This is a genomic window from Nocardia sp. CWNU-33, from assembly GCF_046764895.1.
In the GTDB taxonomy this organism is placed as follows: domain Bacteria; phylum Actinomycetota; class Actinomycetes; order Mycobacteriales; family Mycobacteriaceae; genus Nocardia.
In genome coordinates, this window is the sequence record NZ_JBKOQN010000001.1 from 173,015 (window position 1) to 403,700 (window position 230,686).

At 66.3% G+C, this 230,686-nt stretch carries 131 protein-coding genes, 1 tRNA gene and 3 pseudogenes (2 of these 135 cut by a window edge); 51 read left to right on the forward strand and 84 right to left on the reverse strand.

Annotation, left to right across the window (positions count from 1 at the left end; all coding sequences use genetic code 11):
• The 4 genes in view from ACLMAL_RS00570 to ACLMAL_RS00585 are tightly spaced (at most 41 nt apart) and all read right to left on the reverse strand, a layout consistent with a single transcriptional unit that may run on beyond the window.
• Window positions 1-52,438, reverse strand: partial view of a sigma-70 family RNA polymerase sigma factor gene (locus ACLMAL_RS00570; RefSeq protein WP_411997295.1) — the beginning only. 52,469 nt of this gene lie to the left of the window's left edge; only the first 52,438 of its 104,907 coding nucleotides appear in the window; its start codon is at window positions 52,436-52,438; its stop codon lies beyond the left edge, outside the window.
• Window positions 52,439-52,447: 9 nt separating this feature from the next.
• A complete protein-coding gene (locus ACLMAL_RS00575; protein ID WP_411997296.1) occupies window positions 52,448-52,924 on the reverse strand; it encodes a YbaB/EbfC family nucleoid-associated protein in 477 nt (158 codons plus the stop codon).
• Complete coding sequence (locus tag ACLMAL_RS00580; RefSeq protein WP_411997297.1) at window positions 52,921-53,262, reverse strand: hypothetical protein; 342 nt, start codon at window positions 53,260-53,262, stop codon at window positions 52,921-52,923. The genes ACLMAL_RS00575 and ACLMAL_RS00580 overlap by 4 nt, the downstream gene beginning before the upstream one ends.
• A gap of 41 nt (window positions 53,263-53,303) precedes the next feature.
• The gene (locus tag ACLMAL_RS00585) at window positions 53,304-54,830 is read right to left on the reverse strand and encodes a hypothetical protein (protein ID WP_411997298.1); all 1,527 of its coding nucleotides are present in this window, start codon (window positions 54,828-54,830) and stop codon (window positions 53,304-53,306) included.
• Between the two features lie 530 nt (window positions 54,831-55,360).
• Here ACLMAL_RS00585 and ACLMAL_RS00590 point away from each other — a divergent pair.
• Together ACLMAL_RS00590 and dtd are read left to right on the forward strand one after the other, a co-directional pair.
• Complete coding sequence (locus ACLMAL_RS00590; RefSeq protein WP_411997299.1) at window positions 55,361-56,833, forward strand: hypothetical protein; 1,473 nt, start codon at window positions 55,361-55,363, stop codon at window positions 56,831-56,833.
• A gap of 51 nt (window positions 56,834-56,884) precedes the next feature.
• Window positions 56,885-57,328, forward strand: a complete 444-nt coding sequence (dtd, locus tag ACLMAL_RS00595; protein WP_411997520.1) for a D-aminoacyl-tRNA deacylase — start codon at window positions 56,885-56,887, stop codon at window positions 57,326-57,328.
• A 7-nt stretch (window positions 57,329-57,335) separates the two neighbouring features.
• Here dtd and ACLMAL_RS00600 read toward each other — a convergent pair whose 3' ends face one another.
• The gene (locus ACLMAL_RS00600) at window positions 57,336-58,313 is read right to left on the reverse strand and encodes an alpha/beta hydrolase family protein (RefSeq protein WP_411997300.1); all 978 of its coding nucleotides are present in this window, start codon (window positions 58,311-58,313) and stop codon (window positions 57,336-57,338) included.
• A 67-nt stretch (window positions 58,314-58,380) separates the two neighbouring features.
• Between ACLMAL_RS00600 and ACLMAL_RS00605 the strand changes: the two genes are divergently transcribed.
• The gene (locus ACLMAL_RS00605) at window positions 58,381-58,959 is read left to right on the forward strand and encodes a helix-turn-helix domain-containing protein (protein ID WP_411997301.1); all 579 of its coding nucleotides are present in this window, start codon (window positions 58,381-58,383) and stop codon (window positions 58,957-58,959) included.
• 196 nt (window positions 58,960-59,155) lie between these two features.
• Window positions 59,156-59,938 carry a class I SAM-dependent methyltransferase gene (locus ACLMAL_RS00610; protein WP_411997302.1) on the forward strand — a complete coding sequence of 261 codons (783 nt, stop codon included), beginning with the start codon at window positions 59,156-59,158 and terminating at the stop codon, window positions 59,936-59,938.
• A gap of 730 nt (window positions 59,939-60,668) precedes the next feature.
• Here ACLMAL_RS00610 and map read toward each other — a convergent pair.
• From map to rplN, 13 genes are all read right to left on the reverse strand, one after another.
• The gene (map, locus tag ACLMAL_RS00615) at window positions 60,669-61,469 is read right to left on the reverse strand and encodes a type I methionyl aminopeptidase (protein ID WP_411997303.1); all 801 of its coding nucleotides are present in this window, start codon (window positions 61,467-61,469) and stop codon (window positions 60,669-60,671) included.
• Window positions 61,470-61,507: 38 nt separating this feature from the next.
• Entirely contained in the window at window positions 61,508-62,053 is a 546-nt protein-coding gene (locus tag ACLMAL_RS00620; protein WP_328409234.1) for an adenylate kinase, read from the reverse strand.
• Complete coding sequence (secY, locus tag ACLMAL_RS00625; RefSeq protein ID WP_411997304.1) at window positions 62,050-63,372, reverse strand: preprotein translocase subunit SecY; 1,323 nt, start codon at window positions 63,370-63,372, stop codon at window positions 62,050-62,052. The genes ACLMAL_RS00620 and secY overlap by 4 nt, the downstream gene beginning before the upstream one ends.
• A 164-nt stretch (window positions 63,373-63,536) precedes the next feature.
• Complete coding sequence (gene rplO, locus ACLMAL_RS00630) at window positions 63,537-63,980, reverse strand: 50S ribosomal protein L15 (RefSeq protein ID WP_364903760.1); 444 nt, start codon at window positions 63,978-63,980, stop codon at window positions 63,537-63,539.
• 1 nt (window position 63,981) lies between these two features.
• On the reverse strand, window positions 63,982-64,161 hold the full coding sequence (gene rpmD, locus ACLMAL_RS00635) for a 50S ribosomal protein L30 (protein ID WP_062983142.1): 180 nt from the start codon (window positions 64,159-64,161) through the stop codon (window positions 63,982-63,984).
• Window positions 64,162-64,821, reverse strand: coding sequence for a 30S ribosomal protein S5 (gene rpsE, locus ACLMAL_RS00640; protein ID WP_328409228.1), 660 nt, complete (start codon window positions 64,819-64,821; stop codon window positions 64,162-64,164).
• 31 nt (window positions 64,822-64,852) lie between these two features.
• Entirely contained in the window at window positions 64,853-65,260 is a 408-nt protein-coding gene (rplR, locus tag ACLMAL_RS00645) for a 50S ribosomal protein L18 (RefSeq protein WP_328409226.1), read from the reverse strand.
• A gap of 2 nt (window positions 65,261-65,262) precedes the next feature.
• Window positions 65,263-65,802 carry a 50S ribosomal protein L6 gene (gene rplF / locus ACLMAL_RS00650; protein WP_411997305.1) on the reverse strand — a complete coding sequence of 180 codons (540 nt, stop codon included), beginning with the start codon at window positions 65,800-65,802 and terminating at the stop codon, window positions 65,263-65,265.
• A 14-nt stretch (window positions 65,803-65,816) separates the two neighbouring features.
• A complete protein-coding gene (gene rpsH, locus ACLMAL_RS00655; protein WP_014981717.1) occupies window positions 65,817-66,215 on the reverse strand; it encodes a 30S ribosomal protein S8 in 399 nt (132 codons plus the stop codon).
• A gap of 132 nt (window positions 66,216-66,347) precedes the next feature.
• Window positions 66,348-66,533: a type Z 30S ribosomal protein S14 gene (locus tag ACLMAL_RS00660; protein WP_188829844.1), complete on the reverse strand. Its 186-nt coding sequence runs from the start codon at window positions 66,531-66,533 to the stop codon at window positions 66,348-66,350.
• 2 nt (window positions 66,534-66,535) lie between these two features.
• Window positions 66,536-67,099 carry a 50S ribosomal protein L5 gene (rplE, locus tag ACLMAL_RS00665; RefSeq protein WP_328409221.1) on the reverse strand — a complete coding sequence of 188 codons (564 nt, stop codon included), beginning with the start codon at window positions 67,097-67,099 and terminating at the stop codon, window positions 66,536-66,538.
• Between the two features lies 1 nt (window position 67,100).
• Entirely contained in the window at window positions 67,101-67,418 is a 318-nt protein-coding gene (rplX, locus tag ACLMAL_RS00670) for a 50S ribosomal protein L24 (RefSeq protein ID WP_328409219.1), read from the reverse strand.
• A gap of 1 nt (window position 67,419) precedes the next feature.
• Window positions 67,420-67,788, reverse strand: a complete 369-nt coding sequence (rplN, locus tag ACLMAL_RS00675) for a 50S ribosomal protein L14 (RefSeq protein WP_040686591.1) — start codon at window positions 67,786-67,788, stop codon at window positions 67,420-67,422.
• A 346-nt stretch (window positions 67,789-68,134) separates the two neighbouring features.
• Between rplN and ACLMAL_RS00680 the strand changes: the two genes are divergently transcribed.
• Window positions 68,135-70,180, forward strand: a complete 2,046-nt coding sequence (locus ACLMAL_RS00680) for a M13 family metallopeptidase (protein WP_411997306.1) — start codon at window positions 68,135-68,137, stop codon at window positions 70,178-70,180.
• 95 nt (window positions 70,181-70,275) lie between these two features.
• A complete protein-coding gene (locus tag ACLMAL_RS00685) occupies window positions 70,276-72,309 on the forward strand; it encodes a M13 family metallopeptidase (RefSeq protein ID WP_411997307.1) in 2,034 nt (677 codons plus the stop codon).
• Window positions 72,310-72,573: 264 nt separating this feature from the next.
• On the opposite strand, the gene ACLMAL_RS00690 is transcribed toward ACLMAL_RS00685, so the two are convergent.
• Window positions 72,574-73,242, reverse strand: a complete 669-nt coding sequence (locus tag ACLMAL_RS00690) for a TetR/AcrR family transcriptional regulator (RefSeq protein WP_411997308.1) — start codon at window positions 73,240-73,242, stop codon at window positions 72,574-72,576.
• 69 nt (window positions 73,243-73,311) lie between these two features.
• Between ACLMAL_RS00690 and ACLMAL_RS00695 the strand changes: the two genes are divergently transcribed.
• Window positions 73,312-74,757, forward strand: a complete 1,446-nt coding sequence (locus tag ACLMAL_RS00695; RefSeq protein ID WP_411997309.1) for an MFS transporter — start codon at window positions 73,312-73,314, stop codon at window positions 74,755-74,757.
• A gap of 22 nt (window positions 74,758-74,779) precedes the next feature.
• Window positions 74,780-75,178, forward strand: coding sequence for a cupin (locus ACLMAL_RS00700; RefSeq protein ID WP_411997310.1), 399 nt, complete (start codon window positions 74,780-74,782; stop codon window positions 75,176-75,178).
• A 32-nt stretch (window positions 75,179-75,210) separates the two neighbouring features.
• On the opposite strand, the gene ACLMAL_RS00705 is transcribed toward ACLMAL_RS00700, so the two are convergent.
• Complete coding sequence (locus ACLMAL_RS00705; protein WP_411997311.1) at window positions 75,211-75,429, reverse strand: hypothetical protein; 219 nt, start codon at window positions 75,427-75,429, stop codon at window positions 75,211-75,213.
• Entirely contained in the window at window positions 75,426-76,655 is a 1,230-nt protein-coding gene (locus ACLMAL_RS00710; RefSeq protein ID WP_411997521.1) for an NAD(P)/FAD-dependent oxidoreductase, read from the reverse strand. The genes ACLMAL_RS00705 and ACLMAL_RS00710 overlap by 4 nt, the downstream gene beginning before the upstream one ends.
• A gap of 342 nt (window positions 76,656-76,997) precedes the next feature.
• Between ACLMAL_RS00710 and ACLMAL_RS00715 the strand changes: the two genes are divergently transcribed.
• Window positions 76,998-77,981: an ABC transporter substrate-binding protein gene (locus tag ACLMAL_RS00715; RefSeq protein WP_411997312.1), complete on the forward strand. Its 984-nt coding sequence runs from the start codon at window positions 76,998-77,000 to the stop codon at window positions 77,979-77,981.
• Window positions 77,982-78,007: 26 nt separating this feature from the next.
• On the opposite strand, the gene ACLMAL_RS00720 is transcribed toward ACLMAL_RS00715, so the two are convergent.
• The gene (locus ACLMAL_RS00720) at window positions 78,008-79,795 is read right to left on the reverse strand and encodes an MFS transporter (protein WP_411997313.1); all 1,788 of its coding nucleotides are present in this window, start codon (window positions 79,793-79,795) and stop codon (window positions 78,008-78,010) included.
• Between the two features lie 193 nt (window positions 79,796-79,988).
• Here ACLMAL_RS00720 and ACLMAL_RS00725 point away from each other — a divergent pair, with 193 nt between their 5' ends.
• Both ACLMAL_RS00725 and ACLMAL_RS00730 read left to right on the forward strand, forming a co-directional pair.
• Complete coding sequence (locus tag ACLMAL_RS00725) at window positions 79,989-80,969, forward strand: ABC transporter substrate-binding protein (RefSeq protein ID WP_411997314.1); 981 nt, start codon at window positions 79,989-79,991, stop codon at window positions 80,967-80,969.
• A gap of 45 nt (window positions 80,970-81,014) precedes the next feature.
• On the forward strand, window positions 81,015-82,394 hold the full coding sequence (locus ACLMAL_RS00730; RefSeq protein WP_411997315.1) for a SagB family peptide dehydrogenase: 1,380 nt from the start codon (window positions 81,015-81,017) through the stop codon (window positions 82,392-82,394).
• An 84-nt stretch (window positions 82,395-82,478) separates the two neighbouring features.
• Here ACLMAL_RS00730 and ACLMAL_RS00735 read toward each other — a convergent pair whose 3' ends face one another.
• The 10 genes from ACLMAL_RS00735 to ACLMAL_RS00780 form a co-directional block, all read right to left on the reverse strand.
• A complete protein-coding gene (locus tag ACLMAL_RS00735; protein ID WP_411997522.1) occupies window positions 82,479-85,946 on the reverse strand; it encodes an amino acid adenylation domain-containing protein in 3,468 nt (1,155 codons plus the stop codon).
• A gap of 408 nt (window positions 85,947-86,354) precedes the next feature.
• On the reverse strand, window positions 86,355-86,582 hold the full coding sequence (locus ACLMAL_RS00740; protein ID WP_411997316.1) for a hypothetical protein: 228 nt from the start codon (window positions 86,580-86,582) through the stop codon (window positions 86,355-86,357).
• Window positions 86,579-87,676, reverse strand: coding sequence for an MAB_1171c family putative transporter (locus ACLMAL_RS00745; protein WP_411997317.1), 1,098 nt, complete (start codon window positions 87,674-87,676; stop codon window positions 86,579-86,581). The genes ACLMAL_RS00740 and ACLMAL_RS00745 overlap by 4 nt, the downstream gene beginning before the upstream one ends.
• Window positions 87,677-87,799: 123 nt before the next feature.
• Complete coding sequence (locus ACLMAL_RS00750) at window positions 87,800-92,332, reverse strand: amino acid adenylation domain-containing protein (protein ID WP_411997318.1); 4,533 nt, start codon at window positions 92,330-92,332, stop codon at window positions 87,800-87,802.
• Window positions 92,329-97,413: an amino acid adenylation domain-containing protein gene (locus ACLMAL_RS00755; protein ID WP_411997319.1), complete on the reverse strand. Its 5,085-nt coding sequence runs from the start codon at window positions 97,411-97,413 to the stop codon at window positions 92,329-92,331. The genes ACLMAL_RS00750 and ACLMAL_RS00755 overlap by 4 nt, the downstream gene beginning before the upstream one ends.
• A 16-nt stretch (window positions 97,414-97,429) precedes the next feature.
• Complete coding sequence (gene nbtC, locus ACLMAL_RS00760; protein WP_411997320.1) at window positions 97,430-100,543, reverse strand: nocobactin polyketide synthase NbtC; 3,114 nt, start codon at window positions 100,541-100,543, stop codon at window positions 97,430-97,432.
• Window positions 100,536-101,846 (reverse strand): polyketide synthase, encoded by a 1,311-nt coding sequence (locus ACLMAL_RS00765; RefSeq protein WP_411997321.1) that lies wholly within the window; start codon window positions 101,844-101,846, stop codon window positions 100,536-100,538. The genes nbtC and ACLMAL_RS00765 overlap by 8 nt, the downstream gene beginning before the upstream one ends.
• 19 nt (window positions 101,847-101,865) lie before the next feature.
• A complete protein-coding gene (locus ACLMAL_RS00770) occupies window positions 101,866-102,621 on the reverse strand; it encodes a thioesterase II family protein (RefSeq protein ID WP_411997322.1) in 756 nt (251 codons plus the stop codon).
• 188 nt (window positions 102,622-102,809) lie between these two features.
• Window positions 102,810-103,745, reverse strand: coding sequence for a methionyl-tRNA formyltransferase (locus tag ACLMAL_RS00775; RefSeq protein ID WP_411997323.1), 936 nt, complete (start codon window positions 103,743-103,745; stop codon window positions 102,810-102,812).
• A 60-nt stretch (window positions 103,746-103,805) separates the two neighbouring features.
• Window positions 103,806-105,104: a SidA/IucD/PvdA family monooxygenase gene (locus ACLMAL_RS00780; RefSeq protein ID WP_411997324.1), complete on the reverse strand. Its 1,299-nt coding sequence runs from the start codon at window positions 105,102-105,104 to the stop codon at window positions 103,806-103,808.
• Between the two features lie 162 nt (window positions 105,105-105,266).
• Here ACLMAL_RS00780 and ACLMAL_RS00785 point away from each other — a divergent pair, with 162 nt between their 5' ends.
• From ACLMAL_RS00785 to ACLMAL_RS00820, 8 genes are all read left to right on the forward strand, one after another.
• On the forward strand, window positions 105,267-105,737 hold the full coding sequence (locus ACLMAL_RS00785; RefSeq protein WP_411997325.1) for a hypothetical protein: 471 nt from the start codon (window positions 105,267-105,269) through the stop codon (window positions 105,735-105,737).
• A gap of 131 nt (window positions 105,738-105,868) precedes the next feature.
• Window positions 105,869-106,576 carry a siderophore-interacting protein gene (locus ACLMAL_RS00790; protein ID WP_411997326.1) on the forward strand — a complete coding sequence of 236 codons (708 nt, stop codon included), beginning with the start codon at window positions 105,869-105,871 and terminating at the stop codon, window positions 106,574-106,576.
• A 154-nt stretch (window positions 106,577-106,730) separates the two neighbouring features.
• Complete coding sequence (locus ACLMAL_RS00795; RefSeq protein ID WP_411997327.1) at window positions 106,731-106,925, forward strand: hypothetical protein; 195 nt, start codon at window positions 106,731-106,733, stop codon at window positions 106,923-106,925.
• Between the two features lie 49 nt (window positions 106,926-106,974).
• Window positions 106,975-107,424, forward strand: a complete 450-nt coding sequence (locus tag ACLMAL_RS00800) for a TIGR03667 family PPOX class F420-dependent oxidoreductase (RefSeq protein ID WP_411997328.1) — start codon at window positions 106,975-106,977, stop codon at window positions 107,422-107,424.
• Between the two features lie 57 nt (window positions 107,425-107,481).
• On the forward strand, window positions 107,482-108,411 hold the full coding sequence (locus ACLMAL_RS00805; RefSeq protein ID WP_411997329.1) for an RluA family pseudouridine synthase: 930 nt from the start codon (window positions 107,482-107,484) through the stop codon (window positions 108,409-108,411).
• 65 nt (window positions 108,412-108,476) lie between these two features.
• Window positions 108,477-109,220, forward strand: coding sequence for a CPBP family intramembrane glutamic endopeptidase (locus tag ACLMAL_RS00810; RefSeq protein ID WP_411997330.1), 744 nt, complete (start codon window positions 108,477-108,479; stop codon window positions 109,218-109,220).
• An 18-nt stretch (window positions 109,221-109,238) separates the two neighbouring features.
• A complete protein-coding gene (locus tag ACLMAL_RS00815; protein WP_411997331.1) occupies window positions 109,239-109,634 on the forward strand; it encodes a VOC family protein in 396 nt (131 codons plus the stop codon).
• 172 nt (window positions 109,635-109,806) lie between these two features.
• Complete coding sequence (locus ACLMAL_RS00820) at window positions 109,807-111,522, forward strand: hypothetical protein (protein WP_411997332.1); 1,716 nt, start codon at window positions 109,807-109,809, stop codon at window positions 111,520-111,522.
• A 303-nt stretch (window positions 111,523-111,825) separates the two neighbouring features.
• On the opposite strand, the gene ACLMAL_RS00825 is transcribed toward ACLMAL_RS00820, so the two are convergent.
• From ACLMAL_RS00825 to rpsJ, 14 genes are all read right to left on the reverse strand, one after another.
• Complete coding sequence (locus ACLMAL_RS00825) at window positions 111,826-114,048, reverse strand: MMPL family transporter (RefSeq protein ID WP_411997333.1); 2,223 nt, start codon at window positions 114,046-114,048, stop codon at window positions 111,826-111,828.
• A gap of 45 nt (window positions 114,049-114,093) precedes the next feature.
• Complete coding sequence (locus tag ACLMAL_RS00830; RefSeq protein WP_411997334.1) at window positions 114,094-114,567, reverse strand: EXLDI protein; 474 nt, start codon at window positions 114,565-114,567, stop codon at window positions 114,094-114,096.
• 309 nt (window positions 114,568-114,876) lie between these two features.
• Window positions 114,877-116,088: an MFS transporter gene (locus tag ACLMAL_RS00835; RefSeq protein WP_411997335.1), complete on the reverse strand. Its 1,212-nt coding sequence runs from the start codon at window positions 116,086-116,088 to the stop codon at window positions 114,877-114,879.
• A gap of 178 nt (window positions 116,089-116,266) precedes the next feature.
• Window positions 116,267-116,536, reverse strand: coding sequence for a 30S ribosomal protein S17 (gene rpsQ, locus ACLMAL_RS00840; RefSeq protein ID WP_328409158.1), 270 nt, complete (start codon window positions 116,534-116,536; stop codon window positions 116,267-116,269).
• A complete protein-coding gene (gene rpmC, locus ACLMAL_RS00845; protein WP_328409156.1) occupies window positions 116,533-116,772 on the reverse strand; it encodes a 50S ribosomal protein L29 in 240 nt (79 codons plus the stop codon). Before rpmC ends, rpsQ begins: the two co-directional genes overlap by 4 nt.
• Window positions 116,772-117,188, reverse strand: a complete 417-nt coding sequence (rplP, locus tag ACLMAL_RS00850) for a 50S ribosomal protein L16 (protein ID WP_067519522.1) — start codon at window positions 117,186-117,188, stop codon at window positions 116,772-116,774. Before rplP ends, rpmC begins: the two co-directional genes overlap by 1 nt.
• A gap of 3 nt (window positions 117,189-117,191) precedes the next feature.
• Entirely contained in the window at window positions 117,192-118,001 is an 810-nt protein-coding gene (gene rpsC, locus ACLMAL_RS00855; protein WP_411997336.1) for a 30S ribosomal protein S3, read from the reverse strand.
• Window positions 118,002-118,403 carry a 50S ribosomal protein L22 gene (rplV, locus tag ACLMAL_RS00860; protein ID WP_328409152.1) on the reverse strand — a complete coding sequence of 134 codons (402 nt, stop codon included), beginning with the start codon at window positions 118,401-118,403 and terminating at the stop codon, window positions 118,002-118,004.
• On the reverse strand, window positions 118,400-118,681 hold the full coding sequence (gene rpsS / locus ACLMAL_RS00865; protein WP_019045020.1) for a 30S ribosomal protein S19: 282 nt from the start codon (window positions 118,679-118,681) through the stop codon (window positions 118,400-118,402). The genes rplV and rpsS overlap by 4 nt, the downstream gene beginning before the upstream one ends.
• Window positions 118,682-118,699: 18 nt before the next feature.
• Complete coding sequence (gene rplB, locus ACLMAL_RS00870; protein WP_328409150.1) at window positions 118,700-119,539, reverse strand: 50S ribosomal protein L2; 840 nt, start codon at window positions 119,537-119,539, stop codon at window positions 118,700-118,702.
• Between the two features lie 33 nt (window positions 119,540-119,572).
• A complete protein-coding gene (rplW, locus tag ACLMAL_RS00875; protein WP_040686547.1) occupies window positions 119,573-119,878 on the reverse strand; it encodes a 50S ribosomal protein L23 in 306 nt (101 codons plus the stop codon).
• Window positions 119,875-120,549 (reverse strand): 50S ribosomal protein L4, encoded by a 675-nt coding sequence (gene rplD / locus ACLMAL_RS00880; protein ID WP_328409148.1) that lies wholly within the window; start codon window positions 120,547-120,549, stop codon window positions 119,875-119,877. The genes rplW and rplD overlap by 4 nt, the downstream gene beginning before the upstream one ends.
• Window positions 120,546-121,211 carry a 50S ribosomal protein L3 gene (rplC, locus tag ACLMAL_RS00885; protein WP_328409146.1) on the reverse strand — a complete coding sequence of 222 codons (666 nt, stop codon included), beginning with the start codon at window positions 121,209-121,211 and terminating at the stop codon, window positions 120,546-120,548. Before rplC ends, rplD begins: the two co-directional genes overlap by 4 nt.
• 14 nt (window positions 121,212-121,225) lie before the next feature.
• A complete protein-coding gene (gene rpsJ / locus ACLMAL_RS00890; protein ID WP_411997337.1) occupies window positions 121,226-121,531 on the reverse strand; it encodes a 30S ribosomal protein S10 in 306 nt (101 codons plus the stop codon).
• Window positions 121,532-122,051: 520 nt separating this feature from the next.
• On the opposite strand from rpsJ, the gene ACLMAL_RS00895 reads away from it, so the two are divergent.
• Both ACLMAL_RS00895 and ACLMAL_RS00900 read left to right on the forward strand, forming a co-directional pair.
• Window positions 122,052-122,528, forward strand: coding sequence for a hotdog fold domain-containing protein (locus ACLMAL_RS00895; protein ID WP_328409144.1), 477 nt, complete (start codon window positions 122,052-122,054; stop codon window positions 122,526-122,528).
• Window positions 122,529-122,644: 116 nt separating this feature from the next.
• Window positions 122,645-123,841, forward strand: a complete 1,197-nt coding sequence (locus tag ACLMAL_RS00900; protein ID WP_411997338.1) for a lycopene cyclase family protein — start codon at window positions 122,645-122,647, stop codon at window positions 123,839-123,841.
• A 36-nt stretch (window positions 123,842-123,877) separates the two neighbouring features.
• Here the strand turns inward: ACLMAL_RS00900 and ACLMAL_RS00905 are convergent, their stop codons facing one another.
• Genes ACLMAL_RS00905 through ACLMAL_RS00915 form a run of 3 tightly spaced genes read right to left on the reverse strand, consistent with a single transcriptional unit; the run spans window position 123,878 to window position 126,593 of the window.
• Complete coding sequence (locus ACLMAL_RS00905) at window positions 123,878-124,750, reverse strand: ABC transporter permease (protein ID WP_328409140.1); 873 nt, start codon at window positions 124,748-124,750, stop codon at window positions 123,878-123,880.
• Complete coding sequence (locus ACLMAL_RS00910; RefSeq protein ID WP_411997523.1) at window positions 124,747-125,544, reverse strand: ABC transporter permease; 798 nt, start codon at window positions 125,542-125,544, stop codon at window positions 124,747-124,749. The genes ACLMAL_RS00905 and ACLMAL_RS00910 overlap by 4 nt, the downstream gene beginning before the upstream one ends.
• Before the next feature lie 29 nt (window positions 125,545-125,573).
• A complete protein-coding gene (locus tag ACLMAL_RS00915; RefSeq protein WP_411997339.1) occupies window positions 125,574-126,593 on the reverse strand; it encodes an ATP-binding cassette domain-containing protein in 1,020 nt (339 codons plus the stop codon).
• A gap of 369 nt (window positions 126,594-126,962) precedes the next feature.
• Here ACLMAL_RS00915 and ACLMAL_RS00920 point away from each other — a divergent pair, with 369 nt between their 5' ends.
• Window positions 126,963-128,465, forward strand: a complete 1,503-nt coding sequence (locus ACLMAL_RS00920) for an aldehyde dehydrogenase family protein (RefSeq protein ID WP_411997340.1) — start codon at window positions 126,963-126,965, stop codon at window positions 128,463-128,465.
• Between the two features lies 1 nt (window position 128,466).
• Here the strand turns inward: ACLMAL_RS00920 and ACLMAL_RS00925 are convergent, their stop codons facing one another.
• A complete protein-coding gene (locus ACLMAL_RS00925; RefSeq protein ID WP_411997341.1) occupies window positions 128,467-129,687 on the reverse strand; it encodes a TetR/AcrR family transcriptional regulator in 1,221 nt (406 codons plus the stop codon).
• A gap of 165 nt (window positions 129,688-129,852) precedes the next feature.
• Here ACLMAL_RS00925 and ACLMAL_RS00930 point away from each other — a divergent pair, with 165 nt between their 5' ends.
• Together ACLMAL_RS00930 and ACLMAL_RS00935 are read left to right on the forward strand one after the other, a co-directional pair.
• The gene (locus tag ACLMAL_RS00930) at window positions 129,853-130,659 is read left to right on the forward strand and encodes an enoyl-CoA hydratase-related protein (RefSeq protein ID WP_411997342.1); all 807 of its coding nucleotides are present in this window, start codon (window positions 129,853-129,855) and stop codon (window positions 130,657-130,659) included.
• 998 nt (window positions 130,660-131,657) lie between these two features.
• On the forward strand, window positions 131,658-132,683 hold the full coding sequence (locus tag ACLMAL_RS00935; protein WP_406236202.1) for an SDR family oxidoreductase: 1,026 nt from the start codon (window positions 131,658-131,660) through the stop codon (window positions 132,681-132,683).
• A gap of 5 nt (window positions 132,684-132,688) precedes the next feature.
• Here ACLMAL_RS00935 and ACLMAL_RS00940 read toward each other — a convergent pair whose 3' ends face one another.
• Entirely contained in the window at window positions 132,689-133,927 is a 1,239-nt protein-coding gene (locus tag ACLMAL_RS00940; RefSeq protein ID WP_411997524.1) for an Nramp family divalent metal transporter, read from the reverse strand.
• Window positions 133,928-134,516: 589 nt separating this feature from the next.
• On the opposite strand from ACLMAL_RS00940, the gene ACLMAL_RS00945 reads away from it, so the two are divergent.
• From ACLMAL_RS00945 to ACLMAL_RS00960, 4 genes are read left to right on the forward strand one after another with little or no spacing between them, the layout of a single operon-like run.
• Window positions 134,517-134,909 (forward strand): hypothetical protein, encoded by a 393-nt coding sequence (locus ACLMAL_RS00945; protein WP_328409129.1) that lies wholly within the window; start codon window positions 134,517-134,519, stop codon window positions 134,907-134,909.
• Window positions 134,899-135,699: a hypothetical protein gene (locus ACLMAL_RS00950; protein WP_411997343.1), complete on the forward strand. Its 801-nt coding sequence runs from the start codon at window positions 134,899-134,901 to the stop codon at window positions 135,697-135,699. The genes ACLMAL_RS00945 and ACLMAL_RS00950 overlap by 11 nt, the downstream gene beginning before the upstream one ends.
• On the forward strand, window positions 135,696-136,145 hold the full coding sequence (locus ACLMAL_RS00955; protein ID WP_411997344.1) for a roadblock/LC7 domain-containing protein: 450 nt from the start codon (window positions 135,696-135,698) through the stop codon (window positions 136,143-136,145). The genes ACLMAL_RS00950 and ACLMAL_RS00955 overlap by 4 nt, the downstream gene beginning before the upstream one ends.
• A 29-nt stretch (window positions 136,146-136,174) precedes the next feature.
• A complete protein-coding gene (locus tag ACLMAL_RS00960) occupies window positions 136,175-136,546 on the forward strand; it encodes a hypothetical protein (protein ID WP_406234782.1) in 372 nt (123 codons plus the stop codon).
• Window positions 136,547-137,666: 1,120 nt separating this feature from the next.
• Here ACLMAL_RS00960 and ACLMAL_RS00965 read toward each other — a convergent pair.
• From ACLMAL_RS00965 to ACLMAL_RS01010, 10 genes and pseudogenes are all read right to left on the reverse strand, one after another.
• A complete protein-coding gene (locus tag ACLMAL_RS00965) occupies window positions 137,667-138,689 on the reverse strand; it encodes an alpha/beta hydrolase (protein WP_411997525.1) in 1,023 nt (340 codons plus the stop codon).
• Window positions 138,690-138,926: 237 nt separating this feature from the next.
• Window positions 138,927-149,654 (reverse strand): annotated as a pseudogene (locus ACLMAL_RS00970) (amino acid adenylation domain-containing protein); the annotation flags it as partial.
• Between the two features lie 285 nt (window positions 149,655-149,939).
• A complete protein-coding gene (locus ACLMAL_RS00975; RefSeq protein ID WP_411997345.1) occupies window positions 149,940-157,364 on the reverse strand; it encodes an amino acid adenylation domain-containing protein in 7,425 nt (2,474 codons plus the stop codon).
• Window positions 157,365-157,735: 371 nt separating this feature from the next.
• Window positions 157,736-169,000: pseudogene (locus ACLMAL_RS00980) on the reverse strand (amino acid adenylation domain-containing protein); the annotation flags it as partial.
• Window positions 169,001-169,120: 120 nt separating this feature from the next.
• On the reverse strand, window positions 169,121-169,420 hold the full coding sequence (locus ACLMAL_RS00985) for a hypothetical protein (RefSeq protein ID WP_411997346.1): 300 nt from the start codon (window positions 169,418-169,420) through the stop codon (window positions 169,121-169,123).
• Window positions 169,421-169,467: 47 nt separating this feature from the next.
• The gene (locus ACLMAL_RS00990) at window positions 169,468-169,635 is read right to left on the reverse strand and encodes a hypothetical protein (RefSeq protein WP_411997347.1); all 168 of its coding nucleotides are present in this window, start codon (window positions 169,633-169,635) and stop codon (window positions 169,468-169,470) included.
• A gap of 27 nt (window positions 169,636-169,662) precedes the next feature.
• Window positions 169,663-175,464: pseudogene (locus ACLMAL_RS00995) on the reverse strand (amino acid adenylation domain-containing protein); the annotation flags it as partial.
• A 161-nt stretch (window positions 175,465-175,625) separates the two neighbouring features.
• Complete coding sequence (locus tag ACLMAL_RS01000; RefSeq protein ID WP_411997348.1) at window positions 175,626-182,978, reverse strand: amino acid adenylation domain-containing protein; 7,353 nt, start codon at window positions 182,976-182,978, stop codon at window positions 175,626-175,628.
• Between the two features lie 250 nt (window positions 182,979-183,228).
• Window positions 183,229-184,212, reverse strand: coding sequence for a DNA-binding response regulator (locus ACLMAL_RS01005; protein WP_411997349.1), 984 nt, complete (start codon window positions 184,210-184,212; stop codon window positions 183,229-183,231).
• A 74-nt stretch (window positions 184,213-184,286) separates the two neighbouring features.
• The gene (locus ACLMAL_RS01010; RefSeq protein ID WP_411997350.1) at window positions 184,287-185,105 is read right to left on the reverse strand and encodes a M23 family metallopeptidase; all 819 of its coding nucleotides are present in this window, start codon (window positions 185,103-185,105) and stop codon (window positions 184,287-184,289) included.
• A 231-nt stretch (window positions 185,106-185,336) separates the two neighbouring features.
• Here ACLMAL_RS01010 and ACLMAL_RS01015 point away from each other — a divergent pair, with 231 nt between their 5' ends.
• Both ACLMAL_RS01015 and ACLMAL_RS01020 read left to right on the forward strand, forming a co-directional pair.
• On the forward strand, window positions 185,337-186,401 hold the full coding sequence (locus tag ACLMAL_RS01015; protein WP_411997351.1) for a nitronate monooxygenase: 1,065 nt from the start codon (window positions 185,337-185,339) through the stop codon (window positions 186,399-186,401).
• A 69-nt stretch (window positions 186,402-186,470) separates the two neighbouring features.
• Window positions 186,471-186,863 carry an SCO5389 family protein gene (locus ACLMAL_RS01020; protein ID WP_328409101.1) on the forward strand — a complete coding sequence of 131 codons (393 nt, stop codon included), beginning with the start codon at window positions 186,471-186,473 and terminating at the stop codon, window positions 186,861-186,863.
• 66 nt (window positions 186,864-186,929) lie between these two features.
• On the opposite strand, the gene ACLMAL_RS01025 is transcribed toward ACLMAL_RS01020, so the two are convergent.
• The 5 genes from ACLMAL_RS01025 to ACLMAL_RS01045 all read right to left on the reverse strand — a co-directional run bounded on the left by ACLMAL_RS01025 (window position 186,930) and on the right by ACLMAL_RS01045 (window position 191,793).
• Complete coding sequence (locus ACLMAL_RS01025) at window positions 186,930-188,567, reverse strand: long-chain fatty acid--CoA ligase (protein WP_411997352.1); 1,638 nt, start codon at window positions 188,565-188,567, stop codon at window positions 186,930-186,932.
• A 153-nt stretch (window positions 188,568-188,720) separates the two neighbouring features.
• Window positions 188,721-189,695, reverse strand: a complete 975-nt coding sequence (locus ACLMAL_RS01030) for a cation diffusion facilitator family transporter (protein ID WP_411997526.1) — start codon at window positions 189,693-189,695, stop codon at window positions 188,721-188,723.
• A gap of 359 nt (window positions 189,696-190,054) precedes the next feature.
• Window positions 190,055-190,450: an ArsR/SmtB family transcription factor gene (locus ACLMAL_RS01035; RefSeq protein ID WP_411997353.1), complete on the reverse strand. Its 396-nt coding sequence runs from the start codon at window positions 190,448-190,450 to the stop codon at window positions 190,055-190,057.
• Window positions 190,451-190,606: 156 nt separating this feature from the next.
• The gene (locus tag ACLMAL_RS01040) at window positions 190,607-190,846 is read right to left on the reverse strand and encodes a hypothetical protein (RefSeq protein ID WP_411997354.1); all 240 of its coding nucleotides are present in this window, start codon (window positions 190,844-190,846) and stop codon (window positions 190,607-190,609) included.
• A 74-nt stretch (window positions 190,847-190,920) separates the two neighbouring features.
• On the reverse strand, window positions 190,921-191,793 hold the full coding sequence (locus tag ACLMAL_RS01045) for a glycosyltransferase family 2 protein (RefSeq protein WP_328409090.1): 873 nt from the start codon (window positions 191,791-191,793) through the stop codon (window positions 190,921-190,923).
• Window positions 191,794-191,986: 193 nt separating this feature from the next.
• Here ACLMAL_RS01045 and ACLMAL_RS01050 point away from each other — a divergent pair, with 193 nt between their 5' ends.
• The 4 genes from ACLMAL_RS01050 (at window position 191,987) to ACLMAL_RS01065 (ending at window position 195,963) form a co-directional block, all read left to right on the forward strand.
• A complete protein-coding gene (locus ACLMAL_RS01050) occupies window positions 191,987-193,129 on the forward strand; it encodes an acyl-CoA dehydrogenase family protein (protein ID WP_328409088.1) in 1,143 nt (380 codons plus the stop codon).
• Between the two features lie 82 nt (window positions 193,130-193,211).
• Window positions 193,212-194,693, forward strand: coding sequence for a flavin-containing monooxygenase (locus tag ACLMAL_RS01055; protein WP_411997355.1), 1,482 nt, complete (start codon window positions 193,212-193,214; stop codon window positions 194,691-194,693).
• Between the two features lie 105 nt (window positions 194,694-194,798).
• Window positions 194,799-195,620: a DUF1542 domain-containing protein gene (locus ACLMAL_RS01060; RefSeq protein ID WP_411997356.1), complete on the forward strand. Its 822-nt coding sequence runs from the start codon at window positions 194,799-194,801 to the stop codon at window positions 195,618-195,620.
• A gap of 267 nt (window positions 195,621-195,887) precedes the next feature.
• A tRNA-Arg gene (locus ACLMAL_RS01065) sits at window positions 195,888-195,963 on the forward strand.
• A gap of 222 nt (window positions 195,964-196,185) precedes the next feature.
• On the opposite strand, the gene ACLMAL_RS01070 is transcribed toward ACLMAL_RS01065, so the two are convergent.
• From ACLMAL_RS01070 to ACLMAL_RS01090, 5 genes are all read right to left on the reverse strand, one after another.
• Window positions 196,186-196,623, reverse strand: coding sequence for a hypothetical protein (locus ACLMAL_RS01070; RefSeq protein WP_411997357.1), 438 nt, complete (start codon window positions 196,621-196,623; stop codon window positions 196,186-196,188).
• Window positions 196,624-197,374: 751 nt separating this feature from the next.
• The gene (locus tag ACLMAL_RS01075; RefSeq protein ID WP_357263349.1) at window positions 197,375-197,809 is read right to left on the reverse strand and encodes a type II toxin-antitoxin system VapC family toxin; all 435 of its coding nucleotides are present in this window, start codon (window positions 197,807-197,809) and stop codon (window positions 197,375-197,377) included.
• A complete protein-coding gene (locus ACLMAL_RS01080) occupies window positions 197,806-198,057 on the reverse strand; it encodes a CopG family transcriptional regulator (RefSeq protein WP_411997358.1) in 252 nt (83 codons plus the stop codon). Before ACLMAL_RS01080 ends, ACLMAL_RS01075 begins: the two co-directional genes overlap by 4 nt.
• A gap of 313 nt (window positions 198,058-198,370) precedes the next feature.
• Window positions 198,371-199,120 carry a nucleotidyl transferase AbiEii/AbiGii toxin family protein gene (locus ACLMAL_RS01085; RefSeq protein ID WP_411997359.1) on the reverse strand — a complete coding sequence of 250 codons (750 nt, stop codon included), beginning with the start codon at window positions 199,118-199,120 and terminating at the stop codon, window positions 198,371-198,373.
• On the reverse strand, window positions 199,101-199,757 hold the full coding sequence (locus ACLMAL_RS01090; protein ID WP_411997360.1) for a type IV toxin-antitoxin system AbiEi family antitoxin domain-containing protein: 657 nt from the start codon (window positions 199,755-199,757) through the stop codon (window positions 199,101-199,103). The genes ACLMAL_RS01085 and ACLMAL_RS01090 overlap by 20 nt, the downstream gene beginning before the upstream one ends.
• A 249-nt stretch (window positions 199,758-200,006) precedes the next feature.
• On the opposite strand from ACLMAL_RS01090, the gene ACLMAL_RS01095 reads away from it, so the two are divergent.
• The 3 genes from ACLMAL_RS01095 to ACLMAL_RS01105 all read left to right on the forward strand — a co-directional run bounded on the left by ACLMAL_RS01095 (window position 200,007) and on the right by ACLMAL_RS01105 (window position 201,657).
• Complete coding sequence (locus tag ACLMAL_RS01095) at window positions 200,007-200,384, forward strand: NUDIX hydrolase (protein ID WP_411997361.1); 378 nt, start codon at window positions 200,007-200,009, stop codon at window positions 200,382-200,384.
• A gap of 176 nt (window positions 200,385-200,560) precedes the next feature.
• Window positions 200,561-201,160 carry a helix-turn-helix domain-containing protein gene (locus ACLMAL_RS01100; protein WP_411997362.1) on the forward strand — a complete coding sequence of 200 codons (600 nt, stop codon included), beginning with the start codon at window positions 200,561-200,563 and terminating at the stop codon, window positions 201,158-201,160.
• Window positions 201,161-201,438: 278 nt separating this feature from the next.
• Window positions 201,439-201,657, forward strand: coding sequence for a hypothetical protein (locus ACLMAL_RS01105; protein WP_411997363.1), 219 nt, complete (start codon window positions 201,439-201,441; stop codon window positions 201,655-201,657).
• A 164-nt stretch (window positions 201,658-201,821) separates the two neighbouring features.
• Here the strand turns inward: ACLMAL_RS01105 and ACLMAL_RS01110 are convergent, their stop codons facing one another.
• Genes ACLMAL_RS01110 through ACLMAL_RS01120 form a run of 3 tightly spaced genes read right to left on the reverse strand, consistent with a single transcriptional unit; the run spans window position 201,822 to window position 204,395 of the window.
• Window positions 201,822-202,772, reverse strand: a complete 951-nt coding sequence (locus ACLMAL_RS01110; RefSeq protein ID WP_411997364.1) for an MBL fold metallo-hydrolase — start codon at window positions 202,770-202,772, stop codon at window positions 201,822-201,824.
• Entirely contained in the window at window positions 202,769-203,599 is an 831-nt protein-coding gene (locus ACLMAL_RS01115) for an NAD(P)H-binding protein (RefSeq protein ID WP_411997365.1), read from the reverse strand. Before ACLMAL_RS01115 ends, ACLMAL_RS01110 begins: the two co-directional genes overlap by 4 nt.
• A 34-nt stretch (window positions 203,600-203,633) precedes the next feature.
• Window positions 203,634-204,395 carry an SDR family oxidoreductase gene (locus ACLMAL_RS01120; protein WP_411997366.1) on the reverse strand — a complete coding sequence of 254 codons (762 nt, stop codon included), beginning with the start codon at window positions 204,393-204,395 and terminating at the stop codon, window positions 203,634-203,636.
• A 161-nt stretch (window positions 204,396-204,556) separates the two neighbouring features.
• Here ACLMAL_RS01120 and ACLMAL_RS01125 point away from each other — a divergent pair, with 161 nt between their 5' ends.
• Window positions 204,557-207,898 (forward strand): BTAD domain-containing putative transcriptional regulator, encoded by a 3,342-nt coding sequence (locus ACLMAL_RS01125; protein ID WP_411997367.1) that lies wholly within the window; start codon window positions 204,557-204,559, stop codon window positions 207,896-207,898.
• A 44-nt stretch (window positions 207,899-207,942) separates the two neighbouring features.
• Here the strand turns inward: ACLMAL_RS01125 and ACLMAL_RS01130 are convergent, their stop codons facing one another.
• Both ACLMAL_RS01130 and ACLMAL_RS01135 read right to left on the reverse strand, forming a co-directional pair.
• Window positions 207,943-208,701, reverse strand: a complete 759-nt coding sequence (locus ACLMAL_RS01130) for an SDR family oxidoreductase (RefSeq protein ID WP_328409062.1) — start codon at window positions 208,699-208,701, stop codon at window positions 207,943-207,945.
• Window positions 208,702-209,152: 451 nt separating this feature from the next.
• A complete protein-coding gene (locus ACLMAL_RS01135) occupies window positions 209,153-209,848 on the reverse strand; it encodes a hypothetical protein (protein ID WP_411997368.1) in 696 nt (231 codons plus the stop codon).
• Window positions 209,849-210,273: 425 nt separating this feature from the next.
• Here ACLMAL_RS01135 and ACLMAL_RS01140 point away from each other — a divergent pair, with 425 nt between their 5' ends.
• The 6 genes from ACLMAL_RS01140 to ACLMAL_RS01165 all read left to right on the forward strand — a co-directional run bounded on the left by ACLMAL_RS01140 (window position 210,274) and on the right by ACLMAL_RS01165 (window position 214,864).
• Entirely contained in the window at window positions 210,274-210,834 is a 561-nt protein-coding gene (locus ACLMAL_RS01140; protein WP_411997369.1) for a hypothetical protein, read from the forward strand.
• Window positions 210,831-212,180, forward strand: coding sequence for a Dyp-type peroxidase (locus ACLMAL_RS01145; RefSeq protein WP_411997370.1), 1,350 nt, complete (start codon window positions 210,831-210,833; stop codon window positions 212,178-212,180). The genes ACLMAL_RS01140 and ACLMAL_RS01145 overlap by 4 nt, the downstream gene beginning before the upstream one ends.
• Window positions 212,177-213,190, forward strand: coding sequence for a hypothetical protein (locus ACLMAL_RS01150; protein ID WP_411997371.1), 1,014 nt, complete (start codon window positions 212,177-212,179; stop codon window positions 213,188-213,190). Before ACLMAL_RS01145 ends, ACLMAL_RS01150 begins: the two co-directional genes overlap by 4 nt.
• Window positions 213,191-213,453: 263 nt before the next feature.
• Window positions 213,454-213,603, forward strand: a complete 150-nt coding sequence (locus tag ACLMAL_RS01155) for a hypothetical protein (RefSeq protein ID WP_411997372.1) — start codon at window positions 213,454-213,456, stop codon at window positions 213,601-213,603.
• Window positions 213,604-214,117: 514 nt separating this feature from the next.
• The gene (locus ACLMAL_RS01160; protein WP_411997373.1) at window positions 214,118-214,450 is read left to right on the forward strand and encodes a hypothetical protein; all 333 of its coding nucleotides are present in this window, start codon (window positions 214,118-214,120) and stop codon (window positions 214,448-214,450) included.
• 99 nt (window positions 214,451-214,549) lie between these two features.
• The gene (locus ACLMAL_RS01165) at window positions 214,550-214,864 is read left to right on the forward strand and encodes a hypothetical protein (RefSeq protein WP_411997374.1); all 315 of its coding nucleotides are present in this window, start codon (window positions 214,550-214,552) and stop codon (window positions 214,862-214,864) included.
• Window positions 214,865-215,012: 148 nt separating this feature from the next.
• On the opposite strand, the gene ACLMAL_RS01170 is transcribed toward ACLMAL_RS01165, so the two are convergent.
• The 4 genes from ACLMAL_RS01170 to ACLMAL_RS01185 form a co-directional block, all read right to left on the reverse strand.
• On the reverse strand, window positions 215,013-215,585 hold the full coding sequence (locus ACLMAL_RS01170) for a C40 family peptidase (RefSeq protein WP_411997527.1): 573 nt from the start codon (window positions 215,583-215,585) through the stop codon (window positions 215,013-215,015).
• Window positions 215,586-216,317: 732 nt separating this feature from the next.
• On the reverse strand, window positions 216,318-217,109 hold the full coding sequence (locus tag ACLMAL_RS01175; RefSeq protein ID WP_411997375.1) for a hypothetical protein: 792 nt from the start codon (window positions 217,107-217,109) through the stop codon (window positions 216,318-216,320).
• A 74-nt stretch (window positions 217,110-217,183) separates the two neighbouring features.
• Window positions 217,184-217,909, reverse strand: coding sequence for a ParA family protein (locus ACLMAL_RS01180; RefSeq protein ID WP_411997376.1), 726 nt, complete (start codon window positions 217,907-217,909; stop codon window positions 217,184-217,186).
• A gap of 438 nt (window positions 217,910-218,347) precedes the next feature.
• The gene (locus ACLMAL_RS01185) at window positions 218,348-220,453 is read right to left on the reverse strand and encodes a hypothetical protein (RefSeq protein WP_411997377.1); all 2,106 of its coding nucleotides are present in this window, start codon (window positions 220,451-220,453) and stop codon (window positions 218,348-218,350) included.
• Between the two features lie 758 nt (window positions 220,454-221,211).
• Between ACLMAL_RS01185 and ACLMAL_RS01190 the strand changes: the two genes are divergently transcribed.
• Window positions 221,212-221,346, forward strand: coding sequence for a hypothetical protein (locus tag ACLMAL_RS01190; protein WP_411997378.1), 135 nt, complete (start codon window positions 221,212-221,214; stop codon window positions 221,344-221,346).
• Between the two features lie 225 nt (window positions 221,347-221,571).
• On the opposite strand, the gene ACLMAL_RS01195 is transcribed toward ACLMAL_RS01190, so the two are convergent.
• Both ACLMAL_RS01195 and ACLMAL_RS01200 read right to left on the reverse strand, forming a co-directional pair.
• A complete protein-coding gene (locus ACLMAL_RS01195; RefSeq protein ID WP_411997379.1) occupies window positions 221,572-221,739 on the reverse strand; it encodes a hypothetical protein in 168 nt (55 codons plus the stop codon).
• 293 nt (window positions 221,740-222,032) lie between these two features.
• On the reverse strand, window positions 222,033-222,497 hold the full coding sequence (locus ACLMAL_RS01200) for a hypothetical protein (RefSeq protein ID WP_411997380.1): 465 nt from the start codon (window positions 222,495-222,497) through the stop codon (window positions 222,033-222,035).
• 113 nt (window positions 222,498-222,610) lie between these two features.
• On the opposite strand from ACLMAL_RS01200, the gene ACLMAL_RS01205 reads away from it, so the two are divergent.
• From ACLMAL_RS01205 to ACLMAL_RS01220, 4 genes are all read left to right on the forward strand, one after another.
• Window positions 222,611-223,231, forward strand: a complete 621-nt coding sequence (locus ACLMAL_RS01205; protein ID WP_411997381.1) for a PadR family transcriptional regulator — start codon at window positions 222,611-222,613, stop codon at window positions 223,229-223,231.
• Window positions 223,232-223,483: 252 nt separating this feature from the next.
• Complete coding sequence (locus tag ACLMAL_RS01210; RefSeq protein WP_411997382.1) at window positions 223,484-225,817, forward strand: galactose oxidase-like domain-containing protein; 2,334 nt, start codon at window positions 223,484-223,486, stop codon at window positions 225,815-225,817.
• Window positions 225,818-225,947: 130 nt separating this feature from the next.
• Complete coding sequence (locus tag ACLMAL_RS01215) at window positions 225,948-226,952, forward strand: adenylate/guanylate cyclase domain-containing protein (protein ID WP_411997383.1); 1,005 nt, start codon at window positions 225,948-225,950, stop codon at window positions 226,950-226,952.
• A gap of 72 nt (window positions 226,953-227,024) precedes the next feature.
• Window positions 227,025-227,795: an RluA family pseudouridine synthase gene (locus tag ACLMAL_RS01220; RefSeq protein WP_411997384.1), complete on the forward strand. Its 771-nt coding sequence runs from the start codon at window positions 227,025-227,027 to the stop codon at window positions 227,793-227,795.
• A 304-nt stretch (window positions 227,796-228,099) separates the two neighbouring features.
• Here the strand turns inward: ACLMAL_RS01220 and ACLMAL_RS01225 are convergent, their stop codons facing one another.
• Window positions 228,100-228,744: a TIGR03086 family metal-binding protein gene (locus tag ACLMAL_RS01225; RefSeq protein ID WP_411997385.1), complete on the reverse strand. Its 645-nt coding sequence runs from the start codon at window positions 228,742-228,744 to the stop codon at window positions 228,100-228,102.
• An 80-nt stretch (window positions 228,745-228,824) separates the two neighbouring features.
• Between ACLMAL_RS01225 and ACLMAL_RS01230 the strand changes: the two genes are divergently transcribed.
• Window positions 228,825-229,256, forward strand: coding sequence for a MarR family winged helix-turn-helix transcriptional regulator (locus ACLMAL_RS01230; protein ID WP_411997386.1), 432 nt, complete (start codon window positions 228,825-228,827; stop codon window positions 229,254-229,256).
• Between the two features lie 193 nt (window positions 229,257-229,449).
• Window positions 229,450-230,229, forward strand: coding sequence for a metallophosphoesterase (locus ACLMAL_RS01235; RefSeq protein ID WP_411997387.1), 780 nt, complete (start codon window positions 229,450-229,452; stop codon window positions 230,227-230,229).
• A gap of 3 nt (window positions 230,230-230,232) precedes the next feature.
• On the opposite strand, the gene ACLMAL_RS01240 is transcribed toward ACLMAL_RS01235, so the two are convergent.
• Window positions 230,233-230,686, reverse strand: partial view of an AraC family transcriptional regulator gene (locus ACLMAL_RS01240; RefSeq protein WP_411997388.1) — the 3' end only. The gene runs 605 nt beyond the window's last position; only the last 454 of its 1,059 coding nucleotides appear in the window; its start codon lies beyond the right edge, outside the window; it ends in the stop codon at window positions 230,233-230,235.

The window sequence follows — 230,686 nt, forward strand, 5'->3', positions numbered from 1 at the left end:
CTGCGGCATCGAGAACGCGGACAGCGACATCTCCGAGCACCGGAATGCCCTTGATCACACACAGCACCGTCTGGGTTGACACTCCAGCGTCCACCGCCACCGCACGCCACAGCGGCAGCTCGCCGAGCCGGGCAGCCCGCTCCATGCCGGGCGGCGCGCGCTCGCCCGGCAACTGACCGATGGGTCCGTCCGGGGCCACTTCGGCGACATTGATCAGGCGGCTGCCCTCGACGTACGGGATCAGCGGTTTCCCGTTGCGGCCGAATGCGATTCCGGCCACCCGGGACACGCCCATTTGCTCACGCTCGGCCAGCCACACTTCGACATCCGCACCTCTCCACTCCCGGTCGACACCGTTGACCTTCTCCCGCACCACCACTTCGCCGTCGGCGTCCAGCTCCACCTGGAATGCGTGCCACCCGGCATTACCGAATCCCATGGCGCCTGCGACGGCACCGCCCTCGTTGACCCCGCCACGCTGCACAAACTCGACAACCTCGCGCAGCGTGCCGAAACCCCGCCAATCGCCACCCAACGCCTTGGCGAAGGTCTCCTCATCCACCCCGTACAGGTTGATCAGCGGGTGGTCTGCCATCCCAGGTATCGACTGTTCACCGTTGGACACCCGCGCCACGAACTCGGCCGTCCTCTGCACCACAAACGGGGCACAGTTCATCGGGCCACCGCGCACCTCAGCCGGCACCCCGGCCGGCCAGGTATAGGTGGCGCTGCCGTCGATATCCATCAGGGTCGGATTCGCCAGGGCAGCAATCATTGCCGCCTGGATGCGGTCGCGGTCGGCCCGCGCGGATTCGCGCTCGACGAAGACGCCGAGCAAGTCGTCGAGCACCACGAACCGCTCCGCCACCGCGCGGACGTGCGAGTGCTCGGCAAGGAGACTGTCAGATGGATCCGACAACAGTTTTCGCACCCGCGCGAGCCCGAGCTCGGCACGCGGTATCCGGAGCCATCGCGACAACCGCATCTGCTCCCGGTCCCGCTTGCCGGCCAATTCCGTCAGCGTGGTATCCGAATTCACCCATTCCACGGCCCGCTTACCCAGCGTCGCGAGCAGTTCATCATTCTGCTGAACCTCGCCCTGTCGACGCTGGAGCTCCAGAGCATGGCCATCGAGCCGACGCGCCCGCGTCTGCAAACGCTCGAGCGATTGGCCCAACCGGCGACGTTCGTCGGCGACCTGGAGCAGGTCGGTCAGCCCACGATAGCGCTGCTCGGCCGTCGCTCGGTCCTCCGCCGACGCCCCCTCCAATTCTGCACGTGCCTGTCCCTGCCAGCCGCGCAACCGCTTCAGGACCGCTTCCCTCGCCCCCGGACGTAGGTGCTCGATATCCTGCGGGAATCGCATCAGATGTTCGTCGCGGAGCGCGGAATACCGTTCATTCGCCACGACGATCTGTCCATATGCCCGGCGCCGCGCGGCTTCCAGTGCGCGCACCTCTCGGATCGCCATCGCCGCGACGAGGACCTGATGGGCTTTCTCGGTCAGCGCGTCGAGGCGGCGCAGTTTCATCAGATCATCGAGGGCCGAGTGGTCGTCAGGCAACTCGGAGGTCAGCTTCTGGAGCCGCTCCAGTGTCAGGTCTGCCGGTGCCAGGTCGAGACGTACCGCCAATTCCGCACGCAGCGATGCACTCGTGCCACGCAGTCGAGCCAACGTCCCCATATCCAGCGTGACCGGGTCGACATCGAATTCTCTGGAGTGATCCAGATACAGAGAGCCCGCATGCTGTGCCACCAGGCGGTCGTGGAACCACAGCAGCCCGTCACCCATCGTGACGTCGGACATACGTTTAGTGTCGATCGGGTCCCAGATCAAGGTTTCCAGTCCGGAATCCAGCTCGGCGATCTGCCCGTCGAGCTGGACGGTTTGATCGATCACCTCGAGCAGCCCGCCGAGCTCCAGGAATCGGGTGACGAGCTCCCATTTTCGCCGCGCCCACAACGCTGACGACAGGGCATCCAAGTAGTCGGACACCGCGGCATCGTTCTCTGGTGGCTTCGGAAGCCCCCTGAACGGCGCCATTTCCGGCAGCTCGTAGCGCGACACAGTGGTCGGATCCACGTCGAGGAACGCGCCCAGCTCCAGCTGTGTCTGCAACAGCATGCCGCGCAGGCGGGCCACGTTGTCCGTGCCGGGGCGGAAATCCCCGGGCAGCACTTCGTACTTGGCACTGTCGGTCTGGTGACCACGTACCCAGAGCGGGCCGTAGTACGTCTTATTGCGCGCAAGCCGCTGCTCGGTTTCCCAGATCGCCTGGGCCGACGCCTCGAGTTGGGCGGCCTCATCGAGCAGCGGCTGAAGTTCGTCGGCCGAGGCGACGCCCTTGTCGAGCCGGGCCTGAGCGACATACAGCTTGTATTCCAACGCGCTGATCCGACGAACCTGGGTATCGAAGCTGTCGATGTTGTCGACCGTCACCACCAGATTGAGATGCCTGATCAACTCTTCTTCCGCCTCGGCCAGCGCTGCGGACTTGTCCGTTCGCCCGATCAGTTTCGCGAGCTCGCGCCGCAGCCGACTGTCTTCGACGAGCTCGGCGGGCTCTATGCCGAGCAGCTGTGCCAGATCGTCGCGTGCGCGGACGAACCGGTTGATCCACTCCTGCCGGGTATCCGAGTCCGGACGCAAGAGCTCCGCAACGTCCACCTTCCGCTGCAGGTCCGCCTCGAATGCCTCGCACATCTGAACGACGCTGTCGCGCATCGACTGGCGCAGCCGGTGGGCAGTATGACGCATCCCGGCCAAGGCATGCCCCCGGTGGCCATCGTCACGGGTGTGGCCGTTCTGGTCCAGCACATCGGGGGTGGAGTCGGCGGTATCACCAGCCGCACTGTGTGTCTCGGGCTGTGCACGCGGGTCAGGCGGTACCTGTTCGAAGTGGTGCCTGAGGCGCGCCAAACACTCGTCGTCGAATGCGGAACGTGCGGTGGCCGCCCCTTGGTCGTCGACGATGAACCGGAGTCTCCGATCCCACCTCTTTTCCCTCGGCATTTCGAGCAGACCAGCAAGGTCGTGCGCTATCCGTTCCGGCTCGGGCCCCTGCACCACGACTGCCGCACGTTTCGGGTCGGAGCCCTCATGCATTTTCAAGTAGTCCGCCGCCCGCTGCAGGCCCATTCGCAGCGCCGCCGGGGTGGCAGGCCCGCCGAGCACGACCACTGCCACTTCGTCAGCGGACTGAACGTCCCCGATCACGGCGAACTGCCGGCCGGTGTTCCCGAGATCACGCAGATCTAGTGCCGCCGCATAGACTTTCGGATTGCCTGCCAGATGCGCGTCTGCCCATTGACCGGCCTCCGCCAGCACCTGCGCCGTTGCTACCAGCTGTGCCGCACGCAGACGTCTGCCGTGGACACCCAGTTCGGCAGCTTCACGAGCGAGCATCCGCAGATTCGCCTCGTGCCGCCACTGATACGCAACTCCGTCCAGGCCGGCGATTCGCGCCGGCATGTCCCGCACCAGTGCCCATTTCACGTCATCTGGTAGCGCATCCCACCATTTCGCGATCTGCTCGGCCTCGGGGCGACTGACCTCGAGTCGCATTGCACCCCAGGCATCTTCAGCGAGTTCCCGCTCCCGGGTGGTGGGGTCGATATCACGCTCAGCGGGCGGCAGCGCGGCAGGTGCGTCGCTGGGGCCGACAGACCAACCCGCCGAATCCTGCGGCGACAGACCGCCGGGTACCTCTCGCGACTGGTCCTCTCGCGCCGCCAGCGGCGGCTGAGGGCTGTTCGTCGGCTTCTGTCCATCCGCCAGGCCGCTGCGGGCCTGGGGTGTCTTGCCCATCAGCTCGGCCGGGGAGCTCACCCCCTTGCCGGTGGTGTCGACCGCCCCATCGCCGACACCGACGGGCGGCCTGGTGGTGGACTCGGCAGGCGCTGTCGGCAAAGCCGGCAGCGCTGCGGGCAGGTCGGCCAGCAACTGGCGCACCCGTTCCAGCACGTTCGGAATCAACGGATCTGTGACATCCGGCTGTCGCTGGGCCGCAACGGTTCCCGAATCCGATTCCGCTGAGAGCACTTTCGAGAATTCATCGAAAATGCGCTGCCACCGTTCGCCCTGTACGACGGCACTCATAAACGCTGCCGGCTCTACCCCGATCGGGCCCTGCGCCGCCAATTCGCTCAGCTGCCGGGATAGTTCACGCAGTCGAGCACGACCTCGCTCGGACAGCGGTAGCCGCGGTACACCCGTCGCGGTGTGGATATTGCCGTAGAGCGAACCCACCGTGCCGCGCGGTATCGGCGGGAAGTCGTGCACCTCTATGCCCGCATAGTTGATCACGAACCGACTGCCGGCCACGGAGATCACCAGGTAACCATGGGCACGCCCGTCGGGAGCGGAGATCTCCGTCACCTCGGCGATACCACCATCGGGAATCGCCTGCTCCAATGCCTGGAAATCGGTGAACACCTCGGGCCGCGCTCCCGACGCCGCCATCATCTCGAGGTCGGACGTACCGAGCATCGCGTTGTCGCGTTCTATCGGTTCGATGTCCGGGTTACCAGTAAGTGCCGACAACGCCATCATCGTCAAGGGCCCGCCGGGGACGTAGACGAATTCCGCCGGATCCACCGGATCGAGGGCCGGCCGGCGAGCCGACAGCTCCGCTTCCAACGCCTGGTCGGCACGTGCGAAATCAGCGCTCGCCTCCTCGAGCGCTCTCCACAGCTCGCCGTTTGTCGTATGCCCCAAGGAATCCAGCGCCGAGGTTGCCGCCTCCACCCGCGCCTGCACGATGAAGTGCACCAACATCGCCTGCCACCAGGCCCGGTCCAGCTGGTGCAACTCGGCCAGGTCCTCCGAGATCTGCTGGTGCCGGCGCAGCACCTCGCGGAGTTCCTGCGCCCACCGTCGGTTCGGTTCCGGCGCGTCGGCCAGTGCCGCCAGCCGGGCGAGGACCTGGTCGCGATGCTCCGGGAGCAACTGCTCGTGCGGCACTCCCAGCGTGGTTGCCAATTGCTGGGCCCGCCGCCATTCGTGACCGCGTTCGACATGCGCGGCGTGCAGTCGGAGCACCTGAGAGACACGTTCGGCAGATCCGACGGGTTCCCACGCGGGTGGCATGTGCTCATCCGGACTCACCGGGCGCATCGGGGTACCGTCGTCGCGCACGACGATGCCGTAATAAGGCGCACCCTTGGGATCCGGGACGAATTCTTCGACGATCTCGTCGGCGAGAGCGATTTTGACAATGGTGCCCGAATAGTTGACGAGCGTGTACCGACGGTGGAACGTGTAGCCCTTCTCCACCACGGCCATCGAAGCACCCGAGGGCAGCGCCTTCAGCAGCGCAATCATCTCGTCGCCGTCCGGCAGCCGCATCAGGCGACCACGCAACCGGGCCTGCAGACGGGAATCCTCATCACTGCGGGGCCGCCTCTGCTCGGCCGATTCCACTCCGGCGGGTCCGTACAAACTCTTGACCACGCGCACCACCGCGGCAGTGTTCGGTTCTTCGTCTGCTTCCCACTCGAAGAATTCCGGCTCGCCGAGTTCGACCAGGCTCTCTTCCAGTGCCGAACCGAGCCGATACACGTTGTCGTCGGCGAGCCGTAGGTTTTCGGCGAACCGATCCAGTTCGGCCAGCTCGTCGGATTTGTCCTGCCGTTGTGTGGAATCCCAGTTCTGAATTCCGTCCCTGAGCTGATGAGCCAACGTGTCATCGCCGTTGGTGGCGATGCCGAGCGCCTGGATTCCCTTGTCCAGTTTGCTCGCCCAGTGCGTCCGCGCCAGCAGCGCCTCGTGCAGCTCGGCACTGACCGCATCCAACCAGGTGTGTGCCTGCTGCAGGTAGTGATAGCGATGCACCGCTTCGATGTGCGCGCGCCGCCGTTTACCACGGGCCGCGTCCGGATCACCTACCTGGACGACATGGTCGACAACCGGACGAGTCGCGTCCAGACCCAGCTTCGCCACGGCATCCTGGTACTTCTGTGCCGCCTCGAAACGCCAATGATCCGCTCCCCGCTGCAGCTTCGACATCATTCGCAGGAAGGCGAGTGTGGTGCGGACGATCTGCTGCCGGCCACCCTCACTCGGCCAGCTGTGGGCAAAGGGCGCCGCCGGCGGCCTTTCATATTTGTTGCGGTCGAGCCACAGTCGCATCCGCCGGGGCAATGCTCCCAGGTCCTTGACCGGACCGCGCTGCTGGGGAACCTGGCCGTCCGCCAGCTGCTGTAGCGCCGTGCCGTTCTTACCGAACGCGGCCGCATGCAGGTGTTCCACACCGGCGCCGACGTCGTGCGCCCACTGGTCCACTGCCTCTTTCCCGACGACCCAGCCGTGTTCGTCCGCACCGGGATAGGCGTTGTCGAACACCACCACCTGGCCGACGTAGTTCGCGAGCTGCGGATATCTGGCGACCAGCGCATCGTTCACCTCGACCACCAGGGCCGCGTGCGCCAGGTCGTGGCTGCCTTCCAACGCCAACGCCATCGCACCCACGTCGCCATTGCGAGCACGGACCCGGGCGATCACGTCGGTCAGACCCACCCGCCCCGACAGCAGCGACTCCGGCAGCCAGTCCGCGGCCAACCCTTGGAGGAACCGGGTACCTGACATCCCGCTGTCCACGATTTCCGGACTGTTCGGTGACGCAGGTGTCATCAGGGCGGCATGCTCCGGATCGGCCCAGATCTCCACCACGCCCTGCACCTTTGCGGCACAGTTGTTCTCCACCGGGTGGTTGTCGAAGTACTCGTAGTCGGCCGTTGCGGCGTCGACTGCGGGAGCAGTCCCCATCGCGGGCCGCCCGCCCATCGCAGCGATACCGACCTCAGCTGAATAGCCCGGGGCGTCGGCCGAGTCGGCGTGGGTCCGCGCCCCAGCGAGTTGGCGCTGCGGCAACGCCTCGACCATGGCGGTAGCGTCACCGGTTTCGGCTGGCATCCGCACATACGGAACCGTCGCGTCGGTGTGCTGCAGCGCCCGCTCGGCAAGCATCTTTCCCAGCTTGGGAATCACACGCTCCCGCAGACCGCTGATGGACTTCGGAGACTTACCCATCCGCCGCGCGAGTTCCTGGCGGTCGACGACCTGCTCAGCACCGAAGACCAGCGCGCCGTATTCCCGCTCAACCGGCGAATCCAGGCCTTTGGCAAGCTCCGCCAACAGCTTTTGCGGCGCCTGGTCCACCAATTCCCGCGCTTGTGCGGTGGTGAGCCGGATCTCGGGCTGCCGGGAGCGCGCACCGAGCTCCGCCAGCGCAGCCAGAACCTTACGGCCGGTATCGGTGTCGGCCGAAAGTTCACCGCTGATAACGCGGACAAGGGTGGACTGAGTCACCCCGGCTCGGGCCGCGATCTTCCGCTGTGATGGTGGCGTGCTCTGCTGCTGGGTCCCCTCGTGCTCGAACCCGCCGCGCAATGCCGGTGGAATGCGCCGCCCCAGTCGACGTGCGGCCGTGAGCACTTGGAGCTCCTGATCGGTGCCTTCCGGCGCTGACCTGGCGAACACATCGGCAACCGCCTGCTCGGAAACTCCAGCCAGTTGGGCGATTGCCGCATCGGTGACCTTGCTGAAATACCAGTATTCGAGATCGTCGACCGCCGCAAGAACTCGATCGATCACTTGTTCAGTAAGTTCACCACCGCCTCTGATCGCCGTACTGACGGTTGTTTGCACCACGCCGGCGTGAACAGCCACTTCTTGTTGGCTCGGCTGCCGACAGAACGTGCTTGGCACAAACCGTCCGTCGGCATGACGACCGGGGGTAAGTCTGTTCGCGAGGAATTCCGGATCAGCGGCCTTACGGAAAACAGCCGGGATCGGAGCTTTAAACCATTGCAGCGCAGCAATAACGCGCTGCTCTTCCTCGGTGTATGACGGTTCGGTCCGAGCAAGCACATCGCGAACCGCCACAGTGGACACGCCGAGCAATTTCGCAATATCGCTGGTTTCAGGTTGCCGCGCCAACTCCTCTTCGTCGAATTCAAGGAAGAGTTCAGCCATTTCGGTCGCATGCCCCGACGCGATCCGCTCCAATCTGGCACGAACAAGCTCGTGGTCGACCGCCAAAGGCTCTACGCCGAGAATTTCGGACAACTCTCGGCGTAGCACCTGAATCTGATCCAAATCGCGACCCTGGAACGGCGAAGACCAATAGCCGAGATCCGCAATCGCCGCCAGTACCCTCCGTTTGGCCGCTGTGTCGCCGGCGATCTCTCCATTGACCACCAGGCTGACCATTTTCTGCGTTACCCCGGCGGCTCTCGCGACCTGATCCTGATCGACTTGTTTCTTGAAGCTTCCAGGAACAAAACGGTCCGCTTCGTAATGCTGCGGCGTGAACCTGTTCTGCACAAAGGCCGGATCGATCGCATTCCGCATCCGAGGCCGGAGCGGATAACCGAGAATGTGTGCCGCAGCAAGCATCCGCTGCTCGGGCTCTGTATGCGACGGCGCGCGCCGGTGGAGCGCTTGCACCACATCCGAAGCCCGGTGCACGCCGGCCAAGAGCGCCACATCGGCTATCGTCGGCCGCCTCGGCAAGAGGCCGAGTCGCGTCGCCGTATCACGAACCTGCCGCCATTTCGCCACATCCGTTTCCCGACCGGCGAAAACCCGGGTCACCGTGTCTTCGGAGACGGAAGCTGCCTCGGCCAGATCCGCCGCGAACTGCTGCGGCAAACGAATTTTGGCCAGAGCGTCAGGCGGCAGTGGGAATCCGAGCTTGGTCGCAGCAGTCAGCACCGCCCGCATGACGCGCGCGCTTGCCTCCCAGCCGTTGAGGGCCTTATAAACAAAGCCCGGACCCACGTCCGCTTCCCGCGCCACCTGCGCCCAAGTGACTGCGTGTGGCGGCGCTGCCTGGAATCGGACATTCGCGGGAAGCGGTACGCCGAGCCGGTCGGCGGTCGCTACTACCGACTGTCCCACCTGTACATCGGTTTCCACACCTGCGAATACTCGACGAACCAGGTCGTACGGAACTCCCGACTCCCGCGTTACATCGGTCATATTGTTGCGACGTGCCGGTTGCGTTGGCGCAGGCGGAATCTCATCCACGAGTTCGGGAGCCGCCCGCCGTATCGCCTCGATCACACGGTCTCGTTGTTCCGGACTCACCCAATGCCCATCACGTACGTGGCGAACGACATTCTTGGATACTCGGGCCGCGTTTGCAATTTCACCGGTGCGCCACCAAATCGGTGGGTTCAGAGCCGCTTCGGGAAGCTCGAATCCGATCCGCGCGGCCGTCTCGAGGACAGCTCGCCACGTCGCGTAGGTGACGCGTTCGCCGTTGAGTAGCCGGTTGACTTCGCTGTTCGACACACCCGCCGTGCGCGCCAACCGTGTTCGAGAGGGCGGCGATGGTTGCGGGGGCGGCGGTGTCGCCACCAGCTCTTGTGGAAGCACGATACCAAGGCGGGCGGCCGCTGCGGCGACCTTCTCCCTGGTTTGAGCCGAGACTCGGTCACCCGCGAGCATGTGGCGCAGCGAGTCTCGGCTCACGCCCGCTTCTCGAGCAAGCATCGTCCATTCGAACTTGGGCGTGAATTCATGAATCGAGACCAGCTCACCGTTGCGGAACTCGAATTCGAGTTTCCGCATCGCGGCCGACACACGCTCGCGAACCACGTCGGGAACCGATCCCCCACTGGCCATCCGGAATACGGCGCGAGTTGACACTCGTGCGCGGCGCGCCACTGTGTGCACCGAAACCGGCTGCGGCAGCTTCTGCGGGCGCGCAACGTCCTCGGAAAGCTCGAAGCCGATCCGCTGCGCCGTGGCGACTACTTGCTCGTGGATCCGTCGACTGACGGCCTTCTTGTTCAGCACGAGAATGACCGTGCTGAGCGGGATACCAGAAATACGCGCCAGATCTGTCGCGGTGGCTGGCCCATCCAGCGTGAAATCGGGTGCGGCCTGCTCGATTTCGCTTTCCTGAACCTCATGCTGCTGCGAATGGTCTGCCGTCGAATCCTCGTCGACATCCGACTCGAGCGCCGCTGTATCGGGGGCAACTTCGGTGAGCCGCTCGACCAGCACCGCCATCGCATCACGCCGTGTCTTGTCGGCGGAGCCGCGGGTCAACATCATTGCCCGGCTCGCATCGAGCACCGACTCGCCATTCAAGATTGTCAGATAGCAGATCGTCTTCTGCTGGGGCGCGAGTTGCGCGATGGCATTCGCCAGCTTCGTGAGGTCGCCTGCGATTACGTGTGCGAGCTGGGGCGACAGCCGCGCCATTACCTCCGCGACCCGCCGGTCATAGTCGGGCTCTTGTTCGGGAAGCTGGCTCAACCATTCTTCGATATCGACTACCGACGGCTCGGGAACATCGAGCAGTGAGATCATCAGGAGATCCGTAACACGGGTCAACGCCGAAGCCTCGCCCGTTTCCGTGAGGTCCATGATCTCCAAGACCTGACCGCGGGACAGACCCCGCAAGAATCGGAGATTGCAATATTCCGCATTGCGGCCGGCCAGCTCAGCGACCGCACCTTGCAGCCGGGCGAGGTCGCCGCCGACGGCGTCCACCACCTCGGCAGGAAAACGCTCGGCCACCAACAGGTTCAGCAATTCGTATTGCGGACTGTTCGGTGACGGCACGTCGTGCAGCGCGATCGGGGTCGCCATTATCACGGCATCCGCCAACGCATGCATCGCGGCCTGGTTCAGGCCCTCCACCGCGGTGCCCGCCCCGAGCCTTGCAGCCAACGGACGCGATGCCTCCTCGGGCAAGCCGAACCCGATCATCCGGCGCAGCCACTCCCGATGTGCTGGGCTGAGATTGGTGTCCAGTGTCCGTGCGATCACCATGGGATGCGCCGATGCCACCGCATGGGCCCGTACCGGTGCCGCATCGGCCGCATCGGGATCGTCGCTGTTCTCGTCGGCGCGCACCCGCTCCAGGACCGCCGCGCGAATTCGTTCGATGATCCTGCGCTCTACCGCTTTGGGTGCGATATCGAGCAGCCAGTCATGGATGTTCTGCCCTTGGGGCGGGTTCCAATTGTGCTGCGCCGCAGTGGCGAGCACGTCGTCGACGGCGGCGCGCGCCAATGGCGCGGCTTGTCGATCGCCGAGCCGGGCCAGCACAGGCGGGAAGATCTGCCGCCCGAAAGTCCTCGCTAGACCATTCAACGCCTGTTCTCGGCGAGTCCGATCGATAGCCTCGCCCGCGCGCACCACGGTCAACCACGCGGCCACTTCGTCGTCGATTCGGGCGCCGATGCGGACGTTGCGGAAGTCCACGCCCGCCACCGCCGCCGACTCTCCGTTCGGCCCCAACGGCCGCGCCGCCACCCCACCTGGCAGCAACTCCATACCGCCCAGGTGCGCAACCTGATCCGGCGGTGTCCACTCCTGGAAGCGAGTCTCCACGCCGTTCTCGACCACCAGCACCCGCTGGTGTTCGGCGTCCCACTTCACGCACACCGCGTGCGCGCCGACCTCGTTCTCATTGGTGAAGCCCGCGAAACCCACCACCGCGACGACCGCACCCTTGTTCGCGAGCACACGGTGGTAGATCTCGTCCCACGAGGCGAATCCGTTCTGGTGCCAATCCGCCCCGACTACGCCCGCACCCTCCCGTGCGGCCACGCCATCCGGTCCCGCGACAAGACCCGCCAGACCGGCAGGCGGCGTCGCGCCCACTGCTGCCCACGCCGCCTGCGCGGCCTCCGGCAAACAATTCTTCGGCCCTTCGACCAGCAGGTGTTCCACCCCACCCGCCGGACGCCGATATCCGGCCGTGGCATCGGTGGACGTTTCCTGCGGGTGCCGATCGGACAGTCCGGCATGCAATGCCGCGTCGAGACGGTCGATCTCGGCGAGGGCCGAGGCGTAGTCGACTGCGGCGTCGACCATGCTGTCGGTTGTCAAGACTGCCGAGGCCATGGCGTCGAGCGCGGCATCCCGCTGTCCGGTCGCGGGATCCGTCAGGGGGCTCACCCTGTCGGACTGGGTCACCATCTGCCGGATCAACGCGATCGGCAGCGACTGCTGCTCGTCGGCCTCGGTCGCCTCGATGCCCATCTCCCGAGCCAGTTTCCTGTGCAGTTCGCGGGCGAGATCACGCTGGAGCTCGAGTCGTCGCGTGCGCAGCACGGTGGGCACGTCAGCCGTGAAATTCCAGTAAGCGTGCTTGCCGTCGGACAGCAGTCGCAGCATGCCCTCGACGTCTTCGCTGCGAGTCGCGGCTTCGTGGCGAAGACGCGCGAGGGTCGAAAGATCACTCGCGCGCAGGTCCAGCGCAGCGGCCTGTTCGGTGTGGCGCTGGTGGTTCTCGACCAGCCGGATCAACGTGCCGAGCGAGCGGCGCCGCCGGCCGCGTGCCGCGACCCGTGCGCTGTGCAACGCCGACGCGTCCTGCAGCGCCGTCGCCAACTCGTGTTCGTCTTGCGGGTAGCGGCTCAGATGATCGGTCCGCCGCGCCTCGAATGCCTGCTCCACCACCGCGACGCGGGAATGCGCCTGGCGTTGCGCTGCCTGCAGTGCGGCGATGCCCCGGATCCTCGCATCAGCGTCGAGCAGTCGCGTTATCTCCGTGATCGCCTTCGCGTGATCGCGGACATACGACCGTCTCGCCGATTCCCTCAGCTCGGGATTTGTCAGGAGTTCCCGCTGGTAACGCAGCGCAGCCACCGTAGCGTCATCCAGGGTCCGCATGTCGAGATCGAGACCAACACCATTGGCCGACAACATCCTGGGCAGCCACTCGCGGTCCGCTGCATCGAGGTCGGCGAGTCTGGCCAGATCATCGCTCAACACGACCCGAGGCGTCGGGTTCTCGGCGGCAGGTCCGAGCGCGGCCGAGATCGTCTGATCGAATTTGCTAGTGAGTACCTGCAGTCTGGCGTCGCGCTGCTCGAGTGCGTCGACCAGTGTGCGGACCGCCCGGCAATCTTCGAATCTCACGGCGAGTTCGTACTTTTCCTGCGCCTGCGGAAGATCTTCGCGTCGCATGCTCGGCGGCCACGGCTTCTTGGTCAACTGCTCCAGCTCGTAGGGGTACATGCCTTCCGGATCGGTGTCGAGCAACACCTGGAGCAGGGCGCGGAGCTCGGTGTACTCGGCTTGCACCCGTGCCATGGTCCGCGGGCCCACCCGCCGGTTCGGGCCGTAGCAGAAGACGGGAGTGATGTCCCGGTCTCGGACGATCGACATTTTCGGCACCGTGTCTCCGGCCTGCTGGATATCCCTCGCCAACCCGTTGAGGCTCTCGACCTGAGCGGCCAACACTCGGACCGAGGCAGCCGAGTCCAGTCCCTGCTCGTAGCGCGAATACGCGTCGTAGAGCGCGTCCTGCAACACGTCGATACGACGAGCCCGGGCGGTGTAGCGGTCGATCTCTTCGATCCTCTGCATCACCTCGAAGTGCCCGAGGAACTGCTCGGCCGCAACGGACATCGCCTCGGAAAGGAATAGGCGCCCCTGCAAATCGGAGAACTGCTCATGCACCCGCCGCTGGTCGGTCAAATCCTGCTCGGGAATTTCCAGCAGCGCGGCCAGCGTTCGCCGACGATCCGCGAGTTCCGCCTCGCGGGTGCGCCTCAGCTCCGATGTCGGGTCCAGCAACTGCGTGACACTGTCACCGGTGGGTGCGACCAGTTCTCGCAATTGCTTGTGCAGCTCGGCAATCCGCTCGTCGTCGTGTCGACGCAGTTCGACCAGCGCCGTCGACAGCTCGGGTACGGCGGGTTCGGGCCTGATCTTCCCGCGCAACAGCTGGGCCAGGCGTTCCCGGAACCCGGGCGCGGACGCACCGGCGCGCACCTGACCCGGATCGGACGCGCCCACAGCGAAGTCGCGCCTGCTGGTCCGCACCACGCCATCGGCGTCGGGGACTTCCACTCGCTGGCCATCGGTGTCGAGGAACATGCCGAACACCGGCTGTCCGGCCGATTCCGGCGACGGCACGACATTGGGTCGCAGTACCCCCATACCCGGGTCGCGCTTCTCGATCCGCACGGTTCCGTCCGAGTTCACCCGGCGAACCAGCCAGTAGGTGTGGCCGATATCCCCGTGCTTGCCGCTCTGATCGATGTGCGTCGGCTCGAACACCAGCAAGCCGACCTCGACTTCGGGCACGACTTTTTCGAGGTCAGCGCTGTCCGGGTCGATGCCTTGGCGCTGCGCGTCGAGCTGCTCGGCCCACGCCCGCAGTCGGGTGATGGCCGCGCCGATATCCGTGAAGGCTTGCTTGCGCCCGCCCATCACCTTCTCGATGTGCTCGACTTGCATGCCGCCCAGCCCGGCAGTGAAATCGTCGAGACCGTTCCGGCCCGTCACCGCGCCGATGTCCCAGAGTGTCAACGGAGCGCACTGGTTGTCCGCGTGTGGCCACGGCATCAGCGGGCGACGATAGGTCCCCTTGCCATCGCCATCGGTATCGAGTTCGGTACCAAACCTGGATGCTGGACCACGCACCTTCGCGAACAACCGGTGCAGCAAACCTCGGCGCACTCGTCCCCGATTCAGCTCGTGCGCCTGGTGCCAACCCACCATTGTTTTCGCGAACTCTTCGCCATCGAGTCGATGCGACATCGCGTGCACGACTCGCTCCGGAGCGATCAACGGCAACGCTGGGTCCAGCGCGCCGCCGACACTCGCCTCCGCCAGCACTTCCTTCCGCTTCCAGCCCTTTGCCGGGTCACCGTCGATGTAGACGTAAAGCGGGAGCAACGACCAATCAGCGAATGCGCTCGCCAAATCATGGCTGCGATATACACCAAAGGCAGCGTCCATTCCCACACGCATGTCGCCACCATGGTCGCTGGTATCGGGTCCAGTGATCTCGTGGTATTTATCCACCAGGTGGATGAATTCATGGTGCAAGATAGCGGCGACCAGATCTCCTGGGGACCAGCTCCAGAACTTGGCGGCGTGCACTTTTCGCAGGGTTTCCTCGGACCATTTCTGGTCCGTAAGTGTCCTTCGGTCCAACTCTATGACCGAGTAGAAATTCCGGTCCTCCTTGCCGTACTGAGTCCCACAGGAATACGCCTCTGCGGAGGCCCTGGCCCCGTCGATGGTAAACGGCAATTGAGCCTCATCGACAAAGCGAACTTCGCGAAGATTATGCCTGCCACCGTATTCCGCGATCAGCTCACGCAAGGTGCGAGCGGCGGAGGCCAAGGCCTCCACTCGAACGCCCTTGACGCCGTCACGATCCTCGACCTCCCATCCGAGCAAGCGGACATGGTGATCGCGATAGAGGTCATCGACAATCCGCTTTTTGGCCTCGACCTCCGCTGCAGCAGAGTCCGGCGCCGCCGCTGCATCGCCGCCCTCGACGGGACCCCGTGCTGATTCCTCCGCGACGCGCGGCTCTTCGAAATGCGCCCATACTTCACCGTGGTCCTCCACCCCCGACCGTTTAGCGGCGGCAAGCGATCGGTGAACCTGCGGACCCACCGCAGCAGCACTGTGCTGGGGAACATGCTCTGCTAGGGGGTGGTCTTCGTAGCCTGCAAGCGGTCGCACAGGGCGGTACTGATCGCATTCGACGGACACCCGCAACGATCGGACATCGGCATCCCCGGACAATTGCAACGTTATTTCCACATACGGGGATAGCATGTCCCGGACGCTGACTGCTTCCTCCATACGTTTGCCAGGGCGAGCAGCCGAACAGGTCGCAGCGAGCCCTGTGCCGGGCTTGCCCTCATCCAGCTCCGACTCATCGGGGAAGTCCGTGATGAATTGGAGCGCGTCCAGTCCCGCACTACGCAACACATCCGTCGCGGCCGCGATCTGGTCCGCGTCACGCCAGCCCAACTCCCGCAGCTTGTCGCCCAACGCGTTCGCGACCTCTTCCAGCGCCCCCTCGTCACCCCACTTCAACCTCACGGTCGCCGCAGTACGGTCGGAGGACAAGCCCCGTACTGTCCGCGCTTTCCACGCCGAGTCACTCGGATCCGTAGTGCCGACACGGCTTTCCAGCACGGCATCGTGTGCACGGAGAGCGCGGCCCCTGCTCCTGAGCGAGGCCATAAGAGCGACCTGATTGTCCGCTGCCCACGTCAGAAATCCGTGGACATCGTCGGAAATCTGCCCCCACAAACGGGCAATCTCAGCTTTGGCTCGTTCCTCCGACCACAGTTCTGCCAGATCAGCGCCCGCCGCGCTGGCCTCACGCTGTAACCTCAGCTGCCCTTCCGCCCAATACATCGCAGCGAAGGCATGACTGGCCAACAGTTCGAATCGCCGCGGGGTCGCGGTGCTGGAGACTCCACCGAGCTCCTCGAGCCGAGCGAGCATGGCATCGATCTCGCGATAACGAAGTGTTGCCGCCCTCAGGTCGGTGTCGTAGCGGTCGGCGTCGAGAACTTTTAGCTCATCCAAGCGCTGCCGTGCGGCCACCAACTCCTCGTCGAATCGATCCGACAGCAACACGTCGAAGTCGGCATCGGTTTTAGCAGCTGCCTTCGCCAAGGCTGTTGCTGCCTCGGCACGTACGGTGACCAGAACTTCGTAGGCCGCCCGAAAACCTTCCGGAACACCGTCTTTCCCCCTCGGCTCGACGGACGCGGGCGGCTGCGCCGGTTCCGGGACAGCCGTGCCGTCACCGACCTCCGGCAGCTCCTGCCTACCCCGGTCCGGCTGGTGTCGCCCGATCCGGGTCCTCGGCTTGGGGACACCCGCAGCGTCCGGGTTGTAGGCGACGGTCGGGGTGCCGTCCGCGTGACGGAAGATGACGAAGGTTTGCTTGACGCCTGCCTTGGGGACGCCTTCGGAGGGAGCGTAGCGGTCGTTGGTCGGAGTGACGGTGGGGCGCTGGATGACGTGCCGGTCCTGCGGTGTGGCTTGCTGCCAATCCCGGACTCGCACAACACGGTTGGCGTCGACGTACATCTCGTAGGCGTGCGAGCCGACCTTGTCGGTGCTATTCGGGTCGTAGTGGGCGTTTTCGTCGACCACCACGGCGGTCGCGCCGGGGCCCATATCGAGCAGCATCGCGGCGATCCGGTCGTGCGCGGTGAGCCCGCCGATTACCTCGTTGCCCAAGGGCTCGGGGTGCCAACCGGCCTGCAGCAGGTAGGTGAGCTCGTCGGCCGACCGGCCGTTGGTGCCGGCGTCCTGCGCCACGGGCAGGCGCAGGTTCGGCCATCTTCTGCGCTGGGAGTCCGAGACGTAGGTGGTGCAGTTGGCCGAGGCGCCCTCGAGCTGCTGGTCCAACTGCGTCAGGTCGTTGGTGTCCGGCAGCCGATGCTCGACCGCGCCGTCGCCGACTTCCAGGCCGGAAGGATCTTCCTCGATACGGATGTCGGCCGGCAACAATGCCGCAAAGGTCATCGCGGAGTCGACGATGTCCTGACCGCCGGGCAACGCATCCGCCGCGATTGTGGCCATGCCGAGTTCCGGAGGCCGGTAGTGGCGTTGCACCTCCATCATGCTTGCGAGGTCGCGAGCCAACTCCATGCCCGCCGCCGGCGCCAGGTCGTGGGCACCGAGATACATGACCGATGCCTGTGTCCCACTCAGGTCGAACGCGTCTGCGGCAGCGTCCATCCCGTCCGCCAGCGGCACCGCGCCCAGGCGACCCGCCACGGTCACCTTGATCCGGCTCGCGATGTCCACGTCGTTGAACGTGGCGATCATCCGCTTGAGCCCCTCGCCCACCAAGCCGAGCGCCGGTATATCTATGCCCAGCGACAGTACGTGCACCGGGGGATGGCCTGGCAAGGTCGTGGCGTGGAGGGCGGCGTCCGCCAAAGCCAGGTACCGATCCTCCAGCAGTACCAATTCCGTTAATCCATCGGGGATTTCGGCGATCGTGCCCGCCGCTTGCGCACTCCACAGGAATTCGAGTCGCTGCGCGAGCAGCATCCGGTTGGCACGGTCACGCCACCGCGCCGGAGCCCCCGGCTGCTCGGCAAGCTTTGCGGGCGCTCCCTCCACCAGTAGCCAGCGCTGGTCCTGGCTCAGCGTCCCCCAGTTCGCCTCGAAGTTGTCGGCGGTGATCGCCGTGTCAACGCCGAACAGCCGATGCCACAACGCATCCGCATCCTCGCCCACGTTCGTATCCGTCGGCAGCTGGGGCAACACCGGTCGCGGCGGTACGTCGCCGGAGTCCGGGACGGCACCGAGCACCTGCTCCCGGATGGCGGCCAACTCCGCCAGCTCACCTGGGTCCCGATCACCGAGCGCGAAGTCGAGGAAATTGTCGTCGACCGACAGCGGGACCGCCTCGGTCTCGAATTGCCCGCGGCGCGATGCCATCCGGTCATCGGCTATCGCTGCGCGCACCAGCTCGCTGTCACCGGCAACGGTGACGAGCCGAATCCGCACATCCCTGGAGTGGGCCATGGCCAGCTTGGCCAGGTCCTGGGCGAGCCTTTCCGGGTCGGTGCCCTGCCAGAGGGCCACCGCCTGCGGCCCGAGGTCCGCGTGCCCCACTTGCTTGACGAGTTCGCGATGGGCGCGGTGCAGCCCGGCGCGCAAGACCTCCGGAGTGGGCCGGGTGGCGGTGACGAATACCGTGATCTCTTCCGGGGCAGCGACTCCCATCGATACGAAGGACCTGGCGTTCGCGTCCTCTCGCACCGGCAGCGCCAACAGACGAGTACTCAGCTCGAAGTCGGGAGCCCAGTCCTGCTGCTGTTCGCGCGCCAACCGGTCGGCTCTGTTCAGGCATGCCAGCAGTGCCTCCAGCCGCGCCACGTCCGCCGTGGCTCCGGCGGCCTGCTGCTGGTTCACCGCCGCCGCGAGCCAACGCATCCAGGCGTCCACGCGGCCGCGTTCTTCGATGCCGGCCAGCTCAGCGGTCATCTCGGCGGCGAGCATGTCCTGCTGAAGAGCACTCGGCAGCGCATCGCCGCCCTCGTGCGGCGACACCGGAAGCGACTGGTATTCCGACAGATCGAAGGCGAGCGACTGCGCGTAGGGCAGTTCCCACACGGGGTCGTCCAGGTCGGTCATTCGGGTGTGCGCCGCGCGCGCTACCTCGACACCGTCACCGCGACCTACGATCTCTATCCCGGGTCGACTCGACGACGCACGCAGCTCACGCACGTGCGACAGCTCCCGGGTCAGCACCTCCGCGTCGGCAGCGACGAGATCGACCGTGTGCGTGGCGCGGCCCTCGGGAGCGAGGTCGTCGTCGTAGCGCAGCACCGCGATAACCGCCACCGAGCCCCGCAACTGCTGCTCGGCGACGTACGCGGCGAGCGATTTGGCCTTTTCCGACAGTAGATACAGGTCGGTCGCCGTTTCGGCCACATACCCGATCACGATGTCCGCGGTGGCCGCATCGCCGTACTCGAGCACGATCCGGCCCCGGTCACCGGCCTGATCGTCGCGGTTGTAGTCCAGCAGTCGAACCGGTCCGATGTCCTGCGCAATGGCTTCGAAATCGGTGTCCCGCAGGGTCTCGTCCACCGCTTCGAGCTCCGCCAAGCGATCCTCGCCAGCTGTGCGGAACTCCGCGTCCAGATCCGCCCGGTTCCTGGCGTCCCGATCGCCGGAATCGCCCGGCGGGGCACGATCGTCGCGTGCCAGACCCGCTAGTGCGGCGTCCGGCACATCGTCTTCGATCGCGAACCGTTGTCGTTCCACGAACGGGATCACGGCATTGCCGTGCTTATCAGCGACGACGCCGTGCACCGCCAAGATATTCAGCTCGTTGCGCTCGCGCAGCCAGCCCCGCACCTCGCCGTCGCGGAAGATCTCCTCCTTCCCGTCGACCCACTCGCGCACCACCAGATGCTCGTCGTCGTCGACTTCCACCTCGAACATGTGCCCACCGACCCGCCGACCGTGCCGGTACGTGATGGCCCCCGCGATCGCGCCATGATGTTTACTCACGTGCGCGATGAGATCATTGAGCGAACGGAAGCGCTGCCAGTCGGCGTCGGCCGCGTCCGCGACCGCCTCCTGGTGTACCCCTCTCAGCGGTGCCGAGAACAGAACGATCTCGGGCATTTCGGCCATCCCACCGCGGCGCACCCGGAACTCCAGGAATCGCTTCACCGAGAACGGAGCACAATTCGTTTTGCCCTCGTGCACCGGAAGATTCGGCACGACCGCGGTCGGATCGATCGGCTCGGACTGCCCGACGATTGTGGATACGAGGACATGCATCTCGTCGTCGCCGTCTTCAGTTTGCTCGCGAGCCAAGGTATCGAGCCGATCAGCCTGCTCCAGCAGCTGGTTGTAGCGACGATCCGCCCGGAGGTATTCCTCGATTGCCGCAGTCTTGACCCGCTGGTCATCGTACTGCCGCAGCACTTCTCCCGCGCCGGCCAGACTCGGGGTCATTGACACCCGCTTGCGCTGAGAAGTATTCAGGTACCCCTCGTGCAAGGCCGACATCGGCTTGCCGAGGCGGTCGGCAAGTTCCCTTAGTAGCGCGGCCCGCCGCGCGCGCGCCAGCCGCAACGCGGCAGGAGTCAAGGCTTCAGGGTCCACGCCGTATTCGGCGAGATCCCGCCCCGCGCGTCCTCGTTCCTCGTTCGCCAGGCGTACCTGGTCGGCCAAGACGGCGACACCTGCGCTGCGCGTCCACCATTGGTGGTGCGTGATTTCGGCATCCGCGATGGCCAGTTCCGGGATCATCTCCATGAATTCGGCGATCGGGGTCAGCTCGTCGGGCGTCGCCCCCGCCAGCAGGCCAGTGAGGCTGTCGCTCAGCTCATCCACGGACAGCCCCAGCCCAATGGCCACCGACTCCGCGCGGTCGAGCTCCCCCTCGCGCTGCTGGGTAACCTCGTCGACGAAGGCTTCGAGGCTCTCGAGCAGCCGCATATGCGTCACCAGACGTCGAACCTGCGCGGCAACCAGTCCCCGTGCCGACTCGGTCTCCGACACCGGCAGCGTGCCGACGGTATCCAGGTATTGCTCGAATCGACGCACCTGAACGTCCGTGGATACCAGCCTCGCGGCATTGTCGAACAGCTTGGTCAGGATGAACACGTGGTCCAGGTCGATAGCGATCGTCGACAGGTGGTGAACCGTTTCGAGCACCCTGCCGGGCTCGAGGTCGGCAGGGTCTACTTGGACCAACTCCCCGTCGATCCGCAGGTTGCCCACCAACTCCGCCAGGTGTGCGGCGGCGCTGTCGCGGGCTTCGCGCGCCAACGCGAGCCTGCCCCGGATCTCCCGTTCCGATCGGTCCGGCGCCGAATCGATCTCGGCTGCCACACTGCCGTCCATCCGCACCTGGTTGACAACATCGGCGGAGGTGGTGATGTGGTTTTCCGGTCGGCGATCATAGGGATCCTGAGCGCGACGCATGGCGTTGCGCTCTGCGAGCACGCGTTCCAGCTGTACGACGGCAGCGGCGGCCCGGTCCTGGGCGGAGGTGACCGGGTTGTGCCCATGGCCACGGACAATGGCGATGAGCGCGGTGTCACCATCGGCCAACCCCTGGAACTGCCGGGCCGCCGATTGCCAGCTGGTACTCAGCTCTGCGGCGTCGAAGACCGCCCAGTGCACCCGCTTCGCAGTGTCCGGGTTTCCGAAAGCCACGGTCAGTTCCCGGGTTTCACCGTCGACCCGGTGCGAGAGCCGATGCACCGGCACTCCGTCGGCGGCCAAGGCCCGCAGCGCCTCGTGGATGTCCTGATGACCGGCGGCGATCGGCCGCCCTTCGTCGTCCGTGCGTGGGGAAGCAATCGCGTCGAACAGCGCCGACTGCCCGGCAGCGTCCCGCACCGCGGTGGGCAGTCCGGGGGCATCGGCCAGGATCTCGGGATACAGCTCCAGCAGAATCCGGTGCACGTAGGGCGGCCAGGTGTGCCAGATCCGATCATTGGCCGCGGCAAGGCGGCGCACTGTTTCGAGGTTGGCGTCGGGTGGCGCCAGCAGGTCTCGGATACTGCGTATACCGGCCCATTCCAGCGCGGTGAAGACCACTGCCTCGAGGTCTGTGCGTACCTCTGCGCCATCGCGCTCCCGCAGCGAGGTGTGCGGGTACGGCAGCGGCACCTTGATCTCGTCCACGGGGTCGGCGTAGATGACCGCGACCGGAGCCGACAGCACCCGCTGGTCGGGACCGGACAACGTGACGGCGCCGTCGGCGACGGCCCTGGCCTGTTCGCCGACAGCCGACAGGTGGACTATTTCCGGCGGTGGGGTGGATTCGTCCCGGGTCCCGATGAGGTCGGTGAGCTGCTGGTGCAGGGTGCCGCTATCCCCGGGGTAACTCAATACCGCCGCAAACGACCCACCGGGAAGCTCCGGTGTCACCTCGTTCATCATCCGAGCCAGATCCGGATCGGTGATCGTGATGCCGTTGCCATCGTCCACTGGCTGCGGTGTCACCGAGCCGCCGGCGACCTGCACGAACAGGTTCCGCGCCCGGTGCACCTCGCCGACGGTGAGCAGCGGGCTCCCCGATTCGCCGGGCTTCGGGAACGCCAGCAATCGCACCGGCAGCTCGCCGGGCAGGTGCGAGGCCCAGCGTTCGGCGACGGTCAGCCGGTCGGCCCATGCGTCGAGTTCCGCGAGCCTTGCCACGTTCTCCGCGGTGGGATCGGCGGTGCGCAACTCGTCGCGCTCATGCACCAGCCGCAGCCGATTCACCTTGTCGCGCAACGTATCCGGCAGATCCTCGCCGGCCAGTTCATCGATGATGGTGTGCAGGATCTCGTCCTGGACCCCGAAATCGAGTGAGTTCCACCGCAGGTCGATCTGACGCAAGCGCGCTCTGCGGCGAGCATGTACCCGCTCGTCGGGAGCGACTTCGTCGAATCCGCCCTCGGCGTCGACGGCGGCAACCGTACTGTCGGCCCGCCGGAGCAGACCCTGCCACTTCTCCCGCGCCGCGGTCGGGTCGAAGTCGACAGAGCCGCGATCGAGGGTCGGCAATCCTGGACGCGGCGGAACGTATCCCGGTATCTCGGCCCTTCGGGCGCCGATACGGACGTTCTTGAAGTCCAGACCCGCGACCGCCCGCGATGTGCCGTCCGGGCCGAGCGGGTTGGCCGCGGTGCCATCGGCTTTCAGCGCCATGCCGGCCAGGCTGTCCACGCCGATCTGGCCGGACGCCCATGCCTGGAACGTGGTCTCCGTGTCGCCGTCGATCACCATCACGGTGTTGCCGTCCCGGTACACGGTGACAGCGTGCGAACCGATCTCGTTCAGGTTGTCGAAACCGCGATAACCGAGCACCGCGACTACTACGTCCCCGGTGGCATGCACCCGGTCGTGCAGTACCTGGAACGAGTCGAATCCGCCCTTTTCCCAGTCGGATCCGACGATCTCCGGCGCCTGTCTGGCATCGGTCCCCGGCAGCCGGGTCAGGTCGACGAAACGCTTCGGCGGCCGCTTGCCGAGTTTCCGGTAGGCGGCGTCGGTGGCATCGAGCAAGCAGGTGCCCTGCTGCTTGTCGCCGGTGGAATTCTCGCCGCGCAGATGTGCCTGAACGGCGGTATCCGGACGCTCGTAGCTGGAGACGTCCCCGGGGCGGTCTTCGATGCGCAGCGAGGTCAGCTGTGCGCCGAACCCGTCGTCCAGTGCGGCGTCGATCCGGGCCAGTTGCTCGGTGGCGGCGGCGGCGGGCGATGCGGGGAACGCGGCATTCGCCAGGTAGAGCTGGTCCTGCACCCGCACCCGCACCCGCTCCCCGGCGAGGACCGCGAGCCGATCGGTGTGCTCGCGCAACCGGCGCAGCTGTGCGGCCGAGGCGTCCCGCCGCTCGGCGTGACCGACCATCTGCTGCAGTTCATACGTGATCCGGGCGACCGTTGCCGCCTCATGGCTGTGGGGCCGGTACGCCTTGGCGTCCTGGTAGGTCGCGATCAGGTCGGCGACCTCGAGCCGGCCCGAGGAAACCTCGAAGCTGTGGCCGGTGTAGCTCTGCTGGTACTCCTGCCGGAGTCGGCCGAGGTGCTCGTCGGCCACCTCGACACGCGCCTGCGCCTGCGCCTGCGCGGCCTGCAAGTTGCGCAGGCGGCGCATGCGCTCGGCGACCGCGAGAATCCGTTCCCGCCTCGCGATCTCGACATCGGCATTCCGACAGGCATCCGCCGGCATCGTGCGTTCGGGCGCGTCGTGCTGGTCAGCGAACAGAGCGGCCAACTGCGATACCCGAGCCGGGGTGAGCTGTGATTCCGGAACACCCGACACCCGCGCCAGCTTCTCGGCACTCTCGCGGCGCTTTTCGCGGTGTTCTTCCAGCTCCGCTGCCTGTGTGTGGACGTTGTCGAAGGTGACGAACTCATTGCCTGGCCGGGCGCGCAGGTCGGTGCGCTGCTGCTCGAGCATCTGCGCCAACTCACGCATCGCAGGGCTGTCGGTGGCGGGCGCCGCTGCGGCGGCGTCGAGAACCACACCGAACTCGCGCGCCATTCGCGGCAGCTGATCCAACCTGGTGTCGAACTCCATGGTGAGCTGACGCAGAGTATCGAGTTCATCGTCACCGTTGCGCCGCATCTTCCTGCGGCTGTTCTCGATCGCCACCGCCTGCTGACGCAACTCGGACAGTTCGTCCACCAACCGCCCGAACTGAGCATTGGTCACGAGTCGCAGGTCGAAGTGCGCCTCGGCGCGGAATATCGCGGATTCGACCAGGTCGATCTTCGCGGCCCGCGCGGGCAGTGCGTCCCGTACCGCCCGGCGCATATCGTCCAGGTGGACGCCCAACTGGAGCACGACGGTATCCGACCGCTTCGTCCGATCGCCGAGAATCTTGCGCTTCGCCGCGGCCACCGAATCGCTGAGCCGGCGGTTGCGCCGCTGGGCGGCCAGCGACACCGGTCGGGTGAAGGCGGCGCGGTGGTGAGCCATCTGTTCGTCGGCCAGCGCGGCCCGCACCAGAGCACGGTCGCCACGGTCGGCGTGCAGCCGGATCGTGCCCGCGACGGTCCGCTCGGCGGCGAAGTTCGCGAGATCGGCGGCCAGCCTGCGTGGGTCGGCGGCCTGCGACACCACGACCGCCACGGTTCGGCCGGGATGCGCGCGGTGTTCTTCGGCGTACACGCCCAACGCGTCCCGCAGACCGGTATGCAACGACAGCGCATTCGGCTGCCCGTCGACCAACACCACCACCTGGTCGGCGGTGCGCGGATCGCCGATGGCGGCGAAGTTGGTGACCCCGGTCCAGCGCAGGTCGAATGCTGGGGCGCCGGGCAGCGCCTGCGTCCACTGCCTGGCCCTGGCCACGATGTCGTCCAGGTCGATGCCGGCTTGCGGCACACGGCCTTTGATGGCATCCCACACCAGGACGCCGTCCCCGCGGGCGACAACTTCGAACGTCGGCGGAAGCTGTCCGGGCACCCGGACTTCATGGATGGCCTGGGTGGAAACGATCCGGTGCACCAGGTTCTCGCCGACCGCGGTGACGGTATCCGCCGCGCTCCCCTCGGCGCCGTAACGCAGCACCGCGACTGTGGCCGTCAGACGTCCCGGCTGGTTCTCCACCTGTGCGATGTCGGCGGCCTCGTTCACCCGCGCGGTCAGCTCGCCCGATGTGGCAGCATTCGGCGCCGCGAACCAAACCTGGTGCTGCGCAGTGGCTTTGCGGTCACCGAACTCGAGAACCAGCACCCCGTTGTCGTAGGACATCAGGTGCACAGGCAGGCCCATCGCCTTGCCGCGGGCGTCGGCGATCTCCACCGCCTTCTTGATGTCGCGCAATTCCTCGAGCCGAACCATTCCGGCGGCATCGAGGACACGGTCGCGCGCTCGCGCCTCCATCTCCAGGAGTTCCCCCACCGCCGCGAGCCGGTTGTTCCTGTCCTGCCATCGGCTCGGCGCGACTTCGGCGGCAGCGAAGATGGCCGGGTGCTCCTGCGAGAAGGCCACGCGGACATCGATGTCCAAGTGGTCGGAGGTCGCGTGATCCCAGAAAGCGACCGCACCCCGCGCCTTGGCCCGCGTGGCAGCGACATCGACGCGGTTCCCGTCCGGCCGCAACTCCTCCACGCTCGCCAGGCGCGCGGCGCTGACCGAAGCATCTATCGCCTCACGCCGCCTGCGCGACCGATCATCGGCCCAGTTCGGATCTCCGGCCACCGCCGCCTCGACGAGTCGGCCCTCGGCGTCCACCACACCGGGCATGTCCCGCCCGACCACACCGGCCGAATCGCCCTCGCCCAGCGGTTCCAGCGGCTGTGGGCGACCGTCGGGAACGGCACGGAAGACGATGCCGTGCAACCGTCCGCTCGGTCGGTCCTTCCACTTCGCGAACGGCACGTCGACGACATCGTGGCCTTTGCGTTCGTGCACCCACACCGTGCCGTCTTTACTGCGATACACCACGAACATGTGTGCACCGACAGCATCGTGGGTGACCGTGCCCATGACGATTTCGCCACGCGCCGCACGCTCGCGCATGACCTCGAGGTTCTCGAAGCCGTTCTCGAGCCACTTCGCACCCGCACGCCGCGCGATGTCGGACGGCAGCATGCCTTCGGTATAGATCGTCGGGTCGAACACCGACGGCGGGTCGATGCCTTCGACGTGGAGGACTTCTTTGACGAACCACAGCGAGTCCGAGGCGCAGATCTGCGGCACGCCGGCCAGGTGGGTCTGCTGTGCATCGCTCGGGAACCCGGGCCATTCCACGTCACCGTCGAAGACACCCGACAGCAGATCGGCCGCGGACAGGTCGGCGGCCGGCGGTGTGGTCGGCACGTCCCGCACGCCATCGGTGGGCACCGGCGGCGCCTGCACCAGCAGCGCGACCTGCTCTTCGAGCGGTGTCGAGAGGATCCGCTCCAGCTCGGCGTCGAGCTGCTGATCGAGTTCGGCGACAGTGTCGGCTTCGGCGACAGTGTCGGCGTCCTCGCGGGCGCGGGCAGCGGCGCGTTCGCCGGCCAAGGTGTCCAGCCGCCGGTTTTCCGCTGCCAGCATGTCGACCTGCTGCTGCAGCCGGGTATGCGCCTGGTGATAGTCGATCATCGCGTTCAGCTGGGCGAGTCGCCAGGACTGTCCGCGCGGTGTCTCGGTGTCGACAGCAAGGCGGGCGAGCAGCTGTTGCCGAGTGTCCGGTCCCCAGTGCACATATTCGGCGTCGGCGGGAGAGTGCTCGACAAGCACTGCCAACTCGTGGAAGAAGCGCCGTTTGGCCTCCAGCACCCGGACCTGCGCCTGCTGCAGCATGGTGTTCAGGTTTTCGAGCTGGAGGCTCAGATGATTTGCGGCTTGGAATTTTTCGATGTAGACGAGGTCGGCACTGGTCTCCCACAACTCCATGAACGCCTGTAAATCGGCGTCGTCATGCCCGGCCTCCTCCAGTTTGGCCAAGGACGGCACGAGCGGCAATGACTCCACCACGTGCGGGGTCAGCGATTTCGGGTCGACCTCCAACCAGGGGGCGATCTGCGCCGCGAGTTGCACCTGCCGGGCGCGCATCGAGGGGAGATCGTCCGGAGTCGGATCGTTCGGGAACCGGAGCGGATTCCACACATCCGCCTTCCGTGCGGCGGGGGTGTCGTGCAGGGTCTTGCCCAACCAGATCCGCTCCGGTGCGGCGGGCCGCTCGTTGAGCTGCCAGGCGATCTCCGCCAACCGGCTGTCGAACAGCTCGCCCAACAGATGCTCGACGGTCTCGGTCCGACCTTCCGGTTGCTCCGCGTCCGGTAGAGGTTGCTGGGCCGCCTCGAATTCCCTGGCGAGCGTTGCCAGGTTCTTGATCTGACCGGCGAACCGGTTCAATTCGTCGTTGGTGTCGCGGCCAGAGCGCACCTCCGCCTGCATTCGGCCCAGCGTCCGGTCCAGATCGACGAGCCGCCGCAGCCGGGTGTCGTAACGGTCGATCTCCGCGACCAGGGTCGATACCTTGTGGTAGCGCACGAATTTCGCATGCGCTCGCGCCTGCTCCGGACCGGCCAGCAACCAAGCGGGGTCGTTCAATTCCTGTTCGGCCAGCACGGGGTCGACCAACACGGCCGCTGCGCGTTTCTTGGCGATGAGCGGTGGCGTGGCATCGTCTCCGAGTGTGCGGCGAGCCAGGATCTCGGCGAATTCGGTTCGCGCGGCCTGCATCCGCAGCCGCAGCTCGTCGCGACCCGGTCCCGCACTCACCAGCTCGGCCCACGTCATCCCCACGCGCTCGGCCGCCAAGTGCAGGTCCAGGATCGCGCGGGTGCGCAGCCGAGCGGTGGACACTGCCGTGGTTACCAGGCCTGAGGCGAAGGGCGGCTCCGGCCTGTCGGTGCGGCCAAGCACCGACACCACGATGGTCGGGAATACGCCGCCCGGCTGGAGGGACGCCAAGGCTTGGGCTTCGAAGATAGGGGTGACCTCGTCGAGCAGACCTTGCAGGTCGGCGCCCGCGCTGACCAGCGTTAGCAGCCCGTCGTCGTCCGCCGTGTCCTGGTGGTGTCCGACAACTGCCAGTTGCCGCAGGTCGTCCAGCGGGACCTCGGTGTCGACCGTGGCGTAGACCGCGCAGCGCGTAGCGTTCTCGGCGTTGCCGATGGCGACCGTCGTGCCGTCCAGCTCCACCACCGACGCGGTAGGGGACCCCGGCAGCCGGTCGACCGAACGAAGGAACCGCTGTAACGACTCATGCGTGGAACTCAGCACCTCCAGCTTGTGCTCCGCTGCCGGGGTGACCCCGTCGGGGTGATATTCCTCCTGCCGCAGCCGTTCGGAATACCGGTACATGGTGGCGATATAGCGGGCGGAAATCGGCGCGCCCGGCAGGTTCGCGACCAGCTCAGGAGCGACTACGGCGACGAGATTCAGCGCGTCCGGGCGGCTGTCGGCCGCCCGCAGCACCGACAGGAGTTGCCACGCAGTGGGTTCGGGCCCCAGCTCGCGCAGAGCCTGCGCCAACTGGTGTGCCGTGGCCAAGGATTCGTCGTCGAACCTGGGGTCGGAGGCGTTCTGCTCCATGACGCGCTGCGGGTCCCACGGATTGTCTTTGTCCATCGTCTGGAACTCACCGGCCAGACTCCGGGCTGCGGCTTCGACCACAGTGCTGCCGCCGCCGCGGCCGACCAGTAGCACGCTCGGCCTGCTCTGGTTATGTCGAGTTTCGTAGGCCGCGTTCGTCATCGCGACGTGTTGCACCAGCTGGGCGGCGTCCCACTGCTCGCGGGCATCCAGCACGGTGGCCCAGTAGGTAGCTGTGCCTTCGAGGGTGGCGAAGTCGTAGTCGACCGTCATTATCATCGCCACGGTGCCCGACCCCGCCTGCTGGTGGCTGCGCAGGATTTCGGCGGCCTCCGCAGTGGCCCGCTCGATCCCTTGCTGATCGGACACCGCGCCGGCCTGGAACCAGATCAGGGTGTCGGCATCCGCGGTGTCCCCGACACCGAGCCGGATCTGGTGGCGCCCGCCGGTTGCCGCCGCTTTGCCCTCGGCATCCACATCCGGCAGGAGCTTGCCCGACAACAGCTGAACCGACATACCGGGAGCGGCCCGGCGCAGTGCCTCGGGAACCTCCAGGACGAAATCCTCGTCGGCCGCCGGTAGCTGGCGCACCAACTGCTTCTGCCAAGTGTCGAGGTTGTCCTCGTGTTGGTCCCACAGCTGCACCAGCACAGCTCGCATCGCCTGCCGCACCAGCGGGTGCAGTACCTCGGCGGGCACGGCGCCGATCACCTGTCGTAACTGCGGATGCCTGCCAAGTAGTTCCGCGGTCAAGTCTGCGTTGTCCGCGGCCTGCCACAGCTGCGCGACGAATCGGCCGATGGTGCGGGCCGACGCGACATCGAGCTGCCCCTGCTCGATCGGGGCCAGCAATTCCGCCACGGTGCGCTTGTTCGCCTGTTGCAGGGCATCCCGCACCAGCGGCACGAGTTCCGGAGCGTCGGAGGAAAGCTCGAACCACACCTCCCGCCCCGAGTCCGTGCGCTGCATCCCGGACCGATACCACTGTCGCCAACGATCGGGTTGTTCCGGCGTGCCGACGAGTGCACTACCGCTGTCCGACAAGGTCACTCGTAGCAGGCCGTCGACCGTCTGCACGCGGACGAGAACTTCGCTGCCGCCGGTATAGACCATGGCGACGAAGATTTCGTCGATCTCGTCGATCACGCGGTCTGCATCCCACGGCGACCAGCCACGCAACTGCTCGGCCAGCTGGTCCGACACCATCGTGCGTGCGGCACTGTGATCCTGGGGCTGGAAGTCCACCGCGGCCCACAACGATGCCCCGGATCCCGCCTCCGGCCAGGCATCCGGGTCCGTCCGGCTCTCGGTCGGCGCCGCTGCGCTGTCCTGAGCCCACGCCACATTCGATTCCGCCAGCCAGCCGGTGAACCGGTCGTGCATTCGCCGCATCGCCGGGGCGAGGCGTGCAGCATCGGCACCCAGATCGACCTGTTGGTACCGCGCGACGACCCGCTCGCCGACATCGGCCAGCTGCAGCAGGACTCGCGCCGACCCACCACCGTCGAGCTCCAGCGTCACGGCCACCGAAACCCCAGCCACCGTGGTTTCGACACCGTCGACTCGTACTCGGAAGGTAGTGCCGTCCACCGTGTCGGTGCCCGCGAACACCTCATCGGCGTTCAACCCGTCCCAAGCCCACACCGCTGCAGGTGTTGAGGAATCGGTGACAACCCCATCGTCGCGCCAGATCGCGCCCTGTCCGTCCGCGGGCGGCTGGGGCACGGTGGTGCCGACCTTGAAGTCCTCGCCGCTGCGCAGCCGCAGCACCTGGTGACCGCTGTACACATGATGCGGTTCACCCTTGTTGTCCAGGAACAGGGCCAACACTTTCTGGCCCACTTCATCCGAGGACACCGTGAGGTCGCTCTTGTACACACCCATGCCGATGTCGCGGCGCTCGATGTGCTCGTCACCATTGAGGTCGACCCACCGCGTCAGCCAATAGGTGTGGCCGAGGTCCCCGGCCCCGTTCTTACCGGCCACGGTCGGGACGAACACCACCACACCGATTTTGTCGCCGCTGCCCTTACGCACCGACTCGCGCTTGGCGGCCCACTCACGCAACATGTGTTCCACAACGGCGACATCGGCCACCTCCTGCGACTTCAGCGGCCGTTTGTCCGGCTTCCGCTGCCCCAGTGCCGCTTCGACTCGACTGACGAATGTGCCGAGCAGGTCTTCCTCACCCAGCATCGACAACAGTCCGCGGACCGGAATCCCGTAGTACTCGGCGATGTCGCCGAGCACCGCCCGCGCGCACTGGTTGAGCTCGTGCGCAGGCAGCGAGCCCACCGGGTTGACCCATTCGCCGGTGTTCGGGCGCACGTAGGTCACCAGCGCGGGCCCGGCGCCTTTTTCGACTGCGGCGATCACCGCTTCAGGGGTCTCGGCGGACAGTGCCAGGTCCAACTGGCCTTTGAGTTCGTCGATTTCCCGGTCGAGTCGGACGAACTCGTCGGCGAGCGACGCCACTTCGTTCAGCAGGTCCGTCTGGACGAAGGCCGAGTCCTGGTCGGCCCGCGAACTCTGTCCCGTCAATAGGTTCAGGGCTTCGGCCATGACCTGGTCACGTAGCAGGCGTATCTGGTGTGGCCACTGCGACGCGGCTCCGAGTTGAGCCTCGGACATGCCGTGTGCCGCGGCCCGTGCGACCACCAGGTCGCTGATCTGACGGGACTCCGCCGTCGCGGCTCTGTGCCGTTCGACGATCTCGTCGACCTGCCGCAGCTGCACATCCAATCGCAGGAACCGCAGCGACCGGTCCCGGTATTCTTCGGCGGCTGTCAGGAGCTGGTCGAGCACCTGGTGGCGGTGCGCCAATTCGGCGCCGCTCTCGCTGTCCCGGCCCCTTGCCCGGTCCAGCCGGATACGCTGAACAAACAGATCCCGCTTCAGTTTCTGCAGGTTCTCGGAATCGCGGAAGTCGTTGGGATCTGTCGGGATCGGCTCGGCGTCAGGCGCATCGGTGGGGAAGTGCAACTGGTAGATGCCGCGAGTCATCGTGTACCGGTCGGCGGCGGCCTGCTGTTGCGTGTACGCCTGCCGGCGAGCGGCGGCCAACGCGTCCAATCCGGTCGACCAGGTCGACAGCCGACGCATCCTGGGCTGGATCTCGATCAGGTCTTCCAGCAGCCGGTGGGTCTGGGCAGGCACGAACGCGCGGCCCTGTTCTGCCCGCCCGAGTATCTCCTGCACCCGAGCCGAGGTCACGGCGGACGCCGGGATCCCTTCCGCGGCGGCGATTTGTGCCTTCGCACCGTTCAATGCGGCCAGCAAGTCCCAGATGTTGCTGTCCGGGCCCAGCCATGCATGATCCGGTGACGCCTCGACGAGCTCGCGTCCTGTGTCCGCGAACGCCAGTCGGGCGTCCCGTAGTTGCGCGGCGGCATTCGCAGCGAACCGATCCAGGTTCTCGCCCTGCGTGACATAGGGGTACGTTTTCGGGGTCCGCGCCAGAGCCTGTGCTGCGTCGAAGGTTTCGATAGCGTCCTGGACCCAGTTAATTCGCCGCTCGGCCTCGACAAAAGCACCGGTCAACGCCCGTAGTTCGGCGTACTCGAACGCCGCGTCCCGCACCCCGGCCGGTGCCTTGTCGTCGGAGAGAATCTGCTCGAGCTCCGAGGTGGTCGGCGCCGTGTTCCGTTCGAGCAGCCCAAGCAGCTGCTTCTCGACCTGGGTCTGCCGGTGCTCCAATTGGGCGCGCTTCTGCTTTCCCATGACCGTCTGGAGCTCTTGCGCAGTCAGGCCGTGGGATTCGAGGTCAACCGGCTGCCGGAGAACCGTGGGCAGACCGACCGGCTCGAGCGCCTCCGTCAGATCTCGGGCCAGGTCGTCCAGGCGCACCAGGTCGGCGGCCAGCACGGTGTACTCCTGCTCGGAGATCTCCCCGTGCCCGCGCCGGGCGTAGGCGTTCTGCAACGCAGTGTCCAGGGCCTCGATCCGACGCTCCCAGGCGGCGAATCTGCGGGCGTCTTCGACGTGCTGCAACACGCGGTCCAGCCAGCGGAAGTCCCGTTCCGCACGCGCCACCTCGGGTGGTTTCTCGGCCCACTCGCCCAGGTTCGCCAACGCCTGCATCACCGGCAGGTCGTCGTGCAGGTTCGCAGGCAATCGGAAATCCGCGCGCTGTTCGTCGGGCACCGGCGCCACATCGATCAACGAATTCAGCATCTGGTGTAGTACGTCGCGCTGGGCCGACCAGCGATCCAGTTCGGGGGGCGGCTCGTGCTCCTGCAGCAGCGCGGCCACATCCACCGGATTCGCAAACAGCGACGGAAGCTGCTCCTTCAGCCGCCGGTACACAACATTGGCAAACTTGCGCAGTGCCACCAAGCCCGCGCCCAACCTCGGTGCGGGATCCGCCGCAGTGGGCTCTCCGGACGGCTTCGCCGGTTCCTCGTCCGGGTCATGGTCGAAGCGCGCGCCCAGGTTGCGCCGCGGGTGGTCGGCGCCGGGGTTGTCGGGCGGCTGTTCGCCGGGCTTCAGCTCGTGCCGCGGTTTCTTGGATTTGTCGAAAACGATGCCGTACAGCGGACCTTCGGGTTTGTCCCATTCGTCGAACCGCACGTCGTGCGCCTGGTCCCCGACACGTTCGTGCACCCGCACCACGCCATCGGAGCCCTTGTACACCACGAACATGTGCGCGCCGACGTCTCCGAAGTCGACCGCTCCCAGCACTACCTCGCCCGCCTCGGCGAGCACGTACAAATCATCGAGGGACTGGAAACCGCCCGGCTGCCATTTCGCACCCGCGGCCAAGGCCACCGCCTTGGGGCTCATGCCATTCAGCTGCAGCGCGCGGTCATGTGGCGACGGCGGATTCAGCTGCAGGCCAAGGATTCTCGCGGCGAACCACAGGGCGTCCACCGCGCACAGCTTCGGGGTGTCGCTGAGCAGGTGCAGCACACGCGGCTCGACCGGGCGTTGCGGTTGTGTCGATCCGTCCGAGGCGCCGGGCGGCAACGATCCGGGCAGCGGGGTGCTCGGCAGTGGTTGCCGCACCCTGTCGGCCGACGACGTCGCCGCCGGACCGTGCCCCGCCGGATCATCGAGCATCCACGTGACATGCTCCTGGACCGAGGCCAGGTCGTCGGTCAGGGACTGCTCAAGTCGCGGTGCCGATCGTGCCGAGTCGACGGCCATCCTCGCCTGAGTGAGGGCGAAGGTGAGGTGGTTCAATCGTCGCGCTGCCGGGTGCTGCGCCGAGTAGGAAGGGTCCTCCAGTACTCGGTCCACGATCTCGGGTGTCAACTGGCTCGGCGTCCACACCCGGAGCTGGGCACATCCCTCTGGTCCGAGCTCGGTCAGCACCTTCCGCGCCTGGTCCTCGACCAGCTTGGCTGTCATAGCCGGCCACCGCCCGACCGGACCCCAGTCGCGCAAGGTGACACCGTCCTCGGCGAGGACATACCCGACCTGGTAGCGCGCGTCGTCCAGCACTTTCTGGGCGGTACGCAGATCGTCGACAGACCGTTCGAGTTGACGTGTAAGCCGGTCGAGTTCACGTGCCGCTCGCGCCCAATGCTGTTGTGCCCGGGCCGCGTCGATCAGCTCGCCCAACGCGGCGGAGAGCTCCGGCTCGCTGCGCTGCCGAAGCTCTTCCAGCTGCGTGAACCACGACTGGCCCGCCGTCTCCTGGCTCGTCGTCAGCAACTGGGCGTCGATGTCCGGGAAGCGGGCGGTCAGGGTGTGGCGCAGGTTGACCAACCGCGTTCTCGCCCCGAGCTTTTCGTGATGCGCCCGACGCTGCGCACCCGACAGCATGCCGAGCACCCGGATCCGAACTCGGTACCCCTCCAGCTGCGCGATGGCATCGTCGAGCGCGCGCAGCTCGTGGACCTGCCGAAGCTCGTCCCGGCTCGCCCCGAACGACTCCAATTCCTCCTTCGCTACGTCGACCCCGAACTCGTCACGCAACTGCTCGGCACTCAGCACCGAGAACAGGCCGTACCGCTCACTCAACCCAGCGGCCAGCTGCTCGCGCCGGATCCGCCATGCCGTCACCGCTTCATCCGACGTCAGCGAGGTCGTGTCCACGGTCATGGGCGTGTGGGTCACGGCCTTGCCTGCCCACTTCGTCATCGCGTCGTGGCGGACTCGGACCAGTTCGGCGCTCAACAATCCCGCTCGCGCCGGGGTACGGCGCCCGGGGGCATTGACGAAATCAGCCAGCCTGCTGTGCAACAGGTCGCTGAGCATCCGCTCCGTCATGGCGTGCACTTCGACCGCGCGAGCCCAGTCCAGCAGCACGCGCCGTTCCTGCACCTCCCGGGCCAGTGCCCGCACGGCCTCTCGGTCGATAACAGGGTTGTCCTCGATGCGCGCGATCTCCGCGTCGAGTTGTTGGGTGGACAGCTCCGCCAAATCGGCGTCGGTCTCCAGGAAGCTACTCAACAGCAGCCGCGCCTGGTGATATCCCTCGTTCAGGTTTCGGAGGGCAGCCCTGCTCTGCTGGGTTGTGTCCGGGTTCAGCTGATACTTGGCCAGGATGTCGTCGCCGAGCGCCTGCGGGAGCTCCGGAGATGCCATCGGCTCCAGCTGCTCCAGCTCACGGGCGAGATCATCGAGCGCGCGGAGATCACCGACCATCCGGCTGTACTCATCCGTGCCGTGCGGTGCGTGGGCCAAAGATTCTCGGATCACGTCCGGCACCTGCCTTATCAGCAGGTTACGAAGATCGATTCGGTCCAGCTCCCGAAGTAAGCGCATGGCTCCGTGTCGCCACTGGAATTCTCGCGCGGTTTCGGCCGAGACCTCGTGGCTGTCGATCCGTTCTTTCAGGTCGGCCAACTCCTGCTCGGCCAACACCGGATCAGCCAATACATCGGCCGGAATTCCAGCTTCCCGCGCCAGCTGAGCACGGGCGGCGTCAAAATCGGCGACGAACCTGGCTCGAGCCGGAGAATCCTGCCGTTGCAGCTGTTCAGCGAAATCCTCGGTCCGAGCCCAAGAACCATGCTGTTCAACAGAATCCACATTTCCGCCGTCAAATTGCGAGAGCAGAACGGCCAGCCCTTGGAACAACGTCGGCCTCCGGCCGCGGTCGGCCTCCCCCAGCTGCGTGAGCCCTCTGCCCGGTGCGGCGTCGGCGGGATCGGTCTGGTCCACCCGCGCACCCATGTTCGCGATCGCGAACGCCTTACCCGCCCCTGGCGCAGGCCGCTGGCGGGGGGCAAGCGGAATCGCCGCGGTCCCATCGGCATTGAAGACGATGCCGTGCCACCCGACCACACCGGACAGGCCCTTGCGCCACGACTCGAAAGTGACAGCGCGCCGGTTCCCGTCGCGGACCATGACCCGGCCGTTCTCCCGGTAGATCGCCACCGCGTGGGCACCGACCACGCCTTCGCGTTGGAAGCCGTCGAACGCCACCGCCCCGATCATCACCCCGCCCTCGGGCACCGCGGCGGCCATCGCGTCGAAGTCCGCGAACCCCTCCGAATGCCAGTCCGCGCTCACCAGCGTCGCGCCGAAATCGCCGGATATTCCGTTGAGCGACGCGAACATCGACTCCAGCGTCTTGATCCGACGACGCAGGTCAGCAACCACGGGGTCGGCCTCGGGGTCCACTCGCGGATCCCGGAACCGCGGATCCCGCAACCGAGCCTGCAGGGCACGGTCGAGCGCGACCCGAGCGGCCTCCGGGAAGCAGTTGTTGGCAACACCTTCCACGCGATGCGAGGGCTGCCACGCCTGAATGGCCTCGTCCGGGAACGCGACGACGACACGGTGGCCAGCCAGCGCCTCGTCGGCGCGGGCGTTGGATATCAGGCCCGAAACCGCGGCGGGCGGCGAAGCGGCATCGGCTTCGTCGTGGTGGCCGACCAGACGCACCGCAGGTACCGGCTGTCCTTCGGGGCGGGTGGCCAGCATGTCGGCCACCGTCTGCGCCAAGGCCGCAGCTTGTCGGCGCTGAGCCTGCGCATCGGGCTCGACGTCGGCACCGGTCTCGGCGTCCGGCCCGATCCACACCACCGCAGCGGCCGGCCCCTCGGACGCGGCGACATCAGCGACCGCAGCGGCCGAGGCCCGCATCAACGCATCGTCGCGCGAGCGGGAATTCCGGTCCACCACATGGAAACTGATGTTCTCCGCGGCATCCAGATCGCCGATCACCAGCAGCGTGCCGGTGGTGCCGATCATCTGCACGGCCGGATGCCCCGGCACCTGCGCGGTCCACCGTTCGGTGGCGGCAAGCAGCTCCGCCCTGGCATTCACCAGCGTCGACCGTTGGCGCTGTTCGGGGGTGAGACTGTCCGCCGCCGACAGCTCTTCCCGGCTGCGGCGCAACATCAGCCGCATCGCCTCGTCGCGCGCCGCGCGCGGGAAACCTTCGGTGGTGGCGACCGTTTCGGGCGTCGCCTGGATCATCGCGCGTTGGGTGCCCGGGTCGGTCCAGGCCCACGCGATCGCGTGATCGTCCGCCGATCGCGCCCACGACCGGATATTTCGCCACCGAGCCGCGGCTCGGTTGTGCTGCTGCTGGCTGCACCCGGGGTCCTCGCGCAACGCAGCACGAGGCTGAGCGCGCTCAGCATCCACCCCGCCTCGATGTGCCGCAATACGGTGCTCCAAGGCGCGAACCCGGTTGGCGGCCAGGTGATATCGCCGGGTAGCGATGAGTAGCTGCTCCAACTGATAGTCGCGCCGGCGGTCTGCGACAGGCAGCTCCTGCCCCTGCTGCGCCAGGGTTTGCGCCAGCGCGTACTGGCCGGCCAGGAATTGCGACACCCGGCCACGAGCTTGCGCGTGACCCTCACCCGTCAGCTCCGCGACGTTGACCGACAACCCTGCGACAATGTCGGCGGGCAGGGCACCGACCACCTGCCGCAATGCCTGATACGCGCTCGCGTGTTCGGTGACCAACGCCCGGTGCCCGGCTCGCAGCCCGAGCGGGATCGGCAGGCCGTCGGAATCAGCGTTCGGCGCAGGCAAGAGCAGCGGGCCGGGATCGCCTACGGAATGTTCCGGGGGCACAGCCGGGATCTGCTGCTCCGCGAGCCGAACACGCTGCGCGGCTTCCTCCTGCCGACGGACCGCATGCGCGATGTCCCGGTCGGTGTGCAGTGGATCGCCGACACCAATCGGGTGCGGCATGGTGCGCAAACTGTGGAGCTCGTCGCGCATCTGCGCAGTGGCATGAACGGCCCGGGTGTCCATCAGCGATACGGCCTCGTTCGCCCGGGCCGACACCACATCTCGCTGTTCGCGCAGCGTGACCGCCCAGTCCGAGAGCGCCGAGACGTAACCCTGTTCGGCATCGCTCCACTCCGACCCGGCGCCCGCCGCGTCGAGCCACGTGCGGAACCGGGCGGCTCGCATCCCCAACTCACGGAAGTGGCGTGCGGCGATCTCCACCTGGGTCTGCACATGTCGCTGGTCGGACGCCATAGCCAGCCGAACCATCGACCGCAGCTCGTCTTCGAGCCCGTCCGGCGAGGTCAGGTTCGCCAAGCTCAGACCTGGCAGCTGTGCGACCAGGCCGCGCAGCTCGGTCCAGCACCGTTGGTACTCCCGCGCCAGTGCCGCGTAGTCACGCCGCGGCCCGGCGGGCATTCCCACCGGGGCTGTGGGTAGTGCCCGAGGCACCGGCTCGCTCGGCGCGCACGACACCAGGGTCAGGGTGATGTTGTCTCGCCCGCCTTGTCGCAGCGCCTGTTCCAGCAGGTACGCGCTCTTCGCGGACAAGTCGCCTGACTCGTGGATCAGGACCTTCGCCAACTCTGCCGCGTCGGGTTCGGTGTCCCACAGCCCATTGGTGTCGACCATCACGACATCGGTGGCCGACACGGTCCCGGAGACAACGTTGCCCACGGGCAGGGTCTCGCCACGACCGAGTTTGTGCCGCAGTTCCCGCGCCAATGGCGTGCGCAGCGCCGCTCGCTCGGAAATGTCCCGGGCCCCCATGAAATCCGCGAGGTACGAGTGGTCGGTGGTCACCGTCTCCGAAACACCATCTCGCCGAAGCACCTGCACACGGGTGTCGCCGACCCAGCCCGCCACGTACTCCCCCGGCTGCCCATTGCGACCGGGCTGCACCATGACCGCCGCGATCGTGGTCTTGGGCGGCTTGTCGGCATTCGCGTACTCGGCGGCGGTGAGCGCCTCTACTTCCGCCTGTGCCGCGACGATCGCTTCGTGCATCGCCTGTTCGGCCGCTGCCTTGGACAGCCGCTGTCCCGGGCCGAGCCCGTCCGCGACAGCGGTCAGGTGCGCGAGTGCCTTCTCCGCGGCCACTTTGGCGGCGCGATGGCCGTCGATGGCGTCCGACTCACCGTCGGTCACCACGGAAATCCGGATCGGTCCCTCGGAGGTATGGACAACCGCCGAGGCCATCCAGTCCTCGTTGCGTGTCCTACCCTCGTGCGCACCCAGGTCGCTGACCCCGACGATCGAACCTAGGTCGACCTCGAAATGATCGACCGCAGCGGTGCCGGAATCCACTGAACCATGCTGTGTAGGAACATCATCCAGCGAGAACCCGTCCGCCCACCGGCCGCCCATGGCCGCGAGCGGGCGCAGTACGGGATCGGCAGCCAGCGCCCGCATGGCCGCGCGCGCCTGCCTTCCGGCCTTGACGAGACGCTCCCATTCGGGATCCATCTTGAACGCCACGAACGGTCCGTTCGGGTCGGCAGGCCGCTCGGCCTGCCGCGCGTCACTGGCCTCCGCGATCTGCTGGACAGCACCGAATGCGGCGTTCCACTCCTGCACCACGGCGCCATACCGCACCAGCGCTTGGCGCTGTTGCGGCGAAAGCGGCCGGCGCTGCGGCGCACTCAGCAGGTCGGCAAACGCACCGACATGCTGCTCCCACTGCCTGAAGCGGTGAACGGTCGCAATGAACGGCGATTTGACAGCCGCCTCCGCCGGGCCCGGGACAGGGCTGTCCGCAGGATGTCCGTTCGCTGTGTCCAGCCTGCGCGCCCGCCGCACCTTCGTGGCCGCCTCGGCCATGTCGCGCCGTGCCTGCTGGTAGTCGAGCAGGGTCCGCAATCCCTGCTGCAACTGCTGTTGCCCGACGGGCGGCGGATCTCCGGGTTCGTTCGGCGTGCACAGCAACGCGACGCCGGTGATGTTGTCCTCTTGACCGTTGTCGAGTTCCAGGTCGACCAGCGCCTCCAGCGCGGCGGTCAGGTCGCCGTTGTGCGCGGCGAAGGCCCGGGCGAATGACGGCGCCTGGCGGTTCTTGCCGCCGATCCCGTCGGTATGGACGAACAAGACGTGGTTTTCGGCGACTTCGCCGTCGGTGAGATATCGGGCGTGAAGCTGCGCGCCTCGCACCGGTGGGCCACCGATCGCACCGTAGCCCTGCGCGTTCCGCATGCCGAAGCCGAGCACGTTCATCAATGCGCCACTACTCTTGGGCGCCTCGCCGACCACCTGCGAAACCTCGTCGACCAGCTGCGCCGCCGGCGTATCGGAGCCTGCCGCGGTGGCCGCGTCGACCGCGTCGAAGAGCATTTCCATGCCGACAGCCGAATGGTCGAAGGTCACCGTCCGCGATTTACTCGGGTCGGCCGGATCGAGCACGTCGACTCGGCTGTCACCGACCCAACCCGCCGTGTACTTGCCCGGTTTCCCGTCTCGCCCCGAGTCGAGCAGCACCACCACGATGGTGGCCTGCGGCGGCCGCGTAATGCTTTTCTCGTCGGCGTTCGCTTCGATATCCGCGATGGCCTTGTCGCGGATATCGGCGTACTCGTCGTCGATCAACCGCATGACCTCGGCCTGTGCGGCATCGATGGCATCGGCGACCATCCGCCGGCGCTGCTCATCGGTGATCGGGGTGCCGGCGTCGTGCGCGTCCAATGCGGCGCGCAAGCTCGCGCGGGCCGCCGCGACCGCCGTGGACGAGGCGCGGTGGCCATCCGCCGACACCGACACCCCGTCGGAGACGATCGCGAACCGGATCGGCCTGCCGTCGACGACGATTACGTCGGCCGCCATCGCGTCCTGATTGCCGGTATAGCTCGGGCCCCGATCACTCACTCCGACAACGGATCCCAGGTCCACGGTGTTGCGTGCGAGTTGTGCCCAGGTCGCCTGCAACGGGTCGATCGCGGCGCTCACCCGGCGGATGAGTGCGCGTCCTTCGGCCGGGTCGACCTGGTTCAGCACCGCGTCGCGCACGGCCTCCACCACGGTGGACCATTCGGGCAGCGCGGCGGCGTAGCGCCCGGCCGCGGCGAGCCACTCCGGTGCGTGCTGTTTGCGCTCCCCCACCTCGGCGCGGAGCGCTTTCACCTGGGCGGCCATGCCATCCAGCTCGTGGTAGTGGTTCGTGTGCGCAGCCAACTCGCGCCATCCGGGCGGCGAGCTCTGCGACGGGTTGGACGACGGACCGTCCACCGGGCTTTCCGGCCGGCCGGTCGACAAGCCGGCAAGGCGGTTGAGTTCGGTGACGAACGACGCCGACGAACGCAGCTTGGTACGGGAGGTGTAATCCTCCCGCACCGCGTCCATCGCGTCTGCCGCGGTTTCCATCCTGCGAAGCGCGTCGTTCCGGCGCGCTTCCAAGTCGGCCAGCACCTCCTGCAACAGGGCCTGCGTGTGCTCCGGTGTAGGTGGAGGATCGGCAGACGGGACACGCGGAACACCAAGGCGGGCAGCCGCTCCGAAGTCGGCGGCACCTGGTAGCGCACCGATATTCGCGACCGGGAACTCCGCACCCGCGGTCCCCCGAGTCCGACCGTCTTCATCGAGCGCGAAGGCCGGTGACCCGTCGGCATTGATGACGATGCCGTGCAACCTGACCACACCGGGCAGACCCTGCCGCCACGACTCGAAATCGACCGCGGGCCCATCCCCATCGCGGACCATGATCCGACCGTTTTCCCGGTAGATCTCCACCGCGTGCGCACCGACCACACCGCGTTGCTGGAAGCCGTCGAACGCCACCGCCGCGATCATCACCCCGCCCTCGGGCACCGCGGCGGCCATCGCGTCGAAGTCCGCGAACCCGTTCGGATTCCAGTCCGCACCCACCAACTGTGCACCGAAAGCACCACTCAACCCGTGCTCCGGCACCCCGAACAGTTCCACCATCGCCAAGCGATTGCGCAGCTCAGCGATCACCGCGGGGTCAGCGTCAGGATTGTGCTCCAGTGCGGCCAACACTCGCGCCAACCCGGATCGGGCCGCTTCCGGGAAACAGTTGTTGGCAACACCTTCCAGCCGATGTGACGGCTCCCAGCGCGCCACAGCCGGGTCCAGCGCGTCGATCTCGACACGGTCGCGATGCGCCGCCAACACCTCGTCGTCCCACGCGTGCAACACCAGGTCCGGATCTGCCTGCGGCATTCCGTCGAAACGCTGGTTCGCCGAAGTGGTGTCGTCGTGCCCGACCAACACCACGTCCGGGGTCGAAAGACCGTTATCGGCACGGTCTTTCAACATTGCGGCGACATCGTCCGCCAGGGTGGGACCATCGCCTGCCATCGCGCGGTCGCTCGGCCCGACCCATACCACCGCGGCGGTCGGCCGCCCGGCCGCCGCGACCCCGTCGATCGCGGCCGCCGTGGCCCGCATCATGGTCGATACCGGATCCTGGCTGTTGCGGTCCACGGCGTGGTAGCGGACTTCTTCCGCGGCGTCCAGATCACCGATCACCATCATCGATCCGGTCTGGCCGATCATATTCACCGCAGGATGCCCCGGCACCTGTGCCGCCCACCGCTCGGCCGCAGCCACCAGATCCACCTGGAAGTTCACCACCGCCAACTGGCTCGGGTCGGCATCGCTCTGCTGCCGCAGTCTTTCTCGACGACGGTGCAATGCCAGCCGCATCGCCTCGTCACGGACCTCATGCGGGATGCCTTCGATGCGAGCGACCAGTTCGGGCTGTGCCTGGATAATGGCCCGGCGCGTGTCGAGGTCGGTCATGTCCCACGTGAACCGGACTTCAGCGTGCGAATTCGCGAACATCTGGATGACCCGCAACCGTCGCGCCGCCCGCGTGCGCTGCTCATCGGTGACCCCGAGGTCCGGAGCCAGCGTCGGTCGCGGCCGCGCGTCCAGGGTGTCCACGCCGTCGCCATGCGCTCGGATGCGCTGCTCCAAAGCCAGCACCCGACCGTCTGCCCGGTGGAAGCGTTGCGTGGTGTGGATCAGCCAGTCGATCCTGCGCGCGAGCGCCTGACTCTCGGACAGATCGGTCGCGAGCTGCCGCAACGCGTCCTCGTCGTCGGACACCGCGGTCATCAACTGCCGCAGCACGTCCTGGTCACTCGAGGCCTCGGCCACCAGTTGACGCAACGCGTCGAGCGCGCTGCGGTGATCTTCGCCCATCAAGTCCTCGACGGTGACCGGCAACGAGCCGATCAAGCCGCGCACGGCATCTCGCGCGTTCGCCCGCTCGGCGACCAGCATCCGGTATCCCCGCCGCAGCCCAGGCGGGATCTCCAGGCTCCCGTCACCCGAGCGGGTGTCGTCGAGTTGCCGCACGGTCCGACGGACTTCGTTCCACGCCTCGGTGTAGCGGCGCACCTCCTGTGACACGTCCGGGTTGCTCAGGATCGGGTCGCCGTCGAGGACCGGGGCAGGCAACGCCAGCAGCGGCCACAGCTGCGGGTAACGATGCTCGGTCAATGCCTCGGCGACGCCGGACAGCGCCGCCTCCCGCAGCTCTCGCAGCGAAACCGACCAATTCGACAGCGCGGTAAGGTAATCCGCGTCGTCACTGGTCCACAGCAACAGCGGCCGGTCACCGACCGCGGCCAGCCACCGCCTGAACTCACGCAGCTGTTCATCGAGCGCGTGGAAATGACGCGCCGTGATCTCCAACCGGAGTTCCGCTTCCTCGGAAACACCCGCCGCGACCCGGTGCATCGTCTCGGCGACCAACCGATCCGGATCCATCAGGTCTTCGGGCCTGGCTCCCGCCTCCGCGGCCAGTCGCCAGAAATCGGCGCGAGCCCGCGCGTATTCGTCGGCCAAGACCCGGTAGTGCCGCCGGAACCCGACCCGAATCCCAGAGGGCGGCGGCGGCAGCAGCCGCGGCGTCGACTCGGCCGAGGCACCCGACACCAGCGCCAAGCTGATGTGGTCGGCCCCACCGCCCAGCAAGGCCCGGTTCAGCAACCGGGTGCCCATGTCCCGCAGGTCGGTGTTGCGGCCCTCGTCCAGGACGATGTCCATCTCGTCCGGATCCGGGTTGCTGACCCACAGCCCGTCGGTGCAGAGCAACACCACGTCGGTCTCCGACAACTCACCGGAGCTGGTGTACTCCGGGGTCAGCGCATCATCCGGTGCCGGTGGACCGCCGTCCCTTCCGAGTGCATGCAGGATGTTGCTGGTCTCGGAGTCTCGCAGCATCGCACGCAGGGACGGCCGCTCCTCCGGCGGCAGATCCGCATTGAACGCCTGCAGATACGTCAACATCGTATGGGCCTTGGACACCACCTCGGACTCACCATCGGCCCGCAGCACCTGGATCCGGGTGTCACCGACCCAGCCCGCCGCGTACTGCCCGGGCCGTCCGTCGCGTCCCGGCTTGACCAGCACCGCCGCGATCGTGGTCTTCGGCGCGCGCGGGTCGTCGGCGTACTCGTCGGCGGTCAGCTTCAGCACCGCTGCCTGCGCGGCAGCGATCGCCTCCCGCATCGCCCGATCCGCTTCCTCGGCGGTGAAAATCCCCTGCTGCTGCGACGCGAAAGCAGCCAGATGGGCGCGGGCGGCGCGCGCAGCGACCCGGGCGGCGCGATGAGCGTCGGTGGTCGATCCCACCCCGTCGCACACCACCGAAATCCGGATCGGCCCGTCCGGGGTGTGCACCACCTCCGCTTCCACCCAGTCCTGGTTGTGCGGCTTGCCCGCGTTCGCACCCTGGTCGCTGACCCCGAAGACCGAATCCAGGTCGAAGTCGAAATGGACGATGGGAGCGTCTGCTTCGTCGGCGACCGTGCCGTCGTCGGTCACGGTCAAGTCGACCGGACCCCACCCGCCATCCCACTCGGCGACCTGGCGCAGCGTGGCATCGCCTGCCAGCCGCTGCGCGGCGGTGTGCACCTGTTGGGTGGCCTCCTCGTAGCGCCGCGTCGTCGCCTCGTCCACCTCGGCGTCCGGGTCCGCGGCCCGGTGCGCGGCGTCCGCATCCCGCCACTGCGCCACCGCGGCACCGTAGTCCAGCAACCGCTGCCGCTGCCGCGCCGAAAGCCTATCCGGCAGCTCCACACCCAGCAGATCGATGAACGCGTCGACCCGCCGTTGCGCATCCCGCAGGCGGTTGACCGCCGCCAGGGTCGCCGCCTGCTCCCGCCGCTCCTGCGGACCTGGTCCGTCGTCTTCGGGGCGCTGCGCCACCCCGTCCTCGTAGTCGGCCTCGTCCAGCTCACGCGCCGCACGCAACGCGCCCGCGGCGTCCGTCATGGCCTGGCGCGCAGCGTGATAGGTGACCAGGTCATCCAGCCCGGCCCGCAGCTGCGACACGTCCAGGTGCTCCGGCAGCCGCAACGCCGCAAGCAACTGCCCATGGCTGCCGCGCGTACCCCGCACCGGCTGATCGCCGACGGCCGCATAGGATTCGGCGGCCCGGGCGGCGGCGCGAGCGGCGGCGGCGCGAGCGATGGCGGCGGCGCGAGCGGCGCGAGCGGTGAACTCCGCCGCCAAGCTCTTCACCATCTCGATATGGCCCTGCAACATCGCGATTCGCTCGCGGCCCTCAACCAGATGCGCCGCCGGGTTCTCCGGGGAATCCCGCTCCTGCTCCGCGGCCAGCTCACCCCACGCCCATTCCAACCACACCGCATACGCGTCCGCGCGAACATCGTCGGCAAGCCCCGCCGTCAGCAGCACGACGGACGGAATCAACGCCACACACGCCGCCTGCGCGGCGGCATCCAACCGCGGCATCAATTGGACGAGCCGCTGCCCCCCGGCGCGCACGTCCGTCATCAGTTCCTCGAGCTGCTCCCCCTCGAGCGCCAACGCCGCGGCCAGAATCCGCCGATGTTCGGCAACTCCGGGGTGCTCGGCGTTGCCGTCGATATTCTCGGCGTCGGTCTCGGGTTCCAGCGCGACATCCCGGTACCACGCCCGACCGTAGAGGTCGACTGCGACCTGCTTGGCTTCTACCCGGTAGCGGGCCTTCATCCACGGCTGCAGCTGGTGTTGCACCATCAGATCCGGACGGTCTCCGGCCAGCAGCACCACCTTGTCTTCGAGGAGCAGCTGCACGCCGTCGCCGAGCGACATCGCTGGCCCGTCGGTGAGCGTGCCGAGTAATTCCGCCGAGACAGCCTGCGTCATCCGGTGCAGCAGCTCCCCTGCCTGCCGCTCGGACGCCGGGACGCCCGCCACCTCCCGGCTGAACTCCGTCAAATCCGCTGCGAACGCAGTGGATTGGAGCTCCGCCGCCAAGACCTCGCCGGAGGGCACTCGTCCCTGGTTGGTCGCCTCCGCGCGGGAGAACCCGCATCGGAGCACGACCTGGGTTATCGCGGCCCGCAGACCGGCGAGGCCCTCGCCGAGCGGGCCCGGGACGGCCAAATCTCCCTGGAGTTCGCCGAGGAACCCCTCGATCTGGGGGCGCAACCAGGCTTCGTACGCCGCCGCAAGCTGCTGCGCGTCCATCCCGGTCGGATCCAAGCCTGCCCGCCTGACGCGGTTATGGAGGGCCCACAGCTCGAGCTCGCGCCGCCGCAGCACGGACTGCAGCATCTGCGCGTCCTTCTGCACCATCCGTTGCATCCGCGGCGAATTGAGCGCGGTCGCGGGCTGTTGCGTCGCGGTCCAGCCGTCCGACAGGTCGGCGAACCGGGGTTCGGGCTTTGCCGCGGAAGTCGCCGGGGCCCCAGCGTCCGGCCGGCTGTCGGAACTCCCGTCGGCCGCGTTCTTGTCATCGGAATCGGGCTCGACCACCGGCGCGGCACCCGCGACGACCGGCGACGCAGCACCCGCCACAACCGGCGCAGCACCCGGCTCAACCGACGCGGCACCCGCCACAACCGGCGCGGCACCCGCCACAACCGGCGACGCAGCACCCGCTACAGCCGGCGCAGCACCCGCCACAACCGGCGCGGCACCCGCCACAACCGGCGACGCAGCACCCGGCTCAACCGACGCGGCACCCGCCACAACCGGCGACGCAGCACCCGCTACAGCCGGCGCAGCACCCGCCACAACCGGCGCGCCACCCGCCACAACCGGCGCAGCACCCGGCTCAACCGACGCAGCACCGGCCGACGTACCAGCGTCGGCCGCAGACTCGTCCGGAGACGGCTGCGTGACGGACGTGGCGCCGGGCTGGGCCTGAGGCTGCGTCCCGTTGGGCGCGGCCTGTCCGACCGAAGCCCCCTTGGTCCCGTCCTCGCCCGAAGGCTGTGTGGCGGAACCATTCTCCGGCCGGACGGGAGCCTGCGCCGGAGCAGACTGCTGATCGGCAGCTCCGCCCACGGCGCGCAGGCCCTCGATAAATTTGTCGAGCCCATCCACAGAGGCAGAGCCGCCCGGGGCGAGCACGGTTGTGTTCCCGGCGGCCGCGCCGAGCATCTGTTTGCGGGCCTCGGCATAGCGCTGTATATCCGGGATATTCGTCTGGACCTGTTGTTCGAGAGCGGCCCTCTCGAGCGGGTCTTCGGTGGTTCTCCAGCGCTCGACGACGACGGCCATCGGGTGGTCGGCGGGAAGGTTGTTGAAGAGATCGGAGGTACGCAGCGAGTGGAAGCTGGCGCTACCGGGTTGGCCGCTGCGGGCGGCACGGTACATCGCCTGGATGTCGATGGCGGCGATCTCCGAGTGCTCGGTGACGATCACGTGCATGCCACCCCGCATCAGGGCGGTGGCGGTGGGCGCGATATCGACACCACGCGCGCCCTGCATGTTGATGATGAGAATCTTGCCCTCGGCGCCCGCCTCGGCGTAGATCCTCTCCAGCTCCCCCTCAGAGGACCCCGGACGCTGCTTCTCCCAAGCATAAATCTGTTCCGCGTTGACCTGCACATACTCGAGCTGCGCACGACCGACCATGCGCGCCAGTTGTCTGACGAGATTGTTGTCGTGGGCCAGGACCGCGATCGGTTGCCCGCCCTTGTTCACGGCCTGGATTTCGGAGGTGATCGCGGCCAGTCGCTGCGGCTCGGTGTCGGAGAACGTCGTACGCGCCTGGCCGTTGATGTCCTTGATGACCAGCTTGGTTGGGGTGAAACGGTCGATGATGGTGGTCTCGCCCATGCCGAGTTTTTGCAGCGGTTCGGCGACGAGGTGGGCGGTGCCGGACGCACCGGTGACCAGGTCGTAATTCTCTGGCGTGAATGTCTCCGCGAAGCTCAGGCTGATCGAATGGTCCGAGTCGTTGCGGATCTCCAGACGGTGTCGCGCTTCCACCGCCTGCGCGAGACCGTTGTTCCACCGGCTCTCGTTGGTGACCCCCTTATCCATCATCAACCGGTGGGCGACCTGATCGAGGATTATGATGTCGCCCTTACGCGTCACCCGGTTGCCGTTTTCGTCCAGCGTGACCCGGTCCGCGCCGACAATGTAGTGCTTACCCCGCACCATCTCCCAGCGGGCGGCGGCGGCGTTGTTCAGCCGGTGAAGCTCCTCGGCGGTCATCTCCCGCCCGAGCGCCTCCTCGATCTTCGCCCGACCCGCCTCGGTCAACCGCGCCGGACCGTTCCTCTGAAAACGCGTACGGCCGAAATCCTCATGGGTCAATAGCCCCTTGAGGGGGTGCGCCCTCCTACCGAAAACATTGTTGAGGAAGTCCTCTGCGGCTCTAACCTCCGCTTGGACGCGCGGCGGGGCCATCTCACGAACGCCGTCGGAAATAATGTAGTTCGTGTCGGCATAGTGGGCTGCCTCGTCGATCTCGTCGATCACGGTGTGGCGGCCCGGCACCGGATGGCCACGCAGCCTGCTCACAATGACATCGCCGACAGAGCCAATGTAGATGGTCGGCTCGCCTGGAACCGGCTCCGGCATCACCTGATCCGGATTGATGCGAATCACCTTGTGCCCGTGCGGGCCGTAGGCCTCCACCAACTCCTGGAACTCGCGGGCGACGAGGTTGTCCCTGGTGAGGTACTGTACCGAGCCCTTCTCTGCGGCGAGCCTGGCCACAAAAGCGTGGTACATCATCGACTTGCCCTCGCCCGCGTCCTGGTTGACCGGGCCATGGGGCATCGCCTCCCCCGCCGCGAACTGCGTCCAGCGCAACGACTTCCCGTCCGGGAGCTTCCCCGATGCGGTGAACCGGCGCAGAATCTCCGCCGCCGCCACCCGCGACTCGATCGCGGTGCCATGCCGCAACATGTGGGTCAACACCTCGTGGGACGCGTTCTTGATGCCGAACACGTCCGGCGCGCGCTCCTTCAACAGCGCTTCGAAGTGCCTCACCAGCGCGCGGCCGGTGGCCTCGGCTGCGGTCTTGCGGTCGCCCGAGGCCGCCCGCGCCTCCTTCGCCAACTCGGCCGCGACGAGCTCCGATGCGATCACGCGCTCCCTCGCGACAGCCCGCAGGAACTCCGGCCGGGCCGCCTCGATTTCCCGCACCAACGCCGCGCGCTCGTTCGCGACCTCCCGCGCCAGCGCATCCTGAACCTGTGCGATCTCCTCCCGCGCCTGCTCCCGCGTCACCCCGAGATCTGCCCCCCGCGCCTGCTCCCACAACCGCACCAAGCGCTCCCGCGCCGCCGCCCGCAACTCCGCGACCCGCCGCCGCGACTCGGCCCGCAACTCCTCCGTTCGCTGCCGCGACTCGGCCGACAATCCCTCCGTCTGCCGCCGCGACTCCAACGCCGCCACCCGTTCGCGCTTGATCGCCTCGATCGCGGCTACCCGTTCGGCCGCGATCGTCTTCGCCGTCTCGGCGCGGTTGGCCGCGATGTCCGCGGCCAGCCTCTCGCGTTCCGCGGCGATCTCGACCTCCGCCTTCGCGCGTACGTCCGCGACCTCCGATCGCAGCTCCGCACGCAGCTGCTCGACCTTCGCCGCGGTCTCCCGCGCAGTCGCCCTTGCCTCCGCCGTGGCTTCCCGAACCACCGTCCGAGCCTCGTGTATGGCCACCGGATCCGACGCCCGATGCGCGTCACGAAGCCGCTGCACGGCTACCTCGAGCCGCCTATCCGCGGCGGCTGCCCTCGCGCGTTCCAGCGCAATATCGTGCTGCGCAGCGTTATTGAGGCCACGCACATGCTCGCGCACTGCGGCCCGGGCCTCCGCGATCCGATCCCGCGTTTGGTCCCGCCGCTGCTGCTGCCACTGCTCCGAGGTGCTGCGCAGTTCGGCGACCCGCTCACCGACCCGCGCATGCAACTGGTCCCGATATTCGGTCTCTATCTCGATGCGCGGCTGCCTGGCCGCGTGATACGCCTCGACGTTGAGTGCATGGAAGTCGTTGACCTCGACCCCGATCCGCACTCCACCCTTCGCATCGACGTGGACGACGAGATCGACCTTGACGTAGTGGTCCATCAGGTCCTCGGTGCCAACCTTGATTCGCCCCTGCGCGTCCACCACGTCCGGCTTGACACCGAACGAGGCGGACACCTCCTCGATAGCCCGTGTCTCCGCCGTCTGTTGCCGGAGATCCGACTCGACCACCACGGCCTGGTGGCGCTCGAATTCGGCGACCATCCCATCCAGCATCTTGCGCGCTTGGTCCGCCTGCGCCTCGGTCCCGACGCGGTCCAACCGAGCGCGCTCCGCCGCCACCCACTCCTGGAACCGCTCCGCCGCCGGACGCTCGGGCGCGCCCGTCGGCTCGGGCGCCAGCACGTCCATCCGCGCACGCAGGGCGGCCTCGGACTGCATACGCTCGGTAAGGGAGTGCGCAAACGCGCGTAGCCGGCGCCGCAGTCCCCCAGAAGGCGTGTGCTCGCCCGGGCTGGAATCCGAATGTGACTGTGGTGCATCGGCTTCCGCCTTCACACCCGCCTCCGGCGCGGCGGCAGTTCCGTCCTGCACACCCGTCTCCGGCGCAGCAGTCTCCCGCTCTGCCTCAGTCTTCGGGGTACCGGCCTCCGGCTTCACGCCCGTCTCCGGCGCGGCAGTCGTTCCCCGCCCTGCCTCAGTCTTCGGGGCGCCGGCCTCCGGCTTCACGCCCGTCTCCGGCGCGGCAGCTGTTCCCCGCTCTGCGACCTTGGGAGCGGCTTCCGCCTTCGCCCCGGCATCCAAGCTGCCGGTTCCCCGCTCCGACGCGGCGGCTCCCGCCCTCGGCCCGGCACCAGCATCGTTGCTCGCGCCGCGACCGGTGGCGTGGTTCGGGCCCGCACCGTTGCTCGCGCCCCGACCGGTGGCCTGGTCCGGGCCCGCACCGTTGCTCGCGCCCCGACCGGCGGCCTGGTCCGGACCGGCCGCTGTGCCCGCCCTTGCGGTCGGCCGCGCAGCCGTCGCGGCATCGGTGGCCGGTGCACTGCGTGTCGCCTCGGCCCCGGTGCCCGTGGCGTGCGGAGTCGACGGCGCTGCCGCGGGTTCGGTCGCCGGCATAGTCGTGCCGAGGAAGTTGGTAGCGCCCCGGGGCTCCGCAGTTGCGCCTGTCGATACCGTTGCGGCCCCGGACTCCGCGCCGACGACACCACTACCGGGGGACTGCACCGAGTGGGTGTATGCCTGGTATTGCAAGGTTTTCATCGTCGCCAGATCGTTGCGCGCGATCGCGACATCGAGCTTCTCGGTGAAGTTGTGGGTCGGCAAGCCATCGGAAACGGCGAGGTCGGCGCGGATCTGCCTGCTGAGCTGGGCCAGTTCCGTTTTTCCTGCCATGTCCAGCGGGACCGCGCCGACGCTGGCGTGCCGACTGGCGGCCAAACCGCCTCGGGCACCGCTGGTCGCACCCAAAGCGCCCATGTAGCCGAGCGACACCATATCCCACTGGCCGTGAATGGCCCCGATAGCCGCCGCGGTCGTGATGCCCGACATCAACCCGGTCACCATAGGCGCCATACGCCCCAGACCGAGTCGGGTGGCCGCAGGGCCGAAGACCCCGCCCGCCGTGTGCCCCGCCACGCCGCCGACACCCCAGGCCAACGCCGCATCACCGATCTTGCCCAGGTCGAGGTCCTGGCCGGAGGCCAGTTGTGCCCCGGCGGTGACCCCCGCGCCGACGCCCGCCAGCTTCACCCCAGAGCCGATCCCGGTGAACGCGAGGTCCACTATTTTTTCGAGACCCTGCAGACCCATCCGGCTGAGCCCACGCAGCAGCAGCTGTTTGCCCACCATCCGCGCAGCAGCCGCCCCGATCCGCTCCATCATATTTCTGCGGGCGACCGCGAAGGTGTACCGCCCGATCGCGACGATCAACGCCTCCTGCGCCGCCACAAAACCCGACGCCATTCCGCCAGACGCCAGCAGTTCGACCGCGAGCATCTCGAATTCCATCGCCCCCCACGCGGCGAAGATGCTTTCGGTAATGCGGTCGCCGACGATGCTTGCGTTGCTCTTGGAGGTGAACTCGGGCACCGCCTCCATCGCAGCGATGAGATGGTCGATCGAAAACTTGCCGTCCGTCAGCTGTTTCAGCGAGTCGGCGGCTTTTTGGCCACCGTGCCCCTCATACCACCGCTCCGTCTGCGTGGTAACCCGCTTGAACTCAGGGAGAAGTTCGGTCAGGGCAGCAGCGCCCTTTGCATATTGGTCGCCGAGTTCGGTGACACCGTCGAGATCCCATGTCCACGGATCCTTGCTCGGCGCGACACCGCCGAAAATATCTATGAATAGCCTTAGGCCATCCGGAATCACAGCTGACCCTTACCAGCCAGGTTCGGTGACTCCCGGTCCGGCGCGGCGGGTGCCGTTGCGCTCGGCGTCAGGCTCCTCTCGCTCGGCCGAACCCAGTGGCGCGGTCGACGCCTCGGTTTGGGTGGGGATGCTCAGTTCGTCCGGAATACCGGGCAGCAACTCGGAGAGTTTCGGCATTCCCGCGTGGCGTTCCCGCATCGGCGCGACCAATTCGTCGGCTTTGCGTTTGATCTCGGCGGATGCCTGCTGCGCGGCCGTGGTCACGGCCTTGGCGATCTCCGCCGGGGACAGTTCGTCGATGTCGTCGGCTATCCGCGTCTCGATGACGACGCCGTCCGCATTCACCACGATGGTTACCCGCTTGTTCGCGGCCGTTCCGACCGCGGTGAGTTGGGCGCGCTGTTGAAACGCATCCCGAAGCGACACCATATTCGCCTCAACGGCCTTCAACATATCCGCCAATAGTTCTTCATCAGCGGTGCTCACGCCTTATATCCCCTAATGACCTTGTTGAACTCTTCTTTGTTCTTTGCTTCCATCTTGTCGAGCAGTTCTGCACCCTCGTCGAAAGCGGCGGCGAAATCGCCTTCCAAGACCTTCACGTAGGCCTCGCCGACACTGTGAATGGACTCGCTCTGCGAGTCGTAATCCTTGCGGAAATGCTCGCCCGGCTCATGGGTCCCACAGACGGGCCGCGCCATGAGCGGCTTTGTTTCCGCCTTCAAGTTATCCATCACCGTGCGGATCTTGCCCGCGAGTTCCGTCAAATCGCCCGACAGTTCTCGCATCTTGGCGGATTCGACCTGCAACTTGTCCTCAGCCATGCCGTCCTCTATTCACTCAGCCCTGTCAGCCAACCCCTGCTTCAGGCCGACGCTCCCTGACGCTCCTGGAAGCGCTGCTCGAAACCCTTCACGAACGTGGTCGGGGCGACCGACGAGGACGAGTGCTCCAGCACACCGTCGTCCGCGATGTAGAAGATGGCGCGACCGATCGCGATCTCTCCACGCGGCACCGGGACGTACACCATCCAGCCACAGCTGAAACGGTCGGCGGCCAGTTGGTCCAACGGGTACCCGGAGGTGTCCAGACCACGCCCCTCGATGTAGGCGCGCACCCGGAAGATGGCCTCTTCCTCGGGCATCTGCTGCGGCAGCGACGCGACCACACCGGCCAATGTCAGCTGGTACATCGCACCGTCGATATCGAACCGGTCGTCGGGGAACAGGTTCTCCACGGTCTCCCTGGTGACCACTCCGACCTCGGCAGCCGACACCAGGGCCGCTGCGGCGGAACGCTGTTCGGCGCTCGGTGGCTGCGCGGCCAGTCCCGCGACGATGCCGACCACGGTGTTCGCGGTCCACACTCCGGGCACAGCGGTGGCGCACTCCTCCGCAGCCGGGGACTCACCCCGGTACCAGCGGCCACCCTCCCACCAGTAGACGAACGACATCAGTCCGGTGGCCGCACGCGGGTTCAGCACCGGGTTGGCTACCCATTCCGGCGCACCCGCGTAGAACTTCGGCATCGCGGCATCGTCGTTGTAGGTGGCGTCCAAATTCGGAGACTCCCACACCCCACCGGACAGCACCGCCTTGCCGTTCGGCAACGAGTACAGCGTGGAACCACCGCGCCGCGAGCTCTCGAACCAGCCCATCGACGGCAATACCCGCGGACCCCAGTCGGATCCGGCGGCTACGAATGCCGCGGCGACACACGCCCACCGCGCCCACATCTCAGGGAAGTCCGGGAACTCGTTCTCCGCCAACACCGGCCACACCTTGGCGGCTTTGTCCGCCCGCGCGGCGATTGCGGCGTCCTGCGGCGTCCGCGTCTGGCGGTTGCCGTGACCGATGTACGCCGCCAACCACACCGGCAGCGTTTCGCGCGGGTACTCCTCCAAGTCGGTGCGATAGGCCTCCGGCTCGAACAGCTGCCCCTCCGGGAACGGCTCGTCACCGAAGTCGTAGTCGACCTCGAACTCCCCCTCGGAACTCAACCGCACCAGCAGCCGCCACCACGGTTCGCCGTCCAGCTCAGCGACCAGCGCCCGGTGCTCGCGCGCCTGCTCCAGCACCGGCGCCGACGGCTCGGACCGCATCGCACGCGAGCCATCGGTGTAGACGACCTCGGCAACCCCGGTCGTCGTGGTCAGCACGAACACCGCGTCGAGCTGCTGCCACCCGGAGGGACCGGCTTCACTCAGCGCGTCGGCAATCTGCCGCGCCAGCACCTGGTCTCGGCTGTCGGCGGCGGTCTCCTCGCCCGGCTCGGCAATGCCGTCGGGGTCGGCGGTACCGTCCGGGCCGTCCGAAGGCAGGCTGAAGCCGACATCCGGCGCCTTGTTCTCTTCGTTGGCGTCGCCCGGGTTCCCGTTGTTCTGGTCGCTCACAGTCCGCTTCCGCCGATCGTCGTGGTGCTTTCTCAGACATAGTTGCACAGATTCTCGCGCGCACTCTCCCAACGGCGGGAAGCCTGACAGCAAACAACTGGAGCAGCGGATGCGGAACACACAGGTGCAGCGGGTTTCCCACGGCGTCGGCCACCATCGACGACCAGGTCGGCGCTCAGCAACCGATCCGATCACCGACTCCGAGTCCCTGCTGTCGGCGAGCCGGTGGCAGCGGCGTAGGTGCCGCGTATCGCACACACTCGACCCCCGATGCTCCTGATCCGGCGCTGCGCCGTGGCCTTGCTCTTCGCCTCCCCTGCGCGACCCACTCGACGATCTTGTCCGCGTTGCCATCCGGCCACGCCGTCGCGGCAACTACCTCAGTGCCGGAACCAACATTTCCCCGTGCCTCCACGTCAGGCGCACATTTATGGCAGACTCGGCGGGCACGTTGCGGCCGATCGACGACCGTGGGCAAAGTTGATGCGGGAGTTGGGATCGCGATGGATCTGAGCTCGATCGAGCGCCGAGTGGCTGCGGATCGAGGGGCGGCGAGAGATCGGTCGATCGAAGCCCAGCTGCGATTGGCTACCTCGTTGGTCGAATTGGCCAAGGAGTTGGTCGCCACGAAGAACGGCTCCGGGCGCGACCGGACCGCCGAAGCCTTGGCGCCCGCGCAAGAAGCAGTCGCCATTCGGCTGCACTGGCTGACCGCCGGGCAGGTGTCCGCACAGTTTGCGGGCGAGGTGCAGGACGCGCTGCGCGTGTTCGAACAGGCCGCTCGTCACATCGGCCACCGCGAACTGGCGGCAAGCACTATCCGCAGCGCCTGTGGCGCCTATCGGCAAGTGGCGCACACCCATCCGCAGGCGGCCGGTGTGTGCGCCGACGCGCTGTCGAAGTGCGGTGTGTGGTTGTGCAGGCTGGATCCGAAGACCGCTGTCGCCGCGTCCGAGGATGCGGTGCGGATCCGCAGCAGGCTGTTCGCGGCGAATCCGGATCAATCCGGCAAGTACCTCGCCAGTCTGAGCACGCTGCTGCGCACCCTCATGGTCGGCAGACAGCGCAAGCAGGCCATCGCGATGTATCGCGAGCGATATACGGCACTGACCTCGCCCGAAATGACGACACAACTGCGCCAGACGCGCATCGAGGACATCGACCTCACCGTCAAGTCCTATAGCGCGCTCGCGAAGCTGGATTGCCCGACGCTCGAACGCGCCGGACGGCTGACCCAGCAGCAGATCCTCTACCAGACCGCGGGCGACCTCTCCACGATCGAAGAGATCAACTGGAAACTGGCCCTGGTCGGCATCAAGCCGTTGACCCCCGGCGCGATGCCCGATCCGCCGTCGCGGCCGGTCGAGATCGCCACGACCTTCGGGGCACTGAGCGTGCGCTGTTCGGCCGGTGACGCCGTCGCTCAGGTCCGCGCCGCGGTCATCGCCGCGTATGCGGCCGACGGTGCGCAGCCTGCGATCGGCTCGACCCATCTCGGCGGCGTGGAAATCATCTGGAGCGCAGCCGATCTCGAACTGAACTCGGCGACCGAGCTGGGCGATGACATGGTGCTCATCGAAGCGCCCTACCCGGGCTCGGTGACCGTGATGAGCTTCAAATGGGAGCTGGCGAATGTCGGCAGACATCCACTGGCGCTGCAGCTTTCGACCCGCTGGCCGGTAATCAGCGTGGCCGCCACCGAGAACATGGCCTATGAACTGTGCCGGTACGAGGGCGGCAAGGCCACGCAGTACGCCGCCCTCGGCCGACCGAGCGGACAGGCGCCGCTCGACGAGCCGCTCGCGCCCATGGATTTCGCGACGCTGGCCGACTACGGCGCGGACTACGCGTCCGAAACCCAGGTCCGCGCCGCGTTCGGCAATTCCCCTATGTTCGCCAAGCTGACCCACCTGCCTGCCAATGGGATTCGGCAAACCGCCGAAACGGTGCCGCACACCGACCTGTTGTTCTTCAAGAAGGTGAAAACTCCCGAACCGAGCTGAGACGGCACACCCACCGCTGCCTCGGCCGGACCGCACGGCATGATCACCGATGTGCGAGTCCTATTACAGCGAGTGTCCGCCGCCCAGGTGACGGTCGACGAGGAGATCGTCGGCCGGATAGATCCCGCCGCCCACCATGCGCCCCATGGGCTGGTCGCCTTGGTCGGCGTCACGCACGATGACACCGACATGACCGCGAAAGCCTTGGCGGACAAGGTGTGGCGGCTGCGCATCCTCGACGGCGAGCGCTCCGCCGCCGACCTGGCCGCACCCATCCTGGTGATCAGTCAGTTCACCCTTTACGCCGACACGGCGAAGGGCCGCCGCCCGTCCTGGAACGCCGCCGCACCCGGCGCGGTCGCCGAACCCATCGTCGAGGCGTTCGCCCAGGCATTGCGCGATCTGGGCGCCACTGTCGCCACCGGCCGCTTCGGCGCCCATATGCATATCGACCTGACCAACGACGGACCCGTCACCGTGCTCTTGGAGGGCTGATGCCGGCTCACGCGGACAGCAGCCAGTCGGCAATGTCGGCGACGACCTCGGCATCCACGTGGTGCGGCCGGGTGTAATCATCGGGCAGCGACGGACCGGTCCCCGGGAACCAGAGATGATCGTCGGCGGGATAGGTGCGAATGGTCACCTCTTCGCGGTCCGCGAGTCCGGCCTGCCATCCGGCCAGGTCGTCGGCCACAGTGACCTGGTAGTCACGCTCGCCCTGCAGAATCAACATAGGCTTGTGCAATGTCGCCGCGACCGCGACCGGGTCGTAGGCCCGCAGGTCCAGCCAGTATGCGGCCGACATACCGAACGGCAGCCGCACCGCCGGCGTCGCCGGTGAAAGTTCCTGGCTGTCGACCATTTTCGCCTGTTCGATGGCCGTCTCGAGCGGTGGCAACGCCGCGAGTGCGGCCGGATCGATCTCGGCGAGGCGCCGAAGGACACGCACGATGGACCACTGCATCGGCTGCGTATCACCGGAGAGGATCACCACGCCCGCCACCGATGGCGCTGCCGCGGCCACCCGCGGCGCAAACTTTCCGCCCATGCTGTGCCCGACCACGAACACGCGCCCGGCGTCGATGGCCCGCAGCCCGCTCAGCATCTCGATCGCCGCGACCGCGGCCGGCACATACTCGTCGCTCGGTGTGAATTCGGTTGTCGCAGCGACCTTCTCCGCATGTGCGAAAGTGGCCTTGTCGAAGCGCAACACCGCTATCCCGCGGCTCGCCAACCCCCACGCAAGATCCTTGTAGATCTTGTTCGGCCCCACAGTGCCATCGGCGTCGAACGGCCCACCGCCGGACAACAACACCACCGCGGGATGCGGACCGTCGCCATGCGGGATGCTCAGCACGCCCGACACTGCGAACTCCCCGGACCCTACGGTCACCGCTCGCTCATCGAAGACCTGGGGATTCGCATACTCCGGCGCCTGCCACGACGGCACATCCGTGACGGCCGACTCGGGTCCATTCATCGTGTCCTCCACAACCCTTGAACATTCTCAACTTTGAGAACGGTATCATGAGTGAGAACATTCGGATATGGACTCCCTGGAACTGCTGGTCCACCCGGTGCGATTGCGGATCGTGCATGCAATGTCGGGTGGCCAAACCCTGACAACGGCACAACTGTGCGCCCGAATGCCCGATGTCTCGAAGGCCACCGTCTACCGCCACGTCGAACTACTGGCAGGCGGCGGCATCCTCGAGGTCGACAGCGAACAGCGGGTGCGCGGCGCGGTCGAGCGCCACTACCGGCTGCACCGGGAACGCGCGGTGATCGACGCCGACACGGCCGCATCGGCGACCACCGACGACCATCGCAGGATCTTCGCCGCCGCGATGGCGACGCTGCTCGCGGAATTCAACTCCTACCTCGATCGTGACCAGGCGAACCCGACCGAGGATTTGGTCGGCTACCGGCAACACGCCATGTGGCTCGACCACAATGAGCTCGTCGACCTGATTTCGGCGCTGCGTGCCGCGATCATCCCCCGACTGAAAAACCCGCCCGCACCGGGCCGTTCGCAGTACCTGCTCAGTCCGATCCTGTTCCCGATCGACCAGCCCGAGGTGACCACCGAGGTTGCGCCGGCAGGAAAAGCCCACAAGACCAAGTAGTTTCGGCACGAACACCGGACAGCCGATCAGGCGACGGTCGTGCGCTGCGCACGGGCTGAATCGTGGAGCAGCCCAGACAAACCACACGATCGGGCCAGGCCGGTGCCGGCAAGCATGCCAGGGACCTCCAGCCAGCACCCGCACGATAGCCCGGAATACCACCGGACAGGCAAACTCGAGGTCCTATGGTGGAGAGATGGACGGCGAACTACACGCCCGTGCGGCCGCCTCATTCGGCGCACAGGCCTCCGCGTATGCCGAACATCGTCCGGACTACCCCGCGGCAGCAATTCATTGGGCTCTGGAGCCGCTCGGGCGTCAGCACTCGCTCGTGGTCCTCGATCTCGGCGCAGGCACCGGCAAGCTCACCGCAGGTCTGCTCGGCGCAGGAGCCGAGCCGATCGCCGTCGAGCCCGATGCCGAGATGCGCAGTGAACTGATTGCGCGTTACCCCGACGTGACTACGCTCGCCGGTGCCGCGGAGTCCATTCCGCTGCCGGACAATTCGGTAGATGCGGTGCTTTCCGGACAGGCATTCCACTGGTTCGACCAGGAACGCGCCTTCCCCGAGATCGCCAGGGTGCTGCGCGACGGTGGCGTGTTCGCCGCACTCTGGAACACCGACGACAGCACGGTCGACTGGCTCATAGGCCTGCAGGCGGTCTCCCGGCCGAGAGTCGCAGTTCCGCCACCGAAGCCTGGTGACCAGCTCCCGAAGCATCCGCTGTTCCTCGACTTCGAGCGAGCCGAGTTCCCGCACGCACAGCGGCGGACCGCCGAATCCCTCACGACCACAATCGGAACCCACTCGCACACGTTGGTGATCACGGAACCGGAGCGCACCGAGCTGCTCGGCCGAATCCTCGACTACCTGCGCAGCAGGCCCGAGACCGCCGACGGCGAATTCGACGTGCCCCTCGTCACCGACGTCATCCGCGCCGTCCGCAGGACCGAAACCCCGGTGCCCCAGCGCAAATGAAGCGCTACGCCATCCGGATCCGCCGCAGCCCAATGGAATTCGAGTAGTTCCCTACTCAGGTGAGTAGTCGACGATGCGACATACGATTTCTACATCGTCAAAAAGTTCGTCTCGAACAGGGAAGGAAAACCACTGACACACCACAGCGTTCGAACCGACTGCTCGACCGAAAGGCGAAGCCGGACGTGCAGACGCGGGTGGAAGGAACGACGTCACCGATCCAGCGATGAGCTGGGGTATCGCCCGGTGACACCGGCTGATCGACCATTGTGTCGACGCGGGTGTCGCGAGGCGTAATCGCCCTGCGGACTACCCGCGGCGTCGGTGCGTATCGGGCCTCGCCGCGTAACGTCCACCTGCCCTCGGTCGTCGATGTCGGTGCACGCCAACGTCGGAGCGCCCCGAATGTCGACGCTTTGTCAGTGTCGGTGCGCCCTGGGTATCGACTCGCCGGGTCCGTCGATGTCGGCGGATGATCGACATCGGTGCACCGCCAACGTCGGGGCATCGGTCGATGCGCCGCTTCATCATTGTCGAAGTGGCGTCGATCTCATATCTCTGTCGATGTCGGACCGTGTTCGATGTCGACAGGATCGTGACTTGTCGATGTCGAGGCACCGCAAAAGTTCGGCGCCGCATAATGTCACGACGCCACCAATGTGGGGCATCGCCAATGTCACTGACGCCCAACGTATTTCACAGCCATTCGGCCACCGGGCCAGTCGGTCGGCTATTCCGGACGCAACGTCAGAATGCGCGGTCCGTCTTCGGTGACGGCAACCGTGTGCTCCCAATGTGCGGCACGGCTGCCGTCGATGGTCACCACGGTCCAATCGTCGCCGAGCACCTTGGTCTGGGTGGTGCCCAATGTCAGCATCGGCTCGATCGCAAGGACAGATCCGACAACGAGTTTCGGCCCTCTACCCGGGTCGCCCTCGTTTGCGAGGAACGGATCCATGTGCATTTCGCGGCCGATGGCGTGCCCGCCGTAACCGTCGACGATGCCGTAGGCGCGACCGTGCATTTCTTCCGCGGCGCGGGTGCCGAGCTCGATGGCATGCGAGACGTCCGTCAGCCGGTTACCGGGCAGCATTGCCTCGATACCGGCCTCCATGGACAGCTTGGTTGCCTCGCTGAGCAGCCGATCGGCGTCGATGATCGGGCCGACGCCGAACGTCCACGCCGAATCACCGTGCCAGCCGTCGAGAATCGCGCCACAGTCGATGGAGACCAGATCGCCGTCGGTCAGGATCTCATCGGCGGTCGGAATCCCATGCACCACACGGTCGTTCACCGATGAGCAGATCGACCCGGGGAACCCGTGGTAGCCCTTGAAGGACGGCACCGCACCCGCATCGCGGATCACCTGCTCGGCGACCTCGTCCAGCTCCAGGGTGCTGACACCGGGCTTTGCGGCATCGCGCACCGCGACGAGCGCGCGGCCGACGATGGCGCCTGCCGCCGCCATGGCGTCCAGCTCGCCCGCGGTGCGGAACGGCACCACCTTCTTGTTCTTACGACCGAAGACCATGACGGTTCAGTGTCCCATCGCTGGTGCGGTAAGCGGCATCAGTGGCCGAGTGCGCGCAACGCGCGGGCGTTGACCTCGTCGACCTCGCCGACACCGTCCACGGTGACGACCAACCCGTCGTAGTGCTCCAGCAGCGGCTCGGTCTCGTCCCGGTACACCCGGAGCCGGTTGCGGATCACGCCTTCGTTGTCGTCGGCGCGGCCACGGGCCAGCATCCGCTCGACCACGGTGTCCTCGGCAACGACGAAGCACAGCACCGCGTCGAGCTTGGTGTCCATGTCGGCGAGGATCTTCTCCAGCGCGTCGGCCTGATCGACCGTGCGCGGGTAGCCGTCGAGCACGAAACCGTTGACGGCGTCGGGCTCGGCAACGCGGGCCTCGACCATGCGGTTGGTCACATCGCTGGGCACCAGATCGCCGGCGTCCATGTACTTCTGCGCTTCGCGCCCCAGCGGGGTCTGCTGGCTGATGTTCGCACGGAACAGGTCTCCGGTGGAGATGTGCGGGACGCCCAGCTTTTCCGAAAGCAGGACGGCCTGGGTGCCCTTGCCTGCACCCGGCGGACCGAGAAGTACAACTCTCACTTGAGGAACCCTTCGTAATTTCGATTCATCAGCTGGCTCTCGATCTGCTTCACCGTGTCCAAGCCGACGCTCACCATGATGAGCACCGCGGTGCCGCCGAACGGAAGGTTCTGCGCACCACCGGACGAGCCGATGTCGAGGAACAGATTGGGCAGCACTGCCACTAGACCGAGGTAGATCGAGCCGGGGAGGGTGATGCGGCTCAACACAAAATTGAGATAGTCGGCGGTCGGCCTACCGGGGCGGTAGCCCGGAATGAATCCGCCGAACTTCTTCATCTCGTCGGCGCGTTCCTCCGGATTGAAGGTGATCGCGACATAGAAGTAGGTGAAGAACACGATCAGACCGAAGTAGATTGCGATGTACAACGGGTTGCCCGGATTCACCAGGTATTTCTGGATGATCTCCTGCCACCAGCTCTGATCGGTCGTCCCCTTCGACGTTGTCAGCTGGGCGACCAGGTTCGGCAGGTACAGCAGCGATGACGCGAAGATCACCGGGATGACGCCTGCCTGGTTGACCTTCAGCGGCAGATAGGTCGAGGAGCCACCGTACATCTTGCGGCCGACGACTCGCTTGGCGTACTGCACCGGAATCCGGCGCTGCCCCTGCTCGACGAAGATGACCGCGCCGATGATGGCGAGCGCGGCGGCGCAGACGAGGCCGAAGACCAGCGGGCCACGGCTATCGAGGATGCCCTTGCCCTGTGATGGGATACGGGCGGCGATACCGGCGAAGATCAGCAGCGACATACCGTTGCCGACACCACGCTCGGTGATCTGCTCACCGAACCACATCACCAGCGCCGCACCGGCCGTCATCACCAGCACGATGATGATCATGCCGAAAATGCTGGTGTCGGCCAGGATGTCCTGCTGGCAGCCCTGCAGCAGCTGACCGCGGGCCGCAAGCGCGACCAGACCGGTCGCCTGCAGGATCGCGAGGGCAATCGACAGATACCGGGTGTACTGCGTCATCTTGTTCTGGCCTGATTGGCCTTCTTTTCGCAGTTCCTCGAACCGCGGGATGACAACGGTCAACAGCTGAATAATGATGCTGGCCGTGATGTAGGGCATGATGCCGATCGCGAAGACCGACAACTGCAGCAGCGCACCACCGGAGAACAGGTTGATCAGCTGGTAGATACCGGCCGAATCACCACCGGACACCAGGTCGATACATTCCTGGACGGCCTGGTAATCAACGCCAGGGGACGGCAGCGCGGCACCCAAGCGGTACAACGCGATCAACCCCAGCGTGAAGAGAATCTTCCGCCGTAAGTCCGGAGTCCGGAAGGCCGATACGAAGGCGGAAAGCACAGATCCTCCTGGCGAACGACATGGTCATGCCATGGACTATTCAGCGATGTCCTGGTCGGAAGGCGCCGGTATCCCATGACGAGGCTTGGCAGACAACAATTGAACTCTAACAGTGGCACCGGACGAGCCTTCACTCGTCCGGTGCCACTATGTGCAGAGTACCGTCAGCCCAGCTCGGTGACAGTGCCACCGGCCGCGGTGATCTTTTCCTTGGCGGCACCGGTGACCTTATCGACGGTCACCTGGACCGCGACACCGATCTCGCCGTCACCGAGAATCTTGACCAGCTGGTTCTTGCGAACCGCGCCGGCCGCAACGAGCTCGGCCTTGCCGATCTCGCCACCCTCGGGGAACAACTTGGCGATCGAGCCGACATTCACGACCTGGTATTCCGTGCGGAATCGGTTCGTGAAGCCCTTGAGCTTGGGCAGCCGCATGTGAATCGGCATCTGCCCGCCCTCGAAGGCGGCCGGAACGTTCTTGCGAGCCTTGGTGCCCTTGGTACCACGACCCGCGGTCTTGCCCTTGGAGCCTTCACCGCGACCCACCCGGGTCTTCTCGGTCTTGGCGCCGGGAGCCGGACGCAGGTGATGCAACTTGATGGTCATGTCAGACCTCCTCAACTGTTACGAGGTGGCGCACGACGTTGATCAGCCCACGGTTCTGAGGATTGTCCTCACGAACCACGGTCTGGCGGATCTTCCGCAGGCCGAGCGTGCGAAGGCTCTCCCGCTGGTTCGCCTTGGCGCCGATCGACGACTTGATCTGGGTCACCTTGAGATCTGCCATTTACCTGCCACCTCCCGCTGCCTGAGCGCGTGCGCGCAGCATGCCCGCGGGGGCAACGTCCTCGATGGGCAGACCACGACGGGCCGCGACCTCTTCCGGACGCTGCAGCATCTTGAGTGCCGCAACCGTCGCGTGCACGACGTTGATGGCGTTGTCGCTACCGAGCGACTTCGCCAGAATGTCATGGATACCAGCGCATTCCAGCACGGCACGCGCCGCACCGCCGGCGATCACACCGGTACCGGGCGAAGCCGGACGCAGCATGACGACACCGGCCGCCGCCTCACCCTGAACCGGGTGGGTGATGGTCGAGCCGATCATCGGGACGCGGAAGAAGTTCTTACGAGCTTCCTCGACACCCTTCTGAATGGCCGCGGGAACTTCCTTGGCCTTGCCGTAGCCGACGCCGACCAGACCGTTGCCGTCACCGACGATCACGAGGGCGGTGAAGCTGAAGCGACGACCACCCTTCACGACCTTGGAGACGCGGTTGATCGCGACGACACGCTCGAGCTGGTTCTTCTCGGCCGCATTGTCGCGACGATCGCCGCCACCGCGACGGTCGCCGCCACCGCGACGGTTGTCGCGGCCGCCCTCGGGGGCCGCACCATTCTGTCCGGCGGGTCCGCTGCCGCCGTCACGCCGTTGACGTCCCGGCATCAGACGTTCCTTCCGTAAATGTTTGCAGTCATCAGAACTTCAACCCACCTTCGCGAGCGGCATCCGCCAGCGCGGCGATCCGGCCGTGGTAATCGTGACCACCACGGTCGAACACGACGGCCTCGACGCCGGCAGCCTTGGCACGCTCGGCCAGCAGCGCGCCGACCTTCTTGCCCTTGGCCGACTTGTCGCCGTCCACGGCGCGCACATCGGCCTCGATCGAGGACGCGGCGGCAATCGTCTTGCCGACCGAGTCGTCGATGAGCTGTGCGTGCAGGTGACGCGAGGAACGGTTGACCACCAGGCGCGGACGCTCGGTGGTGCCGACGACCTTCTTGCGCAGACGGAAGTGACGACGCGTCTTGGACAGCCGACGCGTGGTCGACACATCCTTGCCGCGCGGGACGCGCTTGGCCTTCTGGTTTTCGGTTTGCGCCATGATCACTTACCCGTCTTTCCGACCTTGCGGCGAACGACCTCGCCGGCGTAGCGGATGCCCTTGCCCTTGTACGGGTCGGGCTTGCGCAGTCCGTGGATCACAGCGGAGATCTGACCGACCTTCTGCTTGTCGATTCCGGACACAGAGAACTTGGTGGGCGTTTCCACCGCGAAGGTGATGCCTTCCGGGGCCTCGACCGGGACCGGGTGGCTGTAGCCGAGAGCGAACTCGAGGTTCGAACCCTTGGCCTGCACGCGGTAACCGACGCCGAAGATTTCCATCTTCTTCTCGTAGCCCTTGGTCACACCTTCGACCATGTTCGAGACCAGGGTGCGGGTCAGGCCGTGCAGTGCACGACTCTGGCGCTCGTCGTTCGGACGGGCGACCTCGAGCTGACCGTCCTCGCCCTTGGCGACGGTGATCGGCTCGGCGACGGTGTGCGACAGGGTGCCCTTGGGACCCTTCACCGACACGTTCTGGCCATCGATGGTGACATCGACGCCCGCGGGAATTGCGATGGGCTTCTTGCCGATACGCGACATTGTCCTACCTCCCCTTACCAGACGTAGGCGAGGACTTCCCCGCCTACACCTTGCTTGGCCGCCTGGCGATCCGTGAGCAGACCGGTCGACGTGGAGATGATCGCCACGCCGAGGCCGCCCAGGACCTTGGGCAGGTTGGTGGACTTTGCGTACACACGCAGACCCGGCTTCGAGACGCGACGCAGGCCCTGCAGGCTGCGCTCACGGCTGGGGCCGTACTTGAGGTCGACGACGAGGCTCTTGCCGACGGTCGCGTCCTCGGTCCGGTAATCGGCGATGTAGCCCTCGCGCTTGAGGATCTCGGCGATGTTCGCCTTGAGCTTCGAGTGCGGCGCCTTCACCTGATCGTGGTACGCCGAGTTGGCGTTGCGCAGACGAGTGAGGAAGTCTGCGATCGGATCAGTCATGGTCATGTTTTTGACCGTTTACCTTTCTCGCAACGGTTCCCATGCAAGAGCCCGAAGGACCCGTGGGCCTATCACGAAGTTGGGGTTAGTTTCCCGTCGTGCCCCGGCTTGCGCCGGGACGACGGAAGTTGGTGGTGGCTACCAGGAGCTCTTGTGCACGCCCGGCAGCTCGCCGCGGTGCGCCATCTCGCGAAGGCAGACACGGCACAGGCCGAACTTGCGGTAGACAGCATGCGGGCGACCGCAGCGCTGGCAACGGGTGTAGGCGCGGACCCCGAACTTCGGCTTGGCCTCGGCCTTGATACGCAGTGCTTTCTTGGCCATCGTCAGTTCTCCTTGAACGGGAAGCCGAGGTGCTTGAGAAGGGCGCGGCCCTCTTCGTTGTTCGTCGCGGTGGTCACGACCGTGATGTCCATACCACGCGGACGGTCGATGGAGTCCACGTCGATCTCGTGGAACATCGACTGCTCGCTCAGGCCGAACGTGTAGTTGCCGTTGCCGTCGAACTGCTTCGGCGACAGGCCGCGGAAGTCGCGGATACGGGGCAGCGCGATGGAGACCAGGCGGTCGAGGAACTCCCACATGCGGTCGCCACGCAGCGTGACCTTCGCACCGATGGGCATGCCCTCACGCAGCTTGAACTGCGCGATCGACTTGGTCGCCTTGCGGACCTCGGGCTTCTGACCGGTGATCAGTTCCAGATCCTTGATGGCGCCGTTGATCAGCTTCGCGTCACGGGCGGCGTCACCGACACCCATGTTGACGACGACCTTGACCACGCCGGGGATCTGCATCACGTTGGCGTACTCGAACTCGCCGTTCAGCGCGTCCTTGATCTCGGCGCGGTAGCGCGCCTTCAGGCGCGGCTGGGTCTTCTCAGAGGTAGTCATGTCAGATGTCCTTCCCGTTCTTACGGGAGATCCGGACCCGCTTGCCGCTCTCCTCATCGGTGCGGTAACCGACACGGGTCGGCTTGCCATCGGAATCGACGACCATCACGTTCGAGACCTGGATCGGGGCTTCCTGGGTCACGATGCCACCGGAGGAGGCGCCACGCTGGTTCGCGGAGTCCGCGACGTGCTTCTTGATCCGGTTCACGCCCTCGACCAGGATCTTGCCGGTCGCCGGGTAGGCCTGAATGACCTTGCCCTTGGCGCCCTTGTCCTTACCCGAGATGACGAGAACGGTGTCGCCCTTGTGCACCTTCATGTCAGAGCACCTCCGGGGCCAGCGAAACGATCTTCATGAACTTCTTCTCGCGCAGCTCGCGGCCGACCGGGCCGAAGATACGGGTGCCACGCGGGTCGTTGTCCGCCTTGATGAGCACGGCGGCGTTCTCATCGAACTTGATGTAGGAACCGTCCGGGCGGCGGCGCTCCTTGACGGTGCGCACGACGACGGCCTTGACGACCTCGCCCTTCTTGACGTTGCCGCCAGGGACAGCGTCCTTGACGGTGGCGACGATGATGTCGCCGATGCCGGCATAGCGACGTGACGAGCCACCGAGCACGCGGATGCAAAGAATTTCCTTCGCACCCGTGTTGTCGGCGACGCGCAGTCGCGACTCCTGCTGAATCACTTCAGCCTCCTTGACCTGGATGTATACGCACGCCGGATTGCCGACCCGACGGGCATGGTCCTGCTGCCACCCGAACGCGCGCCTGCCAGCGGTTATCTGGATCTCGATGACCCAACCACTGGGGGTTCACGGCCGGATTGCGGGCATAGCTCCCGCAGGCAACCGGTTCAGTGTAGGGGAATCCGCTGGTCATCCCAAAATCGGGTCCATTTCGGCAACCCTGACATTCAGCTGTGAAACCCCTGCCGATCAGTGCCAGCGAGCCTTCTCGTTACTACCCTCGGTCCAGGGCATGATCGCCAAAAATGCCACCCGTATTCGATATCGCCGCTGGAAGAGGGGTTTCTTGAGTTCGTATGCCGGTCCGTTTCGATTCGATCGTCGAGCTTTCCTGATCGCACTCGGAGTGATTCCCGCCACCACGGTTCTGGCGTCCTGCTCCAGGGATGCGGCGACGCCGCCGACCGGGGTCGACATGAGCGGTACCGACCAGGCGATTCGTCCGCAAGACGATCTATACCGGCACGTCAACGGGACTTGGCTGCGCGATTATCAGCTGCCGGCGGACCGGCCCTCGTATTCCTCGTTCAACGAGGTCCGCGACCGTGTTCAGCAACAGTTGCGCGACATCGTCGACAGCATTCGCGACCCGAAGCCAGGGTCGACCGAAGAGCAGATCCGCGATCTCTACGACGCCAGGCTCGATCTCGACGAGATCGAGCGACTGGGCAGCACTCCACTTGCCGACCTGTTCGCCGCGATCGACGGCGCCGCGACCAAGGCAGACCTCGCCCGGGTGATGGGCACGCTGCCGGTCGGCGGCCTGATCGGGCTCGGGGTCGCGGTCGACCAGAAGAACTCCGGCGACTACATCGCCATGATCAGCCAATCCGGCATAGATTCGACCATGGGCGAGCAGTACTACCGGAAGCCCGAATACGCCGAGCAGCTGGCGGCCTACCGAACCTATCTGGAGCGCATCGCCGCCGGTGCGGACTTCCTCGATCCGTCGGGCACGGCACAGCGCGTGCTCGCGCTGGAGACCAGGATTGCCGCCGGGTATTGGGACGACGTTCGGCTGCGCAATCCCGACGCCACCTACAACCTGCTCAGCTGGACCGAATTGACTTCGCTCGCACCACAATTCGACTGGGAACCGTGGCTGGCGGGTAGTACCGACCGGCCCAGGGGGCTGTTCGACAAGGTGGTGGTGGGGCAGCCGTCTTTCGTCACAGCGGCAGGGCAACTCTGGGCCGAGGTCGACATCGCGAGCTGGCGGGAATACTTGCGCACGGCCGTGGTAAAGAAATTCGCGGCCGAACTACCCGAAGTCATCTCCGCTGCCGCCTTCGACTTCATCGGCAAGGCGTTGCAAGGCCAGCAACAGCGTCAAGAGCCGTGGAAGGACGGCATCGACACCGTCGACGACACGCTCGGCCAGCCGCTCGGGAAACTCTATGTAGGCAAGTACTTTCCGCCGATCGCCAAGGAACGGGCGCAGGCGCTCGTGGCCGATCTCATGGCTGCCTATCGGGACAACTTCACCAACTCGTCGTGGATGTCGCCGCCGACCAGGGCTGCGTCGATCGCCAAACTGGACAAGATCGTCGCGAAGATCGGCTATCCGGACACCTGGATCGACTACTCCGGACTGCACATCACCAGGGGCAAACTGATCGAATCCCTCCGCGCGGCAGAAACTTTCGAGCGCAAGCGGATGTTCGCGCGACTCGGCACACCGGTCGACAGGTCCGAATGGGGCATATCGCCGCAGACGGTGAACGCCATGTACGACCCGAGCGCCAATGAGATTTCGTTCCCCGCGGCCATTCTGCAGCCACCGTTCTTCGACAAGGATGCTCAGGCGGCGGTCAACTACGGCGCGATCGGCGCGATCATCGGTCACGAAATCGGTCACGGCTTCGACGACCAAGGATCGGAATACGACGCCGACGGCAACCTGCGCGACTGGTGGACCCCGGCGGATCGGGCCGCGTTCGACACCAAGACCGCGCAGCTCATCGCGCAGTACAACGCGCTCGTTCCCGTCGGCCTCGATCCGGAAAAGCACGTCGACGGCGCACTCACCGTCGGCGAGAACCTCGCCGATCTGCGGGGGCTGAGCATCGCGCTGGCGGCCCTGCGGATCGCGGGACAGCACGACGGCACCGGCGAACCCGACTACCCGACGCTGTTCCTTTCCTGGGCGCGCATCTGGCGGGACAAGTCGACCGAGCAGCGGCAGGAGCTGCGCCTGGCCATGGACGTCCACGCCCCCAATGAGTTCCGATGCAATCAGGTGATCCGCAATATCGCCGAGTTCTACCGCACCTTCGGCGTCACCGCCGCCGACCGGCTGTTCCTGCCCGAGGACCAGCGGGTCACGCTCTGATACGCCGGGCCCGCGCCATCGGAGACAGGTAGCCTCGGGCAAGCAATATCGCGCCTGACGAGGATGCGGGACACCGCATCGGGAGAGGAATCCTCGTGACATCAAACGGTCGTCCCGGCCAGCTGGACCGTCGTGCCTTCCTGGTCGCGCTGGGGGTCGTACCGGCCGCCATCGCGTTGGCTTCGTGCTCGAAGAACGACAACGTGCAGCTCACCGGTGTCGATCTGGGTGGCGCCGATGGCGCTATCCGGCCGCAGGACGATCTGTACCGGCACGTCAACGGCAAGTGGCTGCGGGAGTACCAGCTGCCGCCGGACAAGGCCGCCGTCGGTGCGATCAGCGAGGCTTCCGACCGCACGCTGGACCAGTTGCGGGCGATCATCGAAGGCATCAACGATCCGAAGGCGGGCTCGGAGGCGCAGCAGATTCGCGACCTCTACGACGCGCGCCTCGATCTCGACACGATCGAACGGCTCGGGATGACCCCGCTGGCCGATCTGTACGCCAAGATCGACGGCGCCGCGACCAAGCCGGACCTGGCCAAGGTGATGGCCGAACTGCCCATCTCGGGTCTGATCGGCATCGGTATCGGCATTGATCGCAAGAACTCCAACGCCTACATCCCGACCATCAGCCAGTCCGGCCTCGGCCTCAGCGAGCAGTACTACCGCAAACCCGAGTACACGACGCAGCTCGCGGGCTACAAGACCTACGTGGAAAAGATGGCCGCGGCCGCGGGCTTCGCCGATCCGATCGGCCTGGCGCAGCGGGTGGTCGAGCTGGAAGCCAAGATCGCGGCCGTGCATTGGGACAGCGTGCGCAACCGGAACACCGACGCCACCTACAACCTGATGAGCTGGTCGGAGCTGACCGCGCTCGGACCGCAATTCGACTGGGAGCCCTGGATGGCGGGCAATACCGACCGGCCGCGCCAGCTGTTCGACAAGATCGTGGTTTCCCAGCCGTCGTTCGTGACGGGGATGGCGCAGCTGTGGGCCGACGTCGATATCGCTGTCTGGCGGGAGTACCTGCGCACGAGCGTGACGGCGAATTTCGCCCGCTTCCTGCCCAAGGCCATCGCGGATGCGCGCTTCGATTTCGTCGGCAGGGTGCTGAGCGGGCTCGACGAACGCCCGGAGCTGTGGAAGTCGGCGGTCGGCGTCGTGGACGACAATCTCGGCGACCAGCTCGGGAAACTGTATGTCACCGCGCACTTTCCGCCGGAGGCCAAGGATCGCGCCAAGGAAATGGTCGCCGACCTCATGGCCGCGTACAAGGACAACTTCACCCATTCCACCTGGATGTCGCAGCCGACCAGGGAAGCGTCCATCGTCAAGCTCGACAAGATCGAGGCCAGGATCGGCTACCCGGACAAGTGGGACGACTACTCCGAATTGAAGATCACCAGGGGCAAGTTGATCGAATCCCTGCGCGCGGTCAATGCTTTCGAGTCCAAGAAGGCCTTCAACCGGCTCGGCACCCCCGTCGACAAAGCCGAATGGGGCATGTCGCCGCAGACGGTGAACGCCTATTACTCCCCGACCAATAACCAGATCACCTTCCCGGCCGCCTATTTGCAGCCGCCGTTCTTCGACAAGGACGCCACCGCAGCGGTCAATTACGGTGCGGTCGGGGCCACCATCGGCCACGAGATCGGGCACGGCTTCGACGATCAGGGCGCCAAGTACGACGCCGACGGCAACCGGCGCGACTGGTGGACCCCCGAGGATCTCGCCGCGTTCGAAGCCAAGACCAAGCAGTTGATCGACCAGTACAACCCGCTTGTCCCGGAGGGCCTCGACCCCAAATACCACGTCGACGGCGCGCTCACGGTCGGCGAGAACCTCGCCGATCTGCGTGGGCTCCAGATCGCGCTGGAGGCCTACCGCATCGCGGCGAAGCGGGAAGGCAAAGAGCCGGACTTCCAGCAGATGTTCTTCTCCCATGCCCGCAGCTGGCGCGAGAAGCAGACCGAGGAAGCCACCATCAGTCAACTGCAGGACACCCACTCCCCCAACGAATTCCGCTGCAACCAGGTGATGCGCAACCTCGCCGAGTTCTATAAGACCTTCGAGGTGAAGGAAGGCGACAAGTTGTTCATGCCGGAGAACCAGCGCGTCAGTTTCTGAGCGCTTCGAGGTTATCCAGCGTCCGACGAGCAGCCCGGCAGCACGCCGGGCTGCCGACTTTCGCTGCCTGTGGTTGATCGAATCTCTACGCGCCATAGTCGATTTCGAAGCGAAGCGAGCCTTCGACCGGCTGGGTACCCCGGTCGAGAAGCCCGAATGGGGCCTGACCCCGCAGACCGTCTATGCCCACTACACCGCCGGCCGCAACGAGAACGCCGTCCCCACAGTGCGAAGCCGGCGTGTTCGCGTAAGCCCTCGAGGGCCCTAGCTTTCGCTGCCTGCGAGCAGACCGTCGACCAAGGCCCGCAGGCCATATTCGTAAGTGTCCACCGCAGTGAGCTCGACCCAGCGCGGACCGAGAGCCGATAGGCGGGGCAGGGTTTCGGGATCGAGGTCGGCGAAGACCGATTCGCGGTAGGTGGGACGGCTTTCGGCGGCTCGGCGCTCGGATTTGGCGCGAACTATGAGGTCGCCCGCGGTGTAGTGCCAGATCACGCGGTAGGCCTGTACGGCCCGATCGGGACCGAGGCCGCTCGCGATGGCGGCATCGACGATGGTTTCGTTGATCCAGAGTGCCGAGACGCCGAAGAGGTCGTCGGAGACGAGGACCTCGACGATCCATGAGCGTGCGGCGAGCACCTCATGCATTGCCTTGGCGGCGACCAGGATTCGCTCGCGTGGCGCATCCGGCAGTGGCGGCCAGACCACGTGGTCGGCGTAGTCGTTCAGCAGTAGCCGCAGTAGGTCTTCCTTGTCGTGCACGTGGTGGTAGAGCGCCATCGGGGTACAGGCGAGTTCGGTGGCGAGACGACGCATCGTCAGCTTCTCGACGCCATCGGCATCGATGACCGCATGGGCCGCGGCGAGGATCTCCGGCAGGGAGATGCGCGGGGGCCTTCCGGTGCGGTTGTGCTGCGGCGACGGGTTCGGCATGAGGTCCATCATCGCCCATCGCCGAACGGATGTGTGGACACGGGGCCGCTCTGCGGTTAGTTTTTATACGTGTATAAAAACTTGAGTGGGCGGCCGGGAGTCGCCTTGGCGGCCGTGGCCGTCGCGCAGTTCATGGTGGCCCTCGACATGGCGGTCGTGAATGTCGCGCTGCCCGCAATCCGCGCCGATCTGGGATTCGCGCCGCTCGAGCTGGCCTGGGTGGTGCACATCTACGCGCTGACCTTCGGCGGGTTTCTGCTGCTCGGCGGCAAAGCCTGCGATCTGTTCGGACGGCGAAGGTTGTTCGCCGCCGGGCTGGTCGTCTTCGGAATCGCTTCGATGGCAGGAGGTTTCGCACAGGCGCCGTGGCAGCTGGTGGCCGCACGCGCCGTGCAGGGTATGGCGGCGGCGGCCGTTGCCCCCGCCGCGCTTGCCACCCTGACCACGACCTTCACCGAAGGACCCGCCCGGATCCGGGCGCTCGGCGTGTGGAGCGCGGTGAATGCCGCGGGCGGCGCGATGGGCGTGCTGGTCGGCGGGCTGCTGACCGAGTACGCGAACTGGCGCTGGGTAATGCTGATCAATATCCCGATCGTCGCGATCGCACTCGCGGCGGTGGCGGCGGGCGTGGCAGCCGATCGTCGCGACCGCGCCGCAGGCCGCCTCGATGCGCTCGGCGCGGTGCTCGCGACCGCGGGCACCGGCCTGCTGGTGATCGGGGTGGTGCGCACCGATCACCACGGCTGGACCTCGGGTGTCACGATTGCCACGCTGACCGCGAGCGTCGTCGTGCTGGCCTGCTTCCTCGCCGTGGAGGCGCGGGTCGCCACTCCCCTTGTTCGCCTCGGACTGTTCCGCAGTCGCTGGGTCACCGGCGCGAACCTCTTCGTATTCCTCGCCGCCGCAGGACAATTCTCCGCTTTCTACCTGGTGTCGCTGTATATGCAGCAGGTGTTGGGGATGAGCGCGGGCGCGACCGGCGCGGCCTTTCTGCCGTTCTCGCTGACCGTGATCATCGGCACGGTGGTCGCCACCCGGGTCGGCGCGCGACGCTCACCCAAGACCGCACTCATCGGCGGCGGCCTGCTCACTGCCGCGGGCATCGGCTGGTTCGCGCTGATCAGTCCCGATGGCAGCTTCGTCACCGACGTGCTCGGCCCCTCGCTGGTCGGCGGCTTCGGCCTCGGACTGTGCCTGGCTCCGGTCGCCGCCGCGGCGACCATGGGCGTCGCGGGACCAGAAGCGGGCATGGCATCGGGCGTGTTCAACAGCGCCCGACAACTCGGCGGCAGCGTCGGCGTCGCCGCGCTCGCCACCATCGCCGCGAGCCGCTCCGGTACCCACGTCGATCCCGCCGGACTCAACGACGGCTACGCGCTCGCTCTCGGCATCGCGGCACTCGTGTTCGGCACCGCCGCCCTAGTCGCCGCCGTGGTCTTGCCCGCTGCCCGCCGCGACTCGACGCTCGCCCCGAAAGCGCCTCTGCACGAAGAACTCTCCCCCGCACGTCCATAGCAGTACCCGAGGAAGTAAACCCATGAGCCAGACACCGATCGACCTGTTCGACAGCGGCCTGCACTTTCGCCCCGACGGCAACGTCCGCGCGGGCGAACGTCGAATGAGCACCGGCTCCGACGGCTGGCAGCTCGCCACATTCCATGTCGATACCAACGCCGATGTGCACGCCGACCACTGGGAAGTCCACCCATCCTCCGAAGAGGCGGTGTGCTGCCTATCCGGCGCGATGCGCCTGTACCTGCGACCGGAACACCCCGGCGACGACGAGACCATGGTCCACCTGACCTCCGGCACGGCTTACGTTGTGCCACGCGGCCGTTGGCACCGCATCGAACTCGACCAACCCTCCGACATCATGTCGATCGGGCTGCGCGGCGGCACCCGTCGAGAACCGGTCGCCAGATCGGTGGCCGAGTAACCCTCGGAGGGACCCGGCAGGGATCTCGCCGACTATCGAACGAGGTCCGCGAAGCTGATCTCGCCGAGCACGACATGCTCGAGCTGCAGGAATCCATCGCGATGCAGCCGATACTCGGCGGCATGGGCGTCGAGCCTGAACTCGCGGACCTCTTCGATGTCGTACTTGGTGTCGAGTGCGACGACCAGGTAGAACCGAGATCGTTGCCTCTTCTGTCGGATTATGTATCCCTCAGCGCGATTGGTAGTCAATGGGTGGACTCGGGTCCGTGCTCGGGCGCGGCCTGCAGTTCGGACGCGGCGGCGGCCAGCAATGCGTCGCGGTCGCGGCTCAACGGAGGATAGATACGCCGGGTGTTGATGGAGCGCTTGGTGTCTTTGGCCTCCTCGCCGCACGCGACCACGTGGCGGTCCCAGCCCTCGGTATACACCGCGCCTGCCGGTCCCAGATCGAGAACCGTTACATACCAAGGGATCCGCAACGGCTTCATGGGCTTGCCCAGAAGATCGCCGATGACGTTGTATCCGGCCCATCGGCCCATCGGGCGGCTGTGCTGGCAGGACATCACCGACATATGCTCGTCGTCCATTTTTGCGGCGGCGACGTCACCGGCGGCGAATACCCCGGGCACACCGCGGACCCGCAGACAATCGTCGACGGGGAGTCGACCCAGCCGGTCACGGTCGACCCCGAACTCTGCGGTCAGCGGGTTGGCCCGCATGCCGGCACACCAGACGACGGTGGCGGCGGTCACCACTTCACCCGAGGAGAGCGTCACGCCGCGCTCGTCGATGGCGACGACCCCGACGCCCAACTTGGTCTCGATCCCGATGTCGGCCAGCGCCGCCTCGATGATCGGTCGCGCCGATGCGCCCATGTCCGAGCCGACGAACGGGTTGCGGTCGATCAGGATGACCCGCGGTGCGACGGCACGCGTGGCAAAGGCGTCGGCGAGCATCGCGGGCAGCTCAGTCGCCTCTTCGATCCCCGTCAAACCTGCCCCGACGACGACTACTGTCGTGGCCGCCGGGTCAGCGGGACCCTCGGCAAGCCGGCGCAAGTGAGCTTGCAGTCTGGTCGCTGCGTCATGGGTGTCGATGTCGAAACCGAACTCCCGCAGGCCAGGGATATCGGGCTTGACCACCTGGCTGCCCAACGCGAGCACCAGCCGGTCGTAGCCGTGAGCGCCTGCGGTGGATTCCACGACCCGCGCCAGAGCGTCGATCGCCGTCACTTCGCCGACGATGTGCTTGATTCCGACCGGATCGAGAAGAGCGCGCAGCGGGATGCGGGATGTGCTCAGATCGGTCTCATAGTCGCGCACGCGGATGTCGTGGTACGGCGTGGAACTGATCATCGTGACATCGACGGTTCCGACCGCCACATCGAGCTCGTCGAGCCGCCGGGCCGCCGCGAGCGCCGCCCACAGACCCGCAAACCCGGACCCGAGAACCACGACACGCGAAGGATCGGTCACTGCAGCGCGCTGCACATCGTCATTCTAATACTCCAGCCGGACTTCGTGATCGTCGATGCTGCTGGTCGGGACGCTGGAAGTGGGGCGGCTACTGCGTGATCATGCTGTGTTTGTGTGGGACACAACTGAATTGGTGGTGGCCGCGTTCGGCGACGTAGCCGTTGACCGGCCTACTACCACTGCTCGGCGCTCACCCCGGCCACCCTCGCCAGGCTGGTGATAGACGCAGCCACTACCAGCACCGATTCCGACTCACACCATGATCACGAAGTCCGGCTGGAGTACTAGGCTGACCGATACTGGGCACCGCCAGGGACACGCCTGGGCGAAAGGGGTCAAACGATGAAGTCTGTTCGGATACCCCGTGGCTGGGCACTGGCCGCGGTCGTGGTGCTCGTCGGTGGGCTCGCCCTCGGAATCGTCACCTACGGGCCTTCGAGCAACGACGAAGACCCCGGCAGCGGCGAACCCGTCACCATCACCCACACACGCGGCATAACCACAGTGGAAGGGTCTCCGAAAAGGGTTGTCGCACTGGGTAATCAGTGGATGGACACCGCTTTGGCGCTCGGGGTGACTCCGGTCGGCTATATCGATACTGCTGCGACGGTGCCCAACTCGACTCCGCCGTGGGAACCCGACTCGCTACGTGGCGCGACGGCGTTGAACACCACCGGCAATATCGCCGCGCAGGCCGCGGCGCTGCAACCGGATCTGATTCTCGTGGACGGGCTGCTGGCCGATCAGCAGTCTTACGACGAGCTGTCCAAGATCGCACCGACGCTGCCGGCGCTGAGCAATGAGATGGTCGTGCCATGGCGGGATCAGGTGACCGCGCTCGGTGCGGTGCTACGTAGGACGGATCGGGCGAGCAAGGTCATCGCCGATGTGAGCAAGAAGGTCGAGACCATCACGCAGGCGAACCCCGGACTGAGGGGCAAGACCGTCGCGAGCACCTGGTTGGCGAGCCCGGCCCAGCTGATAGTGCTCACCGACCCGAACACCGTCGCCGGCCAGATTTTCACCCAGCTCGGCCTCGCCATTCCGAAGAACCTTGCCGACCAACCGGCCAGTCAGGGCAGGCTGGCGCTGGCGCCGGAACGCGTCGACGAGCTCACCGCGGATCTGCTGCTGGCCGGCTACTCCCCCGGCATGGACGAAACCTACCGTCAGCTGCCGGGTTTCCGTGAGCTGCCCGCAGTGCAGAAGGGCGCTGTCGCGTTCTTGACCATCCAAGAGCTCGGCGGCGTCAACCAGCCGACCGCGCTGTCGGTGCCGTATCTGCTCGACAAGCTGCAGCCCGCGTTCGCCAACGCCGCCAAGTAGGCAATGCCAGCGCCCGGGGCGCACTGTCAGCGCACCGGGACCGGCACCGTGACCTCGGCCGGCGCGGCCGCCTCGGCGAGCTCTACGCCCTCGTCATGGACGTACTTGTCGCCCGCGAAGTAGGAGGCGGCGGCGGCAAGGAACATCATCACGGCCGCCGCGACGAACACGACGATCAGACCGGAGTGGAACGGCCCGGTGAGTAGATGCGGGAAGAACTCCTGGCCGGTCAGGGTGCCGGCGTCGACACCAGGCTTACTCAATTCGCCGGAGGGGCCGAGCAATTCCTGAATCGGGTTGAAGCCGAGGAAGGCGGCGAACATGCTGGCCACCGGGGGCATCCCGGCAAGCTGGGCGGCGGCGTCGGCCGAGACGCCCTGCGCGCGCAGACCGGAGTCGAGCGCCGCGGGCAGACCGGCGGCGAGGCCGACGACCATGAGGGAGAAGAAGATTCCCATGGACAGGGCGTTGCCACCATTGAAAAGCGTGCCGCGCATGCCGGAGGCAGCGCCGCGCTGGGCAGCGGGGACGCTGGACATGATCGCGGCAGTGTTGGGCGAGAAGAACAACCCGCTGCCGATTCCATTGATCAGGATGATCAGCGCGAACAGCCAGTAGTCGAAGTCGACCGGGATCACCAGCAGCAACAGGAAGGTCAGCCCCGCGATCACGGCGCCGCCGGTGGTGAACAGCCTGGCGCCGTAGCGATCCGACAGCCAGCCCGAAATCGGTCCCGCGGCAAGGAATCCCACGGTCAGCGGCAGCAGGTAGATACCTGCCCACAGCGGGGTCGATTCGAAGTCGTAGCCGTGCAATGGCAACCAGATGCCCTGCAACCAGATGATCAGCATGAACTGCATGCCGCCGCGGCCGATGGAAACCATGAGGTTGGCGAAGTTGCCGAGGCCGAACGCCCGGTTGCGGAACAAGGCCAGATTGAACATCGGATCGGCGATCCGACTCTCCACCACACAGAACACCCCGAGCAGCACGATGCCGCCGATCACCGCCGACAACACCCACGGGCTGTACCAACCCGTGGCATGCCCACCGTAGGGCTGGATGCCATAGGTGATGCCGGTGAGCAGCGCAGTCAAGCCGAGCCCGAAGAGGATGGTGCCCGCCCAGTCCACCGTGCCTTCCGTACGCACACCGACCTCGTGCAGCGACCGGTAGGACCAGACGGCGCCGAGGATGCCGATCGGGACGCTCACCCAGAACACCGCGCGCCAGTCCCACTCCGAGAGCACGCCGCCGATGAGCAGGCCGAGGAACGAACCGGCCACCGCGGCAACCATATTGATGCCGAGCGCGGTGCCGCGCTGATTCGCCGGGAAGGCGTCGGTGAGAATCGCCGAGGAGTTGGCCATGAGCATGGCCCCGCCGACACCCTGCACGACCCGCCAGACGATGATCCACATCGCCCCGGACCCGCCGTCCCACGGATCGAAGGACAGCGCGATCGCACAGAGCGCGAACACCGCGAAGCCGAGGTTGTAGATGCGCACACGTCCGAAGATGTCGCCGAGCCGCCCGAACATCACCACGAGCACGGCCGTCGCCAGCAGGTACCCCATCAGAATCCAGAGCAGGTAGCCGACATTTCCCGCATCGAGCGGGTTCAGACCGATACCGCGGAAGATCGCGGGCAGCGAGATCAGCACGATCGACGAATTGATCGCGGTGAGCAGCACGCCGAGGGTGGTGTTGGTCAGGACGATCCACTTGTAGCGCGGATGGTCCCGGTCGTAACGCAACCGGCGGCGGATGGTTCGGACATCGCCGAGGTCGAGATCGGTGGATGGATTCGTCACGGCAGCCCCTTGCAGAGATATTAGCTCCGCAAACTATATAGTTAGCCGATGTAACGATCAAGTGGCTGTCCCACCCTCCGGACGCGCACCGCTCATCGAATCCGCGGCAAGATAGGTTAGCCTTGGCTGACTTATTGCTGGTGGCTCGAAGGAGTCGAGTCGGGGAAGTTCCTCGACGAAGGAGGGTTCAACGATGAAGTCTGTTCGAGCATCCCGCAGATGGGCGCGTGCAACGGTGGCCGTGCTTGCCGGGGCTCTCGCCCTCGGCATCACCGCATGCGGATCGTCGAGCGACGACAGCAGCTCGGACGGCCCCTCGGTCACCATCACCCACGCGCGCGGCGAGACCACCATCGAAGGCACCCCGAAAAAGGTTGTCACCCTCGGCAATCAGTGGCTGGACACCGCGCTGGCGCTCGGCGTGACCCCGGTCGGCTACATCGACAATGTCGCGGTCGCCTCCAAGAGCACACCGCCGTGGCAGCCGAAAATGTTGGAGTCCGCGAAGGCTTTGAATACCTCGGGCAACCTGGCCGAGCAGGTCGCCGCGCTGGAGCCCGATCTCATCCTGGTCGACACCTTCATCGCCGACCAGAAGACCTATGACGAGCTCTCGCGGGTCGCGCCGACTCTGCCCGGCCTGACCAAGGAGGCCGTCACGCCGTGGCAGGACCAGGTCAACGCGCTCGGTAAGGCACTGCGCAAGCAGGACGACGCGACCAAGGTGATCGCGAAGGTGGACGAGAAGATCGCTGCGATCACCACGGCGAACCCGGGTCTGAAGGGCAAGACCTTCGCGAGCACCTGGCTGGCCGGCCCCACGCAGCTGATGGTGCTGACCGACCCGAACGACGGCTCGTCCAAGGTGTTCAGCCAGCTCGGCCTGAGCATCCCCAAGAACCTTACCGACCATGCTGCCAACCAGGGCCGTCTCTCACTCTCGCCCGAACGCGTCGACGAGCTCACCGCCGATGTGCTGCTGGCCGGCTACTCCCCCGGACTGGACGAAAAGTACCGGCAGCTGCCCGGATACGCCGAGCTGCCGGCGGTGAAGAAGGGCTCCGTCGTATTCCTCACCACCCAGGAGATCAGCGCGGTGAACCAGCCGACCGCGCTTTCGGTGCCCTACATCCTCGACAAGCTCGAGCCTGCCTTCGCCGCAGTGGCGAAATAGGCAGCGTGTCAGTCCTATCGGTTCCACTAGCGGAGGTTCGCGGTTTTGCCCGCCGTCACATATCCCGACCAGACCAGATTCGCGCTGCGTGACGGTGTCACCTGCCTGACGACCCTGGCCGGCGCGGTGCTGCTGAATCCGCCGCGTAACGAGAAGCTGACCGGCCTGGCCGCCGGTCAGCTCCAGGCGCTCGAGACGCTGAACCGGGGACCGGCGACGGTGTCGGAGATGTCGGCGGCCGCGGGCGGAGACGACGTCGCCGGGCTGATGGACCGGCTCGCCGACGCCGGCTGGCTGTCGGTCACCGTGCGGGACGGCGGACGCGACCTCTACACCATCCGCCCGTTCGGACAGCCTGCGCCGCGACCGACGACTCCTCTCTCGTGGTCGGCGACGCTGTCGAAATTCGCGGTGCTGCACCGGGATTCCGAAGGCTTCGTGCTAGAGCACCCGCGGGCGTGGTGCGATCTGCGCATCCACGATCCACGACTGCTCGCATTGCTGGACGGACCGGGCGCGGCCGACGCGAATCTGCCTGTCGCCGTGAAATCGCAGTTCGCCGAGGATCTGCACTGGTGCGGATTCCTGGTGCCGGACGCGGACGCGGAGGACCGCGAATTCAGCACGCGTAGTTGGAGTCTGCCCGACCTGTGGTTCCACCGGCGCAGCACGCTCGGCGAGCGCACCGTCACCTGGGAGCATTTCGGCCCGACCAAGTGGGCGAAGGGACAGTTCCCGCAGCCGCCCGCGCGCAAGGCCAGCTATCCGGGCGAGGCGGTGGCGCTGAGGGTCCCGGATCTGGCGGTGACGCGGGCCGAGGATCCGACGCTGACGGCCGTCTTGGAGGACCGGGTTTCGACCAGGGCCTTCGACGATGCGCACCCGATCACCATCGACCAACTGGCCGAATTGCTGTACCGCACAGCCAGAACCCGCAGCACCCAGCCCGTGGGCGAGGGTGAGGAATTGGTCTCACGGCCGTACCCGTCGGGCGGCAGCGTCTACGAACTCGAGCTCTACCCGGTGGTGCGCAATGTCGACGGACTGACACCGGGGATGTATCACTACGACTCGTTCGAGCATGTGCTGCGCCCCGTCGCCGCGGCGGATTCGCCTGCGGTGACGCGACTCTTGAAGTCCACGTCGGCAACGTTGGCCCAGGGCGCCGAGCCCCAGGTACTCATGGTCATGGCGGCCCGTTCCGGCCGGGTGATGTGGGCCTACGAGCAGGTCGCCTATGCCAACATCCTCAAGCACGTCGGCGTCCTGATGCAGACGATCTACCTGACGGTGACCGCCATGGGGTTGGGCACGTGTGCCCAAGGTTTCGGCGACACAGCGGCTTTCGCGGCCGCCACGGGCGTGGACGAGTTGGCGGAGTGCAGCGTCGGCAGCATGATCATCGGTTCCCCGGCGCCGCGCTGAATCGCCGCGAATCCAGTAGGACTACAACGAACGAGGTCCCAGCGCCCAGGCGCTGGGACCTCGTTTGTTTGTCGTGCAACAGCCTCAGAGCTGGGCAAGAACCTCCTCGTCGCTCATGGCCGCGATATCCAGGTACAACCGCGCGACCGCGGCCAGTCGATCCGGCTCACCACTCCCGGCTTCCCGATCCACCAAACGAGTGGCGAGTCCGGCAACGGTGCGGGCCGCAAAGATGTCCGCAACCAGCGCGTGATCGACATCGAGCCATTCGCGCACCCGGGCAATAACTGTGGTGGCAAGCACCGAATCACCTCCGAGCCCGAAGAAGTCGTCGTGCACCCCCACCGAATCGACGCCGAGTACCCCGGCGACAATATCGACCAACGCCGCCTCGATGTCATTGCCCGGGACGCCGACATGGGTATCTGCGGCGTCGGGTTCGAGCAGCGCTACCACCGCCCGCCGGTCCAGCTTGGCGTTGGCGGTCAGCGGCATCTGCTCGAGGAATTCAATCCTGGTCGGAATCATGTAGCCCGGCAACAGATCCGACATAGCGGTGGTGATATCACCGATCTCGTCCGGATCACCCGCGATCGCGGCGACCAGCTTGGGCGCGCCCGTACCGACGACCGCCGCAACGGCATGCCGGACTCCGGGCACAGTGCGCATTGCGCTCTCCACCTCGCCCAGCTCGACCCGGTAGCCGCGGATCTGCACCTGATGATCGGCGCGGCCGAGGAATTCGACGGTACCGTCGGGCCAGTACCTGGCCATGTCGCCGGTCTTGTACCAGCGGACACCTTCGAATTCGACGAATCGCTGCGCGGTTCGCTCCGGATCATTGCGGTAGCCAGTGGCCACATTCGCACCGCCGACCCAGAGTTCACCGGGCACCCAATCCGGGCAGTCCCGACCCGACGGCGCGACGACCCGGCATCGGACGTTGCGCAGCGGAACACCGAACGGCACCGTCACCCAGTGCGCGGGGGGTGCACCGACGAACTCGCAGACGGTGCTGTGAATCGCGGTCTCGGTCGCGCCACCCAGTCCGGAGAATCGGCAGCCCGGCACCTGGCGGGCCAACCGGCGAGCCAGATCGGCGCCGACCCAATCACCGCCGAGAATGACCGCGCGCAGTGAGTCACTCAGGTTGTCCCCACCGATCTGCAGGATTGTGTCCAGCATGCTCGGCACACAGTTGATGATCGAAACCTGGTGGCGGCGAAGTAGTTCCACCCATGTGGTCGGCTCGACACGCTGGTGCGGATCGACGGCGACCACCGCGCCACCCACCGAGAGCAAGCCGAAGATGTCATAGACCGAGAGATCGAATTCCAGCGCGGACAACCCGAAGGACCGATCGGCACTGCCCACATCGAACCAATCGTTGATCGCATCGATAATATTCATCGCCGCGCGGTGCGGGACCTCGACACCCTTGGGCACGCCGGTCGAGCCGGAGGTGAAAAGCACGTAGGCAATCTGTTCGGTATCCGGACAGACCGGCCCATCGAGCGGTCGCGGATATGTACCGGCCACGCCGATCGGCACGCACGGAATGGGCACGCCTATATCGGCGCCCGCGACCACGAGCGCGGCGACAACCTCACCGGTGCGCAAGATCTCGGCGCGGCGACCGACCGGCTGATCGAATCCGATCGGCACATAGGTCGCACCGACAGCGAGTACGCCGAGCACGGCCAAAATCTGGTCCGGCCCCTTGGGCAGCTGAACAGCGACTGCGTCACCGGGGCGCACCCCCTCGGCGTGCAGGGCGCCCGCGACCGCAAGCGCTCGCGCGGCCAGTTCCCCGTAGCTCCATGCGCCCGCGCCGTCGCCGAGCCCCCACACCACTGCGGGAAGATCGGCATCGGCATCGGCCGCGGCGTGCTCGAAGAAGCCCTGGTGCAGGCAGCGTCCGCTGACCGGTCCGTCCGTCGCGTTGACCGCGCCACGCACCTCGGCCTGGGCGACCGGCAGCCGCACCGCGGCCTCCGCGTTCCAGCCCGCTTCTCCGTCGGCCAGCCGGGCGATCGCCTGGGTGTACCGGCCGAACATGGCGTCGATCACGCCTTCCGGAAACGCCGATTCGCGGACGTCCCAGTTGAGCAGCAGGCCGCCGCGGACCTCGGTCACCTGGGCGTCCAGCAGCACCTGCGGCCCCTGCGAGATGATCCACACCGGATCGCCGAAGGTCTCGGTGACCTTGTCTGCGAACAGTTCGCCGAGGTTCAGCGCGCTGGTGTAGACAATCGGGGCCAGCACCGGCTCACCCCGGTGCCTGCCCAGATCACGTAGCACCTCGAGCCCGGAATACGCAGTGTGCGCACCACTTTCGTGCATGCTCCGCTGCAGCGCACGGGCCCGGTCGGCTACCGACATGTTCTCGGTGACATCGACTTCGAGCATGATCGAGGAGGTGAAGTCGCCGATCACGCGGTCGATATCGGGATGCACCGGTTCGCGGTGGAACAGTGGCACATTCAGCAGGAACCGGCTCTGCGCCGACCAGCCACCGATGGTTTCGGCGAAGACCGCCGCCAGCGCCATGGCCGGGGTGATGCCACGCTCGTGTGCGGCGGCGAGCAGGCGCTGCTTGGCCTCCGGCGCGAGCCAGTGGTCGTAGCGAACGGTGCGGTGCGGGGCGATGCGCTCGCCGACCGGGACGGTCGGCAGCTCGGGTGCGCCCGGCAGCTCGGACAGCCGCCGCTGCCACCACTGCCGGTCGCGCTCGCGTGCTGTGGTGTCTTCCTGGCGTTCGGTGCGGTAGCGCCGGAAACTGTAGCCCGGAACCTGCGGCGTCGCACCGTGATACAACTCGGCCAGGTCGGAGATCAGCAGGCGGTAGCTCATTGCGTCGCCCGCCAGCATGTCGACATCCAGGTGCAGCCGGGTGCGGTTGGCATCGCGCAGAGTGAGCGTGATGTCGACGACCTGGCCATCCTCGATGGCGAGGCGCTGATGGGTCTTCTGATCGCGCAGTTCGGCCAGCACAGCCTCGGCCGCCTCGGGCTCGTGTTCACGCAGGTCTACGACCGAAAACACGGGCCTACCCGGCGCGGGCATGGCCTGCTGGGTGCCGTCCGGCAGGAATCGGGTGCGCAACATCGGGTGCGCCGTAAGCAATTCGGCCACAGCCCGCTCCAGCCGCTCCGGATCGATTCGACCGCCGTCGAATTCGACATAGAGGTGGGCCGCGACACCGCCGAGCTCCTGCTCGTCGGAACGGCCGATCCAGTACGCGTGCTGCATGCCCGCCAGCGGGAAGGGATCCTGCTCGCCGACCGTGGACGCGGCGACCTCGGCAATCGACTCGGGCGCAGGATCGGCCACCTCGCCCGCGCCGAGCAAACCATGCCATGACGCCACCGTCGGACTCGCCGCGAGCTGGGCGAAATTGATATCGACCCCACGCTTGCGCCAGCCACCGGCCAGCTTCATGGTGCGGATCGAGTCCAGACCCAACTGGATGAGGTCGTCGTGATCAGAGATATCCCCTGCGCCGAGCCCGATCTGACTCGCCACCGCGGCCCGGATCTCCTCCTTGTCGATCCCCGCCGTGCCGATTCCCCCAGCGCCGTTCCCCCGCTGCTGTGCCGACTCCACTCCGCTAACACTCCTTGTCTGCCGCCGCATCCGGCGGATCGAGACTGCTGAGGGGTAGCTTAGCCTACAAAATAGGGTTGCCTAACCTTCATAAGGTAACCCTATTCTCGATACGCGCGCGCTCGCCGCACAGCGCACCATCGCCCGTGACCTGGCCGGGGCCATTCCCGTGCCAAACACCACCAGGTGATCGAACTCGGCAGCGACATCCCGGCTGCCGGCAAATTACGTTCCGCGCCAACGAACCCACAGATGCACTGCCCCCGAGGATTTGACGTACACAGCGCGGGCCATCTGCGTGGCATACGCTCCGTATGTGCCGTTCTAATAGCTCACCCGCCGGGACGTATTGCCTCAGGTGCTGGAGTGCGTCCTGGATTTCGATGAGCATCCGATGAGCTCGGCGTACTCGGTGCCTGCGCCGGATTCCTCGAAACCCGCGCCGACCGCCGCCCAGGTCAGGGCCCGGTTGACCAGGCGGTCCGGGAAGGTCTCGTCGACGAGCAACCACCTTGCGCCGGTGACGATGCCGACGAAGGATATGACCGGTACGGTCAGCCACAGTGGCGCAAGCGAGTTCACCGACTCGGGACCCCGTGATCGCGGACCGCCACACTCGCACGCTGCCACTCGCGCGACAGGGCAAGAAGGTGGCCGATGTCGGTGGACAGATCGCCACCGACGGCGTGGAAAACTCCGAATGCGGGAGCGGAACCGCTCGGCACCGCACCGCCGGCCTTCTCGTTTGCTGCATGGGCGAGCAGCCGGGCGTAGTCCGAGATGCTTGCATTCTCGTGTCTGATTTCCGGCGGTGCGTACTGCCGCAGGTGCAGCAGGGCGTCTCGGATCTCGACGATCATTCGATACAACCGAGTGCTCGGCTCGAGCTGTCCGGTGTCGGCGGACCGCAGCGCTATCTCCGGCATGGTGTCGGTGAGGTCGCGCCACAGGGGGTGCAGCGCACGCAAGTCCCGACCGGTGCGATCCAAGCCGAGCCGTACCAGGCCCAGATTCAACAGCGGTACTGCCGTCACGGTCGCAACCAGGAGACCGAATCCGCAGGACAGCGCACCCCATTGCGCCGCAGGACCGACAGGTGCCACCCGGTCGCCGAGTTGCAGCAGGCTCAGCGCCGCAGCATAGAACCAGCCGATCGCGAGCGTCAGCAGACCGCCATAGGCGAACACCTCGCGCACGCCGCGCTGGATGCGTAACTCCCGCAAGCACGCTCGCGTCAGGAGTATGCCTGCCGCGACCGTGGGCAGATTGAAGATTGTCCAGTAGACGATCGCAGGTAACCAGAAGCCCGGCCAGGTGTGGTCCTCCGGCAGACCGATCAACACGACCACGCAGCCCGCGAGCGCGGCGGTGAGGTCGTAGCGCCACTGCCGGTGCTCGGCGATTGTCGGGTCGGCGCCGCCGAACAGTCGAGCGAGGCCGTACAGATTCGCCAGCGTCAACGGACAGACAGCCAGAAAGATCAGGTGAGCCACGGCGTGTGCGCCGCACGCAAATCCGGCCTGGGCGATGAACATGGCGATGCTCAGCCAGGCCAGCGCGCGGTTGATCAGTCGGTTCGCCACCGTGTCGTGCAGGAGTATCCAGCGCGCCACGGCGACTCCGCAGACTGCTGCGACCCCGAGGATCACGAGCCACGTCGGCGCCGGCCTGTACATCGGGCGCCCCCACACAGATTGCTCGGACTGATCGGTGTGGTCCGATTCTATGTCATCGAGGAAACCGCCGGCGCCCTTCCGGCCCTGCGGCGCATGCCGAAGGGCCGGTCGAACACCCGGGGATCAGTGTTCGAGGGCGGCAGCCAACGCGGCGATGCTGCGCTGCCAGAGGTGGGTCAGGCGGTTGGCCTCCGCGGCTGTGAACAGGGCATCGCTCCAACGCCAGTTGGTGCGCAGTTGCGGACCGTCCGGCGTGGTTCCGATGGCCGCGATGACGTCGAGGGCGTAGCGCAGCGGCAGGTCCGGTTCCGGGTCGAGCGGGAGCGCCGCGTTGCGCGGGCCGGTTAGCAGCGACCATGGTTGGCCAGTACTGCCGCTGAGGTCGACCCGGCCCAGGTAGTTGAACTCGACCTGAGGTTCGGGGGCGGTCAACAGTTCCGGCGTGTGGTTGAGGTAGCGGAGCAGGCCGTAGTCCAGGCCCTGCTGCGGAATCGCGCTGAGGTGCGCGGTCACCGAATCCAACAGCGCCCGTGCGGCGTTCGGATCCGCCTCGGCGCGGGCCACATCGATCGCCGCCGCGCCCACACCGAGCCGGACCGGGAACACGCTGGTGAACCAGCCGAGGGTGTTCGCGGTGTCGGTGTCGAGGACGGCGTCGGCGCGACCGTGGCTCTCCAATGCGATGAGCGCACCGGAGGTCGGATCCTGCTTGCGCTCTCGCCGCCACGCGGCCAGCGTCATGGCCAGCGCGGCAAGCAGGAATTCGCGGACGCCCTCCTCCTTGGTCAGGGTGGCGAGCACGCGCTTGGTGACCTCGACCGACGTTACCGCGCAGGTAACCCGCAGCGAGGACCAAGTGTCGACGGCCGGGACCGGATGCCGGGCGCCGAGCGCAGGATCCGGATCTCGGACCTGCCCGGCCCAATAGTCGCGCTGAGCAAGCACTTCCGGCTCTGCGGCCCGCTGCCACATCAGCTGCGACCAGCGGCGGTAGGAGGTGGACTCCGGCAACGTCTTCGGAGCGGCACCGGATTCGACCGCCTGCCACGCCTCGGCCGAACCGCCGAGCATGATGTGCCAGGAGACGACGTCGACCGCCAGGTGATGCACCGCCAGCAATAGGATGTCGCCCTGCTCTACGCCGGTGAACCAGACGGCCCGGATCATGTCGCCCGTGCGCGGGTCTATCTCGTCGGTCACCCGGCGCGCAGAATCCGCTATGGCCGTATCGATCTCGGCATCCGTAGCACCCGCCAGATCGACTCTGGTCAGTAGATCGGCGGCGCGGACGGTGCCGGGTTCGCGAGTGACCAGACGCGGCCCGTCCGGGGTGTCCACCAGCCTCGACCGCAGCGTGTCATGCCCGTCGAGCAATGCCTGGAGCACGGATTCGGTTACCGCACGGTCTATTCCGGCGGGCACCTGGAGCAGCGCGGTCTGGGTGAAGCGGCGGAAGTTGCCGTGCTCGTACATCCAGGAGACGATGGGCAGCGGCAACACCTCGCCGTAGTCGCCGCCGTCGGCGGGTCCGGCGACGACCGCCGCGGTGTCGACTGCGGCGGCGAGTTCGCGGATGGTCGGGGTGGCCAGCACCATGCGTGGGCGCAGCACGATGCCACGCCTGCGGGCCTTGTTCACCAGTGAGATGGCGACAATACTGTCCACGCCGAGCGCGAAGAAATCGTCGTCGATGCCCGGGACCTGGCCGTCGAACAGCTCGGCGAAGACCTCGCACAGGCTGCGCTCGGTATCGGTGGTCGCGGCCATGGCGCTTGTGGTCGCACTACCGGACAACGCCTGCTCGGCCAATCGGTCCAGTGCGTGGCCGTCAAGTTTGCCGTTCGCGTTCACCGGCAGATCGGCGAGCACGACGATCCGGGCCGGAACCATATACGCGGGCAAGCGTTCCGAGAGGGCAGCACGCAACCCACAGGCTTCGCCGCCTCGATCTGCTCGGCAGACGACGAATCCGACGAGACTCGCGCCGGCTGCGCGGCGCACCACGGTGACTGCGGCGGTGTCGACGCCGGGCAGCCTCCGCAGTGCGGTCTCGATCTCGCCGATCTCGATGCGGTAGCCGCGGATCTTCACCTGGGCATCGGCGCGGCCGAGGTAGGCGAAGCCACCGTGCGTGAGCCGTCGCACCAGGTCACCCGTGCGGTACATGCGCTGTCCTGGCCGGAACGGGTCGGCCACGAAACGGTCGGTGGTGACGGCGGGCTTGCCGATGTAGCCGCGCGCCAACTGCGGGCCGGACAGGTACAGCTCCCCGACCACGCCGTGCGGCACCGGCCGCAGCATGGAATCGAAGACGTAGCCGGACATTCCGGCGTTCGGAATGCCGATCGTCGGCGTCGCGAAATCCCCGACGGGGGCGACCACGGCCTCGACGGTTGTCTCCGTCGGCCCGTAGCAGTTGTAGACGGCGGTGCCCGACAGCGCCCGCAGCCGCGCCCACAGCGCGGTATCGATCGCCTCGCCACCCAGTGCCAGCACCGGCAACTCGCGCTCGAGCAGCCCGGCCGCGGTGAGCTGCGCGAGCATCGAGGGCGTGGTGTCGATCATGTCGACGGCATGCTCGGCGATGCCTTCGACCAGGCGGTGCGCATCACGCATCTCCTCCGCGTCGAACAGGTGCAGCGCCTGGCCTCCCAGGAAACCCACCATTGGCTGCCAGGAGGCGTCAAAGCTCAGCGACCAGGCGTGCGCGATGCGCAGCGAGCGGCCGAGCCGGGCCACGGCCGGACGATAGAAACGGTCGCGGTGATCGGCGAAATAGCTGTTCACCGCCGCGTTCGTGCCCGCCACGCCCTTCGGTTCACCGGTCGATCCGGAGGTGAAGATCAGGTAGGCGCAGTGCTCCGGGTGTCGAGCCACCGTGGGTGCGACCGGTTCGCGTCGCGAAATGCGTTCGGCTACGGCGGGATCGTCGAGTACGAGTGCGGACAGCGCGGGAATGATCTGCCCGCGGCAGCTGCCGACGGTGAGGGCAAGCACCGGCCGCGCTTGGCGCAGAATGGATTCGATCCGAGCAGCGGGCAACGAGATATCCACCGGGACGTAGGCGCCGCCCGCGCCCAACACGGCGAGGATCGCGATGATCGACTGTGCAGAACGCGGCAGCACCAGAGCCACTACGGTTTCCGGACCGACGCCGTGTTCGGTCAGCTCCGCGGCCAATCTGCAGGCCTCGCCGTGCAGACCGGCGTAGGTGTAGCGCTCCCCCGCGGTGGTGGTCAGCGCCGGCGCATCCGGCGTGGCCAGGACCTGCCGCTCGAACAACTCCCACACTGTGGCCATGTTCGGAGCTTCTGCCGTTGCGGCGGTTCGGAATTCGATGTGCTCCGCCGCAGTGAGGATATCCAGGCCGTCCGGGGTAGCGTCGCCGATCTCGGGCAGTTGCCGCAGCACCGCGCACATCCACTCGCCGATTTCCGCGGCCGAGAAATGCGGCAGCGCTTCGGGAATGGCCTCGATCAGCACAAGCAGATCGCCGTCGCTCAAATGCGACACCACCGTCAGTGGATAGTGCGCGAGGCTTTCCATCTCGATCGGCCGGAAGCGTGCGCCATCGGGCGCGGTGACCTCGCGGATGGCATCGTCGATGGGCGCGTTCTCGAAGACGAAGAGCGTGTCGAACAGCGCTCCGTACCCGGCCGCACGCTGCACTGCCGAAAGGCTCAGATAGCCGATATCGCGCATGGCGGCCGATTCCCGCTGCAGCCGCGCGCACTGCTCCAGCACGGTGGCCGTGCGATCCAGATGGTGGACCACCGGCACCGTGTTGATGAATAGCCCGACCATGCCCTCCACCCCGGCAAGCTGCTCGGGCCGACCGGAAATGATGGTGCCGAAGACGATGTCGCGACGGTCGGTGAGCCTGCCGAGCAGCACGGTCCAGGCGAACTGAACCACGGTGTTCAAGGTCAGCCCATGCCCGCGCGCCCACTGCTGCAGGCGTGTGGTCTCCGCCGCGTCCAGGCGCACTGCAGTCTTCTCGGGCACTGTGCCCCGGGCGGCGGTAGCGCCGTCGGCGATCATCAGCGGACCACTGAGCCCGCCCAGGTACCGGGCCCACTCGGCGGTGGTGGCCGCGGTGTCCTGCGCGCCGAGCCAGCCGATGTAGTCGCGGTACGGACGCGGGTTCGGCAGGCCGTCCCGCGAACCACCCGCCTGGTAGACCGCGAGCAGTTCGGTGTAGAACACCGCGACCGCCCAGCCGTCCATCAGGATGTGATGCACGGTGAGAATCATCCGGCGCATCGACTCGCCCGGCACCGCGAGCAGCACGACGCGCAGGGCCGGGCCCCGGCTCAGGTCGAATGGGCGGCGGCGCTCCGACTCCGCGATCGCGTCGAATTCGGTGGGCCGCGCGGTTCTTTCGGACCACGGCATCTCGGCGTGCGCGGGCACGATCTGCACCGGCTTGGGCACGTCGCGATCCCAGAACGCGGCGCGCAGGTTTGGATGCCGGTCCAGCATGGCCTGCGCGCTTCGGCGCAGCAGCTCGACGTTCAGCGGGCCGTCGATGTCCACCACGAACTGCATGGTGTAGAGATCGATGCCGTTCCCGCTCATCCGGGACAGTGAGAACAATCCCTCCTGCAGCGGGCTGAGCGCAAGGATGTCCTCGATCTGCGGCGGAGCGGCGGTCACGACTGCGCCTGCCAGGAGGCGGTGAGCGCGGCCAGGGCGTCGGCATCCAGGCCGGACGCGCTCATCGGCGCGTGTTCCTGCTGGGCCGCAGCTTCCGAATTCGACTCGGCCGCAGGCTGATCCGCGGCCGCATCGACCGCGGCGGCCAGCTCGGCCACCGTAATGTATTCGAAGACCAACTGCGGGGTAAGCGCCAGGCCCAGCGCGGCGGCCCGGGCCGACCACTGGATGGAGATCACACTGTCGCCGCCGAGCGCGAAGAAATTGTCGTCGGGATCCACATCGGTGATGTCGAGGAGCTCCTCCAGCAGCGCGATCAGCGTGCGCTCGGTCTCTGCCGAGCCGCCGGTGGCACTCCGCGGAGGATCCTCGGCCGCCGCGACCGGTGGCGCCAGCAGCCGTTCCAGGTCGGCGACCGGCAGCACCTCGAGCTCGGTTACGGTGCGATCCGGTGCGGTGGCGTACGCGTCCAGGGTCGCCGCCAGCGCGTCGGCGATGAGCCGGGCGGTCGCCGGATCGTAGAGATCGGCGTTGACCACGACCCGCACGTCCACGCCGCCGTCGGCGGTCACATTCAGACTTAGGTTCAGGTCGAGGAACGAGATGTCGAAGTCGACCGGCAGCACCGACACCGTCGTCGCGCCCGCCACGGTGAGCTCGCGCGGACGCGGCGCCCAGTCCGCACCTCGAAAGTGGATCATGCTCTGGAACAGCGGATTCCGGGACCGCGAGCGCGCCGGGTTGAGCGCTTCCACCAGTCGCTCGATGGGCAGCTCCTGGTGTCCGTGGGCGTCCAGCACCACATCGCGGCTGCGCGCGATCGTGTCGCCGAGGGTCGGATCCCCGGACAGATCGTTGCGCAGCACGAGCATGTTGGCGAACAGCCCGAACATGGCGCCGGTGGCCGGTTCGACCCGGGACGCGACCGGGGTGCCCAACGCGATGTCGGTACCGCCGCCGAGCTTGTGCAGCAGGGTCGCGACCACGGCCTGGTAGACCATGAATTCGCTGACGCCGCGCTGTTCAGCGAGCGCCTTGAGGCCGTCGCGGCGGGCCGCGGGCAGGGTGAAGGTCGCCAGCTCGCCACGCTTGCCGAGCACCCGGGGGCGCGGCCGATCCGGCGCCACCGAGATCTCGTCGGGCAGCCCGGCGAGCACACCGCGCCAGTGCTCCAGCTCGGCCCGGCCGAACGGACTCGGCGCGCCGGTATGGCCCGGGTCGAACGTATCCCGTTGCCACAGTGCGTAATCCGTGAACTGTATCGGCAGCGGCGCCCATTGCGGCGCCTGCCCCTCGGACCGTGCCCGGAAGGCCGCGATCAGATCGTCAAGGAAGATGCCGAGGGACGCGTGGTCGGCGACGATGTGGTGCACCAGCAGCGACAGCACATGTGTCCGCGGGTCGAGCACCAGCAGAGTCGGGCGGATCAGCGGCTCGGACTCGACCACGAACGGGTAGCCGCGCAGCCGGGCCAGCTCCGCGTCGAGGTCGTCCGGCATGGTTGCTACGATCCGCAGCGGCACCTCCAGCTCCGGATGCACGAGCTGGTACGGAACACCGTCCTGCTCCGGGAAATTGGTGCGCAGCGCCTCGTGCCGGGCCACCACGTCGTTGATCGCGGCAGCCAGCGCGGGCGCGTCCAGCGGGCCGTCGAACCGCATCGCGAACGGCAGGTTGCCGACCTCGCTCGCGCCCTCCATCCGATACTGGAACCATATGGCCAGCTGCGAGTAGGACAGCGGAATCCGTTCGGGGCGTGAGGCTTCGGTGAGCGGCGGGCGCTGCGACACCGGCCCTGCGGCGGGCGCTGGTTCGGTCTCGGCGAGTTCGTCGGAGTCCATCGCGTCGAGGTCGATGCCGAACTCGTCGCGGAACTGGGCGACCAGCCGGGCCGCGAGCTTGGCCGGTGCCGGGGTGTCGAAGATGACGCGCACGTCCAGCTCGACGCCGAATTCGGCCCGGATCTGCGCGACCAGCCGGGCCGCGAGCAGCGAGTGACCGCCGAGTTCGAAGAACGAGTCGTCGGCGCCGACCCGCTCCAGCGTGAACAACTGGGCGTAGATCGCGCACATCCGGCGCTCGGTCGCCGTCGCGGGCTCGCGGTAGCTGCGCGCCACGGCGGGGGTCGGCGCGGGCAGCGCCCGCTTATCGAGCTTGCCGTTGACGGTCAGCGGGATCTCCGGGATGACCGCGAAAGCACTGGGCACCATGTACTCCGGCAGCACCGCCACCGCGTGCTCCCGGACCTGCTCCAGATCGACTTCGGCGGAACCGCTTTCACCGGTAGCGGGCACCACGTAGGCGGCCAGCATGGGTCCGACGGCGGGGTCCTCGGCGGCGATCACGACGCAGTGCCCGACCGTGGGATGGGTCGCGATTGCGGCCTCGACCTCGCCGAGCTCGATCCGGAAGCCGCGCACCTTGACCTGCTCGTCGGCGCGTCCGACGAACTCCAGCTCACCGAAGGCATTGCGGCGCACCAGGTCTCCGGAACGGTACAGCCGCTCCCCGGGGTTGAACGGATCGGCGACGAAGCGCTGGGCGCTCAGCGCCGCGCGCCCCAGGTAGCCGCGGGCCAGCTGGGCGCCGCCCAGGTAGAGCTCACCGACCACCCCGGCGGGCACCAGCTGCAGCGCGTCGTCCAGCACGTAGGTGTAGACATTGCGGTTCGGAATGCCGATAGGCACCACGCCGGTGCCCTGCGGTCCCTCGACCGGCATGTGGGTCGAGCAGACCACCGCCTCGGTCGGACCGTAGTGGTTGCGCAGTTCCGCGTCGAAGATCCCGGCGAACTTGTCGGCCACCTCGCCGGGCAGCGCCTCACCGCCCACCGGAACATGCCGCAGCGCACGCCATTCGCTCACCTCCGGCAGTAGCAGGAAGGTGCTCAGCATGGACGGCACCATGTGCAGCACGGTGACGCCGCGGCGGGTGATCAGGTCGGCGACGTAGCGGATGTCACGGAACGCGTCCGGCTTCGGCACGATCAGCCGCGCGCCGAGACCGAGGGTGACGAAAATGTCCAGCAACGAGGCGTCGAAACTCACCGAGGACGACTGCAGCAGCCGATCCTGCTCGGTCATCCCCCATTCGGCGATGAAGCCCTCGATGTGCTCGGCAATCGCGTGGTGCGGCACCGGGACACCCTTGGGCTTGCCGGTGGAGCCGGAGGTGTAGATAACGTAGGCGAGATGCCCGGGCAGCAGCGGTCGCAGCCGGTCGGCATCAGTAGGTGCGGCGGTCGGCAGGTCGGCGGCGGCCGATTCGGCGGCGTCCAGCTCCACCCGGCCGAGCACCAGGCGGGGCCGGGCGTCTTCGACCAGGTAATCGATGCGGTCGGCAGGGTAGGCGGGGTCTATCGGCAGGTAGGCCGCGCCGGCCTTCATGACGCCGAGCAGCGCGACGATGAATTCGATCGAGGTGCTCATGCGCAGCCCGACGATGTCCTCGGCGCCGATGCCCTGGCCGATCAACCAGTGCGCCAGGCGGTTCGCGCGCCGGTGCAACTGCGTGTAAGTCAGCTCGGCGTTGTCGGAGACCAGCGCGAGGGTGTCCGGCCGATCCGCCGCGGCCGATTCCAGCAGCGCGACCATGGTGGTCGCGGGCGCGGGCACGAGCTCGCCGCGCGACTGCTCCAGGATGGTAGCGCGGTCGGCAGCGCCGAGCATGTCGAGATCGGCCAGCCTGCAGACGGGTTCGGCCAGCGCGCTGTCCAGCAGCTGTATGTAGTGCGCGAGCAGTTGCTCGACGAGCGGTTCGGCGAGCACGTCGGTCTGGTACTCGATTTCGAGCAGGGCGCCCGCCGGATCGAGCACTACGGCCAGCGCCAGCGGCACCTGCGCGGTCGGCGCGCCGAGCTCCAGCGCCCGCGCGGTAACGCCGTCCAGGGCGAATCCGTCGGCGCTCTTGCGCACGCTGAACCCGAGGCGGACCAGCTGATCCATGCCGTCCCGGCCCGCAATCCGCTCCGGATTCAACTCGCGGACAACGCGATCGATGCCGACATCCTGGTGCGCGAAGCCACCGAGGCAGGTTTCGCGCACCGCGTCGACGAAGGTAGCGAACGTGTCGGCGGGACGTACGGTGGCACGCAGCAGCAGGGTGTTGCCGAAGTAGCCGATGAGGCGCTCGGCTGCGGCGCGGCGCGCGGTGACCGGGATGGAGACCAGGAAATCCGGTGCGGCGGTATATCGGTGGATCAATGCGTCGAACGCGGCCAGCAGGACCATGAAGGGGGTCGCGGACCGCTCGCGGGCGAATGCGTCCACCCGGGCGACAAGTTCGGCGGGCAGCGTGCGGGTGCGGCGCTCGGCCTGCTTGGACGGCGTGGCGGCAGCCGAGCCGGGGAGCTCCAGCTGCTCGGGCAGCGGGCGCAGCGTGGAACGCCAGTAGTCGATATCGGCATCCGCGGGTTCGGCCGGTCCGTCGAGCACCTCGACAGCGACGAATCGACCGGTGTCGCTCGCACTCCCACGCCCGTTGTAAGCCGCGTTCAGCTCGGTGAAGAACACCGCCCATGAGTCGTCGTCCCAGCAGATGTGGTGCACGACCAGCACCAGCACGAACTCCGCTATGCCGGTACGCGCCAGCGTGATGCGCAGCGGCAACTCGGCGGCCAGGTCGAAGGGCCTGCCGAACTCGCGCCGGGCCAGCACCTCGATCCGCCGCTCGCGGCCCGGTTCGGGCAGATCCGTCAGATCGTGGGACTGCCAGTCGATCTCCGAGGTCTCCTGGAACACCTGGTACGGCTCTCCCTCGGCGTCGACACCGTAGGTGGTGCGCAGGATGTCGTGCCTGGCGACCACGCCGTTGACGGCGGCGCGCAGCCGGGCCTCGTCCAGCGCCCCGGTCAGCCGGTAGGACACGCAGATATTGAGGGTGGTGTCCGCGGCGTCCCTGGTCTGCAGGAACCACATCCGGCGCTGGCCCGCGGAGAGCGGGTAGCGCTCGCCTGCGCGGACCTGCGGGACCGGGCTCGCGGCGGAATCAGCTGTGGCCAGCCCGCTTTCGCGCAGGCGCTGCTGCATGAGCAGCTTGCGGCGGTCGAGCACGGAGAGGTTCGTGCCATCGGTGTGCGACATGAATCTGCCCCTAGCCCTAGTTGGTGTTCTCTGCCATCAGCAGCACAACATCGTTTAGCGATGCGCCGCCCAGAATCGCTGCGACCGGCAGGTCGCGGTCCAGCTCCGCCTTGATCCGCTTGCGGAAATCCAACGCCTGCAGCGAATCCAGGCCGAGCGCCACCAACGGGACAGAGCCGTCGATGGATTCGGTGCCGTCGGTGCCCATCACCTTGCCCAGCTGCCGCAGGACCTGGTCGGACAGCGAGACATCGACTGCGGCCGCCGCACTCGACTGCTCGGCAACGGGCTGCGCCGCGACGGCGTCTGCCACCGTCAGCGCCGGCGTGAGCAGCTCCACCTGTGCCAGTATGTCGGTCAGCAGCGGACCCCAGCCGACCGCGGAGATGATGTCGGACAGCTGCGCCCAATCGGCGGCCATCACGAGACGGTTTCCGGGCCGGCCGATTTCGGCATGTTCGGTGAAACCGACGGCGAGGGCATCGCGCGGGTCCATGGAGACGCCACCCGCGGCGGTGATCCGGTCGAGGCCGACCGCATGCAGCGGTCCTTCGAGATCCCAGATTCCCCACTGCACCGCAACAGCATTCGTGCCCGAGAACCGCAACCGGGTCGCCAGCACATCGAGCATCCGATTGACGGTGGAGTACAGAATCTGTCTCCGGCCGCCGAAGATGGCCGCCGCGGAAGAACAGATGATGATTCGGCAAGCGTCGGCAAGCGGAAGCAGCCGGAGGAGATGATCGGTGCCGATGATTTTCGAGCTCGCCATCTCGAGCACCTTCTCGGTGGTGATGTCGGCGAGTTCGGCGCCCACATAGTTCACCGCGGCGTGTACGAGCATGGTGGCAGGCGTAGCCATGTGGTCGGCGCCGAGCCGTCGCACGCTGGATTCATCGCTGACATCGCAGGCGGCGACGATCACTTCGGCACCGATTTTCCGGATGGCCCGCAATCGACCCGCGACCGCCTCGGTTTCACCCGAGCGGCTCAGCAGAGTGATGCGCTCGGCACCGCGACGGGCGAGGTATTCGGCGAACTTCAGGCCTAAAGTCCCGGTGCCGCCGACGATTACGACGTGCTCGAGGTCTCGGGGGTCCGGCGTCTCGGTCGGGCGCGCGGAATCCAGTTCGAGCCGCTTGGCGTAGAGCCCGCCGCCGCGCAGCGCGAGTTGCGCCTCGTCCTTGGTGTGCAAGGCGCGCACGATGGTCGCGGCTCGCGCGGCATCCGAATCGCCCGCTCCCAGATCGAGATGACGGAACGCGGTACCGATGTTCTCTAGACCGATGCAGCGGAATCCGGCGGACACCGCGCCGTGGAACAAATGCGGCGCGGGATCTTCGGCTACCACCGACTCGCCGCCGATGGTCACCAACCAGCAGTCACCGACGGTCGGGTCGATGGCGGGCAACCACCGAGAGGCGTAGAAATCGGAGATCTCGTGGACCGCGGCGGGTGCGTCCTGGTCAGGGAGTTCGGGCAGCAAGACGACCACTGAGTCGTAGTCCGCGATGGCCGCGGGCTTGTCCGGGTCGTAGACCGTCGCGCTCGCGCCATGGTTGTACGCCGCGGCGCACACTGCCGCGGCCAGTTCGCCGCAACGCCCGGTGTGGTCGACGACCAACAGGCTGCGCGGCGACACCAGGGACCGACGCTCGAGCCGTACCCAGTTCTCGGCAAACCGGGTCGGGCGCTGACCGTGGTCGGCTTCGGTTGACTCGCTCGACACAGTCGCCGATTGGTTCGCGGCCCACAGCTGCTGGCGGTTCATCACCGTGTTCGGGAAATCGCGCAATGGTAATTCCACTGTGCTCGAACCGGATTCGGCGCGCAGCGCATCCCATCGGTAGTTCAGGTCGTGCACTGCCACGGTGGCCACGTTCCTGGTGAACTCCCGCAGCCCTTCGGCGGTGCGCAGCGAAGTGCCGATGACCCGGAAGCCCTTGGCGGGCACCGACTTGGGCACCAGGGTCAGGTTCTCCTGCAAGGCCAGCTGCAGCATAGGATGCTCGGCGATCTCGATCAGGGTGTCCACCCCGTCGGTCGCCGCCGCGACTACCGCGCGATCGAATCGCACCCGGTTGCGCAGGTTCCAGTACCAGTAGTGCCGATGTGTCAGGTCGGGCGTGATGGGAACGCCGAGCGTCGCTCCGTAGCTGGGAATTTCGGTGACCGCAAAATGGGTGCTGCTCATCTCGTCGTTGAGCACGGCCTCCAGATCGGTCCGGTACTCGCTGACAATCGAGGTGTGGGCGGGATACGCGACCCGGATCTCCTTGGCGAACTGACCGCGCGAGTTCGCGAGCGCCACCATCTCGACGATGGTGGCGCGGTCACCGGAGATGGCCAGAATGTGCGGGGAGTTGATCACCGACAGCTCTGCCCAGCCGGAATGCCTGGCCAGCAAGGCCTCACAGGCATCGCGATCCATGCCGAGCACGGCCATCGAGAAACCACCCGGCGACATCCGGCCGACCAGCTTGGCGCGGTGGGTCACGGCCAGCACCGCATCTCGCAGCGTCATGATGCCCGAGACCGCACCGGCCGCCAGCTCACCCTGGCTGTGCCCGATGGTGGCGCCCGGCGTGACACCGGCCGCACGCCACATGGCGGCCAGGCCGACCATATGGAACATCAACGCAGGCTGAACTTCCCACACCGTGTCGTCGAACCGGCCTGCGTGCCCGAGCAGGTAGTGCAGGGGCTTGTCGTCGCCGAACCGTTCCAGGTGGATCGCGGCACACTCGTCGATCGTGACCCGATATTCCTGCGAAATCTCGTAATACAGTGCCCCCATGCCGGGCCGCTGACTGCCCTGGCCGGGAAATACGAACCCGACCCGGCGGGCGGTGGCCGCGCTGTCCCCGGCTATCACGGCAGGATGCGCGGCCTCCGCTAGGAACGCACTCAACGCCTCGAGCAGTTCCTCGCGGGTGCGCACCAGGGCGAGCACCCGATGACGGCGCGGTGTGCGTGTTCGAAATAGCATGTCCGCCAATTGACTTGGGGATACGCGATGATGGCCCTCGAGGTAGCGGAGGATCGCGGCGGCTTCGGCACGCAACCTCTCGGCCGTATCGGAGGACAGCAACACCGGGATGGTGCCGTCCGGCATCTGGTAGCTAGACATCGGAATCCTCCTCCAACACCGGCATGCCGATGATCGCGTGCGCATTCGTACCCGCGACGCCGAACGAGGACACGGCGCCGTAACGTATGCCGTCAACCGGTTCCCACGCATCGAATTTGACGGCCAGCTGCAAACCGGTTTTATCCCAATCGATTTCGGTCGTCGGGTTGTCACCCCACAGCGTCGGCGCGATCTGGCCGTTGGCTCCGCACAACAGCACCTTGATCAGGCCGAGCATCCCCGAGGCGGCCTGGGCGTGACCGACATTGGATTTGACCGAGCCGAGCAGCGCGCGACCGGACCCGTATGTCCTGCTCAGCGCGGTCAGCTCGAGCGGGTCTCCGACCGGTGTCCCGGTGCCGTGGCCTTCGATCAGACCGACCAGCTCCGGCGCAATGTCGGCAACGGCCAGCGTGTCGCGGACCAGACGTTCCTGGGCGGCGGCACTCGGAACGGCCAGCGGTGCGCCCTTGCCGTTGTGGTTGATCCGCGAACCGAGCAGGCGGCCGTAGATCCGGTGCCCCAGTTCGCGAGCCCGGGATTCAGGCTCCAGCACCACAACTCCGGCGCCCTCACCCCAGAGCGTGCCGGTTGCGTCCGCCGCGTAGGGACGGCAGTGGCCATCCGTAGCCAGCGCATTGTTCTTCGAGAACTCGTAGAAGGCGCCGGGTGAGCCCATGACACAAACCCCACCGGCCAGCGCCCAGTCGCACTCCCCCGCACGAATCGCGGCGGCGGCCTGATGAACCGCGGTCAATGACGAGGCGCAGGCCGTGTCCACACTGACCGACGGTCCGATCAGACCGAGTCCGTGCGAGATCCGGCCCGCGACCGCGCCGAGGGCGGTACCGGTCGCCCGGTACCCGCTGTACTCGTTCACGCTTGCGACGCCGGGCCCGTACTCGGTGGCGGAGACACCCATCCAAACACCGGCCTGCATGCTCTCCAGCGCACCCGGATTGAGTCCGGCATGCTCCAACGCCCGCCAGGCGACCCGCATGCCCACCCGCTGCTGCGGATCCATCGCGACCGCCTCGCGCGGGGTGATCCCGAAAAACATCGGATCGAATTCCGTGGCGCCATCGAGGAACCCACCGGCGTCGCGCACCGGCGACCAGCCGTCGATCCGGCCCAACGAAAGCAACTCCTCGACCGGCCATTCCCGATCGCGCGGGAACGGGCCGATCATCTCGCGGGACTCCGCGAGCATCGACCAGAAGGCGGGCAGCGTATCGATCCCCCCGGGCGCCTCGACGGCCATTCCGACGACGACGATCGGATCGTCGGTTGTGGATGTCCTCATCATGTCCTCTGTGTGATCGCTACGCGACTGTGCTGGTCTGCGGCACAAGCAGTTCCGCGATGCCGTCGATATGGTCGGCGATGTAGAAGTGGCCTCCCGCGAACAGCGTCACCTCGAGATCCGCGCTGGTATGGGCCGACCACGCGTACAGATCGCGCGGCGTGACGAACGGATCCTCGTCACCGCCGAGCACCTGCAGCGGGACGTCGACCCGGACGTCGGCGGCGCACGAGTACGCGTCGAAGGCCCGATAGTCGGCCTTCATCACCGGCAACGCCATCCGCATGACATCACGGTTGGCCATGACATCCGCGTCGGTGCCGTTGAGCGCGGCCAGGTGGTCGAGGAGTTCCTCGTCCGTGGTGGGATGCCCAGGCAGGTCGGCGATCCGACCGGGCGCGGCCGCGGACGATGCCGCGAGCAGTCGGACATCCACTCCCGAAGTCTCGGCGAGGCGGACGAATTCGAAGGCCACGATAGCGCCCATGCTGTGCCCGAAAAGGGTGAGTGGAGCGTCCCGATGCTGCGGTGCCGAGAGATATCCCTCGAGCGCACCCGCGGCCATCTCGGGCAGGGTCGCCGCGGCAGGTTCGGCCGCCCGGTCCTGGCGACCGGGGTATTGCAGCAGCTGCACATCGAAGTGCGCACTCAGCGCCTTGGAGAACGCACGATACGCGGAGGCACCCGCACCAGCGTGCGGGCAGATCAGCAGTGGTGGGCAATCTGCCGAACGGGGTTTGTGGAACTGTCGGATCCATCCGAGACTTGCTGGCATTTCTCACTCCTGCGCTCCCGCCGGACGATCGTGAGCGCGGAAATTCGCGCCACCAATCGCCACTGCTATCGGCGGCGTACAACACCCCCACAATCGCTGCACTAGCTGATATGTGGTCTGAAAATCGGTCGCCCAATATTAGCGTAGGCTACCCTAATCGGTCCACAACTGTCGCGTGGGTCACCGTCTCATTGGTCGGTGAGATAGCCCCCGCGCGCGAAGAATTCGACCCCGGGGTGCTCCACGCCCGCGGCCGTTCGAATCTTGGCGATCACCAGGCCCCGGTTCGCGCCGCGATGCGCGTCGGGACCGGCGACCACCGCGCCGCCGCCCTCCTGCACGATCACCCGGCCCGGGGTGCCGCCGTAGCGCGCCTGTGAGACCTCCGCTTCGAGCACCTCGATCCGTTCGCCTCGATAGAACGTGTAGGCCCGCGGGTACGGTTCGGACAACGCGCGGACAAAACGCTCCAGATCGACCGCCGACCAACTCCAGTCGATCAGGCTGTCGCGCTCCGAGCGCTTGTGAAAGTACGTGCGCTCCGACGTGTTCTGCGGTCGCCAGATCGCGGTGCCGGATTCCAGCGCGGCCAGCGCCTCGTGCACCGCACCAGGAATCATCTCCATCCCACGCAGCACGAGTTCGGTGCCGGTGTCGGCGGGACCGATGGGCAGCGAACGCTGCACCAGGATGTCTCCGGTGTCGAGGCCCTCGTCCATGCGGTGAACCGTCAGACCGAATTCGGATTCGCCACTGATCAGCGCCCACAGCACCGGGGAGAATCCGGTGAACTTCGGCAGCAGCGAATCATGCAGGTTCAGGGTGCCGTGCGGCGGGAGGTTGTAGAGCTCCGCGGGCATCCAGGTGTACCAGCTGTTGACCACGATCACGTCGGGCTCGGCCCGCTTCACCAGATCGATGGTCTGCGCATCGGCCCGCTCGGTGAGGTGCACCGGAATTCCGTGTTCGCGCGCAAGCTCCTCGACCGAATCCGACCAAATCGCCTTGTAGGACTGCGCACTGGCCGGATGGGTGACCGCGAGCACCACCTCATGGCCCGAATCAATCAGGGCTTGCAGAGTTTTGCGCCCCCAGGTCTGGAAGCCGAACGACACGACACGCATGAACCGAACCTCATCTCGACGATAGTAAGGGCAGCCTACCCTACGTTGCCGTCGGGTTGCTCAGCTGGCGAGCGCGCTCACGTTCACACGCGCACGAGCCGAGGAACGCACGGGAGCGGTGCGCAGCACGCGATCGGAAAGCTCGCCGAGGCAACTGAGATTCGGGAAACCGGGCCCCTGCGCCACCGCGGCCATGCTCGGCAGGTAGAGCTTGGCGCCGAGGCCGGCGACAGCGAGGTCGTAGCCGATAGCGGACTCGATCCTGGACTGGGTGAGCGGGCCACCGATGGCGAGCTCCAGCAGATCCTTGGCATCGGCGTCGATCAGGTCGAGGAACCACAGCGGCTGCCCGCCGGTCGCGTCGACCACCAGGTCGAAGTTGTGCACCTGGTCGGCGCGCAACTCGTTGCGCAGCGTCAACGCCACGCCCTCACCCTGCTCGACGATGCGGGTCACGCGCCCCTGCAGATGATGAACGCGGCTGTCGCCCAACAGACTTTCCTGGACCCGAACGGAGAACACGCCGCGGTCGGTGCGCCGGATGACATCGCGCCGCTCCTGCATACTCAGCGCGCTCCACTTGTTCGGGTCGCTGTAGAGCGCATTCTCGAAGAAGCTTTCGCCGCGGGTGTACAGGGTTGCCATCGGCGAGATCACCGAGATGGTCAGCATCTCGTGCCGGACCAGTTCGTCCAACGCCGATCCCGCCGTCTCACCCCCGCCGATGACCGCCGCACGCGAACAGACCGGAAGCCGACGCCTACCGGCCAGATCCCAGAATTCGGCGATGCTGAGCACGCGCGGATGTTCGGCGAGCGCCTTGGTGCTGCGCCCTGGACCCGTGATCATCACTGCGTCCGCGTCGATTTCGGTCATGCCGCCATCGGCGTCGGCGACCGATACCAGCCAACCCTCGACCGCCGCATCCGGCCGCTGCCTGATCGAACCGACAGCGCCGAGCACCAATTCCAGATCGATCTCGCGCGCCACCCACTGCAAGTATTTGGCCCAAACATGGTGCTGCGGACTAGGTCTGCCGCGATCGATCCATTCGGCATAGGTGCCGTGCTCGACCAGGAAGGCGGTCCAGCTGTAGGCCATCATCGCCTCGTTGATCGCGCCGTTGTGGCCGCGCGCCCAAGTGGAGTGGTACGGGAAGCCGATGTCCTTCTCCGGGCTCGTGCCCAGCCGGTGCCGACCGTCGGTCCAGCCGCCGCTGGGCAGCCAGTTGCCACCCACCGCGTGCGCCTCGACCACGATCACGCGCGGCGCGGGTAATCCGAGTTTCCGCAGTACATGCGACTTCGCCGCCACCGCTAGGGCTTTGGGTCCCGCACCGACTACCAGAAGGGTCTCCACTCCGCTCTCCCACTCTCTCGCGAGCGCCGTGCCCGTCCGTGTTGTGTTCGCGAACACAGCCGCAAACTCGGCCCCTCATATTTGCATAGGCTTACCTTATATTGCTGTACGGGTGCTCGGGATCACCGAAGCACCCAGCCCCGAAAGATTGGACGAACACCCATGCTCAGCACCGCACGCAAGAAGGTCGTCACGCTCGCAGCCACCGCGCTGATCGGCGCTTTCGCCACCGCAACCGTGTCGACGCCGGCCATCGCGGCGCCGCTCACCGCGCCGCTGCGGGCCGAGGCCCCCGGCACCGGCGAGCTGAAAGCCAAGCTGGCGCTCGCGATCAACACCGGCGCGTCCCGCGCTGCCCGCGCCGCCGAACTCGAGGCGGGCGAGGCCGGACTGCCGCTGCTCGACCAGGTCGGCGGGGCCATGGCCGCCGCGCCGCCCAGCTTCCGGTGGACCATCCTCGGCCCGGTCAGCGTCAACGGCAACACCCTCAGCGCGAAGCTGCAGACCGCCGTCGACGGCTTCGACCCGTTCCAGTTCAACCTCACCTGGCGCCAGCTCGACGGCACCTGGAAGCTGACCCGCGAATCCGAGTGCACGGTGGCCAGTGTCGCGTTCCTGCCCTGCAGCCTGTGATGAACGACGCCTCGTAATACCCGGCGCCGCAAGGTAAAGCGGCCACCGAACGCTCGGTGGCCGCTTTCGGTCGCTCAGCCGGTGACAGGTAGCACGCGACAATCAAGTGTCGTTAGGCTAACCTTAGTCGCATGGGCAAGGGATTCAACGGAGTACTGGTCAAGGCCTGGGGCGGCGATGATTACCAGCTCACGGTCACCTCGACCGAGTACCTGACCGACACATTCATCCGGATCGGCTTCACCGCGGGTGGACTGCTCGCCGACCACCCGGTGCACCCCACCCAGTGGGTCAGATTGTGGATTCCGGACGAGACCAGCGACAAGCTGCACCACCGCGGCTACACCCTCGTCGATCCCGATCCCGCGGGCGACAGTTTCTTCATCGAGTTCATGCTGCACGACGGACCGGCGACCAAGTGGGCGCAGCGAGCCGCTGTCGGCGACAAGCTCGACGTCACGGTGCTCGGGTCCAATTTCACACTGCCGGAGGCCACTCCGAGCGAGTACATCGTCTTCGGCGACACTGCGTCACTGCCCGCCATCAACTCGCTGCTGGAGGCCATCGGCGACACCCCGGCCCGCGTATGGCTGGAATGGCAGTACGAATCCGACCAGACCCTGCCGCTGCGCAACAAACCGCACCACCAGGTGACCTGGATGCAGCGCATCGACGACGGGCGCCTGCTGCGCGAAAAGGCACAGGAAATCGCCTGCCCCGGTGACGCATTCGCGTGGGTCGCCTGTGATGGTGCCAGCACGCGCTCGATCGTGAAGACCCTCAAGACCACCCACAACCTGCCGAAGACGGCCATCAAATACCAGGCCTACTGGAAGTAGTTCCGCACGGTTGTCCGACGCCGCATCCGCTTCGCCCAGCGGGTGCGGCGTTTCGCGCATCTCGATCCCATCCCCGGCATCGTCGACGGTCGCAGACCGCTACCGACACACCATGCGGCCGACGAGATTCTGGTGGCGTTCCTTCGTTGCGAAAATGTTCGTTACGCAAGTTATTTCGACTATTTCCGATTGTCGTACCGATCCTGGCGAGCTCACCGCAGACCAGGCCCATCGCGCCATGCAGGTGCACCTTTCCTGTGGCGTCGACGTGTGCAAGGTGCGCCGCCGGGCGCGCCGCACGCTGGTGGAAGCCCGACTGATGGTGCTCGACGAACGCGCGGAACCCTAGCCGGAGCGTCGGTGGAATCGACAGCACCAGCGCTGCGTTACCTACCGTCATGACCGCCACGGAATCCGATCGCTCCACACCTGTCGTCGACACCGGCACCCAGTTCGGCGCCAAGGTCGCCGCACGCCTGAACAGCGAACAACCCATCTGGCTGACTACCGTCGGGGCCAGCGGAACCCCGCAACCGAATCCGGTCTGGTTCCGCTGGGACGGCACGGAATTTCTCTTGTTCAGCCAGGCAGACAAGCCCAAGCTGCGCAATATCGTCGGTAATCCTCGGGTTTCGCTGAACCTCAACGCTACCGAAACCGGCGGCGACGTCGTCGTCCTCACCGGCGCCGCGCGCATCGACGAAACGGGCGCCACCGCCGAGGAGAAGGCCGTCTTTGCCGAGAAATACGCCGATGGCCTTGTCGATATCTCGATGACCGCCGAGGAATTTTTCGCCGAGTATTCCGTCGCCGTTCGCATCCGGCCCGACCGACTGCGCGGATTCTGAGGCGGCTCCGGACAGCGCGTCCAGGTCCTGAGACCGACCCGACTACTGTTGGTCCCGATGAGAAGGAGGCAGCAGCCGCCGTTACCCAAGCGGTACGGCCTGGATCCAGCCCGCCTCCGCCTGCCGGAGGAGGGTGACTGGGCGACCGTTCGTGACCATTTGGTCGAGCGGCTGCCCCGAGTGCCTACGGCCAGAATCGACCAACTGCTGCGCGAAGGCGGCATTGTCGATCTCGAGGGTCCGCTCACGCTCGACGCGCCGTATGTCCCCGGTGGCGCGGTGTGGTTCCACCGCGACCTGCCCGACGAGACCACCGTTCCCTTCGATATCACCGTCGTGCACCGCGACGACGACCTGCTCGTGGTGGACAAGCCGCACTTTCTTGCCACCATTCCGCGCGGTCAGCACATTCTGCAAACCGCGCTGGTTCGGCTGCGCCGCGAGCTCGAGCTGCCCGATCTGATCCCGGCCCACCGGCTGGATCGCGTCACCGCGGGCCTGATTCTGTTCATCGCCAATCCGGCGCGACGCGGCGCATATCAGACGATGTTCCACAAGCGGACCGTCCGCAAAGAGTACGAGGCGATCGCGCCGTTCGACCCGGCGCTCGAGCTGCCGCGCACGGTGCGCAGCCGCATCATCAAGGAAAAGCACGTGCTCGTCGCGCAGGAAGTGGCCGGTGAGCCCAACGCCGAAACGCGGATCGAACTGCTCGAGCACCGCGACGGGCTCGGCCGTTACCGGCTGCGCCCGCTCACCGGTCGCACCCACCAGCTGCGGCTGCATATGAACGGTCTCGGCATCCCGATCCTCGGCGACGATTTCTACCCGGTGCTCACCGACAAGCTGGTGGACGATTTCACCAGGCCACTGCAATTGCTCGCCTCGTCGCTCGAGTTCACCGACCCGGTCACCGGCGTGCCGCGCCGCTTCGAAACCACGCGCACGCTACAGGCCTGGGCCGACCCGAAAGCATGGGCTGACTGAAACACGTTTCAGTCAGATCGATCACAGATCTTCCCAGGCCGACGCGGATAAGTAGACTGGGCCGGATGCTTCAACAGGACTCCGAGGAAGCGGCCCCGCCCGGCCACACACTGCACGCGTACATCGACGTGGCCGTCGTTGTGGCCGTCCTGGCAAGCACCAATCTGATCGCCCACTTCACCACGGCCTGGGCCAGCATCGTGACCGTCCCGATCGCCGCCCTCGCGCTGCTGGCGCTGGTTCGACGGCGCGGACTCGGCTGGTCCGAGCTGGGACTCTCGCCACGACACTGGCGCCGCGGCTCGATATACGCGCTGGCCGCTGTCGGCCTGGTGCTCGCCGTCGTCGCGGTCGGTGCGATGCTGCCGATGACCCGTCCGTTCTTCCTCGCCGACCGCTACGCCACCATCTCCGGAGCGCTGATCGCATCGATGATCGTGATCCCACTGCAAACGGTGATCCCCGAGGAACTGGCATTCCGCGGCGTGCTGCACGGCACCCTCGATCGGGTCTACGGCGCCCGTGGCGTGTTCGCCGCGGGCTCACTGCTGTTCGGCCTGTGGCATGTCGCCTCGTCGTTCGGCCTGACCTCGGGCAATCGGGGACTGAGCGGATTAATCGGCGGCGGCGTCGCCGGCCAGATCATCGGCATCATGCTCGCCGTCGCGGCGACCGCCGCCGCGGGCGTGGTGTTCACCTGGCTTCGCAGGCGCAGTGGCAGCCTGCTCGCCCCGATCGCCTTGCACTGGTCGGTCAACGGTGCTGGCGCGCTTGCGGCCGCCATCGTCTGGCACACCACACTCAGCTGATCGAGCTACATTGCGAAGATGCCCCTAGGACACCTCGGCATCAACGTCGGCGATCTCGTTGCCGCCCATGCTTATTACGACGAACTCATGCCGCTGCTCGACTACGAGCTGCTGGTGCACGATGACACACAATTCGCCTACCGGCCGAGCAATGGCAAGGTAGGCACCTTCCTTTTCTTCTACCCCGCCGAATCGTCCGGTTATTCGCGCGCACACCCCGGACTTCAGCACCTCGCCTTCATGGTCCCGACCCGCGCGGCTGTCGACCGCGTGCACACATGGGCCGCCGCCCGCGGCGATGAAGTCGTCCATACTCCACAAGAATTCCCGCAGTATCCGCCGCCCTACTACGCCACATTCTGGACCGACCCCGACGGCATCATGCTCGAGGCGGTCTGCCACAAGAACGCGTGATGGGGGCGCCGATCGCTCGCATGATTCGAATGGGTGGCCGCTCTCGATTCGAGCAGGTGTTCGAGCGTCGGCATTGACCTCGGGGAGATGTCGGTTTAGTCTCACTGCGATCACACATATGTTCGAGCAAGTAGGTCTCACGGTATGACACCTGCTCCCGGGAAGGCTCGCGATGCGCGACGGACCGTCGACCAATAATTCCGAGATCGCCAGTTCCGAGATCGACGCATTGGCGCAGCGCGTTGCCGCCGCACGTGGCAAGTTGCCGTTGCAACACGATGCGGCGCTGTTGGCGGTGTTGTCCGATGCGGAGATCGCGGCGGAACGCGAACTCGCGGAATGGGTTCGGGCCCAGCGGCGTGGGCAGCGGCGGCGGGCAGTCGAGGACGAGCTCGCGGCCGAGGAGCGCGACCGACGCACCGCGGCCGCCATCAGGAAGTCCGACGATGCCGACGCGCGATGGCATCGGCGGGCGCTCGCGGCGCGTCGACGGGTGTCGAATCAGGATGCGCGGCTTGCCCAGCTGTACCGGCGCGCGGAATGGTCGTCGCGGGCGCTGATCGCGGTCGTGGTGCTCGGCATGGTGTGGGCCGGGGTCAACGTGCAGCACAACCTGGTCCCCAGCGGCGATATGACCGACCCGCTGTACTGGTTGAGCTACGGCATCGAGGCGATGATCTCGATCCCGATCATCACCATCATGGTCGCCGCGACGACGGCCGCGCGATGGGGTCGTGAACTCGCCCGCGGCAAAGTCATCTTCTTCGAGAGCGCATTGCTCGGCACCACCATCGCCTTGAACGCCGGCCCGCATCTGGCCGCGGGCACGCTCGGTCGCGCCGCCGAGTACGCGATCGCGCCGGTCATGGTCGGCGTCGTGATCTGGCTGCACGCGTGGGTGTCCGGGCGCTATGCGGTGCTGATCGACAGCGCATCGGTGGTCGAGTCGAACGATCTGCCCGGAGTGCAGCCGAGTCACCGTGTCACCGCCGACACCGCCGTCCCGGTCGCGGCGATCCCCCGGGACGAGCCAGCCGACCTGCTGGAATTACTCGCGGCACGCGATCTCGAAGCGCTGATCGAGCCGACAATCGAACCCCACGCCGAGACCACGGAATCCGGCAGCAACAATAGTTCGGCACCGGCCGAGCTCGATCCGACCATCGGCTACCCGCTGCACGCGGTCCCGCTCCCCCGACGCAATGGCCATCAGGCCGCGGCGCAGAGCTCCGCCGCTATCGACAAGGCTGCGACCGATTCGACTGAACTCCGTAAACCACCGTCCCGCAATGGGGTCGAGCGCCACGGACATACCGAACAACCTGCCACTGCCGATAGTCCAGTAGCAGCCGACAGCCGGAAAGCGCAGTCCCGCAACCACACAGAGCGCGTCGATCCTACTGCCGACCAGGAGCGGCCGACTCGATCCGAGCGCAAACCACAGCGCAACAACCACTTCGAGCGCAACACCAGCACGGAGCGCCCCGCCGACAACGCGGACACCGCCGAGGCCGATCGCAGCGGCCCGCAACTCCGCGCCGAGAGCACCACAGACGCTGAACCGTCCATCACGGGCGACCTCCCGCGCCGTAATTCTGTCGACGTGATCAACGAAACCGTCCAAGCGCTCTCCGCCGACTCCCTCGTATCCGAATCAGACGAGATCGTCGCCGAACTCGATGACGTCGAAGTATGGGCAGTAGCACGGGAAATCGCCGACCGCGGCCTATCCACCCTTCCGGTGGAACAACTCGCCGAGATCCTGACCCTCGCCGACCAATCCTGGACGCCGATGGGCATCGGCAACGAGGTCGGCCTCCCCCGCGCCGTTGTCTCCCGAGTCCTCGACTCCGCCCGCAAGGTCCGCCGCCCTTACGCCGTCAGCTGATCGCTGAGACGCCAAAAGGCCGCCCATTCCGAACATCCGAACAAACAGCCTTTTCGCGGTGGCTATCCGCGCCGCTCCCGGTGGTCGACCAACCTCGAGTTCGCCCCTAGCTGCCGACCAGAGCCTGCTGCACATCGGCGACGCTGTCGACATCCTTCCCATCACGGTCGCTGAGTCCTCGACTGCGCCCGCAAGGTCCAACGCCCCTGCGCCACCAGCCCATCGCACCGTCAGCCGAACGCACAGACGAAGGAAGGGCCGCCCGGCTCGGATGTTCTGAGCGGACGGCCCTTTCGTTCGTGATTACCTGCGCCACTCCCCGGTGTTCGACCAACCCCGGTTCGATCCGCCGCTAGCAGCGGGAACCTGCTGGGCATCGTCTCGGCGCGGGGCGTAATAGTCGTCGGATGGCGAGCTCGCGTTACTCTGCTTCGCACCCCGATCACCGTGACCCGGCCACCAGGCCCGGTGGCCGAGCAGCGCGGTGACCGCCGGGGTGAAGAACATCGCCATGACGAAGGCGGCGATGGCAATGCCGACCGAGATGGCGAAGCCCATCTGAGACAACACATTGTTGCCCGCCAACATCATCGAGGCGAAGGTCCCCGCCAGGATGACGCCCGCCGCGGCGATGGTCGGGCCGGTGTGGTGCACGCCGAGCGCGGCGGCCTGGCGCGGGTCGCGGCCCTCGCAGGCCTCTTCCCGCAACCGGGCGACCATCAGGATGTTGTAGTCGGTGCCGAGTGCGACCACGAACAGATACATGATCACCGGAAGGGTAAAGATCAGGCCCGAATTGCCTTGGAAATGCTGGAAAACCAGCACCGCGGCGCCGAGCGTCGCGGCGAATCCGAGGAATACCGAAGCCATCAGGTACCACGGTGCGACCATGCTGCGCAGCAGCAGCGCAAGCACGATCATGATCAGAATGGCCGCCACCGGGAACACGACGCTGTAGTCATGGTTCATCGCATCCTGGAAATCGACGAAGACCGAGGTGATGCCACCCACGACGGCGGTCGCGCCTGCGGGCGCCGCGGCGTGTGCAGTGTCGCGCAGCGGACCACGAACCGTGTCCAGCGCGGCATCCGATTCCGGCGCGGAGCTCAGCGTCACCTGGAATTCGGCGACCACTCCGTCACTCGACGGATGCGGCTCCGATACCTGGCCGACGCCCGACACACCGGCCAGCGCGGCACGGTAATCCGTGAGCTGAGCGGCGGTCAGTGCACCCCCCTCCGAGCGCAGCAGCACATCCGAGGGCTGAGTGGCTCCCGCCGGCATGCCCTTGAGCAATTCCTTGCTGTAGACGGCGGATTCGGAGGTGTCCGAGGTCGAACCCGAGCTGAGGTCGAAGGTGGGGTTGAAACCGAAGGCAAACACGCCGAGTGCGAGGAGCAGGCCACCGGAGACCACGGCGAACGCACCGGGACGACGCCCGAGCGCCGCGCCGACCGCGGCGAAACGCGCTCCCTTCGGCTCCACCTGCCACGCCTTCGACGGCCAGAACACCTTGGTGCCGAGCAACGAAACAATCGCGGGAACGAGGGTGAGTCCAGCCAGCAGCGCCACCGCGACCGCGATCGCCAGTGCCGGACCGAGCGCACGGAACATGCCGAGGGTGGACAGCGTCAGCGCCATGAACGCGATGATCACCGCGCCCGCTGCCGAGGTGATCGCCTCACCGACTCGGGTGACGGCACTGACCATGGCGGTCTTCGGATCCTCGCCGGCCCGCAGCCGTTCGCGGTAGCGGAACATCAGGAACAGGATGTAGTCGGTGCCGACGCCGAACAGCACGACCAGCAGGATGGCGTTGACCGAACTGTCCACCTTGAGGTCGAAAGCCTTGCTCACCATGGCGATCAGGCCGCCGACGGTGCTGGAGACCCCGCCGATCACGATGATCGGCAACAGTGCGATCACCGGGCTGCGGAAGATGATCAGCAACAGCACCAGAATCAGCACGATAGTGGCGATGCCGATGATGGCCATGCCCTTCGCGCTGGATTCCGTCTGGTCCAGCATCTGTGCTGCCTGACCGGTGAGGCCCGCCTTCAGATCCGTATCCTTCAGCTGCGCCTGGAGCGCGTCACGCAGTGATTCGACCGCATCGCTCTGCGTCGTGTCACCTGCGGTGGTGACCTTCGTCATCTGCACGGCGGCAATCTGCACGAGCCGATTCTCGGCAGGCGGCGCGGGCTGAATTCCGGTGACGTCCTTGATCTTTTCGTCACCGAGCTTTGTCGCGATCGCCGCGACCTGCGCCGCGTTCTCGTCGTTCAGCGGTGCATTGTCGGCCCGCTTGAACACGATGATCGCCGCAGGCGCCGCACTCTGCGGAAAGGCCTGCTGCTGCAACTGCATCGCTTGAATCGACTCGTAATGCGAGGGCAGGAATTCGGATTGGTCGGTGGTCGAGGTGAGTTTCGGCGCCGAGGCCACCACCGCGATCACGATGAGCAGCCACGCGCCGATCACCTTCCACGGATTGTGGACGACCACGCGTCCCAGTCGAGCGAACATGTCGGAGAAGTCCTTTCGAGACTTTATCGGTCAGACCCTGGCAGTTCAGACGTCGAGATCTTGGGAATACGGGTGCTCGGTCACGTCGGCGAGCATGCGGTAGATCTTCTCCGGCACCCGGTCGCGCAACTGTGCGAGCGAGTCCACCACCTCGACCGTGAAGTCACCACGACCCGACCCGTCGGCGCCGAGCATCCCGCGCCAGTTCTTCCAGTTCTTCCAGTCTTTGAACCAGTCGGTCGACTCGGCGAGGTCCGACCATTCCGACCGCTGAACATGCACCACATACTTGCCCTTACGGCTCAGATAGACCCGAACCGTCTCGATCCCGGACTTGCTGTACTGCCGCGATTCCCCGACGAGCCGACCGAAGAAGCGCTGCCGCCTGGCACCACCGGGCCCGACCTTCAGCACCACCTCGACGAACTCCTCCGGAACACCCTTGTGCAGGTCGATCCCCTCGGCCGCCGACTGCTCCTCGGACGCGGCACTGGACAGCTTCTGCGTATCAGTGGACATATTCCCCTCATTTCATGAATCAATGCGCAAATGTGCATCGAAGTACCAACGGCGGCACCCATCGACCCCGTCGCGGCTCATTGATCTGCTGTTTTCCGGAATGCCAACCTTCGAATCACCCAGCATTCCGCCTGGACCTACTATAAGTAGATGTATACGTATAAAGCAACTCTGCCACGCAACCAACCGCCCCGAGCCACGCGTCCTCGACCCACGAGTGGCACACCATGGTGGGCCCTCACGGTTTTTGCCGCAGCCATGTGCCACTCACGCTGCTGGTTCGGAACCGGGACGCAGGAGCGCTGGGGTTCAGGTGGTCTTCTCGAAGGCTCGGCGCGCAGACTCCTGCTGCCGCATTGCGCTGCGCCGCAACGCGACACGGACCAGCAGCGCCAGTCCCACCCCGGGGATGAGCCCGAGGGCCGCGGACGCGCCGAAGCCTGCGGCGTAGCCGCCCGCGTCGATAGCGATGCCCGCGACCGAACTACCGACGCCGTTGCCGAGAGTCATTGCCGCGCCGTGCCAGCCGATGGCCTCACCACGACCGGATTCGGGCACGATCCGGCTCAACTGGTCGACGGATGCGGTGAGGGTCGGTGCGCACAGCAGGCCGGCGAACAAGCCCGCCGCACCGAGGAACACCGGGCCACCGGCGAAAGCCATCGGGATGGTTGTCGCGCCGAGGCCCGCGAGTAGCAGAAACGTCGAAATACGCCGGCGCAGTAAGCCGTAGACGAGGCCGCCGACCAATGAGCCGAAGCCCCAGATCGCCAGGATCACGCCGAGCCAGCGCTGCGCACCGAACTCTCGGATGGCGGAGACGAAAGTCAGCTCGGAGCCCGCGAGCACTGCTACGGCGGCGCACGCGCCGACACACAGTGCCACGAATTCGATGCGGAACCAGGCGCGTCGCGCAACCGGACTCGCGTCCGAGCAATCCTTGTCGGCAGACCGCAACGGCGGATTCAGCAGCCACACCAGAACGCCCGCGAGCACCAGGCACATCTGCACACAGAACAACACGACGGTGGTGGACCAGACCGCAGTGGCGCCGACACCGAGCACCGGCCCGACCATGAACGCGGCCTCCACCGACACCGATTCCAATGCGAGCGCGGGCTGCCGGTTCTGCTCGGTCGTGACCGCGATGACGGCCTGGCGCACCACCGTGAAGACTGGAATGTCGAACAGTCCCGCGACCGCGGCGAGCACCAGCAGCGGAACGTAGTCGACGAACGGCGCGAAGGACCAGCACACGGCACCGACCAGGATCGAAGGCAGGATCGTGCGCCGCAGCCCCAGCCGATCGAGAAACCTGCCGCGCCAGGGTCCACTCACCGCGACGCAGACGGTGACGATCGCACTCAGCAGGCCCGCCTGAACGTAGGAGCCGTGCAGCGTCTGCACTACATGCAACGCGAGCAGCACGGATCCGGCGAAGAACGGGATTCGAACCAGCGCACCCAGCAGTAGCACATTGCGCACCGCGGAGCTGGAAAGGACCTCCCGATAGGACCGCACCCCATCGAGCCTGCACGCCCGCCGGTCAGCGCGCCAGCAATTTTTCCATCACCATCGAGTTTCCGGAACAGATTGTGCGGCAACGCGCCCGAGCGACTGCCGTAACAACGACGAAGGCCCGCCTCCCGAACGGGAAGCGGGCCTTCGACCGGTGGAACTCAGTTTCTCGAGATAAGGCTTACTTGGCCTTCTCGAGGACCTCGACCAGACGCCAGCGCTTGGTGGCCGACAGCGGACGGGTCTCCATCAGCTGAACGCGGTCACCGACACCGGCGATCTCGTTCTCGTCATGCGCCTTCACCTTGGAGGTGGTGCGAATGATCTTGCCGTAGAGCTTGTGCCGGTTACGGTCTTCCAGCTCGACGACAATCGTCTTGTTCATCTTGTCCGAGACAACGTAGCCGACACGTACCTTGCGGCTGTTGCGCTCTTCCTGCTTCTCGCTCATGCCGCATCTCCCTTGCCAGCGGGTGCCGTGGCCAGACCGAGCTCGCGCTCACGCATGACCGTGTAGATCCGCGCGATCTCGTGACGAACGACGCGCAGCCGACGGTTGTTGTCCAGCTGACCCGTCGCCATTTGGAAGCGCAGGTTGAACAGCTCTTCCTTCGACTCACGCAGGCGGGCGACGAGCTCCTCTTCGGTGAGCTCGCGGAGCTCTGCGGCCGGTGTTCCGGTAGCCATCAGAACTGCTCCTCCCTTGTCACGATCCTGCACTTCATCGGGAGCTTGTGCATCGCGCGGCGCAGGGCCTCGCGAGCGGTCTCCTCATTGGGGTAACTCATTTCGAACATCACGCGACCGGGCTTGACGTTCGCGATCCACCACTCCGGCGAACCCTTACCGGAACCCATGCGGGTCTCGGCAGGCTTCTTGGTGAGCGGGCGATCCGGGTAGATGTTGATCCAGATCTTGCCGCCACGCTTGATGTGGCGGGTCATCGCGATACGAGCCGACTCGATCTGCCGGTTGGTGACGTAGGCGGGCTCGAGAGCCTGGATGCCGTATTCACCGAACGCGACCGACGTGCCGCCCTTTGCCATTCCGGAACGACCCGGGTGATGCTGCTTCCGGTGCTTGACCTTCCGTGGCATCAACATGCGTCAGCCCTCCTGCTTTTCTGCCGGAGCGTTGGCAACCGCAGTGGCGGTGGCTGCACGCCCGGCCTCAGTGCTGGTCGCGGTGGTACCGGCTGAACCGGACCGACGCGGGCGGCTCGGCCGCTCACGACGCTCGCGGCGGTCGCCGGCCGCGGGCGCGGCCGAAGCCGTGACCTCACGCTTGCCACCGACGATGTCGCCCTTGTAGATCCAGACCTTCACACCGATACGACCGAAGGTGGTCTTGGCCTCGTACAGGCCGTAGTCGATGTCCGCACGCAGCGTGTGCAGCGGAACCCGACCTTCACGGTAGAACTCCGAGCGCGACATTTCGGCGCCACCGAGGCGGCCCGAGCACTGCACGCGGATGCCCTTGACGTTCGGCGAACGCATGGCCGACTGGATGGCCTTACGCATCGCACGACGGAACGCCACACGGTTGGACAGCTGCTCGGCCACACCCTGGGCAACGAGCTGCGCATCCGACTCGGCGTTCTTCACCTCGAGGATGTTCAGCTGCACCTGCTTCTTGGTGAGCTTCTCCAGCTCCGCACGGATGCGGTCGGCCTCGGCGCCACGGCGACCGATGACGATGCCGGGACGCGCGGTGTGGATGTCGACGCGAACCCGGTCACGGGTGCGCTCGATCTCGACCTTCGAGATTCCTGCCCGCTCCATGCCGGTGGCGAGGAGCTTGCGGATCTGGACGTCTTCCTTCACGTATTCCGCGTACTGCTTGTCCGCGTACCAACGCGACTTCCAGTCGGTGGTGATACCGAGGCGGAAGCCATGGGGGTTGATTTTCTGTCCCATTTACTTTGCCCCTCCCTTCCGGCGGTTACGAGTGGATCCACCGGCGGTGGGCACGCTCTCGACCTCGATGGTGATGTGGCTGGTGCGCTTCCGGATCCGGAACGCCCGACCCTGTGCACGCGGCTGGAACCGCTTCATGGTCGCGCCCTCGTCGACGAAAGCCGTCGAGATAACGAGCGTGGCCGGGTTGAGGCCGAGGTTGTTCTCGGCGTTCGCCGCGGCGCTCGCCACGACCTTGGCAACCGGCTCGCTCGCGGCCTGCGGCGCGAACTTCAGGATCGCCAGTGCGTCCTCGACTCGCTTGCCGCGGACCAGGTCCACGACACGGCGAGCCTTCATCGGGGTCACGCGAACGTGCTTGGCCGTCGCGCGAGCCGTCGGGTTCTGAGTTTCAGTCGTCATCGCCGCTTGCTCTTCCGGTCGTCCTTGACGTGGCTCTTGAACGTCCTGGTCGGCGCGAACTCGCCGAGCTTGTGCCCGACCATGTTGTCCGAGACGAACACCGGCACGTGCTTGCGACCGTCATGGACGGCGAAAGTGTGACCGATGAAGTCGGGGATGATCGTGGAACGACGCGACCAGGTCTTGATGACCTGCTTCGTGCCCTTCTCGTTCTGCACGTCCACCTTCGCAAGGAGGTGGTCGTCGACGAACGGGCCTTTCTTAAGACTGCGTGGCATTCTCTAACTCCCTCCTTGTTATCGCTTGTTCTTGCCGGTGCGGCGGCGGCGAACGATGAGCTTGTCGCTCGGGCGGTTGGGCTTGCGGGTGCGGCCTTCCGGCTGACCCCACGGGCTGACCGGGTGACGACCACCGGAGGTCTTGCCCTCACCACCACCATGCGGGTGGTCGACCGGGTTCATGACGACACCACGGACGGTTGGGCGGCGACCCTTCCAGCGCATACGGCCGGCCTTGCCCCAGTTGATGTTCGACTGCTCGGCGTTGCCGACCTCGCCGACGGTGGCGCGGCAGCGCACGTCGACGCGACGGATTTCACCGGAGGGCATACGCAGCGTGGCGTACGGGCCTTCCTTACCGAGCAGCTGGATGCTGGAGCCTGCGGAGCGGGCCATCTTCGCGCCACCGCCCGGACGCAGCTCCACGTTGTGAATCGTGGTACCGGTCGGGATGTTGCGCAGCGGCAGGTTGTTACCCGGCTTGATGTCGGCCGTGGGGCCGGACTCGATCGGGGTGCCCTGCTGGATGCCCTTGGGCGCGATGATGTATCGCTTCTCGCCGTCCACGTAGTGCAGCAGCGCGATGTTGGCGGTCCGGTTCGGGTCGTACTCGATGTGAGCGACCTTGGCCGGGATGCCGTCCTTGTCCAGTCGACGGAAGTCGATCAGACGGTAGGCGCGCTTGTGGCCGCCACCGCGGTGCCGAGTGGTGATGCGACCATGCGCATTACGACCACCCTTGCTGTGCAGCGGGCGAATCAGCGACTTCTCGGGGGTCGACCGAGTGATCTCGGCGAAGTCCGAGACGGACGAGCCACGGCGACCGGGGGTTGTCGGCTTGTACTTACGGATTGCCATGAGTTCTTCTCTACTTTCTGGATTCCCAGGCGCTTACGCGACCGGGCCTCCGAAGATCTCGATGGGCTTGCTGTCGGCCGAGATGGTCACGAGCGCGCGCTTGGTGTCCTTGCGCTTGCCGTAACCGAAGCGGGTCCGCTTGCGCTTGCCCTGACGGTTGGCGGTGTTGACGCTGGTCACCTTCACGCCGAAAACCTTCTCGACGGCGATCTTGATCTGCGTCTTGTTGGAGTCCGGGTGCACGATGAAGGTGTAGGTGCCTTCCTCGATCAGTCCGTAGGACTTCTCCGAGATGACCGGCGCCAGCAGGATGTCGCGGGGGTCGGCGATGGTGGTCACTTGCTCTCCTCCTGTGCAGCTTCGGCGGGGCCGTGCACAAAGGCGTTCAAGGCCTCGACGCTGAACACCACTTCGTCGCTTTCCAGCACGTCGTAGGTGTTGAGCTGATCCGGCGCGATCGGGTGCACGAACTCGAGGTTCTGCACGCTCTTCCAGGCCGCCAGATCTTCGCGTCCGAGGACGACGAGGAACTTCTTGCGGTCCGAAAGCTCCGCGAGGAAGCTCTTGGCCGTCTTGGTCGACGGGTCCTGCCCGGCAACCAGTTCGGTGATCACGTGGATGCGCTCGTTGCGCGCACGGTCCGAAAGTGCTCCACGCAGTGCAGCGCGGATCATCTTCTTGGGGGTGCGCTGGCTGTAGTCACGCGGCTGCGGGCCGTGGACCGTGCCACCACCGACGAACTGCGGCGCGCGGGTCGAGCCCTGACGGGCGCGGCCGGTGCCCTTCTGCCGGTACGGCTTCTTGCCACCACCGCGGACTTCACCGCGGGTCTTGGTGGCGTGCGTACCCTGACGGGCCGCGGCAAGCTGCGCGACGACAACCTGATGCATCAGCGAGATGTTGGCGGTCGCGTCGAAGATCTCCGCGGGGAGTTCGACGGTGCCATTGGTCTTGCCGCCCAGTTCCTTGACCGGAAGCGTCAGATTGGTCTTCTTCTCCAGGCTTGTCATGCGTGTGCACCACCCTTCACGGCGCTCTTGACGACGACGACGTTGCCGCGACGACCCGGGATCGCTCCCTTGATCAGCAGCAGGCCGTTCTCGACGTCCACCTTGTGAACCGACAGGTTCTGCGTGGTGACGCGATCGTTGCCCATGCGGCCCGACATCCGCATGCCCTTGAACACGCGGCCGGGGGTGGCGCAACCACCGATGGAACCCGGGCGGCGGTGCACGGCCTGCGCACCGTGCGAGGCGCCCTGACCGGCGAAGCCGTGGCGCTTCATGGTGCCTGCGAAGCCCTTGCCCTTGCTGGTGCCGGTCACGTCCACGTACGCGCCCTCTTCGAACACCTCGGCAGTCAGCTCCTGGCCGACCTCGAAGGTGGAAGCATCCGCAACGCGGATTTCGGCGACGTGGCGACGCGGGGTGACACCGGCCTTGGCGAACTGACCGGAGACCGGCTTGTTCACCTTGCGCGGGTCGATGGCGCCGAAAGCAACCTGGACGGCGCTGTAGCCGTCGCGCTCCACGGTGCGAATCTGGGTAACGACGTTCGGTCCGGCCTTGATGACGGTCACGGGAACGACGCGGTTCTTGTCGTCGAACACCTGGGTCATGCCGAGCTTGGTGCCCAGGATGCCGGCCGCTGGCCTGTTCTTGTTATCAGTCATGTCTCGAGTCCCCGTCACTGAATGTTGACGTCGACGCTGGCCGGCAGGTCGATGCGCATAAGCGCGTCAACCGTCTTCGGCGTCGGGTTGAGGATGTCGATCAGCCGCTTGTGCGTACGCATCTCGAAGTGCTCGCGCGAGTCCTTGTACTTGTGCGGCGAACGGATGACGCAGTACACGTTCTTCTCGGTCGGCAACGGCACCGGCCCGACGACATCGGCCCCGGTGCGGGTCACCGTCTCCACGATCTTGCGCGCTGAGGCGTCGATCGCTTCATGGTCGTAGGCCTTGAGCCTGATGCGGATCTTCTGTCCCGCCACGCTAAGTGTCCTTTTCTCCGCTTTTCCTTCGTGATCCGGAAGCTGGCTTCCGTACCACCCTCAATTTGCACAGTCCGAACACACGAAGACGTCTCGCTAAGAGATCGCGACCGGGCACGCCCGATCCTCGCCGCTGTTCATCTGTCATGGTTCTCCGGTCCACGCGGTCGGGCGTGTCGCCCATCCGCTCATTCCTCTGCCCCGGAATCGAAATTCACTCAGGCTTCGGAACACTGTCCCGGACGTACCCACGCTGGAATCCAGCGAGGTACACGATTGGGTACTGCTCGCCTCGCCACCCACCACAACCCGAGAAACAGGCATGGCCCGGTGCAAGGCAACCCGAACAGTATGCCCGACGCCGCCGATGACTTCAAATCCACCCCCCGCGCAACACCACCGGCTGCCCACAGCGCAGGTCAGACCGCGAATCCCGGGCGCGCCCCCGAGTCGATCGTGCCGCGAAATCCAGGTGCCCGGACCCACCGTCCGAGAACTTACTTATGAGTAAGATACGGGCATGACAAAAGAGACCGCCACCTACCGCGGCTGGAAGAAGCTGCCGGACAACCGGCTCGGGCACGCGCTGTTCTCCCTCGGCATGGTCGCGCGGGTGCCGTACTTCGGCACGGTGCTGCCGAGCGTGGTGCGGCTGGAGCCCGGACTGTGCGAGGTGACCTCGCCGAAGTGGTTCGGCATCCACAACCATCTGGGCACCTACCACGCCATCGCGGCGTGCAACCTGGCCGAGGTGGCGATGGGAATGCTCAGCGAGGCGACGGTGCCGGGCACGCACCGCTGGATCCCGAAGGCCATGAACGTCCAGTACCTGGCCAAGGCGGAGACCGGGCTGCGTGCAGTCGCGAAGCTGCCGGAGATTCCGGACTTCACTCGGATCACCGAGGGCCAGGATCTGATCGTGCCCGTCTCGATCTACGACAAGAACGGGCTCGAGGTCGTGCACGCCGACATCACCACCTGGGTCACCCCGAAGTAGCAGGCGATCGCATTCGGCACCGCGTTTCCCGAGGATGGCGACCGCCGCCTCGGGAAACACGGTGATCGGTGTCGCAGACAGTTGCATCGGCGTGGCCGCGCGGTTTGAATGCCGGTATGAGTGTCAGCGCCGGCCGGGATGTCGATCTCTGTGTGGTCGGGCTCGGCCCGACCGGCCGGGCGCTGGCACACCGCGCGATGCGGGCCGGGCTGCGGGTCACCGCGGTCGACCCGCGACCCGACCGGCTGTGGCCGCCCACCTTCTCCTGCTGGATCGACGAGTTGCCGGAGTGGTTGCCGCCCAGCGCGATTGCCACGAGGATCGCCGCACCGACCGTCTGGACCAGCACCGAGCATCGCATCGAACGCCCCTATTGCGTGCTGTCGAAGACCGGCCTGCGCGCTGCGCTGCCACTCGACGACGCCACCGTGATCGCAGGCCGGGCCACCAGGGTCGATGCCAACGATGCCGAGCTCGCCGACGGCACAATCCTCAGGGCTGCAATGGTTTTCGATACCCGCGGGCTGCCCGCGCTCGGACGGCGCCGCGCCGCGAGCGCGCACGGCATGTTCGTCGACGCCGAGACCGCGGCACCGATGGTCGCCGACGGCGAAGGACTGCTGCTGGATTGGCGGCCGGAAAACGGCGCGGGACCGGACGAGCCGCCCTCGTTCCTCTATGCCGTCCCGCTCGGCAACGACACCGTGATCTTCGAGGAAACCAGCCTCGGCCTGCGCGGCGGCATGCCACAGCACGAATTGCGCAAGCGCACCCTGAACAGGCTGGCCCTACACGGGATCACCCTCACCGGCGCGGAGCCGAGCGAGGCCGCGCACTACCCGCTCGACCAGCCGCCACCGAAAAAGGGGACGGCGCAAGCGATTCCGTTCGGATCGCGCGGCGGCATGATGCACCCGTGCACCGGATACAGCGTCGCCGATTCCCTTGCCCTCGTCGACACCGCGGTCAGCGCACTCCAGCAGGGCCGCGACCCCATCGCCGAACTATGGCCGTGGCAGGCCCGGCTGACCTATTGGATGCGTATGCGCGGCCTATTCGGCCTCGGCCGCCTGACCACCGAACAGTCCATCTCGATGTTCGACGCCTTCTTCACCGCGTCACCGCGCGGTCAACGCGCCCTGCTCTCGGCCCACGCCGACTACACCGCGCTCGGCGCGATCCTGTTCAACACCGTCGCGCATACCTGGCCCTTCCGTTGGCGCTATGACCTCGTCGGCTGGACCAATCGGAATCGCTGGGTCGACTACCCGTTCACCGAGTCGTCGGAACGCACAGAAGGGCGCGTCCGGTAGCTCCGAGCCACCGGACGCGCCCTTCGATGACAGTGGTCAGCGACCGGTTTCGGCCGCGCGGCGGTATCCGCGAATCGCGGGATAGGCGAAGACCACGATCAGGCCGATGCTCCAGGCAAGGCTCTTCATGAGAGGTTCGGCCACCGGCCCGCCATACGACAGGCCGCGCATAGCATCGACGGCACAGCTCATGGGTTGATTCTCGACCGTGCTCTGCAGCCAGACCGGGTAGGCGAAGACCGGGACGAAGCCCGAGTTGAAGAACATCAGCAGGGTATTCACGGTGCCGATGAGGCCGATGAGCAGGACGCCTTCGGTGATTGTCGCCAGCGTGGTGATCAGTACAGCGAAGCCGATTCCGAACAGCACCGGAATTCCGATCAATGCGATGCCGGCCAGCGGCCCCTGCCCGAAGCGGAAGCCGATGACCACACCGACTGCGACGACGAACAGGGTGGTGAGGAAGACGCGAACGGCCTCGGCAAGTATCCGCCCGGTCAGGCCCGCGGCCCGGTGCACCGGCATCGTCCAGAAACGGCCGAGCAGACCGGTGGCCTTTTCGGTCTTGAATCCGATTGCGCTGACCACGGCGCCGGTCATCGCCGCGATGAGTGTCATCATCGCGACCTGGCCGTAGATGCTCGGGATACCGGTGGCCGTGGTGATCGGTTTACCGAGCACAATTCGGAACATCAGCAGCGAGAGCGCCGGATAGATCAGCGTCTGGATGGTGGTCGACGGGTCACGCGCCCAGGTCAGCAGCAATCGCTTGCACTGGATCAGACTGTGCACCGCCCAGGTGCTCAGCGCGCGTTCGGATCTGGCAGTCACCACGGGAAGCGGGGAATTGCTTGCCGACTCGATATCGTCGATGACCGGATGGGTCATGGTTGCCTCTGCTGAACTCATGCCCGCCTCACGCTTGCCCAGACCGCCAACGGGACGAACGCGATCGCGAGCCCGCTCAGCCACACCAATGGAACCCACAGCACCTGCCACGTCACCCCGCCGTGGGCCATGTCGGCCAACGCGAAGGAGAACTGCGAGATCGGCTGATTGCGCACGAACGGCTGGATCCATTCGGGGAAGCTCTTTTCCGGAACGAACCCGCAGGAGAGCATGCCGAAGATCAGGGTGGGCAGTGTCAGCGCCTGGCTCAGCGATTCCGGGTTCTTGCTGAAGCTGCCGAGCGTGTCGGCGCCGATCGCGAGCACGGTCCCGATCGCAAACGAGAACACGCAGAAGAGCACGGCCTGACCGAGTCCTGCGACGAAACGGAAGCCGATCATGTGACCGAAGAGCAGCGCTGCAGTCAACGAGGTGACCGAACGGACCATGCCGGCGCTGATCCGCGCCGTCAACGGAACAAACTTGCCGATCGGCATGGTCTGCAGTCGAGTGGTGAACCCGGTCATCGACTCGAGTGCGGCCAGCTGCGCGTTCGACATCATGGTGAAGGCCATGGTCTGCAACACGATGATCGGCATCACGAACTGTGCGTAATCGATGCCCTGGAACACCTTCATCACATAGCGCAACGGCAGATAGAAACCGACGGTGAACACCAGCGGGGTGACGATGGCGACGGCCAACTCGCCTTTCATCACCATCGTCCTGACGATGCGGCCGGTCAGGGCACGCCACTGCGCGAAAGACGACAGCCTGCCGGTGGGTAGCTCGGCGAACAGTGCCGACGCCTCGATGTCAACATCTCGTTCCGCGGTAGAAGCCGTCACGCCGTGCCACCCGAATGACCGGTGATGGACAGGAAGACATCATCGAGGGAGGGCCGCCGCAGTGCGATATCGGCCAGTTCGATGCCTGCGGCGTCGAGCCTGCGCAACGCTTCGGTGAGCGTGGCGGCGCCTTCGGGGGCCGGTATGGAGATCCGGTCGCCGCCATTGATTTCGGCGAGCACCGCGGCGGGTACCAGATCACCGAGCGCGGCCGCGGCGTTGTTCAGTTTCTTCGGATCCAGCGGAACAACCTCGCAATAGCTGCCGCCGGTCTTGGCCTTGAGCGCGTCGGCCGTGCCCTCGGCGATCACCAGGCCCTTGTCGATGACGATGATGTTGTCGCTGAGCACATCGGCTTCTTCGAGGTACTGCGTGGTCAGCAGCACCGTGATGCCCTGGTTCTGCAGCGCGGTCACCAGATCCCAGACACCCTGGCGACTACGTGGGTCGAGGCCGGTGGTGGGCTCGTCGAGGAACACGACCTCGGGCCGCACCACCAGACCGCAGGCGATGTCGACGCGGCGGCGCATGCCACCGGAGTAGCCGTGCACCGGCCTGCGGCCCGCACCGACGAGGTCGAATTCCTCCAGCAGTACGTCGGCACGCTTGCGGGCGGCGGATTTGCCCAGCCCCATCAGGCGGCCGAACAGTTCCAGGTTCTCGCGGCCGGACAGGTGTTCGTCGAGCGCGGCGTACTGACCGGTCATCATGATCGATCGGCGCACCGCGGCCGGGTCCTTACGAATGTCGTGCCCGGCGATGGTTGCCGTACCGGAGTCCGGGCGCAGCAGCGTGGACAGGATCTTCACCGCGGTGGTCTTGCCCGCGCCGTTCGGACCGAGAATGCCGAGCACGCTCCCCCGCTCGGCGCGGAAGCTGACACCTTGCAGCGCGTGCACGTCACCGAACGATTTCCGGACATCGTCCACGACGACCGCATACTCGGCATCCCGGACCTCGCTGGTGACAGACACGGCATCGTCGGGGTGTGAATCTGCTTTGTTCAAGCTCGGCATCAACTCTCCACTATCGGCCGGGGGCGGCCAGGTCGTCGGCACGCACGCACTAGTACGTCCGGGTTGGTGATCCGTAGCGCCTGGCGCGATGTTACCGGCACGTCGATCCGCGAACGGTCGCCGGCGCGATACCCACAGGACCGCACACCCAATTGTGTGCTTGCTCACATTAGCGGTGGACGATCGACTCGGCGCTGGGTTGATGCAGGTCTCGGCCGTCCGGGACACCACAGGGGCGGCGACAGCGCCTTGTCGGGCCGCCGCGGCGACCATAGTCTGCTACTCGGGGGACACACGCACTCATTCGTCGGCGGCAGCGCTGCTTCTCCCCGAAGCGTCAGTGCCGGATCGACTCTGCGGGAGGTGACCATGGCCGAGACCGCGCAGCGATCGGGCCGATCGAACGTGCTGACGTCCTACGACCCGCGCACCGGCGAAGTCGTCGGGAATTACGCCGTCATGGGCACCGGCGAGTTGAACCGCACGGTGCGCGCGGCCCGCTCGGCCGAAAAGTGGTGGGCCGAACTGGGATTCAGCGGACGCAAACGCTGGCTGCTCGACTGGAAACGCAGCATTGCCAGGCGGGCAGGCGAGTTGGTGGAAATCCTGTGCGAGGAGACCGGAAAACCGGAGGCGGATGCGGCAATCGAGGTGATGCTCGCCGTCGAGAACCTGGACTGGGCGGCACGTAATGCCGCCCGCGTACTGGACCGGCGCCGCCTGGGGTCCACCTGGCTGACCCGCAATCAGCGGGCCTCCGTTGGCTATCTGCCGCTCGGCGTTGTCGGGGTGCTCGGGCCGTGGAACAACCCGGTGTTCACCCCGATGGGCTCGATCGCCTATGCGATGGCAGCGGGCAATACGGTGGTGTTCAAACCGAACGAGCTCACCACCGGCGTCGGCGTGTGGCTGGCCGAGAGCTGGAGCCGACTCGCCCCGAATCAACCTGTGCTGCAGGTGGTTACCGGCGACCACGGAACCGACGCCGCCCTGTGTCGGACCAAGGTGGACAAGATCGCGTACGCGGGCTCCGACGCGGGTGCGCGTGAGGTGATCTCGCTGTGCGGGCAGACGATGACGCCGGTCGTCGTCGAGCGCAACGGCAAGGGCGCCATGATCGTCCATGTCGACGCGAAGCTCGACGACGCCGCGGAGGCCGCGGTGTTCGGCGCCATGGCCAATGCGGGCCAGAATGCCAACGGCATCCAGCGCGCCTATGTTGCGAGCTCGGTCTACGAACATTTCCTCGAACTGGTGGCCGATCAGGCACGGCGGCTGCGACCCGGCGCGGACAAGCGGGCGTCCTACGGCCCGATGATTCTGGAGTCGCAGGTCGATGTGGTGCGCAAACAGGTCCGCGACGCGCTGACCCGCGGCGGCAGGGCGGTGGTCGGCGGGCTGGAGTCGATCCGCGAGCCCTACATCGAGCCCATCGTGCTCGCCGACGTGCCGGAGGAGAGCGTCGCGATCACCGGCGAGGGCATCGGGCCGGTGCTGATCGTCAACAAAGTGGCGAATGTGGACGAGGCCGTGCAACGCATCAACGCAGTCGGCAACGGTGTCGCGGTCTCGGTATTCACTCGCGACGTGCACGGCGCCGAAGCGTTCGCCGAGCAGCTCAGAGTCGGCGTTGTGACCGTCAATTCCTCGACCGCCTACGCCGGGATTCCGGCGCTGCCGATCGGCGGGGTCGGGGAATACGGCCAGGGCCATCACCACGGCGACCAGGGTCTGCGCGAGTTCAGCCGGACGCTGGCCATCGCGCGCAAGCGCTACCAGGCGCCGGTGAATCTTTCGACCTTCGACCGCCATCGCCGCGATCTCCGCGTGGCCAAGGCCATCTTCCGGGTCCGCCACCGGCGCATGGGCTGACTCAGCTCGCGCCGAGGAGCACCGCTTCCATCAGCGCACAGACGCGGGCCAATTGTTCGGGGCGCGAGTCGAACTTGGTCAGCCTGCCGACATCGATCACTTGGCCGATCGCGGCGTGCACCCGGAAGCGCGCCTCGACGGGGTCTCCGTCCAGCAGGTTGGCCCATTCCAGGACGTTCTGACGCTGAATGGCGCGCAGTTTGTGCTGCTCGGCCTGCGGCAGATTGCTGAACTCGGCGTAGTAGACCGGCATGATCTCGGGCATCGAGAAGGTGAGCCTGGCGTAGCCGAAGGCGATGCGCCGGACCGCGTCCGGACGGCTTGTCGCCTCGGCCAGCGCCTCGGTGATCGCAATGGCGACCCGGTCTCCGGTGCGATGGAAAGCCGCGGCGAGCAGGTCGGCCTTGCTGGTGAAGTACCGGTACACACTGGAGGCGTTGATGCCGACAGCCGCGCCGATCTCCTCGATGCTGGCTTCGTGATAGCCCTGCCTGCCGAAGATCCGGATCGCCTCGGTGAGCAGCTGTTCGCGTTTCGAAGTAACTGGAAGGCCACGGGTGCCGGGGCCGGGATTGCGCTGCTGCGGTGCGGGCGGCAGTTCGGCACGCAGAATCGACCAGCACATGTCGTGCAGCAACGGCAGCAGCCGGGTGGTGGACAACGCGGTGCGGTGCGCGGAGACGCTGGCGATCGCGCTGAGCACTGCGGCAGCGAGCATCGCCACGTCCTCGGGTGGTGCGGTCGGCCGCAGTAGCGCGATCGGCGCCGCCACCGTCGCGTTGAGATCGTCGTAGATCTTCCGGATCCGAATCCGGTCGGCCTGCTCGAGGTAGCGCCGCTCCCAGCGGTACAGCCCCGCCTCGCGCCGAATGTCGATGGTGTGTTCGCTCATCGCCCTGATCAGGGCGTCCAGCCGCCGCGCAGGCTCCTGTTGCGGATCGTCCGCGGCCTCGGCGACCTTCAGCAGATGCCGGGCGCCCTCCTCCGCGGCCGCGACGAGCAGCGCGTACTTATTGCGGAAGTGTCGATACAGCGCGGGCCCGGAGATCCCGACCTCGGCCGCGATCTCGTCGACACCGACCGGGTAGTACCCGCGTTCGCTGAACGCGCGCGCGGCCGCCCTGATGATCTGCACCTTGCGATCCTTCGGACGCCGCCGCACCGACTGGCCGGCATCAGGCCGCACGGAAGCGAGATGTACCTCGCTGCGATCCGCGACCATGTACCTCTCCGTTCTCGGACGGCGCCGCTGGTTGACAGCGCCGGACAAATCAACCTAAGTTAACCACAATTCGCAAAGTTAACCATTATTCATGGCTATCCGAAGCGATTGCTTGCAGATGGCTCGCAAGAACCGGTCCACCGAATTCCAGACCAGGAGCACCACATGAGCAACGCCGATTCCGCAACTACTCCTGCAGGTTTCTCGGCCGTCCACGACGGCAAGGTGCTCCGAGTGACCATCACCAAGCCCAAGCGAAAGAACGCCATCGACTACGACACGATGGTCGCGCTCGGGGATACCTTCCTTGCCGCCGCCGAGGACGCCTCGGTCCGGGTAATCGTACTGACCGGTGCGGGCGCCGACTTCTGCACCGGCGCCGATCTGGCGGCGACCGCGTCGGAGGCGCAGCGTGGCATCACCTCCGACCAGGTGATGGATGCGGCCAACCGACTCGTGAAAGCCATTGTGGATGCACCTATTCCGGTTATCGCGCGAGTCAAGGGCGCGGCAGCGGGCGTCGGTGTCGGCATCGCACTTGCCGCCGACCTCGTCTACGCCAGCGAGGAGTCCTACCTGCTGCTCGCCTTCATCAATATCGGCCTGATGCCCGACGGCGGCGCCGCCGCGCTGGTCGCCGCGGCCGCGGGACGCCCGCTCGCGGCCGAGATGGCGCTGCTCGGCGAGCGGTTGCCCGCACCACAGGCCAAAGCGGCCGGCCTGTTCACCGCGGTGCTCGCTGCCGACGAACTGGACGCGACAGTGGAGGCTGCCGCGGCGAAGATCGCTGCGGGCCCGCGGCGCGCGCTCGAGCTCACCAAGAAGGCGCTCAACGCGGCGACCCTGACCCGACTCGACGCCGCGCTCGCGGCCGAGAAGAGCGGCCAGACCGAACTCCTGCAGTCCCCCGACTTCTTCGAAGGCGCGACCGCGATGCTCACCAAGCGCAAGCCGGTTTTTGGCGGTATTTGATTTGTAGCGCCTGCGGCGCTGCGTGTTCGCGGCTTTGGCGGGGCCGGATCGCGAGCACGCCGAGGTGTCGATGCTCGCGCCGAGGGCTACCCGATCGACCGCGAGGACCTGGCCACCATCACCCACTACATCCAGCGCACCATCCGCCGCATGGACAAATGGGCGGCCCCCTGGCGGGTGAGCACCCACCAGAGCTGCGGCCAACGACATCAGGGGCATGCCCGCGGCAAAAATGCGGGCTAGCGTGGCGGCGATCCCATCCACGACATTGGAGTTACCAGATGAACCGCGCGATGTTGAAGGTCGTTGTTGCCGTTGCGATCACCCTTGCAGCCGGTGCAGGGTCGGCGAATGCTGCCGCTACACCCGGCGGAATTCCGTTGGAGCCCACGCCGAGCGCCCAGGCGGATCCTGTTGGCACTCGAGCGGCTCCCGTAGGCGTGTCTCCCGGCTCGAGCGACGCTAAGTCTTTCGCCTGCCTCCTGCAGTCACTGTCCTTCGGCGCCCGCTACTGTCTGTAATTCGGAGGCTCCACCTTCAACGCCCGGCAGCGTGGTCGTAGAGGTCGATGGCCGTGGTGTTCCGTTGGCCGATCACCTTACGGAACACCTTGGAAAGCACCACAATCCCGCCGCTCGTTCTCCAGACCTACTTTGCGGCCCAGGCCACGGACCTCAGTTCGGGGCCGACTTCGATGCATGCGGTTCCGCCGCTCGGAATCGAGACGGGCCGCGAACTCTAGTGCTCGATCTCGCTGCGCTCGGCAGACATCATCGTGCCCAGCGGGCGCGCGTGTGGGGATTCTGCGACTTTGATGGCTGCCCCTCGGGTGCGTCCGGCACGAGACGCACCGCGCGCTCTGAGGCTGGGTCTCGCTGGGCTCGGGCGGTGTCATCGTGCCGAATTGGGCGTCGGTAGCTGAGCTTGCGATTTATTTGGATGCCGTGTGACCGTCCCGGCGGTGAACCGAACAAGCGGGGCGACTATGTTCATCGGCTATGACTTACCTGGTTACCGGAGCAACTGGGTTCATCGGTCGGTTCCTCATCCCCGCGCTGCTCGAACGCGAGGGTGATATCCATGTGCTTGTCCGGCCCGGCGCCGACTCGGCAGCGCGGTATGCCTGCTGCGCCCGCGAGTGGGACGGCGGCGACCGGGTGCGGCCGGTCCGCGGCGACCTCGGCGCCGACGGACTCGGCATCGATCCGACGTGGCTCGCCGAGCACCGCGGATCGATCGATCAGGTCTTCCATCTGGCATCCAGCTACGACCTGACCGCGCGCGGCGGCGGCACCAGGCACGTGGTCGATGTCGCAGAGGACCTGAAAGCCGGTCTGCTGCATCATGTCTCGACAGTGGAGGTGGCAGGCTCGTGCGCGGGCCTTTTCACCGAGGACATGTTCGACGAGGGGCAGGTGCTGACAACGCCGATGCAGCGGGCCAAGTTCGAGGCCGAGCGGATTGTGCGTGAGTCCGCGCTGAACTGGCGTATCTATCGGCCGCCGATCGTGGTCGGCCACTCCCGCACCGGCGAGATCGACCGGATCGACGGGCCCTACTACTTCTTCCGGCTACTGCGGATGGCGGCGCAGCTGCCGAGAATCCTGCCGGTGCTGGTGCCGAAGCTCGGCGAAACCAATATGGTGCCGGTCGACTTCGTCGCCCGCGCCCTGGATCACCTTGCCCACCAGCCGGGTTCGACGCCGATGACCTACCACCTCGTCGATCCGCGCAGGCAGAGTGCGGTCGAGGCGCTGAACCTGTTCGCCGACGAGGCCGGGGCGCCGCACCTGGTGGAGGTGATGCCCAAACGCACCCTGAACATGATGCTGCGGGTGCCGGGCACCAGTTGGCTGCTCCCCCGCGTCGGCGTCCCACTGGATGTGTTGGAGCACAGCGAATTCACCTGCTGGTTCGACTGCCGCCACACCACCGCCGCGCTCAGCGGCACCGATATCAAGGTGCCGCCGCTGGCCGCCTATGCCCCGCTGATCTGGAAATACTGGATCGAGAACTGGGCCTGAGCGGCTCAGTTACCGGTGACCGTCAGGTAGATCAGCGCCACATTGAGCAGGCTGATGACGATCGCGACCAGCCAGGCGAGTGCTGTGGTCACGCGATGGTTGACGTCGGCGCCCATCAGGACGCGGTCGCTGGTGAAGCGGACGAGCGGGATCAGCGCGAACGGAATACCGAAGGACAGCACGACCTGCGAGATGATCAGGGCGCGAGTGGGGTCGATGCCTATAGCGAGGATGGTGATCGCGGGGATCAGGGTCACCAGGCGACGCATGAGCAGTGGAATCTTGCGGCGCAATAGGCCTTCCATGATCATCGCGCCGGCATAGGCACCGACCGACGTGGAGGCCAGGCCCGAGGCCAGCAGGCCGATCGCCAGCAGCAGCGCGGCGACGGGACCGAGGACCTCGCCGACCGCGGCGTGGGCACCCTCGAGGGTGTCGACACTCTCGCGGCCGCGCAGGGTGTTCGCGGCCATCAGCAGCATCGCCAGATTGACCGTCCCCGCCAGCACCATGGCGAGTCCGACATCGTATTTGGTGACCCGCAGCAGCCGGACCCGCAGCGGGCCGGGCTCGGGGTGGCCGTGCCGGTCCCTGGCCAGTCCGGAGTGCAGGTACACCGCGTGCGGCATCACGGTCGCACCGATCATGGCCGCCGCGAGCAGCACACTCTCGGTGCCCTGGAATTGCGGCAGCAGGCCACCGATCGTGCCGGACACCGAGGGCGGCGAGATCACCACACTGGCGAGGAAGCCGATGGCGATGATGGCGAGCAAGCCGGTGATGACCCGCTCGAACGGCCGCTGTCCGCGCCGGTCCTGCACCAGCAGCAGTCCCATCGAGACCACACCGGTGATCACGCCACCGACCACGAGCGGCAGCCCGAACAGCAGCTTCAGCGCGATCGCGCCGCCGACCACTTCGGCGAGATCGGTCGCCATCGCGACGGTCTCCGCCTGACCCCAATACGCGAGCCGGACCGGGCGACTCGCCTTGTCCCGCACCGCCTCCGGCAGCGACATGCCGGTGACCAACCCCAGCTTCGCGGATAGGAACTGCACCAGCCCGGCCATCACATTGGCCATCACGATGACCCACACGAGCAGATATCCGAACTGCGCGCCCGCGCTGATATTCGACGCCACATTTCCTGGGTCGACATAGGCGATGGCAGCTACGAATGCCGGACCGAGCAAGACACTGACAGATCTCGCCCGCTGCGACGCGGTGCGCGCCGACTCGGCCAGGGTTGTACTCACAGAACAGAATTTTACGGGTTACCAAACTTTTTGGTTAGTCTGGTCCGCCCATCCGAGTCTTCAGGCCGGATTCAGGTGTCGCAATGGTGTCGTCGGCGACTACCGGTCGGGGGTTCGGTCGGGTTGGCCCGTGCCCGATGAGTTACCAGTGCGCTCTCTAAACGTATAGCCGCTGGTCGTGACGCCGACAGTACCGTGTGTTCTGTGACCAATTGCTATGCAGTCGTCAAGAATTCGGCTGACGTGTGCGTAGGGCGATGCCGAATGATGCGGTGCGTTGGTCTGGCGCGTGTGGACGAGTTGCTGGATTCGCTCGCAGGGTAACGGGGTGATCTGCGTGAAGGCGCTGCCCATGCCCGCGCCATCAGCTGCTGCATCGCATCCGGCGTCGTATCACAGGTCTCTTCCGACAACGTCCAGCAGTTCTTGTCCGGCGGCTCCGGCGCCAGTCGCCGCCTGTTCCCAGGGGAGATGCATTTTTTAGGATGGTTTTCCGGTTTTTTCTGTACATCAGTCGGCACAGTATGTAGCGTCTGGTTTGCTGAAATTTTCACAACGACAGGCAGGCTAGAGCACGGTGACCGGTATCGACGGCTGTCTGCAACGTGTCATGGACATTCCCGGTGCGCGCAGCGTGACGTTGGTGGACGGAGCGAGTGGTCTGGCGATCGCCGCGGCAGGTCGGCACGATCTGGTGGACGAGCATGAGGCCGCCGCCACCACCACCGATGTGGTCCGCGCGGTGCTCGGCTGCACAGCGTTGGCGACCGACCGCGACGGTGACGACGTCACCGAGATCATCGTCTGCGGAACCCGCGCGTATCACCTGTTGAATCTGGTGAACGGCGACTTCGACGGCCGGCTTTTCATGCACGTCGTGCTCGACGACGACACCGGGAATCTTGCGATGGCGCGGTTCCAGCTCCGGGGAATTCTGCGCGAATTGACTGAGGACGGTCATGAGCGTTGAGCTCGCGGTCGAACTGCAACGGCTCGAAAAGGAAAGGCGTACCGGCATGTTGCGCGCGGGCGACGGCGCGTTTCATCTGGCCGAGGGCGCGATCGCATCCGTCGACTGCCGCCGTACGACTGGGCTGGACCGGCTTGTCGTGGAGGCGGGTGTGGCAACCACGGAAGACTGGCGGCGGGCCGCAGACGGGGATCCCGGCCATGTGCTGGGACGGCCACGGCTGGAAACTCTGGTATTGCTGTCGGTGTTCGATGCCGCCTACTTTCTGCTGGCCTCGCCCGCCGTCCCTGAATTCCAGCCCGCGCCGCCCCACTGGCTCGCCCCGGTCTGCCAGATCACGCCGCGCGCGCTCGTTCACGAGTGCGCGCGGCGTGGCGATCCGGAGTCCGGGCCGTGGCCTGCGACGTTGGTCGACCGCGCCCCCGTCGTGCCTGTCCGCCGCGTGCGGCGACAGCGCGTGGTGCTCACCGGTGGCCAGGCTGAGGTGCTGTCCGCCGCTGACACCCGGCGCAGCGTCACCGGGATCGCACGCGACCTCGGCCGCACCACTTATGGCTGCCTGAAAGCGGTGCGGGACCTGACCGTGGCGGGGCTGATCGAGCCGGCCGTCGCGGCACCCGCTCCGGTCGAGACAGCCGAGCCGGTGGCGGCCGCTCGCGAAGTCGCCGAGTCCGAGCCGCTACCCCGACGCCGGACGCGGCGGGCCGGGCCGGCTGCCGAACCGGCATGGGAGCCAGTTGACAAGGCCCTGCTCTTCCGTCTGCGGACAGCTTTGGAGGAGCACGCGTGACCGCGCGGAGGAAACTGCTCGGTCACGCACTGATGGGAAGGTTGACCAAGGTGGCGATGTCCGGACCCGAACCGAACGCGGTGGTGCTGGCGGAGCTGAAGGCACTGCACGATCGCATCCCGCAGCTGATCGGCACGCTGGTGGCGTCCAGTGACGGGCTGCTCATCGCCCACGATTTGCCCTCGCACATCGAGCCCTCCGGGATGGCCGCGCTGGCCGCTTCGCAGCTGGCGCTGTCGCACCGGCTGGCCGCCACCGCGCACGATGGCGGGTTCTATGACGTCGTGGTGCGCGGCACCGGCGGGTACGTGGTGGTCTACGCGGCGAGCTGGGCCTCGCTGACCGTGCTCGCGGGCCCTGAGGTGAACGTCGGTCGGCTCCATCTGGAGTCGCGCCCGGTGGCACGCAGGATCGCCGACCAGCTGACGGCCCCTGGAAAAGACTAGGCAACGAACACCGATCGAAAGGTACAGATATGTCCAATATGGATCTGGCGCTGAAAGAGATGATGGTGATCGACGGCGCGATCGGAGCCGCCGTCGTCGACTACGACAGCGGCATGGCGCTCGGGATGCTCGGCAGCTCCAAGGACCTGGACCTTCAGGTCGCCGCCGCGGGCAACACCGAGGTGGTGCGCGCCAAGCTGCGCACCATGGAGCAGCTGGGGCTCAACGAGGCCATCGAGGACATCCTCATCACGTTGTCGGGCCAATACCACATCATCCGACCGATGACCGGCCGTAAGTCCCAAGGCCTGTTCCTCTACCTCGCCCTGGACCGGGGCCGGGCGAACCTCGCGCTAGCCCGGCACCGCCTCAGGGGCATCGAGGGGGACCTGGAGGTGTGATCCGCTCGCTCGCGGAGCGCTGACCGTCGGGCGACTCGCCGCCCGGCGTGTCCCGACGGTCAGCAGCCTCGCCACGGATTCCGCGCTCACGGTAGTAGCGCCGCCCACCCGGTGCAACGGCCACCATGGCTCTTGTCTTGCCCGTTGAACGCCTCCTCGAGTTGGCCGATCTCGGTGTGCATCCGCGACCGCGCCATCTGCGCCAGTACTTCCGGGTTCCGTTCACCGGCGATCAGGCATCCATCATCTCCCCGAGGCTGGGTCCGCGGAAATGGCGAAGGCCACCGACCGCGTCCGGGAACCGGGCCCCGTTGCGAGCATGGTCCGATGGCCGAAGCGGTCACCCGATGCGCCCGCAGTGAACATGACCACCACGCCGACACAGCAACGGTGCCGGAGCATCTACGCCCCGGCACCGCAGATGGCTGTCAGTCCTGCTCGACTGCCCGGTATCGGCGCGGAGCATCGCAGGTCTGCACCGCCACCCTACGCTCGGTCGACCGCACCAACGCATTCGCCACAGCACCGCTGGAACGGTTCAAACCTTTCCCAATTGCGCTGGGGTCGAACGATTCTCCGGGATGCTGGGCCAGGAAGTCCTCCACCAGTCCATGTAGTGCACCCTGCGGCAACCGGGCCGGACGAGCCTCCACCACGCACCAGAGATCAGACGATCGACGCAGTCTCGGCCGAAGGCAAGCCGCCAACAGTAAACGGGAACCGCCATCCATGGCTGGCGGTCGCATGTGTCCGATCGCTCGTGCCCGGTACGGCTGATGACCGGCCGTCGAGGTTTGTCATCAAACCCGCCATTTACTGGCCGACGTCAACCAACGACACCCGCGCACGCCAACGCCAGTAATCGATATCACAGCCAGAACTGGGCAGAATTTCGATGTATCCGCAGCTCAGAGGCTCTCTGAATCAGCAACACCCAACGCTGCCAACTCTTGACAACGACACCCATCGCACGCTGATTCGATGTGAGTACATGGAGTTACCCAGGTACCTGTGAAATCAGCCATTGCGCAACCCGTGGAATATGGAACGACCGCCTTGATTGTGTTGGTTCACACAATCAAGGCGGTCGGGTTCGATCAGGTCCGCCGGCGCGGTGGAATCAGATGCCGAGGCCCTTGGCCAGGACCGGCCAGGAGGCGTGCAGCTCGTCGTTCCAGTAGCCCCACGAGTGGGTGCCACCGTTGCGGAAGTTGAAGGTCGCCGGGATGCCCAGCTGGTTCAGCTTGCCCTGGAGGTTGTGGGTGCAGAAGTTGGTGCCCGCTTCGATCACGCCGCCGATGAGGATCTGGTTGGCCAGACCGAAGGAGCCGGGCAGCGCGTAGGGGTTGTTCAGCTGGTCGTACTGGCCGGGCAGGCCGTTGCCGGTCGAGATGTAGAGGTCGAGACCACGCAGACCCTCCGCATTCACATACGGGTCGTTGGCCTTCCAATCGGGCGAACCCTCCGGGCCCCACATGTTGTCGGTGCTGCCGCCGCCCCAGGTCTCCACGGTCAGCTTCACGAACTCCGAGCCGACCGGGTCACTGGTCTGGGCGCAGCCACTGTAGGCGGCGACGGCCTTGTACAGACCCGGCTTCGCGATCGGCAGGGCGAGCACGGTGGTGCCCGAAGTCGACAGGCCGGCGATGGCATTCACACCGTTGGTGCCCAGCGCGCCGTCGATCAGCGGCGGCAGCTCCTCGGTGAAGAAGGTCTTCCACTTGTTGCGGCCCAGCGTCGGGTCGTCCTTGATCCAGTCGGTGTAGTAGCTCCACTTGCCACCGATGGGCTGCACGACATTGACGTTCTTGTCGGCGAGGAAGTTCAGCGCGTCGGTCTTGGCCACCCACGACGCGTCGTCCTCACCGCCGCCCGCGCCATTGAGCAGGTACAGGGTCGGCCGCGGCACCGACGCATCGGCAGGGCGCTGCACGTCGATGGTGACGTTCTTGTCCATCGCCGCCGAGAACACGGTCAGGCGGATGCTGCGCGCGTCCTTGTACTCGGCCTTCGCGATCTTCGAGCCGTCGGCCGCGATCGGGTTGGCGAGCAGGGCCTTCTGATCGATGATCGGGTCAGCCGTCGCCGTGGATGTGCCGAATCCGGACATGACGCCCGCGAGAACTGCGGTGGCCGCGATCATCGCGGCGGCACGCGTGCCACGACGCCGAGTCTGTCGACGGATCAATTTCACACCTTCACTTCGTATCGAGATTATGGTTGGGCTTTCCCCTGGCCGCCGGGCATCCGCACTCGGCACCACGCCGACCATACGGCCTATGTCGTCGTGATAACAGGGGCCATCGTTACTGCGATGTTGCCCCATCATGCCTGACCTGGCCAATCACGACCACCTCTGCCTCGCCTACCGAGACGGGCGTCACCTGCCCATCAGCTGCTGGCCGTGCTCGGCCAGCCCGCCCAATGCCCGGATCCAATGCTCGGCGAAGGTCTTCACCTCGTCACCGCCGAACACGTCGGCGGCGTAGTCGAAGCGGATCAGCATGCCCTCGGCGGTGGCATCGGCGGTGAGGTCGAGCAACAGGTCACCGCTCGGCGCCTCGCTGTGCACCCGGGCCGGACGCAGATCACGATACCGGAGCGCGAAGCGCCCCCGCGGCAGCGCCCGCAGCCGCGCGCCGGTGTCGGAGTTGAGATAACGCAACACGCCATAACCGACGCCACGTCCCGGCGCCGACCGGCGCAGCTCCCTGACCTGGCCGATCGCGACGCCTGCCGCGGGGCCACCGATGAGCGCGTCCGCCACATCCACACCGTCCAGCCACAGCGGGAGCGGGTAGTCCGTGGTGAACCCGCCCACAATGGTGTCGGTCACAGTCACCGAGCGGGCGTCGGCGGCCAGTCGGATCACCGGGCCGATGGTGCGGGTGACTGTCTCACCGGCGGCGGTGACCAGTGCGAGGGCCACCGCGGTCAGCAGGACCTCCTCGACCTCGGCCTGATACGCCGCGGCCGCGACGGCGACGGCCGCGGTGCCCTCGGCAGTGATGGTCAGCGACACCCGGCGGCGTGATCGTGGATGTGAGTCGCCCACGGGATTGAGGGTCGCGGGTACCGCCCCCAAAGTGTCCTGCCACCAAGACATTTCATCGATGACGTCCGGGCCTTCCGACCGCCGCGACAACTCCCGCAGCAGCTCGCGCAGACCCGATTCCGGCACTGCGGGGGTGGCGTGTCTGCCACGCCACCAGGCGGTGGAGAGCTTGTCGATGATCGTGCGCCACGAGGCGTCGTCGACCACCAAACCGTTGGCCACCACCACCAGTGTCGCGTCGTGCTGCCCACGAATCAGGACGAAGCGGATATTGCGGCCGTGCGCGGGATCCAGTTCGGTGGCCACCTCGCGCACCACATCATCCAGCGGCGGCGCGGTCTCCGTGCTCGTCGCATCCAATTGCAGGAAGGCCTCGTCGAGCCGCTGGTCCGCGGCCGGGATCTCGAACACCGGTGCACCGGAGCGCTCGCCACGACGCAACCGGACCCACAGCATCGGATGCTGTTCGAGCACGGTATCGACAGCCGACTGCACAGCTTCGGCCGAACAATTCGACGGCACCTCGATCACGATCGCCCGCACCTCGACACCGGCCTCCAGCAAACGCGCAGCATTCGGCGTCAACGGCAGCGGACCCGCTGCATCGTCATAGGGTTCCCCCAGTCGTGGTGACTGCCGCACGGCTTCCGGAGCCGCACCGTGGGGCGTGGCGTCGGCGAGTGGTTCGACGTTCGGCATTGCGGTCACCCTCGGCACCACAGTGAAAGCGGAGACCCCGGCCTCGGCTGCGGCAGCCACCTCCCGCATGCCTTCAATACTCGACGCCGTCGAAGCCATCGGCCCAACCGCAACGCCCCGCATCCCGGCCTCGGGAGCGGCAGCCACCTCCTGCTTACCTTCGACACTCGTCGCTGTCGAAGCCATCGGCGCGACGACCACTCGAGGCACGTCGACCTCGGGTGTGGGAGCTACCGGTGTTTCGTCGACACCCGGCGCTGCCGCAGCTACCGGCACGAAGGCAACGTCCGGTACCTCGGCCGCCGGGGCAGCGGTGGCCTCGGCGGCCCGTTCGATGCCGGTCGCCGTCGTAAACACCGGCGCGACACCAACTTCCGGCATCGCGATGCTCGGGACAGTTTGCCGGTCGAGCAGGGCGGCGAGCTGTGGACCGATGATGTCGAGTGCCTCCGGGGAGGTCAGCTGCTCGTGGCGGGCGGGAACCGGATGCGCAACGATGGCGCCGGCGACGTAGTGCTGCCAGGCCGCGTGCTCGGTCTCGTGACCTGCGGCGGTGAAGTAGTCCATTCGGCCGTGGAAGACCCGGTGCCGGTGGTCGACGGCGAGCTCGACAGAGCGCACCGCGGCTCGGTAGATCCGGCCGAGCCGTTCTGCGGTGAGGACGGCCAGCTCGGGCGAGATGGCGGCGTGCAGGGCGGCCAGTGCGGTGTCGTCGAGCGCCTGCAGGTCATCGGTGCCGGGGAAGGCGTCGATGCCGAGTTCGGCGAAGGCGGCACGGATCTCGGCGCGGAAGTCGGCGATATTGCCGCCAGTGCGACCGTCGAGTAGTGCCAGCAGCGCCACCTGCGCGCCCTCGGCCTGTAGTTCGACCGCAACGGCGTGTGCAAGCGTGCCGCCGAGAGACCAGCCGAGCAGGTGATAGGGCCCCTCCGGTTGCACCGCGCGGATCTCCGTCACGTAGCGGCGCACCATCGAGTCCAGTGCATCCGGCAGGTAACCCGGCTCGGACAGGGCGGGCGACTGCAGCCCGAAGATCGGCCGATCCCTCCGCACGTGCGACCCGAGACCTGCATAGCACCAGGCCAATCCGGCCATCGGGTGAATGCAGAACAGTGGCGCGGCCGCGCCTGCCGCGCGAATCGGCAGCAACACTTCCAGCGCGGCGTTCACATTCGACGCGGCATCGTCCTCGGCGGAGGTGTCCGAGACTCCGATCCGGCGAGCCAGCGCCGCGACGGTGGCGTCGGTGAAGAACCACTGCACCCGCACCTCGGCACCGGTCTCGACGCGCAGTCGGCTCGCCGCACGCGTCGCCACCAGCGAACTGCCGCCCAGTGCGAAGAAGTCGTCGTCCGCACCGATGCGCTCGACGCCGAGCACCTCGGCGAACACCTCCGCAACGACCTGCTCCAGCGGGGTCGACGGCGCCAGGTATTGTCGCGGCGCGCGGTCGGGCTCGGGCAGCGCAGCGCGGTCGAGTTTGCCGACCGGGGTCAGCGGAAGCTCCTCGAGCACAACGATCGCCGCGGGCACCATGTGCGCGGGCAGAATACTCGCGGCATACTCGGCGAGCTCGGCCGTATCGATGGTCCGGCCCGGCGCGGCAAGCGTATAGGCGACGAGCATCTTCTCACCGCTGCGGGTATCACGACCGAGGGTGACCGCGAATTCCACATCGTCGTGACTCGCCAACACCACGTCGATCTCGCCGAGCTCGATGCGGAAACCACGAATCTTCACCTGGAAGTCCGCGCGTCCGACCCAGTCGAGCTCCCAATCCACCGAGGGCACAGCGGCATTGCCCGCCCGCTCCCCCGGTTCGGCGTACCAACGCACCACATCCCCGGTGCGATACATCCGCGCACCGGGACCGCCCCACGGATCGGCGACGAAGCGTTGCGCCGTCAGTCCGGCACGGTTGTGATAGCCGCGGGCCAGCGCCGCACCCGCCAGATAGAGCTCACCGGCAACTCCGGGTGGCACCGGACGCAACCGCGAATCCAGCACCAGCAACGACATTCCGCGCACGGGCTTGCCGATCGTGACGCGCCGCCCCGGGTGCAGGTCACCGAAGGAGGCCGCGACAGTCGCCTCGGTCGGCCCATATCCGTTGACATACCGGCGACCCGGCTGCCACTTCTCCACCAGCTCCGGCGTGGTCACATCACCGCCGACACAGAGGAATTCGAGCTCCGGCAGTCCCGTCGGATCGACCGTGCCGAGCACCGCGGGCGTGCAGATCGCGTGGGTAACCCGTTCCGTCCGCAGTAATTCGGCCAGCTCCTGACCCGCGACCACGGTCGGCGGCGCGATTACCAGGGTCGCCCCGGTGTGGAAGGCGCACAGCCATTCCAGGACCGACGGGTCGAAGCTCGGCGAGCACAGGTGCAGGAACCGGTGCCGCGGCGCGACCGCGAACACTTCTGTCGCGTAGTCGATCAGGCCGTCGAGTCCGGCGTGGGTGACAGTGACGCCCTTGGGGATTCCGGTCGAACCGGAGGTATAGATGACATACGCCGGATGCTGCGGCCGCAATGGCGTCAGCCGGTGGCGATCGGTGACCGGATCGGCCGCGTATGCCGTTACCACCGCTTGGGTGCCGGGATCGTCGAGCACCAGCCACCCGCGACCAGGCAACTCCTCGGCGTACGCGGCGGCGGTGACCCCGACGATCGCACCGGAGTCGGTCACCATGTGCCGAATCAGTTCCTCGGGATAGGTCGGGTCGATCGGCAGGTATGCGCCACCGGCCTTCGCTACGGCCCACACCATGGCGACCATGTCGTAGGAACGCGGGAAGGCAAGGGCCACCAGGCCATCCGGGCCGACGCCGCGGTCGATCAGTACACGCGCCAACCGCGAGGAGTATTTGTCGAGTTCGCGATAGCTCACCGAGCGGCCCTGGTGGCGCACAGCGATGGCCTCGGGGTCGGCGTGGACGGCACGCGTCAGCAGGTCGGGCAACAGCCCGGTGGCCATCGGCCGATCCCGGTGCGGGCCGGTCAGCAGCGCGCTTTCGGCGGCGTCGAGCAGCGGCAGGTCGCCGACGGGGATCTGCGGCCCGGTGGCGATCGCCGCGAGCAGCCGGGTGAACCGATCGGCGAATACTCGGACGGTGACATCGTCGAAAAGGTCTCGCGCGTAGGTGAATTCGCCGTACAGGCCGACGCCGTCGCCGGAGTCACCTGCCGCTCGGATGGCAAGGGCCAGATCGTACGGCGCGACGGTGATGTCGAAATCGACGGTCTGAATGCTGAGCCCGGGTAGCTCGAAGCTGCTGTCGGGGAGATCGAGGAACGACAGCGCCACCTGGAACAGCGGATGCCGCGCGGTCGAGCGCGGCGGATTGAGCAGCTCGACCAGACGCTCGAACGGCAGGTCGGCGTGTGCGAAGGCCTGCAGGTCGGCGTCCTTGGTCCGGGCGAGCAGCGCACCGAAGGTGAGCTCACCCGGCACCTGCGTACGCAGCACCAGGGTGTTGACGAACATGCCGATCATGTCGTCGAGTTCGGCCTCGCCGCGCCCGGCCACCGCGGTGCCGATGGCGATGTCGTCGCTGCCGGACAACCGAGCGAGGAACACCGCGAGCGCGGCGTGCACCACCATGAACATGGTCGCGTTGTGCTCGCGAGCCAGTCGGCGCAGGCCGGCGTACACCTGCGCGTCGACCACGAAATCCGTGGTACCGCCCGCAAAAGACTGCACCGCGGGACGGGTGCGGTCGGTGGGCAGGTTCAGCTCGCCGGGCAAACCGGCCAGCGCGGTACGCCAGTAACCGGCCTGCACCGAAATCACGCTGTCCGCATCGGATTCCGTGCCGAGCAGTGCCCGCTGCCAGATGCTGTAATCCGCGTACTGCACAGGCAGCGGCGTCCATGCCGGGGCCGCACCAGCACTGCGGGCGGAGTAGGCGAGCATGACGTCGCGCACCAGCGGCCCCATCGACCAGCCGTCGGCCCCGATGTGGTGGGCAACGAAAACCAGTATGTATTCGCCGTCGTCGACCTGGAACAGGGTGGCGCGGAATGCGACCTCGACGCTGACGTCGAAGCCCGCGCCCGCGAGGTGCTGCACCTGTCGGCCGACCTCGCTTTCCGCGATGTGCACTGGCGCGAGATCGACAGGCACCTCGTGCGGTGCGAGCACCTGCTGAATCGGGCCGTCGGGGGTCTGCGGGTAGAGCGTGCGCAGCACTTCGTGTCTGGCGACCATGTCGCGCACGGCCAGGTGCAGCGCGGCGATGTCCAGCTCGCCGGACAGCCGCAGCGCCACCGGGATGTTGTAGGCCGCCGAGTCGGTGTCGAATTGGTTGAGGAACCACATTCGAAGCTGGGCGAGCGACAACGGGATTCGCTCCGGTCGCGTTCGGGCGACCAATGCGAGTCGCCCGCCCGTGCCGACGTGCTGCTCGACCTTGGCAGCCAACCCCGCAACAGTCGGCGCTTCGAACAGCTGACGCACCAGCACTCGGGTATCCAGTGCCGCGCCGACCCGGGCCACGGTCTGAGTGGCAAGCAGTGAGTTGCCGCCCAGCGCGAAGAAGTCGTCGTCGGCGCCGACTCGCTCGACGCCGAGTACCTCGGCGAACACGCCCGCCACGATCTCCTCGATCGGAGTCGAGGCGGCACGCAAGACCCGCGTCTCGAATTCCGGTTCTGGCAATGCCGTGCGGTCGAGCTTGCCGTTGGCGGTCAGCGGTAGCGCGTCGAGTGTCACATAGGCACTCGGCATCAGGTACGACGGCAAGACCGCCGACAACGCCGCCTGCACCGCAACAACATCCGCACCCGAGCCGGGACCCGCCGCGACCAGGTACGCGACCAATCGGTCACCGATTCTCGGATCGGATAGCGCGATGACGGCGGCCTGCGCGATCTGCGGCAAGGCCAGCAGCGCTGCCTCGATCTCTCCCGGCTCGATGCGGAAGCCACGGATCTTCACCTGGAAATCGGTACGACCCCGATACTCCAACTCACCAGCAGCATTCCACGCCACCAGATCACCGGTCCGGTACATACGCTCCGAGGACCCGAACGGATTCGCCACGAACCGCTCCGCAGTCAAATCCGCGCGCCCGAAGTAGCCGCGTGCCAACTGTGCACCGGCAAGATACAACTCACCGGACACACCCACCGGAACCGGACGCAACCGCGCGTCCAGCACAAAGACCCGACTGTTCCACTCCGGCGCACCGATCGACACCGACACCGAATCGGCATCCGTGACACGGTGATTGGTGATCGACACCGCGGCCTCGGTCGGACCATACAAGTTGAACAACTCAGCAGAACTACGACGCCGGAACCGCTGCGCGGTCGCCGCGGGCAACGCCTCACCGATCGCCAGCACCCGACGCAACGACCCCGGCAGCCGCCCGACCAGCAACACATCCAGCATCGACGGCACCACATGCAGCGTTGTCACCGACTCGTGCGTCATCAACTCGTTCAGGTATGCCGGGTCGTGGTGGCCATCGGGCGCGGCGATCACCACCCGTCCACCGCACACCGCCGCCGACCAGAATTCCCATACCGACAAGTCGAACGTCGCCGCCGTCTTCAACAGCACAGTGTCCTCGGCACCGAGGCCGAATTCGTCCGCCTTCCACAGCAGCTGGTTAACGATCGCACCGTGCGAGACAGCGACACCCTTGGGCCGACCAGTCGAACCCGAGGTAAAGATGACATACGCCGTGTTCGCGGCCGTCAGGACACTACGACGCTCATCCGCCGAGACGGGCGCATCGGCATACGCCGACAGATCGACCTCGTCGATCGCCACGGAATCCACCGCCGCAGCGACGAACCCATCGTTCGCCGTCGTCAGCACACATACCGGCCCAGCCGTATCCAGGATGTCATCGACGCGGTCAGCAGGCTGATCCGGATCCACCGGCACATACACCGCACCCGACTTCGCCACCGCATACATCGCGACCACGAGATCCGCCGACCGGTGAATCGCCAACGCCACCCGATCCTCCGGACCAACACCACGCCCGATCAGATATCGCGCCAATCGATTCACCCGAGCATCGAGCTCGGCATAAGTCAGCTCACGCCGGCCATCCGGCTCATCGGCAACCAACGCCACCGCACCCGGCGACGTCGCCACCGTCGCATCCAACAACGACACCAACGTCGCGGCCGGATCGACCGCACGCGCGGTGTCGTTCCAGCCCGCGAGAATCCGCGTCGACTCCTCCGGCGCCAGCAGATCGATCGCACCGACGACGACCTCGGGGTCGGCGATCACGGCATCGAGGACCAGGAGAAACCGATCCGCGAACCCACGCACCGTCGACTCATCGAAAAGGTCTGTGGCGTAACCGAATTCGGCAACGATCTCAGCGGGCGTACCGTCCGCGGCATACCGGTCGCGCAAGGAGATATGCAGGTCGGTCTTGGCGAGCTGCAGGTCGAATTCCACACCGCCGACCGACAGCCCTGGCAGTTCCAAGGCGGTCTCGGCCAGGTTCTGGAACGACAGACCCACCTGGAACAGCGGATTGCGCGCCGTCGAACGCGCCGGGTTCAGCGCTTCGACAATGCGCTCGAACGGCACGTCCGCGTTTGCGAACGCCTCCAGATCCCGCTCTCGCACATCGACGAGAAGGTCCGAGAACCGTTCGTCTGCACCCACACTCACACGGAAAATCAGCGTATTGACGAACATTCCGATCAGATCATCGAGTTCGCGTTCGCCGCGACCCGCGATCGGCGTGCCGACCGCGACGTCAGCGCTGCCCGACAGCCGCGCGAGCAGCACCGCCAACGCAGCATGCGCCACCATGAACAGCGAAGCATGGTGTGCCCGGGCCAGCTCATGCAGCCGAGCGTGCCGGTCCGGCGAGATCTCGAAGCGAACCGACTTGCCGCGGAACGATTGCGCGGGCGGACGCGGGCGATCGGTGGGCAACTCGAGTTGGTCCGCCAGTCCGGCCAACGCCGTCTGCCAGTACATGATCTGTTGTGCGGCAAGTGATTCCGGGTCATCCTCGGAGCCGAGCACCGCTCGCTCCCACAGCGCATAGTCGGCATACTGCACCGACAGCGGAAGCCATTGCGGCGCATTCCCGGCCACGCGCGCCGCGTATGCCAGCATCAGATCACGCGCGAGCGGCCCCATCGACGCACCGTCTGCCGCCACATGGTGCACCACGAACGCCACCACGTGTTCGTCCGGGGACAACCGGAACAGCGCCATCGCCAGCGGTACCTCGACCGTGACATCGAAGGTGGTCAACGCGAATTCGATGAGCGCGGGCACCAGATCGGCTTCGTCGGTGTCGAAAGGAACCAACGCGAACGGCGTCGCGGGCACCGGGTGGATCACCTGATGCGGATGGTCGCCAGAACTCGGATAGGTGGTCCGCAGCACTTCGTGGCGGATCAGCACATCGCCGATCGCCGCGCCGAGCGCAACCACGTCCAGCGCGCCGGACAGCCGCACCGCGAGCGGAATATTGTCCACCGCGGAGGTGGCCGTGTCGAACTGGTTGAGGAACCAATACCGCTGCTGCGCCAGCGACAGCGGAATCCGCTCCGGACGCTCACCAGCGACCAGCCGTGGCCTACTCCGCCCCGAGCCTGCGTTGCGTTCGACGAGCACCGCCAGTGCATCGACCGTCGACGCGTCGAACAGGTCGCGCACCGCGAGCCGGGTGTTCAGCGCGGCATCCAGGCGCGCGGTCACCTGGGTGGCCAGCAGGGAATTACCGCCGAGATCGAAGAAGTTGTCGTCCAGACCGACCCGCGCGACCCCGAGCACGTCACCGACTGTGCCCGCGACGATCTCCTCGATCGGTGTCGACGGTGCGCGCAACGCCTTCACTTCGAACACCGGCGCGGGCAACGCCGTCCGATCCAGCTTGCCATTCGACGTCAGCGGAACCGCGTCGAGGACCGTGATCGCGGCGGGCACCATGTGGGCGGGCAGGGCCTGCTCGGCCAGTGCCGCCAAAACCCCGGTATCGATCGGCATCCCGTGCACGGCGTGCACATACGACGCGAGAACCGTGGCCCCGCTGTCGAGCCGGTGACCGACCGTGACGGCGAAGTCGACGTGCGGATGCGATGCCAGCACGGCATCGATCTCACCGAGCTCGATGCGGAACCCACGGATCTTCACCTGCGAGTCGTTGCGACCCAGGTATTCCAGCTCACCGCTGGGAGTACGGCGCACCAGATCGCCGGTGCGGTAGAGCCTACCGCCGGCCGGATCGAATGGATCGGCCACAAAGCGGGCGGCAGTGAGCGCGGGCCGGCCGTGGTAGCCGCGAGCCAGTGGTGCTCCTGCGAGATATAGCTCGCCGATCACCCGATCGGGCACCGGGCGCAGCCGATCGTTGAGCACATGGGCGGTGACGCCACGGATCTCCGCACCAATGGTCACCGGCGCACCAGGAACCAGCGGCGCGCTGATATTGGTCATGATGGTGGTCTCGGTCGGCCCGTAACCATTGCAGAACTCGCGGGTGCGCGCCGACCCGATCGGCAACGCCCAGCGCCGCACCAACTCCGGCGGGCAGACGTCGCCGCCGACGATCACCACAGCCAGCTCGTCGAGACCGGCCGGATCCACCGAGGCCAATACCGCCGGCGTGACGAACGCATGGGTCACCGCTTCCCTGCGCAGGACGGTGGCGAGTTCCGCACCGCCGTACACCGTCGGCGCGACCACCACCATGGTTGCGGCGCCGCCGAGTGCGAGCAGCAGCTCGAGCACCGAGGCATCGAAGGACGGGGACGCGAAATGCATGGTGCGCGCGGTGCGCGTGACCCGATAGCCGGCCCGCTGCTCATCGCAGAAGCGGGCCAGCCCGGCGTGCGTGACGACCACGCCTTTCGGCTTGCCGGTGGAACCCGACGTGTAGATGACGTACGCGGGATGTTCGACATACAGCGGCCGCACCCGATCCAGATAGGTGATCAGATCCGCCGGATACTCCTCCAGCAGCTGTGCCGCATCCGGAGTATCGATGACAAGCCATTCGGCCAGGTCGGGCAGATCGTCACGGACTGCGGCGACAGTCAGCCCGAAGCGCACCCCGGAATCGCCGACCATGTGCGCGACCCGTTCGGCCGGATAGTTCGGGTCAACGGGAACAAACCCGGCGCCGGTCTTGGCGACCGCCCACACGGCGAGCACCGAATGCAGTGATCGCGGCATGGCCACCGCGACCAGGTCTTCGGGGCCGATGCCCCGCTCGATGAGCAACCGCGCAAGCCGGGTCGAGCGCTCGTCCAGCTCGGCGTAGCTCAGCGCGACGGATCTGCTGGTCGCATCGGCGCAGACGATGGCGGTGCCTGCCGGATTCGCCTCCACGGCGGCCGCGATCAACTGCGGCAAGGTGGCGGTGCGCGCTCTACTGGTCCGGGTAGGCCGGACCCGGGCCGTGCGCGTCATGCGTGCACCGCTTTCCATGTCTCGTGCCGATATTGTCCGACCACGCGAAACATGAAGCAGCTCACCTTACCTATTCACACGAACACGCTCCCCTCCACAGCGCTACCGAAAGCATCGCCGAGGTCAACGGCAATCGTTATCGGAAGTACCGTGCCTGAGCTCGCGACGGACACGGTAACCGCTGTCGTAGGGGACCGCTACATTATGGGGGCGAGGACGAAGATTGGTGCCCTACTGCCGGAGCAGATCCGGCAGCGCGAGCACCTCGACGCTATCGCCCGCGATGAGCATCGGTCGGGCAGCACCGTCGTCGAGCACCACAACCTGCAGATCCGCGGGTTCACCGACCTCGACGGCGGCCAGACCGGCGGCGTCGGTGAAAAGGTGAGTGATCCATTCGTCGGCAAGCACCTCGGGCAAATGGAGCTCCGCTGTGCCCGGTGCGACCACCGAGGCGCCCACCGCGCCCGTAGCGATCACTTCCAGCAGCGCGGCCATCGTCTCAGGACGACCGTGCCGGAAAGTACGGGATTCGAAAGTGAGCCCGGCGCCGGCGACCAGCCGTTGCGCCGCGGTCGCCAATTCGTCGTAGGTCAACGTCGCACCGATGTCGGGGAGCACGATCGCCGGATCGTCACCCCGCAGCGTCCTTGCTCGATTCGCGTAGGTCACGGGCTTGGACGATTGGAGGTCGATTTCGGCAATCACCGCGGGATCGTCGAGGATGAGCCAGTCGATGCCGCCGGTCGGCGCCACCCCGCGACGCGTGATATCGCTCGCCGAGCTGATGCCGACCTTCAGCGCGGGCTCGCTCGGCAGCGCCGAGTCGGCCGCCCGCATCGGAACCAGGGCGGCACCCGCCTTCAGCACGGCCCAGATGGTGGTCGCCACGTCGGGGCTGCGGTCGAGTCGCACCGCGACGCCGGTGCCTGGTCCACAGCCGTGACCGATCAATACCCGGGCCAGTCGCGAAGATCCGGCGTCGAGGTCCTGGTAGGACAGTTCGGCTTCGCCGGACACCACCGCGGGCCCGAACGGATCGGATTCCACCGCGACGGCCAGCAATTGGGTCGGCGCGATCCGCGCGGTGCACGCGGAGTTCTCGGTACCCGCGTCCGCGTCCGCGACCGGTGCGGTCGGCACTCGACTGCGCTCCTGCGCATCGAGAATGTCGATGTCACCGACGCACACTTGCGGGTCGGCGACGACGGCCGCAAGTATCCGCTCGAAGCGCCGCCCGAAGGCCTGCACCGTAGCGTGATCGAAAATATCCGTCGCATAGGCGAATACCGCGAGCATCTCGTCGGGCGATCCGTCGCCACGATGGCGTGGCTCGACGATCAGCTGGAGATCGAACTTCGCGGTCACTGTGCCCGCGTCCAGCCCCGTCACCGTCAGTCCCGGCAGTTCCAGCGACGGCGGCTCGGTGTCCTCGAACGACAGCGCCACCTGGAACAGCGGATGGCGCCCTGCCGGGCGCGCAAGCACGGTCTCCTCGACCACCCGCTCGAACGGAATGTCCGCGTTGGCGAATGCCGAAAGATCGGTCTCCCTGACCTGATCGACCAGAGCGGCGAAGTCGATCCCGGACGGCACCGCGGTACGCAGCGTCAGCAAATTGACGAACATGCCGACCAGATCGTCGAGTGCGCGCTCGGCGCGCCCGGCGAACGGGGTGCCGACCGCGATATCGGAGCTGCCCGACAGCCGGGCCAGGAGCACGGCCAGCGCCGCGTGCACGACCATGAACAGCGTCGAATGCTGTTCCCGCGCAATACGCACGAGTCCTTCGTGCACGGCGGCGGGCACCCGGATCGCGGTCGATGCGCCACGCATGGACGGCGTAGCGGGCCGCGGTCGGTCCACCGGAAGCTCCAGTGCGCCGGACAATCCGTCGAGCTGCTCGCGCCAGTACGCCAATTGCCGTGCAGCAACCGAGTTCTCATCGTCATCGGCCCCGATGACCTCGCGCTGCCAGATCGCGAAGTCCGCGTACTGCACCTCCAGCGGCTGCCAATCGGGCGAATTGCCGTGGATGCGTGCGAGATAGGCGGTCATCAGATCCCGCGCCAACGGCACCATCGAGGTGCCGTCGGCGGTGATGTGGTGCACGACGAGAACCAGCAGATGCACCTCCGCCGACCCCGCGCGGCGCACCGCCGCGGTGACGTTCAGCAGCAGCGCCCGCACCGGAACCTGTTCTGTCACATCGAATCCGGTGGACATCATCGCGGTGAGTCTGGCGACCGGATCGGTGGTGACCTCCACCGCGAGACCACCGGGAAGCACCTGGTCGACCGGCAGGATCTCCTGGTACGCCGCCCCGCCCGGCCCGTCGGTCGGGTAGCGGGTGCGCAGCGACTCGTGTCGTTCGAGCACATCGGCGATGGCATAGCGCAGCGCGTCGACATCCAGTGCGCCGGTCAGCCGGATCGCCATCGGGATGTTGTAGGCGAGCGAGTTCGGATCGACCCGGTTCAGCACCCACATCCGCTGCTGGGCCAGCGACAGCGGAATCCGATCCGGCCGAGTCATACGCACCAGCGGCGACCTGGCTTCGGCGGCTGCCGCGGCGCCGGGCACGATGCGGGCTGCAAGCGTGCCGACGGTGCTCGCCTCGAACAACTCTCGCACCACGATGTTCGCGTGCAGCGCCTCGTTGATCCTGGCGACGGCTCTGGTCGCCAGCAGCGAATTGCCGCCGAGCAGGAAGAAGTCGTCGTCCAGCCCCACCTCGTCGACGCCGAGCAGCCCGGCGAACACCTTGGCGACGGCCTGCTCGATGGGTGAGCCCGGCGCACGGAAGGTGGTGGTACTGATGAATGCCGGCGCGGGCAGCGCCCTTCGATCGAGCTTGCCATTGGGCGTGAGCGGCAACGTCTCGATGATCTCGAACGCATCGGGCACCATGTAGCCGGTCAGGAACTCGGCCACCTGACTACGCAGTTCGATCGGATCGAGCCGGTAGCGCCGCCCGTCCTCGGCGGCTGCGGGGACGACATAGCCGATGAGCCGATCGCCCGCGTGTTCGTCCGAATGGACGAGCACCGCGGCCCGGCTCACGCCGGGACAGCGCAGCAGCGCGGACTCGATCTCGCCGAGCTCGATGCGGAATCCGCGCAACTGCACCTGCTGATCGCTGCGCCCTGCGTACTCCAGGCTCGCCTCGCCGCCGAAACCGACCCAGCGGCCGACGTCGCCGCTGCGGTACATCCGAGATCCAGCCGCGCCGAACGGATTTGCGACGAAACGCGTCGCCGCCAGTCCCGGCCTGCCGAGATACCCCCGCGACAGCTGACCGCCCGCGACATAGATCTCCCCGGCCACCCCGACCGGGGCGGGATGCAACCGAGTGTCCAGAACGAAGGCGTCCAGGCCGGGTAGGGCACGGCCGATCACACTCGCGGCGTTGTGGACGAGTCGCTCGTCCAGCGACAGGAACGACACGTGCACCGTGGTTTCGGTGATGCCGTACATGTTCACCAGCCACGGCTCGTTCATCGCGTGCCGCTCGTACCAGGGCTGCAGCTGACGCAGATCCAGTGCCTCGCCGCCGAATATCACGTAGCGCAGCGCCAGCCTGCCCGCGGCGGCGGACTGCGCCGCGCGGTCGGCCTCGGCCAGCTGGTAGAACGCCGAGGGCGTCTGATTCAGCACGGTGACGCCCTCGCGAATCAGCAACTCGCGCAACTGTTCCGGAGTGCGTGCGGTGAAGTGGTCGACCATCACCACGCTGCCGCCGTTGGCCAGCGCACACCACAACTCCCACACCGAGAAGTCGAAGGCGAAGGAGTGGAACAGCGTCCACACATCGGTTTCGTCGAATTCGAGAAGCAGCTGGGTGTTTGCGAACAACTCCAGGACATTGCGGTGCGCGACGCCGACGCCCTTCGGCTCGCCCGTCGAGCCGGAGGTGTAAATGACGTAGGCCAGATTGTCCGGGCGCAGCGGCGCGATGCGATGGGCATCGATGATCCTGCCGTCGGCGAATTCGGACGCTTCCTCCAGCAGCACGACCGGAATATCGCCGGGGGGCACGGCATCCCGTTCGCTCGCGGTGCTGAGCACGCACACCGGTGCGGCGTCGGCGAGCATGTATTCCAGCCGCTGCACCGGGTAGGCGGTATCGACGGGCAGGTACGCCGCCCCGGTCGTGAGCACCCCGAGCAGGGCGACCGGCAGCTCCTCGGTCCGTGAAACCGCCACGGCGACAAGCGTTTCCGGTCCTGCGCCGCGAGCTATCAAGGCCCGTGCCACCCGGTTGGCGCGACGCTGTAACTCGCCGAAAGTCAGTGTGGTGTCCCCGCAACGCACGGCGGTGGCATCGGGTCGCGCTCGCACCTGGGCGGCGATGAGGTCGACCAGGGTCACCTCGGGCACCCGCACGCCGGGGGTGTTCCATTCGTGCAGCACCAGTGCACGCTCACCGGGTGCGTACACGTCGATATCGCCGACGACGGCGGCGGAATCGGCGGCCACCGCGCCGAGGATCTTGCAGAAGCGGTCGGCGAAGTCGTGCACGGTGGCCGCGTCGAACAGGTCCGTCGCATAGGTGAGCAGTGCCGAAATACCTTGTGCGGCACCGTCGGCATCGATGTTCTCGACGACTTCCAGTTGCAGGTCGAACTTTGCCACCGGCAGCGCCATCTCCATGGGTGACACAGCCAGACCGGGAAGTTCCAGCTCCGGCTGCGTCAGGTTCTGGAAGGTCAGCATCACCTGGAAGAGCGGATGCCGCGCTGTGGAACGGACCGGATCGAGCAACTCGACCAGCCGCTCGAACGTCACGTCGGCGTGGCCGAAGGCTTGTACATCGGTCTGTCGTACCGCGCGCAGCAGCTGGCCGAAGGTGCTGTCGGGGTCGATATCGGTGCGCAGCACAAGGGTATTGACGAACATACCGATCAGATCGTCGAGCGCCGCCGCGCCACGACCGGCGACCGGCGTCCCGATCGCGATGTCCCTGGTGCCCGACAACCGCGCGAGCAGCACCGCGAGCGCAGCGTGCACCACCATGAACAGCGTCGAATTGTGCTGCTGCGCAACATTGCGCAGCAGCTGATGCACCTCGGCATCGATATCGAAGGCGAAGACCGCGCCATTGTTGGTCGCGACCACGGGACGCGGCCGGTCCACCGGCAATTCCAATTGGCCAGGAAGATCAGCCAATTCGTGCTGCCAGTAGGCAATCTGCCGGGCCGAAAGCGAATTCGCGTCATCCTCGCTGCCCAGAATCGCCCGCTGCCAGATCGCGTAGTCGGGGTACTGCACGGCCAGCGGCTGCCAGTCCGGCCGGCCGGCCCGCGTCCGAGTCACATACGCGGCCATCAGGTCCCTGGTCAGCGGGGCCATCGAGAAACCGTCGCCCGCGATGTGGTGGACAACGCACACCAGCACGTGTTCGGCATCGCTGGTCTGCAACAGCCGCAGCCGCACCGGAGGTTCGGTCGTCACATCGAAGCCATCGATGATGGCCGCGGTGACGAAGTGGGGCAAATCGATCTCGGCGACCTGCTGCGGCTCGAGCTCGGGAACCGCCCGCACATCCTCGACCGGCAGCACGACCTGGAAGCCTTCGCCGTCGATATCGGGATAGATCGTGCGCAGCGACTCGTGCCGCTCGACCACATCGCGCACCGCAGCGCGCAGCGCGTCGACATCGAGCCGACCCGACAACCGCACTGCCACGGGAATGTTGTCGACCGCGCTCGCCGGGTCGAAGCGGTTCAGGAACCACATCCGCTGCTGCGCGAACGACAGCGGAATCCGATCGGGCCGCGGCAGCGAACCGAGTGCCGGACCAGCGGCAGTACCGGCCAGCCGCTCCACCCGCTCGGCAAGCCCGGCAACGGAAGACGCCTCGAAGAGCAGCTGCATCGGCACTCGCGCGTCCAGTGCGTTGCCGATGCGCGCCACGGCCTGCGCCGCCAGCAACGAGTTTCCGCCGAGCGCGAAGAAGTCGTCATCCACGCCGACCTGGCCACCGGTATCGGTGGCGCCCGCGACCAGCAGCGCCGCGAAGACGTCGGCGACGATCTGTTCGGTCCGGGTGGCCGGTGCGCGGAATTGTTCGGTCGCGAACACCGGTTCGGGCAGCGCGGCCCGGTCCAGCTTCCCCGCCGGGGTGAGCGGAATTTCGTCGAGCACCACGATGGCGCTGGGAACCATATAGTCGGGCAACGATTTTCCGGCGAACGCCGCGAGCTCGGCGGTATCGACAACGACGCCGGGATGCGCGAGCACGTAGGCGACAAGCGCCATCGCCGACGGGAGCGTGGTGCCGACGGTCGCGGCGAAATCGATGCCGGGATAGCTGGTCAGCACACTGTCGATCTCACCCAGTTCGACACGGATGCCGCGGATCTTCACCTGGAAGTCGCAGCGGCCGAGATATTCGAAGGCGCCATCGGATTCGCGCCGCCGGACCAGGTCGCCGGTGCGGTAGAGCCTGCTGTCCTCGGCGCCGGTCTCGGCGTCGAAAGGGCTGGCGACGAACCGGTCCGCGGTCAGCGCGGGCTGCCCGAGATAGCCCTGCGCGAGTGCGGCCCCGGAGAGGTACAGCTCGCCGATCACGCCCGCAGGCACCGGGCGCAATCGCGAATCCAGCACGAACGCGCCGACTCCCGGGATGGCTGCGCCGATGGTGACTTCCGCGTGCGGCCGCATCGGCGCGGTGGTGGTGACCATGACCGTGGCCTCGGTCGGACCGTAGGCGTTGAATATCGTGCGGTCGCCGGTCGCCCAGCGGCCGACGAGTTCGGGATGGACCCGATCACCACCCACCACGACGACGCGCAGCTCGTCGAGGCCGGTCGGCTCGACCGACTCCAGTGCGCCCGGTGTGATCAGCAGATGGGTAATCCGCTCGCGGCGGAGGAGATCGGCAAGGTCGGCGCCGCCGAACACCTTCGGCGGCACGATGACGAGTGTGGCGCCCGAGGCGAAGGTGAAGAGCATCTCCATCAGCGAGAGGTCGAAGCTCGGTGAGCTCAGCTGCGTGACCCGGGATCGGTCGGTGACCGCGTAGCGCTCGCATTGCGCGGTGACCAGGCCGGAAAGCCCGGTGTGGGTGACGACGACACCCTTGGGCTGTCCGGTCGATCCTGACGTGTAGATGACGTAGGCCGGATGCTTGTCGATGAGCGGCCGGACCCGATCGGTGTAGGAGATCGGATGCTCGGGCCGGGCGGCGAAGCGTTCGGCGACCACCGGATCGTCGAGTTCGATCCAGTACACCGATCGCCCGAGGCCCGCGCGATGCGCCTGCGTGGTGAGTCCGAAGAGGACCTGCGCGTCGGACAGGATGTGCGCGATCCGGTCCGCGGGATAGGCCGGATCGACCGGCACATAGGCAGCCCCGGTCTTCGCGACGGCCCAGACCGCGAGCACCGATTCCACCGAGCGGGTGATCGCGATCGCCACCAGGTCCCCCGGGCCTGCACCGCGATCGATCAGCTCACGCGCAAGGCGTGAGGACGCCTCATCCAGCTCGCGGTAGGTGAGCTCACGCTGATCGGCCGGATCACCGGTCGGGTTGAACCGGATCGCCGCCGCATTCGCCGCTGACTCGACCGCTGCGGTCAGCAGCTGCCCGAGAAGCGGCGCCCCCGACCGCCGACGGCGGTTGACACGAACAGAACGTCGAGCAATATCCATTCGAGTTCATTCACCTCTCGCGTCAAGCCGGGCCGCGCGGCCGACACTATCTCCAAAGCCCCACTTCGAGGTCGTCGTTCTGGGCGACTGCGACCACGCAACGAAAGAAGTGTAGGCGTGCGCCGGTGACCGCCTCGAGTGCCAGGTGCATCGGGGGCCCACGGTGTTACGCCCCGGTAAGTTACCCGGGGAGCCGGGCTGACGCGAGTCGTTCGGCGAATGTTCTGACTGGTCAATGGTTCATAATGCCGTGCACCGCGAGCTCGCGGTCAGCACCTCGACGATCCGGTCGAGCGCGGTGCCGGTCGAGATCGCGTCGGACACTACCGACTCGATCCCGACCGGCGCCGAATATTACCTGCTACCAGGTGTTATTCGACAGCGGCAGCACTACCGGGCGAACCCGCCCACACCTCGTCCAGTACCGAGCCGATGCGGGCCAGCGCCGAGCCCGCCGTCATCCGCCAATGCGTTTGCGCCACGTCGAAGTCGCGCACGGTGCCATCGACCGCGGCGACCCATGTCGCGGCGCCTGCGCTACCGGCAGGCGCATCGTGGGCCGCGGTGAAGTAGACGAGGTCACCATGGAAGGGGCGGGCGCGGTACTCGTACATGAGGGCTGCCGATCGAATACCCGCATCGACCACTCGGGTAATCCGCTCGGGGCCGAACGAGGCGAACGGTTCCGGCAGTCCTGCCAACTGGTCGGCCAGCCTTGCCACGTCGATGTCCGCATCGAGGCCCAGGTCGACGTCGCCGAACAATCCACCGACCAACTCGGCAATCGGTAACGGCTCGGGTGTGGCGTCGGCTTCGACGGCCTCGACATCAATGGCGGTGGCCAAGAAGCTGTCCATCATCGCCAGCAGACCGACCTGCTCGCCCTCGTCCTGCAACTGCACAGCGATGGCGTGCGCGATGACACCACCGAGCGACCAGCCCAACAAGTGGTACGGCCCCTGCGGCTGCACCGAACGGATCTCCTTGATATAGCGCCGCGCCCAATCTTCGATCGAATTCGGCAGTGCTTCGTCGGAGCCGAGCGAGGGTGACTGCAAACCGTAGATCGGCCGCTCCCGATCGACGTGCGCGGCCAGACCAGCGAACGACCAGGACAGACCGCCGACCGGATGAATGCAGAACAGCGGCTCCAGCGATCCCGACTGCCGCAACGGCAGCAACACGTCGAACGCGGAATCGTCGGCGACCTGGCCGCCGCGGCGCCGTTCCACCTCGGTGGCCAGCTCCGCCGGAGTAGGCGCGTTGAACACCCACATAACCGGGATACGTTCGCCGAGCTCCGTGCTCAGCAGACGCACCAGTTTCGTGGCGACCAAAGAGTTTCCGCCACGTTCGAAGAAGTTGTCGTCCAACCCGATTCGATTATCCGCCGCACTACCGTCGGTGCTCTCGGTAAGACCGAGCACCTCGGCGAACGTCCGCGCGACAATCTTCTCGACCGGCGTCGACGGCGCACGGAACGGCCGCGCCGCGAATACCGGTTCGGGCAGCGCACGACGGTCCAGCTTGCCGACCGGCGTCAGCGGAATATCGTCGAGCACGGTAATGGTGGTCGGGACCATGTGCGCGGGCAGCCGCTGCTGTGCGAATGCGGTCAACTCCTCGGCATCGACTTCGGCCGCACCGACCACATGCACATAGGCGGCCAGAATCGTTGTGCCGTTGTCGAGTTCGTGGCCGATCGTGGCCACGAAGTCGACATTCTCATGCGCGCCGAGCACCGTATCGATCTCGCCGAGCTCGATACGGAAACCGCGAATCTTCACCTGGAAGTCGTTGCGCCCCATGTATTCCAGCTCACTGTCCGCAGTCCACCGCACCAGGTCGCCGGTGCGGTACATGCGAGAACCACTGGTGTCGAACGGATTGGGAATGAACCGTCCCGCGCTCAGCCCAGGGCGGGCGTGATAGCCGCGCGCCAACTGTGCCCCGGCAATGTAGAGCTCGCCGATCACGCCATCGGGCACCGGCCGTAGCCGCTCGTCGAGGACATACTCGCCGATCTCGCGGATCGGGCCGCCGATCGTCACCAGCGCACCCGGCACCATCGGGGCGCTGATGTTGGTCATGATCGTGGTCTCGGTCGGCCCGTAGCCATTGAAGAACTCGCGGGTGCCCTGCTGCCCGATCGGCAAGACCCAACGCCGGACCAGATCCGGCGGACATGCTTCACCGCCGGCAACCACGACACGCAGGTCGTCGAGGCCGGTCGGATCCACCGAAGCAAGGGCTGCCGGGGTGATGAACGCATGCGTGACCTGCTCGCGGCGCAACAGCGCCGCTAGTTCGCCACCGCCGTAGACCGCGGGCGAGACCACCACCATCGTTGCCGCGGCGCCGAGTGCGAGGAGCAGCTCCAGCACCGACGCATCGAAAGCGGGGGATGCGAAATGCAGGGTGCGCGCGGCACTGGTCACCCGGTACCGAACGCGCTGCTCCTCGCAGAAGCCCGCCAGTCCGGCCTGGGTAACCGTCACGCCCTTCGGCGTGCCTGTCGACCCTGATGTGTAGATCACGTAGGCCGGATGCTCGGCGCGCAGCGGCCGCACGCGGTCGTCATCGGTAATCGGTGCGTCCGGATGCCCCGCCCCCGCAGCACCGAATCCCTGCGCGTCGATATCCAGCCATTCGACCTGGTCCGGCAGGTCGTCGCGGACCGAAGCGACGCTGAGCCCGAGCACCGCACCGCAGTCCGACACCGTGTGCGCGATCCGCTCGGCCGGATAATTCGGGTCGACCGGCACGAATCCCGCGCCTGTCTTGGCCACCGCCCACACCGCGAGCACGGACTCCACCGACCTCGGAATTCCTACCACCACAAGATCTTCGGGACCGACCCCGCGGTCGATCAGCGACCATGCGAGCCGGGTCGACCGTTTGTCGAGTTCGGCGTAGGTCAGCTGCGCCGATGTCGTCGTCGCATCGGCGAAGACGACGGCGGTACCGAGGGGGTTCGCTTGCAGCGCAGCCGCCATCAGCTCCGGCAGGGTGGCCGGCCGTGTTCGCTCCGTCCCCGCCGGACTCGCACCGGCCATCGACTGGTTCGGCCGCACCCGAGTCAGGTATTCGTATTCGGATTCAGCGAGCAGGGACACATCACCGACCGGCGCATCCGGCCGGGCGAGCATCGTGTCCAGCAATCGGACGAATCGCTCCGCGAACACCCGCACCGTGTCCTCGTCGAACAAATCGCGCGCATAGGCGAACGCCGCGTGCACGCCGTCGTCCGACCGGCGGACGTTCAGTGCCAGATCGAGCTGTTCGGTATCGACCCCGACCCCGGCATCGGTGTCGGTGTCGACCGAGAGCGCCACTTGGAACAGCGGGTGCCGAGCCGCCGAGCGCTCCGGGGTCAGCAGATCGACCAGCTGATCGAACGGAATGTCGGCGTGCGCGAACGCATCCAGTTCCGTGGCGTGCACCTGCGCGAGCAGTTCGGCGAACGTGACCTTGCCACGCACCAAGGTGCGCAGCACCACCGAATTGACGAATGCGCCTGTGGCACTGTCTGATTCGGTCACGGATCGACCCGCGACCGGCGCACCGACGGCGATATCGTCGGTGGTCGACATCCGCGCAAGGAACACCGCGAGCGCGGTGTGCACAACGGTGAAGATCGTCGTGTTCCGCTCGCGGGCCATGGCCTGAAGTCTCTGGTATACCGAGTCCTCGACGGCGAACAGCACCTGCCCGACCATGGCCGATCGGACTGCGGGACGGCGCCGATCCGCGGGCAGATTCAGCTCATCCGGCAGCTCGGCCAGCGCGGCGCGCCAGTACTTGGCCTGCGTGATCAGGTCGGTTTGCGCGGCGTCGAGCACCGAGTTCGTCGCCGCGATGCTGCGTTGCGGTGCCGTGATCAATTCGGTGATCAGGATCCGCAATCGCGCCACGATGTCGCGCGCCACCGCGTCGGTCACCGTGTCGCGCCGGTGCATCACCTTCACATGAATCTGGGCGCCCATCTCGACCTGCACGGAGAACGGGTAGTGCGTGAACTCGGCCGACTGCAACCCCGCGACCGCGAGGCCGTCGATATTGCTGCCCGCCTGCTGCAAACCGTCGGCATCGACAGGGTAGGACTGGAAAGCCACCAGTGTGTCGAACAATTCGCCGACACCGACGGTGCGCTGGACATCGGCCAATCCGAGGTAGTGATGATCCAGCAGCGCAACCTGCTCACCCTGCAGCCTGCCCAACAGCTCGTGCACCGTCATCTGCGGATCGAAGCGAACCCGGACCGGGATGGTGTTCACGAACAGTCCGACCATGTCGTCGACACCGTCCAATTGCGGCGGCCGCCCGGAAACGGCGGCGCCGAACACCACATCCTCGCGGTCGGTGATACCAGCGATCACCAGCGCCCATGCGGCCTGTACCACCGTGTTGGCGGTAACCTCGGCCGCGGCAGCGAACGCGGCCAGCTCTGCCGAGGACAGCTCGAAGGTGTTGGTACCGAAGCCGGCTGCCGATGCCGGCGGCACGGGCAGCGCCGGGGCCAGCAGGGTCGGCTCCACCCCGTCCATCGCTGCGCCCCAGGCCCGCACGGTGAGTTCCCGATCCTGCGCTGACAGCCAGGCCAGGTAATCGCGATAGGGCCGCACCCGCGGCAACAGCGACGCATCACCGTGCGTCGCGTAGAAGACCATGAGGTCTTTCATCAGCAGCGGCGTCGACCAGCCATCCAGCAGAATGTGATGCGAAGTCAGCACCAGGTGGGTACGCCCGGTTTCGGTGCGGTACACCGTGAATCGCAACAGCGGTGCTGTCGTCGGCTCGAATCCGAGCCGTCGATCGGCCGCCATCAGCGACACCAGATCGGCATCCGGCACCGCGTCGACAATCCGCCACGGCACCTGTACGCCATCGGCGATCAGTTGCACCTGGGTGCCGTCCGCGGCGGGTACGAAGGCGGCCCGCAGGTTCGCGTGCCGGTCCAGCATCGCCTGCGCCGCACGACGAATCCGATCCAGATCGAGATCGCCGGACAGCTCGACCGCCAACTGGGTGACGTAGGCATCCACCGATCCGGCCAGCAGATCCATCAGGAAAAGCAACCCGGACTGCAGCGGTGACAGCGGCAACACATCAACCAGACCGGGATGCTCCCGCTGCCAGATGTCCAACTCCGCCTGGGAAACTCGCACCAGCGGCACATCCGACGGCGTCAGACCACCGGCCGCCGGATCGGCCACATGCCGAGCCACTGCGGTCAGTGCGGCAAGCCAATCATCGGCCAGCTCGCGCACCGCGGCCTCGTCGATGATCTCACCGGCGTACTGGAACATGACATTCATCAGCGGGCCCGCGTCCGTATCGGCCACAATCGCGTTGATGTCCACCACCGCGGCGGCGGGCATGGCGGGATCCAGTTCCACGCCTAGATCACCCAGATCGCCGGTCGGCAGCCAGCCCGCATCGGCCAACCCTTCGGGCACCCCGCCCGTGGAGACCCGCCCCAGGTAGTTGAACCCGATCTGCCCGAGATCGCCGGCCAGCGCAGCGGCGGTATCGGGATTGAGGTGGCGCAGCATGCCGAAGCCGATGCCCTTGTCCGGCACCGTGAGCAGCTGCTCCTTCACCGACTTCAGCATGGCCGCCGTGGCTGCCCCGCCGGCGTTGGCCGCATCGATATCGACACCGGACAGGTCGACCGCCACCGGATAGAGACTGGTGAACCAGCCAATGGTGCGCGTCAGATCCGCACCGGGGACCGCATCCTCCTCGCGGCCGTGTCCTTCCAACCGCACCCGAGTAACCGGGGCGTCGATGCCGCGCCTGGCCCGCCACGAACGCACTGCGAGAGCGAGCGCCGCGAGCAAACCGTCGTTGACACCACCGCGATACAGCGCGGGCACCTTGGTCAACACCGCATCGGTGACCTCGACCGGCACCTGGACCGCGAACTGGCGCACCGTCGCATGGGTGTCCACCGCGGGATCGAGGGCACGGATGCCGAGCAGCGGATCCGATGCCGCCAGCAACCCGCGCCAGTAGTCGAGCTCACCGATCCGAGCGGCACCGGCGGCCTCCTCGACCAGACCGTGCGCCCAACGCCGGAACGACGTGCCGGTGGCGGGCAGCGCGACAGCCTGCCCGGACGCGCGCTGAATCCAGGCCAGCACCAGATCCGGGATCAGAATGCGCCACGACACACCGTCGATCACATCGTGATGAGCCGCGACGATCAGCGCGTCACGTGCGTCCGGCCTGCGCACCCACCCCAAAGCCAGCATCACGCCCGCGGCGGGATCCAGCGCATCGAGCACGGAATCCATAGCGGCGCTGCCGATTCGGTTCAGCTCCGTGTCGTCGACACCGGCGGGTACCTCGACCTCGCGCACCAGCGTGGCCGCGTCGACAGCGCCCTGTGCCTGCACCTCGAAGCGCCAGCGTCCATCGACCTGCGATACGCGCGAGCGCAGCACGTCGTGATGATCGAGCACCGCGCCGACGGTCGCGACCAAACCCGCGTGGTCGATATCCTCCGGCAGCCCGAGCACCATGGCCTGGGCGAACCGGCCGAACGAACCGGCAGCGAGCGAAGCGGCCACCACCGGCGTCAACGGGACCTCACCGACACCACCACCCGGCAGCTCGGCCAACTCCACCAGGGCAATATCCCCCACGTCCACCGCGACCCGGGCCAGCCGGGCCACCGTCTTCTGCTCGAACACATCCCGTGGGGTGAACACGATCCCGGCCACCTTGGCCCGCGACACCAATTGGATCGACATAATGCTGTCGCCACCGACCGCGAAGAACGAATCGTCGACACCGACCCGATCCACACCCAGCACCTGGGCGAACAACCCGGCAAGCTGCGACTCCACCACACCGACGGGTTCACGCGACACCGTCACCTTGAACTCCGGCTCCGGCAACGCCTTACGATCCAACTTGCCGATCGGAGTCAACGGAACTTCGTCGAGCACCACGATCGCCGCGGGCACCATGTACGGCGCGAGACTGCGCGCGGCGAACTCGGTGAGGCGTGCCGGATCGACCACGTGACCTGGCGCCGCCAGCACATACGACACCAAAATCTGTGCGCCTGCTGCGGTCTCGCGGCCGATTGTGACCACGTATTCGACATCGTCATGGCTGCCGAGCACCGCATCGATCTCACCGAGCTCGATGCGGAAACCGCGGATCTTGACCTGGAAGTCGGTGCGCCCCAGATACTCCAGTGTCCAACCGACCGGACCGTTCGGCTCGGGAACCCGGCGCACCAGATCACCGGTCCGGTACATCCTGGCACCCGGCTCGCCCCACGGATTGGCGATGAAACGCTCCGAAGTCAGCTCCGCGCGATTGTTGTAGCCGCGGGCCAATCCGGCGCCGGCCAGATACAACTCGCCGACCACACCCGGCGGGACCGGATTGAGCCTGCTGTCCAGCACCAGCGCCGAGGTCCCCGGCACCGGCGGCCCGATGGTCACCGGCCGCCCGGCGACCAGATCACCATAGGAGCAGGTGATGGTGGATTCGGTCGGACCATAGGCGTTGAGATACCTGCGGCCCGGCTGCCACTTGTCGACCAGCTCCGTTGTCGTGACATCGCCACCGACATCGACGACAACCAGGTCGTCCATCCCGGTCGGATCCAAGGTGCCGAGTACCGCCGGGGTGATGATCGTGTGTGTCGCGCGCTCGACACGGATCAGTTCACTCAGGTCGGGTCCGCCGATAATGGTCGACGGTACGATCACCAAGGTCGCGCCGGTGGCGAAGGCACACATCCATTCCAGCACCGAAGGGTCGGCAATGGTGGTGCGCACGTGCAACATTCGATGCTGCGGCCCGAACCGGTGCAGTTCGATCGCGTAGTCGAGCAAGCTGCTCAGACCGGTATGGGTGACCACGACACCCTTGGGCCGCCCCGTCGAGCCGGACGTGTAGATCACGTAGGCGGGATGCCGAATGTGCAACGGCGCCAATCGATCGGCATCGGTGACCGCAGCCGCGGACTGCGCCGCGCACAACTGCTCGACCTCCGGATCGTCGAGAACCAGCCACTCCACGTCGTCGGGCAGTTCGTCGACATATTCGGCAAAGGTGACGCCGACAACCGCCTTGGAATCGGTGACCATGTATCGCACCCGATCCCGCGGGTGCGTCGGGTCGACCGGCACCCACGCGCCGCCGGCTTTCGCCACCGCCATCATGGCCGCGACTGTCTCGTATGAGCGCGGGCAGCACAGCACAACCAGCTGGTCCGGACCGACACCACGATCGATCAGCACCCGCGCCAATCGCGAAGTGTGTTCGTCCAATTCGCCGTAACTGATCGACCGTCCTCGATACCGCACCGCAATGCGGTCGGCACCCGATCGCACACCACGGGTCAAGATATCCGGCAACAGGTCTGCACCCGTGACATCGACCGGATGCACCCGGGTGAGCATCTCGTACTCGTCCTGGGCCAGCACCGGCAGATCGCCCACCGGCGCGTCGGGATTACCGGTGACCGCCGCGAGCACCCTGGTGAATCGCTCGACGAAACCAGCGACGGTGGCGGCGTCGAACAGATCCTCGGCGAACGACAGCGAGGCCGCCATGCCGCCATCCGTGCCCGTCGTTGCCTGAATGGTCAGCGACAGATCGAATTTCGCGGTCTCGACCTCGAAGTCCACCGCACCGATCCGCAACCCGGGGAGCTCGAAATCGGCATCGGGCAGGTTCTGGAACGACAGCATCACCTGGAACAGCGGCTGCCGCGCCGAGGAGCGCTCCGGGCTCAGCACATCGACCAGCCGCTCGAACGGCAGATCGGCATGCGCGAAGGCCTGCAGGTCGGCTTCCCTGGTGCGAGCAAGCAACTCGAGGAAACTCAGCTGCCCGGCCACCTCGGTGCGCAGCACAAGAGTGTTGACGAACATGCCGATCACGTCGTCGAGCTCGGCCTCACCACGACCGGCCACCGGAGTACCGATGGCGATATCGTCCGCACCCGACAATCGCGCGAGCAGCACCGCAAGCGCGGCGTGCACCACCATGAACAGGGTGGCGTTGTGTTCTTTCGCCAGCCGGACCAACGCCGCGTGCCGCTCGGCATCGATCACGAAATCGATGCGGCCACCGGCAAAGGACTGCACCGCGGGACGCGGCCGGTCCGACGGCAGGTTCAGTTCGTCCGCCAACCCGGCCAACGCCTGCTTCCAGTACGACAACTGCTGTCCGGCAAGTGATTCCGGATCGGATTCGGAACCGAGCACAGCCCGCTGCCACAGTGCGAAATCCGCGTACTGCACCGGCAGAGGAGCCCATGCTGGTGCATCGCCGCCACTGCGTGCCGCATACGCCAGCATCAAGTCACGGGTCAACGGTCCTATCGACCAGCCGTCGGCACTGATGTGATGCGCGACGAGGACCAACACATATTCGGCGGCGGTGTCGACACCATCGACCTGAAACAGCTTGGCGCGCAACGGCACCTCGGTGGTCACATCGAAGCCCGCGACCACCAGACCGCCGATCTGTTCCCGCAACGCGGCGGCATCGACCAGTTCCGGGGAGACGTCCGGCACCGCCTGCCCGGGCGGCAGCACCGATTGGTACGCAATGCCATCGTGTGCCGGGTAGACCGTGCGCAGCACCTCGTGACGGGCCACGACATCCGCGACGGCCAGCTGCAGCGCGGCGAGGTCCAGATCACCGGACAGTCGCACGGCAACCGGGATGTTGTATGCCGCGGACGCGGTATCGAATTGGTTCAGGAACCACATCCGCTGCTGCGCGAGCGACAGTGGAACACGCTCCGGCCGCGGACCGGCTACCAGTGCGACGCGGCCGCCGGAACCCGCATGCTCCGCCAGCGTGGCGGCCAACCCTGCGACGGTCGGCGTCTCGAACAGCCAGCGCGCTCGAACGCGAGTATCCAGGGCCGCGCCCAAGCGGGCCGTCAGCTGCGTGGCGATCAGTGAGTTACCGCCGAGTGCGAAGAAATCGTCATCGGCGCCGACCGCTGCATCGGTACCGAGGAGTTCGGCGAACGTGTCGGCAACCAACGTCTCGATCACCCCCGACGGGGCGCGGAAAGCCTTGGTACGCAACTGCGGCGTCGGCAGTGCCCCCCGATCCAGCTTGCCGACGGGCGTCAGCGGAATCTCGTCGAGCACCATGATGGTGGTCGGCACCATATGCGCAGGCAGGCTGCGCTCGGCCAGCGCCGTCAGCTCCGCCGGATCCACCGGCAAACCGTTCGCGGCGTGCACATACGACACGAGGATCGTGCCGGCGTTCTCCAGTTGGTGCCCGATGGTCACGGCGAAATCGACGGTCTCGTGTTCGGCGAGGACCGCGTCGATCTCGCCGAGCTCGATCCGGAAGCCGCGGATCTTCACCTGGAAATCGTTGCGCCCCAGATACTCCAGCTCCTGATCCGCGGTCCAGCGGACCAGGTCACCGGTGCGATAGAGCCGAGAGCCGGGCGGGCCGAATGGATCGGCCACAAACCGGCTTGCCGTCAGCCCCGGCCGATCGTGATATCCGCGGGCCAGCTGCGCCCCGGAGACATAGAGTTCGCCGACCACTCGGTCCGGTACCGGCGTCAGCTGCGCATCCAACGCGTATTCGGTGATCGCACGAATCGGGCCGCCGATCGTCACCGGCACGCCCGGCGTCATCGGGGCGCTGATATTGACCATGATGGTGGTCTCGGTGGGCCCGTAACCATTGCAGAACTCGCGGGTTCCCGCGGATATCGGTAATACCCAGCGCCGCACCAGCTCTGGTGGGCAGGCCTCACCACCGGCCACTACAACCCGCAGCTCATCGAGTCCCTCGGGTGGCAGCGAAGCAAGGACGGACGGGGTGATGAACCCGTGCGTCACTCGCTCCCGACGCAAAAGCTCGGCCAGCTCGTCACCGCCGTAGACGGTCGGCGACACCACGACCATCGTCGCGGCCCCACCGAGCGCCAGCAATAATTCCAGCACCGACGCATCGAAGGAAGGCGACGCGAAGTGCAGGGTCCGCGATGCGGTAGTCACCCGATAGCGCTCACGCTGCTCATCGCAGAAACTCGACAGCCCCGCCTGCGTGACGACCACGCCCTTCGGTGCGCCCGTCGATCCGGACGTATAAATCACGTAGGCGGGGTGCGCAGCACGCAGTGGCCGCGCCCGGTCGGCATTGGTGACCGGATCGGCCGGGTACTCCCCCAGCAGCTGCACCAGCTCGGCGGTGTCGATTTCCAGCCACTCGACCCGGTCGGGTAGGTCGGCGCGCACCGAAGCAACGGTCAAACCCAGGACGGCACCGGAATCCGAGACCATGTGCGCGACACGATCGGCAGGATAGTTCGGGTCGACGGGAACAAATCCGGCGCCACACTTGGCGATCGCCCAGACCGCGACCACCGACTCCACCGACCGCGGAATACCCACGGCGACCATGTCCTCCGGCCCGACGCCGTGGTCGATCAGGAGTCTGGCCAGCCGGTTGGATCGATCGTCGAGTTCCGCATAGCTCAGCTGTGCGAGCGTCGTGGTGGCGTCGGCGTGAACGAGCGCGACGCCACCGGGGTTCAACTCCACCGCAGTCGCCATGAGCTGCGGCAACGTGGTGACTCGGGCTCCGCGGGTTCGGGTAGGACGGACACGAGTGGGGCGGCTCATGCTTGCGCCACCAATCGATCACAGCAACGCTGGGACACCAGCCAATTCCCGAACACATCGAACATCGCAGAAACTTCCCAACCACTTGTTAACGCAACAACACATGGCAGGGGCCTACCCCACCACAGCAGATACCGATTGCGGACGTGGGTTCGTTACTGGCTCCCCGACGTCAAGTAGCTCGTCGAGCAAGACGAGCGCGACCGACCCCGGCACAGCCACCGACGCGACCGTCGACCCCGCATCGAGCACGACGGTCTGGAGATCCGCTGGCAAGGTCATATCCATCGCGTCGAGGGTCGTGCGATCGGCAAGCAGGTGGGTGACCCATTCATCGGCCGGCGACGTCGCCGGATCGGCGGCGTCGGGAACAATGACCAGCGAGGCTCCCGCCGCGACCGCCTCGAGCAGCACGGCAGGCGAGTCCGGCCGTCCGCAATGGAAGGTGCGGGACTCGACGGTCAGGCCGATACGGGTTGCTGCTGCTCGATCTGCCGACCCGGCCGCGGCACCACATAGTCGACCAACTGATCGCCGCTGACCGACGGCACCACCAGCGCCGCCGCCTGGCTCAAGGCAGGCTGAGCGAGCGGCGCCGTCTCGATTTCACCTCCGTCGCATGTGCGCACGGTTCAGATTCTCGCCCAAGCGCTCGTCTAGACCGCCGAGCGCGGCAAGACCGCACCCAAGACCGTGCCGATCTCGGTCAGCGCGGAATCGGTCGTCATGCGCCAGTGCGTGGACTGCACCGGATAGTTGTGTACAGCGCCCGATACCGCGTCGACCCACGTCCCGGCACCCGCACTGCCGGTCGCATCATCGTGGGCGGCGGTGAAGTACACGACATCACCGACGAACGGTCGCGCACGGTATGCACCGATGAAGGTCGCCGAGCGAATACCGGCCTCCAGCACCCGGGCGATCCGCTCGGCACCGAACGACGCGAACGGCTCGGGCAGGTCGGCAAGTCGCCGCGCGAGCTCGGTTACGTCCACGTCCGCGCCGAGACTCAGATCGGTTGCCTGGCCGCCGAGCAGTCCGCCGAGCAGTTCGGCAATCGGCACGGCCGCCGTCGCACCATGCGTCGCAACCAGATGGCTGTCCATCATCGCGAGCAGCGCGACCTGCTGGCCTTCGCTCTGCAGCTGCACCGCCATGGCGTGCGCGAGCACACCACCCAGCGACCAGCCGAGCAGGTGGTACGGCCCTTCGGGCTGTACCGCGCGGACTTCCTTGACGTAGCGGCGCGCCCAGTCGTCGATCGAATCCGGTAGCGCCTCATCCGAACCGAGCACCGGCGACTGTAAACCGTAGATCGGCCGGTTCCGATCGAGATGAGCCGCCAAGCCCGCGAACGACCAGGCGATGCCACCGATCGGATGGATACAGAACAGCGGTTCTGCCGTGCCGGATCGACGCAGCGGCAGCATCACATCGAACGCGGCGCCGATATCGAGCCGGCCGACTCCGCGTGCTTGCAACTGGGCAACCATTTCCGCGGGGGTGGGTCCGGTGAACAACAGCATCACCGGAACCTGTTGGGCCAGTGCCACACCCAGCCGTGCGGCCAACTTAGTAGCGACCAGCGAATTGCCACCGAGCTCGAAGAAGTTGTCATCCAAGCCGATTCGCTCGACACCGAGCACCTCGGCGAACGCATGACAGGCGAGTGTTTCCCACTCGGTGACCGGTGCCCGATAAACACGCACGGCGGACTCCGGCTCCGGCAACGCCTTTCGATCCAGCTTGCCGTTCATATTCAGCGGCAATGCATCCAGCACCACGAAAGCGTCGGGGACCATGTAGGACGGCAGGGCAGCACTGAGCGCGGACCTCACCTCGGCCACATCGACACCCGCGGCAAGATCGGCAGGTACCAGATAGGCCACCAGGCGATCACCGGTCTTGGTGTCGGACTTCGCGAGCACGGTGGTCTGAGCGAGTGACGGCAGCTCCGCGAGCGCGGCCTCGATCTCACCCAGCTCGATACGGAAACCACGGACCTTTACCTGGAAGTCGGTGCGGCCCCGGTACTCCAACACGCCGGCGGTATTCCAGACCACCAGGTCGCCGGTCCGATACATGCGGCTGCCCGACCCGAAGGGGTTGGCCACGAACCGATCCGCGGTCAGATCCGGTCGGCCGAAGTAGCCGCGGGCCAGTTGCGCGCCCGCGAGGTACAACTCCCCGGCGATGCCGGGCGGGACGGGCCGCAGCCGCGCATCGAGCACATAGACCTGGCTGTTCCACTCGGGCAGACCGATCGGCACCGACACCGTGTCTGCGGCGGTCACCCGATGGCTGGTGATGGACACCGCTGCCTCGGTCGGACCATAGAGGTTGAACAGGTCCTTCACCGGATAGGTGCGCAGGAAGCGTTGCGCAAGCGCGTGGGGCAGCGCCTCCCCGATGGCCAGCACCCGGCGCAGCGTGAAGGGCAGGCGGCCCTCCAACAGCGCGTCGAGCATCGACGGCACCACATGCAGTGTCGTGACCGATTCGCGCGCCATCAGGTCATTCAGGTAGGCCGGGTCGCGATGCCCATCCGGCGCGGCGATAACCAGCCTGCCGCCACACACGGTCGCCGACCAGAACTCCCACACCGAAAGGTCGAACGTCGCGGCCGTCTTCAACAGCACGGCGTCACCCGGACCGAGCCCGAATTCTGCTGCCTTCCAGAGCAACTGGTTGGCAATGGCACCGTGTGAGACCGCGACGCCCTTGGGACGCCCGGTCGAACCGGACGTGAAAATCACATACGCGGCGTGCCGCGGATCCACCGGCGCAACGCGCTCCGCATCGGCGATCGGCGCGTCCGAAATACCTGCCTGCTCGAGCGCTTCCATCCGCACCACGGGTGCCACCGTGTCGGCGAAGTCCTCGGCAGCGCTGGTCAGCACGCACACGGGCCGGGCAGTTTCGAGGATGTAGCCGGTTCGCTCGGCAGGCTGATCCGGATCCACCGGAACATAAGCACCACCGGCCCGTGCCACCGCATACATAGCGACCACAAGGTCCACCGAGCGGCGCAAGGCAAGAGCAACCCTGGCATCCGGGCCGACGCCCTGTGAAATCAGGTACCTGGCAAGGCGATTCACTCGCGCGTCCAGCTCACGGTAGGTCATCGAGTTGCCGTCGGCACCGACCAATGCCACCGCATCCGGTGCGGCGGTCGTCGTCGCGTCCAGCAACGACACCAAGGTCGCCGCCGAATCCACCGGATGTTCGGTGGCGTTTCGGCCGACCACCAACGCGACCCGCTCGGCCGCATCGAGCATGTCGATGTCACCGACCGCGGCGCGCGGCGCGGCGATAATCGCACTGAGCAACCGCTGGAATCGCTCGACGAAGTCACGCACCGTCGATTCGTCGAACAAGCCGATGGCGTAGGTGAGCGCTCCACCTATCCCGGCCGGATTTCCCTCCGCGTCGTAGCTGTCACCCACGATCCAGTGCAAATCGAACTGCGACACCGCGGCATCGAAATCCACACCCGATACCGTCAGGTCCGCCAACTCCAGTTCGGACTTGGCCAGGTTCTGGAACGACAGACCCACCTGGAACAGCGGATGGCGCGCGGTCGAGCGCACCGGGTTGAGCACCTCGACAAGCCGCTCGAACGGCACATCCGCATGCGCCAGCGCCTGGATATCCGATTCCCGTTGGCGCGCGAGCAAATCCGTGAACGACTGGCCCGCGTCGATCCGGGTCCGGAACACCAGGGTGTTGACGAACATGCCGATCAGGTCGTCGAGTTCACGCTCACCACGACCCGCCATCGGTGTGCCGATGGCGATATCGTCGGTTCCCGACAAACGGGCCAACAGCAACGCGAGTGCGGTGTGTACGACCATGAACAGCGTTGCGCCTTCGCCCCGCGCCAATTGCACCAAGCCCCGGTGCGTTTCGGCGTCGATTCGCACCTCGACCTTGCCTCCGGCGAACGACTGCACCGCGGGCCGCGGCCGATCCGTCGGCAGATCCAACTGATCCGGCAGCTCCGCAAGCGCACCACGCCAGTACGCGATCTGCTCGGCCGCCAACGACTCCGCGTCGTCCTCGCTACCCAGCAGTTCACGCTGCCAGATGCTGAAGTCCGCGTACTGCACTGCGAGCGGCGCCCACTCCGGCGCCAGGTCCACCGATCGCGCCGCGTACGCCGTCATCAGATCACGCGTCAACGGACCGATCGAGGACCCGTCGCCCGCGATATGGTGCACAACCAGCGCAAGGACGTATTCGCTATCGGACTCGTCGAGCCGGAACAACCCGGCTCGCAACGGCACCTCGGCGGTCACATCGAAGACCGTCGACAGGAACTCCGCCACCACGGACTCGATCTCCTGCGCGCCGACCACCTGGACGTCCAACTGCGGCGCGGCCTGCTCCGCGGGCAGGATCGCCTGCACCGGACCGTCCTCGGTCTCCGGGTAAATGGTCCGCAACACCTCGTGCCTGGCGACGAGATCCGCGACAGCCGCGGCGAGAGCTCGGGTATCCAGCGCACCACGCAAGCGGACCGCGATCGGAATGTTGTAGGCCGTCGACTCCGGATCGAACCGGTTCAGGAACCACATCCGCTGCTGCGCGAGCGACAAGGGAATCCGCTCCGGCCGTGGTCCGGCGACCAGCGCGGTACGTCCGCCGGAGCCCGTATGCTCCGCCAGCACAGCGGCCAGTCCTGCGACAGTCGGCGTCTCGAACAGCCAGCGCGCCTGAACGCGGGTATCCAGCGCCGCACCCAAACGGGCCATCAGCTGGGTGGCGATCAGCGAGTTTCCGCCGAGCGCGAAGAAGTCATCGTCGGCGCCGACCTGCTCGTCGGTGCCGAGTACCTCGGCGAACATACTCGCCACCACGGTCTCGAACGGATCCGAAGGGGCACGGAAAGCCTTGGTACGCAACTGTGGTGCGGGCAGCGCCCGGCGATCCAACTTGCCGACCGGCGTCAGCGGAATCTCGTCGAGCACCATGATGACGGTCGGCACCATATGGGCGGGCAGGCTCTGCTCGGCCAACGCCGTCAACTGCTCCGGATCCGCGGACATGCCGTTCGCGCCATGCACATACGACACGAGAATCGTGCTGCCGCTGTCGAGTTCGTGCCCGATGGTGACAGCGAAATCGGTGGTCTCATGGGCGGCCAAGGTCGCGTCGATCTCGCCGAGTTCGATACGGAAGCCACGGATCTTTACCTGGAAATCGTTGCGCCCCAGGTATTCCAACTCCTGGTCCGCGGTCCAACGGGCCAGGTCACCGGTGCGGTAGAGCCGAGAGCCGGGCGGGCCGAAGGGATCGGCGACAAACCGGACAGCGGTCAACCCCGGCCGCTCGTGATATCCGCGAGCCAGCTGTGCCCCGGAGATGTAGAGCTCGCCCGGCACCCGGTCCGGGACCGGAGCCAGCCGATCATCCAGCACGAACTCCGTGATCGCGCGGATCGGCCCACCGATCGTCACCGGCTCGCCGGGCGTCATCGGTGCGGAGATGTTGGTCATGATGGTGGTCTCAGTGGGACCGTAACCATTGAAGAATTCGCGAGTTCCACCGGAAATCGGTAAGACCCAGCGCCGCACCAACTCCGGCGGGCACGCTTCACCGCCCGCCACCACGACACGCAGCTCGTCGAGCCCCTCGGGCGGGAGCGAGGCGAGTGCGGCCGGGGTGATGAACCCGTGCGTCACCCGCTCCCTGCGCAGCAACTCGGCCAGTTCGTCACCGCCATAGACGGTTGGCGAAACCACCACCATCGTCGCGGCGCCACCGAGTGCAAGCAGCAACTCCAGCACCGACGCGTCGAACGACGGCGATGCGAAATGCAGCGTCCGCGACGCGGACGTCACCCGATACCGCTCGCGCTGCTCGTCACAGAAACTCGACAGGCCGGCCTGCGTGACAACCACGCCCTTCGGAAGGCCCGTCGATCCCGATGTGTAGATCGCATAGGCGGGATGCTCGGCGCGCAACTGACGCGCCCGATCCGCGTTGGTGACCGGATCCGCCGGAAATTGCCGCAGCAGCTGCCCGAGCTCCGGGGTATCGATTTCCAGCCACTCGACCTGGCCGGGCAGGCCGGAGCGCACCGACGCCACGGTCAGTCCGAGCACAGCTCCGGAATCGGAGACCATGTGCGCGACACGATCGGCCGGATAGTTCGGGTCGACGGGAACGAAGCCCGCACCGCTCTTGGCGATCGCCCACACCGCGACCACCGACTCCACCGACCGCGGAATGCCCACCGCGACAAGATCTTCGGGTCCGATCCCATGGTCGATCAGCAGTCGGGCCAGTCGGGTCGACCGGTCGTCGAGTTCGGCATAGCTCAGCTGCGCGTGGGTCGTCGTGGCATCGGCGAAGACGAGCGCGACACCGCCGGGGTTCGACTCCACGGCGGTCGCCATCAGCTGCGGCAGCGTTGTGACGCGGGCTTTGCGGGTTCGGGTGGGACGTACGCGAGCGGGGTAGCTCATGCCACCGTCACCGTTCGACTGCAGTACCGCGGGGCCGTTCGCCCATTCCCGAACACACCGAGCATTGCAGAACTCTTCCTGTCGCTTGTTTTACAAGTAACTGGGCGTACGCCACAGAAGCAGAAACCGATCTCGCGAGCCTTGGTTCGTTACCAGCACCTGACCATCAGCAGCTCATCGAGCAGGACCACCTCGGCCGACCCCGACACCGACACCGACACCGATTCGACCGTAGACCCGTCATCGAGCACGACGGCCTGGAGGTCTTCCAGCAACGCGGTATCGATGGCGTCGAGGGTCGACCGATCGGCGAGCAGATGGGTAACCCACTCATCGGCCAGCGAAGTCGCCAGATCGGCCACCGCAAGCTCGGTGCCGGGAACCACGACCAAGGCGGCACCGGTCGCTCCCGCGGCCACCACTTCGAGCAGGGCGGCAGGCGAATCCGGCCGTCCGCACTGGAAGGTACGGGACTCGACGGTCAGACCGGTACGGGTGCGCAGCCGATCGGTGGCTACTGCCAACTCGTCGTAGGTCATCGTCACACCGCTCGCCGCGACCACCAGTGCCGGATCTTCGCCGCGCAGCACGCCGTTGCGAGCCGCGTAGGTCACCGGGCGCGCCGATTGCTCGGCGATCTCGGCGATCACCGCCGCGTCGTCCAGTCGCAGCCAGTCGACACCACCCATATCGACCGGCTGCCCTCCGGCGGTCAGCCCGATCTTGACGACCGGTGCGGCGGGCAACGGCATATCGGCCGTAGCCAGCAGTACCAGCGCGGCACCCGCCTTGAGCACCGCCCACACCGCGACCACCGAGTCGGTGCCGCGATCCAGCCGGACCCCCACCCCGACACCGGGACCGCAACCATGCCCGATCAGTACCCTGGCCAGGCGCGAGGACTGGGCATCGAGCTGCTGGTAGGACATTTCGTCCTCGCCCCACACCAGCGCAGGTGCGTCGGGATCGTCGTCCACCGCCGCGGCCAGTGCCTGGGTCAGCCTGGTCCCACCGGAGGCCGGTCCTACGACACTCGGTTCGGGGGCCGCGGCCGGTCCCATACGCACCCGGTCATGCTCCTCGGCGTCGAGGATATCGATGTCGCCGATGAGCACCTGTTGATCGGCGGCTGCGGCCGCCATGATGCGCGTCAGCCTGCGACCGAATGCCTGCGCCGTCGACTCCTCGAAAAGGTCTGTGGCATAGGTGAATACCGCGGAGATCTCGCCGGGCTTCCCGTCCGCGAGCAGGTGGGGCTCGACGACGAGCTGCAGATCGAACTTGGCCGCGATCGCGCCGGAATCCAGCGCACCGACGGTAAGGCCCGGCAGCTCCAGCGTGGGCTGCTCCAGGTTCTGGAAGGACAGCATCACCTGAAACAGCGGGCTCTGTGCGGCCGAGCGACCGGGCAGAACGGCCTCGACCACCCGCTCGAAGGGGATGTCCGCGTTGGCGAAGGCGGATAGATCCGCCTCGCGCGCCTGCAGGAGCAATTCCTCGAAGCTCGCGGTCCGCTCGACCGAGGTGCGCAACGTCAGCGTGTTGACGAACATGCCGACCAGCTCGTCCAGCGCACGCTCGCCGCGACCGGCGATCGGCGTGCCGATCGTGACATCCGGACTGCCAGAGAGCCGGGCGAGCAGCACGGCCAGCGCCGCGTGCACCACCATGAACAGCGAAGACCGGTGCTCACGCGCGATGCGGATCAGACCCTCGTGCACTTCGGCCGGAATGGTGAAGCCCACCGACGCACCGCGGTTCGACGGCACCGTCGGGCGCGGGCGATCCAGCGGCAATTCCAGCGTCCCCGACAATCCCGACAGCTGCTCGCGCCAGTACGCCAATTGCCGTGCCGCCACCGAGTTCTCGTCGTCGTCGGTGCCGATGACGGCGTGTTGCCAGAGCGCGAAATCGGCGTACTGCACCGGCAGTGGTGCCCAGCCGGGGGCTTCGCCGCCGGTACGAGCGATGTACGAGGCCATCATGTCACGGGCCAGTGGCGCAAAGGACGCGCCGTCGGCCGAAATGTGGTGCACCACAAGGACGAGCAGGTGGTCGTCGGCGGTGCCGTTGGCCAGCAGGCAGACCCGAACGGGTGCCTGCTCGGTGACGTCGAACCCGGCGGACACCAGCTCGGTGACACGAGCGAGCACATCCGAAGGGGTCTCGACCTGCAGTCCCTCCGGCAACACTTCGGCCGCGGACAAGATCTCCTGACGGGCCTGGCCACCGACACCCGTCGTCGGGAACCGCGTGCGCAATGCTTCGTGCCGGACCAGCACATCCTCGACGGCGAGACGCAGCGCCGTCACGTCGAGTGCTCCGGTCAGCCGAATCACGAAAGGCAGGTTGTAGGAGGCGGATTCGGTATCGAGCTGGTTGAGCACCCACATCCGCTGCTGCGCGAGCGACAGCGGAATCAGCTCCGGCCGTTCGGCCTTGGCCAGCGCGGGGCGGGCCGCCGAATCACGTCCGACGCCGGGCACGATCCTGGCCGCGAGCGCGGCGACGGTCGAGGCTTCGAACAGATCGCGCACCGTGACATTGGTTTCCAACGCGTCGTTGATCCTGGCGACTGCGCGGGTGGCCAGCAGCGAGTTACCGCCCATGGCGAAGTAGTCGTCATCGGCGCCGACGCGTTCGACGCCGAGTACCTCGGCGAAAACGGCGGCGACGATCTCCTCCGACTGGGTGACCGGAGCCCGGAATTCGCGAGCGGTGAAGGTCGGTGCGGGCAGCGCCTTGCGGTCGAGCTTGCCGCTGGTGTTGAGCGGGAAGGCGTCGAGCGCCACGAGTGCGGCCGGAACCATATAGGCGGGAAGGACTTCCGAGATCGCGGCGAGCAACTGTTGTTGCTCGATCTGCTGACCCGGCCGCGGCACCACATAGCCGACCAACTGATCGCCGGTCACCGACGGCACCACCAGTGCCGCAGCCTGGCTCACGGCGGGCTGGGCGAGCAGCGCCGTCTCGATTTCACCGAGCTCGATGCGCTGGCCACGGAACTTCACCTGGAAGTCGGTACGACCCAGATATTCGAGCCGCAGCGGGTTTTCCCGCCATACGACCAGGTCGCCGGTGCGATACATCCTGGCGCCCTGCTCGAACGGGTTGGCAACGAACCGATCCGCTGTCAGATCCGGCCGGGCCACATAACCGCGCGCCAGCTGGTCACCGGCCAGGTAGAGCTCGCCGACCACACCCGCCGCCGTCGGCCGCAACCGCGAATCCAGCACGAATACCCGAGTGTTCCACTGCGGCAGGCCGATCGGGACGGTGGCGAGCTCACCGACGCGAGCAGGCCAGTAGGTCACCGACACCGCGGCCTCGGTCGGCCCGTACAGGTTGTGCACCGTCGCGTCCGAAACCGCGGCCAATGCCCCCACCGTCTCCGGCGGCAGCGCCTCACCGATGGCGAACACCTCACGCAGCGTCGGGCAGGCGCCGGGCGCGGTATGTGTCGCGAACACCGTCAGCATCGACGGCACGAAGTCGGTGACCGTGACACGTTGTGCGGCAATCGTTTCCGCAATGTAGGCAGGGTCGCGATGACCGTCGTGGGTGGCGACGACCAGCCTGGCCCCCGCGCGCAGCGGCATGAAGTAGCCCCACAGCGACACATCGAAGGTGGTTGCGGTCTTCTGCAGGTAGACATCGTCGGGACCGAGCGGGTACTGCGCGAGCATCCATTCGATCTGGTTGTTGATGGCCGTGTGCGAGATCGCCACGCCCTTCGGTCGACCGGTGGAGCCCGAGGTGAAGATCACGTAGGCCGGGTTGTGTCCCGAGACCGGGCGCAGCAGCTCTTCCGGTGCGATCGGAGCACCCGAGAACCGTTCCAGGTCGATCGTGTCCAGATGCAGCACGGGCGCGACGGCGTCGACCGCGTCGGCGGTTGTCGTCAGCACGCAGACCGGCGCGGCGGTATCGAGGATGTGCGCGATCCGCTCGCCGGGATGATCCGGATCCAGCGGCACATACGCACCACCGGCGGCGACGATCGCGTACATGCCGACCACCAGATCGAGCGAACGCCGAACCGCGAGACCGACCAGCGATTCCGCGCCGACACCCTCGCTGATCAGCAACCTGGCCAGCTTGTTGACCCGCTCGTCGAACTCGCGATACGTGAGCTCGGCGCCCTCGTACACCACGGCCACCGCATCGGGGTGGGTCGCGGCCGCGCGCCGATACCCATCCAGCAGCAGCTCCTGGGCAACCGGGTGACGAGTGTCGTTCCAGTCCACCAGGATTCGCTGCCGCTCGGCAGGCTCGAGCAACTCGACCGCACCGACGTCCTGCCCCGGGTTATCGACCATCGCGGCGAGCACCTTGCTCAAGCGCTGCGCGAACCCGGCCACCGTGGCCTTGTCGAACAGGTCGGCGGCGTAGGTGAACGATGCCGACATACCGCTCGGCACACCGCCTTCTTCACGCGGCACGATGGTCAGTTCGAGATCGACCTTGGCCATCGCGACACCGAGGTCGACACCCGACACCGCGAGCCCGGGCAGTTCCAGCTCGGTCGGCGCCATGTTCTGGAAGAGCAGCATCACCTGGAACAGCGGATGCCTTGCCATCGAACGCGCCGGGTCGAGCAGTTCCACCAGCCGCTCGAACGGCACGTCCACGTGTCCGAATGCCGCGATATCGATCTGGCGGAACTTCTGCAGCAGCTCGTCGAGGGACAGCTCCGGGTCGACATCGCTGCGCAACACAACGGTATTGACGAACATGCCGATCAGGTCGTCGAGCGCGGCCTCGCCGCGACCAGCGACGGGGGTGCCGATCGCGATATCCCTGGTACCGGAAAGTCGTGCGAGCAGCACGGCCAGGGCGGCGTGCACGACCATGAATAGCGTCGAATTATGTTTCTGAGCAAGCCGGTTCAGCGCAGCATGGGTTTCGGCATCGATGTCGAAGTCGAAGAAATCGCCCCGGTTGGACATCACCGCGGGCCGGAGCCGATCGGCGGGCAGTTCCAATTGCTCGGGCAGCCCGGCCAATTCATCGCGCCAGAAGGCGATCTGCTTGGCGAGCAGTGACTCCGGATCATCTTCGGCGCCGAGTACCTCGCGCTGCCAGATCGCGAAGTCCGCGTACTGCACCGCGAGCTGCGGCAGCTGCGGTTGCGCGCCGCGCGCACGATCGGAATAGGCGGCGATCAGGTCGCGGGTGAGCGGCCCCATCGAGAAGCCGTCGCCGGCGATGTGGTGCACGATGCAGACCAGCACGTGCTCGGATTCGCTCAGCCGGAACACCCGAAGCCGGATCGGCGGCGCGAGGGCAACATCGAATCCGGAGACCGCCACACCGATGACGAGTTCGGCCAGCTCCGCCGTAGTGGTCGGCACGACGTCGAGTTCCGGCACGGCGCGAGAATCGTCGATCGGCAGCACGACCTGCGTGCCTTCGCCATCGATCTCCGGATACACCGTTCGCAGCACCTCGTGGCGGGCGACCAGGTCACGCGCGGCGGCCCGCAGTGCGTCGATATCGAGCGCACCCGACAACCGCACCGCGAGCGGAATGTTGTTGACACCGCTGGCCGTATCGAACCGGTTGAGGAACCACATCCGCTGCTGCGCATACGACAGCGGAATCCGCTCCGGACGCACTCGGGCCTGCAACGCTGGTCCGGTCTCTGCTCCGGCCTCTTCCTCCACCCGTGCGGCGAGCGCCTCGACGGTGGACGCCTCGAACATCAACCGCACCGGCACCCGCACGTCGAGCGCGCTACCGATGCGCGCCGCGGCCTGGGTGGCCAGCAGCGAGTTACCGCCGAGCTCGAAGAAGTCGTCGTCGGCACCGACCCGGGCGTCCGGCGCGTCGGGTGTCAGCAGCGCGGCGAACACCTCGGCGACAACCTGTTCGGTCCTGGTGGTCGGCGCTCGGAACTCGCGCGCGGCGAACACCGGCTCCGGCAGTGCCGCACGATCGAGTTTGCCGACCGGGTTCAGCGGAATCGAGTCGAGCACCATGATCGCCTGGGGAACCATGTAGGCGGGCAGCGTTTCCCCGACATGCGCGGCGAGTGCCGCGGTATCCACCCCGACCCGGTTCCCGCTCGCATCCGCCCGCGGCAGCACGTAGGACACCAGCGCGGTCACACCGGACGGCAGCGTGCGCCCCAACGTCGCCGCGAAGTCAACATCCGGGTGATTGCTCAGCGCGCTGTCGATCTCACCGAGCTCGATGCGAAGACCACGGATCTTCACCTGGAAGTCGGAGCGGCCCAAATGCTCGATATCACCGGACTCGGTGCGGCGCACTACATCGCCGGTGCGATACAGCCGCGCCCCCGGATCGCCCGCCTCGATACCGAACGGGCTGGCCACGAACCGCTCCGCGGTCAACCCGGGCCGCCCGAGATAGCCCTGGGTGAGGCCGGGGCCTGCCACATACAATTCGCCGGTCACACCGACCGGGACCGGACGCATCCGCCCATCCAGAATGAAGGCGCCGATGCTGGTGGCCAGGGTCTTACCGATCGTGATCGGATCACCGACGCTCAGTGGGTCGGAGGCGGTCATGATGACGGTGGTCTCGGTCGGGCCGTAGAAGTTGTACACCTTGCGGCCATCGCGAACCCAGCGCCCGATCAGCTCGGGCAGCAAGCGCTCGCCACCGATCACCAGGGACCGCAGATCGTCCAACCCGGTGGGATCGACCGAATCCAACGCACCCGGTGTGATCATCACGTGCGTGACCCGTTCGCGGCGCAACAGCTCGGCGAGCTCGGCCCCACCGAACACGCCCGGTGGCGCGACCACCAGCGTCGCTCCGCTGGTGAACGCCATGAAGAACTCCATGATGGAGAAGTCGAAGCTCGGCGAGCTCACATGCAGCACGCGGGCGTCGGCAGTGACCTCGAGCTTCTCGCGGACGCCCGCGACGGCGGACAGCCCGGTGTGGGTGACCGCGACGCCCTTCGGCCGACCGGTGGAGCCAGAGGTATAGATGATGTAGGCGAGGTGCTGTTCGGTGAGTGTGCCGATGCGGTCGGCGTAGGAGATGGGATGCGCTTGTCGGCCCGCGATGCGGTCGGCCTGCACGTCATCGTCCAGTGCGATCCATTCGATCGACGTCCCCAGCGCATCCTGGTGCGCCGTGGTGGTCAAACCAAGGCTCGCGCCGGAGTCCGACAGGATGTATTCGATGCGATCCGGCGGATAGGAAGGATCGACCGGCACGAATGCCGCGCCCGTCTTCGCGATTGCCCACATCGACACAATCGATTCGACCGAGCGGGTGATGCCAACGGCCACGAAGTTTCCAGGGCCGACACCGCGATCGATCAGCTCACGTGCGAGCCGGGACGAGGTCTCGTCCAACTCGCGGTAGCTGAGTTCGCGCTGATCGGCCGGGTCACCGGTCGGGTTGAATCGGATCGCCACCGACTCGGCAGCGGACTCGACCGACGCGGTGAGCAGCTGTCCGAATAATGGGGCGCCCGACCGCCGTCGACGGTTTCCGCGCGCAGAACGACGAGGACCATCCATTCGAGTACTTTCACCCTTCACATAGAGCACAGCCGCACGACCGCATCAGGCCACCAAGAGACCAAGGACTCGAGGTCTTGGCGCGCGGCCCGACAATCATATAAGCAACGCACATCACCGAGCCCGGCTCGGGCAGCTGCCGGACCGGCAGCGCATCATGCGCGCCGATCGTTGGACTATCGGCCGGAATTCGTCCTATGTTGCTACCGATACCCAATCCGTGAGCGACTTCACAGCTCCGTGAGCGAATTCACAGCCAACCGCGACGAGTTGCTTGCACCCCGGCCTGAAAACGCGTGCTGGCACCGAGTCGCTCCAGCAATCGGGCGGTCCTGCGCACCACAGTGCGCCGCGACATTCCGAGTCTTCGCGCAATGGTGTCGTCGGTGGCGCCGAGGCCCATCAGGGTCAGGATCGCCTTGTCCTTTTCGTCGAGTTCATCGGCCGACGGATTCACCGAGATCGGCGCGGCCAGTGACCACAGCACATCGAAGGTCTTGATCGCCAGGCGCAACGCCGCGGAACCGTTGATGCGCAGGCCCATCGGGTCCGGTCGCCGTTCATCGGCATGCAGCACCAGGCTGGCCCGTTCGTCATCGCTGATGATCAGCTTGAACGGTGGCTCGGGCAGCGTGCGCGCCTGTGCCCCACTGGCATTGGTGGACAGCGCGTGCCGCAGCCGTTCCGGGTCCTGATAAATGGTGTCCTGGTACAGGGTTTGGTAGCGGATGCCCGCACCGATCCTGGCCCGCTTCAGCTGGAAGAGCCGCTGCTCGCGTTCGATATCGCTGAGATAGGGGCCGCGCTCGATCACCTTGACGCTGCTGCGCGCCGCGGTCTGCATCTCCTCGAAGTCGGCCAGCATCTCGAGCCGCTCGAATACCGGCACTACGGAGCCGTTGGCGCGCGGCGAGCGGCGCACCGATCGGAAGGTCTCGCTGAGTCGCGATGCGGCGGCGTGCATGTGGTTGATGTCCTGCTGCCTGCGTCGAGCCTCGGCCTCCGACAGCGACTCCGGGGCGTGCGCATCCCACAGCAGCTGGCCGTCGGGACCGACAAGGCATTCCGCGGCGTCGAGGTCGAGCAGTACTTTCAGTAGTGCCTCGGCCACATCGACTGGCAGACCTAAATATCCGGCGATATCGGACAGGCTCGATCGCGGATGATGCACCAGCACGGCGTAGGTGCGGCCGTGCGGTGATCCAGGCTCGAAGATGTCGCCAAGCTCGGTCACCGCCAGAGCCTAACGACCGATTGGTGTTCGCGTGAGGCTTGCGATCCGCCGAACATCAAGCCGGGCAACAATAATCAGTGCGCCGACGGGCCCCACTGCAGGGGAACACCTTTGGAGGCCAGGTAGGGCATCGGGTCGATCTTGCTTCCCGCTTGGTCCCAGATCTCCAGGTGCAGGTGCGGACCGGTCGAGTTGCCGCGGTTGCCGACGGTGGCGATGACATCGCCCGCGTTGACCCGCTGCCCCTCGTGCACCAGCATCTCGTTCACGTGCCCGTAGACCGCGACGGTGCCGTCGTCCTGCTGCACGCGGACCCACAGGCCGAAGCCCGACGCCGGGCCGGCCTCGATGACGGTGCCGTTGCTCACCGAATGAATCGGAGCGCCGAGCTGATCGGCGAAGTCGAGGCCGTAGTGGAACTCGCCCCACCGGCTGCCGTATCCGGAGCTGATCGCACCGGCGACCGGGCGAACCGCGGGGGCGGGCGCGAGCTGCTGCTGCGCGCCCTTCAGGATCTGCTCGACCTGGGCCAGCGGGCCCGCGATCTCCGGCGGCAGGTTGCCGATGCCGAACGGGGCGGCGACCGGCGCGGCAATCGGCTTCGCGACCTGCGGCACGGGGAGCGACTCGGCGACGGGAGTCGCGGCGGCCCTGGCCTCCGAGACCGGCTGCGAGCCGGTGCCCTTGAAACTGATGGGAGTAGTAGCTTCGTCGGCGTCATGGGAGCCGGGCAGCAGCGGTGCTGCGATCGCCGGGGCAACCTGGGTCGCGGTGCCGAGCAGCGCGCTCGCCGCGACCGCAACGCCTGCGGCGACCTTCACCCGCTCGGTCGTGGTCGACTCGGCGCGATGCCGCGTCGGCCGACCCGAAACACCGTCGCCGATGAGGCTCATCACGGTTATGGAACTGGGGCCTACACGATGGTGCGACACAGCTGCGTCCTAGCTTCCGACCTACATTGGTGGTCAACGAATTCCGGGCCGGAACCACACCGTTTGTAACGATCTGGCAACTCCGGACTATGTAACGTTTCGGCATCCGTTGTGACGGGAACTCTACCCCGTCGTGACCATTCCGCAACCTTCTCGCGGGAAATCGCAGGTAGGCCGGGGTCAACCGTCCAGATGAGCGACACTGGGACCGTGGTCATCGACGAAATGCGCGTCCCGATCGTGCTGGCCCCGATGGCAGGCGGACCCTCCACTCCCGAGCTGACCGCGGCCGTATCCGCGGCGGGCGGACTCGGCCTGCTGGCCGCCGGCTACCTGAGCGCGGACGACACCGCGGCGCGCCTCGCCGCGACCCGCGAGCTGACCACCGCGCCGTTCGGCGTCAACCTGTTCACCCCCGGACCGCCGACGCCGCCCACCGCCTTCGCCGGCTATCTGGCCGAGCTCGGCGCGACGCACGAGCTCGGCACGCCGAAGTACGACACCGACGACTGGGACGCGAAGCTGGAACTGCTCGTCGCGGCTCCCGTCGCGGTGGTCACCTTCACCTTCGGCTGTCCGACCGCTGCCGAGATCGCCCGACTGCACGCGGCCGGGTCGGAAGCATGGGTGACGGTCACCTCCGCCGCCGAGGCGCGCATCGCAGCCGAGGCAGGGGCCGACGTGCTCATCGCTCAGGGCGCCGAGGCAGGCGGGCATCGCGCCACCTTCGTCGACCGGGTCGCCGACGACAACGTCGACCCGCTGGGGCTACTCGCGCTGCTTCAGATCCTCACCACCAGCGTCGAAGTCCCGATCGTCGCCGCCGGCGGCATCGGCACCGGCGCGGGGATCGCGGCGACACTGGCCGCGGGCGCGGCCGCTGCCCAGCTCGGCACCGCATTTCTGCGCTGCCCCGAAGCGGGCACCAACCCGGTGCACCGCGCCGCCGTCGACTCCACCACCGCGACCATGCTGACCCGCGCGTTCACCGGTCGCCGGGCGCGCGGCCTGCGCAACCGGTTCCTGGACGAACACACCGCGACGGCGCCGGTTGCCTATCCGGAAATCCACTTTGCCACCGCGCCGCTGCGGGCCGCCGCGAGGGCAGCGGGCAATCCGGAGGAAGTGAACCTGTGGGCCGGTCAGACACACGCTCTCACCTCTGAGCTACCGGCCCGCGAACTGGTCCACACCCTGGCTTCCGATACGAAAACCGCTCTGAAACGGGCACTTTCACGACGAATCCTGGATTGTTGACAACCACTTTCGATTAGAATGCTCAGGGCATCGCATCCGCCATCCACCTCATCCCCGGAGGAGAGCGCTATGTCCCTCGATGTTCCCACCGCACTACTCGAACGCGCCGAACGTGGCGAGGTCGACGACGCGGAATTCGTCGAATGTGTTCGCAATTCATTGCCCTACGCCTGGGAGGTAGTCAGCCGGGTGGCCGGTGAACTGCACTCCGGCACCGAGGAATACGCCGACAACGTGGTTCCGCCGCCGGACGAAGTGGCGCGCGGTCAACTGCTGCGTGCCATGGCTTCCGACGCGATCCGCGGCGGCTTGGAACGGCACTTCGGCGTGAAACTCGCCTTCCAGAACTGTCACCGAGTCGCGGCCTTCCCGCTGTCCGCGGTCGGCGGCGAGACCTACAGCACGTTCATCGGCACCCGCGCTCAACTGCTCAATCAGAGCCCGGAGCTTCGTAACTGCTGATCGGCAGCATCGCACAGGCCCGGCGCGGCAATATATTTCGCCCGCGCCGGGCCTGCTGCGGTGAGCTCAGGACAGGGTGGTGATCGTCAGCTCGCCGTCGGCGTACTGGGCACGCAGGCGCTTCTTGTCGAACTTGCCGACACTGGTCTTCGGCACCTCCGCAATGAAGGTCCAGTGTTCCGGCAGTTGCCATTTGGCGAACTTGTCGGCCAGGAATTCGCGCAGCTCCTCCGGCTTGGCCTCGGCATCTTCCCGCAACACGATGGCGACCAGCGGGCGTTCGTCCCACTTCTCGTCCGGGACGCCGATGACCACGGCCTCGGCAACGGCCGGATGACCCACGACCGCGTTCTCCAGGTCCACCGAGGAGATCCACTCGCCGCCGGACTTGATCACGTCCTTGGACCGATCGACCAGCGTGAGGTAGCCGTTCGGGCTGATCTTGCCGACATCGCCGGTGCGCAGCCAACCGTCATCGAACTTGTCCGGATCGACCGATGACCCGTCCGGCGAATAATAGGACGCGGTGATCCAGGGCCCGCGAACCTCCAGCTCACCCAACGCTTCTCCATCATTGGGCACCACGCTGCCGTCATCGGCGACCAGCCGCGCCTGCACGTTCGCCGGGAATCGGCCCTGGGTGAAGCGATAGGCCCACTCCTGCTCACCGGTGGCGCCGGCGGGCGGATGCGCGACGCTGCCGAGCGGCGAGGTTTCGGTCATGCCCCAGGCGTGCAGAATCTTCACGCCGTGCCTTTCCTGGAACGCCCGCATCATCGACGGCGGCACCGCCGAGCCACCGACCACCACCGTTCGCAGATGCGAGATGTCCTGCGGCTTCGCGGCCAGGCCGGCAAGCACGCCGCCCCAGATGGTCGGCACGGCGGCGCCGAAGGTGGGCTTTTGCGATGCCATCAGCTCCAGCAGCGGCCCCGGCTGCAGGAAACGGTCGGGCATCAGCACATTCGCCCCGGACATCAGTGCCGCGTAGGGCAGGCCCCACGCGTTGGCGTGGAACAGCGGGACGATGGCGAGCACATTGTCGGCCTCGGTGAAACCCATGCTGTTCGGCGAGCACACCTGCATGGCGTGCAGCCAGTTGGAGCGGTGCGAATACACAACGCCCTTCGGGTCGCCGGTGGTGCCGGAGGTGTAACACATTGCGGCGGCGGATCGTTCGTCGATCACCGGGAAGTCGTAGGAGTCCGGCTGCGCGGCGAGCAGCTCGGTGTAAGAGTGCACCTGCACCCCCGCGGGCGCCTCCAACGCGGCGGCGTCACCGTTGGCCACAATCACGTGGCGAACCGTCTTCAGGTTCGGCAGGTACTGGGCGAACATCGGCAGCAGCGTGCCATCGACGATGACCACCTGGTCCTCGGCGTGATTGGCCACGTAGACCACCTGCTCGGGGAAGAGCCGGATATTGAGCGCGTGCAGTACCGCCCCCATCGCGGGCACCGCGATGTAGGCGACCATGTGCTCGTTGTTGTTCCACATGAACGTGCCGACACGATCACCGATGCCGATCCCGAACCCGCGCAGCGCATTCGCCAGCCGGGCCGACTCGGCCCCCAGCTCGCGATAGGTCATGGTGCGCACATCGGACCCGGTCCAGGTGGACACGGTGGAATCACCCACGAACGTCGATGCATAGCGCAGCAACGTCGCCAGCGACAACGGCTCGTCCTGCATGGTGCTCAACATCGGAACTCCTCTTCCTTCGGTGGCTGGCCTACCGGCATATCGACCATGAGCCACATCACATCGGCGATGCTACCCAACAGTAGGCCCCACCCGAGGTGGCGCTGGAAAACTTTGTGCCGCCACCTATAGGCGACTGCCATCAGTTTCCCGAGGTCAGCCCGAATGCGCGGGATAGGCGTGGACCAGGGCGGTGTCCAACTTGGGGACCGCGTGGGTGAGGGTGTGCTCGGCGCCGTGCGCCACCCGGTGCGCATCGGCGAGAGAGGTGGATGCAGCGACGTCCAACTCCACATCGGCGTGCAGGCGATGACCGATCCAGCGCATCCGAAGGCTGCGCACACCGAGCACACCCGGCTCGGCAACAAGCTCCTGCGCCGCGGTGGCCACCAAATTCGGTTCCACGCCGTCCATCAAGCGGCGGAACACATCCCGGGCGGCGGTGCGTAGCACCGCGAGGATAGCGACGGTGATCAGCAGGCCGACGACAGGATCGGCCAACGGGAACCCGAGCGCCACCCCGGCAACCCCGAAAAGCACTGCCAGCGAGGTGAATCCATCGGTTCGCGCATGCAGGCCGTCGGCGACAAGCGCGGCCGAACCGATCCGCCGCCCCACCCTGATCCGATACAGCGCCACCGTCTCGTTTCCGAGGAATCCGATCACCCCGGCCGCGGCAACCCACCCGAGATGCTCGATCGGCACCGGATCCAGCAGTCGCCGCACCGCCTCGTACCCGGCGATCAACGCCGACAACGCGATCATGGCGACCACGAACAGGCCCGCGAGATCCTCTGCGCGCCCGAACCCATAGGTATAGCGGCTGGTGGCCGCCCGCCGCCCCAGCGCGAACGCGATCCACAGCGGCACCGCGGTCAACGCGTCGGAAAAGTTGTGAACGGTGTCCGCCGCCAACGCCACCGACCCGGACATCGCAACGATCAGCACCTGCACCAGGGCCGTCGCCCCGAGCACGCCGAGACTGATCTTCACCGCTCGAATGCCGACCGCACTGGCCTCCAACGCATCATCGACGCTGTCGGCGGCGTCATGACTGTGCGGGGCGAAGATCTCCCGCAGGATGCCCCGTAAGCCGTCCGGGTAATCGTGCTCGTGTCCATGGTCGTGCACATGCTCGTGTCCATGGCCACCGTGTTGTGCACGGTCGTGGTCACACGCACCGGCCTGGTCGTGGTCGTGCGCAACGGCCTGCCCGTGGTCGTGGCCATGGTCATGTGCAACGGCCTGGCCATGCCCGTGGCCGTTCTCATGTGCATGGCCGTGGTCGTGCACATCGTGGTCGTGCCCGTGGCCCTCTACATGGTCGTGGTCATACCCCTGAGCAGTTTCGCAGCCGTGCGGGTGATCGTGGCCGTCCGCAGCACTGTGCATGTGCCCGTTGCCATCTCGGCCGGCGAGTCGGCTCTGGGCGTGGCCGTATCGGTGCAGCAGGTCGAGTCCGCGCCAGCGGAAACCATTGCGCTCATGGCTCATTCCGACACCGCCCGATCCCCCGGGGGCAGCTCGCGCACCGCCGTGACGCTGCGGTGGTGCGGCGGGATGCCGGGACCCGCGTGCTCGGCGTTATAGACCGCGTCCATGACCAGTAGCCGGACGTGTTCGTTCTCCAGACTGTAGAAGATCGTCGTCCCAGCCCGTCGAGTTCGGACCAATCGCGCCATCCGCAGCTTGGACAGGTGCTGGGACACCGACGGCGCGGGCTTCCCGATGTGCCCGGCCAGGTCGTTCACCGACAGCTCCCGATCGACCAGCGCCCACAGCACCTGCACCCGGGTCGCATCGGCCAGCATCCGGAACACCTCGACAACCAGCCCCACCTGATCCTCCGCCAGGGGCGGAGCTAATGGCTCGTTATCTGCATTCATACGCAGATAATAAGCCAGGAACGCGAGCTCCGATACCCCCCGCGTATCCCGACCCCGGATCGGGTCAGCCGCACGCCCGGCCCGGGACGCCGAGACGGTGGGCCGGCAGGAAATTCATCATGCCGCGCTGCACATCGAGGCCATGGTCGGACTGCATCAGCAGCACCCGTGCAGATGACCATCAGCGGTTTTCCCCGCCGGATCCCCCGGCGGCACGTGCAGGTAGTACCGACGGCCGCCCGCCGCATCGGTGGAGCCGCGATCGAGCACATCCGCCGCATGCACGTGTGGCGCACCGACGAGCATCGCGCACCCGAGCAAGGCCGGTATCGCCAACAGCGCTGCCGACGCCTTGCCATGCGCGAACAAGACCCCGTGCAACGCAACGGAATTCACACCCACACGCTACGTGCCGAACCGGAATCGGGCAGTGACCCGGCGTCCGCTCACCACTCCGAGCAGTCGTTCACCTAGCGACGCAGGCGTTGCGTGATTGCGGTCCGCAGGACCGACACCGCACCACGCACCAGCAGGCCCGCCGCGACCAGCGGGGCAAACAGCAGCCACGGCGAGCCCTGGTGGTAGTCGCAGTAGAACCGCAAGGCGCTGCGGTGGTGGCTGCGGATCTTCCGGAACGGGGCCGACCGCATACTGCCGCCTTCGCGGTGGCGAATCTCGACGGTGGGGTCCAGCACGACCCGCCACCCGGCGCGGTGCATGTCGAGTGCCATCTTGGTTTCCTCGAAGTAGAGGAAATAGCGGGTGTCGAACCCACCGACGGCGTCGAACGCCGCACGCCGAAATAGCATGCAGCACCCCGAGATCCAGTCGACATCGCGCACCGCGGTCACCGGCTCACCGAAGTACCGCCGAGTGGCGGGATTGCCTGGCCACACACCGCCCAGCAGCGCGTGCGCGACGCCCACCGCGAGCGACGGGAACCGGCGCCCGGTCGGGTAGTGCGTCCCGTCGAGCCGGGTCACCTGCGGTCCGATCATGCCGATCTTGTCGTCAGTGCGAGCGGTTTCGACAAGCGCGGCTATCGAGCCCGGTGCGAGGTGTGTATCAGGGTTGGCGACCAGGATCCATTCGGCATTTGTCGCGGCTGCACCCTGGTTGATTGCGGTGGACAGGCCGACGTTCTCGCGATTGCGGATAACTGTCCCGCCGAACTGCTCGACAAGGCCGGCGCTCCCGTCGGTGGATGTGTTGTCGACACCGACGACATCGACCGTCAGCGGCTCGACTGCCGCCGTCAGCGACGCCAAGAACGGCGGCAGATCCTCTGCGCTCTGGTAGGTAACCAAGACAAGGCCGACGGTCTTCTCATCGCGGCGAGACATGCCGGGCAACCTATCACCTCGGCTGGATCGCCACACCTACGAGCGTGTCGGGCATCAGCAGGTCAAACGCCCGTATGCGACGTACCGAACCCGAATCGGGCAGCAACCGCCGCCATCGGCCCGCCGCGTGACCGGGCCGGCGGAACGGGGCTGCCCGGAGCAGGCCCATGGGGCGGACGGTAGAACAGGTGGCATGGCTGTTGAACGGATGCTGCCGACGCCAGAGGCGCGGGATCTGCTCGAGTTGACTCGCGATATCGCCGACAAGGTGCTCGAGCCCCGGGTGGTCGAGTGTGAGAAGACCGGAACGTTTCCCGACGGGGTCTTCCCCGCGCTCGGCGCGGCGGGGCTGCTGAGCCTGCCGTATCCGGAGGAATTCGGCGGTGGCGGGCAGCCGTACGAGGTGTATCTGCAGGTGCTCGAGGAGTTGGCGAGTCGATGGGCCGCGGTCGCGGTCGCGGTCAGCGTGCACAGCCTGTCGTGCCACCCGCTGTTCGTCTTCGGTACCGACGCACAGAAACAACGGTGGCTGCCCGAGATGCTGTCGGGCGAAACCGTCGGCGCTTACAGCCTTTCCGAAGCGCACGCCGGATCGGATGCGGCCGCCTTGCGGTGTCGGGCCACCGCGGTGGACGGCGGATACCGGATCAACGGCACAAAGGCCTGGATCACCAATGGCGGCCGCGCCGACTTCTACTCGCTGTTCGCCAGGACCGGCGAGGGCTCGCGCGGCATCTCCTGCTTCCTGGTTCCGCGCGACACCGAGGGGCTGAGCTTCGGCAAGCCCGAAGAGAAGATGGGGCTGCGCGGGATTCCGACGACCACCGCCGCCTACGACGACGCCCTGCTGCCCACCGACCGGCTGATCGGCGATGCGGGACAGGGACTTTCGATCGCCTTCAGCGCATTGGACTCGGGCCGCCTCGGCATCTCGGCCGTCGCCGTCGGCCTGGCCCAGCGCGCACTCGACGATGCGGTCGCCTACGCCAAGGAGCGGGCTACGTTCGGCCGCCGCATCATCGACCACCAGGGCCTCGGTTTCGTGCTCGCCGACATGGCCGCCGCGGTCGATTCGGCCCGCGCCACCTACCTCGACGCGGCCCGCCGCCGCGACGCCGGACTCCCCTACTCACGCCAGGCCAGCGTCGCCAAGCTGATCGCCACCGACGCCGCCATGAAGGTCACCACCGATGCCGTCCAGGTCTTCGGCGGCTACGGCTACACCCAGGACTTCCCGGTGGAGCGCTACATGCGCGAGGCCAAGGTCATGCAGATCTTCGAGGGCACCAATCAAATCCAGCGCCTCGTCATCGCCCGCCAACTCGCGGGCAGCTGAGCACCTCCGGCGTGGCCGAAAATGTTGATTCAACGTCCTGGAATGCCTTCGTGCCCGCCGATCGCCCACTTAGGCTCTAGCTATGAAGACGCCGTCCATCATCATTATCGGAGCCGGGTTCGCCGGGCTCGGTATGGCACTCGAGCTGCGCCGGGCCGGGATGGATGACTTCATCATCCTGGAGCGCGCCGCGGATCTCGGCGGCGTGTGGCGGGAGAACACCTATCCCGGCGCCGCCTGCGACGTGCCCTCACCGCTGTACTCCTGGTCGTTCGAGCCCAAATCCGATTGGCCGCGCCGGTTTTCGGAGCAGCGCGATATCCACGACTACATGCGCGGCGTCGCCGAGAAGCACGACCTGCTGCGCCACATCGAATTCGGCACCGAGGTGACCGATGCCGAGTTCGACGAGCAGACCGGCAGCTGGACCGTCAGCACCGCCGACGGCGCACGCCGCACCGCGGAAATCCTCATCCCCGCTGTCGGCCAGCTCTCGCGCCCCGCCATGCCGAATATCCCCGGCGTCGACACCTTCACCGGAGCCGCCTTCCACTCCGCCGAGTGGGACCACAGCGTCGACCTCACCGGCAAGCGCGTGGCCTGCATCGGCACCGGAGCCAGTGCGATCCAATACATTCCGCGCATCCAGCCGCAGGTTTCCCACCTCACGCTGTTCCAGCGCTCGGCGGCGTGGGTGCTGCCGAAATTCGACGTCGAGTACAGCGCGGCGCACAAGGCCGTGTTCAAATATCTGCCGCCGACCCGGCTGGCCGAACGATTCGCCATCTGGTCGACCTTCGAGGTGCTCGCGCTGGCACTGACGGACATCCCGGCCATGAGGGCGCCCGTGGTCGCGCTTGCCGACCGGCACCGCGCCAAGCAGGTACCGGACGCCGAACTGCGCGCGAAGCTGACACCCGACTATGCGGCGGGCTGCAAGCGCGGCCTGTTCTCCAACGAGTACTTCCCCGCGCTGACACAGTCGAACGTCGCCGTGGAGACGACGGCGATCGAAGCGATCACCCCGACCGGTATCCGCACCACGGACGGCGTGGAGCACCCCATCGACGTGATCATCTACGGCACCGGATTCAAGGGGACCGAGTTCCTCGCGCCGATGCATATCTACGGCATCGGCGGACGCAAGCTCGCCGACGTCTGGGGTGACGAGGGCGCCCGCGCCTTCCTCGGCCTTTCGGTCCCGCACTTCCCGAACATGTTCATGATGTACGGCCCGAACACCAACGTCGGCTCGGGTTCCATCATCTACATGCTCGAATCCCAGGCCCGCTACATCCGTCAGGTCGTCGAGTACCTCACCGACCGGCCCGGCCGCTATCTCGCGGCCCGAGCGAACGTCGAGCAGAACTGGGACGGATGGCTGCAACGGCGGCTGAAGGACACCCCGTGGAACTTCTGCTCCAGCTGGTATCGCAACGCCGCGGGCCGCATCACCAACAACTGGCCGGGCGCCACCGCGCTCTATCGGTGGAAGACAAAGAGTTTCGACCTCGCGGATTACGACGAAGCCCAAGCCACCGGCCTGGAGTCGGCGTCGAACTGACCCGGATCCGCGCTCATCTCGCCCGCCGCAAAGCTCAGCTCGGTCTCAGCAAGCCCCCAGTAAACTGGGCCTGACTGGACCCTGAGGGCGAAAGGGGCACGAGCGGTGGAGTGGTTACTGATCATCGTGATCGTCGGGCTGGCCGTCGGATTTGTCGTCATACGTGCACAGCAGACCAAGCAGCGCGCGGCGACCGAACTCGCGGACGCGTCCGCCGACGCCAGGCAGCTGATCGAACGGCTCGGCGGCCAGGTGTACATCCTGACCGGCAGCAACGATGCGGCGAAACAGGCGCTAGCGGACGCGTCCGAACGTCAGATCGCCGCAGGCTCGCAGATCGACCAGGCGCGCACACCCGCGCAGGCGCGATTGGCGAAGCAAACCGCGCTCGAGGGTATGTACTACATCCGCGCCGCTCGATCGGCCATGGGCATGGATCCCGGCCCCGCGGTGCCTGCGCTCGATGGACAGGATGTGGCCGGTCAGGTCACCGAAAAGCGAACGGTCGAATACGAAGGCAGAGCGGTCGCGGCATCGCCGAACCCGTCCTCGAATACTCCGAACTACTATCCCGGCGGCCGAGTCGCCGGACGTCCGGTGCCCGCAGGCTGGTACTCCGAACCGTGGTGGAAGCCCGCATTGATCGGCGGCGCTTGGGGACTCGGCTCCGCATTGCTGTTCTCGTCGCTGTTCTCCGGGATGTCCGGGGTCGGCTACGACGCGCAAGGCTTCGAAAGTGGTTACGGCGAGGGCTATCAGGACGGGCTCGACGCGGGCGGCAACGATGCCGCCGGGTACGACGCCGGCAACGATGTGAGCGGTTACGACACCGGCGGTGGAGACCAAGGCGGCTACGACGCGGGTGGGAACGATGCGGGCTGGGGCGGGGATGGCGGGTTCGACGGCGGCGAGTTCGACGGCTTCTGACAACCTGGCATCACACAACCCGGAGTTCTGACAACAGAGCCCGGACAGCTGGCATCTGGTCGCGCCGCCGGAATTCCACCCGAAGACAGCCCCGTTACACCCCGACGCACCAGCGATTTCGATCCCCGCCAGCAGTGTTCGGACAGCCGGCCCGGTTTGGTCGAGGCCACCCGACTGCCACCCACGACCGGCCCACCGCGTCCCCGACGCGCCAGCGATTCTGAACCTCGTCCCCAACCCGGTAGACTCCCCGACGTCCACTGATACGCCCTCGTAGCTCAGGGGATAGAGCACCGCTCTCCTAAAGCGGGTGTCGCAGGTTCGAATCCTGCCGAGGGCACCAACCTGTCACTGCGTTTTCGCAGCTCAGGGCGGTTTTTTGGCGTCACAGGTTCGATTCCCCAAGGACACCACTCGCCGTTCATCCGTTATTTCACGCACACTGAAATGCGCAGGTCAAACGACTGCTCTGGTACGGACCTCTAGCAAGCACGAGGCCAGGAACCCCGGGCCGCAGCGTGCTGGATTCAGCACCGGTCGGCGTCGCAGTGATCCGCTTGCCATTTCAACAGTGCGGCAAGCACTTTCGCCTGGGCGGCGGCGATGCGTTCTCCTTCCAATTGACCGTCGCAGTGGCTCGAATCTGGTCGACGCTCGTGCCGCGCAGCAGGAATTCCAACAGAAACCGCGGGGCGACGATTTCCGGCTCTACTCGCAGTCGGGTGGGATTGGAGTCGATCAGATAGCCGTGGTGCTCCGGAAGGACGATGGCTGCCTTCTCCACCCGGCCAACTCGAACAACCAATAGGTCACCTGCGCGCACCCGCCAGGCGTCGAACTGTTCGGCTACCGTGTCTGCGGTCCGGTCCGTGTCACCGGTGTCGATTTGGCGCGCGGTGAGACTACTAGGCCGCAGTATCGGAACCATGCCGTCGACGCCGATGGCGATGTGGGATTTCTTGAGAGCGGACGGCCCGACCTTGACATTGCAGAGATCACCCACACAAACTGTCTGCCAACCGGATGGCAGACCTGTGGAATCGAGTTTCCGCAGCGCCGTCGTCGTGGATCCGGATGGCAATTCGTTCACCCGCCTGCGAGCGTTCGCCACAGCGTCGGTATCACGCTGAATCCGCCCAAGATGCGCTTCCCCCTTCTCGACGAGTGGCCCGAGGTAGTCATCAGGTGTGAGCAGATACCCGCGCGCCGCGACTGCACCCGACCCGCGACGTGTCAGAATTGACCCATCCCAAAGTTTCCCCAAACTTTCAGCGTGACTACGCGTGACCATCGGTGACCTGTTGTTCAATCGGTTGCGGCATACCCACAGGTAGCGCACACGTTAGGGTCTACCGGTGACCGGCCGTGAACACAGACGAACCCCGAACCCTTACAGCGGGTTCGGGGTTCTAGTTCCTCATAGCGCATTCACGTCAACTTCGGATAGCCGAATCTCGTTTCGATCGTCAACGTCCCCCATGAAAACCGCTGGTCGCCACCGGTCCCATCCTTATAGCCCCGCCGAGGGCACAAACCTGCGCCAGGGCGTGCGGCATATGTTCGGCGCCCTCGACCTTGGCCACCGGGCGTGTACTACTGGATCCGGGATCGGAAACGCTGGACGGAGTTACTGTCGTTCCTGAAGTCGCTGCGGGTCCGAGGGCGCAACCAGCACGGCAGCCCGATACGGAACGTCTCTACAGGCTCGAGAATTCGCCATCCGAATTACGTACCGAACGTTGCTCGACACGGCACTAGAGATCATCGGGCAACAGGCGGAACGCGGCATCACCAGTGAGCGGGCTGATTGCGCGGAAATCACGTCGGTCGAGTGTCAATACCGCCACGGTTTCGTATCGTTCCGCCAATGAAACATTGGTGGCGTCTGTGAGATCCAGGCGCAAGGCCAGGTATCTGTTCTGCACCCTGCGTGCGACCCGCAACAAGTCCGCCGAGACCGTGGGCACTTCGATGCGTCCGGTGCGCTCTTGCGCCAACAACCAATCATTCACCGCATATGCGGCTCGACGATTGAGATTTCGGGTGGTGATGTGTTCGACTTCGAGCAACACGAGTGGAGAGACGATGGTCAGCGCCGCCTGCTGCAGCGCTGCGCGCGCGCAGACGTGCTCGGGATCCGCGGAGTTGAAAGCGGCGACCAGACCTGAGGTGTCGCCGATCACGATCATCCAGCATCGGATTCGGTGTTGGTGATCGCTTCTCGCACAGTGCTGTCGATTTCATCCGCCGACACCGCATGCCCGTAGTCGAGTACGGGGATATCCCACTCCTCATCCCATCGGCGAGTGCGTATCGCGGCCAGATGAAAAGCTTCACGAAAATACTCGGACTCCGGCCGCCCTTCACGTGCCGCGGCCATCTTCACCAGCTCGAGGTCGGCCTCGTCGACCATTACCGTCGTCTTCTTCAGACCCATAAGGTTATGGTACCCGCACCATAACCTTATGGCGAGCGCAACATATCACCCGCGCTCCTCAGATCCGGTACAAACCCATAATAACCAGGCGTTTTCCAGTTGCCCATGTATTGCGTGTCCTGCCGAGGGCACCAACCTGCTACTGCGTTTCCGCAGCCCAGGGCGGTTTTTTGGCGTCGCAGGTTCGATTCCCCAGGCGCACCATTCGCCGACTTCGCTACCGATGGCCATCCACCGCAGCAACGCGACTATAGCCGCAGCCTGCGCCGCAGCGAGGCGTTCCCCCGCCTCACCCCCCGCCGATGCTTCGCCGTCACTCCGTAATACGTGCCCAGGCGTCTCGAACCGCAGACAGCGCGATCGCGGCGCTGATCACAAGTCGAGTCTGCCCGGCCAATTGTGCCTTCCAGTCGTCCTCGTCCGGTGCACGATCGAACAATTGCGGGGTGGGGAGCCGGTTGGTCGGGCCGCACCTCCGGTACAACGCTCCCGCAGCGCCGTCGATCGCGCCGATGTCGTTCAGCGCCCAAAGATCCCACAGGTCGCGTGCTGCGCGCCGGTCGTGCCATGTTGCGGTCTTCCCTGCAACAAAAGCTGGCAATGTGGGCACGAGAAGTTCGGCCGGTGGCACGTCGCTGTACCGCTGCTCGAGATCGCGGAGTTCAGTCGGCCATACCGATCTGCCACGTGCCGACAGCAACTGGATCTTGACAGACACACCGTATGCGGAGCGAAGATGGGCGGCCCCGGTATCCGGGACATTACTCAACGACGGTGCCCATTCCAGCCGACCGTAGCTCCGCGCGACCGATCGCGGCAAAGCGGCGTCGAGTTCGGCTGCCAGTACCGTTCGGTTGTCCAGTGCAAGCAGATCGATGTCTTCACTGAGCCTGCCACTCACCAGATGCGTACGGGCAAGAGCAGTTCCGCCGATGAAGTGCAGTCGGTCGCCGAACCTGCGGCTGATTGCCGCTAGCAGATGGGAGATCAGATGGTCGCGCTCGACCTGCTCCGGGGGAACTCCGAATTGAGCTGCGACACTGTCACGTTCGTCGATGCTCATACCCCACCCAACTTTCCGCACGTCGAAGCGCCGCACCCAGACGCTGGTCCGTAGCGAGCTGTGTAAGTCTCGCCGAATCGCTACGACGGTAGAGCGTCTCGATCGCCGGACGAACCTCCGCCTCGGCGTTGCCCAGTTCCGGGCGCCGGGCAAGATCGAGCACGGTCTGCTCCGGCGTTGTGACCAGCGCCGGGCCCAGTGGCGTTTCGACGCGCTCCGCGTCGAGCGCTTCGGTATCGCGGCGGACGAACCGGACTTGTGCCGAGCGGTCGGTCAATGCGATCGACCGGTGCTGGGCCGGAACCGCGACAACCGCGGTCGCCAGCGCACGAGGTACGGCTCCCAGCACGCGGGCTGCGCTGATTCCCATCACAATGGTCTGATCCGGCCCGTAAATCGATGATGCAATACCCGCGGCGACTGCCTCGAGGCTAGGCAGCCAGGTCCGGCCGACATAGTCCGGCGCGACGATGACGTAGTAGCCGTGAGCAACGCGGTGCAGCACGCCTCGATCGACGAGCCGCGCGATCTCGGGCCGCGGTTGGGCGTAGATGCCAGCCAAGTCCTGCGGCCGCAGGGTTCGAAGCGGTGCCCGCCAGAGCTCACTGGGCAGCACAGTGCTGCGATACTCAGTCATCAGCACCACCTCCGGAAGAGTATGCATATAGTTGGCCGTTACCCAACGAAATGCATACTACCGGATACGGTCTCTGGGTGCGCCGCCCTATACCGAGCAATCACACCGTCTATTTCGGCTTGCTGGCGGGGTAAACCTTGACTCGGCCCGCAGCTCTGCCGCAATGCGCGTCATAGTCTCCCAGTCGGCCCGGCTCGCTTCCCGCAGGATCGACTCGACCCGTACATGTACTCGATATCAGTTAAAGGCGTGGCTGTTCGTGACGGTCGGGTATTGCTGCTGAAGAACGAGCGGGAAGAGTGGGAGTTGCCGGGCGGCAGAATCGAAACCGAGGAGACGCCCGAAGAATGTGTAGCTCGCGAGATCACCGAAGAGACGCAGTGGCCGGCTACCACGGGGCCGATTCTCGACTCATGGATCTACTACATCAACCAGGTCGAGAAGCATGTGTTCATCGTGACGTACGGCTGCTACCCGGACACCGACGCCGATCCAGTTTTGTCGCACGAGCACAAAGAGGTCGGGTTGTTTCGTGAGGACGAGATAGCTGGGTTGAACATGCTAGACGGCTACAAGCGATCCGTCATGACTTGGTTCGCTCAACTCCGGGCAGCGGAGAAAGTCTAAAGGGACATGATGAGCGGCGACAGGTGCAGGCGTGCGGCGTCATCGGCCGCTATGCGAGCGAGCCCGTGTGTCCCACCTGTGCCGCGAACACCAGTGCCACGAGCCGGATCGTCGTCCGCGCCGCTCCCATCGCGTCCGCCATTTGGTTATGGGCCGCACCCGAGGCAGCGACCGCGATGGCAACCCGCGACCTACCGACGATCCTCCGCGCCTACCGCCGCATCAACGGGCTGAACCAAGTCGCGTTGGCCGAACTACTCGGCTACGACAAGTCATATGTGTCGATGCTCGAAACCGGCCGCCGCGCCATCACGGACTTGGCTTCCCGCCGACACATCGCGGCACGGTTGGGGCTGCCCGCCCACGTACTCGGTGTGACCGGCACAGACGACGCGGAATACCGAGCCATGCTCCAATTCGGCGACAGCACGGTGCGACTTGCTGAGATCGCCCGCAAATCCGGCCACGCCGTCGAGGCCGTCAACGAATTGTGGCCCCTGGTCGCTCGGCTGGAAGCCAGGGCAGCAGAGGGGCGGATGGAACGAGACAGCCTCATCCTGCTCGCACAAGCTCGGGTTGCACTCGGCGTCTCGCTCGGGACGGTCCTGCCCGAAGAACGCCTATCATCGGCCGCCCGCTGGACCGGTCAGGCGGTCAAGGTGGCCGCTCACCTTGATGACCCAGCGTTCTACGCTCACACGCTCCGCATGCACGGCAACGAGTTACGTAAAGCGGGCCACGTCGGCGCGGCAGTTGCCCGACTGGAGCAGTCATGAGAGCTATCGCTGGAACCCGCAGACCAAGGCTCGACGCTTGCGTTCCTGTGCCGTGCGACCGGTGAACTTGGGGACTGTGAACGATTCGATTCTGCCCTGCGTCAGTATCGGGGACTGCTAGAGCTGAACACGGGCAGTGACTTGCTGTTTCAGCCGTTCACATTGCGCGAAATTGAACTCCGCGGCTTGCTTGCTACCGGTCGCGTCGTCGAGGCCGGTCGACTCGTAAACCTCACGGTAGGAACGCCTGCCGCCCTCAGTGGCGCATCATCGAACGAGTGACGACGGGCGAAGTACTGGTCGCGATCAATGAATATAAAGGTGCCGCCGAAGCGTTCGCGGAGGCCATCACGGCAGCAGAGCAGCACCGTTTGCCTCATCAGATTCAGCGGACCATCCGGGCGGCGATCAAGAACGGCATGCGTGAATTGGCCACCGAAGCCGAAGCGGCATTGCAACGAACACGCTGGCTACTAGCACCGCACCGCAGCCCGTAGGCCGTATTCCTCTTCGCAGAAGCTCGGCATCTTCCGGTACGGGATCAAATGACGCGATCCGTCGCCGCCTGTCACGGACAACCGACCCTGAGATGCCGTAACCGCACCGAGCCACAGAGCGATGCGGGCGCGGCAGCAGGGTCCCGAGGCGGGGGTTCCAGCGCTCAACCGGCCCGGCACGGGGTGGGTAGCGTGCCGGGGTCCTCGGCGCGGATTTCTCTCGCAACACTCTTGACGTTCTCCTCCACCAATGTGGGGAGCGAGGCGACCGATGGGTAGCCGGGATAGTCGCGCGACAGTTCTGCGGTAATCGAGTTCAGCTTGTCCTCGGTGAGATCCGTGCCGTCGGGAAGCGCGGCGCGCACCAGGTGGCGGAAATGCTCGAGGTAGGTGCGCTGTTCCTCGATGAGTTCGGGGCCGCCGGGCGCGCCGTGGCCGGGATAGATCGTTCGGATGTGTGGGAAACGGGTGCGCAGTCGGTCGAGATCGACGAGCCAGCCGCAGGAATGCCCCTCCAGCAGCGCGGGAGTTGCTTTGTCCGCGACCAGGTCTCCGGCGAAGAGGGCTCGAGTCTTCGGGTCGTAGTAGGCCGTTGCGGTCTCGGTCTCACCGGGTCCGAACTCGGCGGTCTCCAGTGCGGTGCCTGCCGCGTCGATCGTCGCGCCTGGTGCGAAAGTGTGGTCGGGATAGGTTATTTGGGGCGCATAGTCGGAATTGGGGAGTGCTCGGGTGACGTCATAGAAGTGCAGCGGGTCGGTGCGCATCGAGGTGTCGACGGGTGCGGAGGCATAGACCGGCGCGTTGGGGGATGCCTGATGGAACACTCCGACGCCACCGACGTGGTCGGGGTGGGAGTGGGTGATCAGGACCGCGGCTATGGGCGAGCCGGTCGCCTCGGCGGCAGCCAGTGCCGCGTGGGCGTCGGTCAGTGACCGCTGGGTGTCGACGATGACCAGTCCTTGCGGGGCCTGCCACCAGTAGGTATTGACCGAACCCGGGTTGGCGGAGGCGAATCGGCCGACCACAGGTGCGGACTCCCCCGGCGGGTGCTCGACGGTGGACGAGCAGCCCGCCGCACAGAGCAGGGCGAGCAAAGACACTGTCGATCGCTTCATCGGAACGCCTCCGCGTGATCGGTGGCCCAGTCCTCGAAGGTGCGCGGTGGCCGTCCGGTGATCTCCTGCACCGTGGGCACGACAGGCGCATCGTCGAACTCGCCGTCGGCGAAGAACCGGAAGAAGGCATCGACGTACTCGGCCGGGGTGGTCCGGCTCATCTCGACCCTCGCCTCGGCGTCGGACTGTGCCGTCAAACGCAGTGGCCGGTCGAGGATCTGGGCCAGCATCTCGAGACGATCCGCGGGCAGCAGAGCTGCAGGGCCGCTGAGTGCATGACTACGCCCGTAATGCTCACGGCGGGTAAGCACCGCCGCGGCGACGCTCGCGATGTCACGTGGATCGATGGCGGCTATCGGTACTCCGCCGAACGGCGCGCGCACCACATCACCGGCCCGTAGCTGTTCGAGCCACTCGAAGGTGTTGGACATGAAGCCGCTCGGCCGCAGGAACGTCCAGTCGATACCCGATGCGCCGATCGCGGCCTCACCGGTCATGTGCATCTTGACGACGGCATTGTCGGCGTGACCACCCACCACCGATCGCGACGACAGCAACACGACATGCGCGACCCCTGCCGCCCGCGCCTTCGCGAGCACCCCTGGCATATCGCGGAAGCCGCCGAGCAGGAACACTGCCTCGACATCGGCGAGGGCTTCGGACAGGCTGTCCGGTCGGTTCAAATCGCCTTCGACGAACTGGACTTCGTGGCGCTGCGTGGTTTTCCCCGCGTCGCGAACCAATGCGCGTACCGGACGTCCCTGTGCGGCCAACTCCACGACCAGTGCGCCTCCGACATTGCCGGAGGCACCCGTTACCAAGATCATTATTTCCTTTCGGTGCAAAGCCGTGCGCTACTGATCATGCCTGTTTGGTCGGCAGCACGACGATCTGACGAAGGTTGACGTGGGCGGGGCGGCTGACGGTGTAGGCGATCAGGTCGGCGACGTCGTCGGCGCTGAGTGCCGGTATGGCGATGAACATTCCGTCGAGCTGGTCGGTGAGCTCGGGATTGTCGATGTGGCTGCCCAATTCGGTGTCGGTGAGGCCGGGCTCAATGTTGGTGACGCGGACGTTTCGTGGCCCGAGTTCGGTGCGCAACATCGCTGACAGCTGCGTGATAGCCGCCTTCGTCGCACCGTAGACCGCGTAGTCGGGAAAGGCGACGTGGGCGCCGATCGAGGAGACGTTGACCAGGTCGGCCGGGTGCCCGGCGTCCGCGGCAGTGACGAGGTCGGTGGCGAAAGCTCGGATTACGCGCAGCACGCCTGTGATGTTGGTGTCGACCATGCGCGCCCATTCGTCGTCGCGGGCCGCGAGAATCGGATTGGGCAGCATGACGCCAGCGGCGTTGACGACCACACTCGCAGGGCCGAATATCTCGTGTACCCGGGCCGTTGCCGCGGTGACGCTGTCCGGGTCGGTGACGTCGACGGTGACCACCGCCGCCGTACCGCCGTCCGCGGCGATCTTCGCAGCCAGTTCGGTCAGCCGCTCGGTGCGCCGTGCCAGCAGTGCGACGCGGGCGCCGGATCGGGCGAGCGTACGGGCGGTGGCCTCGCCCATGCCGCTTGCCGCGCCGGTAACAACGGCGGTCCGACCGGTGAGGTTGTCGTAACTCATGGGTGGAGTGTTTCCCAGTGTGCTGACGAGCGGCTGTCAGTCGCTGTCAGTGCGCTGGCATCAGTCATCCCCTGGAGACGACGACCGGGACCGACAGGCGATCCCCACGGCGGTGGGCCAATCGCGAGTAAGGCGGACACGTCATTGCCCGTCGGTCACCGATGTCCGATTTCACGGCGCTGACCAGCACAGCAGCGCCAACACTGGTACAACTGTTCAGTGTTGTATGCGGTGCGCTCGACCCTCCAGAATTCATGCGGGTAGCCCTACTCGGCGCGGTCTCCATATTCTCCGCGGACGAGGTAGCCGTGTCCGTCGGAGGTCCGCGAGTCCGCGCATTGCTGGCGATGCTGGCGCTGGATCGGGGCCAGGTGGTCTCGACCAGCAGGCTCATCGACGGAATTTGGGGTGATCGACCGCCCGTCGGATGCGCTAACGCACTGCAGTCGCTGGTCAAACGGCTGCGAGCGGCGATGGCGCCGGCGAATCCGATCGAGACCCGCAGTCTCGGGTATGTGCTGACGATTCCCTCCGATGCCGTCGACGCACCTCGTTTCACCCAGCTCGTCGCCGAAGGGACATGGCACCTGGAGCGTGGCCAGGCCGAACAGGCCGCCGAGCTGATCGATGCTGCGCTGGCATTGTGGCGCGGACCGGCCCTTGCCGATCTGCTGGACTTTGCCGTGTTCGAGTCTGTTGCCGCAGCCCTGACCGCGCAGCGGCTGACCGCGATCGAGGCACGAGCGCACGCGTATCTAGCCATGGGTCGCGCCGGGGAGCTGATCCAGCAACTGACGGAGGAGGCCGCGGCACATCCCTTCCGAGAGACGCTGTCTGCCGCCCTGGTTCGGACGCTCGCGGCAGCGGGCCGCCCCGCCGAGGCGCTGCGAGTGTTCGAACAGACCCGGGACTTGCTCGACCGTGAACTGGCCGCCGCCCCGGGGCAGGCGCTGACCGCCGCGCTGCGCGAGATCCATGCCGCACCGCAGCCGACTGTGAGCACACCCTCGCTGCCTGGCCGCTCGACCAGCTTTGTCGGCCGTGACGCCGACGTCGACCGACTCGATCGCATGCTGACATCGAATGCATTGATCACCCTGGTCGGTCCCGGTGGTGCCGGGAAAACCCGGCTGGCCGTGGAGACCGCGACCCGAATCACGACGCGCTGGCCGCATGGCCTGCGGCTGGTCGAACTCGCTTCGGTGACCGACCCGAGCGTGGTGGGCAACGCCATCCTGGCAGCATTGACCGTTTCCGCGAATCGGGACGACGTCGGTTCCGACGCGCTCACCCAGATCTGCTCGGTGCTGGCCGACAAGCGTTTGTTGCTGATCATCGACAACTGCGAACACCTTGCCGTACGCACGGCGCAGCTTGTCGACGGAATCCTGCGGCGTTGTCCCGCGCTGACCATCATGACCACCAGCCGCGAACCGCTCGGCATTGTCGGCGAAACCCTCTTCCCGGTGACGCCGCTGGCACTGCCCGACAGGCAACACACCTCCGCGGCGGCCGCCGAATCCGCTGCCGTGCGGCTCTTCATCGATCGCGCCGAAACCGTGCTCCCGGCCTTTTCCCTCACCGACGACAATTGCGCGGCGGTCAGCGGCATCGTTCGCAGACTCGATGGGCTACCGCTTGCCATCGAACTCGCCGCGGCGCGCATCCGCGCATTGTCACCGAGCACGCTTCTCGAGCGGCTCGACGACCGATTCCTGCTGCTCACCAACGGGTATCGCACCGCGGCAACCCGCCACCAGACGCTGCGTGCGGTCGTGGACTGGAGCTGGGATCTGCTCAGCGAAGCCGAACGCGAATTAGGCAGCAGGCTTTCGGTTTTCGTCGGCGGTGCCACACTGGACGCTGTCGAGCAGGTCTGCGGGGGCGACCTCGATACGCTTGCTTCACTGGTGGACAAGTCGCTCGTCGAGTTCGATGGTGCGCGCTATCGCATGCTGGAAACCATCCGCGCCTATGCCGCAACGGAACTCGCGGCCACGGGCGAGCGTGCGGCGCTGGATCGAGCGCACGCGGATTACATTCTCGACCTGGTCGAGCGGGCCGAGCCGGCACTACGGACCGCGCGCCAGCACGAATGGGTCGCCCGACTGAACATCGAACATGACAACTGCGTCGCCGCAGTGGGGTGGGCCGTGGAAACCGTCGACATCGACCGGTCGTTGCGCCTGTACGGCAACCTGATCTGGTACTGGACACTGTGCGGCTTCCAGGCCGAGACAATGCACTGGCGAGAACAAGTGCTCCGACTGGTCGGACAACCGCCACCCGGATCGACTGCCGACTACCTGGCTTGCGCCTTCGCGGACCGCTTGCCGGTGCATTACGACATTTTTTCGTGGGGCCGAGCAGAAGGTGACTCGGATAGTCTCGACCGGCTCGTGCGGCAGGCTATGACCGAGCAGCGACAGCCACACCCTGCCTTTGTTCTCATGCTCGCGCTGCAACACAGTCGCGGTGGGGATCGGACGCTGCTCGACGAATGCGTTCGATCCACCGACCCCTGGCTCGCGGCCAACGCCCAGGTGCGACGTGGCGTCGAATTGCTCGACGCCGCTCGACACGAGGCCGCGGCGTTCGACCTGGAGAATGCTCTCGTCCGACTTCGAGACATCGGCGAGCCCCGTGGGCTGACCAGGGCGCTGTTGGTCCTTGCCAAGCAGCGCACCAATACGCTCGGGCTACCCGCGGCATCGGCAGCGATGGCGGAAGCGGCGGCACTGACCGCCACCTGGACGAGTGCCGATGAGGTCGTCGGGGTACGCACGTGGCTGGGACAACTACGGGTGTGGCATGGTGACATCGCCGGAGCCGCGGGCGAGATCGCCTGCGCCCGTGTCCGACTCGACGCCACCGTACCCACGTTCACCCGAGCGTGGATGCACGTGGTGGAAGCCGAGATAGCCCGTCGTCGTGGCGAACTCGGCGAGGCGTTGGCGCGCTTCCACGAGGCGCTCCCCATGCTGGCCGCAAGCAGGGCACGGGCGGATCGTCCGGTCGACACCATGGCGACCTTCGTCGAGACCTGGGGCCGGACCGTGTATGCCATTGCACTGGTCGGCAACGGTGACCGCCACAGCGCCCACACCGAGTTGGCTGCCGCACTGGCACTACAGCAGCTCAGCGGCAATCTGCCTTTACTGTTCGCGATCAGTATGGGCTATGGGTCTGCGGTGCTGGCCGACGGGGACGCGGAACTCGCGGTGACGATTATCGTGGCCCGCGACAACCTGTGCTGCGAACACAACCATCGCGGGCCTGGTGCACAGCAGATCATCGACGCCGCGAGAACCCAGCTCGAGCCTGCCACCTACGACCGCGCGCTCGCTGTCGGGCACGCACTCACCGTCGACGACCTTTATGCACTCCTCGCCGAGATCCGAATCCGCCGCCGCGGATTCGCAATGACGACGCGGGCAACGACCGAACCGGACAGTGTGATCCATGTGATACGGCACGAGGGTCCTCGACTGCCTGCGCCATGAGCCGACCGCGCGAAGCCGCAAGCTATCGGTCCACCCGACGCAGGTCAGAACATCGCGCCGTTGGCACGAATCGTCTGGCCCGACACCCACGCCGCGCCGTCACCCACCAACCACCCGACGACCGGAGCGATGTCCTCGGGGATACCGAGCCGCCCCCGCGGGCTGTGATGTGTTGCCGCCTCGATGGATTCGGGGGTCTCCGCGCCCCGGTAGAAGTCGTCGTCGATGGGTCCGGGCGCGACCGCGTTGACGGTGATACCACGAGCACCCAACTCCTTGGACGCGGCGAGCACCATGCGCTCGACGGCGGCCTTGGAGCCCGAATACAGGCCGTAGGTGCCGGTCATGATCGCGGTCAGGGTCGTCGAAAGCACCACGTAGCGCCCACCATCGGAAAGATGGCGAGCGGCAGCGCGCAGCGTATTGAACGCACTGCGCGTATTGAGGTTGATGAGATGATCGAAGTCCTCGTCGGTGAATTCCACGAGCGGCTTCTTGATCACCGCACCCGGAGTGTGAATGACGATGTCCAGCTTGCCGTGCTCGGCAACCACCTTCGCGAACAGCGCGTCCACCTCCGACGACGAGGTGGCGTCGGAGCGGACAGCCGCCGCGGTCACGTCGTATTTGGTCAACGTGGCCACCGTCTGCTGCGCGGCATACTCGTTACCGAGGTAGCTGATGACGGTGGTCGCCCCACGGGCGGCGAGGTTCTCGGCGAACGCCGCACCCTGATTTCGGCTCCCGCCAACTACCAACGCGACCTTACCTACCAAATCGCGTGCACCAATGACATCGGACATCGCTGGTTCTTCCCTTCACCGCAGCCTTCGGATCAGCAGCGCATCGCCGCCGCAGCACACGCTGGTGCATCGCGCTGTCAATCGGCTGACACACGCTGACAGTGGTGAACGCGCGCCGAGAGCCGGACCGAGTCGGCAGTCGCGCGATGGCCCGTCCGAGTTGAATTCCACACCGCTGGTGCGTAGTTCGCTATTCCACGTTTCAGGCAGGGACGCCGAGCGTCGCGCACAGGGCGGCTTCGGGGATAACCGGGAGACTATCTCTTGGCTCCTGGCACCGCACCACAACCCGTAGGCTCTTCGGCCCTACCGGTATCAACACGCACACGGCCCGTTTGGTTCGGAGCAGCGCCCGCTGCTCCGACTTCCCGTGGATCGCGAGAAGACTCGGCGGGCCGTTGGTCCACTACGGCCGAGTTCCTCCCGACTACGAAACTCCCGCTACCGCTTTCTACACGGAGTCGCGTGTTGTCCGCTCGTTGTCGACGTGTCCCGAGCGGGCCAGGATGAGAACGCTGACTACGAGCACCCAAGTGGGAAACGCCAGCGTGACCCACATGCTGATTTCGCTCCCGATAAGCAGTGTCAGCGCCAGCAGGTAGCTGAGGCCGGCGAGCCACCGGGGCATCAACCTGGTCTTCAACCAAATTGTCGCCAACGAGATCATGAACACGGCGGCCATCCGAAGCGCATACGTCTGGGTCGCCGAAAACACGACCATCTTGCCGAAGCTGACCACCTCGGCATGGGCGGCCGTATCGACGACCCCGGTGTTGCTTGCTACCAGCGCTCCGGCGGTGGCGGTGGCGACGAACATCATCGCCAGAAACAGCAGCCCGCTGCCGAGGAACACCGACAGGAAGAACCGGTCTTCGTAGCGCCCGAATCCGTCGCGCACTACGCCGATGAACCACAGGAAGCTGATGCCCGCGAAGGGCATCAGCACGGTCGCTGTCTTGATCGCGGTCTGTGTGCCCTTCATCAACTCAGTCGAATCCCGAACGCCTTCGGGTATTTCGATGCGTATCAAAATCAACGTTGTTCCGAACAACACCGCGAATAGGACTCCGGCCAGTGCGGCGGCTCGCGGCGTCGACAGATTGCGAAAAGTCGAGGCCTGATCCGAGTGTTGCGGCTGCGTTGGCATGGCATCATCCTGCCAAACCCGAGCATGTTTGGCGGGGCGATGGATTCGAATAAGTGAACCAGATCATTTCAGTTTCCAGGATCTCCTTGCAGTCTGGACATACGACCGCCACTCGTTTCCATCCTCACTTTTCCGGCGCGCACAGCAAACTGGACACACTCAAATTTGATGGAGCAGGTCACGGCCGCGTGGCGATATCGCCAGACGCCCGGTCGAAGCGACGCCGATCCACGGGACCGTCCAATATCTGTTAGCGGAGCGGATTCCCGGCTAACGGCCTCTGATAGACCTCTATCAGCAGGTATGACTTACCGATTCGGGCGAGGTCAGCGCATGCATTCACCGCGCATTGCGCTGCGGCCATGCGCCTGGAGGCGTACGCTGATCGGCGCCCGGTTTCCTACAGCGGTATGGAAGGTGGAGCCATGTCGACGACCGATTGTAGCTGGAGCAAACCGGCGGCTATGGCCATACCGGCCGAAGGCTATTTCGAGCTGGAGCGGGGCCGATACGGCCCGATCTATCCACGCACGCCCGCCGCCTATGGTTTCTCGATCATCGCGAAGGTGAAGCCGGGCCGAGAAGAGGCCGTTCGCGCATACGGCAAGCAGATCGAGGAGGCGGTCGCCGGTAGTCCGGATGTGCTGGCACCACTGCGGCTGCATTATCTGCGATGGGTGCTGTTCGATGTCGGCTCCGGATTGCATTTCCAATACCAAGGCATCTTCGACACTGATTTCGACAAATACACCGAGGATGCGGTGGCGCTCTTCGCCCAGACCGGTATCACCACCGTCTTCACCAATCTCGAAGGATTCCCCGAAGACTGGAAGGAAAATCCGGACGCATTCGTCAAATTCGTTCGGGAACACCAATTTCCGAGCTTCCTCGAATACGGAGAATACCCCTACGTCACCGCTGACGAAATCAAAAAGGCGCTGCGACTCAAGGCGGCGTTTTCCGACATGCTCGACCAGATGCAGTGACCACTACGTCGGCGCTCGAGTTCGACGATATCCAACACATCCTGCTGACGCGCACCCCGGCGATGACAGGCCGCTACGAGTTCCTGTCCTTCGACGATCCTGCCGGGGGCCGGGCCTGGTTGGCCGAGCTGCTGGACCGGGTCGACTCGGCGGCAGACGCAAGCGCCTCGATGGACAGCTCCCAGCGTTGGATCACCCTGGCCTTCACCTGGCGCGGGCTGCGTGCGCTCGGGGTGTCGGAGGAATCGCTCGCCACTTTTCCCGACGAGTTCCGCGAAGGCATGGCCGCCCGCGCCGACATCCTGGGCGACACGGGCGCCAATCACCCGGACAACTGGGAGGGCGGGCTGGCCGGTGACGACCTGCACGCCATCGCGATCTTGTTCGCCCGCAGCGATGCCGAGCACCAAAGGTGCACCGCCGAGCACAACAAGCTCGTCGCCCGCTGTCCAGGTGTGCGGGTGTTGTCGTTCTTGGATTTGAACGCGACGCCTCCGTTCGACCACGCCCATGACCATTTCGGGTTCCGGGACCGGTTGTCCCAACCGGTGATCGAGGGATCCGGTGAAGAACCGACGCCGGGCTCGGGCGCACCGCTGAAACCCGGTGAATTCATCCTGGGCTACCCCGATGAGGAGGGGCCGGTTCACGGGCTGCCGCAACCGGAAGTGTTGTCCCGCAACGGAAGTTACATGGCATACCGACGGCTGCAAGAACACGTCGGTGCGTTTCGGGATCATCTGCGTGCGCATGCCGACACCCCGGACGAGCAGGAACTGCTCGCTGCGAAGTTCATGGGCCGTTGGCGAAGCGGCGCCCCGTTGGTGTTGGCACCCGACCGGGACGATCCACAGCTGGGTGCAGATCCCATGCGGAACAATGACTTCAACTACAAAGAGATGGACCCGCACGGCTACGCGGTACCGCTCGGCTCGCACGCGCGGCGACTCAATCCACGCGACACCGCAGTGAATATGAACCGCCGCAGGATGATTCGTCGCGGAGCCACCTACGGGCCTGCGTTACCCGAGGGCGCACCCGATGACGGGGTGGACCGAGGCATTGCCGCGTTCATCATCTGCGCCAGCCTGGTTCGTCAGTTCGAGTTCGCCCAAAACGTCTGGATCAACGACAAGACGTTCCACGAACTCGATAATGAGCACGACCCCATCTGCGGCGCCCAGGACGGCACCTTGGAGTTCACCATCCCCAAACGGCCTATCCGCACAGTAATCGAGGGGCTGCCCGCCTTCACCACACTCAGGGGCGGCGCGTACTTCTTCCTGCCCGGTATCGGCGCCCTGCGCTACCTGGCCGCCCTCGACAGTCGAGAGGTGAAATCATGAACACCCGACCGCGGGCACGCACCTATAACCAGGACCACATCCCACGCCCGCACAACGGGCGCAGACGGATCAGCATCTACTGGACGTGGAGCTACCCGTGGGAGGCCCAACGCGATCCCGCCGAAATGTACAACCGTTTTTCCACGATGACCGAAGTCCGCAACGCACTGTGGCCGGGCTACGAGACCCCCGAATACGACGCAGCGCACTTCCTGCAAGGCATCGCAGGCACACTCGAACTGTTCCACCGCTCGACGCTCGCGTTTCAACGGCTGGCCGGTGCGGCGACCGGCCACCCCGTGGCGGTGTTCCAGCGCATCGACCAGGCCGGCTACACCTTGCCGATCGACGAACGAATCCTCGACGACACCGACACGCTGATGGTATTCGGGCTCGATCACCTCCTCTCCGAACAGGAAGCCGCGCCCGAAGAGGTCGCCGCGATCCGCGAATGGCTGGAACGCGAAGGCACCTGCCTGTTATTGGCACCGCACCACGACGTCGGCTTCACCGACGACTACACCCAGCGACAAACCGAATACCAGCATCACGGCGACCCGCTGGTGCCCCGTCAGCAGCGATTCGGCCAATACACACGCTCGCTGATGAAGGCGCTCGACGTGCCGGTGCACAACAAGTGGGGCCTACGCCCCGCGGTCGTCGACGGCACCGACGAGATCGCCCCCCTCACCGGGTTCCGCGATCTGGACACGCCCCAATTGCTCGACAACGTCACCACATTCAACTTCCACCCCCACTTGCCGCACTACGAGCTCACGATGCCCGAAAGCGACTCGCTCCGAGTCCTGGGACGCCAACGCGTCGACCCCACCCGGCCCCATCCCTTCACCGCCGCCGGGAACACGGAATTCAACGCGCTGATCTGGATGCCACCCACCGGCCCGCGTGCAGGCGACATCGTGCTCCTCGACTCCACCAACTTCACCACACTGTTCGGTGGCACCGACAGCCTCGAAAACCTCTGGCACAACCTCGCCACCATGAAATGACCGCAAGCACTCGGCCGTGCCGTACATAGTGTGTCGATCCATCTCGGAGAAGTCGCATACCCCGAAAACCTTCACATCCCATTCGCGGACCCGCACCTGGCCGATCATCTCCGGGTTGCGCGAGCCGGGAGCAACCGCCGCGCGGCCGCACCGGAACTCGGTGCTCCCGCTCGAACCTTGGAATTCGGAGGTTTCTTAGCGATATCTCAACGGCCGAACCCGCTATCCGACGCCTACGCTCGGAATATCGGAAAGAGGCAGTGATGAATAGCCAACGCATGGTGCTGCTCGCCGCCGAATCGGGAGATCTCCCCAACTACAGCACGAGCGCGGTCATGATCGGCACCACGATCCTGTTGATGATCATCGTCGTGATCGCCGCCTACGTGATCCGCAGTGGACGGCGAGGCTGACACTCGGCGACTTACGTGAGCATCGCTCTTCAATAAGAGCGATGCTCTTCAAATAATCGCCGAATGTCAAGAGCAATTCCCACAGAGGGCGATCGGCACCGATATTTGTGAAACCTTGATCCTGCCCAGACGACGAAGCCGGATCAGTCGATCAGTCGAGGACAATTCGCCGAGTGACATAGCGTCCGCACCCGGAAGCTGCGACCGCCGAACACCAGCTCAGCCCGGGTCAGTAGCGAAGACTCTCCGGTGGTGCGGTGTGGCGAACGCTGATCCAGACCATGGTGGGCACTGTCGAGTACGAACATCGCCCGCCGGACTCGGCCAACCGAACTACGGTCGCCGGTTTGCCGTCGTCTTGGCCTTCGACTTCGACTTCGGCCGGCGAGCCGCACACACGACGAAACCCGGCATAGTCGGTTCGGACCGCTGCGCCGGTCTGTGCGGTTCAGCGCCTACGGACGCTCGAACTCGCCGTCGACACACCGGCCCGAAGGCTTCCCACGCGCTGGGCGTGCAGAAAGGCGCGGGCCCATTTGCCTGTAAACCCTATGCCCCCACCATGTTTCACCGCTTCACCACGATCCGGACGTGCACCTCAGCGTATTCCGGCCCCAGTCTGCGACTCGACTGCGCCGCGGGCCCGATCGCGAGCCTGATCGTCATCCAGGACAATCAGCGCGAGCACTACTCCGACGCCGCCACCGAAACACTCGGCGACACAGAGTGGCTTCAGCGCCTCTCGGACGAGCGGCTACACCTCGAACGCAATATTCGAAGCGCGAGCGCAACTTGTATCATCAAACAGCGCAATGTATTTGGCTGCATCCAGTATCGAAACCTCTAGGAAATGCCCAACCGCCACCTCAGGTCCGACGATACGAACCGGGGTCGATCAGACCTGGCCGTCACGGGCCGAAAGCCATGACCGAAATCAAGATTCCCAGTGCCCTATGTTCCACTGCGGCAGCGTCACTGGTCGCTCGAGGACCCGGCGAGTGCGCGCAATGGGATGCAGCTTTCACTTCGCACCGATCTGGCCGTCCAGTACCACGCCGTGTTGGGCGGCGGGTTCGCAGACTGCGAGCCTGCTGGTTCCTCGACGACCGGCTACGAGCGCGCTCGGGGCATCGAACGCCGCATCCAGGGCAGTCGACTGTTCGAACGATCCGTACGAGTCGGTCCTCGATGGACCGAATACCGCGCCGACGAACTCGGCTTTGCCGCGGTCTGCTCGATCGGGCTGGATGCCGGCCTGTAGAGCGCAAGCGCGCCGGTCGTACGAGCAGGGAGAGGGAGGAGTGGCCGCGAAAGCCATGTCGTCCATCACAGCCTCGACTCACAATTCGGGTGGATTCGGGTGCGGCACATATGAACGGTGGGCCGGTGGGCGCATTGACAGGCGTCGGTCACAACCGGCGAGCACCCGCCAGCGGCATCGACGAGACCGGCGACGTGATCACTCCGGTGCCGTAGGTCGATGCGTGGATGACTTCGCCGTCACCGGCGTAGAGGGCAGAGTGGTTGCCGCCGTAGTACGACACCAGATCGCCCGGTTGCAGGTCGTCCAGCGATACCGGCGTTCCGGCGGCGAGCTGCCCGTAGCTGGTGCGCGGCACGTCCACACCGGCCTGCCCGTAGGACCACTGCACCAGACCCGAGCAGTCGAAGGCGCCGGGGCCGACCGCGCCGTAGGAGTAGGCGGAGCCGAGCTTGGTTCGGGCGGCGTCGACGGCGACCTCGCCGGTGGTTTTCGGCGGCTTCACTACAGCGGGAGCGGTCTGCGCCGGAGGAGCCATTCCGAGAAGGCTGGTAAGGAATGGAACGTCGATTCGAGGAAGGCCGTTGGGGAATAGGAGTTCCATTCCCGGAATGTTCGCAGGCACCGGAATCGTCGCAGGCGCCGGAAGCTGCGCGCCCGGAACAGCCAAGGGCGCCGAAAGCTCGAACGCCGGGGCACCGGCGGGTGTCGCAGGCTCAATTCCCGGAGCGGCGGCGAGTGCAGCAAGCTCGATTTCAGGAAACGCGGCGGGGGCAAGAAACTCTATTCCGGCAAAATTGGAACCGATCGGAGCTTCCGATTCCGGCAATATGGCGTTGTGCCGGAAACCGGCTCCGGCAGTATCGGAGGCCATCGGGGCTTCCAATTTCTGCAGTATGGCGTTCTGCCGGAAATCGATTCCGACAATATCCGCGGGGATCGAAATATCGTCGGGAACCTCGAACGTTCCCACGCTCGGAATCGTCACCGGCTGAGCCGATGCCTGAGCCGAATTCAGCAATGTTGCAAGGAAGGCGATAACCCCCGCAGCAAGCGCCAAGAAAACAACGCGCCGCAGGGAGCGAAGATATCGGACGTCTGTCGTTGATGCCATGATACGGTCCTCCGATTTTCATATCGACTGCCGATGGCGGGCCTTACGACGCCGTATTTCATGGCGTGTAGGACTTCACCAAGACCTCGAACTGATTCGAATACCATCACGGTGATCTGTTAATCCAGCGGATCCGATCCGAGCGTCTACCTTTCGGCACATATTGCACCACGTAAAGGGCGACACACTTGCATTTCGATAACGAAACAATAACTAATTCCGAAGGCCGCAGCGCAATGATTCGAAGTTCATATGCCGCATAGCATTTTCGACCCCGGTTATACAAAGTGCCCCGCAGCGGAAATCCATTCCACTGCGGGGCACCATCGACCGTAGATCTCAGGCGGTGATCTGCTCCTCGATCTGTTCCGCGATCGTGCGGAGCTTCGCCGCGAATTCGCGCGCCGCGACCGGATCACCACTCGAGCCCTTGACGACTCGCCGGGTCAGCGCGACGAGCCGCGATTCCATCGCGGTGAAGATGTCCGCCGCCCGGTCGTGCGAGTCATCCGGCAATTCACCACGCAGCCACGCCTGGAGTCGCTCGACCACCACGGCTTCGTCGTAACGCTCGGGAAGGAGCGCGACCGCTTCCCGGAGCTTGCCCGCAGTGACCTTCACATCGGCGCCACCAGCGACCGTGGTGTATATGGTGATCGCCGCGTCTTCGCCGTATTCGGCAGCCACCGGCAGCAATTCGCGAACCTGGCCCTCGTTGATGGTCGGCGCCAGTGGGTGCAGCCGGGCCGCAAGTGGCCAAGCTCGAATGAGCTTGTGGGCGTATGACCGCTGCATATCCCACCGCTGTTCCACGTACTCGTCGAATGTTTCGTGATTGTCGCGGTACAGCCGCCCGTCGCGCACAATCTGCAGAGCCCGCCCGGCGGCCCAGAATGCGATGCGCAGTGTGTCGATCGACGACTCGCACAATGTCAGCTGCGACCGCTCCCGCTCGCTCAGCGGGCCATCACCGGCGACGGGTACCGGCATGGTCAAGACATTCAGACCCGGGGCCTTCTCCGGGAGCGGCTCCGGGAGCGGCTCCGTGGGCGCGTCGGACGCGGCGCCCACCGAGGTGACCGTCTCGATAGCACCCCGACGCCGCCATTCGGCGTCGCGCAGCGGCGACACCGGTGGAGTGTGCTCAGCACCGTCGGCCAGCGGATTTAGGCCGCCTATCGAACCCTTCCTGCGTTGGGGAGGCATCAGGCCGGCACCTCCACTGCGACCCGATATGAGCTCACCAGCTCGTCGCCCACCTGCCGATACTCTCCCAAATCTTCGATCGGGTTCTCGGCGCCTTCGCCGACCTCCCCGTCGGCTGCCTCTCGATACCATTTCCAAGAGCTCAAATAGGTTTGGAATACGTCGTATCCAGCGCTCTCCAGATTCCCCCGTTGCGTCCGGTATTCGGTCGAGACATTCACGCCATTCTTCATCGTCACCGGAACCTTGGTCATCAGGACTCGCACCCGAATCTCCCGACTACTTTCGGACGCCGCCTCCTCGGCAGCCCTATATGTACTCGGCACTCGTTTGACTTCAGAGGGGCTCACACTCGTCAGCAGCAGGAGCTCATCGCTTGCCGGGATGGCGGCTTTGAAGATCTCGGCCGACTCACCCCCGGCATCCACGATGATGACATCGAAATTCGCGGCATTGTCGGTAATGCAGTCGTTGACGTGCCTGGACGGGAAGGCGATCAACTCGAACGGGACCTCGATTTCCCCCCTGATCAGCCGTCGATGCCACGAGTACCCGGTTTGGCTGAGCGGGTCGGCATCGATTACCAGCACCCGCAGTCCGTGAATCGAAGCGAAGTAACTTGCCAAGAAAAACGCTGATGTCGTCTTGCCGACACCGCCCTTGAGATTCCCCAGTGTAATAACCAGGGGTTCGGGCAGATCGAGTGCCGCAACAGAATTCGTCATGGACGGTCCTCCGAGGGTGAGGAGTAAATTACTGTGCGGGGCAAGTTTCGCACAGCGTCAGCGAATTACAGCTGATTGCGGCGTCCTATTTCCCGGGCGTGGCGCAATCCGAATGTGTCCAATTGGACACACTGCGTCCGATGGACGCAATTCTGTTCTTCCTGGACTCCCGCCCCGGCCCGGCGCCGGTCGGCAGCTCAGGGCACGACGGCCTGCCGGTCGTGACCCACCAACTCATTGCCAGAACGATGGCGTCAACCCGCCTCCAACTGCTCCATACTCACCGGCCGGTCGTAGACCCACACCATCTGGCAGGCCGTGGCCGCGAAAGCGTGCGGAGTAACTCATCGGGCGTCGGGCCGTGCGTGATCAGACCCAGGAGGTGTCACGCCCGATGCGACGCGCTCGCCACCCAACAGACGCCTGCCCCGATGACGGCTACGGGTCCCAGGGGTCGAGTCCGCCGTGGGGTTCCAGATGGTCGAGGTTGGAGACTCTCCTGACCGACGCCATCAGCCGGGCACGGTTGAGATCGGAGGGTTGGGCGTAGTACTGCTGCGCCGCCTCCTGATGCAGCGTCGCCACCTTGTGCCCGATAGCCCAGCGGGTGTCACGGCCGACCTTGTTCCATTCGTCGGGCGTGATCGCAGCGCGCAGCGCTTTGTCCGAATCCCAATGTTGTTCAACGGTTCTGACAAATTTGGTGTCGATCACAGCGCCGGGCGCCGGCTCGTTGGCGTGCCTGGCGAAGCTGTCGGCCGACACCAAAGCTTGGGCGGCAAAGGACATGTGCGCCTCGTCGCCGACGTGATTCTGCACCGCTCGCGCGGCGGCGACGGCCTTCTGCAGGGGCGCGAACCCGTAGGGGTTCTGCGACATACTCGATTTCTGGGTGCTCGATGCGCGCATCGCGTTGGTGACCATACTGTGACTCCATCCAGCAGACAGCAGCGCAGCCGGCAGCTGGCTGCCGGAAATCTTGGCGTCCTCCAGGCTCTTCAATGCTTTGGCGACCGACAACTCGTTCTTGATGCCCCCCGACTTGGTGGATCCTGCAACTATCGACTTCCAGTTATCCCGAGCCAACTGGTTCCAGGTGTGCGACTCCTGACGTTTGGGCGCGACGTTGATGTTGGTGCGGTCAACCGCTCTACGCCCGCGCGCGAGGGGGTTCAATGGACTCGCCACACCGCCCGCGAGCCACGCGGTGATCGGCGAACTGTTGATGGTGTTGAGGGCGGAGAGGCCGGCTACCGTTCCCCCCTTCGCGCCCCCCCTGCTGCTTCCCATGCCGAGGGCAGTGCCGCCGCTGCCGCCGCTGCCGCCGCTGCCGCCGGATCTGGTCTGGCCGTTTTGTATCGCCAGGGCAAATCGGTTGGCGATCCACTCATTGCCGCCGTCGAGGCTGCGGCTGAGTCGCTTCAACTGGGAGATGGCGACGATCTCGGCCACGCCCGCGATGACGATCACCGCCATGACCTGGCCCTGCGCCTGCCGGAACAGGTTGCCGAGAAACAGGACATACACACCGAGGAAAACAGTGAAGGCGGTCATCCTGGCCGCCGCGACAAAACTGTCCACGACATTGCGGACCAGGAACGTCTGTGTCGGCCCGTAGACGAAACCTCCTGCGGCGAAGCCGAATATCGACATGAACCCGTGGTACAGCGCATCCAGCGCGGCCTTGACCACTTTGATCGACAGGTACACCGCGAAAATCAACAGGATCCCGGCGCAGACCAACAGCATCAGTCCGGTGCCGACCTGGCCCATGGTCGGGTTATCGGCCTTGGCATAAGCCGCGGAATCCCCGCATGCCTTCATGCCGTTCTTGATCCGCTCGTCATCGCCGGAAACGACACCGGCCGACCATGCCGAACGACACGACGGCCGCTCGTCGACCACGTGCCCGAAATTCCACACCTGCAGCGGGCGCCGAGCAAAGTTATCTGCCAGATCCCCCTGCATCGTGGTCACCAGGTGCGTCGGGTTCGGATGATTATCGCCGTTCAGACCCGCAGCGACCGAGATCCCCACATCACGTCCCTGCGCGAGCAACCCGTCGGAGGACAGCACATCCCCGAGCGGATCGGCGAGGAACACCGGGCCGATGATCGCGACACCGATCATCGTGACAACCTGCATAGTGGCCTTGGCCGGATTGCCACGGACAATGAACCACGCGACGAAAAATGCGCCGATCGTCGCCGCTGTCACCAACATCAACGGTGTCGCGATCTGGCCGGTCAACGCATCGGCGACACCGTGCAACGCCGACCCGAACATATTCAGCCATCGAAAACTCAACGCGAACCCGATCACCCAGATCGCCGTCGTCACGATGGCCATGTACCCGATGAACTCCAGGCCGAGAATGGCCCACAGAATCGTGGCACCCGCGTTCAACGGGCCACCATGGTTGGTACTGAACTGGTAGCCGGCCAACGGAACACCGGACGAGTCACGGATTTTCATCCAGCTCAATCCGTCGATCTCGGAGACCCCCGGCGACGCGCTCGCCGCCTCGTACTGTGCGGTGGCCACGGCGCCCACGGCGGCCGGAAATACAATAAACATACAAAACATCAGCCCGAACCACGCCACCCTTCGCCGCCACACTCCGCGATCAAAGGTAAATAGCAAACGCCGAAGTCCGGCAAGCGCACGGTGAAAAATGTCGTCGAGAGATCGTGTCTGCTGTCCGACTACCGAGCGAGGCACAGCTAAACCCTAAACCGGGGTCCACGATTGTAATAGGCAATGTTGCAAGACATCCATGTGAACAAACGGTGATGCCCGGAGAGCATCGCGGTAAAGTCGCTGGTGACGCCGCGTGGGCTGGGTCACATCGATGAAATCGCCTCTGCTGCTGGATGTTCCGTTGCAGCGATGAGCGTCGCAATGCTGGCACGAAATCGGCAGCGCGCCAGCGTCATCGAGGTAGCGGACGTTGAGGTTCCGGCAGCCGAGAGACCCGGGTCCGGTTGCCGTCGATGTTGCTTCGGTGACGGATTATGCTGTGGGCATTGATGAATGGAGCAAACCGCGGCTGGCGGCTGCCGTGGCACCGAAGACACGCGGAGATCACCCACGCGATGGAACGTGCGAGGTGCGCATATTTGGTATCAATAAGATTCGGCGCCAGAAATGGCCCATTTTTCCAATTGCAATTCAATAATGCCCGAAACCGTTACCGCGCCCCTTCCCTACACAGGAACAGCCCATCATTATCGAGCCCATCAGAACCGATACACACGACATCGGGAATGGCCGTGGGATTCGGCAACATGAAAGGCGCGGTCGTGAGAATCAATCCATGCCAAGGCTTCATCGACGTGAAAGACATCATGACTGCCGAGCTCGGGAAGGCGTGCGATGTTGTCGGACGCCGCTACGAGGGAATCCTCGACGATCGATTCGATCCACCATCTGCCTGACACCGGCGGTGGCGGCAGCATCCATCTCTCGACCAACCCCGGGGGACCCTGCACCAGGCCACCCGGGGTTTACGCCTATCGGTCCGGACCATGCCGACACCGTCTCAGCTGCCGGACGACACGCCGTCGGACCAGCAGACGGAAGTGTATTGCGGCACAACATCATCACCGGAGATCGCGGCTCCCATCGGTGGGAATTGGGAGCTCCCCAGGCCAGGGCAGCCGTCACACCTTTCCACCGGCCGGGGCCGGCCCGAATGCGGCGTTCAGCATCGCCGCGCCGGCCAGTGCACCGCCGACCCACATCGTGGCGGTGATGCCGATGCCATCGGCAGCGAGCCCACCGACCAGCGCACCCACGGCGATTGCTGCGTTGAAAACACTACTGAGCAAGGCGGATACGCCTTCGCGGAAACCAGGGGCGGAGGCCACGACCCAGGTCAGGCTGCTGACAGAGACCCCACTGTAGGTCAGGCCCCACACCCACTGCTGCGACGCCCAGCCAGCCGCACGGCGCCAAGTCCTGTTCTGCGGGTGACTCGCTGGCGACTTCATCGAAATGTGTCATGTCTGCACTCGGGCGACCGTGACCGGGTGAAGGCCGGGTTCGGCGCCGGTGTCGAGCCTGGCGACCCGACGCGAAGTGCCCCGACCCCGATGGGTTCAGGGTCGGGGCACTTGACTTTTCAGGCCGGCGTGTTGGCGGGGTCGGCGACGGTCGGGGTGCGGTTTTCGCGGCGGGCGCGGCGGGCGTCTTCGAAAAACTCGCGGGAGAACATGGCCGAGAGAACGGCGACACCCGCGCGGTGGACGCGGAATTCGCTGCGCGCGCTGGTGCCGGTGAGGCGAATGACACGGCCTGCGGCGTCCTTCGGGCGGGCGAAGTCCTTGACCCGGCCGCGGCCGGTCCACTGCACACCGGTCTGGTCGATGACGGCGTCGTCGGGGACGAGCAGCTTGACCATTGCGTGGTCGAGGTCGGCATGCACCTCGATATCGCCGGTGATCTGCGGGGAGCGCAGGTCGATGACGAGGCTGCCGTAGCGGGCCGCGACCTCGAAGGTGTTGGCGTCGGTCCAGTTGCCGAGCCGCTTGGCAGTCTCGTGATCGACGTGGATTCGAGTGGCGACTGCGGTGGGCTTGATGGTCATTTCAGTGTCCTTTCGAGCGGCTTCGCTGATGGACTAATAGTGACACAGGAACTAGTTTCTTGGCAACTAGTTTCTAGGAATCTAGTTGTCCGAGTACCACTAGAATGGATGTCATGACAGCATCGATGCAGTTCAAACGGTCTCCACTGGCGATGGCGCTGCTGGGCATCCTGCATCTGGAGCCGATGCACCCCTACGCCATCCAGCGACGGATCAAGGAGTGGGGCAAGGACAAGGTGGTCAACGTCAGCCAGCGCGCCGCGCTCTACAAGACGATCGGCAGATTGCAGGATGCCGGACTGGTCACCGTTCGCGAGACCGGACGCGACCAGCAGTACCCCGAGCGAACCGTCTACGCGATCACCGAAGCGGGGCGCGCGGCCTGTGCCGCCTGGCTGGCCGACATGATCGGCGACCCACGCAACGAATACCCCGAATTCCCTGCGGCACTGTCATTTCTGATGCTGCTCGGCCCGGACGGTGCCCGCATCGAACTGGAACGACGCGCAAAATCCCTGCGCGCCAAGCTCGCCGAGATGACGGCCGACGCCGAACAAGCCGCCGCCATGGCACTGCCACGCGTGGTGATGCTGGAGGACGAATACCTGCGCGCCGTCACCGAGGCCGAATCACGCTGGCTCGAAGGCGTTATCGCCGACCTGACCGCGGGCACTCTCACATGGTCCTGGGAATCACTCGCCCCGCATCACGACACCCATCCGGAAACGCCTTAGCACCATCCACTTTCGCAGCAACACCGCCGCCAACGACGCCGGCTCGAACAGACCCGCGAAGCCACCGGCTCGGTACCTGGGACCATGCAGCTCCGTCGTGTTGAACAGAACAGTCGGAAGCGCGACCAGCCCAACGGATTCCGCACACGGCCCGATCAGCATCGACGCCGCAACATTGTCACCGGTCGACTCTTGCGGCAGATCGGACAAAAGATCGCACCGGATCCGCGGTGACCGACCACCATGGATCCCGTGGCAGGGCAATTTGTTCCGGTTCCGGACTGGGCAGCATGGGAAAACCAGGACTGTGGAGTCGCGATCGCGGACGTCAGCGGTGACGGCACGTCGGACGTCGTCGTTCTCATGGTTGACGACCCGCAAGGACAGAACATCGGGCGCTACCGGGTCGGCACCGGGTTCGCGACCGATGGGTCGGTGCAGGGCTGGGGGCCGTGGCTGGAGGTGCCCGACTGGTTCGGCTGGGAGAACCAGGGCGCCGGAGTCGCCGTCGCGGATCTGAACGGCAACGGCCGAGCCGATCTGGTGGTGTTCGTGGTCGACAATCCGCCGGGCCAGAATCAGGGGTACTACCGCATCGGGCGCGACCTGGCCGCCGACGGCACGGTGACCGGCGGCTGGACACCGTGGCTCGCGGTGAAGGACTGGTACGGCTGGGAGAACCAGGGCGCCGACATCTGCCTCACCAGCATCGACGGGCAGCCGACACTCGTGGTGCTGACAGTCGACAATCCGCCCGGCCAGAATGCGGGGCAGTTCCGGTTGGCCAAGGGGCTGACCGTGGATGGCGCAGTGGACGAGTGGACGCCATGGGTCGCGGTACCCGATTGGTATGGCTGGGAAAATCAGGGCGCGGGTGTCGCGGCCGTGGACCTGGACGGTGACGGCCGGCCGGAGTTGATCGTCTTCGCGGTGGACAACCCCGACGGCATCAACGCGGGCCGCTACACCGTCGGCTGGGGCCTGGACGGCACCGGGCATGCCGTCGACGGATGGAGCGGCTGGGCGGCGGTGCCGCAGTGGGGACTGTACGAAAACCAAGGTGCGGCAATCACTGTGCTGCATGCCGAGGATGCGGCGCCGGAGCTGGTAGTCTTCACAATCGACGCGCCGCCCGGCATCAATACGGGCCTGCTGCGGGTCCTCGAACTCGACACCGATCTGCGGCATGCCGCGCATCTGGGGGTGTGGCGGATCCTCGATTTCGACACCGAGGTCAACCCGGTGCACGCCGCGCTCCTGCACACCGGAGACGTGCTGTTCTTCGCCGGTTCCGGCAACGACCCGGATCGCCACAACGCGCACGAATTTCGCACGCGCGTCTGGCATTACCCCAACCCCGGCATGAGCGCGCCGGACACCCCGATCGATCTGTTCTGCGTCGGACAGGCATTCCTACCGGACGGCAGGCTGCTCGCGGCAGGTGGCACCGAGCGATACGACCCGTTCTACGGACTGCCGGACGCGCTCATCTTCGATCCCATCGCACTGACCTGGACCGCGGCGCCGGACATGGCCTTCGGGCGTTGGTACCCCACGCTCGCGCCGCTGCCGAATGGCGATGTGCTCGCGGTCTCGGGCCTCGGCGCCGACAACTTCCTCTCGGTGGTTCCGGAACTGTTCGACCACACCACCGAAACCTGGTCCCCACTGCCGACACCCGGCCCGATCCCGATGTACGGCCACCTGCAGCTGCTCGCCGACGGCAGGTTCTTCTACAGCGGCGGCCAGTACGGCGCGAACAACGGTATGCGCCCGTCGATCTGGGATCCGACGACCGGCGCCACCGTCGAAGTGCCGGGGCTCGCCGACCCCGGTTCCCGCAATCAGGCCGCAAGCGTGCTGCTGCCGCCCGCCCAACTCCAACAGGTGATGATCCTCGGCGGCGGCGGGTTCGATATGCACAGTCCGGCACCGGCTTTGGCGGATGCCAGGGTCGTCGACTGCACCGCTGCGACACCAGCCTATCACCCCGCACCACCGATGGATCACGCCAGAATGCATCTCAGCGCGGTGCTCCTACCGGACCGGACGGTGCTGGCGACCGGCGGCTCCGGTATGGAGGAAATGGCGCACGATGCGCCGCCGCATGCCGAGATCTTCGATCCGGCGATGGGCGCTTGGATGCACACCGGGCCCTCCCGGGTGCCCCGGCTCTACCACTCGATCGCGCTGCTCACCCCGGACGGCAAGGTGGTCACTGCGGGCTCGAACCCGGCCCGCAAGACCGAAGAACTTCGGATCGAAATCTTCTGGCCGCCCTATCTCTTCCGCGGACCGCGGCCGCAGCTCGAACTGGCCACCACCGCAGCGAGTTACGGCGCGACAGTCGCCGCAACGACCACGGCCGATATCCGCGAAGCCGCCCTCATGCGCCCCAGCGCATGCACCCATTCCTGCGACAATGAGCAACGCCTCGTCGACCTCGAATTCACCACCACCGCACCGGGTTCGGTCACGTTCACCCTGCCGACCAACCCAGCGCTCGCACCGCCGGGTTGGTATCTGCTCAGCGTTGTGGACCAGCAGGGCATCCCCTCATCCGGGCAGTGGCTGCACCTGAGCTGACCACCGCCGCAATGCCGACCTTGTGATCGGCCACGATCAGCTCTCGCCCGGACTGTGGCCTGACGCTGATACGGCCCTCCCCTGCTCGGTTGACACCCTGCGCCGGCTGCGTGGCCGTAAGGTACCGGCCATGGTTCCCACCGAGAATTCCGAGCTGGTGCAGTCGGTCGTGGAGTCGTATCTGCTCGACGGACCACGCCGCTACCGCAGGAACGAGGTTGCCGCGCAGGCCGGGGCGTCGACGCAGCTCACCGGGCGGCTGTGGGCGGCGCTCGGCTTTCCTGCTGTCGCCGACGACGCCGTCGACTACACCGACGCCGATGTTGCCGCGGTCCGCAATTTCCGCGCGCTGAATGTGCTGTCCTCGGCCGACGCCAGGCAGCAGGCCGCGACGGTGCGCACCCTCGGCCAGGGCGTGGCCCGGCTCGCAGAATGGCAGGTCGACCTGGTGCTCGCGGAGATCAACGCCCGCATTGCCGAGGCCGAGCCGGGCGCCGACCAGGCCGATACGGTCCGCACCGCCACCGAAGCGGCGATTTCGACGCTCGAACACCTCAACGGCTACGCCTGGCGCCGCCACCTCGCTGCCGCGCTCGCCCGGTCACTCGACCCAGGGACAACGGCGGGTGAATCCGTCCGCGAGCTGGCGGTCGGCTTCGCCGATATGGTCGGCTATACCCGGCTGACCAGGCATCTGCACCCCGATGAACTCGCGATGCTGCTCGAAGCGTTCGAATCGACCACGACCGCGGCGATCACCGAGAACGGCGGCTGGGTGATCAAGAACGTCGGCGACGAGGTCATGTTCGCCGCCGAGGATCCGGCCGATGCCGCACGGATCGCACTGGCGATCCAGGAAAGCACCATGATGGTCGGCGGCACCCCCGAGCTGCGCGTCGCCGTCGCCTACGGGCCCGTCCTACAGCGCTTCGGCGACCTGTACGGCTCCGTGGTGAACATCGCATCCCGCCTTACCGGCGTCGCCCGTCCCGGCACCGTGCTCGTCGACGACGAAGCCGCCACTGCCCTGGCCGACAACCCCCAGTTCGACATCCGCAATCTCCGCAGTGTCCGCGTCCGCGGCTTCAACCGGTTGCGCCCGCACACCCTGCGCCGCAACGGCAAGAACAGGTAACCAACCACAACCTCGCCGTAGCCGGGCACCACTCGTCGTTGGGCGTGGAAATGCGGCCCCTAAGCTCGTCGGGTGGATGTGGACTGGGCGCAGGTGCGGCGGCAGTGTGTCGTGTTCGAGGACGCGGCGGTGGTGGCGTTGAACAAGCCCGCCGGGATTTCCGTGACCGGGGAGCGTCACGACAGCGATCTGGTCGAGGCCGCCGCGGCGGCGGGCGAGACGCTGTATCCGGTGCATCGGATCGATAAAGTGACCTCCGGGTTGGTGTTGCTCGCCAAAGAGCTCGGCGCGCACGGACAGTTGACCAGGCAGTTCAACAAGCAGACCGCAGAGAAGGCGTATCTGGCAATCGTCGAGTCGACGGGGCTGCCCGACCGCGGGGTCATCGAGCTGCCGCTGAGCGTCGGACGGAAGAACCGGGTCCGTATCGCAGCACCACGCGAGAGCATCCGCACCGCGGCGGATCGCTGGTTCGTCGACCCGGCAGACCTGTTGGACACCAAGAACTATCCGTCGATCACCCGGTTCCTGGCAGTTCACCGCGACGAGGACCACACCGTGCTCGCACTGCGCCCGATTACCGGCCGCCGCCACCAGATCCGCGTGCACCTGGCCTGGATCGGACATCCGATCGTCGGCGACCCACTGTTCGACAAGTCCGGCCGCCATGAGCGCACGCACCTGCACTCATGGCAGCTCGGCTTGGCCGCACCGTGGCGCACTCCCCCGGAGCTCGCGCTGACGGCGACGCCGGGCCCGGATTTCTGGCTGCCCGTGCGCGCCGAGCAGCACGATGCCGAGGCGATCCTCGACCGAGCCGACCAACTGCTGCGCGATAGGTAATTTCGCCCCGGGCCTGCGACCGTGCGATCGCAGCACGAACATCGAAACTTCGGCTGAGCCGATAACACGTTGTGCGACGCACGATTCCGCGGCCATCGTCGGGCCGACGGCCGTACCGGTCACGCGGCACGGCCACGCAGCCGACCCGACGAACTGCTCCGCGACGTGTAGGTCCGCAGCGCACCCCGAGTCGGTGGCCCCGCGGTCGCAGCAGGGACATCGAACTCGGCCGTGCCAACAAGCGTTGCGAGACGGTTGACTATGCAGCTCGTTTCGCGAGCCGGATCGGCGGCCACGCATCGATTCAGTCGGGCCAGTTCGGGGAACGGCCGAGGATGGCGACGATGTCGTCAAGGGTGGAGTCGCCGGACCAGGTGACTTCCGGGGCGAAGGCGGCGCCGGGGGCAAGACGGGCTGCACCACTCGGGACAACTTCTGCGACGACAAGCGCGGCGGTCAACAGGCTGTCGTCGAAACTCACTGTCCTGCCGAGAGTTCGGGCGATATCCCAGGAGTGGACGACATAGTCGATGAAGTGGAAGCTGACGGCCTGGGCGCCGGAGAATTCGAAGTCCGTGGTGAATTCCGGCAGCCGAAACTTCCGTTCGAGCACACCGTCTTCCGCGAACGCTGCGATGACGTGTTCCGCAGCCACACGGTAGTCCTCGGCCGGGTCGTCGCCGAGTCGGCGCAGCTTCCACAGCACCGGGTCCCCCTCGCCGCGCACAGCGGCGGCGAACCCGTAGTGCTGGGCGATCATGTGCGTCAGCAGGCCGTGCAGTGTCCAGTCGGCGCAGGGCGTCGGCTTGGCGAGATCGGCAGTGGTGACGTGCGATACCAGTTCGATGCTGGTGCGCACCGCCTGTGCGTCGAGCGCGACCAGATCGGCACCGTCACCGATGGCATCCAGGGTGCGCAGTTCGGCGCGGGCGTCCGAATCGGTGGTCATGTATTGGTCCTCCTCCGAATAATAAGCTCAATCATATCGTATGCACCAGCTTATTATTTGCCAAGCAGTATTTTCTATCTATGCCCGAAGCCAAGCGCCCAGATCTCGCCGCGATGATCGGCCCGCTCGGCCGCGCGCTCGTCGCGGCAGAGCTGCCCGTGCTCGAGCGCCACAACCTGACCATGTGGGGCTACGTGGTGCTGCTCGGACTCGGCGATGAACCCGTCTACACCCAATCCGCACTGGCCAAGGCGATCCGTGCGGACAAAACCCGCATCATCGGCGTGCTCGACGAACTACAACAGCGCGGGCTCATCGACCGCGCACCCGATCCCACCGACCGGCGCGCCCACCTGGTGTCACTGACGGCCGCCGGCCGCAGCACCCGCGAACGCGCGCAACGCGAGATCCAAGAGCAGGAAGACCGACTGCTCGCAAACTTGAGCGCCGCGGATAGGCGAGCGTTCCTGCGCGCCTTGCAGACCCTGGCCGCATTGACCACCGAGCAATGACGTCGCCCACTGCACCGGCCGCGTCGCGACAGCGGGCGTGAGTGCCAACACAGACCGCCGATATGGTTTCGGCCGGTGGCGAGCCTCATGGCGACGCGTAATGCGCAGGTCATCTAGCCTGATGGCGTGCCGTCGACACGACGCGGGCACACTCTGACGCAACGGAGCGATCCCCCAGAGAAAGCGAACGGCGATGATCCTGGTGGCTCAGGTCAGCGATACCCATTTCGATCTCGGCGCCCGCAACGCCGAACGCGTCGAACGGGCGCTGGCGTTCCTCACCGACCTGCGACGCAAGCCCGACGCCATCCTGCTGACCGGCGACATCACCGATTCCGGCAAGCCCGATCAGTACGCCGAAGCGCGCGCGGCGCTGCGCATCGATATCCCCGTGTACGCCATTCCGGGCAATCACGATGATCGCGCCGCCTTCCGCACCGAACTGCTCGGCGAACCGGCTTCGACCGCACCGATCAACCACGCGCACCGCGTCGGCGAATTGACCGTCGCGCTGCTGGATTCGACCATCCCCGGCCAGGCGAGTGGCCGCCTGAGCGACGAGACCTACGACTGGCTGCGTGGCGTGCTGGCCACGGCTCCCGCCGACGCACCCGTACTACTCGCGCTGCATCACCCGCCCGCCCAGCTGTTCAGTCCTGTCATCGATGACATCTCACTGGCCGAGCCCGATCGCCTCGCCGAACTGGTCGCCGGCGACCAGCGCATCGTCGGTGTCGTCACCGGCCACGCCCACTCCGCGGTGGCGACGACCTTCGCCGGGCGACCGCTGCTCGTGGCCCCGAGCACTGCGTCCGTGCTCGGCGGCGAATGGGAACTCGACCTCCCCGACCACGTGATGGACTACGCTCCGGATCCCGCCCTCGCCCTGCACGTCATCGACGAAAACCACCGCATGACAACGCATTTCCGCAGCGTTCCGATGGGCGGCTGGATCGGAGTCCAACCGAACTGACCGCTATCGCCGCAGCGCACGCTCGCGCCGGTAGGCGGCGGGTGTTGCACCGGTCCAGCGTTTGAAGGCGAAAATGAAGGTCGAAGACTCGGCGTAACCGAGGCGGATGGCGACGTCACTCACCGAAAGCGGTGTGGCGGTGAGCATTTCCTCCGCGAGGGCGCGGCGCACCTCGTCGAGCAGGGCTCGATAGCTGGTGCCTGCAGCGTCCAGGTGGCGGCGCAGCGTACGGGTGCTCATATTGAGATTGCGTGCGACGGTGTCGATTCCGGCCGGTGCGGCGAATCCGTCGGCGCCGCCGGGCACCAGCAGCTCGCGCACCTCTGCCGCGATGCCGGTGCGGGCACGGCGGCGATCGACCAGGTCCCGGCATTGTGCGAGACAGATTGCCCAGGTGTGCTCGTTCGCCTGCGGCAGTGGCTGTTCCAGCATCGCAGGCTCGATGGCGAACAGGTTG

Coding starts and splice junctions, on each gene's coding strand:
- ACLMAL_RS00580 (WP_411997297.1), bottom strand. CDS start 53,262: ATGGCTGAGGACAAGTTGCAGGTCGAATCCGCCAAGATGCGAGAACTG.
- ACLMAL_RS00600 (WP_411997300.1), bottom strand. CDS start 58,313: ATGAATGGACCCGAGTCGGCCGTCACGGATGTGCCGTCGTGGCAGGCG.
- ACLMAL_RS00605 (WP_411997301.1), top strand. CDS start 58,381: ATGGACTCCCTGGAACTGCTGGTCCACCCGGTGCGATTGCGGATCGTG.
- ACLMAL_RS00610 (WP_411997302.1), top strand. CDS start 59,156: ATGGACGGCGAACTACACGCCCGTGCGGCCGCCTCATTCGGCGCACAG.
- map (WP_411997303.1), bottom strand. CDS start 61,469: ATGGTCTTCGGTCGTAAGAACAAGAAGGTGGTGCCGTTCCGCACCGCG.
- rplO (WP_364903760.1), bottom strand. CDS start 63,980: ATGACCATCAAGTTGCATCACCTGCGTCCGGCTCCCGGCGCCAAGACC.
- rpmD (WP_062983142.1), bottom strand. CDS start 64,161: ATGGCAGATCTCAAGGTGACCCAGATCAAGTCGTCGATCGGCGCCAAG.
- rpsE (WP_328409228.1), bottom strand. CDS start 64,821: ATGCCGGGACGTCAACGGCGTGACGGCGGCAGCGGACCCGCCGGACAG.
- rplR (WP_328409226.1), bottom strand. CDS start 65,260: ATGGCGCAAACCGAAAACCAGAAGGCCAAGCGCGTCCCGCGCGGCAAG.
- rplF (WP_411997305.1), bottom strand. CDS start 65,802: ATGTCGCGTATCGGCAAGAAGCCCATCGCAATTCCCGCGGGCGTCGAT.
- rpsH (WP_014981717.1), bottom strand. CDS start 66,215: ATGACCATGACTGATCCGATCGCAGACTTCCTCACTCGTCTGCGCAAC.
- ACLMAL_RS00660 (WP_188829844.1), bottom strand. CDS start 66,533: ATGGCCAAGAAAGCACTGCGTATCAAGGCCGAGGCCAAGCCGAAGTTC.
- rplE (WP_328409221.1), bottom strand. CDS start 67,099: ATGACTACCTCTGAGAAGACCCAGCCGCGCCTGAAGGCGCGCTACCGC.
- rplX (WP_328409219.1), bottom strand. CDS start 67,418: ATGAAGGTGCACAAGGGCGACACCGTTCTCGTCATCTCGGGTAAGGAC.
- ACLMAL_RS00690 (WP_411997308.1), bottom strand. CDS start 73,242: ATGCCGAACCCGTCGCCGCAGCACAACCGCACCGGAAGGCCCCCGCGC.
- ACLMAL_RS00700 (WP_411997310.1), top strand. CDS start 74,780: ATGAGCCAGACACCGATCGACCTGTTCGACAGCGGCCTGCACTTTCGC.
- ACLMAL_RS00715 (WP_411997312.1), top strand. CDS start 76,998: ATGAAGTCTGTTCGGATACCCCGTGGCTGGGCACTGGCCGCGGTCGTG.
- ACLMAL_RS00725 (WP_411997314.1), top strand. CDS start 79,989: ATGAAGTCTGTTCGAGCATCCCGCAGATGGGCGCGTGCAACGGTGGCC.
- ACLMAL_RS00745 (WP_411997317.1), bottom strand. CDS start 87,676: ATGTACAGGCCGGCGCCGACGTGGCTCGTGATCCTCGGGGTCGCAGCA.
- ACLMAL_RS00755 (WP_411997319.1), bottom strand. CDS start 97,413: ATGTCGCACACCGATGGCACGAACCTCTCCGTGCTCGACCGCCGCAAG.
- nbtC (WP_411997320.1), bottom strand. CDS start 100,543: ATGTCTAGCTACCAGATGCCGGACGGCACCATCCCGGTGTTGCTGTCC.
- ACLMAL_RS00765 (WP_411997321.1), bottom strand. CDS start 101,846: ATGAGGACATCCACAACCGACGATCCGATCGTCGTCGTCGGAATGGCC.
- ACLMAL_RS00770 (WP_411997322.1), bottom strand. CDS start 102,621: ATGCCAGCAAGTCTCGGATGGATCCGACAGTTCCACAAACCCCGTTCG.
- ACLMAL_RS00775 (WP_411997323.1), bottom strand. CDS start 103,745: ATGCGTGTCGTGTCGTTCGGCTTCCAGACCTGGGGGCGCAAAACTCTG.
- ACLMAL_RS00785 (WP_411997325.1), top strand. CDS start 105,267: ATGCTCAGCACCGCACGCAAGAAGGTCGTCACGCTCGCAGCCACCGCG.
- ACLMAL_RS00790 (WP_411997326.1), top strand. CDS start 105,869: ATGGGCAAGGGATTCAACGGAGTACTGGTCAAGGCCTGGGGCGGCGAT.
- ACLMAL_RS00795 (WP_411997327.1), top strand. CDS start 106,731: ATGTTCGTTACGCAAGTTATTTCGACTATTTCCGATTGTCGTACCGAT.
- ACLMAL_RS00800 (WP_411997328.1), top strand. CDS start 106,975: ATGACCGCCACGGAATCCGATCGCTCCACACCTGTCGTCGACACCGGC.
- ACLMAL_RS00805 (WP_411997329.1), top strand. CDS start 107,482: ATGAGAAGGAGGCAGCAGCCGCCGTTACCCAAGCGGTACGGCCTGGAT.
- ACLMAL_RS00810 (WP_411997330.1), top strand. CDS start 108,477: ATGCTTCAACAGGACTCCGAGGAAGCGGCCCCGCCCGGCCACACACTG.
- ACLMAL_RS00815 (WP_411997331.1), top strand. CDS start 109,239: ATGCCCCTAGGACACCTCGGCATCAACGTCGGCGATCTCGTTGCCGCC.
- ACLMAL_RS00820 (WP_411997332.1), top strand. CDS start 109,807: ATGCGCGACGGACCGTCGACCAATAATTCCGAGATCGCCAGTTCCGAG.
- ACLMAL_RS00825 (WP_411997333.1), bottom strand. CDS start 114,048: ATGTTCGCTCGACTGGGACGCGTGGTCGTCCACAATCCGTGGAAGGTG.
- ACLMAL_RS00830 (WP_411997334.1), bottom strand. CDS start 114,567: ATGTCCACTGATACGCAGAAGCTGTCCAGTGCCGCGTCCGAGGAGCAG.
- rpsQ (WP_328409158.1), bottom strand. CDS start 116,536: ATGAGCGAGAAGCAGGAAGAGCGCAACAGCCGCAAGGTACGTGTCGGC.
- rpmC (WP_328409156.1), bottom strand. CDS start 116,772: ATGGCTACCGGAACACCGGCCGCAGAGCTCCGCGAGCTCACCGAAGAG.
- rplP (WP_067519522.1), bottom strand. CDS start 117,188: ATGTTGATGCCACGGAAGGTCAAGCACCGGAAGCAGCATCACCCGGGT.
- rpsC (WP_411997336.1), bottom strand. CDS start 118,001: ATGGGACAGAAAATCAACCCCCATGGCTTCCGCCTCGGTATCACCACC.
- rplV (WP_328409152.1), bottom strand. CDS start 118,403: ATGACGACTGAAACTCAGAACCCGACGGCTCGCGCGACGGCCAAGCAC.
- rpsS (WP_019045020.1), bottom strand. CDS start 118,681: ATGCCACGCAGTCTTAAGAAAGGCCCGTTCGTCGACGACCACCTCCTT.
- rplB (WP_328409150.1), bottom strand. CDS start 119,539: ATGGCAATCCGTAAGTACAAGCCGACAACCCCCGGTCGCCGTGGCTCG.
- rplD (WP_328409148.1), bottom strand. CDS start 120,549: ATGACAAGCCTGGAGAAGAAGACCAATCTGACGCTTCCGGTCAAGGAA.
- rplC (WP_328409146.1), bottom strand. CDS start 121,211: ATGACTGATAACAAGAACAGGCCAGCGGCCGGCATCCTGGGCACCAAG.
- ACLMAL_RS00895 (WP_328409144.1), top strand. CDS start 122,052: ATGACAAAAGAGACCGCCACCTACCGCGGCTGGAAGAAGCTGCCGGAC.
- ACLMAL_RS00900 (WP_411997338.1), top strand. CDS start 122,645: ATGAGTGTCAGCGCCGGCCGGGATGTCGATCTCTGTGTGGTCGGGCTC.
- ACLMAL_RS00905 (WP_328409140.1), bottom strand. CDS start 124,750: ATGAGTTCAGCAGAGGCAACCATGACCCATCCGGTCATCGACGATATC.
- ACLMAL_RS00915 (WP_411997339.1), bottom strand. CDS start 126,593: ATGCCGAGCTTGAACAAAGCAGATTCACACCCCGACGATGCCGTGTCT.
- ACLMAL_RS00920 (WP_411997340.1), top strand. CDS start 126,963: ATGGCCGAGACCGCGCAGCGATCGGGCCGATCGAACGTGCTGACGTCC.
- ACLMAL_RS00925 (WP_411997341.1), bottom strand. CDS start 129,687: ATGGTCGCGGATCGCAGCGAGGTACATCTCGCTTCCGTGCGGCCTGAT.
- ACLMAL_RS00930 (WP_411997342.1), top strand. CDS start 129,853: ATGAGCAACGCCGATTCCGCAACTACTCCTGCAGGTTTCTCGGCCGTC.
- ACLMAL_RS00935 (WP_406236202.1), top strand. CDS start 131,658: ATGACTTACCTGGTTACCGGAGCAACTGGGTTCATCGGTCGGTTCCTC.
- ACLMAL_RS00950 (WP_411997343.1), top strand. CDS start 134,899: ATGAGCGTTGAGCTCGCGGTCGAACTGCAACGGCTCGAAAAGGAAAGG.
- ACLMAL_RS00960 (WP_406234782.1), top strand. CDS start 136,175: ATGTCCAATATGGATCTGGCGCTGAAAGAGATGATGGTGATCGACGGC.
- ACLMAL_RS00965 (WP_411997525.1), bottom strand. CDS start 138,689: ATGATCGCGGCCACCGCAGTTCTCGCGGGCGTCATGTCCGGATTCGGC.
- ACLMAL_RS00975 (WP_411997345.1), bottom strand. CDS start 157,364: ATGGATATTGCTCGACGTTCTGTTCGTGTCAACCGCCGTCGGCGGTCG.
- ACLMAL_RS01000 (WP_411997348.1), bottom strand. CDS start 182,978: ATGGATGGTCCTCGTCGTTCTGCGCGCGGAAACCGTCGACGGCGGTCG.
- ACLMAL_RS01010 (WP_411997350.1), bottom strand. CDS start 185,105: ATGAGCCTCATCGGCGACGGTGTTTCGGGTCGGCCGACGCGGCATCGC.
- ACLMAL_RS01015 (WP_411997351.1), top strand. CDS start 185,337: ATGAGCGACACTGGGACCGTGGTCATCGACGAAATGCGCGTCCCGATC.
- ACLMAL_RS01020 (WP_328409101.1), top strand. CDS start 186,471: ATGTCCCTCGATGTTCCCACCGCACTACTCGAACGCGCCGAACGTGGC.
- ACLMAL_RS01025 (WP_411997352.1), bottom strand. CDS start 188,567: ATGTTGAGCACCATGCAGGACGAGCCGTTGTCGCTGGCGACGTTGCTG.
- ACLMAL_RS01035 (WP_411997353.1), bottom strand. CDS start 190,450: ATGAATGCAGATAACGAGCCATTAGCTCCGCCCCTGGCGGAGGATCAG.
- ACLMAL_RS01045 (WP_328409090.1), bottom strand. CDS start 191,793: ATGTCTCGCCGCGATGAGAAGACCGTCGGCCTTGTCTTGGTTACCTAC.
- ACLMAL_RS01050 (WP_328409088.1), top strand. CDS start 191,987: ATGGCTGTTGAACGGATGCTGCCGACGCCAGAGGCGCGGGATCTGCTC.
- ACLMAL_RS01055 (WP_411997355.1), top strand. CDS start 193,212: ATGAAGACGCCGTCCATCATCATTATCGGAGCCGGGTTCGCCGGGCTC.
- ACLMAL_RS01075 (WP_357263349.1), bottom strand. CDS start 197,809: ATGATCGTGATCGGCGACACCTCAGGTCTGGTCGCCGCTTTCAACTCC.
- ACLMAL_RS01080 (WP_411997358.1), bottom strand. CDS start 198,057: ATGGGTCTGAAGAAGACGACGGTAATGGTCGACGAGGCCGACCTCGAG.
- ACLMAL_RS01085 (WP_411997359.1), bottom strand. CDS start 199,120: ATGAGCATCGACGAACGTGACAGTGTCGCAGCTCAATTCGGAGTTCCC.
- ACLMAL_RS01090 (WP_411997360.1), bottom strand. CDS start 199,757: ATGACTGAGTATCGCAGCACTGTGCTGCCCAGTGAGCTCTGGCGGGCA.
- ACLMAL_RS01100 (WP_411997362.1), top strand. CDS start 200,561: ATGGCAACCCGCGACCTACCGACGATCCTCCGCGCCTACCGCCGCATC.
- ACLMAL_RS01110 (WP_411997364.1), bottom strand. CDS start 202,772: ATGAAGCGATCGACAGTGTCTTTGCTCGCCCTGCTCTGTGCGGCGGGC.
- ACLMAL_RS01115 (WP_411997365.1), bottom strand. CDS start 203,599: ATGATCTTGGTAACGGGTGCCTCCGGCAATGTCGGAGGCGCACTGGTC.
- ACLMAL_RS01120 (WP_411997366.1), bottom strand. CDS start 204,395: ATGAGTTACGACAACCTCACCGGTCGGACCGCCGTTGTTACCGGCGCG.
- ACLMAL_RS01125 (WP_411997367.1), top strand. CDS start 204,557: ATGTCCGATTTCACGGCGCTGACCAGCACAGCAGCGCCAACACTGGTA.
- ACLMAL_RS01130 (WP_328409062.1), bottom strand. CDS start 208,701: ATGTCCGATGTCATTGGTGCACGCGATTTGGTAGGTAAGGTCGCGTTG.
- ACLMAL_RS01135 (WP_411997368.1), bottom strand. CDS start 209,848: ATGCCAACGCAGCCGCAACACTCGGATCAGGCCTCGACTTTTCGCAAT.
- ACLMAL_RS01140 (WP_411997369.1), top strand. CDS start 210,274: ATGTCGACGACCGATTGTAGCTGGAGCAAACCGGCGGCTATGGCCATA.
- ACLMAL_RS01150 (WP_411997371.1), top strand. CDS start 212,177: ATGAACACCCGACCGCGGGCACGCACCTATAACCAGGACCACATCCCA.
- ACLMAL_RS01155 (WP_411997372.1), top strand. CDS start 213,454: ATGAATAGCCAACGCATGGTGCTGCTCGCCGCCGAATCGGGAGATCTC.
- ACLMAL_RS01180 (WP_411997376.1), bottom strand. CDS start 217,909: ATGACGAATTCTGTTGCGGCACTCGATCTGCCCGAACCCCTGGTTATT.
- ACLMAL_RS01200 (WP_411997380.1), bottom strand. CDS start 222,497: ATGACCATCAAGCCCACCGCAGTCGCCACTCGAATCCACGTCGATCAC.
- ACLMAL_RS01205 (WP_411997381.1), top strand. CDS start 222,611: ATGACAGCATCGATGCAGTTCAAACGGTCTCCACTGGCGATGGCGCTG.
- ACLMAL_RS01215 (WP_411997383.1), top strand. CDS start 225,948: ATGGTTCCCACCGAGAATTCCGAGCTGGTGCAGTCGGTCGTGGAGTCG.
- ACLMAL_RS01225 (WP_411997385.1), bottom strand. CDS start 228,744: ATGACCACCGATTCGGACGCCCGCGCCGAACTGCGCACCCTGGATGCC.
- ACLMAL_RS01230 (WP_411997386.1), top strand. CDS start 228,825: ATGCCCGAAGCCAAGCGCCCAGATCTCGCCGCGATGATCGGCCCGCTC.
- ACLMAL_RS01235 (WP_411997387.1), top strand. CDS start 229,450: ATGATCCTGGTGGCTCAGGTCAGCGATACCCATTTCGATCTCGGCGCC.